Genomic DNA, 230,686 nt, shown 5'->3' with positions numbered 1-230,686 from the left:
GATCGATACGTGTTCACCATGCTGAGTCTGCAGTTCCTGCTGCAGAACAACATCTTGCGGGTGGGTGCGGCCAGCGGAAAGTTCCAGATGGTGTCCGCCGCCGCATTCGAAAAGGTCGGCGGGTTCAACCCGAATCTCGTCGCCTCCGAGGACATGGATCTTTTCCGTCGGCTATCCCGCTTCGGCAGAACGTATTTCGCATGGGATCTGACCGTCTACCACTCCGGCAGGCGTGCCAAAGCGATCGGCTGGCGCAAGCTGCTGTGGCAGTGGTTCAGCAACTCCGTCTCGGTGTTCTTCCTCAACCGATCGGTCAGTCGGGAATGGAAGGCGATCCGCTGATGATCGAACTTGACGGCCTCACCAAGGCTTACGGCGGGGTGTCGGCACTGAACGATGTGAGCTTCACGGTGCCGACCGGTTCAGTACTGGCGCTGCTCGGCCACAACGGCGCGGGCAAAACAACCGCGGTGCAAATCCTTTCGACCCTGATACCACCCACGGGCGGTCGCGCCACGGTCGCCGGCTACGACGTCGTCGAGCAAGCAGGCCAAGTTCGGGACAGCATCGGCGTGACGGGCCAGAGCGCCAGCCTCGACTACGTGATCACCGGGCGACAGAATCTGACCCTGTTCGGCAGGCTGCGTGGCATGCGCCGCAAGGAAGCGCGCCAGCGAGCCGACCAACTGATCGGCGAATTCGAGCTCGACCACGCGGCCGACCGGCCCGTCTCGACGTATTCCGGCGGGATGCGGCGCCGCCTCGACATCGCGGCGGCTCTGGTCGTGACTCCCAAGGTGCTCTTTCTGGACGAACCGACCACCGGGCTGGATCCCCTGAGCCGACGCCAGGTCTGGGAGCGGGTGTCCGCGCTCACCGCCGATGGCGTGACGGTTCTGCTCACTACCCAATACCTCGAAGAGGCTGACGTACTGAGCGATTCGATCGTGATCCTCAATTCTGGACGCGTCATCGCACACGGCACCGCCGACGAACTCAAGAATCAGACCGGCTCCACCTATTGTCAGGTCACCCTGGTACGGCGCGCCGATATCCCACGCGTCGTCGCCGCGCTGGCCGATATCGACGACGTCGACGCCGATGACGAGGGCAACACCGTCTCGGTGCGCGCGCGCGACGGGGTCGGCACGCTCAGCGAAGTCGTGCGCCGCACCGAACAACTGGGCGTCGGTCTCGTCGACATCTCGCTACGCAGGCCAACTCTCGACGAGGTGTTCGTGCATTTGAGCACGACGGGACTGGTCCCATGACCGCGATCACCGCGCTGACGGAGAGGATCGTGCACACCGCCGTCCGCGATTTCGACCTGGCGCTGGGCATCTTGGTCCCGGTCGGCACCCTCTTTGGCCTCAACGGTGCGTTGCGGTACGTCATCGACACCGGCGAGATGAGCTATGCCGAATACCTCGCACCGGCGGTCATCGTGCAGGCAATGCTCCTCGGCGCGGTGACAACCGCCGATCGGGCCGGCCGGGAACAGGCCTCGGGGCTCACCGCCCGACTACGGACACAACCCATTTCGCGGCTCGCCCCGATGATCGCGCGGATGTTGTACTGCCTGCTGCGCGGGATACTCTCGCTGGCGGCGGCACTGGCCACCGGCTACCTTCTGGGTTTCCGATTGAGCGGCGGCGTCATCTACACCGCGGCATTTGTGGCGATCCCGCTGTGCCTGACGCTGGCACTGTCGCTGGGCGCCGATGCCACCGGCACGTCGCTACGCAGGATCGGCGGTAGTCAACTGCTGCTGCTGCCGCAGTTGATTCTGATTCTGGTGTCGACGGGACTGGCTCCCGCCAAGGCGTTTCCGGACTGGGTGCAGCCCTTTGTGCGATACCAGCCGGTCTCCCAGGTGACAGACACCATCCGGGGGCTGGCCGTCGGCCGCATCGCGGGCGGCCACGTCGCGATCACCGCGGCCTGGTGCGTGGGCCTCCTCGTCATCTTCGGGCTGATCGCGATCCGTATGCAGCGGCGGCCGATATGAGCACTGGCACAGTCACACACCGCCGGATCGTGCCAGCTCTGGTCCTCACCGAGCGCATGTTCATGCACTGGCGGTTGCACCCCATGGTGCCGCTGCAGTCGGTGCTGCTCCCCACACTGCTGCTGCTGACCTACTACCTGGTGATCAGCAAGTCGATGCTGGTGGTGACCGGGTCCGACAACCTCGGCACGCTCGTCCCGATGTGCATCGTGGCCGGCGCGATGATGGGGACGCTCAATGCCGGGTTCCACATACCCGCCGAACGCGACAGCGGACTGCTGAGCCGGTTCTGGATGATGCCGGTGCACCGGGGCAGCTTCCTGGTCGGGACCATGCTGGCCGAAGCGGCACAGACGTTGGTCGCCGCCTTTCTCATCCTGCTGGTCGGCTTGGCGCTCGGGTTGCAGTTCGACGGCCCCTGGCCCGCCGTCATTGCGTTCCTGTTGATCCCAGTCTTGGTCACGAGCGTCTTCGCGACCATCGTGATCGCCGTCGCCGTGCGCACCCACAGCGCCCCGCTGCTCACCCTGTTGGGCGGCAGCGCAATCGGTATGGCGTTCTGCACGGGTGGGGTGGCGCCGCTCGAGCACTTTCCCGAGTGGATTCAGCCCATCGCGCGCGCACAACCACTCACCCCCGTCATCGACACCATGCGGGCGCTGGTCGAAGGGGAACCGGCAGGCCGCTCGCTACTGATCGCGCTGGCATGGCTGATCGGGCTGGCTGCGGTTTTCGGACCGTTATCGGTGCGGGGGTATCGCGCGGCAGCGCAATCCGGTGGCGCAGGCTGAGCCAAGACACAACGTGTCGCCTAACCACGATTTCAGCTACGCCGCGACAGCCTGCACCGCTGGCGACGAAACGGCCACCGGGACGACGCTTGGCCAGTCATGCGGCCGCTACCCGGGGTAGCGCCCAGACGTAGCCCACACAGGAAACGACAAGCCCGCAATAATGGCCACAACCAAGCGTCGGACGACCGTTCGGCCCAGGGCGGCGATCCGCCGTGCTTGCGCGCCGTAGCCGGAGGTGCGTACAGGCATGTGACCAAACTGCATGGCCCGGCTCACTTTCGGGGCGCGTACGTGCCCCGCGGCAGGAGGAAACCGACGCGATGAAGTTCGCGATAGCCGTGCATGGCACCCGCGGTGACATCGAACCGTGTACGGCGGTGGCGCTCGAACTGATCCGCCGTGGCCATGATGTGTCGATGGCAGTCCCGCCGAATTTGATCTCCTTCGTCGAGGCGTGCGGCATCGCGCCCGCGAAACCCTACGGTGTGGATTCCCAGCAACAACTCGAAGCGTCGATCTTCCGCAAATCGTGGGGCATCCGGAGCCCACAGCGACAGTGGCGCGAGCTCGAGGACTACTTGAGCCAAGGTTGGGCCGAGATGAGCACTGCCCTGGTCAGATTGGCCCAGGACGCTGATGTGATCGTGGCGGGCACCACGTACCAGGAGGTGGCGGCCAATGTCGCCGAGTACCTCGACACCCCGCTGGCCACCGTCAATTTTTTTCCCTTTCGCCCCAACAGCGTGATGTACCCCCGCATACCCGGTTGGCTGGCACACACAATCTGGCCGATTGCCGAGTCGGTGTACTGGCGACTGATGAAGCGAGCGGAGACCGCCCAGCGGCACGAACTCGGATTACCCCGCACGCGAAAGCGAGCGATCCGCCGCATCGTCGAGCGCACCGCAGTGGAGATCCAGGCCTATGACCCCCTGTTTTTCGCCGGCCTCGCCGATGAGTGGGCTGGACGCCGACCGCTGATCGGTTCGCTCACCTTGCAGCTCGGCACCGACACAGACGCGGCAACTGACTCGTGGATCGACGAAGGGTCACCACCGATCTATTTCGGATTCGGCAGCATGCCGATCGAGTGTCCTTCGGCCGCAGTGGCAATGATCATGAAGGTCTGTGCTGAGCTCGGTGAACGTGCTCTGATCTGCTCCGGCGTATGGGGGGTCCCAGAGTCCTCGTCACCGCGTGTGCGCATCGTACGGAATATCAGTCATGCCAAGGTTTTTCCGAAATGTCGCGCGGTGGTTCACCATGGCGGAGCGGGTACCACGGCGGCGGGCCTGCGGGCCGGGATGCCCACGTTCGTCCTGTGGATCAGCGCCGAACAGCCGCTGTGGGCCAAACAGGTCACGAAACTCGGCGTCGGTACCTCCGAACGTTTTTCGATCGCCACACCCGAGTCCATCCGGTCCGGGCTACAGACCGTGCTGGCGCCGCGCTATCGGCGGCGCGCCGCCGAGGTAGCCGCGGAGATGACCACCCCACAGAGCAGCGTTTCGGCTGCGGCCGACCTCCTTGAGGCCGCGGCTCGCGACGGCCGCCCTGCGGCAAAGCAATCCAAAACGACCCACGCCGACCAGCCCGAAACATCGCCGGCAGTATTCGATCGCGGGGGGTGCGACATTCTCGTCGATCGGCCACATCAACCGAGGGTCCGGTTCAATTCCGTGCACCCGAGCGAACGCCGGATCCCCGTTGCCGAGTGATCGCGATCCGACACGGTTGCTGCCGATCGGGCTGACCCTCGTCGCCGCAGGCACCGTCATGGCCTCCGCGACCGGCCTCTGGCGCCACCGCAACCCTCGTCCCGACCCCCATTCCGCAGCGCTGCCCGGTCTCTCGGCGCAGCCTGTCTCTGTCCCACCTGAGCGGCCGGTCGAATACTGCTCCGTGGCAGCACACTTCGAGTCGACCGCGGGCCTGCACCCAAATCGTGTGGCAGTGCGCACCGCCACCCAGGCGGTCACCTACGGCGACTTGTTCACCGCGGCCTGCGCCGCGCGCGAAGTCGCGTCGGAGCACGGCGAATCACCACGTGTCGCGCTGATTCCGGCCCACCTCAACCCCGCGACGATAGCGACCATCCTGGGCCTCATCGCCGCCCGGACGATCGTGGTGGCACTCGACCCGGAGCTACCCGGCAACCGGGTCGAATCGATCGCGGCTATCCTCAGCGAACACGACTACGTGGTGGCTCGCCTCGGGGCACCCGGGCATACACCGGCCGCGACGACGGCGGGCCACGACACCCTGGGCGACGATGCCGCTATCGATGACGTCACCAGCATCCAATTCACCTCTGGCTCCACCGGAACACCGAAAGCGGTGCTGCACACCAACGGATTGTGGTTGGCCGACGCGCAGCTACTGAATGACCGGTTCGGCCTCGCCGACGGATGCACGGTGGCGCTGTGCATGCCGATCAGCTTTGCCGGCGGAATCAACGTCCTGATCGGGTCATTGCTCGGCGGCGCTGAGATCGTCGCCGTGGATCCGCGCGAGTACTCGGCCCGAGAAGCCTTCGATCGCATCGCGGAGTCCCGGGCTCAGGTGATCACCTGCACGCCGTCGTTCGTGGACGCCCTGCATCGGGCTGCCCGCGGCGCAACCTTGCCCTACATCGAGCGGATCGTCACCACTGGTGAGCCCATGCAGGCCCGCCACGTCAGGCTGGCCCGGGAGTTGGCACCCGCGGCGGTGATCACCAACTGGGTCGGCTCGACCGAGACACTGGCCATCGCCAGTCACGACATCGCGCCCACTGCGCCGCTACCACGCGGTGTGGTACCCGTGGGAATCCCGGCCCCGCACAAGAGGATCGAGATCAACGCTGACGGGATCGTGTCCATCACCTCCCGATATCTGGGCCCCGGGTATCTGGACCCCGCCGCGTCATCGGCCACCTTCTCCGACAACGGGGATGCCACCAGGACGTATGTCGGTGGTGATGTCGGACGCTGGGATGAGCACGGCAACCTGGTGCTGTCCGGCCGCGCGGACAACACCGTGAAGATCCGCGGGTATCTGGTCGAGCCGGCCGAGATCGAAGCGACGCTGTCGGCCTATGGCGATATCCGTGAAGTCGCTGTTGTCGCCGATCGCTCCGGGACACCGACGCTGACCGCCTACGTTGCACCTAGCACCACCGAACGGACGCCGTCAGTAGCCGAGTTGCGCACCCGGCTTCATCGAGATCTGCCGCACTGGATGGTGCCGGCCAACATCGAGATTCTGACCCATCTGCCACGGGGTGACCGCGGCAAGATCGACCGGATGGCGCTGCCGCGGCCGCACCGGGGGCCATTCGAACCGCCCTGCGGTGTCCACGAATCGATGACGGCGGCGCTGTGGGCCGAAGTGCTGTGCGTCGAACGTGTCGGCCGCACGGACAGCTTCTACGCGCTGGGCGGCGACTCGTTGTCAGTGGCGCAGATGCTGGTCGCACTCCGCGAATCCCACGGCATGACATTGAAACCCACGGATCTCGCGAGCGCGCCGACGGTCTCGGCATTCGCCGAACGACTGGCCACCGTCCGGCGCGAGGTGCGCGAACCTGCGGCCGGGCGCCGAATGCAGCCCACCACGACCCCCCTGCGAGCGCTGTCGCCCGACACCTCGGCTGCTCCCCTGTTCTGCTTCACCGGTGCCGGCGCATCCGCGTTGTGCTTTCTTCCGCTGGCCGAGCACATCGGACATCAGACCGCGGTCTACGCGTTCGAGCCGAGCGGACTGTCTGCGCGCGCGCTGCCCGACTGGTCGATACAGCGCTCCGTACAACGGCATTTGACGGACCTGCGCCACATCCAGCCGCACGGGCCCTACACCTTGGTGGGCCATTCGCTCGGGGCACATATCGCCCTCGAGACCGCGCGCGCACTGCAGGCAGCCGGCGAGACCGTCGACATGGTCGTCATGCTGGACCCGTGGCTATCCCCCCGCGTGGCCTGGGACGCCCGCAACGAACTGCCGGGTGCGACGGTCACACTTCAGACCGATAACGCGAACGGATTCGGGACATGGTGGGAGCGCCAGAAGACGGTTCCGCTGGCCGGACTCTTCTCCGCGAACTACGTCCGCAAGACACGGGCCATCGAAGAGGTCGGCATGATGGCCGCCTTCCGGCATCGGCCGGCACCGTGGGACGGGCGGGCACTACTGATCCGCAGCCACCTGAACACCGATGATCCGCGGCTGTGGCAACGAATCCTCAATGGCCCGACCATATCTGAAGTCCTGGACTGCGATCACCACTCAATGGTGCGCGCACCCCATATCGGTGCGGTCGTCGACCTCATCGTCGCGGCCCGCGAGCGCAAAAGCTAGGCAGTCGCGACTTCCGGCGTTTCTCGCGCGCTGGTGGTGTCGTTGCCCAGCCAGCGATACAGCGGAGCGGTGATCGCCGTGGTGGCGATCGCCAGACCGCACAGCATTGCGAACGCGAAGGGACTGATCAACCGTGCCTGGAAACCGACGGATGCGATGGCGATCTCGGTGACGCCACGGCAGTCCAGCAGCACACCCAGTTTGGCCGACTGCCGCCATGGCCATCGGCTGATCGACCCGAATACGAAGCCGGCCCCCAGCTTCGACCCCAACGCCACGAACCACAAGATGCCGACGCACGCCAACCCGCGCCAACTCACCAGATCGTGCAACGCCTGCAACGGGACCGACATCGCGATGCTGACGAAGAAGGCCGGCCACAGCACGTTGACCACCGAATTGAACCCTCGGCCCGAGGAGGCTTCGCCCAGCGCGGCGGGGAAGGAGAACCCCGCGATCACCGCACCGATCGCCGGATGAAAGCCGAGAAGCTGTGTCGCCGTGGCCCCGACGAGCGCAGAGACCGCCATCATGACCGCCAGTGAAGTGCCCTGTTGGAGCGCATCGGTGCGGGATACCACCCGCGGAATGACGAATACGGCGACCACCAGCAGAGCCGCCCCGATCGCCAGCGTCCCGGGTGACAGCGCGCTGGCATGCGAGACAACGACCAAGGAAGTCACCAGGATCCAGGCAAAACCATCGGTGACGACGGAGATGCGCAGCGCCGCTTGCGCGACAGGCAGCAACCCGATTCCCAAGTCCTTGACGATCAATACCAGCACCGGCACCGCCGTGACACCCAGCGCGATACCCACGAAAAGCCAGCCATACGCGTCGTGGTGATCTGCTACACCGAGGCGCGCAGCGAATGGCCACGCCGCCAGTACGGACACACCGATCGGGATGACGACACACGGCGCGACCCGCCATCCGATGGACGTGTCGCCCAGCTTGCCGAAGCGCCGCAGTTCATTACCGGCCGCGAACATCAAGAGAAGCAGGCCAGCGGTTCCCACCGCGTCGAGAAGTTGGCGCGATGTCGTGGGAATGAGCACTCCCCGAATCGATTCGGGGCACGCTGCCAACGTGGTACCCATCGCGGTGCCGACGACGATCGGCCCGAGAACCCTTGGCTGACCGAACCTGCCGAACAGATCTCCCACTATCACCGAGCCGATCACAATCACGGCCAGAACGGTCAGTCCTTGTAGCGCGGCCCCGAGTGGCATCGACTCAACCCAGGGCTCGGCTGGACACCAACACCGGCGCAGGCGACTCCGAGGAACTATAGGTGCCGCCCAGCAGCGGACTGTCCACCCAGTTCAGGGTCGGCGTGCCCATCATGTGTTTCTGGTGCACGAACGACGGTGTCAACTGAAGGAGTGCATGGCGCAACGCCATGTCCCGACGGTTCTCGACGGGCTCGGAATAGAGGTCCGCCAGAGCAGTCCGCCCAAGGTTGTGCGGCCCGACGATCCGGTAGCCGGACTGATTGAAGCTGCCAAACCACAACTGGATGAACAACTTCGGGTTGAACAACATCTTGCGCATCGGAACGAGGCAGCCGATCTCACGCGCCAGCGAGTCCAGATACATCACCTGTGAGGGGATCGACTCGGTCTGTCGCGGGCTCAGTGCTGTCCAGTGCTCTTCCCATTCCTTCTCCCGCGCGATGACGGCATCGAGGTCGGCAGGCAACTGTTGCCTACCGCTGCACACCCGCGCGAAAAAGCGGGCCTGCATTTCCGCGCAGATCGGAATTCCGCCCGAGAACGGCCGGACGAAGCCGATGAAAGCCGCCGTCCCGTTGAACTCGGGATGCAGGAAGTGTTTGTAGAGGTTGCGGACATTGCCGTCTTTGACGTCAAGGTCGCCGATGGCGAAATCGTGTTCGAAACCCGTGCACAGCACGACAGTGTCGAACTCGCCCTTACCCGAGTCCCGGAACGTGACGGTGTTGCCGACCGAGGATTCAATGCCCGCATCGTTCAGGGTGACTCGGCCGGCCGCGATGGAGGGGATGAAGCTGACGTTCTTGCAGAAGATGCGCCGCGGGCTCCAACTGCCCTCCGGGTGGGAACGGCGATTCCACGTCTCGATCAGCTTCCAGTTCTCGGCATTATCCAGCGTCGCCACGTCGAGTCTCGCGGGATCGATGGACTCGCCCATCGGGTTGAGGGCCGACTCGGCACCCGCGTCACGGCGCACGCCGAACATGCCGAGCACCGAGGTGGCGAAGCCATAGACCACCGACATCGCCAGGAACAGCACTTTCGCGAGTGTGCTGCGCCCCCAGAAGGTTTGAAATTCCAGGGGATAGGTGGTGGCACGGCGATACATCTCGTGGTGATGGGCCCGCACGGTGCCATGATCGGTCGTCCGGTTTCGGTCCGACACTCGGGGCAACAAATAGGAGTACGACCGGATGGACAGCGTGCAGGAAGCGGCGACGTCGCCGACCTGGCGAACAATATCGGCTCCCGACTCGGCAAGACCGACGATCAGCACACGCTTGCCGCGGAAACGCTCGTTGTTCCGGTACTCGCAGGAATGCACGATCTCACCGGTGAAGTTCTCGAGCCCTTCGATGCTCCGGTTCGGGGTCTTGAACGGTCCGGAGCACACCGCCACAGCGTCGAATGGTTCCTTGGAATCGATACCGTCACGGCGCACCGACACCACCCAGCGATCCGAAACCCGTTGGATAGTGGTGACTTCGCTGCCGAATCGGATGCGCTCGCCCAGACCGAAGCGATCGGCATACGCGTTGAGGTAGTCGAAGTATTCGCCCCGTGAGTAGAACCTCCGCTCCCCCTGGAACGGATAGTCCGAGTAGGCCATCAGTTTCATCGAGATGGTGAGGTACAGGTCGTCGTAGGCCTTCATCTGGTCGCCATCGCCGTCGTAGCGAAGCCAGATGCCGCCGATATCCGGGTTCTTGTCGAAGCACACAACGTCGTGGCCTTCATCGAGGAGCTGCTTGACAGTCGTGAGTCCACACGGACCCGCTCCGACGACACAGACCTTCATGAAACCTCCGACATTCCTCACCAAGACCAGCGCACCCCGCAGAAATATTAGGGCTGGCTTACTTGAATGTGGGGGCTACCTTTTGGGGCCGAAAGCACTGGCGGGTACGAGCCCCGGCTGGTGTGCAGCCGGGACCCGTACCCGCATCAATGTGTGACGAGCTGGGGATCGCTAGCTGTTGCTCGCGTTTCCGTCGTTACCCTGGTTGCCGGTGCCGCCGCCGCCGGCGCCACCCGCGCCGCCGTTACCGCCGGTGCTGGCCTTGCCCGCACCGCCGGTGGCGTTGCCACCGCTACCACCGTTGCCACCGACACCAGTCTTGGTGCCGCCGTTGCCGTTTCCGACGAAGATGCCGCCGGAACCACCGGTGCCACCGTTGCCGCCCCGGGCGACTCCGCCCGTGGCGCTGCCACCGTTACGGCCCGCGCCGCCGCTGCCGCCGATGGTGCCACCGTTGCCGCCGTTACCGCCACGGCCGCCGATGGTGTTGCCACCCTCGGTCGACGTCGCGCTACCGCCGGTGCCACCGCGGCCACCGAGTCCGGACAAACCACCGCTGCCGCCGGCGCCGCCCGCGCCACCAGTGGCACTGCCGGCTTCTGATGTGGCGCTACCACCCGAGCCGCCGCTGGGGCTCTGCGCCAGGAAGCGTCCGCCGCCGTCGCCGCCGGCGCCGCCGACCGCCTTGCCACTCTGGTAGGCAGTGGCATTGCCGCCCTTACCACCATTGCCGACCAGGTCGGGGATGCCGTTGCCGGACAGCGCTGCGTAGCCGCCGGAGCCGCCCTTACCACCCGTGGCGGTCTGGCTGCTGGTGCCGCCGGTGCCGTCGGCCAGGCCGACCGTCGCCGAACCACCCGCGCCGCCTGCGCCTGGTCCGTAGTCGCTGGGGGCGCCTTCGGTCGGCAATCCCCACAGCGAGGTGCCGCCATTGCCGCCGTTGCCGGCGGTTGCGTTGCCGTTCACCGACGACGCCGCACCACCCGCGCCGCCGTTGCCAGCCTTGCTGGCACCCGCGCCGCCCGCGAGTGCGCTCAGCGCCGCGAGTTGGCCGCCGTTGCCGCCCTTACCGCCGTTGCCGGCCACCGCGTTTGCTCCTGCGCCCGCGGCGCTGGTGTTGACGTCGGAACCGCCGGCGCCACCGTTGCCGCCGTTCCCGGAGAACAGACCCGCGTTGCCGCCGCTGCCACCGTTGGTGGCCGCGGACTTGAGCGTGCCGTCCTGGTTGTACACAGCGTTCAGACCGGCAGCGCCATTTCCGCCGTTGCCGCCGAACCAGCCTGCGTTACCACCGTTACCGCCATTGGCGCCGTTGCCGCCATTGCCGTAGAGCAGGCCGCCGGCGCCGCCGTTGCACGCGGCACCCTCGCAGCCCGCAGCGGCGTCAGCACCGTTGCCGACGAGGAATCCACCGGAGGCTGACGCGGTGGCCGTAGCCGACGCGGCCGCGGTGCTCACGACATCGGTACCCGAGGCGCAGCCGGGCGCGGCGACCCCGCCGATCGTCTCGCAGGAGACGAGCTTGACGCTGGCCTGAGCCGAAACCGCCGTCGGCTCATCGCCGACTAGCGCGGCCGCGGCCGCTGCCAACGCGAAAAGCCCAACCAGAGCCGCCCCTGCGACTCCCGTCGTCGTCACGTGTTTCTTTGTGAAATACGTTGCGGCCATTGGAGTTTTGACCTTCGCGTTCATACAATCCCTTTGCAGTTAACGGCCTAGCCGCGGTGGCTGGCGCTGGTTCTGTGCGTTTCCTGAGAGAAATGCAGCATCATCTTTGGATCCGCTGTCACCCCGGTCAATACCTACGTCTGGCGCTCAGAGCGGATTTCGGCTCGCGTTCCCGGCCGCATCGGCTGCGTCGCTCGCCGTGTCCTCCCACCGAAAACCCTAGGTCACAGGGCGTATCGCGTCGACCGTCGCGGCGCAGCTGGCGTGGGTGGAAACCTCTCCAGAAATCAATGTGGAAAGCACCGGCCAAGTGTTGCTCCAACCAGTTGACGCGCTCGGGCCGAACATATTGCGACATAAAGCATTCCGGCCGACTCAGGCCAGATGCCGGCAGTCGGCGTCCGCGAGGTCAAGGACCTCCCGCGCGCCGCACAGTGCCGCACGGCTGCGATCGAGCGCCGAGGCCTGCCACAGCACCGGCGCCTCCACGCTGACCGGAACATCGCGCGGAAGCGCACGCAGCATCCCAACCAGGTCGATGTTCCCGGCACCAGGGAACAGCCGCGCATTGCGGCCCTGGTACCGCAAGGCCTCGACGGTCGTCGGCCGCTCGGGCACACCGTCACAGATCTGGACGTAACGAAACCAATCGCTGGGCAACGCCGCCAGATCCGCCGGAGTGTTCAGTGCCCGGTCGTAGTGCAGGGCGTCGACCAGTAGCCCGACATTGGGGTGGCCGCAGCGGGCCACGATGGCTGCGCCCTGCTGAAGGTTCGCGACATCCGTCCACGGCATCGGCTCGAGATTGGCTGCCAACGCGTAATCGGCTGCCAGATCGGCAAGTTCGCCCAAATTGTCGGCGAGGCGGGCGTGATCGGGGTCGTTGCCGGTGACGAGGATCTGACTGGCGCCCAAGTAGGCACCGGTCTCGACGAAGGCGGCGAAGTCACGCCGGATCCGGGTTTGAGGTGTCAGGCGTAGGACCTCGATATCGATCAAGGCCAACCCGGTGTCATCGAGCCTGCGGCGGGTCTCGCGAATCAGCGGGGTCATGCCGATCGTGGGGCGCAGCGGCTCGGCGTCGGTGGCACGGATCAGGCGAAGCCCGACCGCATCGAAACCGGCCTGCGCTGCGCACTCGACCATCTCAGCAGGGTCCAGCTCAAGCACCGTGAGCGGCGCCAACGAGATCGGGCGGGTCACACCAGCTATCCGGGCGACGTCACATCCGGGTCTCACCATGATCACTCCTCGTCCCCCACCACCTCCCGTGGTCGCCGGCCGTGCCATTGTCGAACACTTCGGCCGGAAATTGGGGGCCCCCTCTCCGGCGAAGGGCCGGGCCCTGGTATCCCAGGAGCCCGGCCCTTCCAACGTGCGAGTCACTTCGAGCTGAACGAACCCGATGAGCTCGATGCCGTGGCCCGGGCGTTATGCCCGCTGCCGGCCGCCTTCTTCGCACCACCGGCGCTCGGAGCGGTCGAGGTCCTGTCACCGGCGGCGTCGGCCGAACTGGCACTGGTCTTCTTGGCGACCTCACCGTCTTGACACTCACCGCCAAGTCCGTCGCGGGCGCGGCGGTGACGGCCGCGGTGGCGGCAGCCGCCGAGGGTTTCCCCGATCGCGTTGGCAAAGTTCTGAGCGATGATCTGGGGGATCCCAGGCACCGGCACGGTGCCAGCGCGCGCAGTAGTGGTGAGCAGCGTGCCGTAGATCGGTTGCAGCGTGGCCAGCAGGCCGAACAGCAGACATTTCGCTGGACGACGGAGTGACAGGGCTGACGGCGATAGTGCCGGCCGTCACCATCGCCGCACCAGCGATGAACAGTTTGTTGAGAGCTAAGCCAATGCGGCCCGAGCGCGGGACGTCACCCCATTGCCGCAGGCAGCCCGTAAGGGTAGCCTTACCAAATTCCATGACGTACCCTTCCCAGCCATGGACTCTTCGACGATCAGTGGCGAGCTGGCGAGCATCTTCCGTGAAGATCTCCAGATCGACGTGTCTCGGTTCACACCGGATTCCCACCTGATCGATGAGGTCGGACTCGATTCGGTGGCCTTCGCGGTCGGCATGGTCGCCATCGAGGAGAAGCTCGGCGTTGTGCTGTCGGAGGAAGAGTTGCTGGCCTGCAACACCCTCGCTGACCTCGACACAGCGATCCGCAATAAAGCACAGGGATGAACGCACTTGCCTCGGCACTGACGGAGTCGCTGACATGGTCGACCACCGACCTGGTCATCCTCGACCGCGAGACCGATACCTGGCGACCGTACCCATGGCGAGAGGTGCACGCGCGCGCCCAGCAGGCCGCCGCGCTCATTCGTGAAACGGGCTCCCCGGCAATAGGTCTGGTCGGAGAACCGACGATCGAACTGGTCGCCACCCTCTTCGGTGCGTTGATATCCGGTCGAGGCCTGTCCATCCTGCCGACCATGACTCGCGGTGCCGATCCGGCCCAGTGGGCAGCGACCACCCTGGCACGTTTCGGCGGTATCGGCGTCGGCGCGGTATTCAGCCACGGCGCCGAACTGGACCTGCTGCTCGAGGGCAACTCTGTGGTGGCCGTCCACGATCTCGCGAAAATCAACGGCTATCCGGCCGGCATGGTCGAGGTCGCGCACACCAATATCGCCGTCCTGCAGGGGACGGCCGGGTCCACCGGTTATCCGCGCACCGCTGTGCTGTCACCCGATGCGGTACTCAACAACGCCCGCGGCCTGATTCAGCGCCTCGGAGTGAACCCGGCCGACGTGGGCTGCCTGTGGTTGCCGCTCTACCACGACATGGGCTTGGCCTGCCTGGTCAGTTCTGCCATATCCGGCATGTCGCTGTGGCTGGCACCGACTGCGGCGTTCGCTGCCTCGCCGTTCCGGTGGCTGAAGTGGATCTCGAAGAGCCGCGCCACGATCACCGCGGGCCCCAACTTCGCCTACAACTTGCTCGGCAAGTACTCCAGCCGAGTCAGCGATGTCGACCTCAGCAGTGTCCGGGTCGCAATCAACGGTGGCGAGCCGATCGATTGCGACGGCTTCGCGCGATTCGCAACCGCGATGGGGCCGTTCGGATTTCGCGCGTCAGCCGCTGCCCCCGCCTATGGCCTGGCTGAATCGGTCTGCGCGGTCACCATGCCGGCCGCCGGCACCGGTTTGCTGGTCGACGAGGTCGACGGCCCGACGGGCAAGCAGCGCCAAGCACTTCTCGGGCCGCCCATCCAAGGGATCGAGATCCGTACCGTCCCCTTCGACAACGCTCCGCCCGGTGTCGGGCAGATCGAGATCCGCAGTACCTCGCTGATGAGCGGCTACCTCGGAGAGGAGCCGATCGATAGCGAGAACTGGTACCCCACAGGTGATCTCGGCTATCTGACGGAAGATGGACTGGTCGTCTGCGGGCGTGCCAAAGAGGTCATCTGGGTTGCCGGTCGCAATATCTTCCCCAGTGAGGTCGAGCAGGTCGTCGCCCAGATTCCCGGCGTGCGTGAGGGTGCGGTGGTGGCCGTGAGCACCCCACCCGGTTCCCCTCGTCCAGGATTGGTGGTGGCAGCCGAATTCCGCGGTCGCGACGAGGCGGCAGCCCGCACCGCGGTGACCCAGCGGGTGGCCGCGGTGTGCGGAGTCGCCCCCGCCACCGTCATGTTGCTGGCACCCGGGTCACTGCCCAGGACGTCGTCGGGCAAGTTGCGCCGTCTGGCAGTGCAGAGTCAACTGGAATCGGCGGCCGTATGACTGGGTTCACCGAACTACTGGCCGCCACCTTCGACGAGCAGGTCGCACTCTGGACCGCCGAAGCCGAAGCGAGCGAACGATTTCCGCGGCAGCTGATCGAACACCTGGGCAAGTCCGGGGTGTTCCGCCACAAATGGGGTGAGCCCACTCAAACCCAGGCCGATCTCGGCAAGCTCATCGCGCTGGCGTCCGCGCTCGGCGACCAAATGTCGGCGGGTATCGCCGTCGGAGCCAGCCTGCACGACTCGGCAATCGCGATTTTGCGCCGCTTCGCCAGATCCGATTACCTGCGTGACATCTGCGAGCAGGCCATCGACGGCGACGCCGTGTTGTGCATCGGCGCATCGGAGGAATCGGGCGGGTCAGATCTGCAGATCTGTAAAACCACAATTCGCCAGCGCGACGGCGGATTCGACGTACGCGGGACCAAGAAGTTCGTCTCGCTGTCCCCCATCGCCGATCACATCATCGTCGTCGCCCGCAGTGTCGACTACGACGCCGGGAGCCGGCACGGCAATGTCGCGCTGGTAGCGGTACCGACCGCGAACGTCGATGTGCAACCGCCCTATCGCAAACTCAGCGCCGGACCGCTGGACACCGCGGCAGTCCACATCGACACCTGGGTACCCGAAGACGCACTCGTGGCGCGCTCCGGCACCGGCCTGGCCGCCATCAGCTGGGGTCTTGCCCACGAACGTGTCTCCGTGGCCGCGCAGGTCGCGGCGTCATGTGAGCGAGCCATCGGAATCACGTTGGCGCGCATGATGACCCGCAAGCAGTTCGGTCAAACGCTCTTCGAACACCAGGCGCTGCGGTTGCGGATCGCCGACCTCTCCGCGCGCGTGTCACTGCTACGCCACGCCCTCGACGGTTTCGCCGCGGGAGGCCGCCTCGATCTGCGTACCGCCGCGGCGTTCAAAGTCAGCGCCGCGCGACTGGGCGAGGAGGTCGCCGGGGAGTGCCTGCACATCTTCGGCGGCTCGGCATTCCTGGTCGACGAGACACCGCTGGGCCGATGGTGGCGTGACATGAAGCTGGCCCGCGTCGGTGGTGGTACCGACGAAGTGCTGTGGGAGTTGGTCGCCGCCGGGCTCAAACCCGACTTCGACGGCTACGCCAAGTTCGTCGGGCGCTCGAACGAATAGAGCGCCATCCGCCGGTTCGCCATGTCGTGCTCGCCGAGGAACTGGCAGCCGACGAATTCGCACAGCCGCCGAGCGGATGTGTTGCGATGGTCGGGGTCGAACATCACACGGCGACAGCGCGGTTCGATAGCGAACAAACTGGCGACGATACGCGGGAGCAGGCGTGGCGCCAGGCCCCGGTTCACGGCGCTCAGATCAGCGATCGCGGCGTGCAGCCCGAGGTCCCACGGATCGACGCCATAACGGGGAGCGATTGAATCCTTTGCGGCCCGATAGATCTCGAGATACGCACCGTCAACACCGTTGAGGCTGGCGATCAATGGCAGCGAATAGGAGCCGCCGAGTTGGGCCAGAAGATGGTTGCGCCAGCGCTCGACCGGCCAGTCGTATTCCCACGCCTCGGCCAGGTGCGGCCGGTTCATCCACTCGGCGACCACCTCGGCATCCGACTCAGTGGCCGCACGAAGTGAGTACGGCGCGTCGACGACCGGAACCGGGGGCGCCGGCACCGCTGCCACCTCGTCAGACAGGTCGGTCAGCGCACGGGCAAGAACAAGCTCGGTCATCGTTGGGGAGCGTAGCGCAGGGACCCGCGCCAGCGGCAGGTCCGATCCTCGACATCGCGTTCGCAGATGCGGTTGAATGGCCCGGTGGCCAAGATTCGCCGCCTGCGTACGGTAGCGGCCCAGCCGCAGGCAATTTGGGATGTCCTGGCCGACTTCGGCGCCATCAGCGCCTGGGCTGCCGACGTGGACCACTCCTGTCTGTTGAGCCCGCAGGTGCAGGAGATCGGGCTGACGACGACACGGCGCGTTCAGGTCGGTCGAAATGCGCTCGTTGAACGGATCACCGAGTTCGAACCCCCGCACGCGCTGGCCTATGACGTCGAAGGCTTCCCCAGCTGGTTGCGGGTGAATAACCGCTGGACCCTCACACCGTCCGCCGATGCGACCGCGGTCACGCTGGCCAGCACCGTCACGGCCGGCGGGCCGCTGGGCCGAATCGTCGAACTCGTCGTCAGCCGCGTCTCGGCCAAGATGCTCGACGCATTACTGACCGGACTGGCCGACCGAACGGAAGTCCGATATGCCTGAAGTGTCTGATCGCCCCGACATCGTCATCGTGATGACCGACGAGGAGCGGGCCACCGTCCCCTACGAATCCAGCGACGTCCTCGCTTGGCGGCAACGGACCTTGACCGGACGGCGCTGGTTTGATGAGCACGGGGTCAGCTTCGGTCGCCACTACACCGGTTCGTTGGCCTGTGTGCCAAGCCGGCCGACGATCTTCACCGGACAATATCCCGACCTGCACGGTGTCACCCAGACCGACGGCATCGGGAAGTCTTTCGACGATTCCCGGATGCGGTGGCTGCGGGGCGGCGAAGTACCGACCCTGGGCAACTGGTTTCGCGCCGCCGGCTACGACACCCATTACGACGGTAAGTGGCATATTTCGCACGCCGACCTGACTGACCCCGCAACCGGCGGACCGCTCGCGACCAATGACGACGACGGTGTCATCGACCCGGCCGCGGTACGGCGCTATCTGGACGCCGACCCGCTGGCATCGTTCGGCTTCTCCGGCTGGGTCGGGCCCGAACCACACGGAGCAGGTCTGGCCAACAGCGGATTCCGTCGCGACCCCCTGATCGCCGACCGGGTGGTCGGCTGGCTTCAGGACCGCTACGCGCGCAGGCGCGCCGGTGACCCCGCCGCGCTGCGCCCGTTCCTGCTCGTGGCGAGCTTCGTCAATCCGCATGACATCGTGTTGTTTCCGACGTGGGCGGCTCGAAGTCCGCTGGCTCCTTCACCGTTGGACCCCCCGCCGGTACCCGCAGCACCCACCGCGGCCGAAGACCTGCGGACCAAGCCGGCGGCCCAGATCGCGTTCCGGGAGGCCTATTACTCCGGATATGGTCCGGCGTCGGCAGTCCAACAGGTGTACGACCGCGGCGCCCAACGCTATCGAGACCTCTACTACCGGTTACATGCCGAAGTGGACGGGCCGATCGACCGGGTGCGCCGGGCAGTGACCGAAGACGGATCCACCGATGCCGTGCTGGTGCGCACCGCCGACCATGGGGATCTGCTGGGTGCTCACGGCGGGCTGCATCAGAAGTGGTTCAACCTCTACGACGAGGCGACGCGGGTGCCGTTCGTGATCGCCCGGGTCGGCGCCCATGCCTGCGCGCCGCGCACGGTCAGCGCACCGACCTCGCACGTCGATCTGGTGCCGACGTTGCTCGCCGCCGCCGGTGTCGACGTAACAGCCGTTGCCGCAACGCTTTCCGAATCGTTCTCCGAGGTGCATGCCTTGCCTGGACGCAACCTCATGCCCATCGTCGACGGGGCGCCCGACGACGATGACCGCGCGGTGTACATCATGACCCGCGACAACATGCTCGAAGGCGATACCGGAGCCTCCGGGTTGGCTCGTCGACTCAAACGGACCGTAAACCCACCTGCGCTGTTGCGCATCCGGATTCCGGCCCATACCGCGGCCAACTTCGAAGGGCTTGTCACCCGGCTGGACGGCCGGCTATGGAAGCTGGTCCGCACCTTCGACGACCCGGGCACCTGGACCGAACCCGGCGTGCGGCAGCTGGCGGCCAACGGCTTGGGCGGGCAGACCTACCGGACCAGCCCGCTCGACGATCAGTGGGAGCTCTACGACCTGACCGGCGATCCGATCGAAGCGGTCAACCGGTGGACCGACCCGCAGCTGCATGACCTCAGGGCGCAGTTGCGGACCCAGCTCAAGCAGGTCCGCGCCGACGCGGTTCCCGAGCGCAACAACCCGTGGCCGTACGCCTCACGGCGGCCGCCGACAGCGCGGCGCCGGTTGTGGCCTTAGGCCGCAATCAATTTCAGCGGGAGCTGGTCGTGGCGGCAGATGATGTTGTTCATCGCCCATCCGGGCGGCCCAAGCTGGTCAATACGAGAAACGCGTACCACCAGCGCGCACAGGAACGCTGTGGTCTCATCAGTGACTTCATCGCGGGCCTGGTGGTGACCAGTGACGTGCGGCGGGCCACCCACCCGAAATACCTGCACGACGGTGACGTGATCGAGGCCTCGGTGCGCACCGACGATGGCACCATCGCTCTCGGCACCCAGCGTATGCCGGTTACCTACGGCTGAAATATCATGTTCGACATCGGCAATGCCCACACAGCCCGCGGCCACCCTGCTCGCCCAATACGGCGTGCCCAGTCTGGTGCTCGACCGCTATGCCGACACCTTCATGCAGATCGGTGACGTGCGCTACCGCTTGGAGTTCCGGCTGCGGCCAGGCGAGAGTGCCGACGATTTCCACACGTTGACTGCACCGAGCCCGCTGCGCGAGCCCTGGATAACCACCACAAGCATCGACGAACTTCATCTGATTCCCCGCGCACCTGACCCCGCCGTTCGTGGGCCAGGGTATGGGGCGTTGATGGTCGGACGGATCATGACTGCTGGCGGTGGACTCGGCAACATGTTGCGCCGCAACATCATTCCGCAGTTGCACCGGTTGCCCGGCCTGAGGGACCGCGTGATAGATTCGCGGACCCCACCGCTGCATCGCTCCGGCCTGGTCCACCGGGGGCGGCTGCGCGGCCGGCTCGGCGGCACGATGTGCCCTAACATAGCTGCGCCAGGCGGCACGCGTATGGACGACATCGTGGGCACTGGTTTTGTGATCGTGACGGCACAGGTGCCAAGTGCCGCGGATGGGTGGCTCGCCGAACGATACGGCGCGGCAGTTCATGTGACGTCGGCCGACAGCGACCTCGCAGATTGGTCGCGCGCCGGCCGAGACATCGGAGAGCTCGTGCGCCTACTCGGGCGCTGTCTGGTGGCTGTCGACGAAAACCAGGGTTCCAGCGTCCAATAGGACCGCCCAGCGCGGCGCCGCATCGGAGATGTGCACGTCCCCGACATCGACGGCGTGGCCCGCTAAGTCGCCGAAATCCTCGACAATCAAACCGCGTACCTCGTCGTCGGTGTCGAAGTAGACACGGACGCGTTGATCGACGGCGACCGCATCGCCGTCAGCACGCTTACCCGCTGACTTCTTGACCACCCGAATATCCTCCCCGGCAAGTACAGTTGCGCCAGTGCAGCACGTTCATGCTCGATTTGGGCCGGAATTCCGTGGGATTGGCGGTGCGATCGACCACAGGACCTCGCTTTCGTCATGCCCCGGGTTGTCCCAGGAATGTGCCGCCTTGGCCGAGAAGGTGTAGCAGTCGCCGGTTTTGAGCACCGATTCCTGACCGTCAACCGTGAGGCGCAGGCACCCGCGGAGGACGAAAACGACGACGGTTTCCGACTCCAATGTGTACGCCCCACCGCTTCCGCCACCGGGGCGCACCACCGATCGCATCACCTGGAGGTTGCGCTCGGTTTCCGGGGTCAGGAGGTACTCGCGGATTCCGCTGCCGCCCATCTCCACTGGCGCGCCACCGCCGTCGCGCACGACCGCCGAATCCGGATAGTCGAACAGCGAACCCACTGAGACACTGAGGATTTCGCACACTTTGAGAAGGTTGGGTACCGAGATCGTGGTCTGGCCGCGTTCGACAAGGCTCAGGAATCCCTTGGTCAGACCGGCTCGGTCGGCGACCGCTTCCAGGGTCAGCTCACGCTCTTTACGGATCGCGCGCAGCTTTGGGCCCAGCCGGTTCATCCAACCGTCCACACCGGCCAGAACACCGGTGGGGGCGTCCTGTGACATGAGGACACCTCGCCTTCGCCAGTGGATCCGCCGCCGGCCCTTGCGCCGCCAAAGTTTAGCGGGATATAACTTTCAATAGTTTTACACCACTAAACCCTCAGGACGGAACATGAGTCTGTACGCAGTGGTCGACCCCAAATCCGGTGACGTTGTGCGCGAGTACCCCACAGCCACCGACGAGCAGATCCAGCAGGCGCTGGCCGCGGCTGCCAAGACCTACCGAGAATGGTCGAAAACGTCAACGCTGACCGACCGGGTGGCCCTGATCCGCAAGGTGGCCGCGCTGCACACCGAGCGCCGCGAGAAGCTCGCCGAGATCATCAACCGCGAGATGGGCAAGCCGCTCGATCAGGCCCTCGGTGAAGTGGACTTCAGCGCCGCGATCTACGAGTACTACGCCGACAACGCCGTGACGTTCCTTGCCGACGAACCGATCGAACTGATCGACGCGGACGGCAGCGCGGTGATCAGGCGCGGCCCGGTAGGTGTGCTGCTAGGCATCATGCCCTGGAATTACCCCTACTATCAGGTCGCCCGGTTCGCTGGACCGAACCTGACGCTGGGCAACACGATCGTGCTCAAGCACGCGCCGCAATGCCCGGAGTCCGCCGAGGCCATCCAGCAGATCTTCGATGACGCCGGTTACCCCGCCGGCGCCTACGTCAACGTCTATGCCACCAACGAGCAGATCGCCGACGCCATCGCCGACCCGCGCGTGCAGGGTGTCTCGCTGACCGGCTCCGAGCGCGCCGGCGCCGCAGTGGCGGAGATCGCCGGCCGCAATCTGAAGAAGGCCGTGCTGGAGCTCGGTGGTTCCGATCCGTTCATCGTGCTGTCCAGCGACGACCTGGACGCGACCGTCGAGGCAGCGATCGCCGGCCGCTTCGAGAACACCGGGCAGGCCTGCAACGCCGCCAAGCGCTTCATCGTCGCGGCCGACATCTACGACGAGTTCCTCGACAAGTTCACCAGGAAGGTGCTGGAAGCCGCCGACGGCCTGCCCCCGCTGTCATCGCTGGGTGCGGCCAAGCGGCTCGCCGAGCAGGTCGATCGCGCGGTGGCCGATGGTGCCAAGCTGGTCTCGCAGGGCGAGCGTCGAGGAGCCTTCTTCCCGCCGGGTGTACTGACCGGGGTCTCGCCCGACTCGGCGTCCTACCGCGAAGAGTTCTTCGGCCCGGTCGCCACTGTGTACAAGGTGAGCTCCGAGGACGAGGCGGTCGAACTGGCCAACGACACTCCGTTTGGGCTCGGCTCGTATGTGTTCACCACGGATGAAGAACAGGCCAAGCGGGTAGCCGACAAGATCGATGCCGGAATGGTGTTCGTGAACGTGGTCGGCGCCGAAGGTGTCGAGCTGCCGTTCGGCGGAGTGAAGCGCTCCGGATTCGGCCGCGAACTCGGCCGGTTCGGCATCGACGAGTTCGTCAACAAGAAACTGATCCGGATCGGATAGCCCCATGAGCACCACCACTGCGCCGGCCAAGAAGGATCTCTATGGGCCGCTGGAGCTGTTTTCGACCGATCGTCTGCTTGACGCCGACGAGCGGGATATCGCGGCAACCGTGCGCAAGTTCGTCGATACCCGGCTCCGCCCGAATGTCGGGGACTGGTTCGAATCTGCCACGCTGCCCAAGGAACTCGGTAAAGAGTTCGGTGCGCTGGGCTTGCTGGGTATGCACCTGCAGGGGTACGGGTGCGCGGGCACCAACGCGGTCAGTTACGGGCTGGCCTGTATGGAACTCGAGGCCGGTGACAGCGGTTTCCGCAGCTTCGTGTCGGTGCAGGGCTCGCTGTCGATGTTCTCCATCTACCGCTACGGCTCCGAGGAGCAGAAGAACGAGTGGCTGCCCCGGCTGGCCACCGGCGACGCGATCGGGTGCTTCGGGCTGACCGAGCCCGACTTCGGCTCGAATCCGGCCGGGATGCGAACCCGGGCCCGGCGCGACGGTAGTGACTGGGTCCTCGATGGCGCCAAGATGTGGATCACCAACGGCAACCTCGCCGATGTGGCCACGGTGTGGGCCAGAACCGGGGACGGCGACGGCGACATCAGCGGCTTCCTGGTCCCCACCGACACCCCGGGATTCACCGCCAACGTCATCCACAAGAAGCTGTCGCTACGGGCCTCGGTCACCTCCGAGCTGGTGCTCGACAACGTCCGGCTGCCCGCCTCGGCACAGCTACCGCACGCCACCAGCCTCGGCGCACCGCTGTCCTGCCTCAACGAGGCGCGCTTCGGCATCGTGTTCGGCGCACTGGGCGCCGCCCGCGACAGCCTGGAGACCGCGATCGCCTACACCAGGGAACGCGAGGTCTTCGACCGGCCACTGTCGAGTTTCCAGCTGACCCAGGAAAAGCTGGCCAATATGACCCTGGAGCTGGGCAAGGGCATGCTGCTGGCCGTGCACCTCGGCCGGATGAAGGACGCCGAAGGCACCCGCCCCGAGCAGATCAGCCTGGGCAAGCTCAACAACGTCCGCGAGGCGCTGGCCATCGCCCGCGAGTGCCGAACCCTGTTGGGCGGCAGCGGGATCACCCTGGAATACTCGCCGCTGCGGCACGCCAACAATCTCGAATCGGTGCTCACCTACGAAGGCACCTCCGAAATGCACCTACTCTCAATCGGGCGCGCCCTGACCGGACAGGCAGCGTTCCGCTGAGATGACCAGCCCGAACGAACTCCGGCACTTGATCGCCGGACAGTGGCTCGTCGGCGCCGGCGACATGGTGACCAGCGTCAACCCCGCGCGGCCCCATGTGGTGGTCGCCGAGGGACACAGCGCGACGGTTGCCGATGTCTGCCACGCGGTCGCCGCGGCGGGCGAGGCGTCGGCGAGCTGGGCCCGAAAACCGATACATCAGCGCGGTGCGGTGCTGCTGGCGGCCGCCGACGTGGTCGAGCGCAACGCAACGTCCTGGGGTTTGGAACTGGCGACTGAGGAGGGCAAGACCACAGCCGAAGGCATCGGCGAGGTTCAGCGGGCCGCCCAGATCCTGCGCTACTACGGCAACGAGGGCGACCGGCAGGCCGGGGAGATCTTCGCCTCCCCCCGCGCCGGTGAACAAATCCTGGTGACCCGCAAGCCGATAGGTGTGGTCGCCGTCATCACCCCGTTCAACTTCCCGATCGCCATCCCAGCGTGGAAGATCGCGCCCGCACTCGTCTACGGCAACACCGTGGTGTGGAAACCGGCCACCACCGTTCCCCTGCTGGCGATGCGGCTCGCCGAAGCGCTGACCGAGGCCGGCCTGCCCCCGGGAGTGCTCAACCTGGTGATCGGCGACTCGCCGATCGGTGCGGCACTGGCCGACCACCCCGACATCGCCGCGATCAGCTTCACCGGCTCCACCACGGTCGGCCGGGGAATCGCCGCCGCAGCCACAGCCCGCGGGGTGCCGGTCCAAGCCGAGATGGGCGGCAAGAACGCCGCCATCGTCCTCGATGACGCAGACATCGACCTAGCGCTGGACCAGGTGATACTGGGAGCGTTCCGGTCGGCAGGCCAAAAATGCACGGCCACATCACGGTTGATCCTCACGGAGCGAATCGCCGACCGATTCCTGACCGAACTCGTGACCAGAGTCAAGGCGCTGACTGTCGGCGACCCCACAGAGGACGCAACGCAGCTGGGTCCGGTCATCACCGGCGCTGCACAACGCAACATTTACCGCGGTCTCGGCACCGCAATGAACCACGGCGTCGAGGTGCTGACCGGCGGCCAGCCCTACTTCAAAGGCTTACTAGCCCAGGGATTCTTCGTCGCTCCCACGATCATGGAATTGACCGGCCCTGCCGACATCTGGTCCGAGGAGCTATTCGGCCCCGTGCTCGCCGTCAAACGCGCGACCGACGCCGACCAGGCATTCACACTGGCCAACGACAGCGAATTCGGCTTGTCCGCTGCGGTGTTCACCCAGGACCTGACCCACACACTCGCCGCCATCGAGCACATCGACGTCGGTGTGCTGCACATAAACTCCGAATCAGCCGGTGCCGACCCGCACGTACCGTTCGGCGGTGCGAAAAAAAGCGGACTGGGCCCCAAAGAACAAGGCGGCGCGGCCCGCGAGTTCTTCACCCACACCACCACGGTGTACCTACGCGGCGGGCAGGCCTGATCGCGCCCTCCCGCCGTTACGCGTGAGCCACTTCGTCCCGTTGCCGGCGGCCCGCGCTTGCTGTCGCTTCACCTTTTCGGCGTCGATGCGAGCCTGTTAGTCCCGCTTGGCCTTCTTCACAGCATCGATCCGCTGGGCGGCGACCTCGTCGGCACGTTCCTTGGCCGTGTCGGCGCGTTCACGAGCTGGCTGCGCGGCGTTACGTGTGCGCGCTTCGGCGTTGCGGCGTGCCTCTTCGACCGCCTTGTCCTTGGCGGTCTGAGCGTTCTTGCTGGCACGAATCGCCTCGTTGCGGCGGGTGGTGAATTCTCTACTGGCGCTGCGCGCCTCCGCCTCCGCCTCGGCGTCGAGCCGGCCGGCCTCGCGTAGCACGTCACTACGTTCTGCCAAGGCCGCGCCACGCTGTGCGAGCCCGGGATCACCCAGAGCCCGGCCGACCGTGACGTCAAGAGCGCCCAGTGAGCGTTCATAGAGCAGTCGGGCAGGCGACTCGCTGGAGAGCCGTGCGACCACATGGTCCTCGACGATCTGGAGGGGAATACGGGCCGCACGGTAGTGCAAGCGCAAGATGGCGAGCGGCATGGCGATGATATTCATGGGCTGGGCTCCTAGAGTCCGATAGTCGTTGACACTCAGGGGAGGTCAGCGTTGTTGGTCAGGTCATCGGCCTCGCGCCGGAGACGAGCCGCTTCCGCCTTCGCATCGGCGCTGGCGACCGCGCGTTCGGCAGCCCGCTCGGCCCGGGCGGACTCGGTGACCGCCTGTTGGTGCGCGGCTTTCTCGGCAGCGCGCTTTTGGGCTGTCGCCTCGCCGACGATGAGCTGCTCGGTCGATGCGGCCGCGGTATTCACCTCGGTGCGGGCGCCGAAGGCCTCCTTGACCGTGCCTTTGATCCCGCCGGCCAGGCCAGCCCGGGCCTGCTCGGCACTGTTGTTGTCCATCGCGTCCTCTCATGGGGTGCTTACGCACGTGTTCCACCAGAGGGATGGCTGAAACCCTTCGTGCCTCGGCTACGGCTCGACGGTGACCTTGATCGCCTCACCGCTCTTGACGATGCTGAACGCATCCAGCACGTTGTCGAGCGATATGTGGACAGGTGATCGGGTCTTTGACCGGAACCTGCCCGGTGGAGATGCATTCCAGCGCCCGCTTGTTGTGCTCAGGCGCTGAGCCGTTGACGCCGTGAATGTGCAACTGCCGGTAGTGCACGGCGTTCGAATCGCAGGTGATCGTCGGGTTGGTCTTGGGCAGGCCGCCGAAGAACGATGAACGCCCCGCGATATGACGAGATCGTGGAACTGCTGGGCCAGGTCAATGCCGCCCCGAGCCCCGTGGCCGCCCAGGTGCCCGCCGACGAGACCACGGCGTCCGACATACTGGCCGTCGAGTCGATCGTGCTCGCGGGTACGGCTACCACCCGGGATGGTGCGATCAGCGAGGTGGGCCGGCTGCTCGTTGCCTGCGGTGTCCACGGTCACGTATTTCCCCAGGGGTTGCCGTCACGTAATTCCCCAGGTTCAGGTGCTGCTGCGGTGAGCGTAGCGAACCGCTAAGTGGGTGTCAGGTGGTCTTGGTGCCGGGTCGTTTCCGGGGTCGGTAGGACGGGCCGTCCATGAGGACTTGGTGGCTGGTGTTGATGAGTCGGTCGAGCAGCGATTCGGCCACGACCGGGTTCGGAAACAGCGGGTACCAGTCCTTCGGGGCCCGGTTGCTGGTCAGGATCAGGGGCTTGGCGGCGATGGCGCGGTCGGAGACAAGGTCGTAGAGGTCGTCGCTTTGGGTGGGGGTGTGCTCACGCATCGCGAAGTCATCGACGATCAGGACCAGGGGGCGGGTGTATTCGCGCATGCGTTGTCCGATGGTGCGGTCGGCGTGGCCGCCGGCGAGGTCGGCGAGCATGCGGGAGCATTGACGAAGCGGATGTCGCCGCCGCGGAGTGCGACTTGATGCCCGAGTGCCTGTGCCACATGGGTTTTCCCGACTCCGACGGGTCCGTAGAGAATCACTGATTCACCGGCCTCGAGCCAGCGCAACGCGGCCAGGTCGCGCAGCATCGCAGCGGGCAGTTTCGGGCTGACGGTGAAGTCGAAGTCCTCGAAGGTGTTGGGCTGTTCGAAGCGGGCGCGGCGGACCCGTCGGGCCAGGGCGGCGGTCTCCCGGCGGGCGATTTCGTCTTCGCAGAGTACTTGGAGGAATTCCAGGTGTCCGAGTTTCCCGTCGCGGGTTTGAGCCAGGCGGGCATCGAGGGTGTCGAGCATGCCGGTCAGTTTGAGGGTCTTCAGTGCGGCCCGCAGGCTGGGATCGTGAATGGTCATGACTATGTCCTTGGAGTTGAAGTGGTTGCAGTGGAGGTGTTTTCGTGCGCTCAGGCAGTGAGGTCGGTGTCGAACGCGTCAGGTCCTCGCAGCATCGCCGGTGGTGGCGGGACGACGGCGGGCGAGGCATGGTCTGCTTCGGTGCGGCGACCAGGATGCCTTTGACGGTGCGATAGCCGGGGTCCCCGACCTGCAGTGCTCGAGTGCAGGCCGCGTCCAGTCGGCGATCGCCGTACTTCTCGCGCAGGCGGATGATCCCCTGGATGGCGCGGAGCCGGTGGATGGCGTTGACCGTGGACAATTCGGCGACGACCGCGACGGCGCCGGGCCCGATCTGCTCGGCCTGGGTGCGGCACCACGTCACGGTGCGCAGGGTGTGGGCGATCTTGTGGGGCGGGTAGTGCTCGACATTGGTCGAGCGGCCCGCCAGATGCAGCACGTGAGTCGCGACCACGGTCCCGCTGTGGAAGATCTGCACGACGTCACCGGCGGTGCGGGCGGTGACCTGCTGGCCGATCAGCCGCCACGGCACCGAGTACAGCGCCTTGCCGGACTTGACGTGGCAATCCGCGGCGACCCGCCCGATCGAGTAGATAACCGACTCAAACACTCTGGGCGGCAACGCCATCAGCGCATCGCGTTCGATCGCTGCGAACACCGACGCCGGGGTCTGCCCATCCAGACCGCGGTGCTTGTGGACCCCGTATACCTGCGTGGACCACCTGATCGCCTCGGCCTGCATCTGGGCCAGCGAGGTGAACTCGCGGCGGCGAAGAACGAGTCCCGAATGTAGGGCATCGGCCGCTCGATGCGAGGTTTGTCCTTCGGCTTGCGGGCTCGCGCCGGATCGATCAGGGTGCCGTAGTGCGCGGCGAGCTCGCCGTAGGCCGGATTGATCAGCGGATCGTAGAGGTCGGGTCGCTCGACTCCGGTCTTGAGGTTGTCGCACACCAGCCGCGCCGGCACGCCGCCGAAGAACTCGAACGCCGCGACATGCGAGGCATTCCAGGATGTTTGATCCATCCGCAACACCGGTTGGACGAACAACGCCCGTGAACACGACAGGATCATCGCGAATACCCACACCGCGACGCGGCGCCCCGATTGCGGGTCCCACCACATCCCGAGCTTGCCGTAGTCGATCTGCGCTTCACTGCCGGGTTCGACCGCACCGCGGGGTACCGTGACTTTGCCTTCGAGTCGCTCCTCGGCGAAAGCGGTTGCCACGTAACGACGTACCGTCGATTCGGACACATCCACATGATGGTCGTCGCGGAGGCGCTGCGCGATGGTCGCCACTGTCACCGGAACCTTCAGCTGCTCGGCGATCCACTGGTGATGCACGGCGATCTGGGGCCATGTCAGTGCCCGCGCCACCGGATCGATGAGCTCGGGAAACCAACGCCCGATGCGTGCCCGCCATAGCTGCTCGTCAAACTCCTCCGGGCACGGTGCCAGACCCTCGGCCAGCGCCGGGGCCAGATACTTGCGGATGGTCTTGCGGTCGATGCCCAGCGCCTCATTGATCTGCACCTGGGATCGGCCGGCATTCCAGTGCCGGAACATCTCCACGAAATCAGTCACGTCCCACGATCTCCTCGCCACTCAAGGCCCCTTCCAGGACCCCTGGCGGGGCACCTGAACGGAGCGAACCTGAACAGCGCCCCAACCCCCACCGGACACGCCCCACGGGGTGGGGAATTACGTGACCGAGGGTGAGGAATTACGTGACGGACAACCCCTCAGACCTGGGGAATTACGTGACCGCTGACACCTGCGGCGCCGTCGGACAGTCCTACGTTCACGCAATGCACGAGCGGGAAGCCTCGGTGTCTACGTACATGGGCAACGGCCTGGCGATCCCGCACGGCACCAACGAGGCCAAGGATTCCATCCGGCGCACCGGAATCTCGTTCGTGCGCTATGCCGAACCGATCGATCGGTGCTCGGCGGCACCGGCGGCTGAGGATCCGCACGTGGATTCGGACACCCGTCAAGGCCGCATCGTCGAGTTCGCCCGTACCAGGGGGCTGGTCGAGGTAGCCGCGCTGGCCGAGGAGCTCGATGTCGCGGCTGAGACGATCCGCCGGGACCTGACGGTTCTCGCCGGTCGCCGAATGCACAAACGCGTCCATGGTGGTGCCGTCCCGGGCAGCACTCCCCTGGACACCGCGGCGATCCGGGCACACGCGGGGGGGAAAGCTGGCGCACTACAAGATTCCGCGTTACGCGCACATTGTTGACGACTTCCCGATGACCGCCACCGGCAAGGTGCGCAAGGTCGAGATACGCGCCGAGATGGTCCGGCTGCTCGACTCGCCGCTTTAGTGCACGCCTTCCATCAGCCGGCTGACGCGGGGTGCGAATACCCACACGACTATGCCGACGACGATGGCGACGGCACCGAGGATGCCGAAGTAGGCGAACTCGCGGTCCGGTCCGTAGTACCCGGACAGCACGCCCGACATCGCCGTGCCCAAGCCCACTGAGAAGAAGTACAGAGCCATCATCTGTGCCCGAAATGCGTTGGGCGCCAGCTGTGTGGTGACCGACAGTCCGATCGGCGACAGCATCAGTTCGGAGATCGCGAAGACGCCCATGATCAGAAAGATGAACAGGGCGGGCACGCTGCGTCCCGTCGTCTCGGCCATCGGCAGGAACAGCAGGAACGCCGCGCCCATCCCGATGACGCCGTAGGCGAATTTGCGCGGGGTGGTGGGCGCTCGCCGGCCCAGTTTGGTCCACATCGCGGCAAACACCGGTGACAGCAGGATGATCCAGACCGGCTCGATGGAGCCGATCCAATTCGACGGTGCCCGCCAGCCGAAGATCGACCAGTTGATTCGCTCATCGGAGTAGACCGCCAGCACGGTGAAGATCTGCTGAAACAGCGACCAGAACACGGCATTGGCGATGAACAGCGGGATGAACGCGCGCACCCGGGTCCGTTCCAGCGGCTCGACACTGGGGCTGCGTAACATCACCGCGAAGTAGCCGACCGACGCGACGACGAGGATGCCGGTGGTCACCTGCGAAAGATTGGCCAACGTGATCAAACCGCAGGCAAAGGCCAGCACGGCGGCGACAAACACCACCACCGCAATACCGGCGCTGCGCCAGAACTCTTTGTGCGACAACGGATGCGCAACCGTACGCCCATGACCGCCGAGGTTGCGCCGGAACACGACGTACTGGGTCAGGCCCAGCGCCATCCCGATCGCCGCGGCGCCGAACCCATAGTGGAAACCCACTTTGGTCTGCAACAGGCCGGTGATCAACGGGCCAACAAACGACCCGAGGTTGATACCGAGATAGAACAGGGTGAACCCGCCGTCACGCCGCGGGTCGCCGTCGTCGTAGAGCGTGCCCAGCAGCGAGGACGCATTGGCTTTCAGCGCACCCGATCCCAGCGCGATGAGCACCAGACCGATCCCGACACCGGACAGTCCGGGCAGCACCGCCAGGGCGATGTGGCCGCACATGACCACCACCCCGCCGTACAAGACAGTCCGCTCCATGCCCAGGGCCCGGTCGGCTACCCACCCCCCGAGGACCGTGGACAGGTAGACCAGGCCGCCGTATGCGCCGACGATCCCCGTCGCGGTGGCCTTGGGCAGCGCCAGAGCACCTTCGGTCAGCGAGTAGTACAGGTAGTACCCGAGGATGGTGAGCATCCCGTAATAGGAGAACCGCTCCCACAGCTCAACACCAAAGAGGTTGGCCAGACCGACCGGATGCCCGAAGAAGGTCTTGTGCGCGGACATGTTCGCGGTTGCAGCGGCATCGGACATGGATGTCACGATGCCACATCGTTACCCGCTGTTCAGCGGTTCAACACCGGCCGAACCCAATTCCCGGGTCGCTGCCGCTCCTGCCCGCCGAACGGTTAGACCCACTGATCCCAGGGCACGCTCCAGTCCCCGTTCTGCCACAGCTGCAGCGGCTTACCCCCCGTGTTGCGCACCTCGACAACGTCGCCCGGCACCGAGAAGTTGTAGAACCAGGTGGCGTTGTCGCGGTTGAGGTTCAGGCAACCATGGCTGGTGTCGGTATTGCCCTGCGCCCACACCGTCGCGTCCAACTCGTGCAGGTAGACGCCATCGGTGCTGATGCGCACCGCGTAGTTGATCGACTCCTTGTAGCCGAGATGGGAGTTGATCGGCAGGCCGTAGGTCGAGGAGTCCATGATCACCGGATTGCTCTTGTCCAGAACGGTGTACACACCTGGCTGGGTCCAGAAGCTCAGGGTTGTGTTGCCGACCTTCTCGGTGCCGCCGCGGCCCATCGATGTGGGCATGGTGCGCACCAGTTTTCCGCCGTCGAACACCGTCACCTGCTTGGTGGCGTCGTCGGCGATGGATACGTGCGAGGCCCCGATGGTAAACGTCAAGGGTGGGCCTGGCCCCGGGGTCACAGTGACAACGGTGCCCGGTGCGTAGTACTGCGGCGGACGCCAGTGCGCGGTGCGGTTGTCGACCCAGTGCCAGGCGCCCTCCACGGGCGGCGAGGTATCGACCTGCAGGGCCTGATTGGCCAGACCTTTGTCGTCCACCGGACCGTCGAAATGGGCGACGATGACCGTGCCGATGCCGTACGGCGCACCATCGTGCAGCGGGGCGCCGGAGGTAGTCGTGAACCGAACGTTGGGCAGAACCTCGTCAGCATGCGCGGCGGCCGGCACCGGAGCCTGCAGCGCGATCAGCGCAACCACCATCGACAACAGAATCCATGCCCAGCGACTGACAACGCGCATTCACCACTCCACGATCGATTGACCAATCGTTCGATCGTAGATGGCGAACCTGCCCTACCCCGGCGTTGCGGATGTCGGCGTCGTGGTGATCTGCGGCGTCGCAACCGATGCCGACACCGGTGACAGTCCCCGGGTAGGACAGCACGGTGCCGTATCCAGCGCCCACGATTGCCGCGCCCAACGTCAGGCGGGAATTCGAGCGTGCGGTCATCTTTCACATCCCCAGTCGGATTGAATTCATCTCGCACCGGGATAACCGAATCGAACAATCAAAAACGTAGCCGCGTTATCGACGCTGCCGCAATACTTCTGCGGCCGATCGAACGGTGGCGGTGAGGGTGGCCATGAGCGAGCTGTCGAGCTTCCAGCACTGCCAGAACAGGGGAACGTCCAGGTGCACGTCGCTGACCTGGACGAAAGAGCCGTCGGACAGAGCCGGCGCGGCCAGCTGTTCGGGATACATCCCCCAGCCCAATCCCGCTCGCACCGCGGCACCGAAGCCCTCCGCCGTCGGCACGTAATGAACAGGCCGGTCGATCGATCGACGAAATACGTTGCGCACCAGCATGTCCTGAAGGGCATCGGCGCGATTCCACGCCAGTGACGGGGCCTGCGCTACCGCATCAGCGGTGAAACCGTTGGGTAGATGGCGTTTCACATAGCCGCTGCTGGCCACCGGCAGATACCGCATCACTCCCAGCGGATGCACCCGACAGCCCGGCACCGGCGTGCGCTCGGTAGTGACCGCGCCCATCACCACGCCCTCACGCAACAGCTGAGCAGAGTGGTCCTGATCCTCGATACGGATGTCGAACACCACATCGGGCAACTCCAAGAACACTCCGACAAACCACGCGCCCATCGAATCCGCGTTGACCGCCAGTGCAATCCGCGGTCTCGGCGCCGAATCACCACCGGCCATCTCGGCGATGGCCTCCGCCTCCAGCATTGCGGTTTGAGCAGCCAGCCGAAGCAGCGGCTTCCCGGCTGCGGTTGGCAGGCAAGGCTTTCCGCGAACCAGCAGCACCTGGCCCACGTGCTTCTCCAGAGCCTTGACACGTTGGCTCACCGCCGACGCCGTGACATGCAATCGGTCGGCGGCGGCCTCGAAGCTGCCGAGCTCGACTATCGCGGCGAACGCCGCGAGCTGGCCCGCGTCCAGGCGGGCCTCACCGGAGCCGCTCAGCAGCAGGGGTCCGGCGCCGCTACGAGCATTCTCATGGTCCGCAGTTCCCCTCTTCCGACTGACTCAACGGCATTATTGCCGTTGGAGTCCCTTGCCGCGGGTAATCGACCGAGCGTGGCGCTACGTCAGCGAGTATCGGATCGGCAGGTGTTTGATGCCGCCGACGAAAGTGGTGGCCGACAACTCTGGCTCGCCGGCGAGCTCAATGGAGTTGATGCGGGGAATGAGTTCGGAGAAGAAGCTGTGCATTTCCATTCGGGCCAATGCTGCGCCCAGGCAGAAGTGCACGCCGTAGCCGAAGGATAGGTGCTTGTTGGGGTCGCGGCCGACGTCGAAGCGCATCGGGTCGGAGAAGACTTCTTCGTCGCGATTGGCCGAGACATAGGACAGCAGAACCGACTCACCCTTGGCGATCGGGACGCCGCGGACTTCGGTGTCGGCGTGGGCGGTGCGCATGAACTCCTTGACCGGTGTCGTGCAGCGGATCATCTCTTCGACCGCCGTGCCCATCAAACCGGGGTCATTCTTCAGCCGCTGTAGTTCACCGGGGTGACGCACCAATTCGAGCAGACCGCCCGCGATTCCGGCGCTCGTGGTGTCGTGGCCGGCGCTGGCGACGATCACGTAGTAGGACGCGGTGTCCATATCGGACAGCGGCTGGCCGTCGATGGTGGCGTTGGCGATCGCCGACGTCAGGTCCTCGGTCGGGCGCTCGCGGCGCGAGGCCGTCAATGCGGAGAAGTAGGCGAAGAAATCCAACAGCACCGCGATCATCGCATCGCTGGATTCGCCGCGCTGCAGCTCGGTGTCGTCGCCACCGAACAGTTCCTGGGTGAGCTTGAGCATGCGGGGGAAGTCGGACTCAGGCAGACCCAGCAGGGACAGGATCACATACAGCGGATAGTTGACCGCGATCTCTTGGGAAAAGTCCAGTTCGGGCCCGCGTTGTACCATCTGGTCGACGTACACCTTGGCGAGCTCGTCACACCGAGACTTTAAGGCGCGCATGGCTTTCGGACGAAACCAATCCGCTCCGATCTTACGCATGTCGCGGTGGTGCGGATCGTCCATGTGGATCAGCGTGCTCAAGCCGATCCCGGCTTCCCGATCCGCACGCAACTTCTCGTCGAGATCGGCCACCACGAGTATCGGCCTTGGATCGTTGGTGAACAGATCATTCTGCCGTTCGATGTCCATGACATCGGCGTGCCTGGTGATCGCCCAGAACGGCCGATAACCCTCGACGTCGACCCAGGACACCGGGGCGTGCGCGCGCAAATGGGCGAGCGCCGTATGCAACTGCGCTTCATCGGCATACGACTGCGGGGCGGCCAGAACGCGTCCCGCGTCATCCATGATCCGTGCGGTCATCGGTCACTCCTCGAGATCTGGAACGAGTTCGTTCTAGATTATGGTGTACATCACACATGGGTCAAGATGTCGTCATGACTGTCCAGGGACGCACCTACGGCGGGCTGAGCTCTCAACAACGCTCCCAAGAGCGTCGCGGACGCCTGCTCGACGCCGCGCGCGAACTGATCGCCGAGTTCGGTGTGGCACCACTCACCGTCGATCTGGTGTGCCAGCGGGCGAAGCTGAGCAAGCGGTACTTCTACATCGAGTTCGCCACCAAGGACGATCTGCTCGACGCCTGCGCCGACGAGCTGTACTCCCGCCTCAAGGAGGCGATGGAAGCGGTGCTGTCGACGGCGCCCCTGCCGCAGCGGGCCCATGGCGTGCTGCGGACGGTGGTCCGCACGCTGGTCGCCAGTGCGGCCGACGCGCGCCTTTACATGGAGTCGCCCGGGTTCCCGCGGCTGCGCCAGGTCCAACAACGCGAAATCAGTGAGTTCACCGAGCGCATCGCCGCCGAAGCAATGCCGTTCGACGGGCGACCGAAGCCGGCGGTGGACCGCCTGCTCGCGACCAGAGCAATGGTCACCGCAGCCACCGAGCTCATCAGCGCATGGCTGCACGGTGATATCGAGACCGACGAACAGACCCTCGTCGCCACCCTCACCGCCATCACACTCGGCGCGGCCGGTGCGGTCTGATGAGCTTCTCGCCCGCGTCCGTCGTCGAGACGCTCCCGTTGAGTCCGCGGCTGCGCCGGATAAGCCTGCACATCGATGACCCCGAGACACTGGCCATCCCGGCGGGCGACGACTGCGCCGTCGGCGTCTTTTTCGACCCCACAACACCCGATGCGGGCCGCACCTACTCCGTGCGCCGTCACACCGGTGACCGGATCGATCTCGACATCGTGCTGCACACCGGCGGCCGGGGCAGCGCCTGGGCGCAGACCGCGACCGCCGGGGATCGAGTCGGGCTCGACCACGCTCGGGCCTGGTACCGGCGGCCGTCCGGGATCACACGGCAGCTGCTCGTCACCGATCTCGCCGGACTGCCGGCCACCGCCCGCATCGTCGAGGAAACACCACCAGCCGTCGCGACCACCGTCATCATCGAGGCTGCCGACCACCACGACCTGGACTACCTCCCCGCTGGTCCCGGCGTCACCGTCGTCCCCAGCCTCGGCACCGGCAACGGGGCCACGCCGAGCCGGCTCCCAGACCTCCTTCGAGAGGCCGACCTGCCAGAACCCGGGTATTGCTGGTTCGCCGGTGAAGCCGCCGCATCGCGTGCGGTCCGCAAATACGTGCGCGGCCGGGGCTGGACCATCGACCAGTACGACATCAACGGATACTGGCGATTCGACTCCACGGCGTGGGACACCAGATTCGCGGTCGTCGGCGACGAGGCCGTCGCCGTCTACCAGCGGGCGATCGCCGCGGGCAAGGGCGAGAAGGTGGCGCTCGAGGAGTTCGACGACGCCCTGGAACAGGTCGGGTTGTAGCGCACTGTTGTTGGTGAAAGTTTCGGGTTGTTGGTGAAAGTTTCGGCGTTTTTTAAACGACTTCGCCCTGTTCCCGAATGATCACGTCCGATTCTTTGGGCCTGCCCCCGCGACCGACGGCGCCAGCTTCATCTGGGTCGCCGCGCTGAGCCGCGAACGGGTGGGCGTCTACGACGGGCAATTCAGGCACCGCCACGTGTCCTTCGACCGCGCGCTGCACACCACCGGTGACCCCGACGGATACGCCGTGGTCATTGAGCTCAGCTGCCACCTCGTCGCGACTGTTTTGTGATCTTTATCACGTACATTCCAAATAATGAGCCATATCACATCCGGGGGTGTTCGATGAGCGGCATGGAACCTTCGAGAAGGGCCCTCCCGTCCAGTGCGATCAATCCGCACCGCGGCGTCATGGGTCTCCTCATGATCGTCGTCTTCATCGCTGGCATCGCCGGTGTTGTGGTGGCGCTCTCAATGGGTCACGCCGCGGCCGTGCTGAGCATCGTGCTCATCGCGTTCGGGCTGATCGCCGCCGCCGCCATCTGCTGACGCCGGCCACGTACGTCCAGTACCGGCATTAGTGTCGCTTAACTGGATGAAGATTCTTTAGCTGTACTGCTCAGTCGCTGGTGCCTACCGTCATCCCCATGACCTCGCCCCTGCTCGTCGGATTTCTGGCGTCCTTCGCCCTGATTGCTGCGATCGGGGCGCAGAACGCGTTCGTGCTGCGCCAGGGCATCCGACGCGAGCACGTTCTCGTCGTGGTCAGCGTGTGCGCGGTCTCCGACCTGTTGCTGATCACCGCCGGCATCGCCGGAATCGGAGCGGTCATCACCGCCCACCCCCAGATGGTCACCGTCGCCAAGATCGGCGGCGCAGGATTTCTGTTCATCTACGGGGCGCTGGCGGCCCGCCGGGCCATGAAACCGTCGACCCTGGCACCGGCTCAGAACGGCTCGGCCCGCCTGATATCGGTTGTGCTGACCTGCCTGACGATGACGTTTCTCAACCCCCACGTCTACCTAGACACCGTTGTGTTGCTCGGCACTCTGGCCAACCAGCACGCCGACAGCCGATGGTTGTTCGGCATCGGCGCGGTGACCGCGAGCGTGGTCTGGTTCTTCAGCCTTGGGTTCGGCGCGCGCTGCCTTTCCGGCCTGTTCGCCGCCCCGATGACATGGCGGATCCTCGACGGGCTGATTGCGGTCACCATGATCGGGCTCGGCATCTCACTGGTGGTGAGCTAATCTCGCGCCGTGAGGGCGCAGTGGACGAGGCGTGGATTCCTGGGGGCGGCCGGTGCGGCGGGGGCGCTACTCGCCGCGGCCTGCGCATCGGACGGATCCAACGATGATGCCAATCCCAAGACGGTGACCATCAAGCACCTGTTCGGCGAAACCACCGTCCCGGCACCGCCTAAGCGCGTCGTCAGCGCCGGGTTCACCGAGCAGGACGATCTCCTCTCGGTCGGCGTCGTGCCCATCGCCGTGACCAACTGGTTCGGTGACCAACCGTTCGGGGTGTGGCCGTGGGCGCTGCCCAAACTCGGATCCGCACAACCCGTTGTGCTCAACCTGGACAACGGTATTCACGTGGATCAGATCTCGACGCTCAAGCCCGATCTCATCGTCGCCGTCAACGCCGGCCTGGACGCCGACACCTACAAGAAGCTGACGGCGATCGCGCCGACGATCGCTCAGTCCGGCGACGCCTTCTTCGAGCCGTGGAAGGACCAGGCCACCGCGGTGGGAACCGCTGTGTTCCAAGGCGAGCAGATGAAACAGCTGATCGCAGGCATCGACGGCAAGTTCGCCGACATCGCGAAGAACAACACCGCGTTCAAGGACAAGAAGGCGCTGCTGGTGGGCGGCAGTTTCTTCGGGGGCACCCTGACCGCGACGCTGCCCGGCTGGCGCACCGATTTCTTGACCGCCATGGGCTTTCAGGTTCCTGACAGCATCACGGCATTCGCCGCCGACGCCCAGCAGGCCGCGATTCCCCGCGACAAACTCGCCGAGGCGCTCGATTCCGCCGACGTGCTGATCTGGTCCACCGAGAGCGACGCCGATCAGGCCGCGCTGCTGGCCGATCCGGCGGTGGCAGCACTGACGGCCACCAAAACCAACCGAAACGTTTTCACCGGCAAGGATCTCGCCGGGGCGATCGCGTTCGCGTCGCCGCTGTCCTACCCGGTGGTGGCCGATCAACTGCCACCGCTGCTCTCGCGCGCGCTGAGCTGACCGGCCGTGCTTGGATAGCACGTGTGACAAGCAGCCCTGACACCGCGCGCGCAGACGCACCGACACCTGGATTCGCACAAGTCGGCTCGCTCTACTATCCGGGTCTCGTAGCCGTATTCACCGCTCTGGTGATCATCTCGAACGTCACCGCCACCAAGGGCGTCGCGTTCGGACCCATCATCGGAAACTGGTCGATCATCACCGACGGCGGTTTCATCGTCTTCCCGCTCACCTATGTGATCGGTGATGTGCTCTCCGAGGTGTACGGGTTCAAGGCCGCGCGGCGGGCGATCATCCTCGGCTTCGCGATGAACATTCTGGCGGCACTCGCCTTCTGGGTGACGATCTACCTTCCCGCGGCCGACTTCTACCCCAACCAAGAACATTTCGAGAACATCGTCCACGCCTACACCCAGCTGATCGTGGCCGGTCTTGCCGGCTTCATCGTCGGGCAGACCATCAACGCCTGGACCGTCGTCAAGATCAAGGCGCGCACCAAGGAGAAGCACCTGTGGGCCCGGCTGGTCGGCTCGACCTTCGCCGGCCAACTCGGTGACACACTGGTGTTCTGCAGCATCGCCGCCGGGGCGATCGGGATCACCACCTTCGGTGACTTTGTCACCTACACGGCGCTGGGATGGGTCTACAAGACCGCCGTCGAAATCACTCTGCTGCCCATCACCTATCGGGTGATCGCACACATCAAACGCCGCGAGCCGACGTACACCGCGTTGGTCTGACGCTCTCGTCGGTGAATCTGATGGCGCCCAACACAATCCGTGACTGCGGTGACCAGGCGCTGCTCCTCGAATGCGAATCGACCGCGCAGGTGCTCGCGCTTGCCGCGGCCCTACGGCAGGCAAAGCTTCCCGGGGTGCTCGACATCGTGCCTGCCGCTCGCACGGTCCTGATCGGACTCTCCGATCCGCACCACCAGGGCCCCACCCGCCAGCGACTGAAACGCCTGCGCGTGGACGCCGCCGCAAGCGCGGATCACCGGGAGATCGCCGCCGACGTGGTGATCGAGGTGGTCTATGACGGCGCTGATCTCGCCGACGTCGCCACGCACACCGGCATGACGGTCGCCGCGGTGATCGAGGCCCACACCGCCAGGGCGTGGCAGGTCGGATTCGGTGGATTCGCCCCGGGTTTCGCCTACTTGGTCGGTGGCGATCCCCGGCTGGCAGTGCCCCGGCGCAGCGATCCGCGGACCGCCGTCCCAGCCGGATCAGTCGGGCTGGCCGGCGAATTCAGTGGTGTCTACCCGCGCCAGTCTCCCGGTGGTTGGCAGCTGATCGGGCACACCGATGCGGTGCTGTGGGATATCGGCCGGCCGAAGCCCGCACTGCTCGAGCCCGGTATGTGGGTGCAGTTCCGGGCGATCGGCGGCAGGCCGCAATGATCGCGCTGGAAGTGATGCGGACCGGGCCGTTGGCTCTGCTCGAAGATCTCGGCCGACCGGGCCTGGCGCACGTGGGCGTGACACGGTCCGGGGCAGCCGACCGCCGATCTCACCGGTTGGCCAACCGCCTGGTGGCCAATCCCGACGACCGCGCCACCGTCGAGATCACCCTGGGAGGGTTCGCCGCGCGGGTGCAGGGCGGCGATGTGGACATCGCGGTGACGGGGGCTGACACTGATCCCGCCGTCAGCGGAATTCCCTTCGGCACGAACAGCATTCACCGCGTCCGTACCGGCGACGTGATATCGCTCGGCGCACCGCACGCTGGCCTGCGCAGCTATCTCGCGGTACGCGGGGGCATCGCCGTGGACCCCGTCCTGGGTTCGCGGAGCTACGACATGCTGTCGGCGATCGGCCCCCGCCCACTGCGTGCCGGTGACGTGTTGCCGATAGGCGCGCACACCGGTGACTATCCCGAGCTCGACCAGGCCCCGGTGGCCGCGATCACCAATGACCTGCTCGAGCTGCGCGTGGTGCCAGGACCCCGCGACGACTGGTTCACCGACCCCGACGCTCTGGTCCACACCGCTTGGGTGTCCACCGACCGCACCGATCGGGTCGGCATGCGGCTTGCCGGGCGGCCACTTGCCTACCGCTGGCCCAACCGGCAGTTGCCCAGCGAGGGCGCCACCCGCGGCGCGATCCAAGTGCCGCCCAACGGCCAGCCGGTCATTCTGGGCCCCGACCACCCGGTCACCGGTGGCTATCCCGTCATCGGTGTCGTCACCGATGCCGACAACGACAAGGTCGCGCAGATCCGACCGGGACAGACCATCCGGCTGCACTGGACCAGGCCTCGTATCGCAGCGGGGAAACCCGCGGGCTGGTAGAGCTGAGGGTGTGCGCGCGCAGCTCCACACCGCCCGGCTGGTTCACACCAGCGACCTGGATGCCGAAACCCGTCAGAACGCCGGGCAGATGGTCACCGCGGCCTTCGCCGCGGGGACGGAATTCACCGACTCCGACTGGGAACATGCCCTGGGCGGGATGCACGCCGTCATCGTCCATCGCGGCGAGCTGGTCGCGCACGCCGCCGTCGTCCAACGGCGATTGCTCTATAACGGCTCGGCCCTACGCTGCGGCTATGTCGAGGCGGTCGCGGTGCACCAAGACTGGCGCGGACAGGGCTTGGCGCACGCGGTGATGGACGCGATCGAGCAGGTGATCCGCGGGGCTTACCAGATCGGAGCACTGAGCTCGAGCGCCATGGGCGAGAAGATCTACCGCCCGCGCGGCTGGCTGCAGTGGCAGGGGCCGACGTCGGTGCTGGCCCCCGGCGGCCCGACCCGCACGCACGAGGACGACGGCTCGATTTTCGTCTTCCCGATCGACGTCGACATCGACACCAATGGCGAGCTGACCTGCGACTGGCGCGACGGAGATGTCTGGTAGCCGTCGACCGTCTGCGTCGTCAATAGATAGCTGACGGAATATAACGGCCCTCCGTCGTTGTTGGGGCTGGGCCTCGCCGATCTCGACAACCCCTGCGGGGACTACCTGCACCGCAACAAGTCTCGGTCATTCTGGGCTCCGTTTTCCGCTCTACCAACAACCTGGGAAGTCGCTGTGGATGGAATAGGAGTGGGCTCTGATTGCTGCTACATAGCCCACGTGATATAGATACCGAGTGGCAAATCAGCTGACCGATCACGACGTCAGCGAGTGCGTCGGAGATGCCTTCGACCAGGCAATGGACCTGACGATCCGGTTCCTCAGCGACCGCGCCGACTTGAGTGCGTCCGCAGCGTTCACAATGAACCGGGTGTGCCGGGAAGGACCGGTTCGGCTGACCACCCTGGCCGCCAAAGAAGGCGTCAGCCAGCCGTCGATGACCCAGTTGGTCCAGCGCCTTGAGCGCGCGGGCCTGGTGACCCGGCTCGCCGACCCCGACGACGGCCGAGCCTGTCTGGTCGCCATCACCGCGCGGGGACAGGCATTGCTCGACGAGCGCAAGCGGATGCGCCGGGAACGACTGGCGGCGTTGATCACAACACTGACCGACGAAGAGCAGGCGGCATTGTGGCTCTCGGCGCGCGTCGCGTTCCCACTGATCTGCCGGCTCGCTGCCAATGCTGACTGCGCCACGGAGACCGCCGCACCGCGGTCGGTCCTCTGACGGAAGGTGTTCGGGTGAAAGCTATTCCGGTGGGCAGGATGCTGAAACGCATCTGGATTCCGTTGGTCCTGATCGTCGTGCTGGCGGTCTCCGGCCTCGTTGTGTCGCGCCTGCACAAGATGTTCGCGTCACAGGACCTGAACGCCGGCGCCGGTGCCGGCATCGAGATCGTCCAGTTCAATCCCAAGGTCATGGTCTACGACGTCTACGGCGCACCGGGAACCACCGCCCAGATCAGCTACTTCGACCCCGAAGCCAAGGTGCACACGGTCAACGTGCCACTGCCCTGGACGATCACCTTGTCGACAACATTGCCTGCCGTCAGCGCCAGCCTCATGGCGCGCACGGACGGCGATGAGATTGGATGCCGCGTCACCGTGAACGGAACCGTCCGCGAGGAGCAATCGGCCAATGGCGTCAACGCCCAGACCTACTGCCTGGTGAAGTCCGCATGACCCCTACCGTCACCGCACCCGAATCCGCCAGCAGGCCAAAGCGGCCCGCCGTGCCTCACCTGATCCGGATCCTTGCCTGGCCGATCGTACTGTTCTGGATCGGGATCGCGGTTCTGGTGAACGTTGTCGCGCCTCAGCTCGAGGTCGTCGGCGAGTTGCACTCGGCGCCGATGGCGCCCGAGGACGCGCCGTCGATGAAGGCAATGAAGTTGATGGGCGCGAACTTCAAGGAGTTCAACTCCAACAGCACGATTATGGTCGTGGTGGAGGGCCAGAAGCCGCTAGGCCCGGAGGCCCACCAGTACTACGACGAGATCATTCGCAAGCTCGAGCAGGACCCCGAGCACATCCAGCACATCCAGGACTTCTGGGGTGACACGCTGACCGCCGCGGGCGCCCAAAGCGCCGATGGCAAAGCGTCTTACGTGATGCTGAACCTGGCCGGCGAACAGGGCCAGACCCTGGCCAACGAAGGTGTGGATGCCGTTCGCAAGGTCATCAAGGACACCCCGGCCCCGCCCGGTGTACAAGCGTACGTCGCCGGCCCCGCCGCCCTCACCGACGACCTGCACGTGATCGGAAATGCCAGCCTCGCGATGATCACGTTGATCACCCTCGCGGCAATCGCAGGCATGCTGCTGGTGGTCTACCGATCGATCCGCACCACGCTGATCCAGTTGTTTCTGACGTTCCTGGGGCTGCTGACCGCGCGTGGTGTGGTGTCAATCCTGGCCGTGCACGGCGCTTTTGGGCTCACCACGTTCGCCGGCAACATCCTGACGATGCTGGCGATCGCCGCCGCCACGGACTACGGCATCTTCATCTTCGGCAGGTATCGCGAAGACCGCGGTATGGGGCTGGACCGAGACGAGTCGTACTATGCAACCTTCAAGTCAGTCGCGCCTGTGATCGTGGGCTCCGGGCTGACGATCGCGGGCGCCACCTACTGCCTCAGCTTCGCGCGTCTGCCCTACTTCACCACCATGGGTGCGCCCGTCGCGATCGGCATGCTGGTGATCGTGGCCATCGCGGTCACGCTCGGCCCGGCCGTGCTCTACCTGGGCAGCCGGGTGGGACTGTACGAGTCCAAGCGGCCTCCGCAGAGCAGGTTCTGGCGGCGGGTCGGCACGGCCGTCGTGCGCTGGCCCGCACCGATTTTCGTGGCTAGCCTATTTGTGGTGCTGATCGGGCTGGTCGCCATCCCGGGATACAAGCCGGCCTACAACGACCGGTACTACCTGCCCAAGGACGCCCCGGTGAACCAGGGCTTCGCCGCCGCCGACCGGCACTTCACCCAGGCCCGGATGAACCCGGACATCCTGATGGTGGAAGCCGACCACGACATGCGCAATCCTGCGGACATGCTGGTGCTGAACAAGATTGCCAGCAATGTCATGCACACCGAGGGTATTGCGATGGTGCAGAGCATCACCCGGCCACTGGGTATTCCGATCCAGCACAGCTCGATTCCGTTCCAGACGAGCGTCGCGGGCCAGACCAGCAACATGAACTTGCCGTTCCAGCGGGATCAGCTGGACAACCAGCTCAAAACGGTTGACTCGATGAATGTTTCGATCGACATCCTGGAGAAGCAGTACCAACTGTCTCTCAAGCAGACTCAGCTCACCCAGGATTCGGCGGCCCGCTCAGAAGACCTGCTCGAGACCACCAAGGCGTTGCGCGACAACATCGCGAACTTCGACGATCAGTTCCGCCCGATGCGCAATTACTTCTACTGGGAGCCACACTGCTTCGATATCCCATTGTGCGCCGCGGCGCGGTCGCTGTTCGACTCCCTCGACGGGATCGACGAGGTCACCGACAAAACCGCAGGGGTGCAGGGCAATACCGATCAGCTGGCGGCACTCGCGCCCCAGCTGACCGCCCTGCTGCCCCAGACGATCGCGTCGATGAAGGTCAGCAGGGACCTGGCGCTGGCGTCGTACAACTCGCAGAAGGCACTGCTGGACCAGATGCAGGCGACCAACGACACCGCACTGGCGATGGGGGAAAGCTTCGACCAGGCCAAGAACGACGATCTGTTCTTCCTGCCACCGGAAGCCTTCCAGAACCCCGACTTCGAGCGTGGCCTGAAGATGTTCATGTCGCCGGACGGCAAGTCCACTCGGATGTTCATCACCCACGAGGGTGACCCGGCGACCGTCGACGGTATCGCCCGCGTCGACAACGAACGCAAGGCCGCCCAGGAAGCGCTGAAGATGTCCTCGCTATCGAACGCCAAGATTCATCTCGGTGGCGTCGCGGCGACCTACAAGGACATGTCCGACGGCGCGCGCTACGACCTGTTGATCGCCGTGGTGTCGTCGCTGACGCTGATCTTCACGATCATGCTCATCCTGACCCGAAGTGCGGTCGCGTCGTTGGTGATCGTCGGTACCGCGGCCAGCTCGATCGCCGCGTCCTTCGGCATCTCGGTACTGCTATGGCAGGACCTGTTCGGCATTCAGGTGCAGTGGCTGGTCATGCTGATGTCGGTCATCATCCTGTTGGCGGTCGGCTCGGACTACAACCTGCTGCTGGTCTCCCGGTTCAAGGACGAGATCCACGCCGGATTGAAGACCGGCATCATCCGCTCCATGGCCGGCACCGGTGGTGTGGTGACCTCGGCGGGTCTGGTGTTCGCCGCCACGATGGCGGGCATGATGATCAGCAAGCTGGTCGTGCTGGCGCAGATGGGTTCGACGATCGCCATCGGCCTACTGATCGACACCTTTATCGTCCGGTCACTGCTGATGCCGTCGATCGCGACCATGCTGGGCCGGTGGTTCTGGTGGCCTCAGGTGGTCCATCCGCGAGGCGACAACCACTTCCGCAAGCCCACGCCGCCCAAGCCAGCCAAGGAGGACGAGGACACCGCTGCGCTACCCGCGCAGGCCTAGCGTCGCCGTGCTTGGCGTCTCATCCCGCGCCGAGCGTGCGGTATGTCGTCGATTTTTCGCGAATCCTCGACGAGAACCCGCACGTTCGGCGTTCACTCCACCCGTAGGCCTACAGGCTCGCGGGCTGCCAGAACGGCCCGAAACTGATCCGCGCCACGCCGAGCGGGCCGAAGGATGCCGGACCGTCGGACTCCGGTATCGCGATCGCATTGATCGGCAGTGGGAGCTCAGAGGCCAAGCGCCGCCTCGTGTCTGGTTCATGCCGGCCCACCGGGGACAGCGCACGTCGGTGCCGGCCGCAGCGGCCTCGGACAGCCGCGCGATCGCCCGGTCTACCAGTTCGGCGTGCTGGCGGATGACCGCAGCCGCTTGCCTTCGCCGTGCACGGTGTCACTCAATGTTCAGGCCCACGGCCCCGGCACCATCCCAGACGGTGGGGAGCACCACCGGGTTTCCCGGCTCTCGCGACACCATTCCCGACGTGACCTGTCTCACGTCGCGTTCTCAATGTGGCTAGCATCGGTTGTCGTAATGTGATCCATGACACCTTCAGCCCAGGGAGGTCCCGTTGTCCACCACTACAGAATTGGCCGAACTCCACCATTTGATCGGCGGCTTGCGGCGTTGTGTGACCTCGTTGAAGTCGCGATACGGGGACACCCCGGCAATGCGCCGAATTGTCAACGACGCCGAGCGCATCCTCAATGACGTGGAACTTCTCGATATCGACGCGAATGAGCTTGCCCTAACCCAGCAAACAGTGGTGATCGCCGGAGAGAAGATCGGGATTCCGGATACGCCCTACGACAGCACGTTCTGGCAGGACGTCGATGACGAAGGAGTTGGCGGCCACAACCGCCGCTGACCCTGATTTAGCGGGGTGCCGTGATCTAGGTACCCTCCGATGAGTTAACGCGAAGGGGATCACAGTAGATGAGCGCACCTGCGGGTAACCGTCCTGCGACCGGCGTCTTCTCGCCCGGCCGTGCCCACATTCCGCAACGGACTCTGCGGACGGACAACTGGCTGAAATCGCCCATCCTCACGGATCTGGGTTTTGCCGCCTTCGTCATCTACGCAACGGTGCGCGCGTTCCAGCGGGACTACTTTTTCGTCCCGCAGTACCACTACTTGACGCCGTTCTACTCCCCGTGCCTGAGCAAGGCTTGCGGTGAAGCAAGCGATTTCTGGCCACAGATCCTACCGGCGACCGGGCCGCTGTCGCTGCTGCCGTACGCCTTCCTGTCACTGCCGTTCCTGCTGCTGTTCCGGCTGACCTGCTACTACTACCGCGGTGCCTACTACCGCTCGGTGTGGCAGTCCCCGACCGCCTGTGCGGTTGCCGAGCCGCACGCGAAATACACTGGCGAGACGCGTTTTCCGCTGATCATCCAGAACACCCACCGGTACTTCTTCTACATCGCCGCCATCATCTCGCTGATCAACACCTACGACGCGATCGTCGCCTTTCACTCCGAGACCGGCCCCGGTGGCTTCGGCTTCGGGCTGGGCAACATCATTCTGGTCGGCAACGTGGTGATGTTGTGGGTCTACACGATCTCCTGCCACTCCTGCCGCCACGTCACCGGCGGCCGGCTCAAGCACTTCTCGAAGCACCCGGTGCGGTACTGGATTTGGACCCAGGTCAGCAAGCTGAACACTCGGCACAAGCTGTACGCCTGGATCACGCTCGGCACCCTGATGCTGACCGATTTCTACGTCATGCTGGTGGCCAGTGGCACCATCTCCGACCTGAGATTCGTTGGCTGACGCTGAGATCCAGTGACTGATCAGACTTTTCCAACCCAGAGTTTTAGCGAGGTCAAATGACGGTTGAGGTCGAGCGGCATTCCTACGACGTGGTCGTGATCGGTGCCGGCGGCGCGGGCCTACGAGCGGTGATCGAAGCCCGGGAACGGGGTTTGAAGGTCGCCGTGGTGACGAAGTCACTGTTCGGTAAGGCCCACACCGTCATGGCCGAAGGTGGTTGCGCCGCCGCCATGCGCAACGTCAACACCAAGGACAGCTGGCAGGTGCACTTCGGTGACACCATGCGTGGCGGCAAGTTCCTGAACAACTGGCGGATGGCCGAGCTGCACGCACAGGAAGCCCCCGACCGGGTGTGGGAGCTGGAGACCTACGGCGCGCTGTTCGACCGCACCAAAGACGGCAAGATCAGCCAGCGCAATTTCGGCGGGCACACCTACCCGCGGCTCGCGCACGTCGGTGACCGCACCGGCCTGGAGATCATCCGCACACTGCAGCAAAAGATCGTCTCGCTGCAGCAGGATGACAAGAAGGAACTCGGCGACTACGAGGCCCGCATCAAGGTCTTCCACGAATGTGCGATCACCGATCTGATCAAGGATGGGGACGCGATCGCGGGTGCCTTCGGCTACTGGCGCGAGACGGGCAAGTTCATCCTGTTCGAGACGCCGGCCGTGGTGTTGGCCACCGGCGGTATCGGCAAGTCGTTCAAGGTGTCGTCGAACTCCTGGGAGTACACCGGCGACGGGCATGCGCTGGCACTGCGCGCAGGTTCCGGCCTGATCAATATGGAGTTCATCCAGTTCCACCCGACCGGCATGGTCTGGCCGCTGTCGGTGAAGGGCATTCTGGTCACCGAGGGTGTCCGCGGTGACGGCGGGGTGCTCAAGAATTCCGATGGCAAGCGCTTCATGTTCGACTACATCCCCGACGTGTTCAAGGGGCAGTACGCCGAAACCGAAGAAGAAGCCGATCAGTGGCTCAAGGACAACGACTCCGCACGCCGCACCCCTGACCTGCTTCCCCGCGACGAGGTGGCCCGCGCCATCAACGACGAAGTCAAGGCCGGCCGCGGCACCCCGCACGGCGGCGTCTACCTTGACATCGCCTCGCGGATGCCGGCCGAGGAGATCAAGCGCCGCCTGCCGTCGATGTATCACCAGTTCATCGAGCTGGCCGAGGTCGACATCACCAAGGACATGATGGAAGTCGGTCCGACCTGCCACTACGTGATGGGCGGCATCGAGGTCGATCCCGACACCGGTGCCGGCTCGACTCCCGGGCTGTTCGCCGCGGGTGAGTGTTCGGGCGGTATGCACGGCTCCAACCGCCTCGGCGGCAACTCGCTCTCGGACCTGCTGGTGTTCGGCCGGCGCGCCGGGCTCGGTGCGGCCGACTATGTGCGGGCCCTGTCCGCACGCCCCGCGGTGACGGACGCGGCGATCGACGCGGCGGCCACGCTGGCGCTGGCGCCGTTCGAGCCGAAGGCTAATGCCGAGAACCCGTACACCCTGCACGCCGAGCTGCAGCAATCGATGAACGACCTGGCGGGCATCATCCGCAAGGAGGGCGAGCTCGAAGAGGTACTGGGCAAGATCGACGAGCTCAAGGCGCGCTATGCCAACGTCGTCGTTGAGGGCGGACGGCTCTTCAACCCCGGCTGGCACCTGGCGATCGACATGCGCAACATGCTGCTGGTCAGCGAGTGCGTGGCCAAGGCCGCGCTGCAGCGCACCGAAAGCCGCGGCGGACATACCCGCGACGACTATCCCAAGATGGACGCCCACTGGCGCAACAAGCTGCTGGTCTGCCGGGTAGCACCTGGCGATGCCGACGCTGTCGTGCCCGACGTCACGGTGACGCCTGAGCAGCAGCCGGTGATGCGGCCCGATCTGCTGGCCACGTTCGAGCTGTCCGAGCTCGAGAAGTACTACACCGAAGATCAACTGGCCGAGCACCCTGAGCGGAAGGGCTGAAAATGGCTGCTTATGACGCGAAACTGCGGGTTTGGCGCGGCGATGAAACCGGCGGCGACCTACAGGACTACACCGTCGAGGTCAACGACGGCGAGGTGGTGCTCGATATCGTCCACCGGCTGCAAGCCACCCAAGCCGGTGACCTCGCGGTGCGGTGGAACTGCAAGGCAGGCAAATGCGGTTCGTGTTCGGCCGAGATCAACGGGCGGCCACGGCTGATGTGTATGACCCGGATGTCGACGTTCGGCGAGGACGAGGTCGTGACGATCACGCCGCTGCGGACCTTCCCCGTGATGCGCGATCTGGTCACCGACGTCTCCTTCAATTACGAGAAGGCGCGGGAGATCCCGTCGTTCACTCCCCCGAAGCATCTGCAACCCGGCGAGTACCGCATGCAGCAGGAGGATGTGAACCGCAGCCAGGAATTCCGCAAGTGCATCGAATGCTTCCTGTGCCAGAACGTGTGCCACGTCAACCGTGACCACGAAGAGAACAAGAAGTCTTTCGCCGGCCCGCGGTATCTGATGCGCCAAGCCGAGCTGTCGATGCACCCGCTGGACACCCTGGACCGTCGCACTATGGCCCAGGAAGAAAACGGTCTGGGCTTCTGCAACATCACCAAGTGCTGCACCGAGGTGTGCCCCGAGCACATCAAGATCACCGATAACGCGCTGATCCCGATGAAGGAGCGCGTCGCCGACGCCAAGTACGACCCGATCGTGTGGCTCGGCAATAAATTGTTCCGGCGCGATAAGTAGTCAAAAGCCTCGGCGAGCGGGCCGCGAGATTTCCCCAGGGATTTCTCGCGGCCTGTTCCTCTTGGTGCCCGGCTGGGTAGCCTCGCACCATGGATAGTGTCCATAGCCTCAACGACATTCGCACAGCAATCCGCGAGCTGTCCGCCCGCGCCGCACTGGCTCTCAAAGAGGGTCGGCCCCACGACGCGGCCGAGATTGAGCAGCGCATCGCCGGTTATCGCCAAGAACTCGGCGAAAAGCCCTGACCCAGGCTGCGGGACGGGCTGGGTTATGCGCCCAGTCTGCGGAAAGTGCTGCGGTGGAACACAATCGGCGGAACATCATGCACGGTGATCTCCTTGACCCGGAGAACCACGATGGTGTGGTCACCGGCGACCACCGACTGCTCGATCGTGCTCTGCAACCACACACTGGTGCCGTGCACGAACACCGCACCGCTCTCGTGGGAGTGGGTCTCCAGCCCGGCGAAGCGATCACCGGTCTTGGCCGCCAGGGTTCGCGCCGCGACGTCATGGGACTCACCCAGGAGGCTGATGCCCAGCGACGGCAGGTCCTTCAGCTTTGGCCAGGTCTCCGAATTGTTCTGCACACAGAACGAGACCAGCGGCGGATCCAGCGACACCGGCACGAAGGTGCTGGCGGCCAGGCCGACCCGAATACCCTCGACCTCAGCGGCGATCGCGATGACACCAGACGGGAAATGACCGAACGCCTCACGCAGGGAGGCGGGGCTCAGCTCTGTGCTGCTCATAACACCTCCATTTTCACATGCGGCGGTGCGCCGCGGCCACAGCAGGGTCCGGCCTGATCCACATAACCGTTGAGTAGCCTAAGGCCGTGTCAAACGTTTCAGTCCTGTCCGTGCTGCGCGAACGCGCTGGTCTAACGCCAGACGACGTCGCCTTCACGTTCACTGATTACGACCGGGACTGGAACGGTGTCGCCGAGAGCCTTACCTGGTCACAGGTCTATCGCCGCACACTCAACGTCGCGCACGAGGTCGGCCAGCATGGCGCACCCGGCGACCGGGCGCTGATCATCGCCCCCCAGGGCCTGGCCTATATCGTCGCCTTCCTGGGCGCCATGCAGGCCGGGTTCATCGCCGTCCCGCTGTCGGTTCCGGTACCCGGTTCCCACGACGAGCGGGTAAGCGCGGTGGTGACCGATACCTCGCCCTCAGTGGTGCTGACCACTTCCGAGGTCTTCGAAGTCGCCGCACAATACGTGGACGACGGCGCCGCCGTGATCGCCACGATCGCGGTGGACACGCTCGATCTCGACGCCGCCAAAGCCGTCGACCCCGAGGTGCCCGACGGTCCGGATATCGCCTATCTGCAGTACACGTCGGGCTCGACGCGGCTGCCGGCAGGCGTGATGATCTCGCACCGCAATATGTGTGCCAATTTCGAGCAGTTGATGGCCGATTACTTGCCGCACTATGGCGGCGAGTTCCCACCGGGCCTCAGTCTGGTCTCGTGGCTGCCGTTCTACCACGACATGGGACTGATGCTCGGGATCGGTGCACCGATCCTCAGCGGGCACCCAGCGGATCTGATGAGCCCCATCGCGTTCCTGTCCCGGCCGGCGCGGTGGCTACAGGCGATGGCTCGCCAGCCGAAGGCGTGGTCGGGCGCACCGAACTTCGCGTTCGATCTCACGGCGCGGCGCACCGGCGACGACGAACTGGACGGCCTCGATCTCAGCGGTGTCATCGGCATCATCAACGGTGCCGAACGCATCCACCCCGAGACCGTGGTCCGATTCAACGAACGCCTCGCGCCGATTGGTCTTCGTCCCGAGGTGATGGCGCCGTCCTACGGGCTGGCCGAAGCGACGGTATACGTCGCCAGCAGCACCGCCAATGAGGTGCCCAACGTCGTCGACTTCGATGCCGTCGAACTGTCACAAGGGATCGCGGTGCGTAAAACCGGCGGGGCGCCATTGCTGCGCTATCAGTTGCCGGTCTCGCCGCTGGTGCGGATCGTCGACGCGGACACCTGCGAGCTGTGCCCCGATGGCACCGTCGGCGAGATCTGGACGCACGGTGAGAACGTCTCTGCGGGCTACTGGCGCAAACCGGAACAGACCGGATCCGCCTTCGGCGCTACCCTGATCAACCCGTCGAACGACGACCCGGAGAGCGGCTGGTTACGGACCGGAGATCGGGGGTTCGTCTCGCAGGGCGAGCTGTTCATCGTGGGACGCATCAAGGACATGCTGATTGTGCGCGGCCGCAACCACTACTCCGAGGACATCGAGTCCACGGTGCAGAAGATCACCAAGGGTCGGGTGGCAGCCATCGCGGTGTCCGACGAGCAAAGCGAGACGCTGGTGACCGTCCTGGAACTCAAGAAGCGGGACGATTCCACCGAGTACACAGGTGTGAAAAACGATGTGATCGCGGCGATTTCGCGTGCTCACGGCTTGCAGGTCGCCGATATCGTGCTGGTGGAACCGGGGGCGATCCCGACCACCACGAGCGGCAAGATCCGCCGGGCAGCGTGCGTCGAGCAGTACCGCCAAGGACAGTTCGTGCGCCTGGATGCGTAGCTGATCAGCCGATGTGGTTCACCCTATTGGTGATGGCTGCCGCAGTCAGTCTCGAGCCGTTTCGCATCGGGATGTCGGTGCTGATGCTGAATCGTCCCCGCCCCCACCTGCAGCTGGCCGCCTTTCTGTGCGGTGGTTTCGTGATGGGCCTGACGGTGGGCACCGTGGTGTTGTTCGCACTCGAGTCCCGGATCCCGGCCTCGGCCCATTTCACTGTGCCCAGAGTGCAGGTTGTCATCGGCACGCTGGCGCTGGTGACCGCGGCGATCTTGGCGGTCACCAAGGGACGCGACCGTACCCCGCCGGCGTGGCTGAGTCGTCTGCTCGACGGCCAATCGCTGTGGGTGGCCGGCGTCGCCGGCCTGGGTATCGCGCTGCCCTCGATCGACTACCTTGCCGCACTGGCCATCATCGCTGCTGGTGCGGTAGCTCCAGCAGTCCGGTTCGGCGCGTTGGTGACGTTCAATGTCGTGGCGTTCGCACTGGTGGAGATTCCGCTGCTGGCCTATCTTGTTGCGCCGCAACGTACCCGCGCGGCGATGACAGCACTGAACGGCTGGGTTCGTGCCCGGCGCCGCCGCGAAGTCGCCGTGTTGTTGGCCGTCGTTGGTGTCATGCTGCTCGCGGCAGGCCTACTCGGCGTGTAGGAACTCAGTGCGTGCTGGGGCCGTGATCCAGCACGTACTGGAGGCCGGCCATCAACTGCGAGACCGGGTCCGTGCCACCACCGAACGCGGCCTGAGTGGCGGGTGCGGTAACGGCGGCCGGGTCATAGCCGCGCACGGGATCGACCGCGATCGGCGCGGTCAGCGGATCGTCGTTGCGCGAATAGCCAGCATCCACTGAGGGTTTCAGCACCGCATCCAATTTGTTGAGAGTGTCTTCGTCCACGCCAAGATATTTGAACGGCAACACCAGCGGCAGATGCTGTTCGGGAATCAGGTACGTCGTGGTCTTGGCACCCCTGGAGTTCACGGTCGTCGCGATGTTCTGCGGCGGAACCATACTCGGGTTGGTGAATGCGACAGCGGTGTGACCGGTCGCGAGCCCCACGACCGCATTGGCCACCGAAATCCAGTTGTCCTGCCGGTCCGGCCAGTCGGCGATGCTGTCATACGCCGAGACGAAGCGGTAGGAGTCGTACTGACTGTCCACCTGAGGCGGGATCCGGTAGTCGAGGGCCGGCACGACACTGCCGACGGGAAAGTTCTGAGTCAGAAAGCCTTCGCCGAAGGCATGGGGTGCAACCGGATCACCGTAGGTGGCGAACGACAACTGATCTGGGGGCGGCGCGTTCGGATCGGTGGCCAACCGGTTCTGCACGGCGTTGAGCACCATCGCACCCTCGGACAACCCGATCGCGGTTCCGGGCCCGCCGTCCTGGATCGCCCTAAGGACGTTGCCTTCACCGACGTCCACCGACTCGCCGATACTCGGGCCGTCGATACCCAGGCCCGGGAAGTTGTCGTCCAGCTTGCCGATGCCAGGGAACAGGCGCTGCAACGTGTGGCCCTGGACCTGGCCGGCGGGGTAATCGACGATCTGCCGGTTGAGGCCGGGGAACCACTCCGCACCGGTGCGGCGGATGTACTCGTCATAGGGGATGCCGAGGACGTGGGCGCCGCCCAGGGCATATCCGCGGCCAGGCGTGCCGATCGGGGGGCCGTCGTTGTTCGGCTGGCTCGGTGGTGGCTGATCGGCGGCCGCGATTCCGCCGGTGGCGCACAGGGTCAACAGCGTGGTCGCCGTGGCGAGTAACTTCTTCATGCCTTACTCCCCTGCGACTTCAATCGTGACGGCCACCAGTTCGCCTTTCCGACCAGAGTAGCCACAGCGGGCACCGTGACCGTCCGCACCAGGAATGTGTCCAGCAGGATCCCGACGCCGATGACGAACCCGCCCTGCACAACGGTACCGATGCTGGAGAACAGCAGGCCCCACATCGAGGCCGCGAAGATCAGACCTGCCGCGGTGATCACGCCGCCGGTCGACGACAACGTCCGGATGACGCCGTAGCGCGTGCCGCTGAAGGATTCGTCCCGCAATCGGGATGCGAACAGCAGGTTGTAGTCGGCTCCGACGGCGACAAGCACGACGAAGGCCAGCGGCGGGACCGTCCAGTGCAGCTGCTGGTGGAGCAGACACTGGAAGACCAGCACCCCGACACCCAGCGCGGCGAAGTACGAAAGCACCACGGAGCCAACCAGATACAGCGGTGCGATCACCGCCCGCAGCAGCAGCATCAACGTCAAGAGCACCACGATCATCGTGACCGCGATGATGAATCGGATGTCCTTCTGGTAGTAATCCCGCGTGTCACGCAACGCGGCGGGATAACCGCCCATCGAGATCGTGGCGTCCGACAGGCTGGTGTTCGGCTGTGCGCTGCGCGCCGCATCGCTGATCGCGTTGACCTGATCCATCGCGTCGGCGCTGAACGGATCGAGTTTAGTGAGCACCAGATACCGCACCGAATGCCCGTCGGGCGAGATGAACATCTTGGCGGCCATCTTGAAATCGGGCAGGTCGAGGACTTCGGGTGGAATGTTGAATCCGGCCATCGCCGGGCTGGCGGCGTTCTGCTTCATCGACAGCAGGAACGCGGCGGCCTGATCGAGTCCGGTTCGCATCAGCTTGATCTGGTCGACGACCTGATCCACCCCGCCGGCCACTTCGCGGCTCCCGCTGGCGGCGCGATCGGCGCCCTGGCGAAGTTTCGTGGTGCCGGCCTGGGCGCCGCCCGGCGAGTCCAGCCCCATGGTGTGCATGACCTTCTGCAATTTGCCGAACGCATCGCCGAGCTGGCGCAGCGTCGCATCGAGGGACTGGCGGTCCTGCATCGACTGCAATTGCGCTGCCAGAGAGTTGATCTCGTCGAGCGTGCCGTTATTGCGCGCGTCGACCAGCGCCTGGAAGTGGCCCCGAGTTTCGGCACAGGACGGATCGAGGTCACAAACCGCGTTACCGTGCAACGCCACCAAAACCGGGCCCACCCAACCGAACAGGTCCTTGGCCGCCTGGACATTGATGCCCATCGAATTACCCAGCCGGTTGACCGCGTTGACGAGCTTGGCAGCGACTTCGACATTCTTGACGAGTGTGTCGCCGCTGTATTGACCCCTGAGCGCTGCGAACGCGTCCACCACGCTCTGCAGGCTGGTGGCGATCCCGTTCACCTGAACGCGCACGTCGCCGAGGTTGGTGGCGAGGGTATTGGCCCCGCCAGCAAGGCGATTGAGGTCGTTCATGTTCGCACCGATCATCGCCGAGCCGGTGCCCAGCCGATCACCGACCAGGCCCGCCTGGTAGGTGGCCCGGAACTCCTGCGGCACGTCACCCATCGGCCGGGTGATGCCGCTGACCAACTTGATGTTCGGCACCTGAGCGATGCGCTCGGCCATCTGCTCCAGATCCGCGAGGGCCTGTGGGTTGCGCAGATCACGGGGCGAGCGGACCACAACGTAAGAGGGAATGGACTGGTTGAGGTCGAAATGGCGTTCCAGGGCGGTGTAGCCGACCGAACTCGGGTCCCCGGGGGCCACCGCCTTGCGATCGTCATAGTTGTATTTCGCCAACCCCACACTGCTGGCCAGCAGGATCAGGATCAGCACGCTGGCGACCAGGTGTACCCTCGGCCGGCGCACGATGCGGATACCCGACCGCCGCCACCACCGCGCGGTGAGCTCACGCCGCGGCGTGATCCACCCGCGCGGCCCGGCGACGGCGATGATGGCCGGCAGCAGGGTGAGGGCGGCGAGGTAGGCCACCCCGACACCGATCGCCGAGGACACACCGACGGTGGAGAACACCCCCATCTTGGCGAAGCTGACGCCCAGGAACGTGATACCGATGGTGGCAGCGGATGCACTGATCACCTTGCCCACCGAGCCGAGTGCGTGCCGCACAGCATCGTCAGAGCTTTCCCCGAGCCGCACGAAGTCGTGATAGCGGCTGATCAAAAAGACCGCGTAATCCGTTCCGGCGCCGGCAATCATCGCGCTCAGCAGAATGATCGCCTGGTTCGATACCCCCAACCCGGTCAGGTTGGACAGCCCGGCGACCGCGGATTGCGCGATCACCAGCGATGCCCCGATCCCGATCAACGGCAGCAGCATGGTGATCGGGTTGCGGTACACGATCAGCAGAACGGTTAGCACCAGAACCGCGATCGCGATTTCGATTGGCAGCCGGTCATTTTGACCGGCGACGGTGAGATCGGCGACGGTGGCAGCCGGGCCCGTCAGGTGAACTTCCAGCGGGCTCCCGGCGGTGTTCTGTTTGACGATATTGGCCACCCGGTTGTAGGCGGCATAGGACTCCGGGGTGCCGAGCGCACCCACCAGCCCCACCGGGACAACCCACGACTTGTTGTCCTTGCTCGTCAAAAACGAACGCAGCGCGGGTGTTTCGACGAAGTCCTGCAACATCACGACGTCGTGCTGGTCTTCGCGCAGCGCCGTAACCAGCTTGCGGTAGGTCGCCTCGTGCGTGGGATTCAGGCCGCGCTCATCGGTCAGAACCACCAGCAGTAGGTCGTCGCCGCCGGGTTCTTTAAACGCTTCGGTCATCTGCCGGGCCGCCACGCTGGACGGGGCATCGCCCGGCAGCATGGCCAATGGGTGTTTCTGAGCCATGTCGTTGAGACTCGGGAACGTCAAAGGCAGCGCCGCCGCCAACACAAGCCACAGCCCGATCACCGCCCACGGCCAGCGCACTACACAGTCTGCTAGTCGTCGCACGTCGTCCTCATCCGGCTGCCCTCACCTGTGTCTCGTGAGGTCTCGCTACTCGCAAGTCGTCACCAATGTCCGCCGTCGGCGACCCGCCCGCACACCGATTTCATCGCTGCTATGTACCGACCGACCGACTTCTGGGCGATCGGGTTGTCCGGGAACATCACCGACATCGCGGTACCGGCCTCGTACCGGAATATATAGATCGTCAGCTGATAGGAGAACCGGCCGTCGGAGTAGATGCCGATATTGTTCGAGTAGCCCATGTCAGCGGCGGCGAGCACAGCGTTGAGCGGCGCGGCGCCGCCGTGCAGAAAGTTCGAGACCGGGAAGTTCGGCGACGGCTTGTCCAACCACGGCGCCAACTCCAGCACCCGGTAATACGGAACCCTGGCCAGCCTCACGCCGGTGTCGAACGACGTCTGCGCCGCCCAGGCGGCTTCACCGAATGACGTCGCGGCGATCGGGACGGTGATCGGGACCAGACCGGTGAACCACCCCTGGGTGGTGAAGTTGTCGGTGGTCCTGCGGGTATCTCTCGGCGTGAGTCCGTAATATGTTGCCGCACCCGTGAATTCGTGATCCGTCATTGCCGTGCAGGCGAACAGGCCACCAACGAAGCGGACTCCGGCCGCCGTGCAGGCGGCTTCGAATCGCGCAGTCTGTGCGGCGTCCATGATCATATCGCCGACCATGTCGGCGACCGTCGGCTCCCGCGGGTTGCCCAGCGGCAGCGGGAACTCCGGCAGCGTCCCATTGTTGTTCTCGGCAAACTCAATCCAGGCCCGAACCTCCGGCGAATCGACGGTCAGATCCGCGCTCGCGTGGTGCTCCTGGCGACAAAAGTCGTCGAAGCTGCCGGCCTCCGGCAAGGGCATCGGCTGACCGGTCAGCGTCAACGACGTGTACATGCCGTGCGCTTCCAGCATGGTGATTCCGATCAACGCCGCGTCTCCGTGGACGTGGTCGATACTGGCATAGAAATCGAAGTGATCCGCGCTCTGGACAACCCCGAAGGAAAAGCAACCCCATTCCAGTGGAGTCGGAATATCGACGATATGTTTGCGCGCGTCTTCGGCGGCCATCTCGCCGAATTCAACAGGCTCAAATTCAATATCCACGGCATCGGCGATCGTGCGCCGGACAATATCGCCGGAACCGGAGTATTCAAACCAACTCCGATATGTGTCATGGCGGCGCAAATACGCGTTCAGGGCTTGAGTCATGGCGGAAATATCGCATTGACCTGGCACTTCGCAGGTAGCGATGATTTGGCGTGAATAGTCGAGCCCGGCGGCGTCCTGCTCGTAGACGCCGCGAATATGCTGACCCTGCATATAGCTGACAGGCACCGAACTGACCGGGGCTTGCCGAGCCTTTTCCATGGCGGCACTTGTCGGCCGCCACGACGTCACCACACCGGGTCTCGGCGACCAATCATCGATTGTGCCGATCGAAATCTTCCCGATTTGCAATATTTCCCTCCCAGGTCGCCGCGGCTACGGCCTCAGGACCGGCAACGTTAGTGGCCAGACCAACATAGCGCCTGCGGCTGAGACGGTCGCCTAACGACCCGATGGGCCAGCTCAGAGGCGGTGCCGGGGGCCGATCCACGGCCCTGCGCGGCTAGCGATGGAGCCGCTGTGACCGGCGCCCGAAAGCGCGTCGGTCAGCAACGCACATGCAATACTTGCCGACGGGAGATGTGCCGGCCGTCGCTGTCGGGAGATGACCGGGCCGTGGCCGTTCGGAAGCAATCCTGGGCCTGACGTGGTCTCCCAGAGTGGATCGAGCCAGATTGGTATCGACCAGATCGACGTCATACCGGCCCGACGCGGAGAGCACAACCTGATGGCATTAACCGAACATCCGACGCAGCAGCCACCCCGCTTCGCGATCGTCGGGTACGCGGCCCGCTTCCCCGGAGCCGCGGACGCAGAACAGTACTGGGACCTTCTGCAGGGCGGCCGGGATGCGGTCACCGAGGTGCCTCGAGACCGATGGGACGTCGAGGAATTCTTCGATCCGGACCCAGACGCTCCCGGCAAGATCGTCACCCGGCGCGCCGGGTTCGTCGACGACGTCTGCGGCTTCGACGCACCGTTCTTCGGAGTATCGGCCCGCGAAGCCAACGTGATGGATCCACAGCATCGACTGCTGCTGGAGACCGCGTGGCGCGCTGTCGAACATAGCGGTACCGCGCCAACGACTTTGGCGAACACCCGCACCGGCGTTTTCATCGGTTTGGCCACCCATGACTTCCTGGGGATGGCATCAGACGCCCTGACCTACCCCGAGATCGAGGCCTATCTGGCGATCGGCACATCCAGCGCGGCGGCAGCCGGCCGGATCAGCTATCGGCTGGGACTACACGGCCCCGCGGTCACCGTCGACACCGCGTGCAGCTCGTCGCTGGTGGCGATCCACCAGGCCTGCCAAGCGCTGCGGCTGGGCGAATGCGACCTCGCGCTGGCCGGCGGGGTGAACGTCATTCTCAGCCCAGCCACCATGATCACCTTCTCGCACTCCCGGATGCTGGCGGCTGACGGCCGCTGCAAGACGTTCGACGCGGCAGCCGACGGCTACGTGCGCGGTGAGGGCTGCGGCGTGATCGCCATCAAGCGGCTCGAAGACGCGATCCGCGACGGTGACCACATCCGGGCCGTGATCCGCGGTAGCGCGGTCAATCAGGACGGCGCATCGGGAGGTCTCACCGTGCCGAACGGGGTCGCCCAACAGCGGGTGATCGGTGCGGCGCTGGCATCGGCGGGGCTGGCCCCCAGCGATATCGGCTACCTGGAAGCGCACGGCACCGGCACCTCGCTGGGCGATCCCATCGAGGTCCAGGCCGCAGCTGCCACCCTGGGCAAAGGCCGCGACGCAGACCAGCCGCTGCTGATCGGTTCGGCGAAGACGAACATCGGCCACCTGGAAGCCGCCGCGGGCGTCGCCGGTGTCCTCAAGGTGGTCTTGTCCCTGGAGCATCAGGAGCTGCCCAAGCACCTGAACTTCCGCAATCCGTCACCGCACATTCCCTGGGATCGGATCCCCGTGCGCGTCGTCGAGGAGTCGGTGGCCTGGGAACGCTCCGAGAAGCCCCGTATCGCGGGCATCAGCTCGTTCGGTTTCTCCGGCACCAACGCACACGTCATCCTCGAAGAGGCACCACTGGCAACACCGGCTACCCCCGCGCCCGCGGCCGATGACCGCCGGTTCATGGTCCTTCCGCTGTCCGCTCGCACCCCGGCCGCCCTGGTCCAGAACGCCGAGCACTACCGCAGCTGGCTGAGCGAACATCCGGAAGCCACCTTGGCCGACGTGTGCCTGACGGCCGGCGCCGGCCGCGCGCACTTCGAGCACCGGGCCGCCCTGGTGGTCAATTCCCTCGAGTCCGCCCGTGAATTGCTTGGGGCCCTGGCTGACGACCTCCCGGCGCCTGGGCTGGTGCGCGGCGACAGCGTGGACACGCCGAAGACGGCGTGGCTGTTCCCCGGACAGGGCAGCCAGTACGCCGGTATGACCCAAGAGCTCTTCGAAACTGAACCGGTGTTCGCCGAGACGATGACCCGGTGCGCCGAGGCCGTGGCCGATGTGCTCGATAAACCGTTGCTGGACATCATCTTTGATCTTGACGGCACCGAGGAGCTGAAGCAGACGCGGCATGCCCAGCCCGCGCTGTTCGCGGTGGAGATGAGCCTGGCCCGGCTGTGGCAGGCGCGTGGCTTCGAACCCGATGTGGTGCTCGGACACAGCGTCGGCCAATATTCGGCGGCTTGTGTCGCAGGCGTATTCAGCCTCGAAGACGGCGCGCGATTGCTCGCCGAGCGGGGGCGGCTCTTCGGAGATTTGCCCGCAGGCGGGCGGATGGCGGCAATCTTCGCCGACCCGGACCGCGTCGAACGCCTCACCGACGAATACCCCCGTCTGTCGGTGGCCGCCTACAACGGTGCCAACACCGTGCTGTCCGGACCCGCCGCCGACCTGGAGCAGGCGGTTGCCACGCTGTCCGATGACGGGGCCCGCTGCGACTGGCTCGACACCAGCCACGCGTTCCACTCGTCACTGCTGGATCCGGCTCTCGACGCTTTCGAGTCTTATGCGAACGAGTTCACATTCGGTTCACCGCAGCGGATTCTGATCTGCAACCGGACGGGCGCCACGCTGGGGCGCAACGCCACCCTGGACGGCACCTACTGGCGCCGCCACGCGCGTCAGCCGGTCCAATTCGCGAAAAGTGTTGCGACACTTGCTGAACTTGGCTGCACACTGCTGCTCGAGGTAGGCCCGCAGCCGGTGCTCACCGCCGCGGCCCTGCGCGCCTGGCCGGACCCGGCGACCGCACCCAAGGCTGTCCCGTCGCTGCGTCGCAATGGTGCCGACCACCGCCAGGTCACCGAGGCCCTGGCGGGAGCCTACGTAGCCGGACATCTGCCCGACTTCGGTGCGCTGATAGCCGAGCCCGCGCACAAAGTCGATCTGCCGACCTATCCCTTCCAGCATCGCCAGTACTGGTTCACCGCCAAACAAAACCAGACGGCCGCCGCTGACACGGCGCGCACCGAAGCGGTCCAACTGCTCGAGGACGGCCGCATCGAGGAACTCGCTGCCCTGCTCGATGCGGCAGGCACCAGTCTGACAACCGCCGATGTGCTCAACAAGCTTGCGGCCCAACATAACCGGCAGCGAAGCGCACAATCGATCGCTGACATCCGCTATGAGATCCGCTGGGAGCGGTCCACGAACTCCTCCCCCGCCGAGATCGGCGAGGGAGCCGCGTGGCTGCTCATCGGCGATGACGCCGCCTCGATGCAGCCTGTGATCGATGCGCTGACCTCCAATGGCCACCGGCACCGCATCCTCGGACTGCCGGTGTCCGACGCCGACGAGGAACGCCTGGTCGATGAATTACGCACTGCGGTACACGACGAGCCGGGACTGCGGATCCTGCATATCGCCGCGCTGGAGTCCGACGGCGCGACGTCGATGCGCTCGCTGCTACGCATGCAACACCGTGTCCTGGGTGGCACCCAGCGACTGTTCCGCGCCGCGGCCGCTGCTGAACTACGCACCCCGATCTGGGTGACAACCCATGGTGCGCAACATGTTACCGGCGATGACACGGTTGCACCCGAGCAGAGCAGCCTGTGGGGATTCTGCCGCGCCGCCGCGCTGGAGTATCCGCAGGTGTGGGGCGGCCTCATCGACCTGTCCAGCCGTAGCGCTGACGAGTGGTCACGGTTGATCAAGCAGGTCGTCACGGCCTCATCTGGCGAAGACCAGATCGCCCTTCGCGGCGACACCGTGCACGTTCCCCGGCTGATCCGTCGCACCGGCCAGCCGAACTCGACACCGCTGGAACTGCGTTCCGACGCAACATATCTGGTGACCGGCGGCCTGGGAGCGCTCGGCCTGGAGATCGCCGGGTACCTGGCCGCGCACGGCGCCCGCCAGCTGGTGCTCACCAGTCGGCGCGCACCGGGCGAGGCCGCGCAACGTCGCATCGAGATTCTCCGCGAGCAGCACGGCTGCACCGTCCGGGTGATCGCCGCCGACGTCGCCGATCCGCACGATGTCGCACGCCTGCTCGCCACGGTGCAGGCCGAACTTCCCCGGCTGGCCGGTATCGTACACGCCGCCGGCGAGAACGACACCACCCCGCTGAGCTCTCTCGAAAGCACCGACATTGATCGGGTGTTCTCTGGGAAGGTCTGGGGCGCTTGGAATCTGAGCGAGGCAAGCGCAGACCTACAGCTGGATTTCTTATTGTCCACCTCATCGATCTCCTCGGTGTGGGGCAGCTACGGCCAGAGCGCCTACAGCGCGGCGAACGCCTTCCTCGACGGATTGACCTGGCACCTGCGCGAGCGGGGCATTCCCGGTATCAGCGTCAACTTCGGCCCGTGGTCGGCGGGCATGGCCGACCAGGACGCCCGGACCCAGCTGGACCGGCGCGGCATCCGCACCCTGTCGCCGTCGGACGCACTGGCCGGGATGGCCGAGGTCATGGCTTCCGCCGGTTCGCAGGGACCCTCACAGGCCGTGGTCGCACGGATCGACTGGGCCCGGTTCTTGCCGATCTACCTGCAGGCCGGCCGGCGTGCCCTACTGGCCGAGGTGGGCCGTGAGGTGCCCGAATCGGTGGCCGCGACAGCGCCGGCATCCGGGACAACCCGGCTTGTCGAACAGCTCACCGCGGCACCGGTGCAGCAGCGCAAGAAACTCGTCCTGGACTACTTGCGCAACACCGTCGCGGAAGTGACCCGCACCGACGCGTCGGAGATCCGCGAAGAAGCCGGGTTCTTCGACCTTGGCATGGATTCGCTGATGGCCGTGGAACTGCGCCGCCGCCTGGAGCAGGCGGTCGGTAAAGAACTGCCGGTCACCCTGGCGATGGACTTCCCGCGGCTGACCGATGTGGCCGACCACCTGTTGTCCGATGTGCTCAACCTCAACGAACGGGCCGGCAGTCAGCTTGCGGCCCAGCCGACCTCGCTGGCAACCTCGGCGACCGATGAGCCGATCGCCATCATCGCGGTGGCGTGCCGGTTCCCCGGCTCACCCGATGTCGACGCCTATTGGGATGTGCTGTCCGGCGGGGTGGATGCGATCAGTGAGATCCCCGAGGACCGCTTCGACGTCGACGAGTTCTACGACCCCGATCAGCAGATGCCGGGCAAGATCTACACCCGCAGCGGCGGATACCTGGACAGCGTCGATGGGTTCGACCCGGAGTTCTTCGGCATATCGCCGCGCGAGGCCGTCTGGATTGATCCGCAGCAGCGCCTGATGCTCGAAATCGCCTGGGAGGGTTTGGAACGCGCCGGATACGCGCCGTCTGCCCTGCGCGGCAGCCGAACCGGCGTGTTCGTCGGCGTCGGCGCGAACGAATATTCGCATCTGCTCTCCGGCGAATCGGTCGAGAACCTCGAAGCGCATTTCATCACCGGCAACGCGCTCAACGCCATTGCCGGCCGAGTGGCCTTCACTCTCGGCCTGGAAGGCCCCGCGATGGCGGTGGACACCGCCTGCAGCTCGTCGCTGGTAGCGGTCCATCAAGCCTCCCAGGCTCTGCACTCGGGTGATTGCGACATGGCCCTGGCCGGTGGTGTCAACGTCCTGCTCAGCCCGGCGTCCATCGTCGCCGCATCCCGCGCGCGGATGCTGGCCCCCGACGGTCGATGCAAGACCTTCGACGCGGCCGCCGACGGCTACGCGCGCGGTGAGGGTTGCGGCATCCTGGTACTCAAGCGGCTCTGCGACGCGCAACGCGACGGTGACCGGGTCTGCGCGGTCATCCGCAGCAGCGCGGTCAACCAGGATGGCGCTTCCAGCGGTTTGACGGTGCCCAATGGTGTTGCGCAACAGCGGCTTATCACCGCGGCGCTGACTCGTGCCGGCCTCACTGGCGCGGACGTCGACTATCTCGAAGCGCATGGCACCGGTACTCCACTGGGTGATCCGATCGAGGTGCAGGCGGCCGCGGCGGTCTACGGCGCAGGCCGCGACCCGAACCGGCCGCTGCTGATGGGAACGGCCAAGACCAACATCGGGCACCTCGAGTCCGCCGCTGGCGTAGCGGGGCTGGTCAAGGTCGTGTTGTCGTTGCAGCACGAACTGCTCCCGCAGAACCTGCACTTCCAGAACCCGTCACCGCACATACCATGGGACTCGCTGCCGGTGCGGGTGGTGGACACGGCGACGCCGTGGCACACCGACGGCCGGCCGCGACGCGCAGGCGTCAGCTCGTTCGGCTTCACCGGAACCAACGCACACGTGCTGATCGAAGAGGCGCCGCAACCGCTGGGAACCGACGCCGACGAAATAGCCGACGAATCCGGCGATACCGCAACCACAGTCGAGACCGTCCGCGAACCGTTGAGCCTGTTGCCGCTATCGGCACGCTCCGCGCAAGGCCTGGTCGCGCTGGCGCAGCGCTACTCCACCTGGCTGGACGCCCATCCGGACGCTCCGCTGGCCGATGTGTGTTTCACCGCAGGAGCCGGACGGTCCCACTTCGAGCACCGGGCCGCGGTGGTCGCGACGTCCAGCCACGAAGCCAAGCTGCTACTGGACGATCTGGTGGCGAACCGGCTGCGCCCGGGCGTGCTACGAGGCGAATGCACCGACCCGCCGACAACGGCCTGGTTCTTCCCCGGACAGGGCAGCCAGTATCCGGGTATGGCGCGCGAATTGTTCGACACTGAACCGGTATTCGACGACACGATGCGTCGTTGCGCGCAAGCAGTTGACCCGATGCTGCCCCGGCCGCTGCTGGAGGTCTTGTTCTCCAGCGACCGCGAGGCCGTTGAAACGCTGCGACACACCTCGTTTGCCCAGCCGGCGATCTTCGCCGTCGAGATGGGGCTGGCCCGACTCTGGCAGTCCTGGGGGATCGAGCCGGACGTGGTGCTGGGGCACAGCGTGGGCCAGTACGCCGCTGCATGCGTGGCCGGCGTGTTCAGCCTGGAGGACGGTGCCACGTTGATCGCCGAACGCGGTCGGCTCTTCGGCAGCCTTCCCGCCGGTGGCCGGATGGTGGCGGTATTCGCCGATCCGGAATACGTGGAACGGGCGGCGACGGCCTTCCCGCGAGTTTCGGTCGGCGCCTATAACGGCCGCAACACGGTGCTGTCAGGCCCGGGTGAGGATCTGGAACAGATCGTCGCCACCTGCAGCGAGGATGGCACCCGCTGCACCTGGTTGGAGACCAGCCACGCCTTCCATTCGGAGTTGCTGGATCCGGTCCTGGACGAATTCGAGTCGTTCGCAAAGCAATTCGATTACGCCGTGCCCTCACGGCCCCTGGTCTGCAACCGGACCGGCGCCATGCTCACCAGCGAGACGCCGATCGACGCACAGTATTGGCGCCGGCATTCTCGCCAGCCCGTCCAGTTCACCGAAAGTGTGCGCACGGTTGCCGCGCTGGGATGCTCGGTAGTGATGGAGATCGGTCCCCAGCCGATCCTGACCGCGGCTGCCTTGCAGATCTGGCCGGAGTCGTCGGCCACCCCGCGCGCGATCGTGTCACTGCGCAAGGGTTCCAACGCTCAGCGTCAGATCACCGAAGCCCTTGCCGCGACGTACATCTGTGGGCACCGGCCGGACTTCGCCGCGAAACACCACACCCCGGGCCAGCGGCTTGAGCTGCCCACCTACCCGTTCCAGCGCCGTCGGTACTGGCCCAAGACCTCGGGGATCCGGGCCGACGGTACGGCCGCGTCGGGCATCCTGGGCAGCGCCAAGGATCTCGCATCCGGGGACACCGTCTACACCACCGTGCTATCGGTCAAGACGCAGCCGTGGCTGGCCCACCACGTCATCTACGGCACGGTGGTGGTACCCGGCGCGACCTATGCGGCGATGGCACTGGCCTCGGCCGGCGCACCGGCGCGGGTGAAGGAAGTCTTCTTCTACGAGCCGATCATCTTGCCGGAGAAGGCATCCCGCGAGGTTCAGCTCACCTTGCATCCGATCGATGACGGCTGGAAATTCCAGGTGCACAGCCGGCCCTACGGTGTCCGCGATGCCGAGTGGTCGCTGAACTCCGACGGAACCCTGCTGTCTGGCACCGATCCCGAAGCGGGATCGCCGCAGAACACGCAGTCGCCGGACGAGGCGACCGAGCAGATGAACCGCACCCGCCCTCAGGAACTGTTCGACATCTTCCACGATATGGAATTGGCCTGGGGCCCAATCTGGTCCACCTCGCTGAAATCGTTGTGGGTTGGCGAGGGTGAGGCGATCGGTGATATCTCCGTCGGCGAGGAACTCGGAGAACACCTGGGCAGCGAGCCGATCCACCCGGTGTTGCTCGACTTGTGCACCGGCGTGGCGTTCCCGGCCTTCCCGGCGACACTCGCCGCCGAACAGGGATTGACCGATCTGTTCCTGCCGCTGCGGTATGGGCAGGTCCACGTGCAGGACAAGATGCCGCGGCGGTTCTACTGCCGGGCCCGTTGGCATACCAACGCGCTCAACAACGAAACCCAAGTCTTCGACCTCGATTTCGTGGACCGCGACGGGCGTGTGCTGGGCGGGATCAGCGAGTTCACCGTCAAGCGCGCCCCGCGGGAGGCGCTGCTGCGCGGCCTGGGCGGTGACTCGACCCGGTTGCTGTACACCCTGGGCTGGCAAGAGATCGCGGCCCCCGTGGCCGAAGACGCCGACAACAGCACGGCCAAGGGCACCTGGCTGATCGCCGGTTTCGACACGCTGGCCACCGAGCTACCCGGCGCTGTCACGGTCGACGATGTGCACGACCCACAGTCCTGGCAGCGGGTGTTCGCCGAGGCTGCCGAGCGCGCCGCGCCGGTTACCGGAATCGTTTGGCGCAGTTCCGGACAGGCAGCAACTGATGGCTCCACAGACGAGCTCGCCGTCCGGTTGGAGGCCGAGATCGCGACCCTGCTCGGCGCCGCGCAGACCGGGGTGACCGAGGGCCTGCGCGACGGATTGTGGATCGTCACCGAGCGTGCCGTCGCCACCGAGCCCGGTGAGCCGGTGGACCCGGTGCAGGCCGCGCTGTGGGGATTCGGCCGCACCCTGATCGCCGAACAGCCGACACTGCGGGTCCGGTTGGTCGACGGGGACGCCACCGATGAGTCACTGAGCTGGCTGGCCGGTGCACTCGGCACAGCCGTCGTCGAGCCCGAAATGGCAGTGCGCCAAGGACGTTTCCTGGTGTCGCGGCTGCTGCACTGGGCCCGTAACGGCCAGTTGCCGATGCCGCGAAGCGACGACTACGCCCTGGCGCCCACCGAGCGCGGTGCGATCGACAACCTGCGTCTCACCGAGGCAGAGGTGGAACCGCCGAAGGCTAACGAGGTACAGGTCCGGATCGAGGCCGCCGGCCTCAACTTCCGTGACGTGCTCAACGTGCTCGGCCTCTACCCGGGCGATCCGGGCCCGATCGGTGGCGACCTGTGCGGTGTCGTGACCGAATTGGGCTCCGAGGTCACCGGCTTCGAGGTCGGTCAGCGGGTGTTCGGCTCCATGCAGGGGGCGTTCGCCAGCCGGCTGAATGTTCCCGCGCCGCTGCTCGCGACGGTGCCGGACGGAATCAGCGCAGTCGACGCGGCGACCATTCCCGCTGCGGCACTGACGGTCCGGCTCGCGTTCGACTGGGCCGAGCTCAAGCCCGGCGACAAGGTGCTCATCCACGCCGCCAGCGGTGGGGTGGGGTTGGCTGCGGTGCAGATGGCTCGGGCGCACGGTGCGACCGTGTTCGCCACCGCCAGCAAGTACAAGCGCCAAACTCTGCGTCAGATGGGGGTGGAGTACGTCTACGACTCGCGGTCAACGGATTTCGCAGATCAGATCCTTGCGGATACCGGCGGCAAGGGTGTTGACGTGGTACTCAACTCCCTAACCAACGAGGGCTTCGTCGAGGCCACCGTGCGAGCCACCGCCACGGGCGGCCGGTTCGCCGAGATCGCCAAGCGCGATATCTGGACGACTGAGCAGATGGCTGCGCTTCGTCCCGATATCGCCTACGAGATCGTCGCGCTGGACGTGACGATGATGACCGATCCCGACCACATCCAGAGGCTGATGGTCGAGGTGTCCGACGGGTTGGCCAAGGGTGAGTGGACGCCGGTGCCTGCCGAGGTCTATCCGCTGACCGAGGCCAGGACCGCCTTCCGCCGCATGCAGCAGGCCCGGCACATCGGCAAGATCGTGGTGCAGATGCCCAAACCGCTGCAGCCGCGCGGCGATCGGAGCTACCTGATCACCGGTGGCCTCGGCGCGCTCGGCCTGCACACGGCGTCGTATCTGGCCCAACTCGGGGCCGGTGACATCGTGCTGACCAGCCGTCGCGCTCCCGATGCCGAGACCCAGCAGGCCATCGACGCCATCACCGAACGGTTCCAACACTGCCGGGTCCACGTCTTCTCCGCCGATATCGGTGAGGAGTCCGACGTCGCCGGACTGTTGGAGAAGATCAGGGCCGAGCTGCCGCCGCTCGCGGGGGTTGCGCACCTGGCCGGCGTGCTCGACGATGCGCTGCTACCGCAGCAAGACCTCGAGCACTTCCGGACTACCCTGGGCCCCAAGGCTTATGGCGCCTACCACCTGCACCGGTTGACCAAAGATGACGAGCTCGAGTTCTTCATCCTCTTCTCGTCGGCGTCGGCGGTGCTCGGATCGCCCTCGCAAGCGAACTACGCCACTGCCAATGCGCTGCTGGACGGGCTCGTCGCGCAGCGCCGGTCGCACAGTTTGCCGGCCACCGCCGTCAACTTCGGCCCGTGGGGCGAGGGCGGTATGGCCAGCTCGCAAGCCGCGCTGGCCAATCTCAGCGCACAGGGCATGATGCCCCTACAGCCGTCGGCGGCCTTGTCCGCACTCGGTGAGGCGATCCGGCACGGCGCGGCGCAGACCACCGTCCTCAAGGCCAACTGGCAGCGGACCGCCAAGATGCTGGGTGGTATCCGCCCGCCGCTTCTCGATCAGGTGTTGCCACGCGGCGATGGAGCTGTCACCGGGGACAGCGAGTTGCTCCGGCAGCTGCAAGAAACGCCGGTGGCGCAGCGGGCCGCGTTCATCACCGAGTTCCTGCAGCGCGAGGTCCAGGGTTTCCTCCGGCTCGCACAACCGCCTGCCGCGGGCAGCCGGTTCCTGGACCTCGGCACAGACTCTCTGATGGCGGTCGAACTGCGTAACCGCTTGTTCGGCCAGTTCGGCGGCAAGTTCGATATCAGCCCGACCGCGGTGTTCGACTACCCGACTCTGGGTGAACTCGCCGAGCATCTGGTCTCGCAGCTTCCGGATTCCGACGCACCGTCGGGTGAGCCGGACTCTGCGGCGGCTGGAGAACCCGAAGTCGCTGTGCCGGCCGCGGCTGATTCCAACGTCGAAAGTTGACCCGAAAGGTCGTTGTTTCGGTAGCGGTGTGACCAAGGTCGCACCGCTACCGGCGTTTCTGGTGACACCACTCCACATCGCTGCGCGGACGCTCGCACCCCATTGAGCTGCAGATACGCGCGGCTTGCTGATCCCAGCAAGCCGCCGACCCAACCAGTGGGTTGATTAGCTGATGGAACTTGCTCACAGAGGCTTGCGTTCCGGTTACCGGCCGGTATAGTTTCGGGTTACTGGTGGGTAACTTAGACCCGAGTCCCCAACCACAAAGCCCACGTTCAGATGACTTTTCTCGCTGAGGAGTAACCGTCATGAGCCACTACAAGTCCAACGTTCGCGATCAGGTATTCAACCTGTTCGAGGTTCTCGGTTTCGAGAAGGCCCTCGGCACGGGTGATTACAGCGATCTCGACGCTGACACTGTGCAGGAAATGCTCGGTGAGATGGCCCGGCTGGCTGAAGGCCCGCTGGCCGCCTCGTTCGTCGACGGCGACCGCAACCCGCCGGTCTTCGATCCCGAGACGCACACCGTGACGTTGCCGGCCGAGTTCAAGAAGTCGGTCAAGGCGTTCATCGACGGCGGCTGGGACAAGGTCGGCCTCGACGAGCAACTCGGCGGTATGCCGATGCCCAAGACTCTGGTGTGGGCGCTGCACGAGCATGTGCTCGGTGCCAACCCGGCGGTCTGGATGTACGCCGGCGGTGCCGGTTTCGCCCAGATCGTCCACAACCTCGGCACCGAGGAGCAGAAGCAGTGGGCCATCCAGGCTGCCGAGCGCGGCTGGGGTTCGACCATGGTCCTGACCGAGCCCGATGCCGGCTCTGACGTCGGCGCCGGCCGCACCAAGGCCGTCAAGCAGGACGACGGCTCCTGGCACATCGACGGCGTGAAGCGGTTCATCACCTCCGCCGACTCCGACGACATGTTCGAGAACATCTTGCACCTGGTGCTGGCCCGCCCCGAGGGTGCCGGACCGGGCACCAAGGGTCTGTCGCTGTTCATCGTGCCCAAGTTCCTCTTCGACGCCGAGACCGGCGCACCCGGTGAGCGCAACGGCGTGTTCGTCACCAACGTCGAGCACAAGATGGGCCTGAAAGTTTCGGCCACCTGTGAGCTGACCTTCGGCCAGCACGGCACCCCGGCCAAGGGCTGGCTCGTCGGCGAGGTCCACGAGGGCATCGCGCAGATGTTCGACGTGATCGAGCAGGCCCGAATGATGGTGGGCACCAAGGCTATTGCCACGCTGTCGACCGGCTACCTCAACGCTCTGGAGTACGCCAAGGAGCGCGTGCAGGGTGCCGACCTGACCCAGATGACCGACAAGACCGCGCCGCGCGTGACGATCACCCATCACCCGGACGTGCGTCGCAGCCTGATGACCCAGAAAGCCTACGCCGAGGGTCTGCGGGCGTTGTACCTCTACACCTCCACTTACCAGGACGCCGCGGTGGCCAAGGCTGTGCAGGGGGTCGAGCCCGACCTCGCGGTCAAGGTCAACGATCTGCTGCTGCCGATCGTCAAGGGTGTCGGCTCCGAGCAGGCCTACGCCAAGCTCACCGAGAGCCTGCAGACCTTCGGCGGCTCCGGCTTCCTGCAGGACTACCCGGTCGAGCAGTACATCCGCGACGCGAAGATCGACTCGCTCTACGAGGGCACCACCGCCATCCAGGCGCAAGACTTCTTCTTCCGGAAGATCGTGCGCGACAAGGGCGTTGCGCTGGCCCACGTGGCAGGCCAGATCAACGAGCTCATCGCGAACGAGTCGGGCAACGGCCGGCTCAAGACCGAGCGTGAGCTGCTCGCCAAGGCCCTCGAGGATGTCCAGGCCATGGCCGCGTCGATGACCGGCTACCTGATGTCCGCGCAGGAGGACGCCAGCAGCATCTACAAGGTCGGCCTGGCCTCGGTGCGCTTCCTGATGAGCGTCGGCGACCTGGTGATCGCGTGGCTGTTGCAGCGTCAGGCCGCGGTTGCCATCGCGGCGCTGGACGCGGGCGCCACCGGTGCCGATCGCTCGTTCTACGAGGGCAAGATCGCCGTCGCGTCGTTCTTCGCCAAGAGCTTCCTGCCGCTGCTGACCAGCACGCGGTTGGTCATCGAGACGATCGACAACGACATCATGGAGCTCGACGAGGCTGCCTTCTAACGTTTCGCCCCCGACGAAGTCAGTGGCACGGCTAATGGCAGCGAGCACATTTCGAGGTGTCGGCCGGCGGATCGGGGAACCCGTCGCACTGGTTGAACATTCTGCCCAGCAGATCGGCAGTCGTGCCGAAGGTCCCGATGACAGGTAACGCGAGCATGCCTACGTTGAAAACCCGTGCCCGACCCATCCGGCGATTGCGCATCCCCGACCCCTCTGGGGCAGCACGTTAGCCAGGGATCGGGGCGGTCGGAGCACATCTTGATCACGATCATCTAGCAACCATCGTGCCGCACCTCATCCGGCTGAACGCGGCCGCGCTCCCGTGCTGCGGCCGGCGCAGTCCGGGTAGCGCCACGCCGGGATTTTGGTCACTTTTTGCCCGCGATTGCGCGTCAACCGGCAGATATCGGGACTTTGAGTCCTGGCAGTTAACTAGCTATCCGGTACCTTCTAGGAATGGCAATGCTTGACAGCAACGGGGCGATCCCCGAGCGTGACGAGCAGAACGGCAGAAAGCCGAGTAGCGCGAACCATCTGGCTAATATTGTCGCGACCTTCACAAAGGCGGGCGGTTACTACGCCCGATCCTGGGGCGAATACCTCGACGGCGGCGACCACGAATTGCCCGTCGCCCGCCCCACGCTGTCGCTGGCCACCCACGCCCTGCGCGACGAAATCGTCCTGGTCGGGCTCCGGCTGCGACGCCCACTGAGCGACGCGGCCGTCTACGAAGAGATCAACACCGAGGTCCGCAAGGCCATCGACTTCTACGACGAGCGCGGCTGGCGGGCCCGCCCGGAGGGCTTCTTCGCCGCCCCGCCGGCGCCGACCGACGTCGCCATCCGGTCCTATAACGTCCGTGGCCGCCGCCACGAGCGGCTGTCGTTCACCAGCGGCTACCAGCCCTTCGCCCGGGAACCCGGCCGCGCGCGCTGGCTGAGCTACACCGGCAACCACCGCGAGTACGCGATGATGCTGCGCCACCGCGAACCACGCCCCTGGCTGGTGTGCGTGCACGGAACCGAGATGGGCCGCGCCAACCTCGACCTCACGCTGTTCCGGGCTCGACACCTGCACGAGCAGTTCGGTCTCAACGTGATACTTCCCGTGCTCCCAATGCACGGTCCGCGCGCCAGGGGATTGCCCAAGGGCGCGGTCTTCCCCGGCGAGGACGTCATGGACGACGTGCACGCCACCGCGCAGGCGGTGTGGGATATCCGCCGGGTACTGGCCTGGATTCGTGCCGAACAGCCAGGAGCCCGGATCGGATTGAACAGCATCTCGCTCGGCGGCTATCTCGCGGCGCTGGTCGCCAGTCTCGACGAGGACCTGACGTGCGCGATCCTCGGCGTACCGCCGGCCAACCTGGTCTCGATCCTGGGCCGCCACTCCGGCATGAGCACCGACGATCCCCGCTACCGGACGTTGGAATTGGCCGAGCCGATCGGCGACATGATCTCCCCGCTGTCGCTGCAGCCCAAGGTGGCGCCGGAAGGCCGTTTCATCTACGCCGGCGTCGCCGACCGGATCGTGCATCCGCGCGAACAGGTGCTCGGCTTGTGGGAGCACTGGGGCCGCCCGAACATCGGCTGGTACCGCGGTGGTCACACCGGGTTCTTCCAAGCGCGTCCGGTTCAGCAGTTCGTCGATGCGGCACTGGTGCAGTCCGGCTTGGTGGATTCCGGGGCCCAATAAGTGCGGGGCCCAATGCTTCCGGGGCCCAGCCCAGCGGGTCCATAAAAACCGCCGCTGGAGTCCCCTCGTGTCCAGCGGCGGTCCTTTGTTTACGTCACTACCCTGGTAAACAAAGAGGATGCCCCGAGCTGCCGTCGGGTCGGGGGGTCAGACGGCAGCTCGGAGCTATCCAGTTCATCTGTAGCCCGCGTCGGTTCGTTACAAACCCTGGGAAACAGTTTTTCCGATTTTTTCCCTAAGCCTCGAGGATCGCGGTGACGCCCTGGCCGCCCGCGGCGCAGATCGAGATGAGCCCGCGCACCGGCTGTCCGGTCTCCTTTTTCTTCTCGGCCAACTGCTTGGCGAGCTGGGCCACGATGCGGCCACCGGTAGCGGCGAAGGGGTGACCCGCGGCCAACGAGGAACCGTTGACGTTGAGCTTGGAGCGGTCGATGGACCCCAGCGCGGAGTCGAGCCCTAGCAGCTCCTTGCAGTATTCCTCGGATTCCCATGCCTGCAGATGCGCTAGCACCACCGAGGCGAACGCCTCGTGGATCTCGTAGAAGTCGAAGTCCTGCAGCGCCAGTCCGTTGCGCGCGAGCAGGCGGGGCACGGCGTAGGTCGGCGCCATCAGCAGACCGTCCGGGCCGTTGACGTAATCCACGGCAGCGGTCTCGGAATCGACGAAGTACGCCAGCGGCGTCACTGAGTGAGACATTGCCCACGCCTCGCTCGCCAGCAACGCCACGGACGCGCCGTCGGTCAGCGGAGTCGAGTTACCAGCGGTCATCGTGGCGTCCCCATTGCGCACGCCGAACACCGGCTTGAGTGTGGCCAGTTTTTCGGCGCTGGAATCGGCCCGCAGGTTGTTGTCCCGGTAGACGCCAAGGAACGGCGTGACGAGATCGTCGAAGAACCCGCGGTCGTAGGCGGCGGCCATATTGCGGTGGCTGGCGGCGGCCAGCTCGTCCTGATCGACGCGCTTGATACCCATCTTCTTGGCGGTGATCGCGGCGTGGTCACCCATCGACAGGCCGGTGCGCGGTTCCCCGTTGGTGGGGATCTCGATGCCCAGTGCGGCCGGCAGCTTGCCGACCAGCTTGAGCCGGTCGACGTTCGACTTGGACCGCCGCAGACCGAGCAGGGTGCGGCGCAGATCGTCGCCGAGCCCGATCGGGGCGTCGGAGGTGGTGTCCACCCCGCCTGCGGCGGCGACCTCGTAGCGGCCCGCGGCGATGCCGTCGGCTGCGGCGATCGCTGCCTGCAGACCGGTGCCGCAGGCCTGCTGCAGATCGGTCGCGGGCGTGTAGGGCGAGAGCTGGCTGCCGAGCACACTCTCGCGCATCAGGTTGAAATCGCGACTGTGCTTGAGCACCGCCCCGCCGATCACCGCACCGAGCCGCTCACCGGCCAGGTCGAATCGGTCCACCAGCCCGCCAAGGGCGGCGGTGAACATGTCTTGGTTGGATGCCTCCGCATAGGCGCCGTCCGATCGCGCGAACGGGATGCGGTTGCCGCCGATCACAGCGACCCGGCGACTGTTTCCACTGGTAGAGGCCACGTCAATGTCCGCCTAAAGTTCGGTTTGAGAAGGGGTTTACCCACCCATACTACGCCCGGTCCTTACTCTGGAGTAAGTTCGTTCCCGGTCCCCCATCGCAACTCGAAAGGCACGTTCGTGGCTTCCGACCTGTTTTCTCAGATCGTCAACTCGGCACCAGGCTCATTGCTGGCCAAACAGCTCGGCATTCCGCAGCCGGAGACATTGCGGCGCTACCGGCCCGGCGAACCGCCGCTGGCTGGCTCGCTGCTCATCGGCGGTGACGGCCGTGTCGTCGAACCGCTGCGAGCGGCGCTGACCGAGGACTACGACCTGGTGGCCGACAACCTCGGTGGCCGCTGGGCCGATTCGTTCGGCGGCCTGGTGTTCGACGCCACCAGTATCACCGAACCTGGGCAGCTGCGCGGCCTCTACGAGTTCTTCACCCCTTTGCAGCGCAACCTCGGGCCGTCGGCACGCCTCGTCGTCGTGGGCACCACCCCCGACGAGACCGCCAGCACCGACGAACGCATCGCCCAGCGGGCGCTGGAGGGATTCACCCGATCACTCGGTAAGGAACTGCGCCACGGCGCCACCGTGGCGCTGGTCTATCTGTCGCCGGCGGCCAAGCCCGCTGCGACGGGGCTGGAATCGACACTGCGGTTCATCCTGTCGGGCAAGTCGGCCTACGTCGACGCCCAGGTGTTCTACGTCGGCGCCGCCGACTCCACCCCGCCCGCCGACTGGGACACGCCGCTGGCCGGCAAGGTCGGCATCGTGACGGGCGCGGCCCGCGGTATCGGGGCAACGATCGCCGAGGTGTTCGCCCGCGACGGCGCCAGGGTCGTCGCGATCGATATTGAATCTGCGCATGAAGCCGTGAGCGAGACAGCGGCGAAGGTGGGCGGGACCGCGCTGGCGCTGGACGTCACCGCCGCCGACGCGGTGGACAAGATCACCGAGCATCTGCGCGAGCGCTATGACGGGCACGCCGACATCCTGGTCAACAACGCCGGCATCACCCGGGACAAACTGCTGGCAAATATGGACGACGCCCGCTGGGATTCGGTGGTTGCGGTGAATCTTCTTGCCCCGCAACGCCTTACCGAAGGACTCGTCGCAAACGGCAGCATCGGCGACGGCGGCCGGATCATCGGGCTGTCCTCGATGGCCGGAATCGCCGGCAACCGGGGGCAAACCAACTACGCGACCACGAAAGCCGGAATGATCGGCCTTACACAGGCATTGGCACCCGGGCTGGCAGAAAAGGGCATCACGATCAACGCCGTCGCACCTGGGTTCATCGAGACGGCGATGACGGCGGCGATTCCGCTGGGCACCCGGGAAGTAGGGCGCCGGCTGAACTCCCTGTATCAGGGCGGCAAACCTGTCGACGTCGCCGAGACCATCGCGTACTTTGCCAGCCCCGCCTCGAATGCGGTGACCGGCAACGTGATCCGCGTGTGCGGCCAAGCGATGCTGGGCGCGTGAGGTGGCTTCGGTGACCGAACAACCCAGTGGGATACGTAACCTCCTGCGCGCCGCGGCCGGATCGCTGCCGTTCATTCCGCGCAGCGAAAGCCTGCCCAGCCGCACCCTAACTGTCGACGAACTCGCCGTCGACCCGTCGAACGTGGCTGCCTATTCGGCGGTCACCGGACTGCGTTTCGGTGACACCGTGCCGCTGACTTATCCTTTCGCGCTGACGTTTCCGACGGTGATGGCGCTCATCACCAGTTTCGATTTCCCGTTCGCCGCCATGGGTGCCGTCCACGTCGAGAATCAGATCACCCGACACCGCCCGATCGCGGTGACCGATACCGTCGCCGTGACGGTGCATGCCGAGAACCTGCGTGAGCACCGCAAGGGTCTACTGGTCGACGTCGTGGCCGATGTGAGCGTGGGCAACGACCTGGCGTGGCATCAGGTCACCACGTTCCTGCACCAGCAGCGCACGAGCCTGTCGGGCGAACCGAAGCCCGAGCCTCCTAAACGGCCGAAACTGCCGCCACCCAACGCAATTCTGCGGATCAGTCCAGCCACGATCCGGCGCTACGCGTCGATCGGCGGGGATCACAATCCGATCCACACCAATGTGATCGGCGCCAAGCTGTTTGGCTTCCCCACCGTGATCGCCCACGGAATGTTCAGCGGGGCAGCCGTTTTAGCGAATATCGAAGCCCAACTACCTGATGCAGTGCGGTACTCACTGAAGTTCGGCAAGCCCGTCATCTTGCCGGCCAGCGCCGGGCTCTACGTCGATCGAGTCGCCGACGGCTGGGATGTCGCGCTGCGCAACATCGCCAAGGGTTACCCGCACCTCACCGGCACGATCCGCGGCCTGTAGGCGCCGAGTCTGCGCCCACGGCCTCGAGTCTGCAGACAGATCGTGATGTTGGCCGAAAAGTCGATCTGTGCGCAGACTCGACGTGAAGGCGGCGGGGGATACACCGATTAGGGCGTCGCCGGGGAGGCTTCCTTATCCGCGGGAGCGCCCTTGAGGCCGCGCCAGAACAGGTTGATCAACATGTCGGCGGCCTCGTCGACGTCGGCGTCCCCGGTGCTGACCCGGGTCGCCACCGCTTCGCCTGCACCCACCAGCGCCACGGCCATCATGTGAAAGTCCGCGTCGGGCTCGGGATGCCGGGTGCCGGCCTCCAGTAACCGCGACACCATCTCGATGATCTTTTCGCGGCCCTCTCGCACGGTGTGGGCGAATGCCTGTGAACTGGTGGCCTGGGTATACAACACGATCCACGAGGCGCGGTTGGCGTCGATGTAGCGCAGCACCGACGAGATGACGCTGCCCAACAGCTCGTGCGGGCTCTGCTTGAGGTCGATATCCGCACCGACCGCTTCGGTGAAGCGGCTCAGTTCCCGGCTCAGGCAGGCCCCGAAGAGCTCTTCCTTGGAGCCGTAGTACAGGTAGAGCATCGGCTTGGAGATCTCCGCCGCGGCGGCGATGACGTCCATCGACGTCTCGTGATAGCCGTTGACCGAGAACATCTGGACAGCTGCGTCGAGCATCTGCTGCTCCCGCACGGCACGGGGCAACCGCTTGGTGCCACCTGCCATCTCATCGCCTTTCGATATCCCGCCGATATCCCGCCGAATTCGGATCTTTCAGGCTAACCGCCGCACCGCGGACTCTGCCCTTTCAGACGCGCCATTCGGAGCAGGGAAGTTTCGACCGCGGGAAGTGACAGCTCCCCGGCGTTGACGGCCTTCTCCAGCCGGTCCAGCACCGCGGGCACCTCATCGGTGGTCACCCACAGCGCCACATCGACACCGGCCTGCAAACTGCGCAGCACGGCCTCGGCCACCCCGTATCGGTCGGCGATGGCGGCCATGCTGGACAGGTCGTCGCTGAACACCGGGCCGTCGAAGCCTGGTCCGCCGTAGCCGCCGCTGCGCAGCAGGCCCACCGCGGCAGCGCTGAGGCTGGCCGGTGTGTTGCCGGTCAGCCCCGGCACTTCCAGATGGCCGATCATCACGGCGACCGGCGCTTCCGTCGTCAGAGACTGATACGGGATCAGGTCGCTATTGCGCAGATCCGCCAGCGGCGGGGTGGTCACCGCGCCGGCGGTGTGCGAGTCACCCGACCCGTGGCCGTGGCCCGGGAAGTGCTTGAGCACCGGCAGCAGCCCGGCGTCGCGCAGGCCGCGCGCGTACGCGCCGGCGAACGCCGTCACCACGGCCGGGTCATTGGAGAACGACCGGTCGCCGATCACCGTGTCGTCCGCGGCGTCGGTGACATCGACGACGGGCGCGAAGTCGATGGTGATCCCCAGCCCGCGCATCGTGCGCCCGCGGTCGAGCGCCAATTGATACACCTGCTCAGGCGTCTGGGTCGCGGCCAGCACTCGGGCCGACGGGGCCGTTCCGATGAGCGAGGACAACCGTTCCACCCGGCCACCCTCCTCGTCGACGCTGACGGCCAGCGGCAGCGGCCCGGCGTTGGCGATATCGGGCAGCGAGCCGTCGGTCAGCATCGACCGGTCGGTCCAGCTGCCGATGAAGATGCCACCGACGTGGTAGGTCTCCACCACAGCGCGCGCGTCGGAGCTGCCCTTGACTCCGACCATCAGCACCTGGGCCAACTTGTCGCGGGTCGACAACCCGCTCAGCAGGGCAGGGCCGTCACCACAGGCGGGCGGTGCCGGACTTGCCGGTGCCGGTAGCGGGCCGGCCATCGGGCTGGCTGACGATGACGTACTGACCGGCGACGATGACGCCGCACCCGGCTTGGCGGCGGGGGCTGAGCAGCCGACGGCCAGCAATGGCAGTGCCGACAGGACCGCGATTCCGCGCATCGAAAGCAAGCGGGTAGGCATCCGCACATGCTGTCATGGGCGTCGGCGAGGGCCAACCAAAGTTCGTCGCGTGCTAGGTTGGCCAACGGGCATCCACGCCGCGATGTAGCGGATGTTCACCCTGTGACCCAGCCGCCCAGCACCTGCGAGGAGCACCGATCATGACCCGGTTCGTGGTTCCTGCCGCCGCCAGCATCGTGGTCGGTATGCTGCTCGGGGCTGCCGCGATATTCGGCGTGACGCTGATGATCCAGCAGGACATCAAGCCGCCGTTATCGCCCGGCGATCCCGCGTCCTCGGTGCTGAACCGCGTCGAGTACGGCAACCGCGGCTAGCCTGAGCACGCTCGCCGCCGCCTCCCCCGCGGTCACGGAGGCGCACATCACCACCCCGCCGCTCTCGCGGCGCTGGCTCGGCGGAGCTTTCCTCATCGCGCTGCTGCTGTGCTTCGCGCAGTCGCCGGGGCTGATCTCGCCGGACACCAAACTCGATCTGACCGCCAACCCGCTGCGGTTCCTGGCCCGGGCGGCCAACCTGTGGAACAGCGACCTGCCATTCGGGCAGGCGCAGAACCAGGCCTACGGCTATCTGTTCCCGCACGGCGCCTTCTTCTTACTCGGCCACGCCCTCGGCGTGCCCGGCTGGATAACCCAGCGGCTGTGGTGGGCTCTGCTGCTGACCGCTGGGTTCTGGGGGCTGCTGCGAGTAGCCGAGGCCTTGGGCATCGGGACCACCCCGGCGCGGATCATCGCCGCCGTAGCGTTTGCCCTGTCACCCCGGGCGCTGACGACTCTCGCGTCGATCTCGTCGGAGACCCTGCCGATGATGCTGGCGCCGTGGGTGCTGCTGCCGGTGATCACGGCCTTGCGGGGCGGGGATGGGCGGTCGTTGCGGGTATTGGCCGGGCGGGCCGGTCTCGCGCTGGCGTTGATGGGCGCGGTCAACGCCGTCGCCACGATCACGGGCTGCCTGCCGGCGATCATCTGGTGGCTATGTCATCGACCCAACCGGGTGTGGTGGCGGTTCAGCGCATGGTGGGCATTGGCCTCGACACTCGCGGTCACCTGGTGGGTGGTCGCACTACTGGCGCTCGGCCGGATCAGCCCGCCGTTCTTGGACTTCATCGAGTCCTCCGGCGTCACCACCCAGTGGACATCGCTGACCGAGATGCTGCGCGGCACCGACAGCTGGACGCCGTACGTCGCCCCCAATGCCACTGCGGCCGCCGAGTTGGTGACCCAGCCGGCCATGGTGCTGGCCACCACGTTGGTGGCTGCCGGCGGGCTGGCCGGTTTGGCACTGCGGTCGATGCCGGCACGGGGCCGGCTGATCGTCATGCTGCTGATCGGCGTGGTCCTGTTGGGTGTCGGCTACTCGGGGGGGCTCGGCTCCGCCCTCGCGCATCAGGTTCAAGCCTTCCTCGACTCGGCAGGCGCACCGCTGCGCAACGTGCACAAGCTGGAACCGGTGATCCGAATCCCGCTGGTACTGGGGCTGGCGCACCTGCTCGGTCGTATCCCGTTGCCGGGCAGCGTGCCACGGCCGGTGTGGCTGCGGGCTTTCGCCCACCCCGAGAACGACAAGCGGGTGGCAGTCGGCATCGTCGTTTTGGCGGCACTGATGGTGGCGACGTCGATGGCCTGGACCGGGCGGCTCACCCCGCCCGGCGCGTTCCGCGCGATCCCCGACTACTGGCACCAGGCCGCGGACTGGCTGACCGAGCACAACACCGGCCACCCCACCCCGGGCCGGGTGCTGGTGGCGCCGGGCGCACCGTTCGCCACCCAGGTCTGGGGTAACAGCCACGACGAGCCACTGCAGGTGCTTGGCGAAAGTCCCTGGGGGGTACGCGATTCCATTCCTCTGACCCCGCCGCAAACGATCCGCGCTCTGGACTCGGTGCAGCGGTTGTTCGCCGCGGGCCGGCCGTCGGCCGGACTTGCCGACACGCTGGCCCGCCAGGGCATCTCCTATGTGGTCGTCCGCAACGACCTCGACCCCGACAAGTCGCGATCGGCGCGGCCACTGCTGGTTCACCGGGCCATCGACGGTTCACCGGGTCTGCAGAAGGTGGCGCAGTTCGGTGACCCGGTGGGCCCCGGCACCATCGAGGGTTTCATCAGTGACAGCGGGCTGCGGCCGCGCTACCCCGCCGTCGAGATCTATCACGTTGGGACACAGGGAAATCCGGGTGCACCATACCTGACCGACGCCAATCGGATGGCGCGCGTGGATGGCGGGCCTGAGGTACTGCTGCGCATCGACGAACGGCGCCGCCTGCTCGGCCAGACCCCACTGGGGCCGATGCTGCTGACATCTGACGCCCAGCACGCCGGGCTGGCGGTCCCGCTCGTCACGGTCACCGACACGCCCGTCGACCGGGAGACCGACTACGGCCGCGTCGACGACCACTCGTCGGCGGCCAGGGCCGAGGGCGACCACCGCACGACCTTCAACCGGGTGCCCGACTATCCCGTCCCCGGCGCCAAGCTCGTGCACGGCGCCTGGACCGGGGGGAGACTCTCGGCATCCAGTTCATCCTCGGATGCGACCGCGCTGCCCGACGTCTCCCCATCCAGCGGCCCAGCCGCGGCCATCGACGGCGATTCAGCCACTGCCTGGGTCTCCAACTCTCTACAAGCCGCGGTAGGACAGTGGCTGCAGATCGACTTTGACCATCCCGTCACCAACGCGACACTGACACTCACCCCGAGCGCCACTGCCGTCGGGGCCCAGGTTCGCCGCATCCAGGTGTCGACCCAAAACGGCACCACCACAGTGCGTTTCGATGATCCAGGAAAGCCACTCGCGATCGCCCTGCCGTACGGGGAGTCGCCGTGGGTGCGAATCACCGCGATCGGCACCGACGACGGCTCGTCGGGAGTCCAGTTCGGCATCACCGATCTGTCGGTGACCCAGTACGACGCATCGGGCTTCGCGCATCCCGTCGACCTGCGACACAGCATGGTGGTGCCGGGCCCACCCGACGGATCAGCGGTCGCGGCATGGGATCTGGGCGGCGAGCTACTCGGCCGGCAGGGCTGCGCCGACTCTCCCGACGGTGTGCACTGCGCGGCCTCGATGGCCCAGGCCCCCGAAGAACCGGTCACCCTGAGCCGCACCCTGACGGTGCCCACGCCGATCGAGGTCAGCCCGACGGTGTGGGTGCGGGCCCGCCAAGGCCCGCACCTCGCGGACCTCATCGCCCAGCCGGGCACCACCCGGTCACGCGCCGACTCCGACCTCATCGACGTCGAGGGGTCGGCCTACGCGGCCACCGACGGGGATCCGCGCACAGCGTGGACCGCGCCGCAGAACGTGGTGCAGCACCACACTGCGCCCACGCTCACCGTGACGTTGCCCAAGCCCACCGAGGTCACCGGGCTGACGTTGACCCCCAGTTCCTCGGCGCTGCCCACCCATCCGACGATGGTCACCATCGACCTGGGCGACGGCCCACAGACCCGCCGGCTGCAGGCCGATGGCCCCCAGACGGTGGCCCTGCACCCTCGGGTCACCGATACGGTGCGAATAAGCCTGATGAACTGGAATGACGTAATCGACCGCACCGCATTGGGTTTCGACCAGCTCAAACCGCCTGGCCTGGCTGAGGTGGCAGTTCTCGGGCCGGACGGCAAACCGGTGGCGGCCGCCGATGCCGCCACCAACCGGAACCGCACAGTCGAGATTCCCTGCGGCGACGGGCCCATCATCGCGGTGTCGGGCCGGTTCGTGCAGACGTCGGTGACGACCACGGTTTCGGCGTTACTGGACGGCCAGCCGATCCCGGCCCGCGCATGCGACACCACCCCGATCGCCCTTCCGGCCGGCGAGCAAGAGCTGCTGATCAGTCCCGGGTCGGCATTCGTCGTGGACGGGGCACAGCTCACCGGGCCGCAGGCAGGCCAAATACCCACCGCACCAACAACTCCCGCCGAGGTCACCAGCTGGAGACCGGACCACAGGGAATTCACCGTGACCCGCGCGCCTACCGCGCGGGTGCTGGTCGTCCCCGAGAGCGTCAACCCCGGCTGGGTCGCCCGGCTGCCGGATGGGGTCACCCTGACACCCGTGGTGGTCAACGGGTGGCAACAAGGCTGGGTCGTGCCCGCCGGTGAGCAGGGCCCTGTCGCGGTGAGCTTCCCGTCGAACCGCGGGTACCGGATCGGCCTCTTCGCCGGCCTGTCGTTGCTGCCACTGCTGTTGCTGCTGGCGTTGGTGCCGCCGCGCCGCCGGCAGGCCGGCCGCGACCCGGTTCGGCCGTGGTCGCTGCCCGTGCTGACCGGCGCGGGCGTGCTGGTTGCCGGTGGGCTGATCGCCGGGGTCGGCGGCCTGGTCGTGTTCGGCACCGCCATGGTGCTTGGCTACCTGCTGCGCCACCGGGCCCGGCTGCGCGACCGGGTGACACTGGCGGCCAGCGCCTGCGGGCTGATCGCGGCGGGTGCCCTGCTGTCGCGGTATCCGTGGCGCTCGGTCGACGGCTATATCGGCCACTCCCTCTGGGTGCAACTGCTGGCCCTGATCGCGGTGGGCACCCTGGCCGCCTCGGTCGCGTACAGGCAGGCACCGCAAACTGACAGCGAAACCGCCGAGGACACAAGCATTTCCCGTTAGGGTGCCGGGTATGGCTGCACCTGATCTGACAGCACTGTCACAGGTCGAGACCGGGTGGCCGCGCAGAACGATCTGCAGATCGTGGTGGCCACTGGCATCTACACCCATAACGACGTCCCGATGTACTTCCACTTCAGCGGTCCCGGAACGATGCTGGACGGCCCGGAGATCATGACCGAGCTATTCGTAAGGGAAATCACCGATCTGGGCTACCGGCAGGAGCTGATCGCGGCCGGCTCCTACCTCGGTATGGACCGGTTCGGCCTGGACAGCATGCTCAGCTTCGACGACCGGGTCGACACCGTCGCGCGGATGTGCGAACGCGGCCACGCCGACAAGATGGTCCTCTCGCACGACGCGTCCTGCTACATCGACTGGCTGCCGGAGGACGTGGTGGCGGTGGTACTGCCCAATTGGCACTACCGCCGCATCCACAACGACGTGCTGCCTGCGCTGCGCCGACGCGGTGTCACCGACGACCAGATCACGACCATGCTGGTGGACAATCCCCGCGCCATCTTCTCCAGGCGAGGTGCTTATGAGTGATGCGATCCCCCCGATCGGAACCCGCCTGAGCCAACTCGCCGCCGAGGCGCCCAATCGCCCGGCGGTTAGCGCCGACGGCCGCTCCATCACCCGCGCAGAACTGGATTCGGCATCCAACCGGCTGGCGCGCGCCTATGCCGAACTCGGGGTCAAACAAGGCGATTACGTCACGATCGCGGTGCCGAACTCGATTGAGTGGGTGCTGGCGACGGTGGCGGTGTGGAAACTCGGAGCGATTCCCCAGCCGCTGTCCCCGAGGCTGCCTGACGCCGAATTCGAGGGTCTGCTCGATCTCGTCCCGCGCGCCCTGCTGGTGGGCCGGGCCGATCCGCGGGGTGTGCTGCCATCGGTGGACGCCGATTTCACCGGCAGCCCGGACCTGTCGGATGGCCCACTGCCCGAGGCGGTTTCACCGGTGTGGAAGTCGCTGGCCTCCGGCGGAAGCACGGGCCGACCCAAGCTGATCGAAGCCGGCGGTGACAGCCGGGTACCGGCCGATCTGCTGGCGGCGTCGATGGGCAACGAACCGACCGACACCCAACTGCTGCCGGTGCCCTTGAGCCACAACACCGGCTTCACGTCGGCGGCGCTGGCCCTGTTGACCGGGCAACACCTGGTGTTGATGCGCCGCTTCGACCCGGCGCACTTCCTGCGCCTGGTCAGTGACTATCGGGTGAACTACCTGGCCACCGTCCCCACGATCCTCCAGCGGCTGCTACCGGTCTATCACGCCAACCCCGATGCCTACGACCTGTCATCGTTGCGCAGGCTGTGGCACCTTGCGGCACCGTGCCCGCCGAACATCAAGGAAGCCTGGATCGAGCTTCTGGGCCCGGATGCGGTGTGGGAACTGTACGGCGGCACCGAACTTCAGGCGTTGACGTTCATCAGCGGCTCGGAGTGGCTGACGCACCGCGGCTCGGTCGGTCGAGTGGTGGCCGGCGAGATGAAGGTGCTCGACGACGACGGCAACGAGTGCCCGCCCGGGGTGCTCGGCGAGATCTACCTGCGCCCGGCCGTGGGGTCTGCTCCCACCTACCGCTACATCGGCAGCACCGCCAAGTCCCGCGACGGCTGGGACTCACTGGGCGATCTGGGCTGGTTCGACGACGAGGGGTACCTGTACCTGGCCGACCGGCGCGTCGACATGTTCACCGTCGGCGGGCGCAATGTGTACCCCGCCGAGATCGAGAACGCGCTGGCCGAGCATCCGGCCGTGCTGTCCTGCCTGGTGGTCGGGGTGCCGCATGAGGACCTCGGCCAAGTGCCGTATGCGTTGGTGCACACCGACGGTGCAGGGCTCAGCGCGGACGAGGTGGCGTCCTTCGTGGCGCAGCGGCTATCCGACTACAAGGTGCCGCGCACGGTGGAATTCGTCGACACCCCGCTGCGCGACGATGCCGGCAAGGCCCGGCGGTCCGCGGTGCGCGCTGAGGTCATCGCCCGGTTACAGGCTTAGTGACCGGCAGGGCCGGTCATCAGCGCGCAATAACCGGCTCGGGTGCGTCGCTGACCGAACTATCCAGTGGCGGCACCGGAGTCTTGCTTCGATACTCCCAACGCCGCAACATATTCCGGCACGGCGATTCGATCAGGGCATAGCTGACCGCCGCCATCGCGAAGCCCAGCACCAACGTCAGGACCAGCATCACGATCAGATTTCCGTTGAACATGAACTTGCCGACCATCGGGAAGACCATCACCAACGCGGCCAGATGCCACACGAACAGGCCGTAGGACCAGCGCCCGAGCGTGACCATGAACCGGCTGCCCAGAATCTGGTGCGGGGTGTCGGGACGATCGAGCACCAACGGCGCCAGCAGCGCACCCGCCACGATGGCCCCCATGGCCGTGCGAATGACGAACTGTCCCAGGGTCGCCGGGACAAGATCCTTCGGGCCCGCCAGCGGCGAGGCCGAGATCAGATAGGCCACCAGTGCGATCCCCGTGATGGCCCACCAGTTTCGGGCCAGCTTGTGCATCCAGCCGACCGGGCTCACGGTGAACTCGGCGAGCAGCATCCCCGCGGCGAACCAGGAGGCGTACCCCGGCGGCCAGTTCAGGAAGTTCACGCCCTGCGCGGTGTGGATCGGCAGCAGGCCCCAGGCCAGACTCGCCAGCGCCACCAGGGTGATCACCGGGATCCTGGCCCGCACCGGCAGCCGGCGCGCGAGGAACGCCAGGATCGGCAGTGCGAGGTAGAAGCTCACCTCCACCGACAGGCTCCACATCTGAGTGAGCCCAGCGGTCAGCGTGAGGGGGACGTAGACCTGGGTGAGCGTGAGGTTGGCCCACCACACCGTCCAGCTGGCGTGGTTGGCCTCGGGCAGCAGGGTCAGGATGACGACGACGGCGACCACGTAACCGGGCATGATGCGCACCAGCCGCGAGCGCAGATAGTGGCCGGTGGGCGGGCGCTGGCGCAGCCCGCGCGCGGCGGCCGCGTGACCGCGCCACAGCAGGAATCCCGACAGCGCGAAGAACACCGCCACGGCTAGGTCGAAGCGGTGCAGAAGGCGTCCCAGCACCGCGGTGTTGGTGCCGGTCTGGAAGGCGACGTGGGTGAGCACCACGCCCATGGCCGCGCAGGCGCGCATGCCTTCGACGGCCGGCAGGAAGCTGCGGGTTCCCCCGACCTGCTCCGCCTTCCGTGTCATGGCGCCAGTGTGCCCCTCAGGACCTGCCGGCCGCGAAAGTGGGTACTCGTGGGCTGATCACACCAGTGGCGATGACCTCCTAACGGGCCAGTGCCCTGGGCTCTGCTGTTAGGGTCAGACACGTTCGCTTCGCCGTCGGGTAGTGCAAAACATCATTGTGAGTGAGGGAGGCCACGGCAGCGTGAATCGCGCGGGTATGTTGCGTATCACGGCATACGGCATCATCGGGCTCGGGGCCGCCCTGTTGATTGCCGCGCTGCTGTTGTCGACCTACACCTCCGGCAAGATCAAGAAGATTCCGCTCGATATCGACGAAACTCTGGTCAGCGACGGAACCGGCACCACGCTGGACCCCTCGTCGCTGTTGGGCGAGAAGTTCGTGGTCGACAAGAACGTGCCCCTGGTGTCGCAGCAGCAGATCACCGTCGAGTCGCCGGCCAATGCCGATGTGGTGACGCTGCAGGTCGGCACCAGCGTCCGCCGCAGCGATAAGCAGCAGGACAACGGATTGTTGCTCGCCATGGTCGACACCGTGACGGTCAATCGCAGCACCGCGCTGGCGGTCTCCGATGACACCCACCCGGGCGGGTCGGTGCAGAAGCCACGGACCGTCGAGGACAACAGGCCGCCGACCAATATTGCGCTGCCGCACGAGGGCCTGGCCTACCGATTCCCGTTCGGCACCGAGAAGAAGACGTACCCGTATTTCGATCCGATCGCGCAGAAGCCATTCGACGCTAACTACGACGGTCAAGAGGATGTCAACGGGCTGACCACCTACCGGTTCACCCAGAACGTCGGCTATGACGCCGACGGCAAGCTGGTCGACCCGATCAAGTACGCGTCGCTCTACGACAGGGGTGAGGAAGGCGAGGTGACCGCGCGGGCCGAGCTATGGGGCCTGCCCGGACCGCCGGAAGAACCGATCACGATGACCCGCTTCTACGCCGCACAGCGGACGTTCTGGGTGGACCCGGTCACCGGCGTCATCGTGAAGTCCTCCGAACACGCGAACCACTACTACGCCCGCGACCCGCTGCGCCCGGAGATGGAGCTGGCCGACTATAAGGTCACCTCCAGCGAGCAGACCATCGAATCGCGAGTGGCGTCGGCGCGCGACGAGCGTGACCGGGTTGGGCTGTGGTCACGAGTGCTGCCGATCAGCTTCACCGCGGCCGGCCTGGTGGCACTGGTCGGCGGGGTGCTGCTGGGAACGTTCAGCATCCGCGCCGAGTCCGCACTGATCGAGCCCGGCTTGGACACCGCCGACCACGGATTCTTCGGCAAAGACGAAACCGGGCCGATGCCCGCTGCCGAGGCCGCCACCGAAAAGCTGCCGGCGGCGAGACCGGATCTGGAGCCACCACCGCCACAGCGGTGAGCTCGCCCGTGACCCCGGCACGCCGGTCCCTGGAATGGGTAGTGCCGGCCTATGCCGTTGCGTTGGCGCTGGTGGTCACCGCGCCGCTTCTGGCACCCGGTTATCTGCTGCTGCGCGATGCGGTGTCCACCCCGCGGTCGTACTTTTCCGACACCGCACTCGGTCTGGGCGAATCGGCGCCACGCGCGGTTCCGCAGGATTTCCTGATCGCTCTCGTGTCACCCGTGCTCGATGGCGGGGTGTTGGTCAAAGCGCTGCTGATCGCCGGGCTCGTGCTGGCCGGCTGGGGTGCCGCCCGGCTGGCCGACGTGCTGGTGCCGGATGCCGGGTTACCCGGCCAGTTGGTGGCCACCACGCTCGCCGGGTGGAATCCGTATGTCGCGGAGCGGATGCTGCAGGGGCACTGGAGCCTGCTCGTCGGGTACGGCAGCCTGCCGTGGGTGGCCGCCGCGGTGATCCGACTACGCGGCGAGCGTCCGGAGCCGTCATGGGCAGGCTGGGCGGCAGTGGTGTTCTGGATCGCGCTGGCCGGACTGACACCGACGGGTCTGCTGTTGGCCGCTGTCGTGGCGCTGGTCTGTCTTGCGGTCCCGGGCGACGGGGTGTCGAGGCTGTCGTGTGCGACCGGGGTGCTGATCGCCGCGCTGCTCGCGGCGTCACCCTGGCTGACGGCCTCGGCACTGGGCGACGCGCTGGAGTCGTCACCGTCGTCGGGTGTGGTCGCGTTTGCGGCTCGTGCCGAACCCGGACTCGGCACTCTGGGCAGTCTGGCCGGTCTTGGTGGAATCTGGAATGCCGAGGCCGTCCCGTCCTCTCGCACAACGCTGTTGGCCTTGTTGGCCACCGCGGTGCTGCTGGCCGTGGTCGCCATCGGATTGCCGACGGTCCTGCGCCGTCGTTCCGCGGTGCCGCTGTTGGTGCTGGCCGCGGTGAGCATCCTGCTGCCCGCCGCGGTGGCCACCGGACCGGGGCTGGCCGTTCTGCGTGCCCTGGTCGAGGCCGCGCCGGGTGTGGGTGTACTACGCGACGGGCAGAAGTGGGTGGCGCTGGCCATGCCGGGCTATGCGGTGGCCGGGGCCGCCGCAGTGGTGACATTGCGGCATCGGCTTCGCCCTGCAATCGCTGCGCTGGTGTGTGTGGTCGCGGTGATCGCCGTGTTGCCTGATCTTGCCTTCGGCGTCTGGGGCAAGGTCACCTCGGTGCGTTACCCGCCAGGCTGGGTGGCGGTGGCCGGCATCGTGAACGCCGCCCCGGCGGAGGTGGCGGTGCTGCCCGCCGACAGCATGCGCCAGTTCGCGTGGTCGGGTCCGGCACCGGTGCTGGATCCGTTGCCGCGCTTCGTCCGTGCCGAGGTCTTGGCCACCGGTGATCTGACCATCTCGGGCCAGTCGGTGCCCGGCGAGGGCAGCCACGCGCGCTCCGTGCAGCGGATGCTGCTGGCCGGCGGTCGTCCCGAGGAGCTGGCCGACGCTGGGGTCGGCTGGGTTGTGGTCGAAACCGGCAGCCCGGGAACCCTGGGGGACGTCCAGCGCACACTGCGGGGGCTGCCGGTAGCCTACCGCGATGGAGACCTCACGCTCTATCGGGTCGGCGGCGCGAATTCATCTGCGCCACAAGGAAAGCGGATACTGTCCGGGTCAGCCCACCTGGTGTGGCTGGTCTTGTTGCTCATCGCCGGCACTGCAACTGCGGTGGCCGCGGTGCGCGACCGCAGGCAAGCCCGCTCCGGTTAATCCGCCTTCGGCGCCAACTGCTGGATCTGCGCCAAGATGCGGGAGATGACCTCGTCCTGCTCGGTTAGGTGGTCCTGAATCATCGAGGCCTCCTTGAGCACCGCCTCGGCGTCCTTGTAGGTCTCGTCCGCGCGAGTGTCGGCGGCCTTCGCCTGGATGTTCTGGCCCACGATGATGATCGGCAGCAGGACCAGTTGCAAAAAGCTGCTCGACAACCACACCACGACGAAGTACGTGCCCTGCTTGATCGCGTCGGGCAGAGCGAACAATGCCAGCACGGTGAACAGATAGGCGCACCACATGGTGCCGACGATCAGCGTGATCCACAGACCGAATCTGGCATTGAACCGGACCACCCAGTTGTCATGGTGAAGGCCCCGCAGCTCAGCGGCCGTCACCGGCTTCCGCGTCGCCAACTCGTGGGCACGCGGGTGGCGGACATAGTCGTATATTTTCGGCATTCCCGATCATCACACGATGTCGTCGAGTTCGATCGGCACAGCGGCGCAACGAGTTTCTGCGAACTCGCTGTCAGACCGGGCGCTTCGACACCGCTGGTGGCCGCCACGAGCGAACCGCGCGCGGCGTGCACTCAGCTCTGCAGCGCGACCGATGCCGTGTCGACCGCGGGCTGCACACCGATTCCGCGCCCCTGCACGGTGACCGCCAGACGAGTGCGGTCGCCGCGGAAAAGGTCGCGGGAGAACTCGCACGGCGTGCCGTTCTGGTCATAGGTGATGCGGTTGATCAGCAGGAGGGCGGCTTGTGGCTTGACGCCGAGCAGAGCTGCCTCATCCGGCGTGGCGTTGACGGCCTCGATCCGCTCCTCGGCGCGCGAGGTGACCAATCCGTACTCGGTCTCCAGGATCTGGTAGATCGACCCGCCGAGTTGTTTCTCGAGCAGTCCGGGAAAGGCCTCGGCGGGGAACTCGGCTGTTTCTAGCGAGATCGGTGAACCGTCGGCCAGACGAACCCGCTGGATCTCGATCACGAAATCGTCGGCGGTCAAGTGCAGGGCCTGCTGAGTGGTGCGATCGGGTCCAGTGATCTTCGTCGACAGCACCCGGGTGCCGGCGGCGTAGCCCTGGCTGGCCAAGAACGACGGCACCCCCACCACGTCGGACAGGCTGCGCTGCACCTGCGGGTGGCTGATGAAAATGCCACCCGCCCGGCCGATCACCCGATGCACCAGGCCGGATTCCTCCAGCGCCGCGAGAACCTGCCGCAGGCTGGAGCGGCTGGTCCGGTAACGCTCCGCAAGTTCGCGCTCGCTGCCGAGCTTGCCGCCGGGCTCGCCGGCGTTGATGTCTGCGACGATGTGGCGCCGCAGCTGCTCACTTTGCGTTGGCACCGAACTCCCCCTTGAATTGGACCTACCAATCTAGGTGGGGCATTACAGATCCGCAATCGCCGCCGCGGATTCCGGCAAAACCTGGCCGCCGTCGACCACCAGCGTCTGGCCGGTGATGAATGCCGCCTCGTCGGTGGCGAAGAACAGGGCTGCGTTGCCGATGTCGGCCACCGTGCCGAGCCGGCCCGACGGGATGGCCGCCGCCATCTGGTCGATGTAGTCCTGGCCCATGTCGATCAGGCCCTCGGTGATGATGTTGCCGGGCAGCACCGCGTTCATGGTGATCTTCCTGCGCGCCAATTCCATTGCCGCCGTGCGCAGGAAGCCGAGCTGAGCGGCCTTGCTGGCACCGTAGTGTGACCAGCCGGGGTAGCCGGTGATGGGACCGGTTATGGAGGAGGTGACGATGACCCGGCCGTGCCCGCTGGCGGCCAGTGCCGCGAGCGAGGCCTGAACCATGAACACGGTGCCCTTGAAGTTGACCGACAGTACGTGCTCGATGTCCTCGGGTGTCAGATCCTCCAGACGGCACTGCGGAAAGACACCGGCGTTCGCGCAGACGATATCCACGCCGCCGTGTCGTTCGACGGCGGCGGCGACGACGCGTTGGCAGTCGTGGGGGTTGGCCACATCGGCGGCCAACCCGCTGACTCGGCCCGGGCGGTCGCCCAACTCCGCGACGGTTGCGTCGATGTCGGCCTGGGTCCGTCCGGTGATAAGCACATTGATGCCGGCCGCGGCGAAGACCTCGGCGATGCCGCGGCCCAGACCCTTACTGCCACCGGTGACAATGGCCGACCGGCCCTGAAGTGAGGAGAACATAGCGGTGCCCTTTTCGTGAGGCTCAGACCAGCGCTCGGCCGGCTGAACTGAGGTAGCGCTCGGCCAGGCCGCAACTGCCGGCGGCGTAGGTGATCGCCTTGGTGCGAGATTCCTTGGAGTGACTGTGCGTTCCCATCCAGGCCAGCAGCAGAAGTCGGCGCAGCAGAACGAAGGAGGCGAGCATGTCGACGTCCTCGGCCGCGAGCTGGCGACGGGTGCGGTAGCCGGCCAGCCAGGACTCCTGCCACTCGCCGAGGGCGGGATCATCCTCGATGAAGGAGACGGCGGTGCCGAAATCATAGAAGAACCAGCCGAAACCGCAGTCATCGAAATCGATCACGGTAATGGTCGAGCCGTCGAGGAGAACGTTTGCCAGTCGTAGATCGGCATGGACCAAACCGAATTGGTCTGGGCCCGAGCCATACTCGGTCAGGCGCGCAAGCAGCAACTGCTCAGCGCGGTCCAGCACGTCGCGCTCGGCGACGCCGACGCCTTCGGCATCCTGCCAGCGGCCCCAGCGCGGCCGCGCGCCGAGGCTGTACTCCCAGTCCCAGGAGAACCGGGCGAAGCCGGGCGGGCGCGTCCAGGCGCGCGAATGCTCGTGCAATGCGGCGGTGATCCGGCCGAGGGTGTGGAAGTCGTCGGCGGTGATCGTCGTCTCGTCCGGCTCGACCCCGGCCACCATGTCGAAGTGCACCACGTGGCGCTCGATTCCGTCGACGGTGACAGTGACAACCCGCCGGCCGTCCCGCGCCGGCAGCACGGTCGGCACGGTGACGCCACCGTCCCGGCGAAGCTCCGCGAGCCAGTCGAGTTCGGACTCGATCTCGGCGAGCCGATGGTAGTTCTGCCGGTGCACCCGCAGAATGGATCGGGCGCCAGTGGCGCCGTCCTGCACTGCGTAGGTGGCGTTTTCGGACAGATTCAACAACCGGAGCTCGGAGTCGGGTGCCAGGTCGTATTCGGCGAGTGCTCGTTCCGCGGCCTCCCGGTTGTCGGTGATCACCGAATCGGCTTCACCCATCAGTGCTCGCGTCCTTCGATCCCGGCCAGCACCTCGGTGATGCGGTCCCGGGCGGTGGTCACGTCAGCGAGTGAACCACCGAAGTACAGCCGGCCGGCCGCGCCGATCATCTGGACATCGACCACGGTCAATCCCGGTGCGGCCCGCTCGGCCTCATTGGCGGCCACCGCGGCGAACAGAGCGGGCGTCATCTCGTAGACCAGCAGCGCCTGACCGGGCAGGATCATCGAGGCCTGCCGGTTGCGATTCAGGATGACCGCATGCTGGTCAGTGATGTCGGCGATGATGTCGTGGTACAGCACCCGGGGACGCAATTGGTCGGCCGCCGAATTGCCCGTCCCCTGCAGGATCGCCTCGCCCGCCCGCTGAACCTCCAACAGGTCACTCGAGTGGATCTCGAGCACGCCGAACTGCCGCTCCACGTATAGGATTCCCGGCTGGACACCGGGAACTTCACGCAACGCCAAATCGATCACCCGCTCGATCGCCAGTGCGGGCGACACCTCGACGATGAGTGCGTGCTCACCCTCGTAGGGCGGATAACCCCGGGCGCGGGTCGGTGTCCCCAGATAGGCGGCGAACTGGCGCTGGAGGTCTTCCACCAGCAGATAGACGCGGATGTCGGTGCGCGTCCTGGAGTCGGAGCGCGTATCGGTCGCGGCCATGCGGGTTACTCCCTGTTGGATTCGAGCGGCGGTGCGGGGTGATCTACTGAGCGGACACCGAGAAGTGCGCGCCGAGTTCGCTGTGCGGGCGCGGGATGACGTGCACGCTGACGAGTTCGCCTACCTGGGAGGCGGATTCGGCGCCGGCTTCGGTGGCGGCCTTGACCGCACCGACCTCACCGGTCACGATCACGGCGACAAGTCCGTCGCCGACCTGCTGACGATCGGTGATGGTGACATTCGCCGCCTTCACCATCGCGTCGGCGGCCGCGAGCGCGGCAACGTAGCCTTTGGTCTCGATCATTCCGATGGCGTTGCTGGGCATGATTTTCTCCTCGTTTCTCTGTCGGTTACTGCTGTTGTTCGGTGCTGTCGGCGTCGATGGAGCCGATGATCAGCGCATCGACGGGTGGTGGAGTTCCGGGAAACCAGCTGGCCGCCACCGAACCCTGCGCCACCAGCACACGCTCGCCCAGCCCGCTGCCGAGCACGTCGAACGCGATCAGGTGTGATCCCGATCCGTCCGGCTGTACTTCGAGGAAGGCGCCGGGCGGCAGCCCGTCGATGCGCCGGGTCGCCCAGACGTGACCGGTCACGGTCGCTGCGATCATTTCCGCTCCTTCTCGATGGTGATGCCAAGGACCCGGGCTTTCTCCCGGGCCAGCGGTGTCAGCACCGCCTTGGGGCCCAGAACCAGCACGCCACCCGAGGTCGCCATGTCGGCGACGTGCCGCTCGGTGACGGCACCGCTGTCGATGCGCCGGGCCGCCGCCGGCGCCCCGTGCCCGCCGCCGGCGAGGCGGAAGCTCAGCCGGCCTGCGCGCAGGTCGGCCCGCGCCTTGGGGTTGTCGAACAGCTTCAGCAGGCGGCGGACAAAGGCATCGAGATCCTGGTCGTTCGCGATGCGAATGGTGTCGGTGCGAGCGTTGGCGTCGGCGGCCAGCGGCCCGGTCGGCTGGATGCCGACGGGCACCACCGGACGTGACGGTGGCACGCCGGCAGGCGGCGCAGGGCGTGCCGGCGGTCCGGCGGCGGGGGAAGCCGCCTGCGGGGTCAGGCTGCCCACGACGTCGCGCACCACTTCTGCGACCAGCGCGCGGAGCTGATCGCGGTCGACCGAACCCAGCACCGTCACGTTGCACTCCGGGACAGGGCGTCCTGAGCTGCTTCGGCGCCTTGCCGCACGTCGGCCTCGGTGCCCGACAGGTAGACCCGCCCGGTGGCGCCGATCATCCGGAAGTCGACAACCTTGACGTCAGCGGCCTTCTCGGCCTCGTTGGTGGCGAGAATCGCATACGAGGCGGGTTGCACCTCCAGCACGTACAACGACTCCCCCGGGAGCACCATCGAGCCCAGTTTGTTGCGGTTGATCAAGAACGCATGCTGCCGGTCGATGCTGGAGATGATGCGCGCCGCCAGGATCGTCGGGCGCACCGCGGAGGCTGCATCCTGACCCAGCTCTGCCAGGGCTGCGTCGGCGGCCGCCTTCACCGCCCCGGTTTCGCCGTGGAACTCCAGATAACCGAATTGGCGCTCCACGAACAGGATTCCGGCCGTCACATCGGCGTGCTTGAGCGCCACGTCGGTGACGCCCTCGATGTCGATGCCCGGTGCCACCTCGATGATCTGCGCGGCGACGTCAGCGCGCGGCAGGGCACCTTTGATCCAGCTGCCGAGATACGACATGGTCTGCGGCTGGAGCCGGTCGATGAAGATGAAGGAGCGCAGTTCGGCCACAGGTCACCTCTTGATCAGTTGGGCGAGCTCTTCGACCACCAGCGCACGCAATTCGGCGCGCAGCAGGTCGAGATCGGACTGCGCGGAACGGCCCACTGGCTGGCCGTTACGCGCGGGTTGGGGATGCGGTGCGGCACCGCGATCATTCGAGGCACGCGGATACTCGGGAACCGGGCCTACCGGCGTCCGCCACGGGTTCACCCCGGCGAAGTTCGGCATCGCCACCCCCGCATCACGGTTGTAGGCGATCCTCGCCCAGTTCACCAGGTTCTGCGGCTGCAGGTTCTCCCCGATCGAGCTGCGCCCGACGAACCCGGTGCCGATCGTCATCGACGGGGCGAGATTGGTCTCCAGACCCGAGCTGCCGGTGCTGTTCCCGACGTTCGCCGAGACCCGGAGAACCGGCACCTGCGCGGCGAATTCGGTGATGACGCGTGGATTCTCGCTATGGATCGCCGCCGAGTGCCCGGCGCCGCCGATCCGCACCACACTGCGGGCCGCACGGATGCCGCGGTGGGCGTCGGGCACTGTCGTCATGCCCAGCACCGGTGAGAGCTTTTCGTGCGCGAACATCTCCTCGGCGATGACATGCTCGAATGGCGCTACCAGCACACGGGTCTTGGGGCCCACCCGCAGACCGGCCCGACCGGCGATCCAGGCCGCGTCGCGGCCGACGACGTCGGTGTTCAGGTGCTGATCGGCAAACATGTACTCGCGCAACCGTCGCGCACTGTCGGCATCGAGGATGTGCGCGCCGTTGCGGGTCATCGCCGAGCACAGTGCCGCCGCGATCGACTCCTCGGCGATGAGCACCGATTCGTTGGTGCACAGCACCGAGTTGTCGAATGCCTTGCTGTCGACGATGCGTCTGGCCGCGGCGGCGATATCGGCACTGGCGTCGACGAGAACCGGGACGTTGCCCGGCCCGACGCCGAGGGCCGGATTGCCCGACGAGTACGCGGCGCGAACCACACCGGTGCCGCCGGTGGCCACGATGACGTCGGTGCGCTCGTCAGCCATCAGCGCTTCGACCAGGGGTATCGACGGCTCGTCGATCACCTGGATGATGCCGTCGGGGGCCCCGGCGCTCGCCGCAGCGTCGGCGAGGACGTAGGCGGCGTCGGCCGAGCAGCGCTTGGCGCGCGGATGCGGTGCCACCACAACGGCATTGCGCGTCATCAGCGCCAGGATGACCTTGAAGTAGACGGTCGCCACCGGATTCGTCGTCGGCGTCAGGGCGAGCACCACACCGGCCGGACGCGGAATCTCCACAATCTTGCGGGCGGTGTCAACCCGCGGGGATACGAAATCCTCACCGCGGTAGTAGTCGACGATGCCTCGCGAGCAGGCGCGGTTCTTGAGCAGCTTGTCGGCCACCACCCCCATACCGGTTTCGGCAACAGCCGCCGCGGCGAAGCGCTCCGCTTCGTTGTACCCGGCATCAGCGACCGCGGTGACGATAGCCGACACCGCAGCCTGGTCGAAATCGGCGAACGCGCGGGCGGCCCACTGGGCACGTTCCAGCATATGACCGCCCGAGGCGATGGTCGTCATGATCGTCTCCCTCCCATCGCAGCCGTGCGGGCCCGTCCCACTGCGACGTCGACCCGGTCCAGCACGTCCTCGCATAGGTCACGCCCCAGCAGCAGGCCCGGCTTGAACTGCAGCACACGGGGATCGAGGGTCGAGAAGATCGCCCACACCCCGTTTTCGTACAGTTCGCGCATCACGAACTTGGCTCCCTCGGGGTGGTTGAACTCCAGCCCGATGACCACTCCGTTCTGCCGGATGCCGACGAACCAGTCGGGGTAGTCGCTCTGAATGCGCGCGAGCCCGGCACTGAAAAGGTCGGCGATGTAATGAACCATGGACCGCACTTCGGGGCGGCTGCAGATTTCCAGCGTCTTGATGGCGGCCACACAACCGAGTTCGGCACCGCCGAAGGTCGAGATATGGCCAAAACCATCCTGATTCAGCCACTGTGCCGCTCGGTCACCCAGCATGGCGGCGGTGATCGGGTACATGCCGCCGGACAGGCCCTTGCCGGTGACGATGATGTCGGGTTCGATGCCGTGTTTGGTGATCGCCCACATCTCACCGGTGCGCATGAGGCCGGTCTGCACTTCGTCGGCAATGTAGAGCGCGCCGTACTTCTCGGTCAGGCCTTTGACCGCCTCGAGGTATCCCGTTGGGGGCAGCGGGAATCCGTAGGTGGCCAGGATGGTCTCCATGATGACGGCAGCAACGTCGTCACCGGAAAGCGCTTGTTCCATCGCACCGACGTCGCCGAACGGTACCTGGATGAACTCGTCGGGGCGGTCGGCGAGGAAGAGTTTGGCGAACCGGTCGTCTCCGGTGGCGACCGCCAGCCCGGTATGACCGTGGTAGGCCTTGGCGATCGAGACGATCTTGCGCCGCTGGGTGGCGTGCCGGGCGCTCTTGAGCGCGATATCGATCGCCTCACCGCCACCGGAACCGAACGCGACCTTGGTGATCGAGGCGGGCGCGGACTCCACCAGCTTCTGCGCCAAGGCCGTTCGGGCCACCGACGGGAAGTGGTGGTTACCGACATCGAAATATTGCATACCCTCGGTAAGTGCCTGCACCACTTCAGGATTGCGATGCCCGAGGTTGTAGGTGCCACCGTTGAGGTGCATGTCGATCAGCCGACGCCCAGCCATGTCCCACAGGAAGTAGCCTTCACGGCGATCAATGACCAAGTCGACGCCGGCATCCGTCCAAAACTGAGTCTTGTCCGGATTCCAAAACGTCTTCGCCCGCTCCAACACGTCGGCCTTGGAGTCGAACGCGAATGTTCCGTAGTCGTGCATGCGGCTCCTCACACGCTGTCAACGGATCCGAACCTAAATGGAGTGACCATTTATGTCAATGGTCGAAATCGGGTCTTGCCAAGCCGTATTGGTAGTGCCAATATACGGACGTCCGCCTGTGGCGTGGGCCACATCCGGCGTTCCACGTCTACATCTGGAAAGGTCCAGGAACTCGATGACCGATCAAGCGATAACACCCGAGAAGAGTTCGGGCGACAACGTACAGCTACTCAAACGCAACGCGGTCGGCACCGTGGGTGTGATCTTCATGGCGGTCGCCACGGCCGCGCCGATCACCGCAATGGTCGGCAACGTGCCGATCGCAGTTGGTTTTGGTAATGGTTCACATGCGCCGGCCGGCTACCTAGTCGCCACCGTAGTCCTGGCGTTGTTCGCCGTGGGCTACGCGACCATGGCCAAGCACATCACCACCACTGGCGCCTTCTACGGCTACATCGCTCACGGCCTGGGCAAGATCGTCGGCTTGGCCAGCGGAGCGCTGATCACCATGGCCTACGTGGTGTTCGAGGGATCGCTGATCGGCATCTTCTCGTTCTTCTTCAAGAATCTGCTCGAGTCCCAGTTCCACATGTCGATTCCATGGATCGTTCCCGCACTGGGCATGCTGGCGCTCAACGCGATCCTCACCTACTTCGACGTGAACCTCACCGCCAAGGTGCTCGGCGTGTTCCTGGTGACGGAGATCGTCATGCTGGCACTCGGGGCAGTCGCGGTACTCATCCACGGCGGCGGCCCCCAGGGCTTCGCGGTCTCGGAGACGATCAACCCGGCCGGCGCATTCAGCCCGGCGGCCGGGATCGCCGGCGCCAGCGCCGGACTCGGCTTGTTCTTCGCCTTCTGGTCGTGGGTCGGATTCGAATCCACGGCAATGTATGGAGAGGAGTCCCGCGAGCCCAAGAAGATCATTCCCCGGGCCACCATGTTCAGCGTCATCGGCGTCGGGTTGTTCTACGTCTTCGTCTCCTGGATGGCCATCGCCGGCACCGGACCACAGAAGTCGATCGAACTCGCGCAGGACGCCGACACCGCTTCGGAGATCTTCTTCGGGCCGGTACGCAATTACTACGGCGGCTGGGCCATCACGATGTTCAACGTCCTCCTGGTCACCGGTTCGTTCGCGTGCGGCATGGCGTTCCACAACTGCGCGTCGCGTTATCTCTATGCCCTGGGCCGCGAAGGACTCTCGAAGTACCTGCAGCGGACCATCGGTGCCACGCACCCCACGCACGGCTCGCCCTACGTCGCATCGTTCGTGCAGAGCGGCATCACGCTGGTGATCATCCTGGCGTTCCTCGCCGCCGGGATGGATCCCTACTCGGATATGTACACCCTGCTGGCGATCCTCGGCACAATGGCGATCATGATCGTCCAGTCGCTGTGCGCGTTCTCGGTGGTCAGCTATTTCCACATCCGCAAGAATCACCCGGTCAGCAAGCACTGGTTCCGCACCCTCGTGGCACCCATGCTCGGTGGGATCGGCATGCTCTATGTCGTCTATCTGCTGTGGGAGCACAAAGACGCCGCCGCGGGCACCGCGTCCGGGACGTTGCTGTTCACGCTGACACCGTGGATCGTGGTCGGGCTGTTCGTCTTTGGAGCGGGCGCAGCGCTGTACTTCAAACTGCGCGACCCAAGGCGCTACGAGTTGATCGGCCGTATCGTTTTCGAAGACAACGCGATTCGCGATTAGCGGGTAACGACATTTCGCCCCTGGCTCGAGGACCGAGGAGGACCGACACCGTGGCCCTGCCACAGGATGGCAAATCCGAGCAGCACCACCCGGCGGACCTCGACCAGGGGCGAATGCGCGTCCTGGACGGAAAGCCGGTCAACCTCGACGGCTTCAGCGTGGCCAACCCTGCGCTGGGACTGGCCGCGATGCACAGCCCCTACGATCCCGCGCCATCGCTGGTGGTTCGCGACGGCGTCGTCATCGAACTCGACGGCAAGCCGGCCGCCGAGTTCGACGTCATCGACGAGTTCGTCGCCCGGCACGGCATCGACCTGGTGGCCGCCGCCGAGGCGATGGCCCTCGACGACGCCGTCCTGGCCCGGATGGCGGTCGACATCAACGTGCCCCGATCCGAGGTGGTCCGCCTCATCGGCGGTACCACCCCGGCCAAACTGGCCCGGGTCGTAGCCATGCTGACGCCGGTCGAGATGCAGATGGCGATGGCCAAGATGCGAGCCCGGCGCACCCCGAGCAACCAGGCGCACGTGACCAACCAGCTCGACGACCCGCTGCTGATCGCCGCCGACGCGGCGAGCGCGGTGGCCTACGGCTTCCGTGAAGTCGAGACGACGGTGCCCGTATTGGGCGACGCGCCGTCGAACGCGGTGGCACTGTTGATCGGCAGCCAGGTGGGGGTGCCCGGAGCGCTGGCCCAGTGCTCGATCGAGGAAGCCCTCGAACTCCGGCTGGGTTTGCGCGGCTTAACCAGCTACGCCGAGACGATCTCGATTTACGGCACCGAGCAGGTGTTCGTCGACGGTGACGACACCCCGTTCTCCAAGGCGATCCTCACCTCCGCCTACGCCTCCCGAGGCCTCAAGATGAGGGTCACCAGCGGCGGCGGCGCCGAGGTCCTCATGGGTGCGGCCGAGAAGTGCTCCATCCTGTATCTGGAATCGCGGTGCGTGTCGCTTGCCCGGGCGCTGGGCTCGCAAGGCGTGCAGAACGGCGGAATCGACGGCGTCGGGGTGGTCGCGTCGGTACCGGAAGGTATGAAGGAGCTGCTCGCCGAAAACCTGATGGTGATGCTGCGCGATCTCGAATCATGCGCGGGCAACGACAATCTCATCTCCGAGTCCGACATCCGCCGCAGCGCCCACACCCTGCCGGTCCTGTTGGCCGGGGCGGATTTCGTCTTCTCCGGATTCGGCTCGATTCCCCGCTACGACAACGCATTCGCATTGTCGAACTTCAACTCCGACGACATGGACGACTTCCTGGTGCTGCAGCGGGACTGGGGCGCAGACGGCGGGCTGCGGACCGTGTCGGCCGAGCACCTGGCCCGGGTGCGCCGCCGCGCCGCGACGGCCGTGCAGGCCGTCTACCGCGACCTCGGTCTGGCGGACTACGACGACGCCCGGGTCGACGAAGTGGTGGTGGCCAACGGCTCCCGTGACCTCCCGGCCGGCCACCCCAAGATGGTGGCCGAGGCCGCCGCGGCTATCGAGGCCCGTCAGCTGACGGTCTTCGACGTGGTCGCCGCGCTACACCGCACCGGTTTCGAGGCCGAAGCCGAGGCGATCATGCGGCTGACCGCCGAGCGGCTGCGCGGCGATCAGTTGCAGACCTCGGCCATCTTCGACGAGAACTTTCAGGTGCTCTCGAAGCTCACCGACCCCAACGATTACGCGGGCCCGGGCACCGGGTACGCGCTCTCGGAGGCCCGCCGCGCGGAGATCGACGGGATCAGGCAGGCACGGACGGCAGCGGAGCTGACGGCCGACCAAGACCAGCATCGCGGGCACATCACGCTGACCCCGGTCGAGAACGCGCGGCAGGGCAGCGATCCGCGAGAAGTATGTATCGGCCTGTCCCCGGCGCTGGGCCGCAGTGTCTGGCTCACCCTGTGCGGGCTGACGGTGGGTGAAGTCCTGCGGCAGATCGAGGCCGGGCTGGAAGAGGAGGGCTGCGTGGCGCGGCTGGTCCGGGTCCGCTCGACGATCGATGTCGGCCTGATCGGGTTGACTGCGGCCAAGCTGTCGGGTTCAGGGATTGGAATTGGATTGCAAGGCAAGGGAACTGCCCTGATACACCGTCGCGACCTGGCCCCTCTGGCCAACCTCGAACTATTCAGCGTCGCCCCCCTGCTCGACGCTGACATGTACCGGCAGCTGGGCAAGAACGCCGCGCGCCACGCCAAGGGCATGGCGCCGGTGCCGATCTTCACCGGCGGCACCGACGAGTCGATCTCGGCGCGTTACCACGCCCGCGCAGTGGCGCTGGTCGCGCTCGAACGCGCGGCCTGCGAGCCCGGCGAACCCCCGGTGACGATCGATGCGGCTCGCGCATGACCAAAAATCCCTACACCGTCGAGGCGGCCGTCGACGGCAAGCTGAGTCTGTCCGATCTGCGGATGGACCCCGCAACGCTGGCGCACCAGGCGTCGGTCGCGGCGGCGGGTGGCAACCCGCAGCTGGCCGAGAACTTCTTGCGCGCAGCCGAATTGGCGACGATGACGGACGGCGAGGTGATGGACCTCTACGAAGCGCTGCGCCCGCACCGGTCGACAGCGCAGGAACTCGAGACACTCGGGGCCGCGTTGGAGTCGCGCGGTGCCCGCCGCTGCGCGCAGTTGGTGCGCCACGCGGCGACCGTCTACCAGCGGCGGGGTCTGCTGCGTTGAGTGTGGTGGCCGGTATCGATGTCGGAAATCACACCACCGAGATCGTTGTTGCGCGGGTGGGTCCCGGGCCGCTGACGCAGATCTGCCACGGACAAGCCCCGACCCGTGGGCGCAAGGGGTCCCCGGAATCGCTGGCAGGCGCGGCGGCGCTGCTGCACAAGCTCGAGGTCCAGGCACAGGTCCGGGTCGACGAGATCGTCCTTTCGGCGCTGCGGCCGGTCGACACGGCGACGGCGCCGCTGCCGCCACCGACACCGCCCCATTGCCCGGTGCGAAACCTGCGTCGCCCCAGCGCGAGCACCCCGGCAGGATCGGGATCGGGCGTCGGGGCCCACGTCCCGCTTGCCGACCTCAGCGGCCCGGTGACCGCCGGACGTATCGTCGTTTCGGTCGATTCGACGGTCGACTTCGAGGTGGCCGCCCTGGAGATAACCCAGGCCATCGACCGTGGTTGGCGGGTGGCCGGGGTGATCGCCGAACGCGATGAGGCGGTGCTGATCGCCAACCGGATTCCCGGCGGCGTGCCGGTCGTCGACGAAGTCGACCTTGCCGGCTTGCAGCGCGGCGCGCCGGTGGCGATCGAAGTGGTGGCCGAGGGGCGCTCGTATCGCGCCTTGGCCGACCCGATCGCGCTGTCGGCGGCCCTCGAGATCGGCCACCAGCACATTCACCGGATTGCCGAGTTCACCCGCGAGCTCGCGGACTCCCCGGCGATCGCGGTGACCCTGCGCTCCGACGAGCCTGCGCCACCGGCGGCCGACGACGACTACGCGGAGTGCGGAGTCGACGGTGTCGTGCACCGCTATTCGCCGGCCGAGGCAGAAAGCCTGCTGCGAGTCCGCCCGCCCGGGACGGTAGTCGGCGTGCGACTGGCCGCCCTGCCGTCGGCCGTCCACGGAATCGCCGTCGACGACGCCTATTTCACCAACCTCAAGGCGATCGACGACGGCGCGTGGCTGCGCCGCGGGATCGTCGAAACCGGCGGCACCATCGTCGCGCTGCTGGCCGCCGACGAAGTCGCCGATGCCGCGATCACCCTGCAGCAGATGTGCGGCCGCCCGGCCCGGACCATCGCCTCGGAGCCGCGGGCGGCCGCGCGCGGTGCCCACACCACTCCGCATCTGCCGCCCAGATCGATCGTGTGCGATATCGGCGGCGGCACCATCGACGTGATCGGCCCCGACCGGGAAGTGGTGGCCGCCGGGGCAGGTGAAGCCATCACCACGGCCGTCGCGGCCACCCTCGGTGTCCCCCGCGCATTGGCTGAACAGGTCAAGCGCTCGCCGGCGATCCGGGTCGAAGGGCCACACATCGCCCATGAGGAGGACGGTCGCCGGGTGTTCCTGGACGCACCGGCGCCGCCCGAGGCGATCGGCCGGTTGTGTACTCGCGGAAGCGCCGGGCTGGTCCCGTTCTCCAGCCGGCTGGCCGCCGAGGAGTGGCGCAGCCTTCGGCTGGCGGTCAAGCAGCAGACCGTCGCAGCCAACATCGCCCGCTGCCTGAAAGCTTTCGACACACCCCCGGTTGCTCTGGTGCTGGCCGGCGGCGGCGCCCTCGACGACGAGCTGCTGCGGACGGTGGGCGAATCGCTGCGCACCGTTCCGGTCGCCGTCGGGCGGGCCGATGTCGACGGAGTACACGGGCCGCGCTACGCCGTTGCGTCCGGCCTGGTGCACCTGTATGCCGACACGGTATGAGCCGCGGGCGGCTTAGATCACCCCGCAGACGCGGGTACCGGCGTGCACCGACTCCAACACGTTGCGCATCGCGTCGGCGCTCTGCTGCCAGGAGAAGTCCCGGCTGCGCGCCTTGGCCTTGGCGCCGAGCTCGTCGCGCAGGACATGTTCGGCCAGCAGGTGTTCGAGACGATCGATCAAGTCATCGTGGTCGTCGACCAGCACACCGGTCACGCCGTCGATGACGGAGTCGGTGAGTCCCCCTGACGAGCGGTAGCCGATGGTCGGCACGCCGTGCTGGGCGGCCTCGATGACGGCCAGGCCCCAGCCTTCCTTGCGCGACGGCAGCACGTGCACCCAGGATCGTTGCACGACAGCGTGTTTGGTGCGTTCATCGACGTGACCGTGGAAGGTGACCGCATCGGCGATACCGAGCCGGTGTGCACGCTCCACGAGCCGGTCATGCCACCAGCCGCCGCCGACGACGTCCAGGTGCAGATCGGCGACCCGGGGCCGAAGTGCGGCCACCGCATCAAGTGCGTCCTCAATCTGCTTGTGCGGCACCAGCCTCGACAACACGACGACACGGGGCGTCGCCGACCGTTGGGCGGTGAGAGTGTCGGCAGGCGCCTCGTCGAGGCCGTTGCGCACCACGGCGATCTGCGCCGCGTCGACCCCGAGGTCGGAAAGATCGCGGGCCGAGGGCAGGGAGACGGTGACGTACTGGTTGCGCCGGTGCATGCGCGGCGACAGCCACGATTCGACCAGCCAGCCCAGCCGGCCCACGAAGCGGCCGGCCACCGGCCACTGCTCGCGGTGGCAGTGATGCACCAGGACCGCCACGCGTCGGCCGAACGCGAGCCGGGCCAGAAACGGCACTCCGTTCTGGGTGTCGATGACGACGTCGGGACGCGCCCGCCGCAGCGGGCCGAGCCGCAGGCGGGCGGCGACCATCGCCAGGCCGGCCCAGATGTAGACGCTGTAGGGCCCGCCGCCGCGGCTGATGGTGACGCCGTCGACGACCTCGCGGCGGGGGGCGCCGGCGTACCGGGCGGTGCGCAGGGTGACGTCGATACCGGCCTCGGCCAGCAGCGTGCCGATGCGCTGGACATAGGTTTCGCTGCCGCCACCCTGCGGGTGGCCGGTGTCCCGCCAGCACAACAGCAGGACGGAGCGGACGGGTGTGGACATCATTGCCAGCCTAGACCGCACATTAGGGTGAGCCCGATGGCCGTCACCGACCTGTTCGCCCAGCGCGCGACGCTGGGCCGTTCGGTGCGGCTGCTGGCCGAATTCCGCCACGAGCAGCCCGACCCGGCCCGCTTCTACGGCGCACTGGCCGCCGACACCGCCGGCATGGTCACCGACCTCTGGCAGGCCACCCATGCCGACAACCCTTCCGGGCAGACCCTTGTCGACGTCGGCGGCGGCCCGGGCTACTTCGCCACGGCGTTCACCGATGCGGGCTGGCACTACATCGGTGTCGAACCGGATCCCAGTGAGATGCACGCCGCCGAGCAGACCCGCCGGGCTGGACCCGGCACGTTCGTCCGGGCATCCGGGATGGCTCTGCCGTTCGCCGACGGCAGCGTCGACGTGTGCCTGTCCTCGAACGTCGCCGAGCATGTCCCCCAACCGTGGCAGCTCGGGGCAGAGATGCTGCGCGTGACCCGTCCCGGCGGGCTCGCGATCCTGTCGTACACCGTCTGGCTCGGTCCGTTCGGTGGGCATGAAATGGGCCTGACGCACTACTTGGGCGGTGCCCGCGCGGCCGCCCGCTACACGCGCAAGCACGGCCGGCCGCCGAAGAACAACTACGGGTCGTCGCTTTTCGCCGTCTCCGCGGCCGACGGCCTGAACTGGGCGGCCGGCACAGGAGCGCTGGTGGCGGCATTCCCGCGTTACCACCCACGATGGGCGTGGTGGCTGACGTCGGCACCACGAATACGAGAGTTCTTGGTGAGCAATCTGGTGCTGGTGCTGCGACCACCGATTCCGCAGAAATGAACAGGTTCTAGTTTCTGTCTTGAGTAGGTAGTGTGACGGGCATGACACAGAGCACAGCCTTCAAGACCGAGTGGGACAAGTTGTTCATCGGCGGCAAGTGGGTCGAGCCGTCCACCGCTGAGGTCATCGAAGTGCATTCCCCGGCCACCGGCGAACTGGTGGGCAAGGTACCGCTGGCCGCCAAGGCCGACGTCGACGCCGCCTGCGCCGCCGCCCGTAAGGCCTTCGACGAGGGCCCCTGGCCGCAACTGTCGCCCGCGGAGCGCGGCGAGATCCTGAGCCGGGCCGTCAAGATCCTGGAAGAGCGGGCCGAGGAGTTCAAGTTCCTGTTGGCCGCCGAGACCGGACAGCCTCCGACGATCGTCGACATGATGCAGTACGGCGCGGCGATGTCGTCGTTCCAGTACTTCGCGGGTGCCGCCGACAAGTTCACCTGGCGCGACTTCCGTGACGGGGTCTACGGCACCACCATGGTGCTGCGCGAGCCGATCGGTGTCGTGGCCGCCGTCACGGCGTGGAACGTGCCGTTCTTCCTGGCCGCCAACAAGCTCGGCCCGGCGTTGCTGGCCGGGTGCACGATCGTCGTGAAGCCCGCAGCCGAAACCCCCTTGTCGCTGTTCGCGATGGCCGACGTCTTCGCCGAGGCCGGGCTGCCCGAGGGTGTGCTGTCGGTGGTTCCCGGCGGCCCGGAGACCGGCCGCGCGCTGACCGCCAACCCCGAGATCGACAAGTTCACGTTCACCGGGTCCAGCGCGGTCGGCAAGGAGATCGCCAAGATCGCCGCCGAGAAGCTCAAGCCGTGCACGCTGGAACTCGGCGGCAAGTCTGCGGCCATCATCCTCGAGGATGCCGACCTGGACTCGACGCTGCCGATGCTGGTGTTCTCCGGCCTGATGAACTGTGGTCAGGCCTGCGTCGGGCAGACCCGGATCCTGGCGCCTCGCTCGCGCTACGACGAGGTCGTCGAAAAGCTCTCTGCGGCCGTCGCCGCGATGCCGATCGGACTGCCCGACAATGCGGGCGCCATGATCGGCCCGCTGATCTCGGAGCGCCAGCGTGAGCGCGTCGAGGGCTACATCAAGAAGGGCGTCGAGGAAGGCGCTCGGATCGTCACCGGCGGCAGCCGTCCCGAGGGTCTGGACAACGGCTGGTTCGTGGAGCCGACGGTGTTCGCCGACGTCGACAACTCGATGACCATCGCGCAGGAAGAGATCTTCGGCCCGGTGCTGGCGGTGATTGCCTACGACACCGAAGAGGATGCCGTGCGGATCGCCAACGACTCCGTCTACGGACTGGCCGGGTCGGTGTACACCACCGACAACGACAAGGCCATGAAGATCGCCGCCCAGATCCGCACCGGCACCTATGCGGTCAACATGTACGCCTTCGATCCGGGTGCGCCATTCGGTGGCTATAAGAACTCCGGTATCGGCCGCGAGAACGGGCCCGAGGGTATCGAGCAGTACACCCAGGCCAAGAGCGTGCTGCTGCCGTTCGGGTACACCCCCGAATAACCGAAACGAAAAGGCCCCCGCACGCATGGCGTGTCGGGGGCTTTTTCGATTGGACTAGTAGATCGCGCGGACGATCATCTGGGCCACGGCTGCGGGCTTGTCGACACCGTCGATCTCGATGGTGTGCTGCACGGTCAGGTTGACCGTGCTGTCGTCGACCTTGTCGGCGCTGGCCAGCGCGGAGCGCACCCGCACCCTGCTGTCCACCGGCACGGCGGCCACGAACCGGACCTTGTTGAGCCCGTAGTTGACGGCGAGCTTCGCGTTCTCGAGGCGGAAATTGTCCTTGGACAGCGCCGGAATCAGCGACAGTGTCAGGAAGCCATGCGCAATCGGTGTGCCATAAGGACTTTCAGCCTTGGCCCGTTCGACATCGACGTGGATCCACTGATGGTCGCCGGTCGCATCGGCGAAGTCGTTGATGCGCTTCTGGTCGATCTGCAGCCACTCGCTGACGCCGAGTTCCTGACCGACCGCGGACGCCGCATCGTCGATAGACGTGATCACCTTCATGGGGGCACCTTTCTCACCAGTCGCACCGGCTATCCCGCCATCTTGACCGACACCTAGAACGCCGCTTCGCTCAGGTCCATGATCGCCAAGTCGATCGACTCCGCGATCTTGCGCTCGGCGTCCAGCCGAGGCAGCATGTTCGCGGCGAAGAAGTTGGCCACCGCCACCTTGCCACGGTAAAACCCCTCGTCTCGCGGATCAGGATCGCCGTCGAGCGCCTGTAGCGCAATCTCGGCCTGGCGCAACAGGAACCAGGCGATCAGCACATCACCGACGGCGAGCAGGAACCCGACCGATTCCAGTCCCACCCGATAGAGCTCACGGGCGTTGTCCTGCGCCCCCAGCAGGTAACCGGTCATCGTGGTGACGATCGCGCGCAGATTGTCCAACGCGCCGGCCAGTAACGTGCGACTGGACGCCAGTTCAGGCCGGGGGTCGGGGCAGTCGATGAACTTCTCGATCTGGGCGACGACGTGCGCCAGCGCCCCACCCTGGTCGCGGGCGATCTTGCGGAAGAAGAAGTCCTGGGCCTGGATCGCGGTGGTGCCCTCGTAAAGTGAATCGATCTTCGCGTCGCGGATATACTGCTCGATCGGGTAGTCCTGCAGGAAGCCCGACCCGCCGAACGTCTGCAGCGACTCGGTCAGGCACTGGTAGGCACGCTCGGAGCCGACTCCCTTCACGATCGGCAGCAGCAGGTCGTTGACCCGTTCGGCCATCGACGCGTCGGCCCCTGAAACCGCCTGCGCCACTGCGGGATCCTGATGTGCCGCGGTGAAAAGGTAGAGCGCGCGCAGCCCTTCGGCGTAGGCCTTCTGGGTCATCAGCGCACGCCGCACGTCGGGGTGGTGGATGATCGTCACCCGTGGCGCCGTCTTGTCGGTCATCTGCGTCAGATCGGCACCCTGCACCCGGGTCTTGGCGTACTCGAGTGCGTTGAGGTAACCGGTCGACAGCGTGGCAATTGCCTTGGTGCCCACGAACATCCGCGCATACTCGATGACCTTGAACATCTGCGCGATGCCGTTGTGGACATCACCCACCAGATAACCGATCGCGGGTTTTCCGTGCAACCCCAGGCTGAGCTCGGTGGTCGCCGAGGCCTTCAGTCCCATCTTGTGCTCGAGGTTGGTGACGTAGACGCCGTTGCGGTCGCCCGGCTCACCGGTCTGCGGATCGAGCAGGAACTTCGGGACCAGGAACAGACTCAGGCCCTTCGTACCGGATCCGGCACCCTCGGGCCGGGCCAACACGAGATGCAGGATGTTCTCGAAGTAGTCGCCGGCGTCACCGTTGGTGATGAACCGTTTGACGCCCTCGATGTGCCAGGTGCCGTCGCCGTTGTCCACCGCTTTGGTGCGCCCGGCGCCAACGTCGGAGCCGGCGTCCGGTTCGGTGAGCACCATGGTGGCGCACCAGTTGCGTTCGGCGGCCAGCGGCGCCCATTGCTTCTGCTGCTCGTTGCCGATGTGGAACAAGACATTGGCCATGATCGGGCCGGCCATGTACATGAACACCGCCGGGTTGGCGCCCAGCACCAGCTCGTCGATCGCCCAGGCGACCATCGCCGGGGCCGGGACGCCACCGACCTCCTCGGCGAGCCCGATGCGGAACCACTCCCCCTGCTGCCAGGCCCTCATCGACTTCTGGAACGGCTCGGGAAGCGTCACCACGTGCGTGGCGGGATCGAATGTCGGCGGATGCCGGTCGGTCTCGGCGAACGATTCGGCGACCGGCCCCTCGGCCAGGCGGGCCGCCTCGGCCAGCATCTCGCGCACCGAGTCCCCGTCGAGGTCGGGATAGCCATCGAGAGCCTTCCCCAGATCCAGCAGCTCGAAGAGGTTGAACTCAAGATCGCGAATGTTGTGCTTGTAATGGCTCATCGATTGCGTCCTTCTCAGTCGCCGACTCAGCCGAGCCTAGCCCGAATAGCCCGCCTGATCAGCGGGATCTGCTGACGCCCAGAAATATGACTTAGGTCATATAAATCTATGGTGCGCGAAACTATCCGCAGCTCAACACCGATCTTAACCAGCGGTTAACGCCCCGAGCGGTTTCCATCTTGCACGTCGAGCGTTCCAATCTTATGGTCATAAGCATAGTTATGGAGTTGGTCTACAGACTTGCGCCGCGAGGAGAGAAATCATGTGGCTGATCGAGCTGAACATCGCCGGCCACCGATTCACGGGCCAGGTGCCGGACAAGCGCCGGCAGCTGTTCGGCCGGGGCGCTCGGGCGCTGGCATGGCGGGGTAGCCAGATCCGTCAATCGCCCGCCGGCTGAATGACCCAGACTCCGCCAACCGGTACCGCCCGTAAAGCCCGCGGCTCCACCCGCACCAACATGCTGGTGAGCGCCGCTGAGGTGCTGCGCGAACGCGGGGCGGCCGGAGTGACCATCGACGAGGTGCTCGCCCGCAGCGGCGCGCCGCGCGGCTCGGTCTATCACCACTTCCCCGAGGGCCGCAGCCAGATCCTGCGCGAAGCCCTCGACTACGCCGGCTACGAGATCAGCGCCAGCCTTGAGGAAGCGGCCAAGGAGAGCACCTTCGTACTGCTGCGCCGCTACGTCCAACTCTGGGAAAACGCCCTCCTGACAAGCGATTACACCGCCGGGTGCCCGGTTCTGGCCGCTGCGGTCGGTTCCGGTGAGGACGAACACCAGCTGACCTCGGTCGCGGGCGAGATCTTCAGCCGCTGGCGGGAGGCCACCAAGGAGTGCTACCTGCGCGACGGCTTCGAACCCGCCGAGGCCAGCGCACTGGCGGACACCACCCTGGCCGCAATGGAGGGTGCGGTTGTGCTGTGCCGCTCGGTGCGCAGCCTGCAACCCCTGCATGACGTCACCGCCCAGCTGGAGTTCCTGATCAAGGCAAAGGAATTTGTGACCACGTTCGGTGTGCCGACGCCCAACGCCTGAACTCAGTCTGGTCGGCCCCTCCAACAACCGTTTGCCGATGATGCTGGAATACAGGGCGTGACGTTCATCGACCAACCGGCTGGGCGGCAAGACCCGGAGACGCCGGAAAGTGTGATCACCCGCTTCGGCATCGAGACCCTCGATGAGAACTTCAGCGAGTTCACCGTGGTCGCCTCGATGCCGGCGGGCCACCTGGTCAACCCGTTCACGGGGATGCCGACGGTCGGGCCGCTGGCCATCCTGGTCGACGATGTCGGCGGCCGAGCGAACTTCTACCGCCGTGGGTCGGGGCAGTGGACGGTGTCCAGCGAGCTGACCGTCGAGCTCAGCCCCGATGGGATCGACAGCCTGCAGGCCGCCCCCGCCGAGCCGGTGGTGGCCAGCAGCCGCCCGCTGGGTCCGCACGGTGCGACGCTGTTGGCCATCTGCACTCTCAGCCACCGCGGGAGCACGATCGGGGGCGGCACCGTGCGAACGGTCGCGATCGCCGGCGGTCCTGATGGTCCGATCCAGCGCGGGCCGGATACCTTGGTGCGCACACCGCAGATTACGCTGGCCGATCTGATGTCTGCCCAGCCGCTGGAGCCCGAGGCCGGGACGTACCGGCTGGCCCAGGGCCCGGATTCGATCATCAACAACCTGATCGGCATCGTGCACGGTGGGGTCAGCAGCGCGGGGCTGGAACTCGTGGCCTCTGCCGCCATCAATCACGAGCAGACCGAACCACTGCGCACCGCGTCGATCAGAGTCAACTTCCTGCGCCCGTTCTTGGCCGGTAGCCAATCCCGTTACGAGGGAACGGCGTTGCGAATCGGCAAGAACTCCGCGATCGGCGACGCCCAGGCGGTCGGAGACGACGGCAAGGTGGCGATCCTCGCGCGCATTACGGGATACCGATGAATGCCGACTTCGCGACACTATGCGCGAACGAACCCGAGCTGGCCACCCTGCGCGCCTCACTACGCGCGTTCCTGTTTGCCGATCGTGACGAATTCGGTTGGCAGCCAACCGTCGACGCGTGGTTGTCGAGCTGGGACGAGGGGTTCAGCGCCCGGCTGGGTGACGCCGGATTCCTCGGCATGACCATCCCTGGCGAGTACGGCGGGCAAGGGCGCAGCCATCTGCACCGCTACGTAGTCACCGAGGAGCTGCTGGTCGCGGGCGCGCCGGTGGCCGCGCACTGGATCGCCGACCGTCAAGTCGCCCCCGGGCTGCTGGCCTACGGATCTGAAGAACAACGACAACGGCTACTCCCCAGAATTGCTGCGGGACGGTGCTTCTCGTCGATTGGCATGAGCGAGCCGCAGGCCGGTTCTGACCTCGCCGCGTCTTCCGCCAAGGCCACCAAGACCGCCGGCGGCTGGCTGTTGTCGGGCACCAAGGTGTGGACCAGCGGGGCGCATCTGGCCCATCAGATCGTGGTGCTGGCCCGGACCGGTCCAGTGGACCCGCAGCGACGACATGCCGGGTTCAGCCAATTCATCGTGCCCACCCACTCTCCGGGAACGACTATCAGCCCCATCGTGATGATGTCCGGCGAACATCACTTCAACGAGGTGAGCTTCGACGAGGTCTTCGTCGACGACGCCACTGTGCTGGGGGAGATCGGTGCGGGCTGGCACCAGGTCACCGCTGAGTTGTCGTTCGAACGTAGCGGCCCCGAACGCATCCTGAGCACCGCACCCGTGCTGACCGCGCTGGTGCGGTTACTAGCCGCCCAGGACGATCTCGACGACCACGCCGCCGCGGCCGTCGGCGACCTGTTAGCCAGGGTCATCTCGCTGCGGCAGCTTTCGGTGTCGGTGGCCAGGGCGTTGGCCGCCGGGCAGGCGCCGGTCAATGAGGCGGCATTGGTGAAAGATCTGGGCACCCGCTTCGAGCAGGAATCTGTGGAGCTCGCCGCCGACCTGTTCTCCTACGCCACCCAGGTGCCGGGCCGGGAGCCAGTGGCCGCGCTGCTTGATATCGCGCGGCTGCATTCGCCGCTGTTCACGCTGCGCGGCGGCACCAACGAGGTGTTGCGCGGTGTGGTGGCACGGGGAATGGGGTTGAGGTGACGCGCGCACTCACCGGTGGGGTATTCGGACCCCTAGGCGGCACAGGTGATTTCGCTGATCTGCGACGGCTCGCCGAGGATATCGGCGCACGGTCCTTCCACGAACGAATCGGTCACCGCACTCTGCCCGACGAGTTCGACGCCGCCGCGTGGGCTCATCTTCAGGACGCGGGGCTCACCCGATTGACCAGTGACCCCGAATCCGGCGGCGGACCAAGCGAATTGGCCGCGATCCTGCGGGCACTGGCGCGCCACGCCGTCACGGTGCCACTTGCTGAAACCGATGTGCTCGCGAGCTGGCTGGCCGCCAGGGCCGGTCTGGAGGTGCCGGACACCGGCCCCCTGACGATCGCGATCGGCCCGGGCGGGGCGAGCACCATCGGCGAGGTGCCTTATGCCGCAACCGCTGCCGCGGTCGTGGTCGCCCTGCGCGACGGCGCCGCACTCCAGGTCGCGATCGCCCACCCCACAAGCATCGCCGGCGGACACAACCTGGGCGGTGAACCGCGCGACACCATCGGTCTGCCTCCCACTACATTCGTGACCGTCGACGGCGCGGCCGAGGAGCTGGCGCGACGCGGAGCCTGGGCGCGCTGCGTGCAGGCTCTCGGTGCGCTGGATGCCGCGGTCGAGTTCTCGGTGGCCCACACCAGGGAGCGCGAGCAATTCGGTCGGCCGTTGAGCGCCTTCCAGGCCGTCCAGCACACGCTGGCGTCGATGGCCGGCGAGGTGGAGCGGGCCAGGGCCGCCACCGAGCTGGCCGTCGCCGCCGTCGCCGACCACGGATTCGAAAGCGCCCAAGCCGATTACGCGGTCACGGTGGCCAAGGTGGTCCTGGGCCGCGTCGTGCCGCCGGTCGTCACCGCCGCACATCAACTGCACGGTGCGATCGGGGTGACCATCGAACACCAGCTGTGGCTAGCGACTATGCGGGCTCGCAGCTGGATCGACGAGTTCGGCGACACCGCATCGCATGCCCGCCGGCTGGGGCGACTGGCCCTGGCCTACGATGGCGACCCGTGGGATTTCATCGTCGGTAGCTCCTGACCGACCACGTCCTGCCCGACGGCCTTGAGAATCTCGATCACCTGCGCAACGGCGGGCCTCGATCCGCGGCCCCCAGTTGGTGGTGTCACGATCGTCTCGGTGCACCACGACGACGTCGAAATCGGCGAGCTGCATGGGGGCGTTGATCGCCGGCTGATCGATATCGGCTCACTCTCATCGGAGCCCCCGGTGCGATCCTCGTCCTCGCCGGAACCACTTGGGGCAGGGCGGTCAGCTGCCAGTCCAGTTCGGCGCGCGCTTCTCGGCGAAGGCGATCGCGCCTTCTTGAGCATCCTTCGACGCGAAGACCGGCATCATGATCTTGCCCTGTTCCTTCCACTGCTCCTCGGGGGACCAGGCGCGAGACTCGGTGATGATCCGCTTGGTGGCCGCCACGGCCAGCGGGCCGTTGACGGTGATCCGCTCGGCCAGTTCGATCGCGGCGTCCAGCGCCTTGCCGGGCTCGGCCACCACGTTGACCAGGCCGAGTTCGTGGGCACGGGTCGCAGAGAGGTTCTCACCGGTCAGCGCCAGTTCCATGGCGATCTGGTACGGGATGCGCTGCGGCAGACGCAGCAGCCCACCGCCGCCGGCCACCAGGCCGCGCTTGACCTCGGGGATGCCGAAGGCCGAATCGCTGGCGGCCACGATCAGGTCGGTGGCCAGCGCCAGCTCGGTCCCGCCGGCCAGGGCATAACCCTCGACCGCGGCGATCAGCGGCTTGAGCGGCGGACGCTCGGTGAAGCCGAGGCCGCGCCCCTCGGCCACGACGTTCTCACCGCGGGCGAAGGCCTTCAGGTCCATGCCCGCGCAGAACGAACCGCCGGCTCCGGTGACGATGCCCACCGACAGGCCGGCGTCGCCGTCGAGCTCGTCCATCGCAGCCGCCAGACCGTTGCTGACCGCAGCATTGACGGCGTTTTTGGCCTTCGGCCGGTTGATGGTGATGATCAGAATGCGGCCGCGGCGCTCGGTGAGAACGGCGGGCTCTTCGGTAACGGCGTTTTCACTCACGTTGGGAATGGTAACTATCGACCTGCGACGAGAACCGTCAGCCCGGTACGATCAAAACTAGAACACGTTTCAATTCCGAGGAGGACGGGTGGGATCGACGACGTGACACGCACCGAAACGGCGAAATGGGACCCGGGCCTGGTCGAGAAGACGATGGGCGTGCTGCGCCCATTCCTCAAGCTCTATCACCGCAGCGAGGTCACGGGCCTCGAGTCATTCCCGCCTGGTGGCGCGTTGGTGGTGTCCAACCACTCCGGCGGACTCTTCGCGATGGACGTGCCGGTGTTCGCGCTGGGGTTCTACGAACACTTCGGCTACGACCGGCCGGTCTACACGCTCAGCCATGACCTGGTGGTGACCGGGCCGACCGCCGACTTCTTCATTCGCAACGGCTTCATCCGGGCCAATCACGAGAACGCCGACGAGGCGCTGCGCTCCGGCGGCGTGGTGATCGTCTTCCCCGGCGGCGACTACGACGTCTACCGCCCGACCCTGGCCGAGAACAGGATCGACTTCGACGGCCGCACCGGCTACATCAAGGCCGCGATCAACGCCGGCGTCCCGATCGTGCCGATGGTGTCCATCGGCGGTCAGGAAAGCCAGTTCTTCCTCACCCGCGGCACCGGCCTGGCCAAGGCGCTGCGGTTGGACAAGCTGCTGCGGGCCAAGATCCTGCCGATCTCGTTCGGCTTCCCCTTCGGGCTGAGCGCGGTCGTTCCGGTGAACGTCCCGCTGCCGACCAAGATCGTCACGCAGGTGCTCGAGCCGGTCCACATCACCGAGCAATTCGGTGCAGACCCCGATATCGACGCCGTCGACGCCCACGTCCGTGGCGTCATGCAGGAGGCGCTCGACGAGCTAGCCTCCAAGCGCCGCTTCCCGGTGATCGGCTGATGGATCTGTTGTCGCGGCTGACGTCGGTCGGCGATGCCGTCCGCACGCTCGCCGAGGCCGGCTTCCTGACCCCGATGCGCCCGGACCGGATGGTGCGGATGGTGGCCGCCGCCCGCAACGAGGGGCTGACAATCGCGACGGGGTTCGCGACGGCCGCCGCTCGCCGCCCCGACAGCCCCGGCCTGATCGATGAGCTGGGCACGTTGACCTGGCGCGAGCTCGACGAGCGAGCCCATGCCCTGGCCGCGGCCCTGCAGCAGCTGCCCGATGGCAGGCCCGACGTGGTCGCCATCATGGCCCGCAACCACCGCGGTTTCGTCGAGTCACTGATCGCGGCCACCCGAATCGGTGCCGACGTGCTGCTGCTGAATACGTCGTTCGCCGGACCCGCGCTGGCCGAGGTGGTCAACCGCGAGAAGGCTGACGTGGTCATCTACGACGAGGAGTTCACCGGCTCGGTGGACCGGGCTCTGGCCGACCGGCCGGGGGCCAGCCGCATCCAGGCCTGGACCGACACCGAGACTGACGCCCCCACCGTCGAGAAGCTGATCACGGCGCACCGCGGACAGAAGGCCACGAAGACCGACCGCAAGAGCCGGCTGATCCTGCTGACCTCGGGCACCACCGGAACCCCCAAGGGCGCCAAGCACTCCGGCGGCGGTGCCGGGAATCTCATCGCGATCCTGAGCCGCACACCGTGGCGGCTGGGCGAAACGACGGTGGTCGTCGCACCGATGTTCCACGCCTGGGGCTTCTCGCAGTTGGTGTTCTCCTCGGCAATGGCGTGCACGGTGGTGACCCGCCGCAAGTTCGACCCGAAGGCAACGCTGGCCCTGGTCGACAAGTATCAGGCCACCGGACTGTGCGTGGTGCCGGTGATGTTCGACCGCATCATGGACCTCCCCGACGACGTCCGGAAGCGCTACAGCGGCCGCTCACTGCGGTTCGCGGCGTGCTCGGGGTCGCGGATGCGGGCCGATGTCGTCACCACGTTCATGGACGAGTTCGGCGACGTCATCTACAACAATTACAACGCGACCGAGGCGGGCATGATCGCCACCGCCACCCCGGCCGATCTGCGCGCCGCGCCCGACACCGCGGGCAAGCCCGCGGTCGGCACCGAGATCCGCATCTACGACGACGCGTTCAACACCGTCCCCACCGGTGCGGTCGGGCGCATCTTCGTCAAGAACTCCACCCAGTTCGACGGCTACACATCATCTGGTTCGGAGGGCAGCACCAAGGACTTTCACGACGGCTTCATGTCCTCGGGCGACATCGGCCGCCTCGATGCGGCCGGCCGGCTGTTCGTCGTGGGCCGCGATGACGAGATGATCGTGTCCGGCGGCGAGAACGTCTACCCGATCGAGGTGGAAAAGACGCTCACCGGACATCCGGAGGTCGCCGAGGCGGCGGTGCTCGGCGTCGACGACGAACAGTACGGTCAACGGCTGGTCGCCTTCGTGGTGCTCACCGACGGCTCCAGCGCGGGCGACGACGACCTCAAGTCCCATGTCCGCGAGACGTTGGCCAACTACAAGGTCCCGCGCGAGATCACCATCCTGACCGAGCTTCCGCGCGGCAGCACTGGCAAGATCCTGCGTAATGAACTCATCGCTCGCACGTCTAACGGCTAATCTGCGACGCCCGCGCCCGCTGGTGCGTGCGATCGTCGAATTGACCAATGCCGCCAACGGGTTTCGCCCGCTGGGCCGCAACGGCTACAAAACACTGGCGATATTCTGGTTCGGCTGGCCGACCTCGGAGCTACCGCTGATCTACCTGGCGGGTTCGGTGCTCGACGCCGCGCGCCGCGGCCTGCGGGGCGATTTCCGCGGCCGGCGCGGCATCGTGGCGCTGACGTTGACGGCGCTGTCCTGGCCGATCCTGCTGGCGATCCAGCGCCGGAACGTGACCACCCCCAAGCCGGTGCTCGACGCCGCGCTGGCCGACGGCCTCGGTACGGATTACCTCGATGTCCTGGACACGCTGCCGAGCACACCGTCGTCGACCGGCCGGCCGACGGCCTGGCGCACCACCTGGTCGCGACGGCAGTACGTCGAGAAGACCAACATCGTCAGCTACGGCCCGCACGGCCGGGCCAACCTGGCCGATGTGTGGCGCCGCCGGGACCTGCCGCGCGACGGTAAGGCGCCGGTGCTACTCGAGGTGCCCGGCGGGGCGTGGGCAATCGGCTGGCGCCGCCCGCAGGCCTACCCGCTGATGAGCCATCTCGCCGACCGCGGCTGGATCTGCGTGGCGATGAATTACCGTGTCAGCCCGGCACATACCTGGCCCGACCACATCGTCGACGTCAAACGCGCTCTGGCGTGGGTGAAGGCCAATATCGCCGATTACGGCGGCGACCCGGATTTCGTGGCGATCACCGGCGGCTCGGCCGGTGGCCACTTGGCGGCGCTGGCCGCGCTGACCGCGGGAGATCCCGAATACCAGCCTGGCTTCGCCGAGGCCGACACCTCGGTGGTGGCCGCGGTTCCGGTCTATGGCCGCTATGACTGGTTCACTTCGCAGGGCGAGGGCCGTCGCGAGTTCATCGGCTACCTCGAACGGTTCGTCGTGAAACGGCAGTTCACCAGATTCCGCGAGATCTACACCGCGGCATCGCCGATCTGCCGGCTAGGCGCCGACGCCCCACCGTTGTTCATCCTGCACGGCGAAAACGATTCGCTGATCCCGGTGGGCGAGGCACGCGAATTCGTCGAGCAGATCCGCGCGGTATCGCCATCACCGGTGCTGTACGCCGAACTACCGGGAGCCCAGCATGCGTTCGACATATTCTCCTCACCGCGGGCGTATTACGCGGCCGACGCAGTCGGGCAGTTCCTGTCGTGGGTATACGCCAGCCGGATGAAGAAGGAGCCTCGTGCGTAGACAGCTCGCCCGCGTGCGCGATGTCGGCGTGCGACGGCTGGCAATCACGTTCTGCGTTCTGATCGCCGTGATCTCCGCGAGCGTGGCGGGCTACCTCACCAGCAGGCATAGCACCAATCAGAACAGCTACTTCGGCGACGTCGACGCTGCCGACGCGATCGAAGTCACCGCCTGGATCACGCGCGTCGATGCGACGACACAAGCACTGTCGGTGACCGTCATCAACATCCGTCCGACCGGCTCGCTGGCCAACCCCGACGGTGCCTTCGCCCATGACACCACGGTGACGACCGCCGCCATCGGCACCTGGAAGGCCGATATCAAGGCCAACGATTCCGCGCCGGACATCGAACAGCGAGTCAGCATCGACGGTGCGATCACCGACTACCCGTTCGATCGCTACAGCGGCCGCCTGGAAGTGCACGCCTACAACTCCGACAACGTCGACCTGCCGGTAGTCCTTACGGTGGTGAACACCGACCCGTTCTTCGGGATCGACACCAAAGCCGACGCCTCCAACGGCGGAGCGGCGGTGAGTCTCGGGGTTTATCGCAGCATGCCCACGCTGATCTTCGCGGTGTTCGTCATGGTGCTGATGCTGGGCCTGGCACTGGGCGCGGTGGTCGCGGCCTTTTACGTGCTGCACTGGCGGCGCGGGCTGATCTTCCCGGCCTGCTCGATGATGGCAGCCATCTTGTTCGCGTTGATTCCGCTGCGCAACGCCGTTCCCGGCAACCCACCGATCGGATCGATCATCGACTTCGGGTCGTTCTTCATCGCTGAAGCGGTGATCTCGATCGCGCTGATCTCCAGCATCGTGATGGGCTTCCGGCATCAACGCAGCCTCGAGCGCGCCGAGGAGGCCGCTGCGGAATTGCCGGAACCGGAGCCGATCGGACCGCAAGAAGCACCGGCCCAGCGGCACTAGGCCTGCGGCATGGCGGTCTCCACGACCGCCAGCTCGCCGGAAAACCCTGCGGCCAAACGGATTTCGGAGAAAGCCGCGAGCATCGCATCGGTGACTTCGTGCGGATCGCCGACGGTGGAGCCGTCGGTGATCACCGAGATGTTGAGCTGGTCGACATAGCTCCACACGGTGATGTTCAACCCGCTGCCCGTGGTCAGCGGACCAACGGAGTAGATCTCGGTGACCAGTGCGCCGCCGACCCGGCCGTGTTCGCGCGGGCCGGGCACGTTCGAGATCGGCAGGTTCAGCACCTTGTTCTGGCCGTCCCTGGTGGACAACCACTTGAACAGAGCTTGCGCCGGGGCGGGCGGCAGATACGTCGACCACCGGCTGATCAACTCCGGCCCGACGAGATGGTGGCCTTCCTTGGCCAGCACCGCGGCGTCATGAGTCTGGCGCACCCGCTCCAGCGGATCGGCGACATCCACCGGCACGGCCACCATCATGCCGGTGAAGAAGTTGCCCGACACCCGGTCCGGGTCGAAGTTGAAACTCACCGGCACCGAGGCCAGCAGTGCATGATCGGCCTTGCCGTCGTAGTGCAACAGCAGTGTGCGCAGCGCCCCGGCGGCGGTGGCCAGCACGAGATCGTTGATCGTCACGCCGAGGGCCTTGCTGGTCTCCTTGAACTCAGCCAGCGCCAATGTCGCTGTGGCGAAACGGCGTTCGGCGGTGAGCATGTGGTTCAGGAACGACGGCGGCGGGGTGAACGGCATGGTCAGCTCGGGCGAGAGCTTCCGAGAGCTTTTGCGCACCCGCCGCATTCCGTCGGCGGTGTACTTGATGACCCCGGGCAGCCGGGAGATCTGGCGCAGATGGTCGGCGAACGCCGAGCGCACCAATTCACCGCGCGCGGGCGCGGGGTCGGTCGGGAACTCTTGGTCCGGGTCGGGGCCACCACTGGTCAAATCCATCCCGCGGGCCATCAGGTTGCCGGATGCGACCCCGTCGGCCAGGGCGTGGTGGATCTTGCCCACGACCGCGATGCGGCCGTGGGCGAGCCCCTCGACGAAGTACATCTCCCACAGCGGACGGCTGCGGTCCAGCGGTGTGCTGGCGATCTCGCCGATCGCCTCGTCGAGCTCGCGGCGGCCACCGGGCTCCTTCACCCGCCACGGGCGGATGTGGTACTCGAGATCGACATCGCAGTTCTCCCGCCACATCGGGTGGTGGAACTTGAACGGGATGTCGATCAGTTGGTAGCGGAACGGGCCGAGCTTGCAGAGCCGGCCGCGGATGACCCGGCGGAACTCCTCGACACCGAAGGTCCGGTCGCCGATCCCCTGCAGATCGATGACCGCAATCTTGAGGGTGTGCATGTGCACATTGGGTGCCTCGCTGTACAACAGCACCGCATCCCAGCCGCGAAGTCTTTTCATTGCTGAACCCTCTTCACCCGGTTTGCCCCCAACCCGGGACACTACAACCGGGGAGGGTTCAGATCACCTCTTTGGTGGACATGGCGCCGCGGTCGCGGCGAATCTGGTTGAGGAACAATCCGATTGCGGTGGCGACCGAACCGGTGCGCGCGCCGTCGGTCATGTCGAAACCGTGACCTGCACCGGGCAACTCGAGATAGCTGACCGCCGAGCGGGACACCGAACGCAGCCGTTCGACGAAGGACTGGGCCTGCTCGACGGGGATCACGCTGTCGCCGGAGCCATGCACCACCAGGAACGGCGGCGCCGTGGGATGGATCCGCGCGATCGGCGACGCCTTGCGGAACAGGTCACCGTGGCGGCTCTGCTTCTTGTTGACCACCACGCGCTCCAGGAAGTCGACGAACCGGGTGCGCTCCGGGGTCGAGCGGTCTTCCCAGTCGTAGCGGCCGTAGATGCCCACGACGGCGTCGACAGCGGTGTCCGACCCGGCCGGCAGGTGCGCCTGGAACTCGGGGTCGTCGATGGTCAGGCCGGCCAGCGCGGCGAGGTGACCGCCGGCCGAACACCCGGCGACAGCGACGAAACCGCGGTCGCCGCCGAACCGGTCGACATTGGCGCGAGCCCAGGCGATCGCCGCCTTGACGTCCTGGATGTGCCGCGGCCACCGGTGGTGGGGCGCAACGCGGTAATCGATCGACAGGCACACCCAGCCCTGAGCGGCCAGATGCGACATCAGCGCGTACCCCTGCAGAATCCGGGAGCCGTGCACCCAGGCGCCGCCAGGCAGGAACACCATGACCGGGGCGGGTTCGGCGGGCAGATCGTCGCGGCGCCAGACGTCGAGCAACTGCGACGGGTCATCGCCGTAGCGGACCGACGAACGGTACAGGTGCTTGCGGTGTTCGAAGGCGTTGAGGACCGGAGGCGTTTTTTCGGGCGCCGGCCACTCGATCTGCAGATCCTCGGAGGCGACCACACCGCACAGCCCTGCCTCGGACACCGCTCGCGTGCTTTCCCGCTGCATCCTGCGCACCTCGCCCGCGTCCGGGGCGAACCATGAGCGGGCGGCCGCACCGACGAGCTCGGGCATCTGCCGGGCACCCCAGACGCTCATCGCGGTCATGGCACCCAGCGGCTCGAGATGCTTGCCGACAATCGGCAGTTGAGCGGAGGCGACGCTCATCGCCAGCAGGTAGTCAGCCGGGCCGGCCTGCATCAGCCAGCGTGCTGTCGTCCACGGTCGCACCGTCATTGCGCGAGCGTACCCCGCCTACTGGGTGGTAGACGACAAATTCTTCGGAATGTTCACTGCTTTGCTGGATACACCGGAGATCCACCGTGCGACATCGCATGCCGCCGAAGTGGGTGTTTGCCCACACGCGTCAATAACGCGTGTCAGTGACCAGCGTTACGGGCCAAATCGATAGCGAACTGATTCACAAAATGCCCCGGCCCGGGATCTCCCTGACCGCACGAGCCGTCGGAGTCACCAGGGCGTTTCACCCATAGGAACGCATCGATGTGGCCGTTGCCGGTGTCCCTGGTCGGCTGCACGCCCAGTGCCCGGCCGCTCGGATTGCACCAATACATGTCGCCCGCGGCCGGCCCATTGCCATTGCGCGAGGTGTCGATCACGTAGGGCTTGCCACCCGTCATCCCCGAAACCGCCTCGCCGTAGCCGATTTCCTCATCGGTGGTGAAGAAATTCGCGGTGTTGAGGCTGAAGCCGCGCGCCCGGTCGATGCCGACCTGGTTGAGCCGGTTGGCGATCTCGTCGGCGGGCAGCCAGCGCGAATGCCCGGCGTCGATGTACACCGCGGCGGCCGGGTTGCGGGTCAGGGTGTCCACGCCGTAGCGGATCAGGTCGAAACGCTCCTGGCGCGCGCTACCCGACAGGCAATCAGCCATATCGAGCGCATCGGGCTCCAGGATGACCGTCACCGGACCGCCGCCGATCTGGGCGGCGACGCGGTCGATCCACCCGCGGTAGGCATCACCTGAGCCGAACCCGCCCGCCGCGAAACTTCCGCAGTCGCGGTTCGGCAGCGAGTAAATGGCCAGCATGGGCATGGCGCCGGCGGCCCAGGCACCGTTGAGGTAGGTGCTGACGGCGGCGGCCGGAACCAGGTTGTCGATGAAGTACGCCTGCGGCGTGTTGGCGATGTAGGCCAGCTGCGGATTGTCCGGGTTGGCCTTCGACGCACGCATCGCGGCGGAATTCGGGTCCACGTAGAACGGCTGTTCGCCGATCGGTGCGGCGTCGTCGGCCAGACGTACTTGCCCGACGTGCGCGGGATTGGTGGCCAGGACCAGGCCGGCGACGACCGCAGCCGTCAGGAGGGGTGCGATCCATCGCGCGATCGCGCCGGCAGCTGAGGACATCACCGAAGAAAAACTAGTGCCGCGGGTCAACAAACGCCAACTGTCGGCGACAATGACGGGCACCACACGTTAGCTCAGGCGACCTTGAGGGAGGCCGACATGACCGACCACGCCGATGTCATTTACACCGGTGGCGATATCGTCACGATCGACGAGGCCAACCCGTCGGCGACCGCGCTGGCGATGCGCGCCGGACGTATCACCGCGGTCGGCGACCGCGACGATCTCTTGGCAGCACACCGGGGGCCGGCCACCCGAGTGATCGACCTCGACGGAGCGACGCTGCTGCCGGGTTTCCTCGATCCGCACAGCCACTACATCAACTCGCTGACCGTGGCCAACCAGGTGAACGTCTTCGCGCCACCGGCCGGCCCCGGCGCCGACGTCGACGCAATCGTCAAATCCCTCAGAGCATTTCGGGATACGCATCACATAGCGCCCGGCGAGATGATCGTCGCGTATGGCTACGACGACACCCTGATGCCCGGCGGTCGGACGTTGCACAAGGAGGACCTCGACATCGACTTCCCGACCACTCCCGTTCTGGTCGGACATGTCTCGATGCACGGCGCGGTGCTCAACTCGGCGGCCATGCAGATGTTCGGTATCGACGCCGACACTGTGACCCCGGCCGGCGGCGTGATCGTGCGCAAAGAGGGTTCCACCGAGCCCGACGGGCTGGTGATGGAGACCGCTTTCCTTCCGATCTTCGCCGCCATGCCCAAACCGACCCAGTCGCAGGAGATCGCCTGGAGCAAAGCCGGTCAGATGCTCTATGCCGCAGCAGGTATCACCACTGCGCACGAAGGCGCCACCCACGCGGGCGACGTGGAGTTGATGTACCGGGCGGCTGAAGGCGGAGCCACCCTGATCGACGTGGTGGCCTATCCGTTCATCCTGGAACTCGACGAAGTGTTGCAACGCCATCCGGCCGCGACATTCGGCACTTACCACAACCGGGTCAAGCTCGGTGGAGTCAAGGTCACCCTGGATGGCTCGCCGCAGGGACGCACCGCGTACTTCACCACGCCGTATCTGGTCGATGGGCCCGATGGCCAGCACAACTGGTGCGGTGAACTCGGCTTCTCCCAGGACACCGTCAACGGCTGGTTCAAGCAGGTTTACGATCTTGGCCTACCCCTCGACATCCACGCCAACGGGGACGCGGCCATCGACGTCGCGCTTGCGGCGCACGAATTCGCCGCCGCCGATGACCTCAGCAAGGACCGTCGCACCGTGATGGTGCATTCACAGTTCGTCCGCCGCGACCAATTGCAGCGCTACCTCGAGTACACCATCATCCCGTCGTTCTTCACCCCCCACACGTTTTACTTCGGCGACGCCCACGTGCGGCTGCGGGGAAAGGCCCAAGCAGATTTCCTGTCGCCGATGCGCGCGGCTATTGACCTCGGGTTGCGCCCCACCAACCACACCGACTTCGTCGTCACGCCGTTGGATCAGATGTTTGTGGTGTGGAGCGCGGTGAATCGGATCTCGCGGGGCGGGGAGACCGTCGGCGCCGATCAACGCGTGACACCGCTGGAAGCCTTGAAGGCGATCACCATCAACGCGGCACACCAGTACCGCGAAGCCGATCAGAAGGGCTCACTGGAGGTCGGCAAGCTCGCCGATCTCGTTGTCCTGGATGAAAATCCGCTGAAGGTGGACCCGGCGACCATCAAGGATATCCGGGTGGTCGAAACCATCAAGGAAGGAACCACCGTTTATCGCGCGTAGTCCAGCCCGTCAGGGTGTGAGGATCACCTTGACATGCGCACCCGATCGTGCGGCGACGGCAGCATATCCCTCGGCGGCCTGGTCCAGCGACAGGTTCGTGGTGAAGATATCGTCGACGTTGAGGCGACCGTGCTGTAGCAGCGGGATCAGTTCCGGCCACGTCTGCTGAACCGGCGCGGTGGTCATCCGGAAGGTCAGGCTTTTCAGCAGCCCGGTGAGCGCCGGGAACGGGTACGGGTTGAGATTGTGGACGCCGACCACCGACACGGTGCCACGGGCCCGAACCGTGGCCAGGGCGTCGTCAAGCGTGGTGTCATTGCCGACGGCGTCGATGACGGAGTCGGCCCCGATACCGCCGGTGGCCGCTAGGACCGCCTGCGCCGCGGCCGGTGCGATGGCCGTGGCACCCAGTTTGGTCGCCCGCTCCCGCCGCTGCGCGACCGGGTCGACAGCGAATACCCGTGCCGCACCGAGGAACAACGCGGCGCGCACCGCACACAGACCGACCGCACCCAGCCCGATGACCACCACCGTGCCGCCCAATGGGATATCGGCACGCTGGGCGGCCGACCAGCCGGTGGCCAGGTTGTCAGTGAGCAGCAGTGCCTGCTCGGTGCTGATGTTCTCGGGCATCTTCAGCAGCTGGAAATCTGCGGCCGGCACGGCCATCAGTTCGGCCTGCGCGCCGCCGAGCACCCCCGAACCGAAGACCTGCGCGCCGGAGGCGCACTGGATCGGATCCTTGGTGGCACACCCGGCGCAGGCGCCGCAGCCGGCCACCGAGGACACGATGACGTGGTCGCCGACCTTGACCGAGCGCACCTCGGACCCGACCTCGACGACGTTGCCGACCGCTTCGTGACCCAGCGAGACGGGCTGGAAGAGCGGGTAGTCACCCTCGTAGAAGTGCAGGTCCGAACCGCAGATTGCGGCCGCCGTCACCGCAACGATGGCGCCTGTCGGGCCCGGCAACACCGGGTCGGGCCAGCTGTCGACTCGGACCGATCCCGGCGTGTCAATGAGCACCGCGCGCATGACTTCCTCACTTCCCTTTATTCACAACGAAATTCGACCAGTCCGGGTCGCGCACCGCATTCCAGTACACCGGCAGGCGCCACGGGCTCACGGTGTGAATTTCTCCGTCGGAGTTCTTGAAATAGGAATGCTTGATCGACGGATGCGCCCACACCATCGTGGCGATCTCGGCTTGATGGCGGCGATGCCAGTCCTCGGTGGCATCCGTCGTCGGCTCAATGGCGTTCCAGCCGTTGGTGATCAGCTCGGCTAGGCAGGAGTTGACATACCGCATCTGCAGCTCGGAGTTGAAGATCAGACTGCCACCGTGCGCCAGATGGTTGCCGGGGCCGTAGAGCATGAAGAAATTGGGAAAGCCCGGCACGGTGATACCCAGGTACGCCGACGGCCGCTCCCCCCACGCGGTGCGCAGATCCACCCCCTCGCGGCCGGTGATGTTCAACGGGTACAACACCTCGGTGGCACGAAAACCCGTTGCGTAGACGATGATGTCGACGTCATGGGTCACGCCGTCGGCGGTGACCACGGCATGCGGGGTGATCCGTTCGATCGGAGTGCGCACCAACTCGACGTCGTCACGGCGCAGTGTGGTCAGCCAGGTTCCGTTGTCCTGCAACGTCCTTTTACCGGTCGCGGGATAGTCCGGCAGCACCTTGCTCAGCAGCTCCGGATCGTCCCCGACCTGGGTGGTAATCCAGTCGGTGAACATCAGGCGCCCCAGGGCGTTCATCTCGCTGACCGCGTAGTTCGGGTCGTCGGGGTGGCTATAGGCAGGATCCGAGCGGGCCGCCTCCAGACCCTTGTCCGCTCCCGGCCACATCACCAGGAATCGGTACCAACGGTTGTAGTAGGGGAGGTGATTCATCGCCCAGCGCACGCCGTCGCCCACGCTGTCGTGATACATCGGGTTGGGGAACATCCACTGCGCGGTGCGCTGAAAGACAGTCAGGTGCTCCACCTGGTCGGCGATCGCCGGGGCGATCTGGAAGCCACTGGCGCCCGCGCCGATGAGCGCGACCCGCTTGCCGGTGAGATCGACGGAGTGATCCCAGGCCGCGGAATGAAACGACGGCCCCTCGAACGTGTCGGCGCCGTCGATATCGGGGAATTGTGGCCGGTTCAGCTGGCCCACGGCGGTAATGACAGCCTTGGCCTGAATGCTGGATTCGGTTCCGTCCTCGGCGCGCACGATCACCAGCCACGTGCCGTCGTCGTCGTTCCAGGTCGCCGACACCACCTCGGTCTGCCAGCGGACGTTCTCATCGAGATCGTGTCGGGCCAAGACGGTTTCGAAATACGCCCGCAGTTCGGGCTGTTCGGCGAAATAATGCGACCAGTCGTTGCTGGGCTCGAAGCTGTAGCAATAGAAGTGGTTGGCCACATCGACTCGTGCACCGGGATAGCTGTTCTCCCACCATGTTCCGCCCGGACCAGCGTTCTTCTCGATGATGGTGAACGCGATGTTGGCCTGCTTGAGCCGGATTCCGGCGAGCAGACCCGATTCGCCACAGCCGATCACGACAACCGGGAAGTCGGCGGCGGCCGCGGGGTCGAGCGCGACAGGGCGGCGCGGGTCGACATCCTCGAGGTCCATCTCCTCCAGGACCATCGGCCGGTATTCGTCGTCGACGTGCTCGCAGGCAGCCCAATCCAGCATCTCCCCGATCAACTCGGGACTCAGCGGCACCGGCCCCGGGCAGCCCCGGTCGCGATAGTCGGCGATCACCGGTAATGCCAGCGCGCGGGCCTTGGCCTTGTCCTCCTCGGACATGAAGCCCTGGACCTCGTTGAGGAAGACGCCGGCCTGCTTGAACTCGCGGATGAAGCGCGGATCGCCGGTGATGTGCACCAGGGACAGGAGCAGCGTGGGGATGCTGACTTGTTCCAATGCGGCTGCGATCTCGCCGTCCGAGGACGTGAAGGGTTGCCCCGCATACGGATTGGTCGACATTGACGTGTCCTCTCGCAGATCGACAATTACGCTACGCGCAGTTCCGTAATTGCCGCCACCACGATACTGTCGGGGCCGTCACGGATCAAGGTCCCGTCCTAGCCGTATCGCCGCCATATCGCGCCGTAGCGTCGGTTGCCATACTGGCAGCGTGGCCACCACCGAAATCCATCCCGAACTGCGCAAAGCCGCGCGGTTCATCCCCCGCAAGCTGATCACCCCGCGGACGCTGCCGGTCATCCGCCGGCTGACCGCGTTCCAGCGCGCCCGGACCGACGATGTCGACGTGCTGACGTTGGAGTCGGGTATCGGCATCCGCCTGTACCGGCCGGCCGCAACGTTGACGACGACCCCGGCGCTGCTCTGGATCCATGGCGGCGGCTACGTGATCGGCAGCGCCGCCCAGGACGACCTGCTGTGCCGCAAATTCGTCAAGGAGCTCGGCATCACGGTGGCCGCGGTCGACTACCGGCTGGCACCCGAGCATCCGTACCCGGCGCCACTGGAGGACTGCTACACCGCACTGCAATGGCTGGCCGAGCTGCCCGGCGTCGACGCCGACCGGATCGCGATAGGCGGGGCCAGCGCCGGCGGCGGACTGTGCGCGGCACTGGCACTGCTGGCCCGCGATCGCGACGGGGTGAAGCCCGTCTTTCAGGTGCTGGTATACCCGATGATCGACGACCGCAGCGTCGGCGCTCACCTCTACAACCCGGGCCACCGGCTGTGGGACGCCACCAGTAACAAGTTCGGCTGGACGGCCTATCTGGGCGGTGCCGACCCGCAGGTCGCCGCGCCTGCGCGCCGCACCGACCTGGCCGGCCTGCCGCCGGCGTGGCTCGGCGTCGGAACACTCGACCTGTTCCACGACGAAGACCTCGCCTACGCCGAGCGATTGCGGGCCGCGGGAGTGCCGTGCCAGGTCCACGTGGTGCCCGGCGCGTTCCACGGTTTCGACGGGATCGCGGCCAAGGCCGACATCTCGAACGCCTTCTTCTACAGCCAGTGTGACAGCCTGCGCGCACGTTTCGAGGGCTGAGTTGTCCACGCTGACGACTGAACAGCGGGACCTGGCCGACGCCGTGGCCGACCTGATGGACAAACGGTCACCCGAGGCCGAGGTCCGCCGGTTGATGGCCACCGACACCGGTTATGACCCCGCGGTCTGGTCCGAGCTTGCCGCGATGGGGCTGCTGGGCCTGGCGATACCCGCGACGTTCGGAGGCTCCGGCGCCGGCGCGGTCGAGGTGGGGCTGGTCGCCGAAGCGATGGGCCGGGCGCTGCTGTGCGCGCCGTACCTGTCGACTTTGCTGAGCACTCATCTCGTTCTGGCGCTTGGCGACACCAAGGAGCAGGCCGATTCCTTGCCCCGCATCGCCGCGGGTGAACTTCTCGCGACGGTGGCGTTCGCCGAGTCCGGGTCGGCCCGTGCGCCGCTGACACCGCAGACCGTGGCGCGCCCAGCCGGATTCGAGTGGAGGTTGTGGGGCGAGAAGACCTACGTACTCGATGCGACGATCGCTGGGCGAATCTATGTCCTGGCCGGGGACGCGGTGTTCGCCGTCGAGCCCGATGCCCCTGGTGTGGAGATCAGCGCACTGTCGACGGTCGATGCGACCCGCAAGCTGGGCCGGTTGGTGTTGAGTGACACGCCAGGCCGACTGGTGGGTGCGTTGGACGGCGCAGCCGCCGCGCTCGACCGGGCGCTGGATCTCGCATCGGTGGCGCTGCTGGGCGAGCAGGCGGGCGGTGCGATGCAGGCGACGCGGATGGCCGCCGAGTACGCCAAGACCCGGTTCCAGTTCGGGCGCGCGATCGGGAGTTTCCAGGCGATCAAGCACATGTGCGCCAACATGCTGCTCGACGCCGAGTCGGCGTTGTCCGCGGCTCGCCACGTCGCCGCCGCGTTCGACGCCGATGAACCCGGGCGGCTGGTGGATCTGGCTGCTGCACAGGCATATTGCTCGGAGGCGTTCGTGACGATAGCGGCCGACAGCATCCAGGTTCATGGCGGGATCGGCTTCACCTGGGAGCATCCGGCCCACCTGTACCTGCGGCGGGCCAGGACCGATGCCGAATTGTTCGGCGACCCGGCGTGGCACCGGGAACGCTATATCCGGCTGCGGGAGGCACTGTGAACCACGAAAGCACGACGACCGACGACCAGGTGCGCGACGAGGTCCGCCAGTGGCTGGCGGGCAACTGGGATTCTTCCTTGGACCGCAGGCAGTGGGCACAGTTGGTGTTCGACGCCGGCTGGGCGGTACCCGGCTGGGAGCCGCAATGGTGGGGCCGAGGACTTTCGGATGCCCAATCACGCATTGTGGCAGCTGAATTCGCGGCAGTGGGCGCGCCGGGGACAGGGCATGACCGGGCGAACTTGTTCGCCTGCACACTGCACGATCTGGGGACCGACGAGCAGAAGCACCGGCTGATCCCGCCATCGATCCGCGGTGAGAGCAAGTGGTGCCTACTGTATTCCGAGCCCGGCGCGGGATCAGATCTGGCCGGGTTGCGTACTCGCGCCGAGCGGGACGGCGACGACTGGGTGATCGACGGCCAGAAGGTGTGGACGTCCTTCGCCAAGACAGCCGACTACGGCCTACTGGTGGCCCGCACCGACTGGGATGTGCCCAAGCACAAGGGGATCAGCTTCTTCATGTTCCCGATGCGCCAGCCCGGCGTCGAGGTTCGCCCGATCCACCAGATCACCGGCGAGTCCGAGTTCAACGAGGTGTTCATCTCCGGCGCAAGGGTGCCCGACGCCAACGTGGTCGGCGAACCCGGCGGCGGCTGGTCGGTGCTGCAGGTGGCGTTGTCCTACGAGCGGCGGCTGATGGGCGATCTGGCCCGCACGACGCGTTCGGCCCGCAAACCACAGGCCGATGCCGACAGCCTGATCGAAATGGCCCGCTGCGCAGGACGATTGGGCGATGGGTTCATCCGGCAGGAGATCGCTCGGGTAGAGGCCTACGCGGCCGTGAACCGATGGAACACCCAGCGGGCCAAGGCAACCAGTGATCGTGCGGAGGCTGCAACGTTGTTGGCGCTGGGCAAGATCGCGATGTCACGGATCCTGCACGAGACGGCGAAGGTGCAGACCGAGATCGCCGGCCCGGAGGCGATGTTGAGCGGTCCGGACAATCCGGTCGGTGATGCGGTGACATTCCGGACGCTGAATGCGTACTTCACCTCGATCGGCGGCGGCACCGACCAGATCCAACGCAATATCGTCGGCGAGCGCGTTCTCGGTTTACCGAAAGAGCCGGATCCCTATCGGAATACAGCGTTCAGGGAGCTGCCGACGTCGAGCTGACCGAAGGAGTTGTCCCCAGTCTCGGGTTCATCCCCAGATTGGGCCCTGGTGGGTGCGGTTTTTGTCGGTGGTTCGCACTAGTGTTCGGAGGTATGAGTTCGGTTCTGGCGGCGCTGGATGCGCTCGACGCCGCAGTCGAACTTGTGAGTGCCGCTGACATCGAGGAGTTGGCCGCTCCGGAGCGGTTCGCGGTGTTGGAGTGGGTGGAAACGGCTCAGCGTCGGCTGACGGCGGTCTCTCATGCCGGGGTGGCCGGGTTGGAGCGGTTTGAGGGGTGCCCGCCGGTGGGGATTGCGTTGGCGGATGTGTTGCGGATCAGCCGCAAGGAGGCCAACCGGCGGATCCGCAACGCCGAACAACTCGCGCCGCGGACCACGCTGACCGGAGAACCCCTGCCACCCCAATTGCCAGAAACCTCGACCGCGTGGCACGACGGACTACTTGATGGCGAGCACCTGCGGGTCATTCAGAAGTTCTTCGGCGACCTCCCCGACCACATAGCACCAGTCGAGATCGAGAAGGCCGAGCAGTCCTTAGCCCAGCATGCGGTGAATCTGCGCCCGGATCAGCTGGAGAAACTCGCCCACCGGCTCGCACTGCATCTCAATCCCGATGGCACGTTTTCCGATGAGGACCGCGCCCGCAAACGCGGGTTTGTGTGGTGTGGGGGTCAACAGGTCGACGGGATGAGCGTCGGCCGGTTGATCGCCGACCCCGAACTACGCTCGGAACTCGACGCCTGGTTCGCCAAGTTCGCCGCCCCCGGCGTGGGCAACCCCGCCGACGATAACCCGACCGTCGCACCCTCGGATGAGGTCCAGGAGCGAGACCGGCGCAGCTGTGGGCAGCGTCAGCATGATGCGCTGACAGCATTGGTGCGTGGACAGCTCGGCGATCCGAAGTTCGGCCAGCACAACGGGCTACCCGTCACGGTCATCGCCACCGCCACCGTCCACGACCTGCAGAACAAGGCCGGGCATGCCGTCACCGCCGGAGGCACCTTGCTGCCGATCCCCGATCTGATCCGGATGGCCAGCCACGCCTACCTCTACCTCACGTTGTTCGACGGGGTGAAGGGGCGAGCGTTATGGCTGGGCCGCACCAAACGGAACGCCTGCGCCGATCAGCGAATCATCCTGCACGCCAGGGACCGCGGCTGGCCTGCCCACCCGACAACAACCTCGTCGAAACCGGCAGCTGGAACACCCGCACACTCGCCAACGGCCACACCCAATGGATCCCACCACCCGGACTACCCATGCTCACCGGCGGCGTCAACGACTACCACCACCCCGAACGATTACTACTCGAAGATGACGAAAGGGATTGATCGATCACGTGCGGGTGCCCGGCGATGACGGTGGCGGCCACCAGGTCAGCGTCGAGAGTGTCCAGCACGTCGGCCGGCGGCGCACCCAACACACACAGATCTCCCGGCTGTCCGGGTTCGATGAGCCGCGGCACGTCGGGGCGGTCCGGATGGCCGGCGAACATCGTCAAAGCCGCTGTGGCCGAAACACATTCACCGGCATTCAACACAGCTCCGGTGGCGGCTGTGCGGTAGACCGCGGCGCGCATCGCCGCCCAGGGATCGGCGCCGCCGAACGGTAGGTCCGTCGACAGCGCGACCCGCACACCGGCATCGAGTAGCGAGGCCAGCCGCCACAGCGCGGGCTGGTCGGCGGCCTCCACATCCGCGAGGTACTGCTCACCGCGTTCGGCGACAAAGTTGGGCTGGGTCACCACCAGCACACCGATATCCGCGAGTTCGGCGATGGTGTCGGCAGGCACCACGGCCGCATGCTCGATTCGGTCACCGGGCTGAGTGCCTGCCGCTCGCAGTGCGGCCAGGCTGACGACCAGTTGACTGGCGGTCACACAGTGCAGGGCGACGGCGCCGCTAGTCCTGTGTTGCGCGGCAATCCAACTGGTCAGCTCGTCGAGATCCAGCGAATCATCGTGCAAGATCCGCTTTCCCGGAGCCAGCCAGTGCACCGTCTGGTGTAATCCCCCGTGCCGATGCTCCTCGGTCAGCGTGACGATATCGTCGGTGCCCAAAGCCGGGGTGGCATCGGTGACGCCCGTGACCCCGTAGCCCAGGAGCCGACGGCTGATCTCGGCCAGGTTGGTGTCGCGGCGTGCCACCGCATCCGACCAGCTGTCGTGACTGCGCAACGTACCGTCGGGGTGGTCGGGCAGGCCGACGGCGGCGAGGCCCGCTGAGTTCAGGAACCACAGCACGCCACTGCGGTGCTGAATACGCAGCGGCACAGCTCCATAGAGCTCGTCCAGGACCGACCGGTCGAGCGGACCCGCAGCGGATTCGTGGTAGCCGACCGCGCGGACCCAGCCGTCGATGCCGACGGGCGCCGCGGCCAGCACGCGAGCGAGTGCGGCGCGGTCGTGGACTCGTGCGGGCCCAACCTGGACGGAATCCAGTGCCGCCGCGGCGGCGCGCAGGTGAACGTGATGGTCGTGCAGACCCGCTATCACAGTGCCACCCGCGGCATCGAGGACCGTTTCACCCCGGTGCGGAGTCAGCCCCTCGGTGACCTCCTCGATGCGCACGGTCACTCGGATATCGGCGGCGCGCCCGTCCAGCAGGCGGGCTCGCTGGATCAGCATGTGACTGAGTTTCGTTGACTGACAAGGGCATCGACCGCGACGTTGTCGGCACCGAGTTGCGATGCGCGTGTGACGTGCGGTGGCGGCTGTGGCGGCTGGGCTGATGCTGAGGATTGTGATGACGCGCTGGGCAGCGCCGCGTAGCCCGCCGCCACGGCCGACATCGACACCTCGATGGTCTCCCCCCCACCGCGGAACAAGGAATGCGCCACCACCAGTGCGGATTCCAGCCCCGTGAGCGGATCGGCGATCGCGTCGCCGCAGAACACCGGGCCGCTCGCGCTGGTGTCTACCAGTCCGCCTGCCACGGCGGCGTCATCGCCGAAGGCGGCGCGCTGGGAGTCCGGCCCGTGTCCGCTGACTCGCAACCACACCCTGCCATCCGGGCCCGGCAGGGTCTCCGGGCTCAAGCCCCGCCGGGCCAGTGCGCCAGGCCGGGACCCCTCGATCACTACGTCGGCTGTCGCCAACAACGCTTGCAGGCGTTCGCTGTCACGATCGAAATCTACAGCGTAGGAGAGCTTTCCGTGATTGATCCAGTCGTAAAACACCTGGTCGCCGGTGCGGGTTCCGTCCGGGCGGGCCGGGCTTTCCACCTTGACGACGGTCGCGCCGGCGTCGGCCAGAACCTGCCCGCACAACGGGCCGGCCCACATCGAGGACAAATCGGCCACCAGCAGGCCCGCGGCCGATCGGGGTGCAACCCGGTTTCCGTGCTGAGTCACCCGAGGTGACTCGGCCGTCGCCTCACCGAGTCGCGCGGCAGGCAGACCCAGCAGGCCAGCCCGCTGGACCGCCTCGTCGGCGTCGCGCGGGGCGGCCCATTGCGCGATCGTCGACCAGGGGTCATCCGGCACTGTGTCAGCCTCGACGAGAGCCGGGATGGCGTCGATGTCATCGGGGCGGGAGAGGGTCAGCGCCCACCAGCCGTCACGCGTCGGCATCAGGCGGGTGGCGCCGCCGGCCGAAATCCGGCCGCGCCGGTGCAGTCCGAGCAGCGCGGCCCGGCCCGTCAAGGTGGCGGCGGCGTCGACCCGCACGGCCAGGTATTCGGCCAGTTCAGCGGCTACCGCATAGGCGCGGGCCAGCACGCCGCTGCCCACCCAGTCCGCGCCGCCGCCGTCCACCCCACCATTGTCGCGCGAGACCTGTCGGCCACGGCGCAGCACTAGAAGTGCAGCGCGGTGAACCGCCAGTCCAGCACCTGCCGGTCGCCGCTCTCGTCGGCCGCCGCGTACACCAGCGAGCGCAATGTGAGCACCCCACCGCGGTCGTCGGGCAGCGCATCAGCCGCCTCGACATGCAGCTCGCTGTACAACGTGTCGCCCTCGCGCACGGGTCCGGTGTGATCGCAGGACTGCCAGCCCAACACCGTCGCCACGTTCGGCAGCAGCCGGCTGGCCTGGGCCAACGCCAGCCCGATGGTGTGCCCGCCATACACCAGACGCTGGCCCCCGACCCGCGAATCATGATGGGTGGCAGCAATATTCAGGCTAAGTCGGGCCAGCTCCGGAGCCGAGCTGACGACGTCGCCGGTGCTGCGCAGGACCGAACCGGCCATATCGTCAGAGAAGTGCGGACCGGGAACCCGTTCCCGGAAGGCCACCGCATTCCAGTCGGCGGTCGGGTCCGGGGCGGCAGCCAGATCGGCGCCGATCTGCGACAGATCGTCGGCATGGCCGGTATCGGCGGCGTCCGGACTCAGCGGCAGCATCGCGCAGCGGTAGAAGTCCAGCACCAGCCGGCCCACCTGGTCGATGGTGGTCATCCGCAACGCTGCCAGCCCCGTCGCCGCACGACCGGGCTTGGCGGTGTTCTGGCGCAGCCCGACCACTTCCGTGCGGGTGAACAGGCTGTCGCCCACGACGGGATAGCGGTAGAACGTCAGGCCGCGGTAGAACAGGTTGGCCTTGACTCGCTGGGTCACCAGCGTGCTCTGGCCGATCGCGACATCGCACACCAGCGCCGGGTGCGCCAGCGGGGCATCGCCACCGACGACGGCATGGGTCAGGTGGGCGTCCAGCGACAGTCGCATTCGATCGCCGAGGATCGCCTGGTGGGTGGCTGCCACACCGGATGTCAGTGTCATCGACGGCACCCAGTCGAAAACCTGCCCGACCACCAGATCATCGAAGTAGGGCCCGCCTGCCTCACCCCCACCAATATGGCCGTACAAAGTCACAGTCGCTCATACTGGCGGTTCTTCCGGTTCCGTGTCAATATGGCCGTACATTTCCCGATCTTGGAGCGACACTGGTGAGCACCGCACTCAACGACGAAGAAACGCTGCTGGTGGAGACGGTGCGGGCCTTCGTCGACCGTGACGTCAAACCCTCGGTGCGCGAGGTCGAGCACGCCAACACCTACCCTGAAGCGTGGATCGAGCAGATGAAGCGGATCGGCATCTACGGGTTGGCGATCAGCGAACAGTACGGCGGCTCTCCGGTGTCGATGCCCTGCTACGTCGAGGTCACTCAGGAACTGGCCCGCGGCTGGATGAGCCTGGCCGGTGCGATGGGCGGCCACACCGTGGTGGCCAAGCTGCTCGAGATCTTCGGCACTGACCAACAGAAGCAGACCTACCTGCCGGCGATGGCCACCGGCGATGTGCGCGCGACGATGGCGCTGACCGAACCCGGCGGCGGCTCCGATTTGCAGAACATGACGTGCATCGCCCGCGCCGACGGCGACGAACTGGTGATCACGGGAGCCAAGACGTGGATCTCCAACGCCCGCAGGTCGGGCCTGATCGCACTGTTGTGCAAGACCGATCCGCAGGCAACGCCCCGCCACAGGGGCATCTCGGTGGTGCTCGTCGAGTCGCCTACCGCCGGGCTGACGATCTCGCGAGACCTGCCCAAACTCGGCTACAAGGGGGTGGAGTCCTGCGAGCTGGCCTTCGACGACTGCCGGGTGCCGGCCTCCGCGATCCTGGGTGGTGCGCCCGGGCGCGGTTTCAGCCAGATGATGAAAGGCCTCGAGACGGGCCGCATTCAGGTCGCCTCGCGTGCGCTCGGCGTGGCGACCGCGGCCCTGGAGGACGCGCTGGCCTATGCCCAGGACCGGAAGAGCTTCGGCCGGCCGATCTGGAAGCACCAGGTGATAGGCAACTATCTGGCCGATATGGCCACCAAGCTGACCGCCGCCCGCCAGCTCACCCGCTACGCCGCGCAGCGCCATGACAGCGGGGAGCGTTGCGACATGGAGGCCGGGATGGCGAAACTGTTCGCCTCCGAGGTGGCGATGGAGATCGCGCTGAACGCGGTGCGCATCCACGGCGGCTACGGCTACTCCACCGAATACGACGTCGAACGCTACTTCCGGGACGCGCCGCTGATGATCGTCGGTGAGGGCACCAATGAGATCCAGCGCAATGTGATCGCCGGTCAGCTCGTCGCGCGCGGAGGAATCTAGCCGGCCATGAAACCCGGGCCCGCGTATCAGGTTCTGCGGCAACGGCTTCGCGACGAGATCGCGGCCGGGGCCTACCCTGATGGCGTGCGGTTGCCGACCGAGTCCGAGCTGGTCGCCGAGCACAAGCTGTCCCGGCAGACGGTCCGCCGCGCGTTCCAGGATCTGGTGGCCGAAGGTGTGGTGTACCGGGTGCCCGGCCGCGGCACGTACGCGAATCGGGGATATCGTCCGGCGGGCAGGAGCGCAGCGACCCGCGGATATTTACGGCAGCTCGGTTCGATCGAGGACCTGATGAGCCTGTCCGAGGACACCAGCATGGAAGTACTACAGGGCCTTTCGCGACGGGTCGACGTGACAGCGGCCGGCCGGCTGCGCCTGGAGCGCGACGTGGTGTACACCGTGGTGTTCCGGCGGTTGCACGACGGCGTTCCGTTCGTGGTGACCACCGTGCACCTGCCCGAGGTCATCGCGCGGCTGGTGTTCGACTCGCCGGAGCTGGCCGGCGGCGCGGTCGGCACCAACACCGTGATCGGTGTCCTCGAACCGCACCTGGATCAGCCGATTGCCGAAGCGGCCCAGTCGATCACCGTCGCCCCCGCCGACGAGCTGGCGGCCGGCGCACTGGGCTGCCAGCTCGGACATCCCCTGTTGCGGGTGGACCGGCTGTACTCCGATACCACCGGCACCCCGGTCGAGCTGTCGGTCAGCCACTTCCTGCCCGAGCAGTACACCTACCGCGTCACGCTGCGCCGCTCGAGCTGACCTCGTCCACCAGACCCCAGGCCAACGCGGTGGCCGCGTCAATCATCTGCCCCGATAGCACCAAATAGGCTGTGCGCCAACGGCCGATACGCCGGGGGATGCTCAGGGTGCCGCCTGCTCCCGGAATCAGGCCCAGTGTCAGTTCGGGCAACCCGAGCACCGCGTCGCTGTGGCAGCTGACCCAGCCGCAGAACGCCGCCATCTCCAGCCCACTACCCAGCACGCGGCCGTGAACCTCGGCCCGGCACTGCCGGCCCAACCGGCGGGTCAAGTCATCGAGCGCGAGCGCGGGGCTGTGCCGGGTTCGGGCCAGGTGCGCGGAAGCGGGGTCGGCGAACGTACCGAACTCGCCGAGATCCCCACCGCTGCAAAAGGATGGGCCGTTGCCACCCAGCACCACCTCGGTGACGCTGTCATCAAGTAGCGCAACTGTCAGCGCCTCCAGCAACAGCGCCCGTGCGTCGGTGCTGAACGCGTTGTGCCGCGTCGGCCGATTGAACCGGATCCGCAGCGTTCCACCGTCCCGCTCGGTCACCACCGGGTCAGGGATGTCGGGTGACGCGGCCGGTCCGCGCTCGGCCAGCCAGCGGGCGAACTCCGGGCCGGCCTGCAGCGTCGAATACGCCAGCGATTCGATGACAATCCCCGGCAGAGCCGGACCGATCACGTCCACCGACCGAAGCACGTCATCGCAGATCGCGCTGGCATGCGGCCAGCGTGCGCAGCGCTCACTCAGGTCGGCCAGCGTGTCGCTGATCGAGTCCACCGCGACGAACCGGCGGTCTTCGTGCTCATCCGTAGTGAGCGCGAATGTCGCAGTATCCAGCCAGAATTCACCGTCAGGTGTGGACGATTCCCCCACCGCCACGACGACGCCCAGCGAATCGGTTACCCCGATCGGAGGTGGGTCGGACAGGTCGACGAGGTGCATTTAGCCGGTCGGCGCGGGCGAGTACTTGACGATCAGTTCCTGCTTGTACAGCTTGCCGGTGTCGGTGCGCGGCAGCTCGGACTCGAACGAGATCGATCGCGGACACTTGTAGTGCGAGAGCCGATCACGCAACCACACCAGTAGTTCGGCGGCGAATTCCTCCGTCGCATCGGAGGCGTCGACCAGCTGCACCACACCCTTGACGCTTTGGCCCATCTCGTGGTCCGGCACGCCGAACACTGCGGCATCCATCACCTTCGGGTGCGTGACGAGCATGTTCTCGGCTTCCTGCGGGTAGATGTTCACCCCGCCCGAGATGATCATGTGGTGCCGGCGGTCGGTGAGGTAGAGGTAGCCCTCCTCGTCCAGATAACCGATGTCGCCGACCGTCTTCCAGCCGTGGCTGTCGCGCGATTTGGCGGTCTTCTCGGCGTCATTGAGGTATTCGAAGTCCATGCCTCCCTCGAAGTAGATCTCCCCCGCCTGACCGGGCGGCATCTCGTTGCCGTCCTCGTCGAGGATGTGCAGGGCGCCCATCATCGGCTTGCCGACCGAGCCCGGGTGGGTGAGCCAGTCCTCGGCGAAGATCAACGTCGACCCGATCGCCTCCGACGAGGCGTAGTACTCGTCGACGATCGGACCCCACCAATCGATCATCTGCTTCTTGATCTCGACGGGGCAGGGCGCGGCCGCGTGCATGACCCGCCGCAGACTCGAGATGTCATACGAATTGCGAACATCCTCAGGCAGTTTCAGCATCCGGGTGAACATCACCGGGACGAACTGGCCGTGGGTGACCTTGTGCCGCGCAATCGCGTCCAGGCAGCCCCGCGCGTCGAACTTCTCTAGCACCACGGTGGTGATGCCCGCCGCGAGCGTCTGCATCGACCACACCGACGGGGCGGTGTGATACAGCGGGGCGGGGCTGATGTACACCGCATCGGGGGTCATCCAGAATCCGATGAGTGCGGCCATCATGCCGGGCACCTCGGTGGGCGGCAGGTGCGGAAGCTCGCGCTTGATTCCCTTGGGCTGCCCCGTGGTTCCCGACGAATACTGCAGCAGGTCGCCCTCGATCTCGTCGTCGATCGGCGTAACTGGCTGGTCCGCAACGCATTCCGGGTATCTGCGCCAGCCGTCGAGTTCCCCGTCGGTGATGATCAGCAGCGGAGGCATCGTCGGCAACTCCGCGGCGAGTCCGGCGAGGGTGTCCTTCAGCCCCGCCGAGCCGACGACGGCCTTGGCCGCACTGTTGTCGATGATGTAGGCGGCTTCGGCTGCCGTCAGGTGCGTATTGATCGGCACGTAATAGAGCCCGGAACGCCGCGCCGCCCACAACACGGTGTGGAAGTGCGTGTTGTTCTCGATGAGGATCGCGACGGAGTCCCCCTCGCGCAACCCGGCCTGCCGGAACAGGTGGGCCAGCTGGTTGGCCCGGGCTTCCATCTCGCCGAACGTGACGGTTTTTCCGGACGGATACAGGATGACGGCCGGCTTGTCGGGAGTGCCCTGCGCATGCTCGCGGATCTGCATGGGGAGCACTGTACGACAGGGCCAGTTGACGGGTGTCAACTGGCCCTGTCTACGTACTGAAGCGGTTAGGAACTCTCGGCAAGGCGCTGCTTGAGCGCCTCGAACTCGTCCTTCACACCGGTCGGCAACTTCTCGCCGACGAACTCGAACCACTCCTCGATCAAGGGCAGTTCGTCGCGCCATTCCTGGATGTTGACCGCGAGCGCCTCGTTGACGTCATCAGCGTCGGCGTCCAGGCCGTCGAGATCCAGGTCAGCCGCGCCCGGCACGATGCCGATCGGCGTCGTGGCTCCGTTGGCCCTACCCTCGACCCGCTCGATGATCCACTTCATCACGCGGCTGTTCTCGCCGAAGCCCGGCCACAGGAAGCGGCCGTCGTCGCCGCGGCGGAACCAGTTGACGAAGAAGATCTTCGGCAGCTTCGACTCATCGGCGTTCTTGCCGAGGTTGATCCAGTGCCCCATGTAGTCACCGACGTTGTAGCCGATGAACGGGATCATGGCCATCGGGTCGCGGCGGACGGTGCCGACCTTTCCCTCGGCCGCGGCGGTCTGCTCGGACCCCAGGGTGGCCCCGATGAACACGCCGTGCTGCCAGTCGCGGGCCTGCGTCACCAGCGGCACCGTCGTCTTGCGGCGTCCGCCGAACAGGATGGCCGAGATCGGCACGCCCTGGGGGTCATCCCATTCCGGGGCCAGCGTCGGGCACTGCGACATCGGGGTGCAGTAGCGCGAGTTCGGGTGCGCCGCCTTCTCGGGCGAACCCGGTTCCCAGTCGTTGCCCTTCCAGTCAATGAGGTGCTGCGGGTCGCCCTCGAGGCCCTCCCACCAGACCCCGCCATCGTCGGTCAGCGCGACATTGGTGAAGACGGTGTTGCCCGCGGCGACGGTCTTCATCGCGTTGGGATTGGAACTCCAGTTGGTTCCCGGTGCCACACCGAAGAAACCGAACTCAGGGTTGGTGGCATACAGCCGGCCGTCCTTGCCGAAGCGCATCCACGCGATGTCGTCGCCGACGGTCTCGGCGCGCCAGCCGGGGATGGTCGGCTGCAGCATGGCGAGGTTCGTCTTACCGCAGGCCGAGGGAAACGCGGCGGCCACGAAATACGCCTTGTTCTCCGGCGAGATCAGCTTGAGGATCAGCATGTGCTCGGCCAGCCAGCCCTCGTCATGCGCCATCGCCGAAGCGATACGCAGCGAGTAGCACTTCTTGCCCAGCAGAGCGTTGCCGCCATAGCCCGAGCCGAAGCTCCAAATCTCGCGGGTCTCGGGGAAGTGGGTGATGTACTTCGTGTCGTTGCACGGCCACGGGACGTCTTCCTGGCCCGGCTCCAAGGGCGCACCGATCGAGTGCAGCGCCTTGACGAAGAAACCGTCCTCGCCGATCTTGTCCAGCGCGGCCTTGCCCATGCGGGTCATCGTCCGCATCGAGACGACAACGTATTCGGAGTCGGTGATCTCGACGCCGAGCTTCGGATCGTCGGCACCCAACGGGCCCATGCAGAACGGCACCACGTACATCGTGCGGCCGCGCATGCTGCCGCGGTACAGCTCGGTCATGAGGCCGCGCATCTCGGCGGGGTCCATCCAGTTGTTCGTGGGGCCGGCGTCGATAGCCCGCTCCGAGCAGATGTAGGTCCGGGACTCCACCCGCGCGACGTCCGAGGGTGCCGAACGCGCCAGATACGAACTGGGCTCTTCGGAGTCGCTCAGCTTGGTGAAGGTGCCCGCGGCCACCAGCTGGTCGCACAGTCGCTGGTACTCCTCATCGGAGCCATCGGCGAAGACGACGCGGTCAGGCTGCGTCAATTCGGCGACCTCGTGGACCCAAGCGAGGAGGCCGTGATGCTGTGTCGGTGGCGTATCCAAACCTGGGATGGTCGCTGAAGTCATCGCTCAATCTCCTGCTCACTTATTCTGGCCAGGACACAGGCCGGATTCCGCACCGGAGCACGGTCCTCCCTGAAAAGTAGGTTAACGCGGGTGAGATACCCGCCGTTAATCAGGATTATGTCCGATCACTCACAGGAACGATTCAGAAGGCCACAATCGGGGGTTTTCCCCGATCGAATTCGTCCCGGACAGCGGCCACAGCGCGCTCACGCGCGGCGGCAGCGCGGGCCAGCCGCACCGTCTGCGCCCGAATGCCGGCGTCGATTCGCGCCACCGTCTCCTCCATATCGACGCCGTCGACGGCGTCGCGTTCTGCGGCCGCCCGGCCCCATGACGCCTCCGCGGCCAGCACCCGGGTGGCCACCCACTCCTCGACCGCGATACGCAGTCCGCCAGTGACCTCGACGACCCAGCGGTCCAGCACGGCGCGCTCGTGCAGCAGGCCGCGGATGCCGACCACCCACAGGGCCGCGGCCAGCCCCACGGCGGCACCACCGAGGGCCCCGCCGACCGCCCAGCGGGGAGCCAGATCAGCGAACAGCCGGCTCAGCGTCAGCGCGACACCGAGCCCGAAGCCCGCTCCCAGCAGCATCATCAACCGGGTCTCCGCGCTGCGTGAGCGCAGCGGCGCGGCACCCACCTGCACCACGGGGCCCGAATCGAGTGCGGGCTCGACCGCGAGACCGAGCTGCTGGCCGACCTCGGCCAGGTGTCGTGCGGTCTCCTGCTGCAAGCCACCGCTCACCTCGACGGCCCGGCGGTGAACCTCCTGGGTGAAATCGCCGAATTCCCGTCGGGTCATCGTCGCCACAGAGTGCTGTAGCTCGGCCCGCACCGACGCACAGCGAGCGCGCGCGAGGTAGGACAGCTGGACCCGGGCCTGCTGAACCTGGCTGCGCATCGCGATGTTCCGCTCGGACTTATCCAGCCGGAACCGGCGCAGCAGCGCGGCACGCTGATCGCGCAGCGCGGCCACACCCGCGACCCCATCGGCGTCATCGGCAGCCATCAATCGGTTTTCCCACGCCCGCAACCGATTTCGACGGCCCAGCGTGTCATCGGCGAGCATGGCGCTCAGCGACGTGACGAGGTCGTCGATGACGGGCGCACCCAGATCCGGTGCGGCCGCGGCGCCCACCCAGACCACCTGGCCGTAACGGGCCGCCCGCGAAGCGAGCAGCGCCCGGTCGGCGTCGAGCACCTCCCGCCAGGTGCGGTGCACGTCGATCTTGGTCACCACCCCCAGCACCGCGTCCGTGTCGGCGGACACCACATCCACGAGGGCGCAGTCCGACTCGGTCAGCGGTGCGGTGGCCGAGGCCACGAACACCACGGCGGTGGGCGCCTCACCCGCGGCGAGTTCACCGACCTCGAGGACGGTGAACTCGGGAAGACGATGACGAAGGGCGGCAACCACACCGGTGGCCCCGGCCAGCCACGGACCGGCTACCAGCACGACCTCGCGGCGGGTGATCGACGGCGGCTCCAAGCCCGCCTCGATCCGCGCGAGCACGCTGTCGATCGTCACGGCAGCCGCTCCGCGACCCCGCCCGCCCGCTCCCACAACCGCAGCGAGCCGCGGGCGATATCGGCTCCGCAGCTGCGATGCAGCCGGGACACCGGCCCGCGGGAGTACCGCTGCCAGGTGATCGCGCGTTGCAGGTGGGCGGAGGCGGTAATGCCGTCGTCCACCGTCATCCCGGCGGCGCGCACCACCGCGATGGCCGCGGCCATTCTGGCCGCGACCTGCTCGTCAGAGGCGCCGTCGGCGAGCCGTCGGTAGCGCGCCGGGGCGGCCGCCACGCCGATACCTGCGAGCAGCCCGTCTACCGCGCTGGCCCGGCGCAGCGCGACCATCAGCCCGGCCCGGTCGGCACCGCCTCGCAGCGCCAGCACGCCGTGGGCGATGCCGAACAGGTCCAGCCGAGTCAGCAGCCGTTGCCGCACGGCGCGGGGCAGCCGGTGATCAGTGGCGGCGAACCGATCGGTGGAGCCCAGATCGGCCGGGTCGGTGGTCAGCACCCGAAGCGCATCGAGCAGCTCCTCGTCGACCACGGTGTCGTCGACCGCGGCGAGCGCGGCCAGCCCGGCCAGCGGGTAGACCGCAACCCCGGTGAGATCGCGCAGCTGGCGGCAGCGCGCGGTGGCAGCAGCTACCGGCCCCTCGCCGCCGAATCCGGCCAGGTCCGCCTTGTTGAACACGGCGACGACCGGCCGCGACGATTCGGCCAGCACGCGCCGGTCCTCGGGTTTCAGCGCCTCGGCGAACACGTGGATATCAACGTCGACCGCCTCCGACGCGCGCGCAATCACCACACCCGCCCCATGCAACACTCGGGTCACTGTGCGCCGGCCGCACCCACCGCGACCAGCTACTTTGACCCGCACAGGCAGCCCCACCACACTGCACATGCTGGCATCGGCGAGCCTGTAGCGGTAGCCACTACCAGGAGTAGGCAACTGTTGGGTATCAATCTGCACCACGGTGCGGGTACCCAGGAGTTCATGAGCGACCATGGACGGATGCATGCGCAGCGCGACAGTGGCTCAGCCACGCCCGATGCCGTGGCCGCGCACCCGTATCCGCGGATCACCAGCTTCCGGTCACGCCGCTCGGCGCTGACCGAGGCACAGCAGGAGGTGTGGGACCGGCTATGGCCGGAGCTGGGAACCCAGGCGCGCTACGAAGGCAAACCCGTCGCACACCTGGACACGACGGCCTGGTTCGGCCGGCAGGCACCCGTCGTGTTGGAGATCGGCTGCGGCACCGGCACCTCAACCCTCGGGATGGCCCTGACCGAGCCCGCTATCGACGTGGTCGCCGTCGAGGTCTACCGGCGCGGACTGGCACAGCTGCTCGCCGCCGTCGACCGCGAGGCCCTGACCAATATCCGGCTGATCCGCGGCGATGCCGTCGACGTGCTCGAGCACATGTTCGCCACCGGCGAGCTGACCGGCACGCGGGTGTTCTTCCCGGACCCGTGGCCCAAATCACGCCACCACAAGCGTCGGCTGCTGCAGCCAAACACCATCGCCCTCATCGCCGACCGGTTGCGCCCGGGCGGGGTGCTGCATGCCGCCACCGACCATGCGGGTTACGCCGAGCAGATCGCCGAGGCCGGCGACGCCGAACCGCTGCTGGTGCGCGTGCAGCCCGCTGACGAGCTACCGATATCGGTGCAGCGCCCGACGACCAAATACGAGACGAAGGCCCGGCACGCCGGTAGCGCGGTGACCGAGCTTCTCTGGATGAGACGACGATGAGTGTGATGGAAGACGCCGCCGCATCCCCGGCGCTGCCCGACGGCGAAGAACTCGTGGTGGCCCCAACGGTTCAGCGGGTACTCCTCGTCTGGGACGCACCCAATCTGGACATGGGACTGGGTTCCATCCTGGGCGGCCGGCCCACGGCCGCTCACCGGCCGCGGTTCGACGCGCTGGGACGCTGGCTCTTGACCCGCACCGCCGATCTGTCGGCCGGCCACCCGGATATCTCGGTGGAACCGGAGGCGACCGTGTTCACCAACATCGCGCCCGGCAGCGCTGACGTCGTCCGCCCGTGGGTGGAGGCCCTGCGCAACGTCGGCTTCGCGGTCTTCGCCAAACCGAAGGTGGACGAGGACAGCGACGTCGACAGCGACATGCTGGCCCATCTCGAACAGCGCCGGACCGAAGGTCTGGCCGCTGTGCTCGTCGCGTCGGCCGACGGGCAGGCGTTCCGCGCACCGCTGGAGGACATCGCCCGGTCCGGCACCCCCGCCTACGTGCTTGGATTTCGCGAACATGCAAGCTGGGCGTTAGCGTCGGATACCTTGGAGTTCGTCGACCTCGAGGACATTCCTGGTGTTTTCCGCGAGCCGCTGCCGCGAATCGGCCTAGATTCGCTCCCAGAGCAAGGGGCGTGGCTGCAACCGTTCCGGCCGCTGTCGTCGCTATTGACATCGCGCGTGTAGAGAAGCCCAATGCGCAGGACGCCGCAGATTTAGTGAGGAGATTACGTGTTCGCCTGGTGGGGTAGAACTGTGTATCGACATCGATACATCGTGATCGCGGTCATGGTCGCGCTGTGCCTCGGTGGTGCCGTATACGGGGCCTCCCTGGGCAAGCATGTGACCCAGAGCGGTTTTTACGATAACAGCAGCGAGTCGGTGCGGGCCTCGACCCTCGCCGACCAGGTATACGGCCGCGACCGCACCAGTCACGTGGTCGCCATCCTGACGCCGCCGGGAAACGAGAAGGTGACTGATAAGAGCTGGCAGAAGACAGTCACCGATGAGCTCGACCAGGTGGTCAAGGACCATCCCGATCAGATCGTGGGCTGGGTCGGCTGGCTGAAAGCCCCCGACACCACCGACCCGACCGTCAATCAGATGAAGACGGCCGATCTACGTCAAACCTTCGTCAGCATCCCCCTCAAGGGAGACGACGACGACACCATCCTGAAGAACTATCAGATCATCGAGCCGGCTCTCAAGCAGGTCAACGGCGGCGCTATTCAACTCGCCGGCCTCAATCCGCTGGCCAGCGAGCTCACCGGGACTATCGGCACCGACCAGCAACGCGCCGAGCTCGCGATTGTCCCGCTGGTGGCCGTGGTCCTGTTCTTCGTCTTCGGCGGCGCCGTCGCGGCCGCGTTGCCCGCCATCATCGGTGGCCTCACCATCGGCGGGGCGCTCGGTATCCTCCGGCTGACCGCCGAGTTCGGACCGGTGCACTTCTTCGCCCAACCCGTCGTGACGATGATGGGCTTCGGCATCGCCATCGACTACGGATTATTCGTGGTCAGCAGGTTCCGAGAGGAACTTGCCGAAGGCTACGACGTCGAAGCTGCCGTACGGCGGTCGGTGATGACGTCGGGCCGCACCGTTGCATTCTCCGCGGTCATCATCGTGGCGTCCTCGCTACCGCTTCTGCTGATCCCGCTGGGCTTCCTCCGGTCGATCACCTACGCGATCATCGCTTCGGTGCTGCTGGCGGCGTTCCTGTCGATCACGGTGCTGCCCGCGACCCTGGCAATACTGGGCGCCAACGTCGACGCCCTGGGCGTGCGGACTCTGCTGCGAGTCCCGTTCTTGGCCAACTGGTCGTTCTCGCGCAAGATCATCGACTGGTTCATCGAAAAAACCCAGAAGACCAAGACCCGCGAGGAGGTCGAGAAGGGTTTCTGGGGCCGCTTGGTCAATGTGGTGATGAAGCGACCCATCGCTTTTGCCGCTCCCATCGTGATCGTCATGACGTTGCTCATCATCCCGATGGGGCAGCTCGCGTTGGGCGGGCTCAGCGAGAAGTATCTGCCGCCGGACAACCCGGTGCGCAGCGCACAGGAGCAGTTCGACAAGGAGTTCTCCAGTTTCCGGACCGAACCGCTGACCCTGGTCATCAAAACCGACAACGGCTCGCCGGTCACCGACCAGCAACTCGACTCTCTTCGCGCCGAAGCACAGACGGTGTCCGGCTTCGCCGGCAGCGACGACCCGTCGAAGATGTGGGAGGAACGCTCGGCCCAGGACAGCGGATCGAAGGATCCGTCCGTACGGGTGCTTCAGAACGGCCTGATAGACAGCAGTACCGCACCCCAGAAGATCCAGCAGTTGCGCGCGCTGACCCCACCGAGGGGTACTACGGTCCTGGTCGGCGGTACCCAGGCCCTGGCACAGGACAGCATTTTGACGCTGTTCGACAAGCTGCCGCTGATGGTGCTGATCCTGGTGCTCACCACCACCCTCTTGATGTTCCTGGCGTTCGGCTCCGTGGTGCTTCCCATCAAGGCCGCATTGATGAGCGCATTGACGCTGGGCTCCACGATGGGCATTCTGACCTGGATGTTCGTCGAGGGCGGACACGGTTCAGGGCTATTGAATTACACGCCACAGCCCTTGTTCGCCCCGATGATCGGTCTGATCATCGCGGTGATCTGGGGTCTGTCCACCGACTACGAGGTGTTCCTGGTCTCCCGGATGGTGGAGGCCCGTGAGCGCGGCCTGTCCACCGCGGAGGCCATCCGGATCGGCACGGCCACCACCGGCCGACTCATCACCGGGGCCGCGCTAGTACTCGCCGTGGTGGTTGCCGCGTTCGCGTTCTCCGACCTGGTGGTGATGAAGTATCTGGCCTTCGGTCTGCTGATCGCTCTGCTGCTGGACGCCACCGTCATCCGCATGTTCCTGGTCCCGGCCATCATGAAGCTGCTGGGCGACGACTGTTGGTGGGCACCGCGCTGGATGAAGCGCGTGCAGGTGCGGATCGGCCTCGGTGAGACCCACCTGACCGACGAGCGCAAACGCCCGATCGTGCGCGATCCGGCCGATTCGCTCGTCGGCGCCGGCGCACCCGTCTCGGCGGCACGCCGACCCGCGCACGACCCAACACATCCCGTCGAGGGCCGGGCGATGCCGCGGGTGGTCGGTCGCGCCGAGTACCGCAATCCGCCGGCGCAGGACCCGCCGTCGGAGGCTGGTACCGCACGGATTCCCGAGCCGACGACCGAGGCCGTCCCCGCCCCGTCCGGCGAGGCCGAGCGCAACGGCCCAAGCTTGACCGACGCGCCGACGACGCGGTTTTCGGTGGCCAAGAACGCCGTCAAGAACGCGGTCAACACCGCGACATCGGCGGCCCGGTCCACCCGTCCGCCTGCCCCGCCGGCGCCGGACCGGGAGATCGAATCCTGGCTGGGCGAGCTGCGTGGCAAACCAGGTACGCCCGGTACGCAGCCGACTCCCCCGGCGTCGTCGTCCGAACCCACCCAGACGATCACCGGCCCGACGGACGCCACCACGGCCATCCCGGCCCAGGAACCGAAGAGCCATGACGTCTCGCCCGCGATCAGCGCCGAGGAGACCCGCGCCATCCCGGTCAGCCGCCCCGAGCAGGGGGACTGCGAAGTGGCCACCGAAAAGCTGAACTCACGCGGCAAGGTAGAGGACAAAGAACCCGACGAACAGCGACGCCGCGGCACCGGCGGCGGGCTCAGCGCGGCAGATCTGCTGCGCCGCGAGGGCCGTCTGTAATCCAGTCAGGTCAGAGAGCGAAGGTTCGGCCCGAATTTCGCTCTCAGGCCTGGATCAACGCCTCGGCTCGTCGGTGCGTTTCGGTGACACCAGGTCCGGTTCGGCGCCGATGACGACGCCGTCCTGCGCCTCGATTTCGGCGGCCTCTCCGGCAGGATCGTCGGCCACCAGAACCCGGATGGCGCTGTTGAGGAAGGCCAGCAACGGCACCGCCAACAGGGCGCCCACAATGCCGGCCAGCACGCCGCCGCCGGCGATCGCCAGCACGATCGCCAGCGGATGGATCGACACCGCGCGGCCCATCACCAGCGGTTGCAGGATGTGGGCCTCCAGCTGCTGAACGGCGATGATCAGCCCGAGCGTGATCAGGGCGTAGACGAGGCCCTTGGCCAACAGCGCCACCACCACGGCGAGGAATCCGGTGATCACCGCACCCACCAGCGGGATGAAGGCACCGAGGAAGACCAGCGACGCCAGCGGCAGCGCCAGCGGGATGCCCATGATCGCCAGGCCGGTGCCGATCCCGACCGCGTCTACCAGCGCCACCAGGAAGGTGGCCCGCACGTAGCCGATCAGCGATCCGAACCCGGCGCGCCCGGCGTCACGCACCCGTTCCCGGGTCGACGAGGGAACGAGCTTGGTGACGAACGCGTAGATGTTGCGGCCGCCGTGCAACAAGAAGATCAGCGTGAAGAACACCAGCAGGGCGCCGGTGATGATCTCGGTGAGCGTGGCTGCCGTCGACAGTGCTCCGGTGGTCAGTTTCTCCTGGTTGTCGCGCAGTGCCGTGATCGCGGTGTTGCCGGCGTTGTCGATCTGTTCGCGACTCAGGTGCGCAGGCCCCTCGATCAGCCAGCGCCGTAGCGTGTCGATACTGTGCGTGACTTGTTCGACCAGCCCGGGCAGGCCCGAAACGAATTGGCTGACAACGAAAGTCATGATCCCGCCGAATAGCGCGATGCCGGCCAGGATGACCAACGCCACCGCGCCACCACGCGGGGCCCCGCGACGGTCAAGCCAGTCGACCGCGGGCAATAGCAGCGCCGCCAGCATGGTCGCCAGTGCCACCGGAACGACGATGACCTCAAGTCGCTGCACGATCACCAACAGCGCGACAATCGCCGTCCCGATCACCAGCAGACGCCAGGACCACGCGGCGGCTTTACGGACCAGGGGATCAACTGATTCGTCGTCCGAAGCTCGGGTCGCCGGCATGCGGCCAAGCCTAACCGCCACCGGCGTACATCTCGTGCCGAACGGTGGCGATACGACCCCGCACCGTTACCCTGAACTGCGTGTCCTACGACGCGTCGGTCCACGCCGCCCGCGAGGAACACGACCCCCCGACACGCGGGAAGTACTGGTGGGTCCGTTGGGCGGTGCTGGGCGTCGCCTTGATCGTGCTGGCCGTCGAGGCCAGCCTGGTGGGGGATCAGCTGGCCAAAGCCTGGAAGAGCCTGATCACCGCGAACGCGTGGTGGGTGCTGGCCGCGATCGCCGCGGCCATACTGTCGATGCACAGCTTCGCCCAGATCCAGCGCACGCTGCTGCGTTCGGCCGGGGTCATCGTCCACCAGTGGCGCTCCGAAGCCGCGTTCTACGCCGGTAATGCGCTCAGCACCACCATGCCCGGCGGTCCGGTGCTCTCGGCCACTTTCGTCTACCGGCAGCAGCGTCTCTGGGGCGCCTCCCCGGTGGTCGCGTCCTGGCAGCTGGTGATGTCGGGGGCGCTGCAGGTGGTCGGCCTGGCCCTGCTCGGCCTCGGTGGCGCATTCCTGTTGGGCGCCAAGAACAATCCGTTCTCGCTGCTGTTCACCCTGGGCGGGTTTATCGCGCTGCTGCTGCTCGCTCAGGCGGTGGCCACCCGCCCCGAGCTCATCGACGGTATCGGCGTCAGGGTGCTGGGCTGGGTCAACTCCGTGCGCGGCAAGCCCGCCAACACCGGCCTGCACAAGTGGCGGGAAACGTTGGCCCAACTCGAATCGGTCAGCCTGAGCCGCCGGACCCTCGGGATGGCGTTCAGCTGGTCGTTCTTCAACTGGATCGCCGATGTCGCATGCCTGGCCTTTGCCGCCTACGCCGCCGGCGGCAACCCCTCGCTGGCCGGCCTGACCGTCGCCTATGCGGCCGCCCGCGCGGTCGGGTCGATCCCGCTGATGCCCGGTGGGCTGCTGGTGGTGGAGGCCGTGCTGGTTCCCGGTCTGGTGTCCAGCGGGATGGCGCTGCCGGCCGCCATCTCGGCAATGCTGATCTACCGACTGGCGAGCTGGATCTTCATCTCGTCCATCGGCTGGGTGGTGTTCTTCTTCATGTTCCGCACCGAGGGCGCGCTCGACCCCGACGCCGTCGCCGACGAGATAGCCGCGGCCCAAGCCGGTGACGGCGACGCGTCCGAAGATCCGGCCGAGACCGCATTGCAGGGTCCGGTGCCGCCGCCCAGCTCCGGCCCGGAGGACGACGTCCGGCACTGAGCGACCTGTGCTTGGATCCCACCATGGCAGTTCGTACCGACACCCGGCCGGCCGTTGTGGCGCTCGCCGGCGACATCGTCTGCGTCCTGGTGTTCTGTGCGCTCGGTCGCCGCAGCCACGCCGAGGGGCTGACACTCACCGGAATCGCCGCAACCGCATGGCCGTTCCTGTCCGGCACCGCGCTCGGCTGGGTGATCTCGCGCGGCTGGCGTGCCCCGACCGCCGTTGTCCCCACCGGTGTCACGGTGTGGCTGGCAACCGTTGTCGTCGGAATGTTGTTGCGCAAAGCCAGTTCTCAGGGAGTCGCGACCAGCTTCATCATCGTCGCATCGGTGGTGACCGCGGTACTGCTACTGGGTTGGCGAGGGGTTGCCGCGCTGGTAGGCAAGCGCGGCGGTTAGGCCTGCCCGGTCGGCAGGACCGGTTCGGGGTAGGTCGACACCGTCAGGACCGCGCGCAACCCACCGAGCGGACCGTCGGAGAGCTGGATGTCGCCACCGTGCAGCACCGCCTGCTGCGCCACCAGTGCCAGCCCCAGACCCGATCCGCCCACCATCGCGGTACTGCCACGGGCGAAGCGCCCCAACACTTTTTGATGCTCCTCGACGGGCAAGCCCCGGCCGTTGTCGTCGACGGTGATCGCCAGCAGCCACTCGTAGCGACGCGCGCGCAGCACGATGCGGGTGGCCTCACCGTGGGTGATCGCGTTGCGCACCAGGTTGTCCACCGCCAGCCGCAGACCGGCCGGCCAGCCCCATACCGTGCCTGCCTCGTCGGCTTCCACGATGATCTCGACCGCACCCGAGCGGACGTTCTCCCGTGCCACCCGGTCGAGCATCTCGGCGACGTCGATCGACTCACGATCCTCGGCGCGGGCCAGCTGTCCGGAGGCCAGCTGGCCGAGCGCGGTGATGATCGCCTCGACCCGGCGTTGTGCCCGCGACAGGTCGCCGACGACTTCTTCGCGCTCTTCCGGTGGCAGGTCGTGGATGCGCAGGGTGTCCAGATCGGCCCGCATCGCGGTCAGTGGGGTGCGCAGTTCGTGGGCGGCGTTGGCCGCGAAATCCTGGGCGGCCTGAAGCGAATTCGTGGTCGCCACTTGGGCTTCGGCCAGCCTGTGCAGCATCGCCGCCATCGCATCAGACAGGTCCTCGGCTTCGGCGGCGCCGCGCACCGGCTCCAACTGGTCACTGCCCTTGCCCAGGCGCCTGGTCTGTTCGGTGAGCCGCAACAGCGGGCGGATCGCCGGGCCGGCCAGTATCCAGCCGAGGGCGGCCGCGATCAGCACGGCAAGGCACACGATGAAGACGTACAGCGGAATCCGGGCGCGGCTCAACAGAATGCTGTCGGCGCGGATCCCGATCGAGACCAGGACGCCGCCGGACTGTTCGACAGTCACCGTCCGCACCCGGTAGTCGACACTGTTGACGGTGACGGTCGCGGTTCCCGGCGGCAGTGGCGGCAGCTGGAAGCCACGCTGGAAGACGACCTGACCGGTGGACCGCGATCGTCCGGTGGTCAGCACCCGGCTGGGGTCACGAAGCTGCTCGGGAAACATGCTGGCGTTGACGATCGAGTCCAGCCGCCGGTCTAATTGCGCATTGTCGTTGTTGGCCAGAACGATTGACGTCAGCGCCGCCAGCAGGGCAACGACAAGCGCGGCGGCCACGGCCGCGGCGAGCGCAACCCGGACGCGCAGGGAAAGGCTACGGCCCGGCAATGTCGCAGGCTGGGTCACGGCTCCGACCGGAGCACGTACCCGATTCCGCGCACGGTGTGGATCACCCGCGGCACCCCTTCGCGTTCCAGCTTGCGGCGAAGGTAACTGATGAACACGTCGGCGACGTTGGTGTCGACCTCGAAGTCGTAGCCCCACACCAGTTCCAGGAGCCGCTGCCGGGACAGCACCACACCGGAGTTCTCGGCCAGCACCGCCAGCAGGTCGAACTCACGCTTGGTCAGCTCCACCCGGTCACCGTTGACGAACACCAACCGCCGCGCGGTATCGATGGTGAGCGGTCCGATGGTGACGGCGTCGGAGCCTTCGTGGGAGCTGGCTGCCCGCCGCAAGAGCGCATGCAGCCGCGCCACCAACTCCCCCAGGTCGAAGGGCTTGGTCAGATAATCGTCGGCACCGGCCTCGAGACCGGCGATCCGGTCGTTGACCGTATCGCGCGCCGAAAGCACGCAGATCGGAATGTCATTGCCCAGAGCCCGCAGAGCGGTCACCACCGCCACACCGTCGAGCTCGGGCATCTGAACGTCGAGCACCAGCGCGTCGTGCTTCTCACTCGCCAAGAGCCGCAAGGCTTCCTTGCCGTTCGCCGCGACCCGGACGTCGAACCCCGAATGCCGCAGACCGCGTGCGACCGAAGTCCGGACATCCGGGTCGTCGTCGACCATCAGGACGGTGCGACCGGCGCCTTCCTGCGCGGGCTGCTGTCCTACCCGCACAGCGAACTAGGAGACAGGAACGTCGGGGCTATTGCCGCAGCGGTTCTTGAGATCGACCAGGGGCTGGCGAATACCCTGCAGGTCGGCCTTCACCGAGGGGTTGTAGTCCAGGTACTGCTTCACCTCGGACCGGATGGTGTCGCGCGGCGCACCCTCCAGACCGGTGAAGAACGCGTTGACGTCCGGGTGGGTGAACAGGTACGCCGACGTGGCGGCGGACACACCCGCGGAGACACCGGCAAGGTCGGCTGCGGTGCAGTTCGGCGGCGGGTCGGCCAGCGCGGACGGGGCGCCAACCAGGATCGCGCCGGCGACAGCGCCCGTCCCGATCACTCCGGCGACCGCGCGACGGGCCACACGGGCATTAACCAACATGCTCGGACTCCTTAGCGTTAGGGAGAGGTCATGCCAGTAACAGCTACTGACATACGAAAGCTAAGCAGACTTGCTGCAGACTTTCGCGCCTTGAGCCTAACCAATCGTGAGAATGTTCCCATGCGGCTGGTCAGCGCCCCTTCTGCCCGGGCCTGGGAGGCGCGTCGTTCAGCGCGTGCCGATCGTGGACTGGGGGACGCAGACATCGAGACTCCTCGGGATCGCTGCCACTGCAGCGTCGGTAACGAGCACCCCATCAGCAGGTCTCGATCCAGCTAAGACCGCCGCTCACGACAGGTCACCCCGCAGCTATCTGAGGTACGCTCGCAGCCACGCAATCCGGGGAGAATGCGGGGAGATAAACATCCAGCAGTTCATGATGCGCCTCAGCAGCAACCTGCGCAGATTCCGCTGGCTGGTGTTCTCGTGCTGGTTGCTGGCCCTCGTTCCGGCCGTCTATCTGGCCCTCACCGAGTCCAATAACCTGACCGGTGGCGGCTTCGACGTCGCCGGCTCCCAGTCACTGCACGTGCAGTACCAACTGGAGGACCACTTCCCCGGGCAGGGCGCCTCCCCGCTCGCCCTCGTCGCAGCTCCGCGCGCCGACGCCAGCTACGACGATATGAATGCCGCCGTCGCGCAATTGGAGCAGGTGGCAAAGCAGACCCCGAGCGTTATCGTCGTCCCCAACCCCGCCCAGCCCGCGCCCGCTCCGGACAAGCCGTACGTGGTGTCCCTGCGGCTGGACTTCCACAACACCGGTGCCGTCGACGTCGCGCGCCAGTTGCGCCAGAAGATCGGCGTCACCGGCGATCAGCCCGGGCAGATCCGCGACGGTCGGGTGAAGCTGTACGTCATCGGCCAGGGCGCACTGGGGGCCGCCGCCCAGACCAGCACCAAGCATGACATCGCCGAGGCTGAGCGCTGGAACCTTCCGATCGTCCTGATTGTTCTGCTCGCGGTGTTCGGCTCTCTGGCCGCCGCCGCGGTCCCGCTGGCGCTGGCGTTATGCACGGTCGTGGTGACGATGGGCGTGGTCTATCTGTTGTCCACCGTCACCCAGATGTCGGTGTTCGTGACGTCGACGGTGTCGATGTTCGGGATCGCGCTGGCCGTGGACTATTCGCTGTTCATCCTGATGCGTTTCCGAGAAGAGCTGCGCGCCGGGCGCGATCCGCAACAGGCGGCCGACGCGGCGATGGCGACCTCGGGCCTGGCGGTGCTGCTGTCGGGCCTGACCGTGATCGCGTCGCTGACCGGCATCTACCTGATCAACACCCCCGTGCTGCGGTCGATGGCGACGGGCGCGATCCTCGCGGTGGCCATCGCGGTGCTGACGTCGACCACACTGACACCCGCTGTGCTGGCCACCTTCGGGCGGTCGGTGGCCAAACGGTCATCGCTGTTGCAATGGTCCCGGCGCGCGGAGGCGACGCAATCGCGGTTCTGGACCCGCTGGGTCAGCGAGGTCATGCGCCGACCGTGGCTGTCGGCGATGGCCGCGACGCTGGTCTTGTTGCTGATGGCCGCACCGGCGTTCGCCATGGTGCTGGGCAACAGCATGCAACGCCAGTTCACGTCCTCCCACGAAATCCGCGGCGGGGTGGCGGCGGCCGCCGAGGCACTCGGCCCCGGCGCACTGGGCCCGGTGCGGGTGCTCGTCACCTTCCCGCAGGGTGGCGCGTCCGACGCCAAGAACGCCCCCGCGCTCGAAGCGATCAGCACCGAGATGGCGAAGGCGCCCGACGTCGTCTCGGTCTCCCAACCGGCCTTCGCCGATAACAACGGCAGCGCACTGCTGTCGGCGGTGCTGTCGGTGGACCCCGAGGACATCGGCGCGCGCAACGCCATCGACTGGATGCGCGCCCATCTGAGTGCGCTGCCCGCCGCGGCGGGCACGCGAGTCGATGTCGGTGGCCCCACCGCGTTGATCAAGGACTTCGACGATCGGGTGTCGCAGACCCAGCCGCTGGTGTTCGTGTTCGTCTCGCTGATCGCGTTCGTGATGCTGCTGATCTCGGTGCGATCGGTGTTCCTGGCGTTCAAGGGTGTGTTGATGACGGTGCTGTCCGTCGCCGCCGCCTACGGCAGCTTGGTGATGGTGTTCCAGTGGGGCTGGCTGGAAGGCCTGGGCTTCGAGAAGATCACCTCGATCGACAGCACGATCCCGCCGCTGGTGCTGGCGATGACATTCGGCTTGTCGATGGACTACGAGATCTTCCTGCTGACCCGGATGAGGGAACGCTACCTGCAGGGCGGCGACACCCGAGACGCCGTGGCCTACGGGGTGTCGACCAGTGCCCGCACGATCACCAGCGCGGCGCTGATCATGATCGCGGTGTTCACCGGGTTCGCATTCGCGGGTATGCCGCTGGTCGCTGAGCTGGGCGTGGCATGTGCGGTGGCGATCGCCGTGGACGCCACCATCGTTCGACTGGTGCTGGTGCCCGCGCTGATGGCGATGTTCGACCAGTGGAACTGGTGGCTGCCGTCGTGGCTGGCCCGCATCCTGCCGTCGGTGGACTTCGAGAAACCGCTGCCCAAGGTTGATCTCGGCGATCTCGTCGTGATCCCGGACGACATCTCCGCGCTGGCGCCGCCGAGCGCGGATCTGAAGATGGTGGTCAAGGGCGCGGCCCGGCTGAAGAACCTGGCACCGGACGCGGTCAGCGTGGCCGACCCGCTGGCGTTCAGCGGGTGCGACGAGCTAGCCGGTCGAGTCAAAGGCAGCGATGACGCCCGGGCGCAACCGATGCGGGTCGGCGCGGGCAGCACCGCGACGGTCAAATTCATCAGGGGCTACCGCAGCGCCCGGCTGTCAACACCGCGGCCGGTGCACCCGGTGACGATGTGGCGTGGCCGCCTCGCGATCGCACTGGACGCCCTGGAGACCGGCGCCGATACCGCGGACGGCGGTGTCGAGCGGCTGAGCCCCGTCGAGACCACCAACGTCCAGTTGCCCACCGGCGACCGGTTGCAGATCCCGACGTGCGCCGAGACGCTGCGCATGCAGGCCTACCTGATCATGTGCCGTAACACCCGGTCGGACTTCGCCGAGTTCGCCGACCTTGTCGGCGTGATGGATACCGAGGCCGCTGCGGTGGTACTCGGCAGCATGGACCGGTATTACTGTTCTGGACAATCTAAGCGACAATGGGTGACAACCCAGTTGGTGCGTCAGCTCGCCGATCCCAAGCCGTCCACAGTGGTCAACGATGACCGATGGGCGGGATCGGAAGGTGCGGGTGAATGGGAACGGATCAGGCAGCGTTGCCTTGCGGTGGCGGTGGCGATCCTGGAGGAGGCGAGGTGACGGTGGCAGCGGATCGCGAGGCCATACCCGCACCGGCCGCCCAGCCCTTCGCCGACGGCCGCCCGGTCGAGTTCTGGCCGACGGCGTTGATCCGGGACGCGCTGGAGTCCGGCGATATCACCGTCTGGCAGCGCATCGTCGTCGCCATCAAACGCGATCCCTTCGGTCGTACCGCCCGGCAGGTCGAGGAAGTGCTGGAACACTCGCAGCCCTACGGAATCTCCAAAGCGCTTTCCGAGGTGTTGATCCGGGCCCGCAGCCATCTGGAAGCCAACGAGCGCGCCGAGGCTGCCCGCCACGTGCGGCTGCTGCTCGACCGCTCCGGTCTGGCCGTGCAGGAATTCGCCTCCCGCATTGGGGTGGCCCACGCGGATCTGAGCACCTACCTCGACGGGACGATCAGCCCGCCGGCGTCGCTGATGATCCGGATGCGCAGGCTCTCCGACCGGTTCGCCAAGATGCGCGCCCAGCGTGCATCCGGTGACCGATAGCGCCCATAGCGGTGTCCTTCGCGATGGGCCAGGATTCGGCGCGTCGTGATGGATCGGTCTCTGACAGTCGACCACGCCCGGCTCATCGGGCGTTGATTGGCCTGATGTCGAGGACGACCCACCGATCGTCCTGTTTGGCCAGCCCGACCCGCAATGCCAGCACCGCGCTGCTCGGCTGCTGGCCGGGCTGGTTCTGGGTTCCCCGCATCACCACCGCGACGCTGGCCGCCTCGGGGCCTAACGCCTCCAGGCCAGCGGAGATCGTCTGAGCCGTGGCGGAGATGTTCTTCTTGGCCAAATCTGAAGCGGCTTTTCCGAATTGACCTTTGAACGCGTCAGCGCGCTCGGGCACCATGAACGACGCGGCCGTGTCGATCGATGAGGTCGGGTTGGCCGGGGTGAAGGTCGCGGTGGCCTCCGAGACCGCGGTGGCGATGCGCACCACCTCGGCGGAGTCGCGGGTGAAGGCCTCGTCCGGCAGCGTCCACCGGGTGTAGCCGACCACGATCGCGGCCACCACCGCCACGGTGGCCAGCGCGACGATCGCCAGCCGCAGGCCGGGGCCTTCGTCATCGGTGCCGACGGTCACCGAATCACGGCGGTACAGAACGAAATTGACGATGATGCCCTGCACGATCAGCAGGCACAGCATCGAACACACCGACACCCACCACAGCGGCCAGCCGAGCACCACACCGATGGCCAGCAGCGCCGCGATGGCGGCAATCGGGGCGGCGACGTCGAAGCCCAGTACCCGGGCCAGGTTCCTCATCGCAGCGACTCGAGCCGCGAGACCATCAGCTTGCCGTCCACATCGGAGATCCCGAGGCGCAGGTTCCATCGCACGGTGGCCGGCTTATCGCCGGAGTTCTCGCTGACCGAGGTCGCGACGACCAGCACGGTGTCGGTGCGCTGGGCCAATTCCGGCGGCAAGGTGGCCGGCGACGGCGGGCGCTGGCCCGCCTGGACGTCGAGATCGTGATGCACCAATTCGAAGGACACCGAGTCGATCTGTCCGGTGGTGCGGGCTTTCAGGGTCCGGACCACCTGGCGGTAGGGCGTGATCGCGGCCTCGAAGTCGGAGTTCAGCTGCCCGACAGTGCCGTCGTGCAGCTTCTGCAGGCTGGCGTCGACGTTGTCGACGTTCATGTTGATCAGCACTCCGGTCCAGTCCGCGGCCGCGGCCATCACCCGGGTCTGATAGGCGCGTTCGTCGGCGGCATGACGGTGGCCCGACCAGATCAGCGTGCCGAGCACGATCGCCGCGACCATCACCAGGCCGAGCACGGCCGAGGCGACACCGTAGCCGGAGAACACCCGGCCGGGCGCCTCGTCCTGGTCGTCGTCGGCCTCGGGCATGAAGGGGAGGCTACCGGGCGGTCCTGGGGCCAGACGCCGCGGTCTAACCTCTGGTAAGGATGGTTGGGTGACGGTAGAAGCACTGCGCTCGGGTATCGACCTGTCCCACGTCGAGGCCAAGGTTCGCCCGCAAGACGACCTGTTCGGCCACGTCAACGGACGCTGGCTGACCGAATACGCGATCCCGGGCGACCGGGCCACCGACGGCGCGTTCCGCACACTGTACGACCGGGCCGAGGAGCAGGTCAGGGAGCTGATCACCGCAGCGTCGGGTGAGCCCGGGACTGATGCCCAGCGCATCGGCGACCTATACGCCAGCTTCCTGGACTCCGAGGCCGTCGAGCGCCGCGGTGTTCAGCCGTTGCTCGACGAGCTGGCCTTGATCGACAGCGCCGCCGATCCGGCCGCGCTGGCGGCGGTGATCGGTGCGCTGCAGCGCACCGGTGTTGGCGGTGGTGTGGGGCTGTATGTCGACACTGATTCGAAGAACTCGTCGCGCTACCTCCTGCACGCCAGCCAGTCGGGGCTGGGCCTGCCCGACGAGTCGTACTACCGCGACGAGCAGCATGCCGCGATCCTGGCCGCCTACCCGGCACATATCGCCGCGATGTTCGCCCTCGTGCTGGGCGGGCGCGCCGACGACCACGCCGAGCGTGCCGCACGAATCGTGGCACTGGAGACCAAACTGGCTGCCGCGCACTGGGATGTCGTCAAGCGTCGCGACGCCGACCTGACCTACAACCTGCGCGCGTTCACCGATCTTCTCACCGAGGCGCCCGGTTTCGACTGGGTCGGGTGGATCACGGCGCAGGGCACCACCCCCGATGTCGTCGCCGAACTGGTTGTCCGCCAGCCTGATTACCTGACGGCCTTCGCCGAACTGTGGTCGAACCGCGACTTCGCGGACTGGCAGGACTGGGCACGGTGGCGGCTGATCAACGCGCGCGCCGCCTACCTGACCGATGCGGTGGTCGAGGCGAATTTCGACTTCTACGGCCGCACCCTGTCGGGCACCGAGCAGATCCGCGACCGCTGGAAGCGCGCGGTGTCGCTCGTGGAAAGCCTGATGGGCGACGCGGTCGGGCGGCTGTACGTCGAGTTGCATTTCCCGCCGGATGCCAAGGCCCGCATGGATGTTCTCGTCGACAACCTTCGCGAGGCCTACCGGGTCAGCATCAGCGATCTGGAGTGGATGACGCCGGCCACCCGCCAGCGCGCACTGGCCAAGCTGGACAAGTTCACCGCCAAGATCGGCTATCCGGCCACGTGGCGCGACTACTCCACCTTGGTGATCGACCGCAATGATCTGTACGGCAACATCATTCGCGGTGCCGAAGTGGCCCATGACCGGGAGCTGGCCAAGCTGGGCGGCCCGGTCGACCGCGACGAGTGGTTCATGACACCGCAGACGGTCAACGCCTATTACAACCCGGGCATGAACGAGATCGTCTTCCCGGCCGCAATCCTGCAGCCGCCGTTCTTCGACGCCGAGGCCGACGACGCGGCGAACTACGGCGGGATCGGCGCGGTGATCGGTCACGAGATCGGTCACGGATTCGACGATCAGGGTGCCAAATACGACGGTGACGGCAATCTCGTCGACTGGTGGACCGATGAGGACCGCGCCGAGTTCGGCGTGCGTACCAAGGCGCTCATCGAGCAGTACCAGACGTACGTGCCGCGCGGACTCGAGCCGTCCCACCACGTCAACGGGGCATTCACCGTCGGTGAGAACATCGGCGACCTGGGCGGGCTGTCCATCGCGTTGCTCGCCTACGAGTTGTCACTGAAGGGCCAAGAAGCCCCGGTGATCGACGGGCTGACCGGCCAGCAACGGGTGTTCTTCGGCTGGGCCCAGGTGTGGCGCACGAAATCCCGCGAGGCTGAGGCTATTCGGCGGCTGGCCACCGATCCGCATTCGCCTCCGGAGTTCCGCTGCAACGGTGTGATCCGCAATATGGACGCGTTCTACCACGCGTTCGAGGTCAGCACCGACGACGAGCTGTACCTCGACCCCGACCGTCGCGTCCGGATCTGGAGCTGACCCGCGGACGCCTGGGACGCCATCGGGGCGCGGCGCAACGCCGGCGGCCACACGTCCGCACCATCCACGGCGGTGATCGGCGATATCGGAATGGCCGCCGCGGTGGGTGTTAAGCGGGCGAATCCGGCGCGCCAGGCGTCTTGATCTGAGCGGCCAGCCACGGCAGCGCGTCGGATAGCGCGCGCTCGGCGAACTGCCAGGTGTGGAAGCTGATGATGCGGTGCACCGAGCATGAAATGCCCACGGTCTGCGCCGTCGCGCAGAGATCGTCGGCCGCACCGGCCTCATCGGAATCCTTGAACTCGTCATGCCCGCCGAACCCTGACGGCGCATCCGACTGCGGCCGTTTCCCGCCGCCGTTGCCGTACGGCGATATGGCGTTGGTGGGTGTGACGGTGTCCTCGAACCAGCCGGCGACGCCCTGATACGGCCCGTGTGTGAGCATCACCGTGCGTGGGTCGAACTGGTCCCAGGCCGCGGCGTTGCCGCCGTAGAGCCGGTCGATCGTCTGCTCCTTGGTTCCGGCCGTCGGCCCGTGGTCACCGGCGATATCGAGAAACGTGCTGAACAGATCCGGGTGCATCACGACCAGGTCTATCGCGCAGGTGCCGCCCATCGACCAGCCGACCACCGCCCAGTTGGCGGCCAGCTCGGATGCACCGTACTTGTCGACCACGTAGGGCCGGACGTCCTTGGTGAGGTGGTCGGCGGAGTCGCCGCGCGGACCGTTGACGCATTCGGTGTCGTTGTTGAAACTGCCACCGGAGTCTACGAAGACGAAGATCGGCGCCTGGCCGCCGTGGCTCTGCGCGTAGCCGTCGATGATCGGCATCGCGTTACCGCTGCGCATCCAGTCCGCGGGCGTGTTGAATTCGCCGGCGACCATCATGACAACGGGCAGCCGCGGCGGGGTGGGTCCGGCGAACCAGGCCGGCGGCAGATAGACGTATTCACTGCGGTGGTTGAATCCACTTGCGTCACTGGGGATATCGACTTCCACGAGCTTTCCGTTGGTCTGCACGGTGTTCCGCAGCCCGGGCAGCTCGTCGGCGTCGATCTGGTTCGGCAGTGGACCGGCCGTGATCGCGCCCCAGGCGGCCTGCAGGCTCGGGTAGTAGCCGACCCACTTATTCAGTGCGAGAAGCGCGGTCACCAGAGTCAACGGAATCGCCAACACAGCGACACCTCGCCGCCACCAAGAATTCCCGCGCCAGCCCAGTATCGCGATCGCGACGCCGGTGCCGAAAACCCCGGTCCAGACCCACAGATAGAACGGTGCCGGGTCCGACGCCAGGCCTTCGGAGGTGACGTAGGTGCGCGCCGCCAGGGCGCCGAGAACGCCGATCACGACACAGACCGGTAGCCACACCATCCACCAGCGCCGGGTCCGGCGCCATCCGATCGCGACGATCAGCGTGATGACCGCGACGATCTCGATGGTCAGCGGCAGCCAGCCGCCGAGCAGCGAGATTCCGTGCGCGTATTGGTGGAGGTTGGGAGCGGGCAGCTGGGGTAGGGGTGTCGGTTCGGCCGGCGGCGGAGCCGGCGACGGAGATGGCGGCACATATCCCATTGTGGGGGCCGTTGCTGTGCTTAACCTTTGAGCCGCAACCCGCTAGATCCGGCTAGGCGAGCTGCCACTGCCAGTCATCGGCACCGTCGGGGTTGTTGTACGTCCCCACCGAGTTCTTGACGACAATCGGGTCACCACTGCCGAAGTTGTCGTAGAACCACTTGGCGTTGTCCGGCGACAGGTTGATGCAGCCGTGGCTGACGTTGCGCTTGCCCTGATCGGCCACCGACCACGGCGCGCTGTGCACGAAGGCACCGCTGTTGTCGATGCGTACCGCCCATTGGACCTTGAGCTTGTAGCCCTCCGGCGAGGTGTTCGGGACGCCATAGGTGGCCGAGTCCATGATGATGTCCGGGAACTTCTCGAGGACGTAGTAGGTGCCGTTCTTGGTCTCGTGCTTGCCGTCCGGCTTGCCCATCGAGACCGGCATGGTCTTCACCACCGCGCCGTTTTTGGTGACGGTCATCTGGTGGGTCTTGTCGTCGACGGTGGCCACCAGGGTGTCGCCGACGCGGAAGCTGGACTTGGTGCCGCTGGCGTCGATGTTGACGACGGTGCCGGTGGGCCAGAAGGCGTAGGGCCGCCAGCGCACCTGGGTGTCGGTGGTCCAATAGAACGCACCGGGAACAGGCGGAACCGACGAGATGTGGATCGCCGACTCGGCCATCGGCCGGTTGGCGATCGGGCGGGCGAAGTTGATGATGATCGGCTTGGCCACTCCGACCATCGCCCCGTTGACAGGGTTGAACGTCGGCGGGGCGAACACCGGCGCACCGGTGTAGGGCGTCGGGTTCTGGCCCTTGACCGGGCCGGCGGCCGCGGCGGCGGCCTGTTGAGCGGCCAGCGGATCAGCCGGCGGCGGTGCCGGCGGATCGGCGGGCGGCGGCGCAAATGGGTCCGGCGGTGGTGGCACCTGGACCGGCGGCACGTCCGCGATGCCGGGATCGGCGGGCGCTTGGTCTGGATCGGCCAGCGCTGATCCGCTGCCGAGACTGATTCCGGCGGCCACTCCGAGCACGCATAACGTGGCGGCGATCGCCCCCCTCACCCGCAGCTTCGTCACCAAAACTCCCTCGATTTCTCCTGCGACCCAGTGTGGCACAGCACCCTGGGACCGCTCCCGGACCTGATTCGCCAGCGAACCTGACCTCGGGCATTGGCAACGCCCTGAACTGTGCAGATAGTCGCGGCGGGGGTGACAAGCGTTACTTTTCGCTGGTAGCCGGGTGCATCGCGAACAGCCCCCGGGTGAGCAATACGCACACCAGTGCGCCGAGCATCAACGCCGCCGATGCGGTGAGCATGGCCGCGACCCCGGCGTGCTCATAGACGACGCCGCCGGTCAGTGATCCGGCCATGATGCCGACCTGGAACATCGCCACATACAGCCCCGACGCACCGTCGGGATCGTCCGGCGAGTGTCGCATTGCCGCGGCCTGCAGCATCGGTGGCATGGCGATCGCTGTCGCGCCCCACAACACGATCGCCGCCACTGCGACCAGCGACGCGGCGAGGACATGCGGCCAGTCCGCGAAGCCCAGGGTGGCCAGCACCGCGAACGCCAGCGCTGAGCCCGCCAGACAGCCCGCGACCGCGGCCTTGGGCCGCCGATCCCCCGGCCGGGCGAACAACGCCATACCGGTCAGCCCGGCCACCCCGTAGGCCGCGAGCAGCCACGCCTGTTGCGCGCCGCGCACCCCGACCACATCGCGGAGGATCACCACGATGAAGGTGTAGGAGATGAAATGCGCGGTGACACCCACCAGGGTCAGCGCGCACAGCGTCAGCAACGCCCGGTTGCGATAGTGGCCGCCGCGGCGCGGCCGGCCACCGGCAACCACACCGGTCATCGCCATCGCCGGCAGCGCGAACCGCGCGGCCAGCAGCACCGCTACCGAGGCGACAGTGATGGCCCCGACCGCAAGCCGCCAGCCCCACATCTCGCTCATGGCCGCGGTCACTGGACTGCCCACCACCAGGGCCAGCCCGGTGCCGACGTAGATGGCCATGGTGGCGCGGCCCGCATGGCTGGGTGGCACCAGGCGCGCGCCGATCGGGGCGATCACCGACCACATCAGCCCGTGGGTGACCGCGCACAGCACCCGGCCGACGGCCAGGACCTCGAAGGTCGGCGCCAGCGCTGAGATCAGTTGCGATACCGATAGGCACGCCAGCGTCCAGAGCAGAGTGCGCCGCCGCGGCCAGGTCGCCGTCCAGCGCACCAGCGGCATTGTCGCCACCGCCGCGACCAAGGCGTAGCTGGCCAGCAGGGCGCCGACCATGGCCTCGCTGACCTGCAGGTCGCGCGCGATCGCCGACAGTGCACCGACCGGCATGATCTCGGCGGTGACATAGATGAACGCCGCGGCGGCGAGCACCGCCAGCGCCAGCGCGACCCTCGGTGTCCACGGGCCGGCGCGCGGCGCTGTGGTCACGCGTTCACGGTATCGGCTGGCTAGGCCAAACCGGCGGACATTTCTACGTCAGGACCGAACCAGCCGGGCGATCGCGGCCGAGGCTTCGGCCAGCTTCTTGTCGGCTTCCTCACCGCCCTCGGCGACCGCGTGACTGACGCAATGGCCGAGATGTTCTTCGAGCAGTCCGAGCGCCACCGACTGCAGCGCACTGTTGACGGCGCTGATCTGGGTGAGCACGTCGATGCAGTACTTGTCCTCGTCGATCATCTTGGAGATACCGCGGACCTGTCCCTCGATCCGGCGCAGCCGCTTGGTGTAGTCGTCCTTGCGGGCCGAATAGCCATGCGCACCCGTCATTTACCCTCCCAGCATCTGTTTCATCTGGTTGATCTCAGCTTGCTGGGCGGTGACCATGTTCTTCGCCATCGCGATCATGTCGGGGCTCTGCCCCTTTGCGAGCTCGGTGTTGGCCATCTCGATGGCGCCCTGGTGATGGCCGATCATCGCCTGCAGCCACAGTGTGTCGAACTCGGGGCCGTTGAGCGAGGCGAGTCGAGTCATCGTCGCGTCATCGACCATGCCCTGCATCGCCATGCCGCCGTGGTCCCCCATCGCGTTGGGGTCGACATCCCACTGCAGCAGCATCGCCTTCATGGCCTGGATCTCCGGCTGCTGCTCGGCGGAGATGGTCGAGGCCAGCGTGAGCAGTGCCTGGTTGGTGGTGTGCTGCGCCGCGAGTGCCGCCAGCTCAACGGCCTGCTGATGGTGCGGGATCATCATCTGCGCGAACATCACATCGTCCGAGTTGTGCGCGGCCACCGTGGAGCTGGCGCTGGTGGAGGTGTCGTGCGCGCGCTCGCTGTGGTCGCGGGGCGTGGTACACGAGGACGCGACGACGGCGGTGGCCAGAGCTGCGGTGGCCGCTACGATGCGGCCGCTGGTGGACATCATGGCCCCACCGTACCGGAATACCCCTCGGGGGTATGAAAAAGATTTGGTCACCTTCCCCGACCACTGCATACTTGTCCAGTGACTCAAACGCCCGATCTCAAGCCCCGCAGTCGTGACGTCACCGACGGTCTGGAGAAGGCTGCCGCCCGCGGCATGCTCCGCGCGGTAGGTATGGGTGACGACGACTGGGTCAAGCCGCAGATCGGCGTCGGCTCGTCGTGGAACGAGATCACCCCGTGCAACATGTCGCTGCAGCGGCTCGCGCAGGCGGTCAAAAGCGGTGTGCACGAGGCCGGGGGTTACCCGCTCGAATTCGGCACGATATCGGTCTCCGACGGTATCTCGATGGGCCATGAAGGCATGCACTTCTCGCTGGTGTCGCGCGAGGTGATCGCCGATAGCGTAGAAACCGTCATGCAGGCCGAGCGTCTGGACGGTTCGGTGCTGCTGGCTGGCTGCGACAAGTCGATCCCGGGCATGCTCATGGCTGCCGCGCGCCTGAATCTCGCGAGCGTCTTTCTCTACAACGGCTCGATCATGCCGGGCGTTGCGAAGCTGACCGACGGCACCGAGAAGGAAGTCACGATCATCGACGCCTTCGAGGCCGTCGGCGCGTGCGCGCGCGGGCTGATGTCGCGTGCGGACGTCGACATCATCGAGCGCGCGATCTGTCCGGGCGAGGGTGCGTGCGGCGGTATGTACACCGCCAACACGATGGCCTCGGCGGCCGAGGCGCTGGGCATGTCGTTGCCGGGCAGCGCCTCGCCGGTGGCCATCGACCACCGCCGCGACGAGTACGCGCGTCGTTGCGGTGAGGCCGTCGTCGGGATGCTGCGCCGGGGCATCACCACCAGCGACATCCTCACCAAGGAAGCCTTCGAGAACGCGATCGCGGTCGTGATGGCGTTCGGCGGATCCACCAACGCGGTGCTGCATCTGCTGGCCATCGCATCGGAAGCCAACGTCGAGCTGTCGCTGGCGGACTTCACCCGCATCGGCGAGAAGGTGCCGCACCTGGCTGACGTCAAGCCGTTCGGTCGCCACGTGATGAAGCACGTCGACGAGATCGGCGGGGTACCCGTCGTGATGAAGGCGCTGCTGGATGCCGGTCTGCTGCACGGTGATTGCCTCACCGTGACGGGCCAGACGATGGCCGAGAACCTAGCCCACATCGAGCCGCCGGATCCCGACGGGAAGGTGTTGCGCGCGATGAACAATCCGATCCACCCGACCGGTGGCATCACGATCCTGCACGGCTCGTTGGCGCCGGAGGGTGCGGTAGTCAAGTCGGCAGGTTTCGACTCCGACGTGTTCGAAGGCACCGCAAGGGTTTTCGAGGGCGAGCGGGCAGCACTCGACGCTCTCGAGGACGGGACGATCACGCACGGCGACGTCGTCGTCATCCGCTATGAGGGACCCAAGGGCGGTCCCGGGATGCGCGAGATGCTGGCGATCACCGGTGCGATCAAGGGCGCCGGGCTGGGCAAGGACGTTCTACTGATGACCGACGGCCGGTTCTCTGGGGGGACTACAGGGTTGTGCGTCGGGCACATCGCCCCCGAGGCCGTCGACGCCGGGCCCATCGCGTTTGTGCGCGACGGTGACCGGATCCGCCTCGACGTCGGCAAGGGCACGCTCGATCTGCTGATTGACGACGCCGAATTCGAGTCCCGCAAGCCGGGTTTCAACCCGCCCGCACCCAAATACACCACCGGTGTGCTGGCCAAGTACCGAAAGCTGGTCGGCTCGGCCGCGCACGGGGCCGTCTGCGGCTAGTCCGCTGCCCTGGTGGCGGATCGCTTGGACACGCCGACGCCGCCGTTATGGGTGGATCCGGTGCGCGCCGACGGGCCAGCTGAGCGTGAGCCCGTCTGACCGGTTGCCGCGGCCGACTTCGCACCGCCGGCCGAGGATCTGGTGGTCGACGTGATGCCGGTCGACGGGGTGCTGACCGTTTCGGCGTCGGGAGTCGATGCGGCGGGAGTCGATGCGGCGGGAGTCGATATCGAAACGCCGGAAGTGGCTGTCCGCGTGCTCGTGCTACCGGATGGCGCCGACGGGTAGGTGATCTTCAGATGGTCGCTATCCACCGTGAGCACCGGCGCCGTTTTCCCGAACCGGAGCAGCGGGAACGAATCCTGGAATCCGACGATCAGTGCCCGAACGACATCGCCCGGCACCCGCGCCCACTCCGCCGGGGTCAGCGTCGCCTGCGACAGGAAGGTGACGGAGTCGCCGGATTGGTCGAATGTCCGGTTGTAGGTGCCCCCGTCGGTCGGGGTCTTGACATCGGTGTAGCCGGTGTTGACCAGAATCGTCAGCGCCGGCTGCAACGCGTCGGCGAGCGGGGTCCCCAGGTTCAGTGGATGACCGAGCGCGTTTGAGACGGCGTTGATCAGGCGCACCGGCAGACGAAGGGGCTCCAGCAGCGGCAGATCGTTGGGCGCCAAGGTGCTGTAGGTGGTACTCGTTGAACCCAGCGTCGCCAGCAGGCCGAGGGCAGTCGAGACGTCGCTCAGCGACGCACCCCCGAGATTCACACCGCCGAGCAAGTTGGTCGGCAAGACAGTGGCCAGCAGGGTGTTGGCGAGCGAGAACGGGTTCAGGGTCGCCGGCAAGTCGGACAACGCGTTGTACTCCAGCCCGACATTCACCACCGCGGAGTTCAGAGTGACGATGCCGCCGCTGCCCCGGGTGGCCGGCGTTGAACTCGAGGCGCTTGTGCCGACCGGATTAACGAGGTTGATGCCGAACAGGTTCGCAATCGGGGCGAAGCGCGTGTAGAGCCCACCATTGGGCGTCAGTGGGCTGTTCAGCAGGAGAAGCGCCAGGTTCGTCACGTTCTCGCCCGGCCTGCAGAAGGTGCCCTGGGACGAGCACTGCGCCCCGGTCAGAGTGTTGATCAACCCTGGACCCACGAGCGGGGTGTATCCCGGCAACGTATTACCGCCAGCGCTCGACAGCAACGCTTGATAGGCGTCGTTCGTGTCCAAGGTGGCAAACCCCGAACCCGCGAGAAGCGCCGACCCCAAGATCCCGCCGGGCTGGCGTCTGAAACTGTTGGTCAGGATGTTCCATCCGCCGAACGGGAAGGCATTGATCTGATCAGCCAGGTTCACCGGATTGGAGTCGGTGTAGGCGAAGTCGATCGTGAGGGTGTCGATCAACGGCGGTGCCACATTGGAAAAATCCACCGAGTTCACCCCAGCGGCCTGCAAGAGCCGGAACACCGGTCCAGTGGTCACGCCGTTGAGGGTGACATCTGCTGCTCTGGCTGAGGGCAACAGGGCCGGCGCGGTCATTCCGAGCGTCATCGCAGTCGCGATCGCGGCCGCCGCACCGAACAGCCCGGCTTTCCTGGTGGCGCTCGAGATCCGTGCGCCTTTCCGGGCGATTCGTGTCTCTGCCATTGCCGCTCCCCCTACATCGGATTTCTCAGCCTGCGCTCAGGAATTTAGCCCAAAACAGCCTCGGAGTCAGCTTCCTTTCGCAATGCTGGACGAAACCGGGGACTACGGACCTTCGAACCGCGCGTAAAGCGCCGGCAAGAAGCTCGCCGGGTGGTTCGTCTCCCGTGCGCAGGGTTCTAGCAGGTCGCGCACCTCCGGCAGCTGACGCGTGGGCACGCGGATGCCACAGCGTGTCGCGGGTGGATTCACCTGCCATGCCAGCCGAACCGCCAGTCCCACATCGCCGGCGTGACACCGGGCATGCCGGTGCGGATCGCGACGCGGAATCCGCCGCCCCGAAGGGTACCGTATCCTTTCTCGGTCTGCAGGTATCCCTCATCGAGAATGCCTGCCGCAGAATCGAATCCGAACATCGCCTGATCGTCGTGCGGGATCTCTGGTCCAACTGGCCAAATCTGACCATCCGGTTGGTTGGGCTTGCCAGCGGGTCTGCCCGCGGAGCACAGTGGCTTGCATGACCCGCACCGCTTTGCGTATCTGCCCGTTGTGCGAGGCCACCTGCGGGATGGTCCTCACCATTGATGACAACGATCGGGTCAGTGCCGCCCGGGGCGATCGTGACGATGTCTTCAGCCACGGCTTCATCTGCCCGAAGGGCGCCAGCTTCGGCGAATTGGACAACGATCCCGACCGGTTACAGAACCCACTGGTGCGCCGCGACGGTGAGCTGGTCGAGACCACGTGGGCGCAGGCCTTCGCCGCGGCCACCGAGGGACTGCAGCGCGTCATCGCCGGCACCGGCGGCGCGTCGGTGGCGGTCTATCTGGGCAACCCCAACGCGCACACCATCGCCGGCTCGCTCTACGGCCCCGTCGTGATCAAATCACTGGGTACCAAGCAGGTGTACTCGGCGAGCACGCTCGATCAGATGCCTAAGCACGTCGCGTGCGGCTACCTCTATGGCAACCCGGTGGCGTTCACCGTGCCCGACCTCGACCGCACCGACTACCTCGTGATCCTCGGCGCAAACCCGTTGGTGTCGAACGGTTCTCTGGCAACAGCGGCCGACTTCCCCGGCAAAATCAAGGCGTTGCGGCGGCGCGGCGGCACGCTCGTGGTGATCGATCCCAGCCGCACCCGCACCGCCGAACTGGCCGATCGCCACCTCGCGGTACGCCCCGGCTCCGATGCCGCACTGCTGTTCGCGATCGTGCACGTCCTGTTCGACGAAGATCTCGTGGAGCTGGGCCGGCTCGCCGAGCATGTGACGGGCCTGGAACGGGTTCGGGCCGCGGCAGCCGATTTCCCGCCGGCTGCCGTCGCCGACCACTGTGGGGTGGACGCAGATGAAATCCGCACTCTCGCACGTGAAATCGCCGCGGCGCCAAGTGCGGCGGTCTACGGCCGCATCGGCACCTCGACCGTCGAGTTCGGCACTCTGACCAGCTGGCTGGTCGACGTGGTGAACATCCTGACCGGCAATCTGGACCGGCCCGGTGGGGTGATGTTCGCCAGCTCACCGATTGCGGGCGCCCCGCGGCCCGCTCGCCCCGGCCGCGGTTTCAAGACCGGCCGCTGGCACAGCCGGGTCTCCGGCCACCGCGAGGTGTTGTCCGAGATGCCCGCGGTCGCCCTGGCCGAGGAGATCGAGACTCCCGGCGAGGGGCAGATCCGCGCGATGATCACCATCGCGGGTAACCCGGTGTTGTCCGCGCCGGCTGGCGCCCGCCTGGCCGACGCCCTGGCCGGCGTCGAGTTCATGGTGTCGGTTGATCCCTACCGCAACGAGACGACCCGGCACGCCGACGTCATCCTGCCACCGCCGCCACCTTCTCGCGCAGCACATTTCGACCTCGCCCTGTCCGGTGCGATGGTGCGCAACAACGCCCGGTTCTCCCCGCCGGTACTGCCGCTGGCGGCCGGTCGGCCCGACGAGTGCGAGATCCTGGCCCGGCTGGCGCTGATCGTGTTGGGCTTGGGGCCCGACGCCGACTCGAACCTCGTCGATGACCAGGTGATCGGATCCACACTGGGCAAGGAAGTCGCCGACGAGTACTCCCCGGTCGCCGGCCGGTCGGTCGAGGAGTTGACGGCGATGCTGCCCGACGGCCGTGGTTACGAACGGCGCCTGGACATGATGCTGCGGCTGGGCCCGTTTGGTGACGGGTTCGGCACCAAGCCCGACGGCCTGACCCTGCAGCGACTCAAGGATGCTCCGCACGGAGTGGACCTGGGCCCACTGGTCCCCCGTATTCCTGAGGTGCTCCGAACACCCTCGGGGACAGTGGAATTGGATCCAGAACCGATCCTGGCCGATATCCCCCGGTTGCTCGCAGCGTTGACGTCCGAGCCGGGATTTCTGCTGATCGGCCGGCGTCATTTGCGGTCGAACAACAGCTGGATGCACAACCTGCCCGCATTGTCCGGCGGCTCCAATCGCTGCACACTGCAGATCCATCCCGATGACGCCGCGCGACTGGGCCTGGACGAGCTGGCTGTGGTGACCGGGCCTGGCGGGAAACTCGAAGTGCCCGTGGAGATCACCGACGCGATCCGGCCGGGCGTGGTGTCGCTGCCGCACGGTTGGGGGCACACCGAGCCGGGCACCCGGATGCGGGTGGCGGCACGGAACCCCGGCGTCAACGTCAACAGTCTCAACGATGGCACGCTCCTGGATCCGTTGTCGGGCACCGCCGTGCTCAATGCGCTACCGGTCGAGGTGGCCCGGGCCGGCTAGTAGAGCCGTGCGCCGTTTACAGCAACGACGCGCGGAACCCACCGTCCAGGATCAGGCTGCTGCCGTTACACCAGGATGACTGCTCACTTGCGAAGAACACCGCTGCCGCGGCGACCTCTTCGGTCCGGCCGTACCGGGTTTGTTTGGCTGCAATGAGGTCGTCGAAACCACCGTCGGACAATCCCAAAGCTGCCTCGAAATCGTGCTGGTGTGACGTCACCAGTTCGGTGTCGATGAATCCGGGAAGCAGGGCGTTGGCCCGAATGTTGTGGAATCTGAGCTCTGCGGAGAGGGTTTCGGTCAGATTCCGCACTGCCGCCTTGGCCGCGGCATAGCTACCGATCAACGCGGAACCCGTGGTCGAGGAAATCGAGGAGATCGCGCCACTGCCGATAGCTTGTCTGCGCCAACGGAACCGTGGTCGCGATCCCGGCATTGGGCACGACGATGTCGATGCCGCCGAAACTCTCGACAGTAGTCGCCACCATGTTCTTGACCTGGTGCTCGTCGCGGACATCGGCCACCACAGCGATCGAATTCGGTATCTCAGCAGATAGGGCGTCGGCCCTGCCGGGGTCGATATCCGAGACCAACACGCGGGCGCCTTCGGCAGCGTAAGCCCGTGCGATCGCCGCTCCTATTCCGGCGCCGGCTCCGGTGACGACCGCCACTTTGTCGGCAAGCAGACCCGCCATGTGAACTCCCTTGTACTGATCGAGGTGGTGGTGGGCGGCACAGGGCTCACATGAGTAGGTTCGCCCGCACTTCGTGCTTGAGCACCTTGCCGATCCGCGACCTGGGTAGATTCGCGGTGATCTGAATTTCCTTGGGCGCCTTGACACTGCCAATCCGCTGTTTAACGAAGGCGATCAGCTCGTCTGGTCCCAGGTCCCATCCCGCACGCAACTCGATCACGGCCGTCACACGTTCGCCCCATTTGGGATCCGGCAAGCCGACAACCGCGGCCTCCCCCACAGCCGGGTGAGCGAGCAGGGCCTGCTCCACTTCGGCAGAGTAGACGTTAAATCCGCCGGTGATGATCATGTCTTTGGCGCGGTCTACGACGTACAGGTAATTGTCCGCATCGAGGTAGCCGATGTCCCCGGTGTGATGCCATCCGAACGTACTCACCTCGGCGGTCGCCTCGGGATTGAGGTGGTAGCCGTCCATGACCAAGGGACCGCGTACGACGATCTCACCGCGTTGGCCGGTCGGTAGCAACGTTCCCTCGTCGCTCATAATCGCGACGGTCGTCAACGGTGTCGGCCGGCCGGCAGACGAAAGACGCTCGGTGGCAACAGAACCGTCTGATCGGAAGTGATCGGCGACCCCTAGTGTGGTGATCATGTTCGGAGCCTCGGTTTGCCCGAACAGTTGCCCCATGATCGGGCCGATGCGCTTCAGAGCCTCCTGCAACCGAGTCGGCGACATCGGCGCAGCACCATACCACAAGCAACGCAGCGAGGACAGATCCGTACCGTCGAGGTCTGGATGGTCCAACAATCCGTAAATGACGGTGGGCGGCAGGAAGGCATGGGTGATCCGGTGACGTTCGATGAGCGCGAGGAACTCCCCGATGTCCGGGGAGGGCATGATCACGACTTCGCCGCCAAGAGTCAGGATCGGAAAGCTCAAGACTCCCGCGGAATGCGTCAGCGGCGCAAGAGCCAGATAACGCGGCCGATCTCCGAATGGGTAGCTCATCAGCGCCAGCGCGGTCGAGGTCACGATGTTGGTCTCGGTGAGCCGCACGCCTTTCGGTTTGCCGGTGGTCCCACCAGTTCCGGCCAGGATGCAAAGCCCGTCGGAGGGGCGTCGATTCTCTTCTGGTAGAACGGGATTCTCGGCAAGCCAGTCATCAAGGGTTGCCACCTCAGGCACGTCGCCATCGATACAGACCAACCACTCCAGGGCGGGCAGTTGGTGGCGTATCCGGTCGACGAGGTCGGCGAACTTCTTCTGGAAGAACAGCAGTCGGCAACCGAACAACGCGAATAGTTCGCGGTTTTCGTCGGCAGCATTACGAGGGTTTACCGGGCACCACACCGCGCCGGCACGTGAGATTCCGAATACGCATGTCAGTGCCAGCGGGTCGTTGGCAGACAGCACCGCCACCGAGTCGCCTGGTTGAATTCCACTATGCTGCAGCGCCCCTGCGATGAGGACGGTCTTGTCGTAGACCTCACCGTAGGTCTGGGTGACACCAGACATCGTCAGACACGGTGCGTCGCGACCCAGGGAGGTTCCTTTGTCCAGGTAGTCGACCAGGCGCATGACGTCGCTCACCTATTGACCGTGACGATCGGGTCGAGCACCAGGCCGAAAGCCCGCAGTGTGCCCAGCAGTTCCCGATAACCAAACGCCTGGCAGCTCGATGCGAAACCCACCGCGCGGGGAGGGGCGCTGAGCAGGTGCGCTGCCGCGTGCGCGTTGAGCAGGGCGCTCTGTTTGTAGTTGCAGTTACCGTGAATGAGGCAGTGGGCGCGCCCGAGCGGCCCGGAGGCGTAGGCCGAGTCCAGTGAGGTGTCCTCCCAGGCAAAAAGAGGAAACCGCCGATCTACGGCCATGCTCTACCACTCCTGGATCGTCGGGTCAGGTGTGCCGCAACGGTAGGAGTCGTGCGCTGCCGCGCACATGGCTTCCGCCCACAGAGATGAGACGAGCGTTTGTTCCTCGCCCACAAAGGGTCCCGGTGCCGCCAGCATGTTCGACCTTTGTTTCGGATCAACAACACGTTGATTCAGTTTCGTGATCTGGCGACTGTGTGAGCCCGCTCACCCCTCCCTAGCTTGGGTGAGCCAAATTGCCGACCTCCAGTCAGGGACACCGAATGCGATCAGAAGTGCCGCCCGTTATCGCCACCTTCGATGGTTCGTCGGGTGCCGGCACCCCGTTTCACCGCCGCCACCGACGGCGTCGGGCCGGCGTCGCGCGGCTGGCCCTTGCGACCGCCGCAGCGCTCACCGCGACGCTGGTCGCACCGGTGTGGTCGGTACCGCATGCCCGTGCCGACGATCGAATGTATGAAGCGTTCTACACACCACCCGAACCACTGCCGGCCGGCGCTCCCGGTGACCTGATCCGCACCGAGCCCTCACGGCTCGCCCTGGAGCCATCCGGCCAACTGGGTTCCTACGTCGGCACGGGGACCCGAATTATGTACCGCAGCAGCGATGCTCAGGGCAACCCCGTCGCCGTAACGGGCACCTATATCGAACCAGACGTGCCCTGGCCCGGAAATGGTCCGCGCCCGTTGCTCGCCTACGCCACCGGCCCCTACGGAGTCGGAGAGCAATGCGCTCCGTCGCGCCTGTTCAACCAAGGCATCCACTTCTCACAAGGCTTCGACCTGATGTTCAACATGGAAGAGGGCTTCATCGCGACGCTGCTGGCCAGGGGCTTCGCGATCGTCGTCACCGATGGGGTCGGTATGGGTGTGCACGGCCCCCAGTCACCCCAGTGGCTCAATCGGGTGGCCAGCGGCACTGCGCTGCTCGACGCAGCACGAGCCGCACAGCGGTTGCCCGATACATCACTGAAACCCGATGGCCCGGTGGCTTTTTGGGGCTACGCATCCGGAGGCCAGGCGTCGCTGTCCGCGGCCGAACAGGCAGCGACCTACGCTCCCGAACTGCGCGTCGTCGGTACCTTCGCCGACGCGCCGGTGACCGATGTTGCCGAGGCGATCCCGGGGATCGACGGCAACTTCTTCGCAGTTCTTGCGGGTTATCTGTTACGGGGCATCATTGCCGCCTATCCGCAGACCGAACAGGCGGTACGCGATACCCTCACGCCCCGAGGTCTGCAAATGCTCGATTGGTCGGGGCGCACCTGCCTGCTCCAAGGCGGCGTCGACTACGCCTTCCGCCACCTACAGTTCTGGTTCAACACCGACTTGACCGCCTTGGTCAGCAATGACCCGTTCAAGAGCCTGCTCGCAGCTCAGAGAGTCGGAAACCTCACCCCGACGGGACCGGTGTACATCACTCATAACCGGTGGGACCCGCTGGTGCCCTACCAACCGGCACGACAAACCGCGCTCGACTGGTGTGCCAGGGGGGCAGATGTGCAATTGTGGACCAACGAACAACCGCCACTGCTCAACAAGCTCGACATCAACAACCTGCTTCCGCTCTATGTGGACGGCGAACGCAGCATCCAGTGGTTGGCGGATCGATTCAATGGGGTGCCCACGACACCCAACTGCGGCCAACTCTGAGTGCCATGACAATCACTTTCCAGGAATCGGTACGCAAAGTTGGCTCGGAAGCGTACGGAAAAACCTATGGTCATGCTGTGACGACGGCGGACTTCAGTGATACGGCTGAGGTCGACCGTCACGTCGCATCAATCGCGGCCAGACTCAATGAAGCTCTGGCTTCGGTGACCTCCCTTGTCCGTGATGAGATCGCTGACAAGGTCGCCGAGTTGCGTGGTGATGCAGCCAGCGCCGAACTACTGAGCGCCAGTGTCGAGAGCAATGTGGACACGATTCTTCACGCCCTGCAGCACAGAATCGCTGTCGACCGAATCACAGCTCCCGCCGCTGCCGTGGAATATGCGCGCAGATTGGCTCAACACCGGGTTCCGGTCAACGCTCTCGTTCGGGGCTATCGGCTGGGACAGCGCCGGCTGACAGAGCTCATCTTCGTCGAACTCGAGTCACTCAACATCGACCCCCTGGCGCGCGTCGCCACGATCCAGAAGATCACCCGAGTCACGTTCGAATACATCGACTCGGTTACCCAGCAGGTGGTTGCCGTCTACGAGGACGAACGGGAACGGTGGGTCGAAAACCAACACAGTATCCGCACGCTCAAAGTCCGCGAGCTTCTTGCCGAGGACACCGTTGTCGATGCGGAGGCAACATCGGTCGACATCCGGTATCCGCTGCGCTGGCACCACGTCGCTCTGATCGTCGGATACCCCGAGACCGACGACCACCCCGATCAGCTCTCCCGCCTGCATCGGTTCGTTCGGGACCTCGGCGCCAGGATCGAAGTGGGCGGGAATCCGCTGTTCGCACCTGTCGACGCGGCTACCGCATGGGTGTGGTTGCCGTACCGGTCCTTACCCACCGCGCCAGTGGAGCGAATCCGCGCTGCGCTCAACGGCTTCGACGATCCGCCGCACATGTCCCTGGGATCGGCCGGCTCGGGCATCGAGGGCTTCCGGCGCTCACACAGACGGGCATGGCTGACCTGGGAGTTGGGTCGTGCCCACGCGTCGAGGACACCGATAACGATGGCGGTCGACGACCCAGGAGTCGCGATCGCTGCGCTGCTGGCCGCCAACGGCGCCATGTTGCGCGACTGGGTCGGTGAGGTGCTCGGCCCCTTGGCAGCCAACACCGACAACGATGCCCGACTGCGCGACACCCTGCGCGTATTTCTTTGCGCAGGGAGTTACAAGCTCGCAGCCGAAGAACTCAACATGCATTTCAACTCGGTCAAGTATCGCGTTGATCGGGCTCTCCACCGCCGCGGCAAACCCATTCGGAACGACCGACTCGATGTCGAAGTCGCCTTGTTGGTATGCCGCTGGTACGGGCCGGCCGTGCTGCTCGCGGACTGACCGGCAACTGCGCCCCAACGGATCACTTGTGCGCCATCGACAAATGGCTCAGGCAGATTCGTCTCCCTAACACCGTGTGCTCCAGATCACTTGTCCCTAAGTTAGCGACATATCGCGATATCGCGTACCCCGCCTCACCTCTCAACAGCACGAAAAGGAACTCCGATATGGGTTTCATCAAACCCGACCTCCCCAGCGTCGATCCGACGACATTTCTGCAACAGCCACTCATGGAGCGCGTCCGCATCCTCGGTGCTGACTGGGCCGAGAACGGCTTTGGCTCACCGAAGATGGTGCACTGCATCTATTTACTCAAGGTGTTCGGGTTGTATGCGATCGGCGGGATCACCATCGCCACTCTGACGTCGGGATTGCCGGCGTTCTGGCACGTCGCACAGTGGTGGAACCAGCCTATCGTCTACCAGAAGGCGATCCTGTGGACGGTACTGGTCGAGGTTATCGGCATCGGTGGATCGTGGGGGCCGTTGGCGGGCAAGGTGAAACCGATGACCGGAGGCATCTGGTTCTGGGCTCGGATGGGGACCATTCGGCTCCGGCCGTGGACGTGGGTTCCGCTGACCTCGGGTAGTCGCCGCACCGCGGTGGATGTCCTGTTGTACCTGGCGCTGCTGGCAAGCATCGTCGTGGCGTTGGTTATGCCTGGCGCGCAGAGCGATTCACTGTCGGCGGCCGTGCCCGGGAATGCAACCGGAGTGGTTGCCCCGGCGTTGCTCGCTGCTCCGATCGTCCTGCTGATCATCATTGGCTTGCGCGACAAGATCGTCTTTCTCGGCGCGCGCGGCGAGCAGTACCTTCCTGCGCTGACCTTCTTCGCCGTTCTTCCCTTCGTCGACATGATCATCGCGTGCAAAATACTGATCGTGGTCGTGTGGGTCGGCGCAGGCTTCTCCAAGTTCGGTAAGCACTTCTCCAACGTGATACCGCCGATGATCAGCAACAGCCCTGCGGTGCCGTTTACGTGGATTAAACGCTTGCACTATCGCGACTTCCCGCACGATATGAAGCCGTCACGCGTCGCGACCGTCATGGCACATGTTGGTGGGACGTTCGTCGAGATAGCCGCACCGCTGGTGCTGTTGCTGTCCACCACACAATGGTTGACGGTCGCCGCGGTCGCTCTGATGGTTTGCTTCCACTTGTTCATCGTGTCCACGTTCCCCCTCGCGGTTCCGTTGGAGTGGAACATCTTGTTCTGTTACGCAACGGTTTTCCTTTTCCTGGGATTTCCGGCATGGCACGGTTACGCACCCTGGAACATGTCACCACCCTGGCTCGCTCTGGTAATACTCGCCGCACTTCTGTTCTTCCCAGTACTCGGGAACATTCGGCCCGACAAGATTTCGTTCCTGCCCTCAATGCGGCAGTACGCGGGCAACTGGGCGTCGGCGCTGTGGACCTTTACCCCCGGTGCCGAAGAGAAGCTCAACCGCGTGACCCGGTCGGCGACGAACCAGATAGACCAGTTCGAAGGCGCCGGATACGAGATTCCCTGGAACGAAATCGTGCTCCAGAAGACCATCGCGTGGCGCAGTCTGCACAGTCAGGGTCGTGGACTGTTCTCGGTCCTGCTGCGCAATCTGCCCGACATCGAGAGCCGCACCGTGCGCGAAGCCGAGTTCTTGTGCAACTCGATCATCGGATTCAACTTCGGCGAGGGCCACTTCCACAACGAAGACATGATCGCGGCCGTCCAAGACGAAGCCCAGTTCCTGCCTGGCGAGTGCGTCATCGCGTGGGTCGAGTCGGAGGCCTTCGGCAGCGGCGTGCAGCACTACAAACTCATCGACGCGGCACTGGGTGTCATCGAGCGCGGCACCTGGAGGGTCGCCGATGCGGTCGAGGCACAACCATGGCTGCCCGATGGGCCGATTGCCACCCATGTCGACTGGGTGCGGCCTGGACGAGGGCATGGCGCTCGGACGTGACCTCCGCAACCGTCGTCGGCGCTGGGCCAAACGGCCTGGCTGCCGCTATCACACTGGCGGCCAACGGCGTTGAAGTGACCGTACTGGAAGCTAACGACACAATCGGTGGTGGAGCACGAAGTAGCGAGGGCTTGGTACCCGGCCTCTTGCACGACCACTGCTCGGCGATCCATCCCATGGCGGTCGGCTCGGCCTTCCTCCGCGCACTGGACCTCGACAGATACGGGCTGCGGTGGATGCTTCCCGAGATTGACTGCGTGCATCCCCTCGATGACGGGACCGCGGGGGTGCTGTATCGCTCGATCGAGCTGACGGCTGCCGGTCTAGGTCCCGATGCGCCGAGATGGCGGAGCCTTTTCGAAGGGCCGGCGCGCAACTTCGATGCGTTGGCCCGAGACATCATGCGTCCGCTGTTGCACCTACCTCGGCATCCAATCACTCTGACTCGCTTCGGGATCCCGACCCTACTGCCGGCATCGGCGACTGCGCGGATCTTCAACTCCGCGCAAGCCCGAGCTCTCTTCGGCGGCGTGGCCGCCCATGCCTTTCGGCCGCTGCACTATCCGCTGACGTCGGCAATCGGACTAGGCATCATCACGGCGGGCCACCGTCACGGCTGGGCGGTCGCGCAGGGAGGCTCTCAGCAGATCTCAAATGCGCTGGCACACAAACTCTCTGATCTAGGCGGGGTGATCGAAACGGGCACTCGCATCGGTTCGGTGACCCAGCTCCCACCCGCCGACATCACTGTGTTCGACCTGGCTCCCTCGACTGTGGCAGACATCATGGGCGACAGGCTGCCTGGGCGGATCAGCCGCGCATTCCGGCAGTTCCGCCGGGGGCCAGGTGCCTTCAAGATCGACTTCGCAATCGAGGGCGGCGTGCCGTGGACGAATCCGCTTGCCCACCTGGCTGGCACGGTGCATCTGGCGGGAACCTATGCCGAATTGGCCGCCACTGAACGAGAAGTGCACGCCGGCCGCATGCCAGATCGCCCGTTCGTATTGGTCGGTCAGCAGTACCTGGCCGACCCGCCACGCTCCGTGGGCTCTATCCATCCAGTGTGGTCATACGCACACGTTCCGCACGGCTTCGCCGGCGACGCGACAAAGGCGATCATCGGCCAGATCGAGCGCTTCGCCCCCGGCTTCCGCGACCGAATAATCGCCAAACGCTCCCACACCACTAACGAAATCTTCTCGGAGAACGCCAATTTTGTGGGCGGCGACATCATGACGGGTGCGAAGGATGTTCGACAACTTGTGTTCGGTCCTAGGACCACACTGTCACCGTATCGACTCGGCGTCCGTGGAATGTATCTCTGCTCGGCAGCCACCCCGCCCGGCCCTGGTGCGCACGGCATGTGCGGTGTCAATGCGGCGACTGTGGCCCTACAGGACTTGGGCATCAAGACCACTGCCATATAACAACTTCGCCCATGAACACCAATCCGGAAAGGTCTTCCAATGTCGGGCCTCACCGGTAAGCGAGTCTTCGTCCCCGGTTCCGCCAACGGCATCGGCAAGGCGATTGCCACCCTCTTCATCGATCGCGGCGCACGGGTCGTCGTCAGCGATCTCGACCGACTTCGACACCATCTTTGCCGTGAACGTCCGCGGGCCGTTCGTGACAATGAAAGCCGCCGTAGAGCATCTTGTGCCGTCCAGGGGCAACATTGTGAACATCGCGTCGATTGCCGGTATCGGCGGTAGCCCGCTACTTGGCTCGTACTGCGCGACCAAGGCCGCATTGATTCAGCTCACACGGGTCGCAGCCGTCGAGCTTCGGTCAGTGGGGGTGCGGGTGAATGCGGTGTGCCCAGGTTTCGTCGACACGGCGATGGTCGACCGACTCCGCCCTGATTTCGAGGAAGCGACCCAAATACCGTTCGCAGACCTCGTCGCGATGAAGCAGGGGCGTCTGGGAACCCCAGAGGATATCGCCGAGGTCACCGCCTTCCTTGCGTCAGACAAGGCCGGCTGGATCACGGGCAGCCATTATGTGCTGGACGGAGGTCTGACCGCATCGCTGGTGTGATCCGAAATGCGCTACCGGTCGAGGTCGCCCGGGCCGGCTAGTACATCGACCGCCGGATGTTCTCCTCGCTGTAGCGCTCCTCGAGCTGGGCATCGGTCCAGTCCGTCCGCAGTGCCTTGGCCATCTTCGCCACGCTGGGCAGCGCGTCCGGATTCCAGGTCTCGGGCTTCCAGGTATCGGACCGCAGGAATGCCTTGGAGCAGTGGAAGAACACTTCCTCGATGTCGACCTCCATCACCAACAGTGGGCGCTTGCCCTGCACGATCATGGTGTCGAAGTAGTCGGCGTCGGCCAGGATTCGGGCCCGTCCATTGATCCGGAGAGTGTCCCCGCGACCGGGGATGACAAACAGGGTTCCGACCTGTGGGCGTTGCACTACGTTGAGATAGCCGTCGACACGCTTATTGCCAGTCCGATCCGGGATGGCGATGGTCTGCTCGTCGATCACATGCACGAATCCTGGCGGGTCACCCTTCGGGGAAACATCCACGCGGCCATGCTGATCCGTTGTCGCGACAAACGCCAACGGGGAGTGTGCCAACCAGTCGCACTGGACCGGCGAGAGCCGGTCCTTGACCTTGTTCGCGACATAGGGATCGGGTTCGCCCACGATCTCCCGAAGCGCGGCAACGGTCTTCACTTCACGGCGCATAGCTGGAGTCTCCTCGCCCGTCACGCGATCTTCAAGCGAGTTACTTCACGCCTTCTTTGGCGTAGACCACGCGCAACACGTGGCCGACCTCGGGGCCCATCACCACGGTGGCGAGCTCGCAGAAAGTCGCGATGAAGTCCGGGCCGTGCGCGGGCCCCTGCGGGCTCAGATGATGGGCGATCTCGTGCAGCACGACCAGCTCCCGCATCGCCCAGTCCGCGGAGTCACGGTCCGGTACCGCGATGATGCCCGTGCCACCGGAGCTTTCGTAGTGCGCGGCACTGGCAGCGCGCCGCGTCCGCACGGTCAGCGGCCCTGCCTGCGGCCAGCGGGCGCTCACCGCGGGTAGCGCGAGGACATCGCCGACATAGCGCCGCACTGACGGCATCGACGCGAATCGCGCCTCAGGCGGCAGGGTGAGCTGCGCCCCGAAGAAGTCGATGGTGCGTGAACTGTGTTGGGCGGCGCGATCGAAAAGGGTTCGGACGAACTCCTCGGCCCCGTAGACGCGGGAGCGTTGGCTGTCGCGCGCCGTCACTTGCGCAGCCGGGTCCGCGCCCCGGGCAGTTCAGGACTGGAACCCAGCCGGGCCTGCCGGCCGGCCCGGTCACCGGCACGCCGGGCCGCCGACGAATATCCCGCCGACGCCCGGCTAGCCTGCCAGGTGCCGCGCGCTCGGGAGTTCTGCCGGTAATGGTCACGCAGCTCGAGTTCCTTGTTGCGCAAGGCCAATGCCGTTCCCGGCGCGGTCTTGCGGTCCCGGGTGGCTTCCTTCGTGGCCTCTTCGCGCGCCTCGGAGAGGCGCTGGGCGACGCGCGCACCGAAGGCCAACTGGAAGTTGAGCCGCGCGGTGATGGTCGGCGTCGGCTTGTGGGCACCGGTAGCCAGGTAGGCGTCACACGAGCGCACCATCTGCACGACCAGACTGGCGTAGAGGGCATGGCTGGCGTCGATGTCCTCGGCGAAACCGTAGGCGTACACATACGTCGAATTCGAGGCGACATCGCACTTCACGTCGTTGGCCGCGGCGATGCCCGCGAACAGCTGCACGTAGGTACGCAGGCCCCGGGAGCCCGGCTCACCGATGGTGATGGTCCGCTGGGTCGGTGCCTGTGCGGCGGTGCGGGTGGCGGAGTGGGCGCGCGCGACCGCCAGGTCGATCGATGTCGCGGTGGCCAGCCGCTGGGCGGCGGCCATGAACGCCTCGGCCTCGTGGACGTTGTCGGTGCCTTCGGCCTGGCGCAGGAGTGCCGCGATGCGCGCCAGCATCTTGTCGTCCGTCACGATTGGCAACCTAGCGGAGCGTGCTGACATCGGCGTGCCATGAGCTCGTTACTGACCGACGAACCCATCCAGCGCCACCGTGAGCTGCGGCGAGAGCGGGCCCGGCTTGGCGTAATTGCCGACGTTGTCGGTCGGGTCGTCGCGCAACACGTGGTTGACACCCTTGAGCGCGACCACCGACAACGAGGTGTGCGCCAGGGCATCGGTGAACGGTTTGATATCCGCACAATTGGCCTGGCCATCGGTATCCGAGCACGTCACCAATACCGGTGTGCCGGCAGGGATGCGGGCGGCCAGGTTCAGCGGGTCGATCGCGTCGGCTTCGACGACGGCCTTGACGTTGCCGGGGAACAGGATCGCGCTGAGGCTCTCGGGCAGCTTGGCGGGCACGGTGCCCTTGGTGCGGGCCTCGGTGACGGCGGCATTCCACGCGGCTATCACCTGGTCGGCCTGCGCCTGGGTTTTCTGCCCGCCCTTCACGGCGGCGGCCATATCGGCTTTGACCCGATTGGTGATCAGGTCGAGGTAGCGGCCGGCCAGCGGTTGCAGCAGACCCAGCGAGTGGATCTTGGGCGCGCCGGCCGAGGTGTCGTCGGCCAGTGTCATCGCGTGGACGGTGCCCTCGCCGAGCGTGTACACCGAGAGGTGGTCTTTATCGGTGGCCGCCTGCCCGGCCAGGAACCGCACCGCGGATTTCGCGCCCGTGGTGTAGACGGCGCTGCCGACATCGGCCGGGTGGTCGGCGTAGGGGCCCAGGCCGGTCTTTCCGGTGCCGACCTTGTCGTAACGCAGCGAGGCCACGCCGTGGTTAGACAGGTATTCGGCGAGCTGACGCATATTGCCGATCGGCCCGGCGACGTTGTTGTCGCCGTTGCGATCGGTGCGCCCGCTTTCGGAGATCAGCAGCGCCGCCGGCCCCTTCTGATCACCGTGCTGGTGGCGGTAGGTGCCGTGGATGGTCAGCCCGTCGGCGACGAACGTCACCTCGTCCTCGACCCAGGCGTTATGCGATCCGCTGGTCGTTGCGTTGTTCGACGAGCAACCGGCTACCAGCATCAGCGCCATCGCCGCCAGGACGATACGACGGCGCACGCTCACAGCCTGGCCTCGATCCAGGCGGTGACATCATCGAGCACCCGATCGCGCTCGGGCTCGTTGAACACCTCGTGATAGAGCCCGGGATACACCTTGAGGCGCACGTCGGCCGAGCCGACACAGTCCACGAGCAGTTCGCTGCCGCTGGCCGGTACCAGCGCATCCTCGGCACCATGTACCACCAGCAACGGCGCGGTCAGCTGGCGCGCCTTCTGCGGCATCGTCTCGCCAACCGTCACCAACGCCTTCGCGATACCGGCCGGGATCTTGCCGTGATGCACCAGCGGGTCGGCGTTGTAGGCGGCCACCACTTCGGGGTCGCGGGAGATCGCGTTCGAATCGAGCTCTTCGACGGGCAGGTCCGGCAGCAGCGAGCCCACCGCCTTCCCGAGCAGCAGCTTGGCTTGCGACACCCCGCTCTGGGCCGCGACCGCGGGACCGGACAGCACCATCAGGTCGATGTCGCCCGGGTGGTCGACGCCCCAGGCGAACACGATGCCGCCACCCATGCTGTGGCCGAGCACGATTCGCTTCAGGCCGGGGTGTTCTGCGGTAGCGATTGCGGCGAGCGTGTCGAAATCGCCGGTGTACTCGTTGATCGACCGGACCCGTACGCGCTTACCGCCGGAGCGGCCGTGACCGCGGTGGTCGAGGGCGTAGGTGACGAGGCCGGCTTGGCCGAAGCGCTCGGCAACATGGTCGTAGCGGCGGGCATGCTCACCGAGGCCGTGGGACAGCACGGCGACGCCGCGCGGTTGCGTGTCCGGTGTCCACACGTCGTAGACGATGCGGACGCCGCCGACTCCGTCGAACGTACGCTCGGTGCGCGTTGTGACCATCAACGCAGCCTAACGGTCACTAAGGCCACGCAGGTTGTACACCCAGCCGCGCCCCCAGGCCGAAGCCAACGTGCGCGGCTACTTCACCGCCAACCCCGGTGAGTGCTACGACCTGCGCGGAATCCTCGCACCGATCGCTGACACCCAGCAGTCGTGCAATGTCTCGGTGTTGCCGCCGAACCTGCAGACGGCCTACGACGCCTTCATGGCGGGTTGATCCCACACCACACGTCGATCCACCGCCGCAGCCCTGCTGTGGCGGCGGACTGGGTCAGTCGCCCAGCCGCTCCAGCGCCGCCACGATCACCTCGTCGAACCCCCGCAGTTGCGCCGGCGTCATCTCGTCGAACAGCACCGATCGGACCAGCGCGACGTGATCGGGGGCTGCAGAGGCCAGCGCCTCCCGTCCAGCGACAGTGATCTCGACGGTGGCACCGCGCCGGTCCTCGGTGCTGTCGCGCCGCTCGAGCAGATCGCGATCCCGCATCCGGCGCAGCTGGTGCGAGACCCGGCTCTGTTCCCAGCCCAGCGCCGCGGCTAATCCCAGCACTCGCACCGGCCCCCGCTCGGATAGTGCGACCAGGACCTCGTAGTCGGCCAGGGAGAGCCCACACCGAGCCTGGAGCTGGCGGTTCATCGCGACCTGAAGCCGAGTGCCCAATTCCAGGTAGTTGCGCCAGATCAGCTGTTGGTCCTCGGTCAACCAGCGCAGGGCCACGCGATCACCTTAGCGGAATACATGACGTGTCATCTAGGTTGTGGCTAGGCAACCGGCCATTTAGGCTGGCATCGACCCAAGAGGTGATTGACATGGCAGCAACAGTCGACATCAGACGTGCCGCCGACCGCGCCGCGACGAAGATCGATTGGCTGGACTCCAAGCACTCGTTCTCGTTCGGGCACAACTACGACCCGGCCAACACTCACCACGGCCTGCTGTTGGTGAACAACGACGATATTGTCAAGCCGGGCAGTGGATTTGACACTCACCCGCACCGCGATATGGAGATCATCACGTGGGTGCTGCAGGGCTCGCTAGTGCACCAGGACTCCACCGGTCACTCCGGGGTGATCTATCCCGGCCTGGCTCAACGAATGTCGGCGGGCCGGGGCATCTTGCATTCGGAGAAGAATGACTCCTGGACGCTGACTGGTGACGAAACACATAACGAGCCAGTTCATTTCGTTCAGATGTGGGTGGTACCCGACGAGTCGGGGCTCGATCCGGGCTATCAACAACTGGAAATCGACGACGAGCTGCTGCGCGGCGGGCTGGTGACGATCGCCTCCGGCATGCCAGAGCACAGGGAGCAGGCGGCCATCGCGATCCGCAACCGATACGCGGCGCTACACGGTGCGCGCCTACAACCCGGTGACACCGTCGAGCTGCCCGAAGCCCCGTATCTACACCTGTTCGTGCCGCGCGGCGAGGTGAGGTTGGAGGGTGCCGGCGCGCTACACGAGGGTGACGCGGTGCGCTTCAGCGCGGCTGGCGGTCAGCGGGTCACCGCTACTGAACCCGCGGAGATCCTCGTCTGGGAGATGCACGCCGGGCTGGCGGGCTGATCACAAACCCGCCGTTGGAGTTGGCATATCCAAGCGGCAAACCGACGTTGCTGGTCGTGACGATGCTGGAGCAAAACTGTCGCAGGACTGTCACCAAAGTTGACTGTGCGGTTGCTGAGAATAGGGGGTACGTGCCGTCGAGGGCTCGTCGTCATGAAAGGGCAGCTGTGCCAACCGTCGTCGTGAAGCTACGCCGCCTGATCGCGGGCAGCATGGCCGTGGCCGGCTGCCTGACGCTCGCCGCGACCCTCGGCGCACCCATCGCAGCGGCCGACGGCCGCGAGCAACTGGCCCAGGCCATCGCTACGACGCGCGGCAGCTACCTGGTCTACAACTTCGGAAGTGGTTATCCCGCACCAATGCTCAACGCGGGCGGCACCTGGTACGAGCTCACCAACGGCGGTCACCTGATGACGATCAAGGCCGCCTCCAAACGCCTGACGCCCCGGCTGCTGGTCGACACCCACAGCGGCTACCAGGCCCGCTGCGAACAGACCCCTGGCACCCGCACCCGCGAGGGACTGGTGCAGGCCTCCGAGACCTACTCGCCGCTGCAGGCCTGGCAGGCGCTCGGGCAGCCGACCATTGTGATCAACGCCAACTTCTTCGATGTCCGGGGGCAGCAAGCAGGTTCGTGGAAGTCGACCGGATGCAGCTCTCCGTTGGGTGCCTACGTCGACAACACCCAAGGCCAGGGCCGAGCCAACGCCGCAGTGACGGGGACGGTCGCCTACGCCGGCAAGCAGGCGCTGTCTGGCGGTGATGAGGTGTGGACCGCACTGACGACGATGATCATCCCCGTCGCGGGTGCACCGTTCCTGGTTACGCCCACGTCACCTAACGACTATGACGCCGCCACCCCGGTGATCCAGGGGCTGCTGGACAAGGGCGCCCGGTTCGCAGCGGTCAGTGGCCTCGGGCTGCTGGCACCGGGCGACACCGGCCAGTTGAATGACCCCGGCCCCAGCGCCGCGCGCACCGCGCTGGCCTACGCCAGGGACAAGGATGAGATGTACATCTTCCAGGGCGGCAGTTACACGCCGGATCAGATCCAGGATCTCTTCCGCGGGCTGGGCAGCGACACCGCGATTCTGCTCGACGGTGGTGGATCGTCGGCCATCGTGTTGCGCCGCGACACCGGCGGCATGTGGGCCGGCGCGGGTGTGCCGAAGGGTTCGTGCGACACCATGGCGGTGCTGTGCGATTCCCGTGAGCGCGCGCTGCCCGCGTGGCTCGCGTTTAACTGACGATTTCAGGGCTGGCCGAACACCCGGCGCAGTAGCGGATCGCGCGCGGGAGGGGAGCTTGGTCATCACGGTCATCTGCACCGCGGTGGCCACGCTGACCGCAATGTTCCAGGAGGCGAACTCGTGCCCGAGCGCCAAGTATCGCCGATGGGCGCCTCAGAGCTTGGGGGTGAGGTCCAACGATGTCACCGTGGTCATCTTGGTGACCAGCCAGTGCGCACCGTCCCGGGTCAGCTGCACGCGGTAGGAGAGGTACTTCGTCGAGGGAATGTCCTTACTCAGCGGGCTCTTCGAGGTGGTGTTGGTGTAGACGATCGCGGTGGCGTCCTTACCGTTCAGCGATTCGACTGCGGCGCCGACCACCTCGGTGCTGTTGGTCACCTTGGCCTGTTTGTTGGTCGGCACGATGGCGTCGACGTACTTGCGGTACTCGTCCTGGAAGTCGCCGGACAGATACCTCGCCGACCGGTCCGGCAGCTTGTCCATATCGTCGGGGGTGTAGGTCCACAGCGTGGTGATCGCCTCGGCCGCGGTGCGGGCGATAGTGAGCTTGGTGTCGACGGCCGCCCGGTCCATCAGATACGGCTGCACAGTCGCGCTGGCGAAACCGCCCGCGGCCACGAACAGGATCGCGGACACGCCAGCCGCCACCGTTGTCTTGTTGAGGCGCAACCGCTTTCGCGCCGGCGGTGCCGCGTCGGCTAGATCACCTGCAGTAGGTTGCTGATCTTCCACGGCCCTCCTGCACCTCCTTCTTGGGTCGCGGTGACCATCCAGCGACTCCCGCTTTCGATGGTCTTGCCGTCGGGCATCTTGGTCTTGGTCGTGGCGACCACCGCCACGTCCGCACTGCCGTCGCGGTTCCAGCGCTCGATACCCAACGCCTGCACGGTGCCCGCCGTCGGCTCGGCCCGAGCCACCTGGATGACGACCTCGTTCATCTTGTCCTGATAGAGCTTGGCGAATTGCCCGGTGCCCTGCGACAGCACCTTATCGGCATAGTCATTGGCGTGGAACGGGTCGATCGACGTGTACTGGGTGACGAAGCCGCGCACGAAGCTCAGCACCGCCACCTCTCGAATCGCGTCCTGCCGCTGGGTTTCTCGTTTCACCAGTAGCAGCGTGCTGACAGTGAGCGCGGCGATGATCGCCACCGCCGCCAGCGTGGCCACCAAAGGCAAGACCCACCGGCGCGGTTGCCGGTCAGGCAGCCGGAACAGCTCCACGCTGTCGGCCTCGACCTTGCGACGCGGGCTCACTTCGGCTCTCCCGCCGGGTTCGGCTTCGCCAGCACCGACAAGTTTGACACCTGCCACTGACCGCTCGCGGACCGCTCCAAGCTCACCTGCACGGTGGCCGTGATCAGCCGCTGCTTGGGCGGCTCACCGCGCTGGCCCTGCATGAGCAGCAGCATCTCCGCGCGATCGCGGGTGTTGGTTAGTACGGCACTGTTGGTGACCCAATAGTCGTTGTCGACCGGTCCGGCTTTGCGCACCGAATCCTGCTGTGCCACAAGCTGTTGCCGATAGCTATCGGTGACCAGGCCCCGGGCCCGCTCGAAATCCGCATCGATCGTGGCGACGTTGTAGCTCAGCATCTGTTGAACGATCCTGGGGCCTTCGACCGCAAGATGCTCTCGGGTCTGTTCGACGGTGAGTGCGGGCCGATACACCGAGAGGTAACCGAGCGCGGTGGCCGTGCCAGCGAGCACCGCGAGAGCCACCAGCACCGCACCTGCCTGCCGCCGCCGATCGGGCGGCTCACCCTCTTCGCGGTGCACCTCGGTGCGGGTGATCAGGTCGGCGAAGGTCCGGTTGCGTGAGTCCCACAACGGCCACAGCCAGCCGACGAACAACGCGGCGGTATCGAGTAGATGTGCCAGATCGCGAATAAGCAGGCGCCACGGATCAATTGGCGCTTTATCGCGTCGGACGACGGCGATACCGACCAGTGACCGGCCCAGCGTCCACCCGGTGAGCGATGGGAGCAATAGCCGGTTCAGTGCCAGGGCCAGGAATACCGCCGCGGCTATGGCGATCGCCGTCCACTGCAGCCAGCCGCGGCCCGATATCGAAGCCGACTGCGCGACCAGCAGACAGGTGATCACCACACCAGCGGGGAAGAACACGTCGACCGCATAGGCGCCGGCGCGCGCCGGCCAGCTCGCCAGCGTGAGGAAGGCCGCCCGGTCGGTGACCTCAGTGGCGTCCGCCTCGACGTCGACGGCGTCCGCTTCGGGGACCGTCACCGTCACTTACTCACCTGGTCGAGTTTGGCGATCTTGTACGTGCCTCCCTCGGGGGCCATCCGGACCCGCAGACGGTAGCCCTGCTCCTGGTCCTGAGCCTGGGAGTTGGACACCTTCACTCGCACGGCCACCAGCACGTCCAGGGAGCCGTCATCGTTGTGCCGTTCCACGGCCGCCCGCATATTGGAGACCTGGACCTGAACCTTGGCGGCCTGATAGGCGTCCACCAGCAGGCCGCTGTAGAGGGTGGCCTGGGCGCCGAAGTCACCGGTCGCGCATTCGATGATCTTCTGCTGACTGGCCGCCATCGCCGCAGCGTCGGGTGCCTGAGTGGCGGTGACGCAGTCCTTGGCAGCCGCCAGCGCGACCGTCTCGGCTTTGGCCGCCGCAACGCTCTTCTGGTGTGCACGCAGCGCGAAGAATCCGCCGGTGGCGATCAGCAGGCTGGCGATCACCAGCGCGCAGCAGACAGCCGCTACCCGGCGACCAGTGAGCCGCGACCCGCGCGGCCGTTCACCGTTGGCTGCTTCGTTCTTGTCGCCCGGGTCCAGATTCACCGACTCCTGCGCCGCACTGGGTTCGGCGTCATCAGTGGCGGGGGTGGGGGTCAGCCGGCCGGAGCCAGCATCTCCTTCCATCCGTTATCTCCTGTATTGCTCGAGTTGCTGACGCTGTATTTCACACCGTCAGGGCCAACCAGCTCCCCGCTCTGCGGGCTGTAGACGGCCGTATTACCTGGTGGCGCACTACCGGCGGCCGGAGTGTACGTGCAGGGGTTCGGTTGCTGACCGTTGCACTGCACGGTGCCGGTCCCGGACGGACTGGGTCCGTCGCTGATCGGCGGGGTGGGACCCGGCAGCAGATCTGCCGGCAACGGGTTCATCCCGTTGTTAATCGACGGTGCCGGTATCACGGTACCGGGGTTCACTGGCTGGTCACATCGAGCGCCCGGCGCCGGGCAGTTGAGCACCTGGTTGGGATCGCCGATCCACGGATTGTTGCCCAGCGGCGTGTACGGCTCGTTGCTGCGGCACTCCATCGGCGTCGCTGCCCGCTTACCCGGCACATCGGCGCACGGGAAGTTACGAGCGCCACGAACGACGTTGGCGGGGGTGTCCTTGGGGATCTTGCAGTACAGCCCGCTCTCCACCGGCTTGGGGCTGGTATCGGCCGGCGCCCTCCATTGGCTGGCCGGCAGGAAGCCGGTCAGGCACGGCGGCGGCTGGTTGATGGTCAACCCGAAGTCCAGCGCCGCCTTACCCGGGTATATCGACGACACGGACTGGGCCACCGACGCGCCCTGTGGCAACAGCACCAGCGACTGCTCGACGCCCTTGTTGTAGCGCTTGAGCATGTCCAGCACGATCTCGAGATTGGCCAGCGTCTGCGGCAATGCCTCGCGCACATCGCTGAAGACGGCATTGACGGCGTCGGCGGTCGGCGCGGCCTGACGCAGTCCATCGCGCAGCGCCTGATCCTGCGCGGCGGTCTGCGAGGCGATCGTGTTCAAGTTCGCCGACCACTGCTGGATCGCGCTCGACGAGTCGATCTGGCTGTCGATGACGGCCGGCGAATTCTGGATGATGTCATTGACGTCCTGGATATTCGTCTTGAAATCGGTCACCAGAGCCTGCGTGCCGTCGACCAGCCGTTGCAGTGACGGGCCCAAACCGCCTACCGCTCGGGCGGTTTCGTTCAGCAGCACCGGAATCTTGTCGGCAGGCAGGGCGGCGAGGCCCTTGTTGGCCGCATCCAGGGCAGGGCCGATCTCCTCCGGCACCGTCGACTTCGTGATCGTCTGGCCGGACGCGAAGTACTGACCGGGATTGCCGTCGGACACCAGGTCGAGGTACTGCTCACCGACCGCGGACACGGAGTGCACATTGGCGGAGGAATCCAGCGGGATCTTGTACTTGTCGCTGATGCTCATGGTCGCCCGGACACCGGTCTCGGTCGGTTCCACCTCGGTGACCTTGCCGATCGTGATGCCCCGGTAGGTGACATTGGCCGTCGCATACAGGCCACCCGAGGACGGCAGGTCCGCTTTCAGCTCGTACTGCCCGATACCGGCGAGCGTGGGCAGGCGCAGGAAGTACCACCCCAGCACCAGCAGGGCGATCACGGTCAGCACGCCGAACACGACCAGCTGCCTCTTGATGAATGTCGTCAACATCTATCCGTCACCCCCTACTCGCCGCGCTCGACAAACGGTCCGCCACCGTCGGTCATGTTCGGGTGGGGCGTGAACCGGACGTCCGGAATCATCGTCTGCGGATCACGGCCCCATGCCTGCTCGAGGGCGCGCAGCATTCCCGAGACTCCGGTTCCGGTGAGGAACGCGTTATCGATCGAGCTCAGCGTCAGGTCGAAGGTGGCTGAGGTGTTGATGTAGTCGCCACGAATGACCTTCGGGATGTTGTCGATCGGGTACGGCGCCGTGATGACAAGCTTCAGCGAGTCGATCAGATACGGTGCGGCCCGACCGAGCTGCTTGAGCGGGCGCTGCAACAGCGCCAGGTTGGTGTCGAAATCAGCACGCGACTGCGACAACGTCTGATCGGTGATCGCGCTGAACCGGCCGAGTGCCTCGACCGCACCGGTGAACCGGTCCCTGGCATCCGCGAAATACTTGATCAGCGGCGGGAATTCGGTCAGCACGCGGTCCAGAGTCGCGTTACGCGCAGCCACGATAGACACCAGTTCGTTGGTCTTGTCGATCGCCCGGGTCAGGTCGTCACGCTGCTGGTTGAGTTGATCGGTAAACGTGTTCAGCTTTCCCAGGAAGTCGCGGATTTGCCCGGCGTTGCCGTCGAGAATGTTGGAGACCTCGGTCTGGATGATCTCCAGGTTCGGGATGCCGCCGCCGCGCAGCACGGTGGCGATACTCGCCAAGGTGCGTTCAGTCGTCGGGAACGACTGGGAGTTCTTCAGCGGGATCGTCGCGCCGTTGCGCAACGGCTCGGACGACGGATTCGGCGGCGGATTGAGCTCGACGTGCTGGGTTCCCAGGAGGCTGGTCTGTCCGATCCGCGCAATGGCGTTGGCGGGCAGCTTGATTCCGGGTTCCAGATCGAGCGTGAGGGTCGGGATCCAGTTCTTGAGCTCGATGGCACGCACCGAGCCCACGAACACGTCAGCAACCCGAACCCGACTGTTGACATTGAGCGCCAACGTGTCCGGCATCTGGACGTAGATCGTCATCTTGTCCCTGCCGCTACCAGGACCGCCCGGCATCGGCACGTTCGCGATACCGCGCCAGCCGCAGGACGTCAGCACCAGCGCCGTCATCAGCAGGACGAACCCACGCCAGCCGTATCGGCGGGTGGTGGTCACGATGGCACTCACTGACCGCCTCCCGCTTCAGCCGGCAATGCCGGACCGGCGGGCGCCGGAGCACCACCGTTGATCTGCTGCGAGACCGGCAACGGTCCGGGGATCACGTTCGGCCCAGGCGGTGGCGGCGGGATCGCACCCGGGTACCACGGCGGCGGCAACGGGTTGTTCTGGTCATAGGAGTTCGACGGTGCGCCACCGCGCGGGCCACCCGGCGGATAGTCGACCGGGTCCGGTCCGCCCATCAACGCGGCGAGCGAATCCGGGGTGAGCATGTTGGCGGTGAACGCCTGCACGTCCACACCCTGCATGCCCGGTGCCACGATCCAGCCCTGCTCGTGATTGCCGTGCGAGAACAACGTGTCCCGCGACCAGATACCGGGCACCGTCGTGTCCTTGTAGCCCGGGGGTGGCTGCAGCCGCGGCTCGGAGTAGGCGATGTACTTCGGCAGCGTCTCAGCCGTCGAGAACTGGTTGACGCCGAACGGCGGGAAGTTGAACTTGATCGCGTCCATGATCGGCGCGAGGTACTCCGCGCACATCTCCGCCGAGTCCTGGTAGCCCAACCGGCTGCCGGACTGGATCGCGCTACAGATGAACTGCAGCGGGTTGGCGAAGCTGGCGATCGTCGGAATCGCCACCAGCGCACCGTGTGTCGGGTGATAGATGTTCTGCAGGTTGGCGGCCAGGTTGGGGTAGACGTGCAACACCGTCTCCAGGCCGTCGCGCGATTCCGGCTGCAAGACCTGGGTGGTGACGTCGGACAGGTTGTTGATGTCCTTGCTCAGCACCGAACCGTTGTCGTTGACGAACTTGCGCGCCGTGGTCAACAGCGTGTCAATGTCCTTGACCGCCTTGGCCACTTCCTGATCGGAGTTGGAGAACGAGTTGGTGAAGGTGGCGAGGTTGTTGTTCAGCGACACCAGCTGCTGATCGCTCTTGTGCAAGGCGTTGACGAACAGGGCCAGGCTCTTGAGCACGCCGAAGAAGTCGCCGCGGCCTTCGTTCAGCGCGGTCACCGCATTGGATAGCGCCTTGAAGGTGGTGTTGATCTGTTCGCCCTTGCCCTCGAGTCCGTTGGCGAACGACTCCAGGACGTCACCGAACGGGCCCTTGGGCTGATCGGGCGTCGGGCCGAGTTTGGTGACGATATCGGAGATCTGGTTGCGCAGGTCATCCCATTCCACCGGCACCTGGGTGCGATCGATCGGGATGACGGCGTTGTTCTCCATCACCGGACCGCCGCTGTAGGGCGGTGCGAGCTGGATCACCCGGGAGGCGACCAGGCTGGGGTTGAGGATCGTGGCGGTGGCATTCGCCGGAACCTTGTACCGGTTCTGATAATTGAAGGTGACCTTCATTTTGTCGCCGGCCGGCTCGATGCTCTCGATCTTGCCGACCTGCACGCCCATGATTTGGACCCGGTCACCGGGATACAGCGCCAGCGCTTCGGGGAAATACGCCACCACGGTGTTGGTGGTCAGCTTCTTGTACAGGTAGTAACCGCCGAATGCGGCGAACACCGCGACGATCACCACGAGGGTGCCGATGATGACGGACGCCCGAGACATCTTGGGCAGGCCCAGGTTACGGACACTGAAGACTGTCGACATCGCTTACGCTCCCCCTCCCTGATCGACGGGTGCCAGGTTACCGACCGGCGGGACCTGCGGGCCCGGTCCCGGCGGCGGGATCGGTCCGATGAGCGCGTTCGGCGGTGGGGCGTAGCCGGGGATATCGGTGGCCGGTCCCGGCGTGGGTGCGACCGGGACGGTACGGGCTCCCGGCGGACCGGGTGCCAGCGGCGGCGCAGGCACACCTTGCACATTCGGTGAAAGCTCGCCGGGGAAGGCCGCACTCGGGACACCCGGGCCGCCGACGGCGGCGGGGTTGTACGCCGAAATCGGCACGTCCGGCGGCGGGTAGCCACCCGGCGCTGGGCCGAACGGACCGTCGGTCAGCGTGGCACACGGCAACGGGTTACCCGGCGTCGGAATACCGTCCGCGGCTGGGGTGTACGAGCATGGCGAGCCCGGGCCCACTGCGGGTCCCGGATGGTCCGGTGTGCCCTCAAGCGGGAGCGGGGCCGGCGGCGGGGCGCCGTTCGGCTGGCGCTGCCCGTTGGGATCGGGGAACTTGAACGCCGGCAGACCCGCGCTGCGCCAGAACTGTTCGGGGTCGATACCGCGCTTCTTGAATGCGGCGTCCACCCACGGCTGCAGGATCTGGTAAGGCACCAGGTTGACCACCAGCACCTTGAAGTACGGGCCCGAGCCGATGGCCTCGGCCAGTGCGCCCATGAATTTCGAGGCGGTGATCAGCACATCGGACAGGTCCGTCTTGTGCTTCACCAGCACATCGCTGATCGTCTTCAGCTGCTCCAGAACATGATTCAGGTTCGGATTGTCGTTGATGAATCCGGTGAACTGCTCGGAGAGCGCGGAAACGTTGGCCAGCAGATAGTCGATCTCGGAACGACGCTCGTTGACGGCGGCCAGCAGCGTTTGGGCGTTGACGGCAAGCCGATTGATCTGCTCACTGCGGTTGCCCAGCACGGCAGCGACTTGGTTCGCATTGGCCAGCAGTTGCTTGAACTGCTCGTCACGCTTACCGATGGTGTCGGAGAACCGGGCCACCCCGTCCAGTGCCGCACTCAGGTGCGGATAGGTCTGATCAATGGTCTCCGACAACACGTTCAGCGACTGCTTGACGCTGTCGATGTCCCAGCCCGCCGCGGCCTTCGTCACGTCGAAGACGGCGTCGTAGATCTGGTAGGGCGTGGTGGTCTGGCCCACCGGCAGGACCGATCTCGCCTGGAGCAGCTTGCTGCCCCGCGGCTCGATTTCGAGCACCCGCTTGCCCAAGATCGTCTCGGTGCGGATGGACACCCGGCTCTCGGTGCCAATCTGCCTGGGGCCCAAGTTAAATCCGATCAAGACGTGATCGCCGTCGATCTTCAGCGACTTCACTTCGCCGACATCCATGCCGGCGATGCGCACTTTGTCGCCGGCATTCAGGCCCGCGCTGTCGGTGAACTGGCCGTAGTACGTCGGCTGGGCGAACAGCTGCGGGATACCCGAAAAGCTCTGCCCCACAGTGACGACCAGCACGATGATGACGATGCCGGCCAGGCCGTTCTTGATCCGGTTAGGCGTCTCTAGCGTCCTCATTGCGGCGTGCACCTACCCGTGGGCTGCTGAGTGATCTTCACGGTGCGGACCGGGCCACCGGGCTGCAGGCCGTTGAGCTTCAGGTTGATGTCGCAGAGGTAGAAGTTGAAGAAGTCGCCGTAGATACCACCGGCGCGACCGATCATCTTCACGGCCACCGGCATCTTGGTCAGCAGATCGTCGAGGCGGTCCTGACCGTCGGCCAGCGGCAGCTGGATGGTTTCGACCTTGGCCAGTGTGTCCTTGAGCTGCGGGCGGTTATCGGCCAGCAGATCGCTCAAAGTGCCCGCGGCACTGCTGATACTGGCAGCGGCAGAGGCCAGCGGGTCGGCGCGATTCTTCAACCCGGTGATGAGAATCTCGAAGTTGTTGACCGTCTGGTCGAAGTCCTTCTCATGCTTGACGGTGGTGTCCAGCACGGTGTTCAGGTTCGTGATCACCTCGCCGATGGCCTGATCCCGGTCGGCCAGCGCGGACGTCAGCTGAGCCGTCTGATCCAGAATGTCGTTGATAGTGCCGCCTTGCCCCTGGAAAACGGTGATGAGCGACGAGGCGATGGTGTTGACCTTCTGCGGGTCCAACGATTTGAACAGCGGCTTGAAGCCACCGATGAGCGCGTCGAGATCCAGCGCGGGCTGAGTGCGCGACATCGGAATGAAGCCGCCTCCAGGCAGAATCCGGTCCGCGCCTTCGCCGGTGCCGCGGTCGAGGTTGACATAGCGGTTGCCGATCAGGTCCTGGTATCGGATCTGAGCCGTCGTCGACTGGTAGAGGGGCAGGGTGCGATCGACGTTGAGCGTGACCTGAACACGATCGCCGTTGCCGACGAGCTTGATGTCGGACACCTTGCCTACCTCGACACCACCAGCACGGACGAACTGGCCATCACGCAAACCACTGGCATTGCTGAATTCGGCGGTATACGCGGTCGTTCGGTCGAATCGGAACTGCCCGAACACGATGATGATGATCGCCGTGAAGAGCAGGAGCACCAGTGAGAATGCCCCGAGTTTGATTGCTGTGCCGGTGATTTTCATGGGTTGATCGTGTTCTCCCCGACTTGGCGTCCCCACACGTATTCGGTGAGGATCGGTTGGCCGAGTTCGAAGTGGTTGTACGGGGCCAGGGATGCACCGTCATCGACCACCAGATGCGGCGCGGGCCAGAAGTTGCGGTCAATCTTCTGCCAGCAGCCGGGAGCACCGCCGGGGCCGCCGCGGCCGTTGACCCTGGGCAGGTTGTCGGGGTAGACGTACGGGTTAGGGGCGCCTACTAGTTCGATCATGGTGTCGAGCGAATACCCGTTGCCGCCAAAGGCATCCAGCGCCGGATGCAACGCCTCCGCCTCGCCCTTGATCTGGCAGTACAGCTGCGGGCTGTAGGTGTCGAGCAGTTTGGCGGTGGGGATCAGGTCGGCTTGGCCGCGCACGAAGTAGGGGCCGCCGCGTTCGAAGATATCGGCGCCGGTGTTGCCGAATCCGGTCGAGGCCAACAGCGCAGCGTCGAGATCCTTCTGCTGCGCATTGAGCGTGCGGGCGGTGGTGACGGCGTGATCGAGGAAGTCCCACAGGTCCGGGCTGGCCTTGGTGTAGACATCGGCCAGTTTGGACAGCTGCTGAATGTTGGTGCGGATCTGGGGCAGCTGCGGGTTGATGTCATCGAGGACGGCATTGCCGTTGACGAGGGACTGCCCGAACTTGGCACCCAGCCCGCCGAGCGCCTCGGCCGCCGCGGACAGCGTCAGGTTCAGCTTGACCGGATCGACCTTCTCCGAGATCGAGGTCAACGTCTCGAACAACGTGTTGAACTCCGTCGTGACGTGCGAAACGTCGATGACGTCCGCACTCGAGATGCGTTGTGTGGTCGGGTCCTTCGGGCTGGTGAAGGACACGTACTTATTGCCGAAGACCGTGCTGGCCTTGATCTGAGCGTCGACATTGGCCGGGATCAGCGCGATGTAGCGCGGGGCGACCTGAAGGGTGAGTTCGGCGACCGACTTGCCGCCGCGATCCACCGCGGCCACCTTGCTGACGCGACCGATCTCGACCCCGTTGTAGGTGACCTTCGAGCCCGGGTCCATGACCAGGCCGGCGCGATCGGAAACCATGGTGAGCGTTGTCTTCGGCGTGAGGTCACCGCGGAACTGCAGGTACACCAACGTCACCAACACGATGGCGAGTACGAGGAAGATCACGCCCGCCAACTTCAGTGGCGGGCGCCGGGAAGCGTTCAACGGCTGGGGCATGCGGCTACACCGTGAGGTTGAAGTTAGGGTCGGTGCCGTACAGCGCCAACGAGGCCAACAGAACAACGGTCGCGACGGCGACCAGCGAAGCACGCATGGAGATCCCGACCGCCTCGCCCACGCCGACCGGACCGCCGCTGGCGTTGTAGCCGAAGTAGCAGTGGTTGATCATCACGAACATGGCGATGATGATGGCGACGACGAAGGACCAGAACACGTCGTCGGGCCGCAGGAACGTGCGGAAGTAGTGGTCGTAGGTGCCCGTCGACTGGCCGTACAGCACGGTCGTGGTGAGCTGAGCGGCCAGGAATGACAGCAACAGCGCCATCGCGTACAGCGGAATGATCACGACCATGCCGGCCAGGATGCGGGTCGACACCAGGTAGCTGATGGACTTGATGCCCATCACCTCAAGCGCGTCGATCTCCTCACTGATCCGCATGGCGCCCAGTTCGGCGGTTGCTCCCGCGCCCACGGTCGCGGCAAGGGCATGTCCGGAGACCAGGGGTGCGACGACGCGGACGTTCACCAGGGCCGCAACGAATCCGGTGAAGGCCTCGACGCCGATATTGCCCAGCGAGGCGTAACCCTGGATCGCGATCAGCGAACCACCCGACAAGGTCACGAAGCCGACGATGGCGATGGTGCCACCGATAACGGCCATCGCCCCGGTGCCCATGCCGATCTCGGCGATCAACCGCAGCAACGCACGGCGGTAGTAGCGCAGGGCATGCGGGATCTGGCCGACGGCAGTGACGGTGAACCACGCCACGTCACCGACCCGGTCGATGAAGCGGCCCGGCGAGGCCGCCCACTTGCTCGCCCTCGAATACGCCCGCGGGTAGCGGCTGCGCAGGACTGTCGCGGTACTCATAATCAGTGCCCCGTTCCGAACCGGACGCCGATGGTCGTCAGAACGACGTTTACGGCGAACAATGCGACCACGGAAAGGACGAGCGTTTCGTTCACTGCGGTGCCGAGGCCCTTGGAACCGCCCGACACCGTCAGACCGCGGTAGCACCCGACCAGACCGGCGATCAGCCCGAAGGTGAGCGCCTTGACGATCGAGATGATGACCTCGGGCAGGCCGGTGATCAGCGTCAAGGTGGAGACGTAGGCGCCGGCGGAGATGTTCTGCATGTATACGCCGAAGATGAAGCCACCGACGAGGCCGACGGCGATGACGGCGCCGTTGAGCAGCACGGCCACGAACGTCGAGGCGACCACCCGGGGCAGGACTAGGCGGTGGATGGGATCGATGCCGAGGACCTCGAGGGCGTCGATCTCTTCGCGAATCGTGCGCGCGCCGAGGTCGGCACAGATGGCCGTCGACCCAGCGCCTGCGACCACCAGCACGGTCACGATCGGACCGAGCTGAGTCACTGCGGCCAGCGCCGCGCCGGCACCGGATACGTCAGCCGCGCCGAACTCAACCAGCAGGATATTGATGGTGAAGATGATCAGGATTGTGTTGGGGACCGCGACCGCAATGGTCGGCAGGAACGTCACCCGAAACTGAAACCAGCCTTGGAGGATGAACTCTCGCCACTCGAACGGCCACTTCGTCGTGGCCTTCGCGGTGAGCACGCACATGCGGAAGAAGCCGCCGATGGCGGTGAGCGCCGGACGCGTTTTGTCCTGGAGGTAGCCGCCAACACCGGCGGTCGTTGCCGTCACAGGGACACCCAGATGACGGAACCACGTCGGTCGTGGCGCAACGGCAGTCCGTCGTGCACGTACCCTCCTTGCCCCGACCCGCAGTGAGTGAGTGTCGTCTCCCTACCAACGAGTAGTAAGGAGGACCACAGGAATGTACCCGATCGCCGAGGGCGTGTGCACCGCATTTGCACTATTGACCCTCCCTCGTCATCGAGCGCAATTTGTCGTGCGCGTAAGTAGTTGGTTCGCTAGTCGGGATCGGCTGCATCCGAAGCATTTTCGTCGGCATGATCCGTTTCGGCACTGGCGCTGAAGCGAATCCGCAGTTCGGTCTTCAACACTTTGCCAGCGGGGTTGCGGGGTAAGGCATCGACGATTTCGAGACCCTTGGGATGCTTGTAACGGGCCAGTCGCTCGGTGAGGAATTCGTCGAGTTCGGCCAGCCGGAGTTCGCTGCTGGAGATAGCGGCCACGGCTACCGGAACCTCGCCCCACTTAGGGTGTGCGCGTCCGATAACCGCCACCTCGACGATGGCGGGATGGGCGGCCAGCACGTTCTCCACCTCGGCGCAGTAAATGTTCTCACCGCCGGAGATGATCATGTCCTTCTTCCGGTCGACCACCCAGACATAGCCGTCGGAGTCCATCTTGACCAGATCGCCTGAGTGGAACCAACCACCGGCGAACGCATCGGCGGTTGCCTCCGGGTTGTTCCAATAGCCGGCCATGAGAGTCGGTGCGCGGTAGACGATTTCGCCGACCTCACCGACCGGGACGTCGTTCATGTTCTCGTCGACAACGCGGGCGGCGACGGTCGGAATGACCTTGCCGACCGATCCGCGTTTCCGGATCGCGTCATCACCGAGCAGCATGCAGGTCACCGGCGACATCTCGGTCTGACCGAACGCGGCCAGGATCTTGCTCTCGGGGAAGGTCTCCGAGATCTCGCGCAGCAGGGTGTCCGACGCCGGGGCGGCGCCCCAGGACAGCGATCTCAGCCGGATGTCGCGCGGCTTGGCCTGCTGCGCGGCGCAGACTGCCTGCCACTGCGCCGGAACCAGGAAGATGCCGGTGACCCGTTCGGCTTCCAGAACGTCGAGCAGTTGGCCGGGGTCGAATCCGCCGAGCGGGTGGATAACGGTCGGGACGCCCAGGATGAGACCACCGAGGGTGTTGCCGATACCGGCGATGTGGAACAGCGGGACCCCGATGAATCCGACGTCGTTATTGATGTCGGGGCTGGTGGTGTACATCCCGGTCATCGCCTGGCCCGCCAGGTTCGTGTGGGTCAGCACCGCGCCCTTGGGCCGTCCGGTGGTGCCCGAGGTGTACATGATCAGGGCCGGGTTGTCGCCCGGGATGTCCACGGGTTCGTGCTCATCGCCGTCTTCGACGATGAGGTCTTCGTAGCCCAGCACGCCCTCCTCGCTGGCGCCGCCGGCGACGATCACATCGCTCAGCGCGGGCGCGAGGTCGCGGACGGCCTTGGCGACGTCAGCGAGCACGGTTTCGGTCACCACCACCGCGGCCTCGCAGTCCTGCACCAGGAACGCGAGCTCCGGTGGGGTCAGCCGGAAGTTGACCGGGACCGCGATCGCACCGAGCTGGTTAGCGGCCAGCGTGGCCTCGATGAACTCGGGGCGGTTGAGCATCAGGATCATCACCCGGTCGCCGAACCGCACGCCGCGACGGCTCAAGGCGTTCGCGAGTGCGGTGACCCGGCGGTCGAACTCGGCCCAGGTGGTGGTGTGGCCCAGATACCGCAGCGCGGTCGCGTCCGGTTGCATCAGTGCGTGGCGCGCCAGCTGGTTCGTCCAATTCTGGCGGCGTGCGCGATACGGCTGGTCAGTGGTCACGGTCAGCTGCCTGGTCACAAGCCCTCTTTTGGTGGTCCGTCTGGCGTGAAGGTTGCGTGAAGCCGATACTGGACAACACCGGAATCGTTATATTTGATCAAATCCGGTGTTGCTTGGGTCACATTATTGCGTTGCTGCTCACCACACAAGTCCTCGGAGGTCACGTGAACGCACCGGCTTCCGCACGGCGTGACAACCGTCGGGGACGCCGTCGCTCACAACTGTCGGACGAGGTCGCCGCGCACCTGCGGGAAGCAATCATGACCGGCACGCTGCGGCCCGGGACGTTCATCCGGCTCGACGAGACGGCCGCCCGGCTCGGCGTCAGCATCACCCCGGTACGGGAAGCGCTGCTGACCCTGCGGGGCGAAGGCATGGTGGCCCTGGAGCCGCGGCGCGGCTACGTGGTGCAGCCGCTGAGCCGCCAGGACGTCGCCGACATTTACTGGCTGCAGGCCACCATCGCCAAGGAGTTGGTGACCAGTGCGGCCCAGCGCCTGACCGACGAACAGATCGACGAGCTCGACGAGGCCAACGAGAGGCTGGCCGCGTCGGTGATCGACGGTGATCCCGCGACCGTCGGCGCCGCCGAATTCGCCTTCCACCGGTTGCTCAACCGGGGGGCCGGCCGGATGAAGCTGGCCTGGTTCCTACTGCACGCGGCACGCTACATGCCGCCACAGATCTACCTCACCGACGCGTCGTGGGGCGAGTCCGCGGTCGAGACTCACCGCCAGCTGATCGCCGCGCTGCGCCGCCGCGACGTCAACACGCTCGTCGCACTGTCCGGCGCTGAGTTCAGCGACGGTGTGGACCGGCTGCTGGAGCAGCTGGAACGCAATGGGATGTGGCGCCGCTAGATTCCCGACAGCTGCTCGGCGCGCGTCTTGAGATTAGTGGCCAGATGCTCGAGCACATCGTTGATCAGTTTCTTGACCATCATGTCCGGCACCGGCAGGGACACCTCGACCTCGAGGTCCACCGTCAGCAGGCTCGAGGGCCCCATCGCGACCACTGAGAACAGCTGATCCTGTTTGGTGAACACCTCGCCCTGCTGCAGCACCGTCTGGATCTGGCCTTCGCCGGGGTAATAGACAGCCTGGATGAACGTGCCCGACTGGCCCTGGATCTCCATGTCGAGGCGCAGCTGGCTGGGCCGGCCGTCGTCATAGCGGGCCAGCACGTAGACGGCCTTGGCCTCGTCGTTCCATTCCGGATACTTCTCGAAGTCGGCGACGATGCGCAGGATCGAATCGGCATCGGCGTTGACCTCAACGGTCTTACTGACGAGCGGCATCCGGCGAGTCTATTTCAGGGCGCCGCGTCGGCTTTCGTGACGCTGGCCCCGGGGCCCAGCGGGGACTCCACCCTCAGCTTCTCCTCGCGGATCAGGCCCCGCAACAACGCGGTGCTGAACTCGGCGGCAATCTCCTTGGCGGTGCGCCGGCCGTCGGGACGCAGCCAGCGGTAGGCGCCCAGCGTCATCCCGATGTAACCCAGCGCCACCACGTGGGTGTCGCAGTCGAAGAACTCTCCGCTGGCGATACCCCGGCCGATCAGGCCGTGCACGTGCTCGTAGACCTGGGTTTCCTTTTCCCGGACCTCGACGACCTGCTCCGCGGTGAACCACTCGGTAATGTAGGGCGCCTCCTGGAAATACACCGCCGCACCCTCGGGGTTATCGGCGATATTCGTCAGCAGCTTCACGGTGTACTGGTAGAGCGCCTCGCGCGCGGTCCAGGACGGATCGTCGTGAACGGCCTCGAGGGTGTTGTCGGCGGCGCGGCGGTAGATGTCGAACAGGATCAGCGACTTGCTGGCGTAGTAGTGGTAGACCGTGGCCTTGTTCAGGCCGACGATATCGGCGACGTCATCCATCCTGGTGCCGTGGTAGCCGCGCGCGGCGAAGAGCTTGGTGGCGACCGCCAGCAGCTCTTCGCGCCGGGACATCCCGTTCTCGGATGCCATGATGACCTCGCTTGTTCTCTTGCGGGCTCGCTCGCGTCCGACCAAGCCGGCGCGCTGCCTATCAACTAGTTGGATAGTTTAATGACCGGTGTCGCGCGAGCGACCCGCGGACTAGACTCGGCGAAAGTTGCGGTGGCTCTGGGAGGTGTGGCGGATGGATCCGAATCCGGATTACGACGCGAGCGATGAGGTCGAGTACTTCTTCAGCTGGCTCCCATGGGCGCTGCGTGGGGTCTACCCACCATCCGCTTACCCGCCGGTCTAAATCGGCCTGACACAACCTTTGCCGGCCGGCCTGCGGGCGATGCTCGCCCGCGACCCCGGCGAGCCGCACCGCGCGGCAAGCTCACTCAAGCGGCGCGCGGCGCTGGAGACCGTTCGGCTCAGAGCGCCGGCGTCCATCCGGGACGGACTGCGGATTGGTCAGTCACGCTCGGTGGGAAGCTCGCCGTCGGGTACCGTCACGACGGCGGTGGTGCCCCCGCCAGGAGTGTCCGACAAGTCGACTGAACCGCCCATGGCCTCGACGCCGACCAGCAACGACGACAGCCCGATATGCCCCTGGGCCACTTTGTCATTCAGTACTCCCGGGTCGAAGCCGACACCGTTGTCCACCACCCTCAGCACCAGCGAGCCGGGCGCCGAATCGAGCTCGACACGCAGCCGAGTTGCACGAGAGTGTTTGTGCGCGTTGGCAAGTAGCTCGCGTGCGGCCCGGTAGAGCAGGGCTTGCGACGGCGGTTTACCAACCTCCTCGACCTCGCAGTCGATGGGGACGCCCCAGCGCCGCTCGTACTGGCCGACCACCTCGCGCAGCGCCGCGCCCAGGCCCACCTGGGCCAGCACCTGCGGATGGAGCGTGGAGACCGCGCTGCGAAGCTGGTTGATGGCATCATGCAACGCCGCGTCGACCCGCTCGAAACCCTCCTCGGACGGCGATTCGTGCAGATCCTCCAGATCCAGCCGGGCGGCCAGCAGGTTCTGCAACGGCCCGTCGTGCAGTTGTTCGGACAGCTGCCGGTTATTGCGTTCGTCGGCCAGCATCGACTCCGAGACCAGCCGGCGCCGCACCTCGAGCAGCGAACGCACCCGGGCCCGGCGCCGCGCCAGCACCAGGCACAGCGCGGTGGTGGCCAGGGCCAGCCACGCCAGGCAGCCGACCTGGACGTAGACGATATTGGGCATGCCCATCGTGTCGTCACGCTTGGAATAGACGATCCACGCCCCCAGGTATCCGATGGTGGTGCTGGCACCGATCAGGGCGGTGATCTCGGGTCGGTCCAGGAACGACACCGTGATAGGGATCAGGAAGAAGATCGGCAACAGCCAGCTCGTCGCGCCCCCGGAGGCGACGCACATCGCCAGCACCGCCACCACGTCGATAGCCGTTGAGGCCCAGCCGAACCACCACTGCAGCGGGCTGCGCAGCACCACAGCCAGCCAGATCGCGGCGGTGGCGGTGTAGACGATCAGCACCGTCCAATAGACCATCGGCAGCCAGTGGTCGACGCCTTCGATCCACACCAGCAACGCGATCAAGACGATCAGTGGTAGCCGCAGGACGGCCGCGACCCGTACCGGCTCGGTGCCGAGGTGATCGGCCGCGCGGGCCAGCGGGGCCGGGAGGTTACTCAAGCAGGCCCCGCCGCATAGCCTCGGCCACCGCGGCGGCCCGATCACCCACCCCGAGCTTCTCGTAGAGCCGCTGCACGTGGGTCTTGACGGTCGACGGCGCCAGGAACAACGCCTCGGCGATCGCCGGGATGCTGCGTCCCCCGGCGATCATGTTGAGCACCTCGCGCTCCCGCGTGCTCAGCGACGGCCCGGCAGGCTCGGCTCGGCGCCGGATCTCGACGGCCAGCCCCGACGCCAGCCGGGGCGCGAGAATGTCGCGGCCCTTGGCGCAATCCAGGACCGCGTTGACGATCTCTGATCGGGTGGAGTCTTTGGGCAGATAGCCCGCGGCCCCTTGCTGGAGCGCGTGATAGACGATTGCGGCGTCGTCGTGAGCCGACACCAACAGCACCCGGGTCGGCAGTTCGTCGCGCTTGACCGCGGCGGCCACTTCGGCGCCGTCCATTCCGGGCATCCGGTAGTCGAGAAGCGCGACGTCGGGGCTGTGCTCCTTGATCGCGGCCAGTGCCGACGTACCGTCCTCGGCTTCGGCGACGACCGCTATCTCGCCGCTGCCGCTCAGCGCCCGAACCAGACCGTCGCGGAACAGCGGGTGGTCATCGCCGACGACGACGCGCACTTTTCCGGTCATACCAGCAGCTTTCCATATCGTGTCCACCGATCGGGGGACAAAGACTTCATCCCTACTCACGTCTCATCAGCGGACAGACATGGCATCCCATGCGGGCAATAGTCATTGCATGGCCGAAAGTCACCGGCCCCAGAGCAAGGAGACAGACATGGACCGCACATTCACTCGCCGCTTGACCACCGCTCTGGCGGGACCCACCCTCGCGGTGGGCGTGCTGGCCGGCACTCTGGTCGTCGCCACCCCCGCGGCGGCCGACACCATGGGCCTGAGCATGGCGGCACCGGATGCCCCCGCATCCGCCGAGCGGATTTCGATCGCCCTCTAGATCTGAGGATTGCGGCCCGCAACCCACCAAACCGTCGCCCGCTCTCGCGGGAGTTCGGAGGTCTATTGATCGATAACCTCTCTCCACATGCCTGCGAGGCCCTCCCTATGGTCATACGGGAGGGCCTCGTCGTGGAGTTAACGGGTGTCATATCGTGGCGGCATGGACTTCGCCATGACTGCCAAGGGTGCTGATTACCACAAACGCCTCACCGAGTTCATGGTCGAGCACGTCTTCCCTGCCGAGAAGTCGTACGACGAGCACCGGGCCGCCGCCGGACCGAACGACTTCACCGTCCCGCCGGTGGTCGAAGAGCTGAAGAAGCTGGCCCGCGGCCAGGGGCTGTGGAACCTGTTCCTGCCGTCGGAGTCGGGGCTGACCAATCTCGAGTACGCGTCGCTGGCCGAGCTGACGGGGTGGAGCACCGAGATCGCGCCTGAAGCCATCAACTGCGCGGCACCAGACACCGGCAACATGGAGACCCTGCACCTGTTCGCCACTGAGGAGCAGCGCAAGCAGTGGCTCGAGCCGCTGCTCGCCGGCGAAATCCGCAGCGCCTTCTCGATGACCGAGCCCGCGGTGGCCTCCAGCGACGCGCGTAACATCCAGACCGCGATCGTGCGCGATGGCGACGACTACATCATCAATGGTCACAAGTGGTGGACCTCGGGCGCCAACGATCCGCGCTGCAAGATCCTGATTGTCATGGGCCGCACCAATCCCGGCGCCGCGTCCCATCAGCAGCAGTCGATGATCCTGGTGCCCACCGACACTCCCGGGGTCAACATCAAGCGCTCCACATCGGTGTTCGGCTGGCAGGACCAGCACGGCCACGCCGAGATCATCTACGACAACGTCCGGGTGCCCGCGTCGAACCTGCTGGCCGAGGAGGGCATGGGCTTCGCCATCGCCCAGGCCCGCCTGGGGCCGGGCCGGATCCATCACTGTATGCGCGCGATCGGCGTGGCCGAGCGGGCGCTGGCACTGATGGTCGACCGCGTGCAGACCAGGATCGCATTTGGTAAGCCACTGGCCGAGCAGGGCATGGTGCAAAACGCAATCGCCCTGTCCCGCAACGAGATCGATCAAGCGCGGTTGTTGTGCGAGAAGGCTGCGTGGACCATCGATCAGTTAGGCAACAAGGAAGCCCGCGACCTGGTTGCACAGATCAAAACCGTTGCCCCGCAAATGTCCTGCAATGTGATCGACCGCGCCATCCAGGTGCACGGTGCCGCCGGCGTCAGCGACGACACCGTGCTGGCGCGCATGTATGGCTGGCAACGCGCGATGCGTATCTTCGACGGACCCGACGAGGTCCACATTCGTGCCACTGCCCGCGCCGAACTCGGCCGCGACAAAAGCGCATTCGCGGCGGCGGTGACCGGAGCGTGAATCACACCCAGCTTTCGGGCGCTTGGAACTTTCGCGATATCGCCGCCACAGCCGGGCTGCGGCCCGGCCGGTTCTTCCGGTCCAGTGAGCTCAGCCGGCTCGACGACGACGGTCGCGAAGTCTTCGTCGGACTCGGGATAACCGATGTCGCCGACCTGCGTTCGCCGCAGGAAGTGGAACGTCGCGGTGCAGGTGCCGTCCCGGACGGCGTTGCGATCCATCTGCTGCCGTTCCCGGATCTGTCGAACACCACTGCCGAGGCGCCGCACGAGACCAGCTGGCAGAAGATGATGTCCGACCCGGTTCCCGACGAAGACGTCGAAGCCTCGGCGGTGCGGTTCATGACCGAGGAGTATCAGAAGTTCCCGACCCTCGGTGGTGCACAACGCGCTGTGCGTCAAGTGTTTTCACTGCTGGGCGCGGGTCGCCCGGTGATCGCGCACTGCTTCGCGGGCAAGGATCGCACCGGGTTCACGGTAGGCGTGGTGCTGGAGGCGATCGGAGTGTCACGCGACGCCATCCTGACCGACTTTCTGCGCAGCAACGACGCTGTCGACTCGCTGCGGGAGCGCATCATGGAATCGGTGGTCGAGCGTGCCGGTGAGACACCGGAGATCCTCACCTTCGCCCAGGCCCGTCTGACCAACGGCGTGCTGGGTGTTCGCGAGTCGTATCTGGCGACGGCCCGGCGCACGATCGACGAGAACTACGGCGATCTGAAGGGCTTCTTGCGGGCCTGCGAGGTGACCGACGAGGACATCGCGCGGACTCGCACCGAGCTACGGGGTTAGCGCCACACCGGCCACCCACGCCGCGGTGGAGCGTCGCTGATCGCGGCGTGCGGTCAATTCGCGGGAAGGTGGCGTCTGGCCTCGCGCAGTCCGGACTCGGGATCTCAGGCCACCGCCAACCGCGCTCGGGTGGGGAACGCAGGTGGATGCTGGCATTCCATACACTTGCATCTTCCACCCGGCCTCGGCAGGACCAACCAGATCGGATCGCATCGATGCTCATCGGGATTCCACGCGAGTCTCTCCCGGGGGAGACTCGTGTCGCCGCCACACCACAGACCGTCGGGCAGCTCATCAAACTCGGCTATGACGTGCTCGTCGAATCCGGCGCTGGAGTTGCGGCGAGCTTCTCCGATGAGGCATTCGTCGAGGCCGGTGCCGGTATCGGGTCGACGACCGAGACGCTGGCCGCCGACATCGTCCTCAAGGTCAACGCGCCGACCAGCAGCGAAATCGCAGCACTGCGCGACGGCGCGACACTGATCAGCCTGATCTCCCCCGCGCTGAAACCCGAACTCGTCGAGGAGCTGTCCACCCGGCCGATCACGGTGCTGGCGATGGACGCCGTGCCACGGATCTCGCGGGCCCAGTCCCTGGACGTGCTGTCCTCAATGGCCAATATCGCCGGCTACCGCGCAGTCATCGAGGCCGCGCACGCGTTCGGGCGCTTCTTCACCGGACAGGTCACCGCCGCGGGCAAGGTTCCTCCGGCCAAGGTGTTGGTGGTCGGCGCCGGCGTGGCGGGTCTGGCAGCAATCGGCGCCGCCGGCAGCCTCGGCGCCATCGTGCGTGCGACCGACCCACGCCCCGAGGTAGCCGATCAGGTCAAATCCCTTGGTGGTGAGTATCTTTCGATCGAGTCGCCGGAAGCCGAGGTATCGGCCACCGGGTACGCCAAAGAGATGGGTGACGATTACAAGGCCCGCGAGGCGCAGCTATACGCCGAGCAGTCCGAGGATGTCGACATCATCGTCACGACGGCACTGATTCCCGGCCGTCCCGCACCGCGCATCATCACCGCCGACATGGTCGCTTCGATGAAATCGGGCAGCGTCATCGTCGATATGGCCGCAGCCAACGGCGGCAACGTCGAGGGCACCGTCAAAGACCAGGCGGTCTTGACCGACAACGGCGTCACCATCATCGGCTACACCGACCTGGCCGGCCGGCTGCCCACCCAAGCCTCGCAGCTCTACGGCACCAACCTGGTCAACCTGCTCACACTGCTCACACCAGCCAAAGACGGTGTGCTGACGTTGGATTTCGACGATGTGGTGCAACGGTCGGTGACCGTCGTGCGCGACGGCGAGACGACGTGGCCGCCTCCACCGGTACAGGTCTCGGCGGCACCTGCGGCCTCGGCGGCCGCCGCGCCCGCGGTGCAGCACGTCAAAGAACCGATGACGATGGGCCGCCGGCTCGGCATCACGTTCGGTGCTGCCGCGGTGCTGTTCCTGCTCATCGCGTTGTCCCCGGCAGCGCTGCAGGTGCACCTGACGGTGTTCGCGCTCGCAATCGTCATCGGTTACTACGTGATCGGCCATGTGCACCACGCCCTGCACACGCCGCTGATGTCGGTGACCAACGCGATCTCCGGCATCATCGTCGTCGGCGCGCTGCTGCAGATCGGTCACGGTGACGTCATCGTCACGGCATTGGCCGCTGTCGCCATCCTGCTTGCCAGTATCAACATCTTCGGTGGCTTCGCGGTGACGCGTCGCATGCTCGCGATGTTCTCGAGGAGCTAACAACAATGTTCACACTGGAGACAGCCGCAACCGCGGCCTACGTCATCGCTGCCCTACTATTCATTCTCGCCCTGGCGGGATTGTCGAAGCACGAAACATCCAGAGCCGGAAACACATTCGGTATCGCCGGCATGGCCGTAGCCTTGGTCGCCACCATCGCGCTGGCGCTGGCCCGCCAGATCGAACCGCTGGGGCTGGGCCTGCTCGTCGGCGCTATGGCCATCGGCGCCGCCATTGGATTGTGGCGTGCCCGGGTGGTCGAAATGACCGGTATGCCGGAGCTGATCGCACTGCTGCACAGTTTCGTCGGCCTGGCCGCGGTCCTGGTCGGCTGGAACGGCTACCTGCATGTCGAACACCACCTCGCGGGCAGTGAAGCCGCACTGCTCGATAGCCAGGGCATGCTCGGTATCCACTCTGCCGAGGTGTTCATCGGCGTATTCATCGGCGCCGTCACCTTCACCGGATCGATCGTCGCCAACCTGAAACTGTCGGCGCGTATCACATCCTCCCCACTGATGTTGCCCGGCAAGAACTTTCTCAATGTCGGCACCCTGGTGTTGTTCATTGCGCTCACCGTCTGGTTCGTCATCGAACCCCAGCTGTGGCTGCTCATCGCCGTCACGGTGTTGGCGCTGCTGCTGGGCTGGCACCTGGTCGCCTCGATCGGCGGTGGCGACATGCCCGTCGTGGTGTCGATGCTCAACAGCTATTCCGGTTGGGCTGCAGCAGCTTCGGGCTTCCTGCTGTCCAACGATCTGTTGATCGTCACCGGCGCCCTGGTCGGATCTTCCGGCGCCTACCTCTCCTACATCATGTGCAAAGCCATGAACCGCTCGTTCATCTCGGTCATCGCTGGAGGCTTCGGCATAGAAAGCTCAGCAGCAGGGTCCGATGTGGATTACGGCGAACACCGCGAGATCACCGCGGAGGGAGCCGCCGAACTCTTGTCGTCGGCCAGTTCGGTGGTGATCACCCCCGGCTACGGGATGGCGGTGGCCCAGGCCCAGTACGGCGTTGCCGAACTGACCCGCAAACTGCGCGAGCGTGGTGTCACTGTCCGATTCGGTATCCACCCCGTAGCAGGCCGTCTGCCCGGACATATGAACGTGCTGCTGGCAGAGGCCAAGGTGCCTTACGACATCGTGCTCGAAATGGACGAGGTCAACGACGATTTCGAGAGCACCTCGGTGGTTTTGGTGATCGGTGCCAACGACACGGTGAACCCGGCGGCTTCGGAAGATCCGAACAGCCCGATCGCTGGCATGCCGGTGCTGACGGTCTGGAATGCCGAGCACGTCATCGTGTTCAAACGGTCCATGGCCTCCGGTTACGCCGGCGTGCAGAATCCGCTGTTCTTCCGCGAGAACACCCAGATGCTGTTCGGGGATGCGCGCGACAGGGTCGACGACATCAACGCCGCGCTATAAGACCGTGCGGTGAACCGCCGCGGCGGGGCTGCGCGCGGCGCCCCCGCTGGCTGATCAGCCGAGCTTGAAGGTGGCGTGCTCGGCCGCAGACAGGTCATCGATCTGCGACCACTGCGACGCGATGTCGTCGACCGTAGGCACGTTCTCGAAGGTGACACCCTCGTTCTGGAACAGCGCGGCGCGCTGCACCTTGCCGCCACCGACGATGAAGATCGAGGCCGAATCGGGCACCTCTTCGGTGCACAAGTAGCCGACCACCGGCGCGACGTACTCCGGGGTGAGCTTCGCGAGCACCTCCTTGGGCAGGATGTCCTCGGTCATACGGGTGGCCGCGATCGGTGCGACGGCGTTGGCCTTGATGTTGTACTTGGCGCCTTCCTGGGCCAGCGAGTTGATCAGGCCGACCAGACCGAGCTTGGCGGCGCTGTAGTTGGCCTGCCCGAAGTTGCCGAACAAGCCGCTGGTGGAGGTGGCGACAACAATGCGGCCGTAGCTCTGCTCGCGGAAGTGCGGCCAGGCGGCGCGGATGACGTTATAGCCGCCGTAGAGGTGGACCTTGAGCACGGAATCCCAGTTCTCGAACGGCATCTTGTGGAAGGTGCCATCACGGAGGATGCCCGCGTTGCTGACAATGCCGTCGATCTTGCCGAACTCGTCGAGCGCGGTCTTGATGATGTTCTCGGCACCCTCGGGCTCGGCAACCGAGTCGTAGTTGGCGACGGCGCGGCCGCCGGCGTCCTTGATCTCCTGGACCACCTGGTCGGCCATGTTGTGACCGGCGCCGGTGCCGTCGCGCGCGCCACCGAGGTCGTTGACCACGACACTGGCGCCTTCGCGGGCCAGGGTAAGGGCGTATTCACGGCCCAGACCACCGCCGGCACCGGTGACGACGACGACTCGATCAACAACTCCGGGCATGAGCAACCTTTCTCCGACTGACGGAACGTAACTCTCTGTATACGTGGGCCGCCGGGGCTGCAGGCACCCGGGTTGGGTTCACGCCTTCTGCGCGACGACGAAGGTCGAGAACGCGTCCGGATCCTCGGCCATCGGCACTTCGACCCAGCGGTCCAGCCGGCGCATCGCGTCGGCAGAGCGCTCACCGGACGCGAGCCACCCGTGCGCGTTGAGCCACTCGGTCACGTCGGCCCGATCGGGGTCGTTGTACATCAAGTTCTGCATGTCGATGGTGCGCTCGATGCCGAGATCGTTGGCGAACTTCTCGAACCGTTCCCGCGCCTGTGCTCGACGTTCCTCGGAGTGGTGTCCCATGGTTTCGGCCGAGACCCGGCTGCCTGGCGCGCTCAGCTCGGTGACCAGTTCGAACAACCGGTCCTGAGCGTCGGCGGGGAGGTACATCAGTAGTCCCTCGGCCAGCCAAGCGGTGGGCTGCGACGGGTCGAAGCCCTGCCGTTTGAGTGCGGCCGGCCAGTCCTGACGCAGGTCCACGGGAACCTCGTGGCGCTCGGCAATCGGCTGCACATCGTGTTCGGCCAGCTTCTTGGCCTTGTAGTCGAGGACCAGGGGCTGGTCGATCTCATACACCCGGGTGCCGGCCGGCCAGTCCAGCCGGTAGGCGCGCGAGTCCAGGCCCGAGGCCAGGATCACGATCTGGCGGATGCCGGCGGCCGCGGCTTCAGCGAAGAAGGCATCGAAGAAGTGCGTCCGAACCGCCTGGTAGTTGAGCATGTGGGTGAGCATGGCGACGGCTTCGGGATCGACATCGGACAACCGGTCGGCCAGCGCCGCATCCAGGAAGTGCTCCCACATCCCGGTCCCGGCGCCGTCCACCAGAATCCGGGCATAGGGATCACGGATCAGTGGATCGGGCTTGTCGGTCTCGCTGGCACGGGCGGCAGCCACCAATACGGCGGTCGAGCCGACGCTGGTCGCGATGTCCCAGGTGTCGTCATTCGTGCGCTGAGTACTCATGGCAGCGGTATCCCCAATTCGGCGTCGCTTTAACGGCTCGACATTGGTCCGCGGGGCCAAAGGCAGCGCATCAACCCAAGTCAGCCAGGGTTATGGATCGATGCTACCGGAGAAACTTAGCCAGACTATGCGACCTGTGGCGCATGTCACCGCATCACTAACCGGTGTGCCAGGCATTGCCGTTGAGCAGCTCCAGAAACTGATCGGTGATCGCGACCAGCCGCTTGTCGTCGCCGACGAAGCCTGCGTAGAAGCCCAGGCCCCACATCACGGCGATGATCATCTCGGCAGCCGACTCGATATCGATATCGGAGCGCACCTCGCCCGTCTCGATGGCATCGCGGATGGCAGCCTTGATGTATCCGCGGGTGAACTCCTGCGAATCGTGGTTGGACTCGGCCAACTCCGGATGTCGCTCGGCTTCGAGTACGGCCGTCACCATGAACGCAGCAACTGAGCGATCCTGACCCTCGGCCTGCACCACCGCGCCGATGAAGGCGCGGATCCGTCCAGCCAGCGTCCGCTCACGCTGCGACTGCTGGACAGCGGCCTCGATGACCCAGGCGTTGGTCTGATCGACCACCTCTTGGTACAGCAGCCGTTTGCTGGCGAAGTAGTGATTGATGGCGGGTCTAGTCAGGTCGGCACGGATGGCGATTGCCTGGAAGGTGGCAGCGTCATAACCCGATTCGCTGAACACCTCACGGGCGGCGCGCATGATGCGCTCACGCGTTTCCGCGGCCTTAGCTGCTGGGGGGCGACCAGGGCCCCGACTCGCTGTATGCGGCACCGTCAAATTGTGACACAACTACGGCAGAAAAACTTTGCCGGTCAACAACATTTGCTCGTTCCTGATAAATTAGAATTCCACTCATATTCAACTCTACCTGCGGAAACCGTTGTCGCGACGGCGTTCCGGCTCGCGATCCGGGCGCAACCTGTGGTTTTCGTCCCGCACACCGGACTGTCACCACGAGGTAAGTGTTGTGGAAATACGAATCACGCCTGAGGATTTGCCAGTAGCGCATTCGCGCGCGCAGGTACCCCCGTCAAAAAGGTTCGGGGTGCGGGATGCGCGTTTGCTAGAGGCGTTTTGGGGCTCTACATCACCCGACGCATGAGCCTGATCGCACGATCAGTGTAGGGCGGATACATGAGTTTCACATCCAATGTGGTCGTTTTAGCCAACACGGCGCGTCGGTGGCTGAGCGCTTCGAAGCCCCACTTGCCGTGATACGCACCCATGCCGCTGGCCCCAACACCGCCGAAGGGAAGTTGCGGGACAAGGCAGTGCACCGCGACGTGGTTGACCACTGCGCCGCCGGACGGCATCCGGTCGACGAGGTCCCGGGCCACCCGCTGCGAGGCGGTGAAGACATACAGCGCCAGCGGCTTGGGCCGGGCGTTGACGAACGCGACGGCGGCGTCTGGCGAATCCACCGTGATGATCGGCAGGATCGGGCCGAAGATCTCGTCGGACATCACCGGGTCATCGCCGGCCGGGTTGACGATCACCGTCGGCTCGATCCGCAGCACCGCGCGATCCGAGCCGCCACCGGTGACCACAGTGCCGCTGGTCGCGCTGATGAGTGACACCAGGCGATCGAATTGCCGCTCGTTGACGATCCGCAGTGACGGATCCTTCTCTTCGGCGCGGAACGCGGCGATCGTCGCCACGATCTTGTCGGTCAGCTCGGCGGCGATCGTACGGTCGGCCAGCACATAGTCCGGCGCGATGCAGGTCTGACCCGAGTTCAGCATCTTGATCCAGGCGATCCGGCGGGCCGCCACATCCAGGTCGGCGTCGGCGAGCACCACCACCGGGCTCTTACCGCCGAGTTCCAGCGTCACTGGGGTCAACGTCGGCGCGGCGGCAGCCATGATCTTGCGACCGATCTCGGTACCGCCGGTGAACAGCGCGTGGTCGAACCCCTGCGCCATCAGGTCCTGAGTCACCGCGGTGCCGCCCTCGACCACCCGGATGACCTCAGAATCCAGATACTCCGGAACCAGCCGTGCGATCAGCGCCGAGGTGGCCGGCGCCAGCTCCGACGGCTTGATCACCACACCGTTTCCGGCCGCGATTGCGGCCACCACCGGCACCATGCACAGTTAGAAGGGGTAATTCCACGGCCCGATCACCAGAATCACGCCCAGCGGGTCGAACTGCACCCACGCTTTTCCGGGCAGTTGTGCCAGCGGCAGGCCGTACCGCTGCGGCTTCACCCATTTCTTCAGGTGTTTCCGGGCGAAGGCGGCTTCGGCCTCCGTCGACCCGATATCGCCGAGCCATGCCTCGAAGGACGTCCGACCCAGATCCTTGGCCAGCGCCTCGGCGATCTCGGGCTCGCGCTCCTCGCACATCCGCTCCACGGCACGCAGCTGCTCGGAACGCCAGGTCAGGGAGCGGGTGCGGCCGCTGTTGAACGCCTGGCGCACATCGGCCAGCACCCCGGCTGCACCACCATCGGTGGCCTGGTCATTGGTGATCTGAACGGTCATGCCCACTCCTCGAATCGATCCCGTGTGTCCAGCTTGCCCCATCGCCTGCGGTCGCCGCACAGGCCGCAGCGGCCGATCCTGGGAAAGTTGGTCACGATCGAGCACGTCACGACCGGCTGGCCGGGGGCGCGCACTATCGTCATGTGTCATGGCCACCGTTGCCAGCCGAGAGGCGTACTTCGAGACCGGCCTCGACGTGCTCGCAGATGTGGGGTACGGCGGACTCAAACTTGCCGAAGTGTGTAACCGGCTCGGCGTGACGACCGGGTCGTTCTATCACTATTTCTCCAGTTGGCCGACCTACACCCGAGAGCTGGTGTCGTACTGGGTCCAGGACCGGACGATCCGGCTGATCGGCGCGATCCGCGAAGTGACCGACCCACGCCGCCGCATCGAGGCGATCATCCAGGTCGGGCTTTCCCTGCCGCACGGGGCTGAGGCTGCCATCCGGTCCTGGAGCTCGGTCGACCCCCATGTGCTGGCCGTGCAGTCCGAGGTGGACCGGCAGCGCCACAAGATCCTCTACGACTCGGCGATCGAAATCGTCGACGACACCCGCCAGGCCGAGGTTTACGCCTCCTGGGCGGTCTATGTCTTCATCGGCTACGAGCAAGCCACCCTGCCGCGCGAACCGGGGACGTTCGGCTGGATCGCTCGCTACATGCTTGACGCGCTGGACGCGGGCAGTTTCGCCAGCGTGCCCCGGTGAGCCCCGCTGCCCTATGGCGGCGGGCGGTGGAGCGGGTCCGGACACGTGACCCCGAGAACGACGGCGCGCGACGCGCCCTGCGAGCGGCGATCGTCGTGCCGATCGCGGCAGCGGTCAGCTTCGCCCTCGGGGGCGGGTCACAAACACCGATGTTCACGATCTTCGGGTCGATCGCGCTGCTGATCGTCGTGGACTTCCCCGGCAACGTGAATGCCAGGGCGCTGGCCTACGGCGGACTCGGTTTCAACGGCGCGGTGCTGATCAGCCTGGGCACCCTGGCCGCACCGATCCCCTGGCTGGCGGTCACGCTGATGTTCGTCATCGGGGTTGTGGTCGTGTTTTCCGGCGTGCTCAGCGAGATCGTCGCCGCCGGGCAGCGGGCGACCTTGCTGACCTTCGTACTTCCGGTGTGCACGCCGGTGGGCCCGCTCGGGGAGCGGCTGTTCGGTTGGCTGATCGCCCTGGTGATCTGCGTGCCGGCCGCGCTGTTCCTGTTCCCCCCACGCCACCACGGCGAACTGCGCCAGCACGCCGCAGCGGTCTGTGCGGTCTTGGCCGACCGGATCGAGGGCACCGCATCGGCCGACGATGTCAACACCGCGATGGATGCCTTGCGTTCCAACTTTCTCGGCGTCGCGTACCGCCCGGTGGCGCTGACTGCGGGCAGCCGCGCGTTGGTCCGCGTAGTCGACGACCTGCAATGGCTCTGCGATCGTGTCACCGGCGACACCGGTGAGCTGCTCGGCCCGATGCGCGCACCGGCCGTTCAGGTGCTGCGGGATTGCACCGGAGTTCTGCGAATCACCCAGGGGGGTGCCCGGGATGCCGAACGCGCACAGCTGGCGAAGGCGCTGGCTGATTCGCGAACCATCGCGATCGGCAGCTACCGCCAGGACATCGTCGACATCCTCGCCATGTCCGATGACGACGACGCCGTCGCGCTGGGCCGCACCCTGCTCACCCGGCGCACCATCGGCGCCGCAGTCGGGGTCACCGGCCGCCTGATCACGAGCGCCGCGGCGGCCGATGCACGTCCGGTGTGGGCACGGGTGCTCGGGCAGCGACTTCCGGAGACCGGGATCGCCGAGCGGGTGTACTCCGAGACCGAAGCGGTCACCACGCTCACCAGCGGACATCTGGCGACCCGCTCAGTGACGGCCCGCAATAGCCTGCGGACCGCGCTGGGGCTGGCACTGGCCGTGCTCATCACCTTCGTTTTCCCAGTGCAGCACGGGTTCTGGGTGGTCATGGGCGCGCTATCGGTGTTGCGCAGCAGCGCGCTAACCACCGGCACCACCGTCGTGCGGGCCGTGACCGGCACGGTGATCGGTTTCGCGATCGGTGCGGTCATCATCGAACTGCTTGGCACCGACCCGATCGTGATGTGGATGCTGTTGCCGCTGGTCGCATTCGGTTCGGCCTATGTGCCCGAGATCGGTTCCTTCACCGCCGGCCAGGCGGCGTTCACGATGATGGTGCTGATCGTGTTCAACCTGATCGTTCCGAGCGGTTGGGCCGTCGGCCTGATCCGGATCGAGGATGTTGTCGTGGGCGCGTCGGTGGGTGTCGTGGTCTCGCTGCTGCTCTGGCCACGCGGTGCCAAAACCGCTGTGCAGCAAGCGATCGATACGGCCCGGGAGGTGGGTTCCCGCTACCTTCGGGTCGCGATTCTGCGCGTTACCCGCGGCGCTTTCGAAGATGCCGAGAACCGGGTGAACGCGCTGAGTCACGACGCGTTGACGGCATCACGCACCCTGGATGACGCTGTGCGTCAATATCTTTCGGAAAACGGTGGCCCGACGGACTCCCGGGCGCCAGTGGTGCGCGCAGCCAGCCGCGCGGTCCGGCTACGCGCCGCCGCCGATCTGATCGCCGATATCGTGCCGCCGCCGTTGGGGGTCTACCCGCGGGCGCGGGCCGTACTCGAGGAACACGCGACCGCACTCTGCGCCCGGTTCGACAGCTCCATCGGCGGAACAGGACTGGCCGTCCCCATCAGTGATGATCTGGTGCCCGCGCTGCGAGCAGAGGCCGGCGACAACGAGCTGGCGGTGTCGGCGGCACTGCCGTTGGTAACCGCGGCGGCCAACCTCGGCGAGTTGGAGCTCACCTACCCGCCGGACCGGCCGGCGTTGAAGTCGTCGAGCGCCTGGATCACCTCGGACTTGGAGTTCATCACCGGACCGCAGTCCGATTGATTCCGTCAGTCCAGGACTGCGAGTGCGGCCGCTCGGGCCTCGGCTGCGCTCGCGGTGGTCAACACCGCTTCGGCGGCGGCGCGGCATTGCGCCTGGGTGACCGAGGCGAGTTTGGCGCCGACGCCCGTCACGGCGGCCGCCGCCGCGGACAGCGAGGTGACGCCGAGCCCGACCAGTACGCAGGCCAGCAGCGGGTCGGCGGCGGCCTCGCCACAGACTCCGACCGGCTTGCCCCGATTGGCGCCGGCGCGTGCGGTCTGCGCGACGAGCGCCAGCACGCCGGGCTGCCAGGGATCGGTGAGGGTAGCCAGTTCCGCGGACATCCGGTCGGCCGCCATCGTGTATTGGGCCAGGTCGTTGGTGCCGATCGAGAGGAACTCCACGTGGGCCAGGATGTGATCGGCCAGCAACGCGGCGGCAGGAACCTCGATCATCACGCCGGGCACTAGGCCCCGCTCACGAGCCCGGTCGGCGAACCGTTTGGCCTCATCGGGAGTGGCGATCATCGGCGCCATCACCCACGGCGCGCTGCCGGTCCGCTCGGCCGCGAGCGCGATTGCGTCGAGCTGACGCTCGAGCACCTCGGGGTGAAGAGCCTCGATGCGGATCCCGCGCACACCGAGTGCGGGGTTGGCCTCGTCGGGATGCCCGACGAACTTCAACGGCTTGTCGGATCCGGCGTCCAGCGTGCGGATGACGACCTTGCAACCGGCGAACGCGTCGAGCACCTCGCCGTAGATCGAGGCCTGCTCCTCGACCGTGGGCTCGGTGTCGCGGTTGAGAAAGCACAGTTCGGTGCGGAACAGCCCGATACCTTCAGCCGGGGTTTCCCGCGCCGACCGGGCGGCCGAGCCGTCCTGGACATTGGCCAGGATCGACACCGGGTGGCCGTCGGCGGTGGCCCCGGGGCCGGTCCAGCCGGCCATCGCCGCGGCGGCGGCCGCGGCGGCGTCGACAGCCGCGGCGGCCTCGGCCGGGTCGGGCGAGACGCTGAGGGTGCCGCGGGTTCCGTCGATCAAAACTTCGGTGCCGACCGGGATCTCGTCGAGACCATGGACCGCGACGACGCACGGGATGCCCAGCTGGCGGGCGATGATCGCGGTGTGGCTGGTCGGGCCACCGAGCGTGGTGGCCAAGCCGACGACGAGGGTGGGGTCCAGCCCGGCGGTGTCAGCGGGTGCGAGATCCTCGGCGCACAGGATGGCGGGCTGGTCCGGCACCGGCACCCCGGGCTCGGCGAGGCCGCTGAGTTCGGCGACGACTCGGTCCCGGATGTCGCGCAGATCGGTGACGCGCTCGGCCATCAGCCCGCCCATCTTGGCGAACAGGTCAACGAACTGGTCCACCGCAGCAGCGGTCGCACGGACTGCCGGGAAGCCTTCCTTGATGCGTTTTTCCGCCGCGCCCAGCCAGGCACGGTCCTGCGCGAGCATCGCGGTGGCGGCCAACACCTCCGAGGCGGCGCCAGTCGCACTAGCGGCGCGTTCCCGCAGCCGCCCGGCGACCGTGGCCGCCGCCGCGGTGAATCTGGCCACCTCGTGATCGCGCTTGTCTTCGGCGAGCTCACCCCCGGGATCGAGATCGTCGATGGCAGGGAGCCGGCCGGGGCGGACCACCGGTGCGTAGCGGACGCCGGGGACGACAGGTACGCCGGCGAGGATCTGTCCGGCACCGAGTGAGGTAGGTGTGGATGAGGCGGGCATGTGAACTAGGTTACAACGATTCGTTGACAAGTCAACACGAACAGGGGTAAAACAACACATACCAACATTGCATTCGGTGTCATACCCACATAAACGGAGAATTGTGTACCCGGAAGAACGTCAGCAGGCGATCGCCGCTCGAGTGCTGTCCCAGGGGCGGGCCTCGGTGGCGGAACTGGCCCTGGCTTATGACGTCACCACCGAGACCGTCCGCCGCGACCTGGCAGTGCTTGACCGGGCCAGGCTGGTGCGCCGGGTGCACGGCGGCGCGGTCCCGGTGCGCGCACTGCATGTGGTCGAGCCCGGCGTCGACGAGCGGGAGACCACCCGCGCCGACCACAAGGGAGCCATCGCCCGCGCCGCCGTTGAATTCCTCCCGCTCTCCGGTGCCACGGTGCTGTTCGACGCCGGCACCACCACCGCGCGCGTCGCGGCCATGCTGCCCGCCGACCGCGAGCTGGTGGCAGTCACCAACTCGGTGCCGATCGCCGCCCGATTGGCTGCCATGCCGACCATCAATCTGCAGCTGCTCGGCGGCCGGGTGCGCGGGCTGACCCAGGCCGCCGTCGGCGAGTCGGTCTTAGTTGCACTCGACACGATGCGAGTCGACATCGCCTTCATCGGCACCAATGGCATCACCCTACGCCACGGGCTCTCGACCCCCGATGGCGACGAAGCCGCCGTCAAGCGCACAATGGTCCGCTGCGCCAACTACGTTGTGGTACTGGCCGACTCGTCGAAGATCGGCCGCGAGGAGTTCGTCAGCTTCGCCCCGATCGGCAGTGTCGACGCCCTGATCACCGACCGCGAGATCAACCCGGCTGACCGCGCCGAGTTGACCGCTCAGGGTATCGAAGTCGTTGTGGCAGAGTGGGAATCATGATTGTCACTGTTACGCCCAACCCGAGTATCGATCGGACAGTGACGCTGCCCGGCCAGCTGATACGCGGTGCGGTGCACCGGGTGCGGTCAGTGACGACCGAACCGGGCGGTAAGGGTGTCAATGTCGCACGTGCACTGACGCTGGCCGGCTTGGACACTGTGGCTGTGCTGCCGGCCGCTGGGCACGACCCGATCGTGGCGGCGCTGGCGTCCTGCGGTGTGCCGTTCTATCTGGTACCCATCGACGGCGCGGTGCGTACGAACCTCGCGATCACCGAATCCGACGGCACCACAACGAAGATCAATGAGCCTGGCGCGGCGCTTGATGCGACTGCGCTGACCGCGTTCGCCCACGCGATCCTCGATCGTGCGGCAGGGGCGAGCTGGGTGGTGCTCTCGGGTTCTCTGCCGCCCGGAGTTCCGGACGGCTGGTACGCCGATGTGGTGGCCCAATTGCAGTCCTATGACTGCAAAGTCGCAGTCGACACTTCCGACGCCCCGCTGGCGGCGCTGGCCGCCGGTTTCGCCACCGCCGCACCAGATCTGATCAAGCCGAATTCCGAGGAGCTCGCCAGCCTGGCCGGGGTAGCTGCGCAGACACTGGAAGATGCCCTGGCCCAGGGTAATCCCGATCCCGTCGTCGCCGCCGCCCGCCAGCTCCTCGACCGCGGAGCCTCGACCGTGCTGGCCACCCTCGGCGCGGCCGGCGCGCTACTGGTCAACGGCACCGGCAGCTGGCTGGCCACTCCACCTCCGATCAAGCCCAGGAGCACCGTCGGCGCCGGCGACTCCTCCCTCGCGGGCTACATTCGCGCCGATGTCGGTGGCGCGCAGGCGCCTCAACGGCTGCAGATGGCTGTCGCTTACGGCAGTGCTGCTGCGGCACTTCCCGGTTCGGCGCTCCCGTCGCCGGCCGAGATCGACCTCGACGATGTCGCAGTCACCCCGATATCGCCCTGCACTGACGATTCCCACACCCACCCAGCTCTGCCCGCCCGAGACTGAAAAGGCACGTTCCATGACGAACTCCACCACCGCCATCATCAGCACCGACCTGGTGCTGCTCGACGTCGACGCCGGGTCGGACAAGGAGTCAGTGATCAGCCGGCTCGCCACCCGACTCGCCGACAGCGGACGGGTCAGCGACGGCGACGCGCTTCTCGCGGCGGCCATGGCCCGCGAAGCACAGTCGGCCACCGGGCTTCCCGGCGGTATCGCGATTCCACACTGCCGCTCGGCGGCGGTCACCAGCCCGTCGATCGGATTCGCCCGGCTGGCACCGAAGGTCGACTTCGGCGCGCCCGACGGTCCGGCGGACCTGGTGTTCCTGATCGCCGCGCCGGACGGCGCCGGCGCCCAGCATATGAAGCTGCTGTCCAGCCTCGCGCGCGCCTTGGTACGGCCCGACTTCGTGCAGTCGCTACGGGATGCCGCCTCCGCCAAGGACGTGGTGGGTCTGGTCAACGGCGTGGTCAACCCGAATGGCGCAACGCCAGACTCCGCTGCCCCCGCCATCACCAAACCCATAGCGGCACAGGCTAAGTCAATCGTGGCGATCACGGCGTGCCCGACCGGCATCGCGCACACCTATATGGCCGCCGACGCACTGAAGCTGGCCGCCGAGCGGGCCGGGGTGAACCTCACGGTGGAGACCCAGGGTTCCTCGGGCAGCACACCGGTGAGTGTGGCGACGATCAGCGGCGCGGACGCCGTCATCTTCGCCACCGATGTCGGGGTCAAGGACCGTCAGCGGTTCGCGGGCAAGCCAGTGATCGCCTCCGGCGTCAAACGGGCCATCAACGAGCCAGACACTATGATCGCCGAAGCCGTTGCGGCATCGGATAACCCGAAGGCCCCACGGGTGGAGGGCACTGCGGCTGCGGCCGACGCCGGCGCGCCCGCGGGCGGGGTCGGCTGGGGCACCCGGATCCGGCAGATCCTGCTGACCGGTGTCAGCTACATGATTCCGTTCGTGGCGGCCGGCGGCCTGCTGATCGCGCTGGGCTTCCTGTTCGCCGGCTACGACATCGCCAACACCCCGGACGGCGCCACCAAGTCGCTGGGCAATCTGATCGCCACCACCAACTCGCTGACCAACCTGCCCAGCGGTGGCTTCACCCAATACCTCGGCGCGGTGTTGTTCACCCTCGGCGGGCTGGCATTCAGCTTCCTGGTTCCGGCGCTGGCCGGCTATATCTCGTTCGCCATCGCCGACCGGCCGGGTATCGCGCCGGGTTTCACCGCGGGCGCGGTCGCGGTGTACGTCGGCGGCGGGTTCATCGGCGGTATCGTCGGCGGTTTGATCGCCGGGTTCGCGGCGCTGTGGATCAGCAAGGCGAACACCCCGCAGTGGCTGCGCGGCCTGATGCCGGTGGTGATCATCCCGCTGTTCGCCTCGCTGATCGTCGGCCTGCTGATGTTCCTGCTGCTGGGCCGCCCGCTCGCCGCGATCACCTCCGGGCTGACCAACTGGCTCAACGGCCTCACCGGCGCATCGGTGATCCTGCTCGGCGTGATCTTGGGCCTGATGATGTGCTTCGACCTCGGCGGTCCGGTCAACAAGGCGGCCTACGCGTTCGCCACGGCCGGGCTCAATGTCGCCGATCCCGCCTCGCTGCGCATCATGGCCGCGGTGATGGCCGCCGGTATGGTGCCTCCGCTGGCCATGGCGCTGGCCACCACGATCCGGCCCGGGCTGTTCAGCGAGCCGGAACGCGAGAATGGCCGGGCCGCATGGCTGTTGGGGGCCTCGTTCATCTCCGAAGGCGCGATCCCGTTCGCGGCCGCTGACCCGCTGCGGGTGATCCCGTCCATGATGGCCGGCGGTGCGCTCACCGGCGCGTTGATCATGGCCTTCGACGTCACACTCAAGGCGCCGCACGGCGGGATCTTCGTGTTCTTCGCGATCGGCAACCTGGTGTGGTTCCTGGTGGCCCTGGCCGCGGGCGCCGTCGTCAGCGCATTCGCGGTGCTCGGCGCCAAGCAATTCATCCGCAGTTCTTCGGCCACCACCCCCGCGCTTTCCAACGTTTGACCGCAGAAGTTCGAGTAAACATCTCCATGACATCGAATTCGGCGCCAACAGAGGGAGTCTCATGCACACCAAGACCGTCATCGTCGGCTCGGCGATCGGACTACACGCCCGCCCCGCCGCGATCATCGCCGAAGCCGTTGTCAACGCGGGCGTCCCGGTGACGTTATCGGTCGACGGCGGCGAGCCGGTAGACGCTGGTTCGGCTCTGATGATCATGACCCTGGGCGCCGGCAATGGTGCACAGGTCACCGTCGCCTCCGAGGACGAGGCCGCGTGCGCGAGCATCGCCGACCTGGTCCGGCAAGACCTCGACGCCTGAGCTGCCCCGCGCTGCTAGCCTTCGCCTATGGCCCAAGCGCCGACCGGTAGCAGGGCAGGCGGATGGCTGGGCGAATTCCTGCGGCAGTCCCCCTACATTCGTAAGTGGCTGATTCTCGGGGTCGCGATCGGCGTGACCGCCGGGCTGGGTGCCGTGATCTTCTACCTCGCTCTGGACTACACCGGCCAGTTCCTGCTCGGCTACCTCGGTGGCTATCACCCGCCGCAGGCGTACGCCGACGGAGGCGGCACCGGTTCGGCGGGATTGGTCCGCCCATGGGCCATTCCGCTGATCGTGTTCGGCGGTGCGCTGGTCTCGGCCGTTCTGGTGGCCAAACTGGCGCCCGAAGCCGAGGGCCACGGCACTGACAATGCCATCGACGCCGTCCACACCAACCCCCGCTCGATCCGCGTCCGCGCGGTTCTGGTGAAACTGGTGTCCAGCGCACTGACGATCGGTTCCGGCGGCTCCGGCGGTCGCGAGGGGCCCACTGCCCAAATCTCGGCAGGATTCGGGTCCCTGCTGACGCGGGTCTTCGACCTGTCCGACGCCGACGGCCGCGTCGCGGTCTCGCTGGGTATCGGATCAGGCATCGGCGCGATCTTCGGGGCGCCGCTGGGTGGCGCGGTGCTGGCCGCCTCGATCGTCTACCGCGAGGATTTCGACTACAAGGCGCTGATCCCCGGGTTCGTCACCTCCGGGACGGCCTACGCGATCTACGGCTCGATTCTCGGTTTCGAGCCGATGTTCGGATTCGTCGCACACGACTACGTCTTCGATCCCGCGCAGCTTGGCTGGTTCGCGGTGATCGGAATCGCCTCGGCGGCAATGGGATACCTCTATGCACGATTCTTCTACGGCACCGTCGCACTCACCGGCCGGCTGCCCGGCAACAAGATCATCAAGCCCGCGATCGGCGGCTTGCTGGTCGGCCTGCTTGCTCTCGCGATCCCACAAATCCTGTCCAGCGGGTACGGCTGGGTGCAGATTGCGACGACCAAGGAAGGGCTGCTGTCGATTCCGCTGTGGATCGTGCTGGTACTCCCGATCGCCAAAATCGTTGCGACATCGCTGTCCATCGGCAGTGGCGGCTCCGGAGGCATTTTCGGGCCCGGCATCGTCATCGGCGCCTTCGTCGGCGCGGCGCTGTGGCGGCTGGCCGATCTGGCCGGTTTGCCCGCAGTGCCCGCGGGCCCAGCGGTTTTCGTGATCGCCGGCATGATGGCGTGCTTCGGCAGCGCCGCTCATGCGCCGCTGGCCGTCATGCTCATGGTCGCCGAGATGACCGGATCGTTCTCGGTGGTCCCGGGCGCTATGGTCGCCGTCGGCATCGCATACCTGATCATCGTCGGCACGCCGGTCTCGATTTATCAGGCCCAGCGGCTCAATCGTGAGACCGCGGCCGCCGAACGAGTCGCCAACCCGGCTCCGGAAATCATCGCCACCGCCGAGGATGACGCCCCGGACAGGTAGCGGCCCCTGGTCACTGTCTCAACACGATTCAGCAAAGCCTCGTGCGCCCGCACATTTCTCGTGCTCTTCGCGTCCGACAAGCCGGCAACAAGGCGTTTACAACGTGCTGATCTGCTGGACCGGGAGTCGGGCTCCACGGCGCGGTTCGTAGGCTAGGCCGCTGGCCTCAAGCATCCGGACGACGCGATAGCGGTGCGGGCGCATCGGCTCGAGCAACTCCACCATCCCCGCGTCGTCGACCGGTCGGCCGATCAATGTCCAACCGATCATCTTCGCGATGTGATAGTCGCCGATCGAGAGTGCGTCGGCGTCA

Annotated in this window: 185 protein-coding genes and 16 pseudogenes (2 of these 201 running past the window's edge); 103 read left to right on the top strand and 98 right to left on the bottom strand. The window is 66.2% G+C overall.

What is annotated here, in order from left to right; translation table 11 throughout:
- The 6 genes from G6N13_RS09635 to G6N13_RS09610 form a co-directional block, all read left to right on the top strand.
- Positions 1 to 342, top strand: the end of a protein-coding gene (locus G6N13_RS09635) for a glycosyltransferase (protein ID WP_163696546.1). Its footprint begins 390 nt before the window's first position; only the last 342 of its 732 coding nucleotides appear in the window; its start codon lies beyond the left edge, outside the window; the stop codon is at positions 340 to 342.
- On the top strand, positions 342 to 1,271 hold the full coding sequence (locus G6N13_RS09630) for an efflux ABC transporter ATPase subunit, DrrA-related (protein WP_163696544.1): 930 nt from the start codon (positions 342 to 344) through the stop codon (positions 1,269 to 1,271). The genes G6N13_RS09635 and G6N13_RS09630 overlap by 1 nt, the downstream gene beginning before the upstream one ends.
- The gene (locus G6N13_RS09625) at positions 1,268 to 2,008 is read left to right on the top strand and encodes an ABC transporter permease (RefSeq protein WP_163696541.1); all 741 of its coding nucleotides are present in this window, start codon (positions 1,268 to 1,270) and stop codon (positions 2,006 to 2,008) included. The genes G6N13_RS09630 and G6N13_RS09625 overlap by 4 nt, the downstream gene beginning before the upstream one ends.
- A 29-nt stretch (positions 2,009 to 2,037) precedes the next feature.
- A complete protein-coding gene (locus G6N13_RS09620) occupies positions 2,038 to 2,799 on the top strand; it encodes an ABC transporter permease (RefSeq protein WP_235677983.1) in 762 nt (253 codons plus the stop codon).
- Positions 2,800 to 3,122: 323 nt separating this feature from the next.
- Positions 3,123 to 4,520 (top strand): glycosyltransferase, encoded by a 1,398-nt coding sequence (locus G6N13_RS09615; protein WP_163696537.1) that lies wholly within the window; start codon positions 3,123 to 3,125, stop codon positions 4,518 to 4,520.
- A 184-nt stretch (positions 4,521 to 4,704) separates the two neighbouring features.
- Entirely contained in the window at positions 4,705 to 7,137 is a 2,433-nt protein-coding gene (locus G6N13_RS09610) for an alpha/beta hydrolase (protein ID WP_163696534.1), read from the top strand.
- Here the strand turns inward: G6N13_RS09610 and G6N13_RS09605 are convergent.
- The 5 genes from G6N13_RS09605 to G6N13_RS09585 form a co-directional block, all read right to left on the bottom strand.
- A complete protein-coding gene (locus tag G6N13_RS09605) occupies positions 7,134 to 8,369 on the bottom strand; it encodes a cation:proton antiporter (RefSeq protein WP_163696532.1) in 1,236 nt (411 codons plus the stop codon). The genes G6N13_RS09610 and G6N13_RS09605 overlap by 4 nt on opposite strands.
- 4 nt (positions 8,370 to 8,373) lie before the next feature.
- Complete coding sequence (locus tag G6N13_RS09600) at positions 8,374 to 10,170, bottom strand: flavin-containing monooxygenase (protein WP_163696529.1); 1,797 nt, start codon at positions 10,168 to 10,170, stop codon at positions 8,374 to 8,376.
- Positions 10,171 to 10,341: 171 nt separating this feature from the next.
- On the bottom strand, positions 10,342 to 11,808 hold the full coding sequence (locus G6N13_RS25660; protein ID WP_163696527.1) for a hypothetical protein: 1,467 nt from the start codon (positions 11,806 to 11,808) through the stop codon (positions 10,342 to 10,344).
- Between the two features lie 405 nt (positions 11,809 to 12,213).
- A complete protein-coding gene (locus tag G6N13_RS09590; RefSeq protein WP_163696525.1) occupies positions 12,214 to 13,080 on the bottom strand; it encodes a sugar phosphate isomerase/epimerase family protein in 867 nt (288 codons plus the stop codon).
- A 140-nt stretch (positions 13,081 to 13,220) separates the two neighbouring features.
- Positions 13,221 to 13,511 (bottom strand): hypothetical protein, encoded by a 291-nt coding sequence (locus G6N13_RS09585; RefSeq protein ID WP_163696523.1) that lies wholly within the window; start codon positions 13,509 to 13,511, stop codon positions 13,221 to 13,223.
- Between the two features lie 262 nt (positions 13,512 to 13,773).
- On the opposite strand from G6N13_RS09585, the gene G6N13_RS09580 reads away from it, so the two are divergent.
- The 3 genes from G6N13_RS09580 to G6N13_RS09570 are packed head-to-tail and all read left to right on the top strand — an operon-like array spanning position 13,774 to position 16,708.
- On the top strand, positions 13,774 to 14,019 hold the full coding sequence (locus G6N13_RS09580; RefSeq protein WP_163696521.1) for an acyl carrier protein: 246 nt from the start codon (positions 13,774 to 13,776) through the stop codon (positions 14,017 to 14,019).
- Complete coding sequence (mbtM, locus tag G6N13_RS09575; protein ID WP_163696519.1) at positions 14,016 to 15,563, top strand: long-chain-fatty acid--ACP ligase MbtM; 1,548 nt, start codon at positions 14,016 to 14,018, stop codon at positions 15,561 to 15,563. Before G6N13_RS09580 ends, mbtM begins: the two co-directional genes overlap by 4 nt.
- The gene (locus tag G6N13_RS09570) at positions 15,560 to 16,708 is read left to right on the top strand and encodes an acyl-CoA dehydrogenase family protein (RefSeq protein ID WP_163696517.1); all 1,149 of its coding nucleotides are present in this window, start codon (positions 15,560 to 15,562) and stop codon (positions 16,706 to 16,708) included. The genes mbtM and G6N13_RS09570 overlap by 4 nt, the downstream gene beginning before the upstream one ends.
- On the opposite strand, the gene G6N13_RS09565 is transcribed toward G6N13_RS09570, so the two are convergent.
- On the bottom strand, positions 16,675 to 17,274 hold the full coding sequence (locus G6N13_RS09565; RefSeq protein ID WP_163696515.1) for a GNAT family N-acetyltransferase: 600 nt from the start codon (positions 17,272 to 17,274) through the stop codon (positions 16,675 to 16,677). The genes G6N13_RS09570 and G6N13_RS09565 overlap by 34 nt on opposite strands.
- Before the next feature lie 66 nt (positions 17,275 to 17,340).
- On the opposite strand from G6N13_RS09565, the gene G6N13_RS09560 reads away from it, so the two are divergent.
- From G6N13_RS09560 to G6N13_RS09545, 4 genes and pseudogenes are all read left to right on the top strand, one after another.
- Positions 17,341 to 17,802 carry an SRPBCC family protein gene (locus tag G6N13_RS09560; RefSeq protein ID WP_179965110.1) on the top strand — a complete coding sequence of 154 codons (462 nt, stop codon included), beginning with the start codon at positions 17,341 to 17,343 and terminating at the stop codon, positions 17,800 to 17,802.
- Between the two features lies 1 nt (position 17,803).
- Positions 17,804 to 19,564 carry a sulfatase-like hydrolase/transferase gene (locus tag G6N13_RS09555; protein WP_179965145.1) on the top strand — a complete coding sequence of 587 codons (1,761 nt, stop codon included), beginning with the start codon at positions 17,804 to 17,806 and terminating at the stop codon, positions 19,562 to 19,564.
- A 182-nt stretch (positions 19,565 to 19,746) separates the two neighbouring features.
- Positions 19,747 to 19,851 (top strand): annotated as a pseudogene (locus G6N13_RS09550) (fumarylacetoacetate hydrolase family protein); the annotation flags it as partial.
- A 22-nt stretch (positions 19,852 to 19,873) separates the two neighbouring features.
- Positions 19,874 to 20,587, top strand: a complete 714-nt coding sequence (locus G6N13_RS09545) for a hypothetical protein (protein ID WP_163696511.1) — start codon at positions 19,874 to 19,876, stop codon at positions 20,585 to 20,587.
- Here G6N13_RS09545 and G6N13_RS09540 read toward each other — a convergent pair.
- Both G6N13_RS09540 and G6N13_RS09535 read right to left on the bottom strand, forming a co-directional pair.
- Positions 20,531 to 20,776, bottom strand: a complete 246-nt coding sequence (locus G6N13_RS09540) for a hypothetical protein (RefSeq protein ID WP_163696509.1) — start codon at positions 20,774 to 20,776, stop codon at positions 20,531 to 20,533. The two genes, G6N13_RS09545 and G6N13_RS09540, sit on opposite strands and share 57 nt — an antisense overlap.
- A gap of 45 nt (positions 20,777 to 20,821) precedes the next feature.
- Positions 20,822 to 21,430 (bottom strand): helix-turn-helix domain-containing protein, encoded by a 609-nt coding sequence (locus G6N13_RS09535; protein WP_163696508.1) that lies wholly within the window; start codon positions 21,428 to 21,430, stop codon positions 20,822 to 20,824.
- Between the two features lie 109 nt (positions 21,431 to 21,539).
- Here G6N13_RS09535 and G6N13_RS09530 point away from each other — a divergent pair, with 109 nt between their 5' ends.
- The 3 genes from G6N13_RS09530 to G6N13_RS09520 are packed head-to-tail and all read left to right on the top strand — an operon-like array spanning position 21,540 to position 25,549.
- The gene (locus tag G6N13_RS09530) at positions 21,540 to 22,883 is read left to right on the top strand and encodes an NAD-dependent succinate-semialdehyde dehydrogenase (protein WP_163696506.1); all 1,344 of its coding nucleotides are present in this window, start codon (positions 21,540 to 21,542) and stop codon (positions 22,881 to 22,883) included.
- Between the two features lie 4 nt (positions 22,884 to 22,887).
- Positions 22,888 to 24,090 carry an acyl-CoA dehydrogenase family protein gene (locus tag G6N13_RS09525; RefSeq protein ID WP_163696504.1) on the top strand — a complete coding sequence of 401 codons (1,203 nt, stop codon included), beginning with the start codon at positions 22,888 to 22,890 and terminating at the stop codon, positions 24,088 to 24,090.
- Position 24,091: 1 nt separating this feature from the next.
- Entirely contained in the window at positions 24,092 to 25,549 is a 1,458-nt protein-coding gene (locus tag G6N13_RS09520; protein WP_163696502.1) for an aldehyde dehydrogenase family protein, read from the top strand.
- Between the two features lie 96 nt (positions 25,550 to 25,645).
- Here the strand turns inward: G6N13_RS09520 and G6N13_RS09515 are convergent, their stop codons facing one another.
- From G6N13_RS09515 to G6N13_RS26145, 3 genes and pseudogenes are all read right to left on the bottom strand, one after another.
- Positions 25,646 to 26,146 carry an IF2 family translation initiation factor gene (locus G6N13_RS09515; RefSeq protein WP_163696500.1) on the bottom strand — a complete coding sequence of 167 codons (501 nt, stop codon included), beginning with the start codon at positions 26,144 to 26,146 and terminating at the stop codon, positions 25,646 to 25,648.
- Positions 26,147 to 26,181: 35 nt separating this feature from the next.
- Positions 26,182 to 26,490 carry a hypothetical protein gene (locus tag G6N13_RS09510; RefSeq protein WP_163696498.1) on the bottom strand — a complete coding sequence of 103 codons (309 nt, stop codon included), beginning with the start codon at positions 26,488 to 26,490 and terminating at the stop codon, positions 26,182 to 26,184.
- 69 nt (positions 26,491 to 26,559) lie between these two features.
- Positions 26,560 to 26,824, bottom strand: a pseudogene (locus G6N13_RS26145) (alcohol dehydrogenase); the annotation flags it as partial.
- Here G6N13_RS26145 and G6N13_RS24310 point away from each other — a divergent pair.
- The gene (locus tag G6N13_RS24310; protein ID WP_163694281.1) at positions 26,815 to 27,102 is read left to right on the top strand and encodes a hypothetical protein; all 288 of its coding nucleotides are present in this window, start codon (positions 26,815 to 26,817) and stop codon (positions 27,100 to 27,102) included. The pseudogene G6N13_RS26145 and the gene G6N13_RS24310 sit on opposite strands and share 10 nt — an antisense overlap.
- Before the next feature lie 7 nt (positions 27,103 to 27,109).
- On the opposite strand, the pseudogene istB reads toward G6N13_RS24310, so the two are convergent.
- Both istB and istA read right to left on the bottom strand, forming a co-directional pair.
- Positions 27,110 to 27,864, bottom strand: a pseudogene (gene istB, locus G6N13_RS09495) (IS21-like element helper ATPase IstB).
- Positions 27,865 to 27,914: 50 nt separating this feature from the next.
- Positions 27,915 to 29,448 (bottom strand): annotated as a pseudogene (gene istA, locus G6N13_RS09490) (IS21 family transposase).
- A 194-nt stretch (positions 29,449 to 29,642) separates the two neighbouring features.
- On the opposite strand from istA, the pseudogene G6N13_RS09485 reads away from it, so the two are divergent.
- Both G6N13_RS09485 and G6N13_RS09480 read left to right on the top strand, forming a co-directional pair.
- Positions 29,643 to 29,804: pseudogene (locus tag G6N13_RS09485) on the top strand (PTS sugar transporter subunit IIA); the annotation flags it as partial.
- Between the two features lie 36 nt (positions 29,805 to 29,840).
- Positions 29,841 to 30,050 (top strand): annotated as a pseudogene (locus G6N13_RS09480) (DeoR family transcriptional regulator); the annotation flags it as partial.
- A 138-nt stretch (positions 30,051 to 30,188) separates the two neighbouring features.
- On the opposite strand, the gene G6N13_RS09475 reads toward G6N13_RS09480, so the two are convergent.
- From G6N13_RS09475 to G6N13_RS09460, 4 genes and pseudogenes are all read right to left on the bottom strand, one after another.
- Complete coding sequence (locus tag G6N13_RS09475) at positions 30,189 to 31,655, bottom strand: peptide MFS transporter (RefSeq protein ID WP_163701936.1); 1,467 nt, start codon at positions 31,653 to 31,655, stop codon at positions 30,189 to 30,191.
- A 95-nt stretch (positions 31,656 to 31,750) separates the two neighbouring features.
- Positions 31,751 to 32,500 (bottom strand): annotated as a pseudogene (locus G6N13_RS09470) (L,D-transpeptidase); the annotation flags it as partial.
- Between the two features lie 403 nt (positions 32,501 to 32,903).
- Positions 32,904 to 33,803, bottom strand: a complete 900-nt coding sequence (locus G6N13_RS09465; RefSeq protein ID WP_163701931.1) for a LysR family transcriptional regulator ArgP — start codon at positions 33,801 to 33,803, stop codon at positions 32,904 to 32,906.
- A 120-nt stretch (positions 33,804 to 33,923) separates the two neighbouring features.
- Positions 33,924 to 35,174 (bottom strand): cytochrome P450, encoded by a 1,251-nt coding sequence (locus G6N13_RS09460; RefSeq protein WP_163696496.1) that lies wholly within the window; start codon positions 35,172 to 35,174, stop codon positions 33,924 to 33,926.
- A 74-nt stretch (positions 35,175 to 35,248) separates the two neighbouring features.
- Here G6N13_RS09460 and G6N13_RS09455 point away from each other — a divergent pair, with 74 nt between their 5' ends.
- The 12 genes from G6N13_RS09455 (at position 35,249) to G6N13_RS09400 (ending at position 45,833) form a co-directional block, all read left to right on the top strand.
- Positions 35,249 to 35,857: a TetR/AcrR family transcriptional regulator gene (locus G6N13_RS09455; RefSeq protein WP_163696494.1), complete on the top strand. Its 609-nt coding sequence runs from the start codon at positions 35,249 to 35,251 to the stop codon at positions 35,855 to 35,857.
- The gene (locus tag G6N13_RS09450; protein WP_163696491.1) at positions 35,857 to 36,660 is read left to right on the top strand and encodes a siderophore-interacting protein; all 804 of its coding nucleotides are present in this window, start codon (positions 35,857 to 35,859) and stop codon (positions 36,658 to 36,660) included. The genes G6N13_RS09455 and G6N13_RS09450 overlap by 1 nt, the downstream gene beginning before the upstream one ends.
- Positions 36,661 to 37,005: 345 nt before the next feature.
- Positions 37,006 to 37,209 carry a hypothetical protein gene (locus G6N13_RS09445; RefSeq protein WP_220096774.1) on the top strand — a complete coding sequence of 68 codons (204 nt, stop codon included), beginning with the start codon at positions 37,006 to 37,008 and terminating at the stop codon, positions 37,207 to 37,209.
- Between the two features lie 98 nt (positions 37,210 to 37,307).
- The gene (locus G6N13_RS09440) at positions 37,308 to 37,907 is read left to right on the top strand and encodes a LysE/ArgO family amino acid transporter (protein WP_163696487.1); all 600 of its coding nucleotides are present in this window, start codon (positions 37,308 to 37,310) and stop codon (positions 37,905 to 37,907) included.
- Between the two features lie 9 nt (positions 37,908 to 37,916).
- Entirely contained in the window at positions 37,917 to 38,900 is a 984-nt protein-coding gene (locus G6N13_RS09435) for an ABC transporter substrate-binding protein (RefSeq protein WP_163696485.1), read from the top strand.
- 23 nt (positions 38,901 to 38,923) lie between these two features.
- Positions 38,924 to 39,640 carry a queuosine precursor transporter gene (locus G6N13_RS09430; protein ID WP_163696484.1) on the top strand — a complete coding sequence of 239 codons (717 nt, stop codon included), beginning with the start codon at positions 38,924 to 38,926 and terminating at the stop codon, positions 39,638 to 39,640.
- Positions 39,538 to 40,302: a 5-oxoprolinase subunit B family protein gene (locus G6N13_RS09425; protein ID WP_407663886.1), complete on the top strand. Its 765-nt coding sequence runs from the start codon at positions 39,538 to 39,540 to the stop codon at positions 40,300 to 40,302. The genes G6N13_RS09430 and G6N13_RS09425 overlap by 103 nt, the downstream gene beginning before the upstream one ends.
- A complete protein-coding gene (locus G6N13_RS09420; protein ID WP_163696480.1) occupies positions 40,299 to 41,192 on the top strand; it encodes a 5-oxoprolinase/urea amidolyase family protein in 894 nt (297 codons plus the stop codon). The genes G6N13_RS09425 and G6N13_RS09420 overlap by 4 nt, the downstream gene beginning before the upstream one ends.
- Before the next feature lie 10 nt (positions 41,193 to 41,202).
- The gene (locus tag G6N13_RS09415; RefSeq protein ID WP_163696478.1) at positions 41,203 to 41,754 is read left to right on the top strand and encodes a GNAT family N-acetyltransferase; all 552 of its coding nucleotides are present in this window, start codon (positions 41,203 to 41,205) and stop codon (positions 41,752 to 41,754) included.
- 235 nt (positions 41,755 to 41,989) lie between these two features.
- The gene (locus G6N13_RS09410; protein WP_235677982.1) at positions 41,990 to 42,478 is read left to right on the top strand and encodes a MarR family winged helix-turn-helix transcriptional regulator; all 489 of its coding nucleotides are present in this window, start codon (positions 41,990 to 41,992) and stop codon (positions 42,476 to 42,478) included.
- A 38-nt stretch (positions 42,479 to 42,516) separates the two neighbouring features.
- The gene (locus tag G6N13_RS09405; RefSeq protein WP_163701926.1) at positions 42,517 to 42,933 is read left to right on the top strand and encodes an MmpS family transport accessory protein; all 417 of its coding nucleotides are present in this window, start codon (positions 42,517 to 42,519) and stop codon (positions 42,931 to 42,933) included.
- Complete coding sequence (locus G6N13_RS09400) at positions 42,930 to 45,833, top strand: MMPL/RND family transporter (RefSeq protein ID WP_163696476.1); 2,904 nt, start codon at positions 42,930 to 42,932, stop codon at positions 45,831 to 45,833. The genes G6N13_RS09405 and G6N13_RS09400 overlap by 4 nt, the downstream gene beginning before the upstream one ends.
- A 109-nt stretch (positions 45,834 to 45,942) precedes the next feature.
- Here G6N13_RS09400 and G6N13_RS09395 read toward each other — a convergent pair.
- A pseudogene (locus G6N13_RS09395) lies at positions 45,943 to 46,253 on the bottom strand (isocitrate lyase/phosphoenolpyruvate mutase family protein); the annotation flags it as partial.
- Between the two features lie 148 nt (positions 46,254 to 46,401).
- Here G6N13_RS09395 and G6N13_RS09390 point away from each other — a divergent pair.
- From G6N13_RS09390 to G6N13_RS24100, 5 genes are all read left to right on the top strand, one after another.
- Positions 46,402 to 46,698 carry an Rv0250c family protein gene (locus G6N13_RS09390; protein ID WP_163696474.1) on the top strand — a complete coding sequence of 99 codons (297 nt, stop codon included), beginning with the start codon at positions 46,402 to 46,404 and terminating at the stop codon, positions 46,696 to 46,698.
- Between the two features lie 68 nt (positions 46,699 to 46,766).
- The gene (locus tag G6N13_RS09385; protein WP_163696472.1) at positions 46,767 to 47,603 is read left to right on the top strand and encodes a succinate dehydrogenase subunit SdhC; all 837 of its coding nucleotides are present in this window, start codon (positions 46,767 to 46,769) and stop codon (positions 47,601 to 47,603) included.
- Positions 47,604 to 47,659: 56 nt separating this feature from the next.
- Complete coding sequence (locus G6N13_RS09380; protein WP_163696470.1) at positions 47,660 to 49,576, top strand: fumarate reductase/succinate dehydrogenase flavoprotein subunit; 1,917 nt, start codon at positions 47,660 to 47,662, stop codon at positions 49,574 to 49,576.
- 2 nt (positions 49,577 to 49,578) lie between these two features.
- The gene (locus G6N13_RS09375) at positions 49,579 to 50,334 is read left to right on the top strand and encodes a succinate dehydrogenase/fumarate reductase iron-sulfur subunit (RefSeq protein ID WP_163696469.1); all 756 of its coding nucleotides are present in this window, start codon (positions 49,579 to 49,581) and stop codon (positions 50,332 to 50,334) included.
- Positions 50,335 to 50,423: 89 nt separating this feature from the next.
- Entirely contained in the window at positions 50,424 to 50,579 is a 156-nt protein-coding gene (locus tag G6N13_RS24100; protein WP_170310444.1) for a hypothetical protein, read from the top strand.
- A gap of 23 nt (positions 50,580 to 50,602) precedes the next feature.
- Here the strand turns inward: G6N13_RS24100 and G6N13_RS09370 are convergent, their stop codons facing one another.
- The gene (locus G6N13_RS09370) at positions 50,603 to 51,085 is read right to left on the bottom strand and encodes a flavin reductase family protein (RefSeq protein WP_163696467.1); all 483 of its coding nucleotides are present in this window, start codon (positions 51,083 to 51,085) and stop codon (positions 50,603 to 50,605) included.
- 86 nt (positions 51,086 to 51,171) lie between these two features.
- Between G6N13_RS09370 and G6N13_RS09365 the strand changes: the two genes are divergently transcribed.
- Complete coding sequence (locus G6N13_RS09365; RefSeq protein ID WP_163696465.1) at positions 51,172 to 52,884, top strand: AMP-binding protein; 1,713 nt, start codon at positions 51,172 to 51,174, stop codon at positions 52,882 to 52,884.
- Positions 52,885 to 52,895: 11 nt separating this feature from the next.
- Entirely contained in the window at positions 52,896 to 53,531 is a 636-nt protein-coding gene (locus G6N13_RS09360; protein ID WP_163696463.1) for a GAP family protein, read from the top strand.
- Positions 53,532 to 53,535: 4 nt separating this feature from the next.
- Here G6N13_RS09360 and pe read toward each other — a convergent pair whose 3' ends face one another.
- From pe to G6N13_RS09345, 3 genes are read right to left on the bottom strand one after another with little or no spacing between them, the layout of a single operon-like run.
- Positions 53,536 to 54,651 carry an acyltransferase PE gene (gene pe / locus G6N13_RS09355; RefSeq protein WP_163696461.1) on the bottom strand — a complete coding sequence of 372 codons (1,116 nt, stop codon included), beginning with the start codon at positions 54,649 to 54,651 and terminating at the stop codon, positions 53,536 to 53,538.
- Positions 54,648 to 57,623: an MMPL/RND family transporter gene (locus G6N13_RS09350; RefSeq protein ID WP_163696459.1), complete on the bottom strand. Its 2,976-nt coding sequence runs from the start codon at positions 57,621 to 57,623 to the stop codon at positions 54,648 to 54,650. The genes pe and G6N13_RS09350 overlap by 4 nt, the downstream gene beginning before the upstream one ends.
- A 59-nt stretch (positions 57,624 to 57,682) precedes the next feature.
- Positions 57,683 to 59,092 carry a condensation domain-containing protein gene (locus G6N13_RS09345; RefSeq protein WP_322789314.1) on the bottom strand — a complete coding sequence of 470 codons (1,410 nt, stop codon included), beginning with the start codon at positions 59,090 to 59,092 and terminating at the stop codon, positions 57,683 to 57,685.
- A gap of 376 nt (positions 59,093 to 59,468) precedes the next feature.
- On the opposite strand from G6N13_RS09345, the gene G6N13_RS09340 reads away from it, so the two are divergent.
- The 3 genes from G6N13_RS09340 (at position 59,469) to G6N13_RS09330 (ending at position 74,320) form a co-directional block, all read left to right on the top strand.
- On the top strand, positions 59,469 to 70,481 hold the full coding sequence (locus tag G6N13_RS09340; protein WP_163696456.1) for a type I polyketide synthase: 11,013 nt from the start codon (positions 59,469 to 59,471) through the stop codon (positions 70,479 to 70,481).
- Positions 70,482 to 70,789: 308 nt separating this feature from the next.
- Entirely contained in the window at positions 70,790 to 72,625 is a 1,836-nt protein-coding gene (locus tag G6N13_RS09335) for an acyl-CoA dehydrogenase (RefSeq protein WP_163696454.1), read from the top strand.
- A 456-nt stretch (positions 72,626 to 73,081) separates the two neighbouring features.
- Positions 73,082 to 74,320, top strand: a complete 1,239-nt coding sequence (locus tag G6N13_RS09330) for an alpha/beta hydrolase family protein (protein WP_407663885.1) — start codon at positions 73,082 to 73,084, stop codon at positions 74,318 to 74,320.
- Between the two features lie 235 nt (positions 74,321 to 74,555).
- On the opposite strand, the gene G6N13_RS09325 is transcribed toward G6N13_RS09330, so the two are convergent.
- The gene (locus G6N13_RS09325; RefSeq protein WP_163696452.1) at positions 74,556 to 75,860 is read right to left on the bottom strand and encodes an acetyl-CoA C-acetyltransferase; all 1,305 of its coding nucleotides are present in this window, start codon (positions 75,858 to 75,860) and stop codon (positions 74,556 to 74,558) included.
- A gap of 117 nt (positions 75,861 to 75,977) precedes the next feature.
- Here G6N13_RS09325 and G6N13_RS09320 point away from each other — a divergent pair, with 117 nt between their 5' ends.
- Entirely contained in the window at positions 75,978 to 77,330 is a 1,353-nt protein-coding gene (locus G6N13_RS09320; RefSeq protein WP_163696451.1) for a 3-oxoacyl-ACP reductase, read from the top strand.
- A gap of 10 nt (positions 77,331 to 77,340) precedes the next feature.
- Entirely contained in the window at positions 77,341 to 78,186 is an 846-nt protein-coding gene (locus G6N13_RS09315; protein ID WP_163696449.1) for a MaoC/PaaZ C-terminal domain-containing protein, read from the top strand.
- Between the two features lie 107 nt (positions 78,187 to 78,293).
- Here G6N13_RS09315 and G6N13_RS09310 read toward each other — a convergent pair whose 3' ends face one another.
- Positions 78,294 to 78,914, bottom strand: coding sequence for a TetR/AcrR family transcriptional regulator (locus tag G6N13_RS09310; RefSeq protein ID WP_163696447.1), 621 nt, complete (start codon positions 78,912 to 78,914; stop codon positions 78,294 to 78,296).
- A 53-nt stretch (positions 78,915 to 78,967) separates the two neighbouring features.
- Positions 78,968 to 80,173, bottom strand: coding sequence for a glycoside hydrolase family 3 N-terminal domain-containing protein (locus G6N13_RS09305; RefSeq protein ID WP_163696445.1), 1,206 nt, complete (start codon positions 80,171 to 80,173; stop codon positions 78,968 to 78,970).
- 140 nt (positions 80,174 to 80,313) lie between these two features.
- Between G6N13_RS09305 and G6N13_RS09300 the strand changes: the two genes are divergently transcribed.
- The 4 genes and pseudogenes from G6N13_RS09300 to G6N13_RS09285 all read left to right on the top strand — a co-directional run bounded on the left by G6N13_RS09300 (position 80,314) and on the right by G6N13_RS09285 (position 86,771).
- Complete coding sequence (locus tag G6N13_RS09300; RefSeq protein ID WP_163696443.1) at positions 80,314 to 80,487, top strand: DUF2613 domain-containing protein; 174 nt, start codon at positions 80,314 to 80,316, stop codon at positions 80,485 to 80,487.
- 46 nt (positions 80,488 to 80,533) lie between these two features.
- A complete protein-coding gene (locus G6N13_RS09295) occupies positions 80,534 to 84,766 on the top strand; it encodes an alpha-(1->3)-arabinofuranosyltransferase (RefSeq protein WP_163701920.1) in 4,233 nt (1,410 codons plus the stop codon).
- 51 nt (positions 84,767 to 84,817) lie between these two features.
- Positions 84,818 to 85,312 (top strand): annotated as a pseudogene (locus G6N13_RS09290) (phosphotriesterase family protein); the annotation flags it as partial.
- Positions 85,305 to 86,771, top strand: a complete 1,467-nt coding sequence (locus G6N13_RS09285) for an AMP-binding protein (protein WP_163696439.1) — start codon at positions 85,305 to 85,307, stop codon at positions 86,769 to 86,771. The pseudogene G6N13_RS09290 and the gene G6N13_RS09285, both read left to right, overlap by 8 nt.
- A gap of 19 nt (positions 86,772 to 86,790) precedes the next feature.
- Here the strand turns inward: G6N13_RS09285 and G6N13_RS09280 are convergent, their stop codons facing one another.
- A complete protein-coding gene (locus tag G6N13_RS09280; RefSeq protein WP_163696438.1) occupies positions 86,791 to 87,969 on the bottom strand; it encodes an acyltransferase family protein in 1,179 nt (392 codons plus the stop codon).
- Between the two features lie 181 nt (positions 87,970 to 88,150).
- On the opposite strand from G6N13_RS09280, the gene G6N13_RS09275 reads away from it, so the two are divergent.
- Together G6N13_RS09275 and G6N13_RS09270 are read left to right on the top strand one after the other, a co-directional pair.
- Positions 88,151 to 89,350: a cell envelope lipid trafficking protein PgfA gene (locus G6N13_RS09275; protein ID WP_163696436.1), complete on the top strand. Its 1,200-nt coding sequence runs from the start codon at positions 88,151 to 88,153 to the stop codon at positions 89,348 to 89,350.
- Between the two features lie 29 nt (positions 89,351 to 89,379).
- The gene (locus G6N13_RS09270) at positions 89,380 to 91,083 is read left to right on the top strand and encodes an MmpA family trehalose lipid delivery protein (protein WP_235678057.1); all 1,704 of its coding nucleotides are present in this window, start codon (positions 89,380 to 89,382) and stop codon (positions 91,081 to 91,083) included.
- On the opposite strand, the gene G6N13_RS09265 is transcribed toward G6N13_RS09270, so the two are convergent.
- The 11 genes from G6N13_RS09265 to G6N13_RS09215 form a co-directional block, all read right to left on the bottom strand.
- A complete protein-coding gene (locus tag G6N13_RS09265) occupies positions 91,080 to 91,544 on the bottom strand; it encodes a DUF1003 domain-containing protein (protein WP_163696434.1) in 465 nt (154 codons plus the stop codon). The genes G6N13_RS09270 and G6N13_RS09265 overlap by 4 nt on opposite strands.
- A 131-nt stretch (positions 91,545 to 91,675) precedes the next feature.
- The gene (locus tag G6N13_RS09260; RefSeq protein WP_163696432.1) at positions 91,676 to 92,434 is read right to left on the bottom strand and encodes a GntR family transcriptional regulator; all 759 of its coding nucleotides are present in this window, start codon (positions 92,432 to 92,434) and stop codon (positions 91,676 to 91,678) included.
- 42 nt (positions 92,435 to 92,476) lie between these two features.
- Positions 92,477 to 93,256 (bottom strand): 3-oxoacyl-ACP reductase FabG, encoded by a 780-nt coding sequence (gene fabG / locus G6N13_RS09255; protein ID WP_163696430.1) that lies wholly within the window; start codon positions 93,254 to 93,256, stop codon positions 92,477 to 92,479.
- Positions 93,257 to 93,278: 22 nt separating this feature from the next.
- On the bottom strand, positions 93,279 to 94,280 hold the full coding sequence (locus G6N13_RS09250; protein ID WP_163696429.1) for a phosphotransferase enzyme family protein: 1,002 nt from the start codon (positions 94,278 to 94,280) through the stop codon (positions 93,279 to 93,281).
- Entirely contained in the window at positions 94,280 to 94,945 is a 666-nt protein-coding gene (locus G6N13_RS09245) for a microcompartment protein (RefSeq protein WP_094477560.1), read from the bottom strand. The genes G6N13_RS09250 and G6N13_RS09245 overlap by 1 nt, the downstream gene beginning before the upstream one ends.
- 43 nt (positions 94,946 to 94,988) lie before the next feature.
- On the bottom strand, positions 94,989 to 95,270 hold the full coding sequence (locus tag G6N13_RS09240; RefSeq protein WP_094477558.1) for a BMC domain-containing protein: 282 nt from the start codon (positions 95,268 to 95,270) through the stop codon (positions 94,989 to 94,991).
- A gap of 25 nt (positions 95,271 to 95,295) precedes the next feature.
- Positions 95,296 to 95,556 carry a EutN/CcmL family microcompartment protein gene (locus G6N13_RS09235; protein ID WP_163696427.1) on the bottom strand — a complete coding sequence of 87 codons (261 nt, stop codon included), beginning with the start codon at positions 95,554 to 95,556 and terminating at the stop codon, positions 95,296 to 95,298.
- Positions 95,553 to 96,071 carry a hypothetical protein gene (locus tag G6N13_RS09230; RefSeq protein WP_163701915.1) on the bottom strand — a complete coding sequence of 173 codons (519 nt, stop codon included), beginning with the start codon at positions 96,069 to 96,071 and terminating at the stop codon, positions 95,553 to 95,555. Before G6N13_RS09230 ends, G6N13_RS09235 begins: the two co-directional genes overlap by 4 nt.
- Positions 96,072 to 96,076: 5 nt before the next feature.
- Positions 96,077 to 96,682, bottom strand: a complete 606-nt coding sequence (locus G6N13_RS09225) for a BMC domain-containing protein (RefSeq protein ID WP_163696425.1) — start codon at positions 96,680 to 96,682, stop codon at positions 96,077 to 96,079.
- Positions 96,683 to 96,685: 3 nt separating this feature from the next.
- Entirely contained in the window at positions 96,686 to 98,236 is a 1,551-nt protein-coding gene (locus G6N13_RS09220) for an aldehyde dehydrogenase family protein (RefSeq protein ID WP_163696423.1), read from the bottom strand.
- Positions 98,233 to 99,513, bottom strand: a complete 1,281-nt coding sequence (locus tag G6N13_RS09215) for a class-III pyridoxal-phosphate-dependent aminotransferase (RefSeq protein WP_163696420.1) — start codon at positions 99,511 to 99,513, stop codon at positions 98,233 to 98,235. The genes G6N13_RS09220 and G6N13_RS09215 overlap by 4 nt, the downstream gene beginning before the upstream one ends.
- A 175-nt stretch (positions 99,514 to 99,688) precedes the next feature.
- Between G6N13_RS09215 and G6N13_RS09210 the strand changes: the two genes are divergently transcribed.
- The 4 genes from G6N13_RS09210 to G6N13_RS09195 all read left to right on the top strand — a co-directional run bounded on the left by G6N13_RS09210 (position 99,689) and on the right by G6N13_RS09195 (position 105,586).
- Positions 99,689 to 101,224 carry an APC family permease gene (locus G6N13_RS09210; protein WP_163696418.1) on the top strand — a complete coding sequence of 512 codons (1,536 nt, stop codon included), beginning with the start codon at positions 99,689 to 99,691 and terminating at the stop codon, positions 101,222 to 101,224.
- Between the two features lie 113 nt (positions 101,225 to 101,337).
- Positions 101,338 to 103,557 (top strand): propanediol/glycerol family dehydratase large subunit, encoded by a 2,220-nt coding sequence (locus G6N13_RS09205; RefSeq protein WP_163701911.1) that lies wholly within the window; start codon positions 101,338 to 101,340, stop codon positions 103,555 to 103,557.
- Positions 103,554 to 103,889, top strand: coding sequence for a diol dehydratase small subunit (locus G6N13_RS09200; protein WP_163696416.1), 336 nt, complete (start codon positions 103,554 to 103,556; stop codon positions 103,887 to 103,889). The genes G6N13_RS09205 and G6N13_RS09200 overlap by 4 nt, the downstream gene beginning before the upstream one ends.
- Before the next feature lie 2 nt (positions 103,890 to 103,891).
- Positions 103,892 to 105,586, top strand: coding sequence for a diol dehydratase reactivase ATPase-like domain-containing protein (locus tag G6N13_RS09195; protein WP_163701913.1), 1,695 nt, complete (start codon positions 103,892 to 103,894; stop codon positions 105,584 to 105,586).
- A gap of 12 nt (positions 105,587 to 105,598) precedes the next feature.
- Here the strand turns inward: G6N13_RS09195 and G6N13_RS09190 are convergent, their stop codons facing one another.
- Positions 105,599 to 106,759 carry a glycosyltransferase family 4 protein gene (locus tag G6N13_RS09190; RefSeq protein WP_163696414.1) on the bottom strand — a complete coding sequence of 387 codons (1,161 nt, stop codon included), beginning with the start codon at positions 106,757 to 106,759 and terminating at the stop codon, positions 105,599 to 105,601.
- A gap of 33 nt (positions 106,760 to 106,792) precedes the next feature.
- On the opposite strand from G6N13_RS09190, the gene G6N13_RS09185 reads away from it, so the two are divergent.
- Both G6N13_RS09185 and G6N13_RS09180 read left to right on the top strand, forming a co-directional pair.
- Entirely contained in the window at positions 106,793 to 107,572 is a 780-nt protein-coding gene (locus G6N13_RS09185) for a class I SAM-dependent methyltransferase (RefSeq protein WP_163696412.1), read from the top strand.
- A 41-nt stretch (positions 107,573 to 107,613) separates the two neighbouring features.
- The gene (locus tag G6N13_RS09180; RefSeq protein WP_163696410.1) at positions 107,614 to 109,086 is read left to right on the top strand and encodes an aldehyde dehydrogenase; all 1,473 of its coding nucleotides are present in this window, start codon (positions 107,614 to 107,616) and stop codon (positions 109,084 to 109,086) included.
- A 54-nt stretch (positions 109,087 to 109,140) separates the two neighbouring features.
- Here the strand turns inward: G6N13_RS09180 and G6N13_RS09175 are convergent, their stop codons facing one another.
- Complete coding sequence (locus tag G6N13_RS09175; protein WP_163696407.1) at positions 109,141 to 109,599, bottom strand: MaoC family dehydratase; 459 nt, start codon at positions 109,597 to 109,599, stop codon at positions 109,141 to 109,143.
- 53 nt (positions 109,600 to 109,652) lie between these two features.
- Positions 109,653 to 111,482 carry an acyl-CoA dehydrogenase gene (locus G6N13_RS09170; protein ID WP_163696405.1) on the bottom strand — a complete coding sequence of 610 codons (1,830 nt, stop codon included), beginning with the start codon at positions 111,480 to 111,482 and terminating at the stop codon, positions 109,653 to 109,655.
- Between the two features lie 262 nt (positions 111,483 to 111,744).
- Here G6N13_RS09170 and G6N13_RS24095 point away from each other — a divergent pair, with 262 nt between their 5' ends.
- From G6N13_RS24095 to G6N13_RS09150, 5 genes are read left to right on the top strand one after another with little or no spacing between them, the layout of a single operon-like run.
- Positions 111,745 to 111,882 carry a hypothetical protein gene (locus G6N13_RS24095; protein ID WP_170310443.1) on the top strand — a complete coding sequence of 46 codons (138 nt, stop codon included), beginning with the start codon at positions 111,745 to 111,747 and terminating at the stop codon, positions 111,880 to 111,882.
- Positions 111,883 to 112,518: a TetR/AcrR family transcriptional regulator gene (locus G6N13_RS09165; protein WP_163696403.1), complete on the top strand. Its 636-nt coding sequence runs from the start codon at positions 111,883 to 111,885 to the stop codon at positions 112,516 to 112,518.
- Positions 112,519 to 112,575: 57 nt separating this feature from the next.
- Positions 112,576 to 113,418: a PaaI family thioesterase gene (locus tag G6N13_RS09160; protein ID WP_163696401.1), complete on the top strand. Its 843-nt coding sequence runs from the start codon at positions 112,576 to 112,578 to the stop codon at positions 113,416 to 113,418.
- Positions 113,415 to 114,575 carry an acyl-CoA dehydrogenase family protein gene (locus tag G6N13_RS09155; RefSeq protein ID WP_163696399.1) on the top strand — a complete coding sequence of 387 codons (1,161 nt, stop codon included), beginning with the start codon at positions 113,415 to 113,417 and terminating at the stop codon, positions 114,573 to 114,575. Before G6N13_RS09160 ends, G6N13_RS09155 begins: the two co-directional genes overlap by 4 nt.
- The gene (locus G6N13_RS09150) at positions 114,572 to 115,621 is read left to right on the top strand and encodes an acyl-CoA dehydrogenase family protein (protein WP_163696397.1); all 1,050 of its coding nucleotides are present in this window, start codon (positions 114,572 to 114,574) and stop codon (positions 115,619 to 115,621) included. The genes G6N13_RS09155 and G6N13_RS09150 overlap by 4 nt, the downstream gene beginning before the upstream one ends.
- Positions 115,622 to 115,852: 231 nt before the next feature.
- Here the strand turns inward: G6N13_RS09150 and G6N13_RS09145 are convergent, their stop codons facing one another.
- The gene (locus G6N13_RS09145) at positions 115,853 to 116,635 is read right to left on the bottom strand and encodes a crotonase/enoyl-CoA hydratase family protein (protein ID WP_163696395.1); all 783 of its coding nucleotides are present in this window, start codon (positions 116,633 to 116,635) and stop codon (positions 115,853 to 115,855) included.
- A gap of 153 nt (positions 116,636 to 116,788) precedes the next feature.
- Here G6N13_RS09145 and G6N13_RS09140 point away from each other — a divergent pair, with 153 nt between their 5' ends.
- From G6N13_RS09140 to G6N13_RS09125, 4 genes are read left to right on the top strand one after another with little or no spacing between them, the layout of a single operon-like run.
- Positions 116,789 to 117,529: a lysophospholipid acyltransferase family protein gene (locus G6N13_RS09140; RefSeq protein WP_235678056.1), complete on the top strand. Its 741-nt coding sequence runs from the start codon at positions 116,789 to 116,791 to the stop codon at positions 117,527 to 117,529.
- The gene (gene fadD12 / locus G6N13_RS09135) at positions 117,529 to 119,166 is read left to right on the top strand and encodes an acyl-CoA ligase FadD12 (RefSeq protein ID WP_163696391.1); all 1,638 of its coding nucleotides are present in this window, start codon (positions 117,529 to 117,531) and stop codon (positions 119,164 to 119,166) included. Before G6N13_RS09140 ends, fadD12 begins: the two co-directional genes overlap by 1 nt.
- Positions 119,135 to 120,421 carry an alpha/beta hydrolase gene (locus tag G6N13_RS09130; RefSeq protein WP_163696389.1) on the top strand — a complete coding sequence of 429 codons (1,287 nt, stop codon included), beginning with the start codon at positions 119,135 to 119,137 and terminating at the stop codon, positions 120,419 to 120,421. The genes fadD12 and G6N13_RS09130 overlap by 32 nt, the downstream gene beginning before the upstream one ends.
- A complete protein-coding gene (locus tag G6N13_RS09125; RefSeq protein WP_235677981.1) occupies positions 120,414 to 121,349 on the top strand; it encodes a DUF4436 family protein in 936 nt (311 codons plus the stop codon). Before G6N13_RS09130 ends, G6N13_RS09125 begins: the two co-directional genes overlap by 8 nt.
- On the opposite strand, the gene G6N13_RS09120 is transcribed toward G6N13_RS09125, so the two are convergent.
- The 3 genes from G6N13_RS09120 to G6N13_RS09110 all read right to left on the bottom strand — a co-directional run bounded on the left by G6N13_RS09120 (position 121,346) and on the right by G6N13_RS09110 (position 125,152).
- Positions 121,346 to 122,767, bottom strand: coding sequence for a WS/DGAT/MGAT family O-acyltransferase (locus G6N13_RS09120; RefSeq protein WP_163696387.1), 1,422 nt, complete (start codon positions 122,765 to 122,767; stop codon positions 121,346 to 121,348). The two genes, G6N13_RS09125 and G6N13_RS09120, sit on opposite strands and share 4 nt — an antisense overlap.
- A gap of 58 nt (positions 122,768 to 122,825) precedes the next feature.
- Positions 122,826 to 124,022 (bottom strand): alpha/beta hydrolase, encoded by a 1,197-nt coding sequence (locus tag G6N13_RS09115; RefSeq protein WP_163696385.1) that lies wholly within the window; start codon positions 124,020 to 124,022, stop codon positions 122,826 to 122,828.
- Positions 124,023 to 124,165: 143 nt separating this feature from the next.
- Positions 124,166 to 125,152 (bottom strand): glycoside hydrolase family 6 protein, encoded by a 987-nt coding sequence (locus tag G6N13_RS09110; RefSeq protein ID WP_163701907.1) that lies wholly within the window; start codon positions 125,150 to 125,152, stop codon positions 124,166 to 124,168.
- A 99-nt stretch (positions 125,153 to 125,251) separates the two neighbouring features.
- Here G6N13_RS09110 and G6N13_RS09105 point away from each other — a divergent pair, with 99 nt between their 5' ends.
- Positions 125,252 to 126,889 (top strand): amidohydrolase, encoded by a 1,638-nt coding sequence (locus tag G6N13_RS09105; protein WP_163696383.1) that lies wholly within the window; start codon positions 125,252 to 125,254, stop codon positions 126,887 to 126,889.
- Positions 126,890 to 126,898: 9 nt separating this feature from the next.
- On the opposite strand, the gene G6N13_RS09100 is transcribed toward G6N13_RS09105, so the two are convergent.
- Together G6N13_RS09100 and G6N13_RS09095 are read right to left on the bottom strand one after the other, a co-directional pair.
- The gene (locus G6N13_RS09100; protein WP_163696381.1) at positions 126,899 to 127,924 is read right to left on the bottom strand and encodes an alcohol dehydrogenase catalytic domain-containing protein; all 1,026 of its coding nucleotides are present in this window, start codon (positions 127,922 to 127,924) and stop codon (positions 126,899 to 126,901) included.
- Positions 127,925 to 127,931: 7 nt separating this feature from the next.
- On the bottom strand, positions 127,932 to 129,875 hold the full coding sequence (locus G6N13_RS09095) for a flavin-containing monooxygenase (protein ID WP_163696379.1): 1,944 nt from the start codon (positions 129,873 to 129,875) through the stop codon (positions 127,932 to 127,934).
- A 151-nt stretch (positions 129,876 to 130,026) separates the two neighbouring features.
- On the opposite strand from G6N13_RS09095, the gene G6N13_RS09090 reads away from it, so the two are divergent.
- The 4 genes and pseudogenes from G6N13_RS09090 to G6N13_RS09075 all read left to right on the top strand — a co-directional run bounded on the left by G6N13_RS09090 (position 130,027) and on the right by G6N13_RS09075 (position 134,521).
- Complete coding sequence (locus tag G6N13_RS09090) at positions 130,027 to 130,914, top strand: alpha/beta hydrolase (RefSeq protein ID WP_163696377.1); 888 nt, start codon at positions 130,027 to 130,029, stop codon at positions 130,912 to 130,914.
- A gap of 1 nt (position 130,915) precedes the next feature.
- Complete coding sequence (locus G6N13_RS09085; RefSeq protein WP_163696375.1) at positions 130,916 to 132,013, top strand: acyl-CoA dehydrogenase family protein; 1,098 nt, start codon at positions 130,916 to 130,918, stop codon at positions 132,011 to 132,013.
- On the top strand, positions 132,010 to 133,191 hold the full coding sequence (locus tag G6N13_RS09080; RefSeq protein ID WP_163696372.1) for an acyl-CoA dehydrogenase family protein: 1,182 nt from the start codon (positions 132,010 to 132,012) through the stop codon (positions 133,189 to 133,191). Before G6N13_RS09085 ends, G6N13_RS09080 begins: the two co-directional genes overlap by 4 nt.
- A 92-nt stretch (positions 133,192 to 133,283) precedes the next feature.
- Positions 133,284 to 134,521: pseudogene (locus G6N13_RS09075) on the top strand (13E12 repeat family protein).
- Here G6N13_RS09075 and G6N13_RS09070 read toward each other — a convergent pair.
- From G6N13_RS09070 to G6N13_RS09060, 3 genes are read right to left on the bottom strand one after another with little or no spacing between them, the layout of a single operon-like run.
- Complete coding sequence (locus G6N13_RS09070) at positions 134,473 to 135,816, bottom strand: amidohydrolase family protein (protein WP_163696370.1); 1,344 nt, start codon at positions 135,814 to 135,816, stop codon at positions 134,473 to 134,475. The pseudogene G6N13_RS09075 and the gene G6N13_RS09070 sit on opposite strands and share 49 nt — an antisense overlap.
- Positions 135,810 to 136,943 carry a CoA transferase gene (locus G6N13_RS09065; protein WP_235677980.1) on the bottom strand — a complete coding sequence of 378 codons (1,134 nt, stop codon included), beginning with the start codon at positions 136,941 to 136,943 and terminating at the stop codon, positions 135,810 to 135,812. Before G6N13_RS09065 ends, G6N13_RS09070 begins: the two co-directional genes overlap by 7 nt.
- Positions 136,944 to 136,984: 41 nt before the next feature.
- Complete coding sequence (locus G6N13_RS09060) at positions 136,985 to 137,998, bottom strand: MaoC family dehydratase (protein ID WP_163696366.1); 1,014 nt, start codon at positions 137,996 to 137,998, stop codon at positions 136,985 to 136,987.
- Between the two features lie 74 nt (positions 137,999 to 138,072).
- Here G6N13_RS09060 and G6N13_RS09055 point away from each other — a divergent pair, with 74 nt between their 5' ends.
- Entirely contained in the window at positions 138,073 to 139,230 is a 1,158-nt protein-coding gene (locus G6N13_RS09055; protein ID WP_163696364.1) for an acyl-CoA dehydrogenase family protein, read from the top strand.
- A 6-nt stretch (positions 139,231 to 139,236) separates the two neighbouring features.
- Positions 139,237 to 139,992 (top strand): GntR family transcriptional regulator, encoded by a 756-nt coding sequence (locus G6N13_RS09050; protein WP_163696362.1) that lies wholly within the window; start codon positions 139,237 to 139,239, stop codon positions 139,990 to 139,992.
- Here the strand turns inward: G6N13_RS09050 and G6N13_RS09045 are convergent.
- The 5 genes from G6N13_RS09045 to G6N13_RS09025 form a co-directional block, all read right to left on the bottom strand.
- On the bottom strand, positions 139,970 to 140,923 hold the full coding sequence (locus G6N13_RS09045; protein ID WP_163696361.1) for an enoyl-CoA hydratase/isomerase family protein: 954 nt from the start codon (positions 140,921 to 140,923) through the stop codon (positions 139,970 to 139,972). The genes G6N13_RS09050 and G6N13_RS09045 overlap by 23 nt on opposite strands.
- Positions 140,924 to 142,456 (bottom strand): fatty-acid--CoA ligase FadD4, encoded by a 1,533-nt coding sequence (fadD4, locus tag G6N13_RS09040; RefSeq protein WP_163696359.1) that lies wholly within the window; start codon positions 142,454 to 142,456, stop codon positions 140,924 to 140,926.
- A gap of 65 nt (positions 142,457 to 142,521) precedes the next feature.
- The gene (locus G6N13_RS09035) at positions 142,522 to 144,348 is read right to left on the bottom strand and encodes a phosphoenolpyruvate carboxykinase (GTP) (protein ID WP_163696357.1); all 1,827 of its coding nucleotides are present in this window, start codon (positions 144,346 to 144,348) and stop codon (positions 142,522 to 142,524) included.
- Positions 144,349 to 144,490: 142 nt separating this feature from the next.
- Entirely contained in the window at positions 144,491 to 145,876 is a 1,386-nt protein-coding gene (locus G6N13_RS09030) for a hypothetical protein (protein ID WP_235677979.1), read from the bottom strand.
- A complete protein-coding gene (locus G6N13_RS09025; RefSeq protein WP_235677978.1) occupies positions 145,873 to 146,682 on the bottom strand; it encodes a hypothetical protein in 810 nt (269 codons plus the stop codon). Before G6N13_RS09025 ends, G6N13_RS09030 begins: the two co-directional genes overlap by 4 nt.
- 171 nt (positions 146,683 to 146,853) lie before the next feature.
- Here G6N13_RS09025 and trmB point away from each other — a divergent pair, with 171 nt between their 5' ends.
- The 3 genes from trmB to G6N13_RS09010 are packed head-to-tail and all read left to right on the top strand — an operon-like array spanning position 146,854 to position 151,355.
- A complete protein-coding gene (gene trmB, locus G6N13_RS09020; protein WP_163696352.1) occupies positions 146,854 to 147,612 on the top strand; it encodes a tRNA (guanosine(46)-N7)-methyltransferase TrmB in 759 nt (252 codons plus the stop codon).
- On the top strand, positions 147,609 to 148,301 hold the full coding sequence (locus G6N13_RS09015) for an NYN domain-containing protein (protein WP_163696350.1): 693 nt from the start codon (positions 147,609 to 147,611) through the stop codon (positions 148,299 to 148,301). Before trmB ends, G6N13_RS09015 begins: the two co-directional genes overlap by 4 nt.
- Positions 148,302 to 148,346: 45 nt before the next feature.
- Positions 148,347 to 151,355, top strand: a complete 3,009-nt coding sequence (locus G6N13_RS09010; RefSeq protein WP_163696348.1) for a trehalose monomycolate exporter MmpL3 — start codon at positions 148,347 to 148,349, stop codon at positions 151,353 to 151,355.
- Between the two features lie 54 nt (positions 151,356 to 151,409).
- On the opposite strand, the gene G6N13_RS09005 is transcribed toward G6N13_RS09010, so the two are convergent.
- Positions 151,410 to 152,570 (bottom strand): AI-2E family transporter, encoded by a 1,161-nt coding sequence (locus G6N13_RS09005; protein WP_163696346.1) that lies wholly within the window; start codon positions 152,568 to 152,570, stop codon positions 151,410 to 151,412.
- A gap of 80 nt (positions 152,571 to 152,650) precedes the next feature.
- On the opposite strand from G6N13_RS09005, the gene G6N13_RS09000 reads away from it, so the two are divergent.
- Both G6N13_RS09000 and G6N13_RS08995 read left to right on the top strand, forming a co-directional pair.
- Positions 152,651 to 153,826, top strand: a complete 1,176-nt coding sequence (locus G6N13_RS09000; protein WP_163696344.1) for a lysylphosphatidylglycerol synthase transmembrane domain-containing protein — start codon at positions 152,651 to 152,653, stop codon at positions 153,824 to 153,826.
- Between the two features lie 23 nt (positions 153,827 to 153,849).
- Complete coding sequence (locus G6N13_RS08995; protein ID WP_163696342.1) at positions 153,850 to 154,227, top strand: DUF3054 domain-containing protein; 378 nt, start codon at positions 153,850 to 153,852, stop codon at positions 154,225 to 154,227.
- Here G6N13_RS08995 and G6N13_RS08990 read toward each other — a convergent pair.
- The 3 genes from G6N13_RS08990 to G6N13_RS08980 are packed head-to-tail and all read right to left on the bottom strand — an operon-like array spanning position 154,224 to position 156,655.
- Positions 154,224 to 155,564 carry a sensor histidine kinase gene (locus G6N13_RS08990; protein ID WP_235677977.1) on the bottom strand — a complete coding sequence of 447 codons (1,341 nt, stop codon included), beginning with the start codon at positions 155,562 to 155,564 and terminating at the stop codon, positions 154,224 to 154,226. The two genes, G6N13_RS08995 and G6N13_RS08990, sit on opposite strands and share 4 nt — an antisense overlap.
- A complete protein-coding gene (locus tag G6N13_RS08985; protein WP_170310484.1) occupies positions 155,561 to 156,229 on the bottom strand; it encodes a response regulator transcription factor in 669 nt (222 codons plus the stop codon). Before G6N13_RS08985 ends, G6N13_RS08990 begins: the two co-directional genes overlap by 4 nt.
- A 57-nt stretch (positions 156,230 to 156,286) precedes the next feature.
- On the bottom strand, positions 156,287 to 156,655 hold the full coding sequence (locus tag G6N13_RS08980; RefSeq protein WP_163696338.1) for a heme-binding protein: 369 nt from the start codon (positions 156,653 to 156,655) through the stop codon (positions 156,287 to 156,289).
- Between the two features lie 376 nt (positions 156,656 to 157,031).
- Between G6N13_RS08980 and G6N13_RS08975 the strand changes: the two genes are divergently transcribed.
- Both G6N13_RS08975 and G6N13_RS08970 read left to right on the top strand, forming a co-directional pair.
- The gene (locus tag G6N13_RS08975) at positions 157,032 to 159,968 is read left to right on the top strand and encodes an MMPL family transporter (RefSeq protein WP_163696336.1); all 2,937 of its coding nucleotides are present in this window, start codon (positions 157,032 to 157,034) and stop codon (positions 159,966 to 159,968) included.
- Positions 159,965 to 160,459 (top strand): XRE family transcriptional regulator, encoded by a 495-nt coding sequence (locus G6N13_RS08970; protein WP_163696334.1) that lies wholly within the window; start codon positions 159,965 to 159,967, stop codon positions 160,457 to 160,459. Before G6N13_RS08975 ends, G6N13_RS08970 begins: the two co-directional genes overlap by 4 nt.
- 82 nt (positions 160,460 to 160,541) lie before the next feature.
- On the opposite strand, the gene G6N13_RS08965 is transcribed toward G6N13_RS08970, so the two are convergent.
- Both G6N13_RS08965 and G6N13_RS08960 read right to left on the bottom strand, forming a co-directional pair.
- On the bottom strand, positions 160,542 to 161,231 hold the full coding sequence (locus G6N13_RS08965; RefSeq protein ID WP_163696332.1) for a hypothetical protein: 690 nt from the start codon (positions 161,229 to 161,231) through the stop codon (positions 160,542 to 160,544).
- A complete protein-coding gene (locus tag G6N13_RS08960; protein WP_407663917.1) occupies positions 161,228 to 161,851 on the bottom strand; it encodes a hypothetical protein in 624 nt (207 codons plus the stop codon). The genes G6N13_RS08965 and G6N13_RS08960 overlap by 4 nt, the downstream gene beginning before the upstream one ends.
- 34 nt (positions 161,852 to 161,885) lie before the next feature.
- On the opposite strand from G6N13_RS08960, the gene G6N13_RS08955 reads away from it, so the two are divergent.
- The gene (locus tag G6N13_RS08955; RefSeq protein ID WP_163696327.1) at positions 161,886 to 163,862 is read left to right on the top strand and encodes a M13 family metallopeptidase; all 1,977 of its coding nucleotides are present in this window, start codon (positions 161,886 to 161,888) and stop codon (positions 163,860 to 163,862) included.
- Positions 163,863 to 163,971: 109 nt separating this feature from the next.
- Here the strand turns inward: G6N13_RS08955 and G6N13_RS08950 are convergent, their stop codons facing one another.
- The 5 genes from G6N13_RS08950 to G6N13_RS08930 form a co-directional block, all read right to left on the bottom strand.
- Positions 163,972 to 165,426: an alpha/beta hydrolase gene (locus tag G6N13_RS08950; RefSeq protein WP_179965109.1), complete on the bottom strand. Its 1,455-nt coding sequence runs from the start codon at positions 165,424 to 165,426 to the stop codon at positions 163,972 to 163,974.
- A gap of 61 nt (positions 165,427 to 165,487) precedes the next feature.
- Positions 165,488 to 166,489, bottom strand: a complete 1,002-nt coding sequence (locus G6N13_RS08945) for a L,D-transpeptidase (RefSeq protein WP_163701898.1) — start codon at positions 166,487 to 166,489, stop codon at positions 165,488 to 165,490.
- A gap of 151 nt (positions 166,490 to 166,640) precedes the next feature.
- Positions 166,641 to 167,870 carry an MFS transporter gene (locus G6N13_RS08940; RefSeq protein ID WP_163696324.1) on the bottom strand — a complete coding sequence of 410 codons (1,230 nt, stop codon included), beginning with the start codon at positions 167,868 to 167,870 and terminating at the stop codon, positions 166,641 to 166,643.
- 48 nt (positions 167,871 to 167,918) lie between these two features.
- Positions 167,919 to 168,209, bottom strand: coding sequence for a copper-sensing transcriptional repressor RicR (gene ricR, locus G6N13_RS08935; protein ID WP_163696322.1), 291 nt, complete (start codon positions 168,207 to 168,209; stop codon positions 167,919 to 167,921).
- Entirely contained in the window at positions 168,210 to 168,803 is a 594-nt protein-coding gene (locus tag G6N13_RS08930; protein ID WP_163696321.1) for a DUF305 domain-containing protein, read from the bottom strand.
- 78 nt (positions 168,804 to 168,881) lie between these two features.
- On the opposite strand from G6N13_RS08930, the gene ilvD reads away from it, so the two are divergent.
- A complete protein-coding gene (gene ilvD, locus G6N13_RS08925) occupies positions 168,882 to 170,579 on the top strand; it encodes a dihydroxy-acid dehydratase (protein ID WP_163696318.1) in 1,698 nt (565 codons plus the stop codon).
- Here the strand turns inward: ilvD and G6N13_RS08920 are convergent.
- Both G6N13_RS08920 and G6N13_RS24990 read right to left on the bottom strand, forming a co-directional pair.
- Positions 170,576 to 172,213 carry a PE-PPE domain-containing protein gene (locus G6N13_RS08920; RefSeq protein ID WP_163696316.1) on the bottom strand — a complete coding sequence of 546 codons (1,638 nt, stop codon included), beginning with the start codon at positions 172,211 to 172,213 and terminating at the stop codon, positions 170,576 to 170,578. The genes ilvD and G6N13_RS08920 overlap by 4 nt on opposite strands.
- A gap of 245 nt (positions 172,214 to 172,458) precedes the next feature.
- Positions 172,459 to 172,626, bottom strand: a complete 168-nt coding sequence (locus G6N13_RS24990; RefSeq protein WP_407663884.1) for a DAPG hydrolase family protein — start codon at positions 172,624 to 172,626, stop codon at positions 172,459 to 172,461.
- Between the two features lie 101 nt (positions 172,627 to 172,727).
- Here G6N13_RS24990 and G6N13_RS08910 point away from each other — a divergent pair, with 101 nt between their 5' ends.
- On the top strand, positions 172,728 to 174,950 hold the full coding sequence (locus G6N13_RS08910) for a molybdopterin oxidoreductase family protein (RefSeq protein ID WP_163696314.1): 2,223 nt from the start codon (positions 172,728 to 172,730) through the stop codon (positions 174,948 to 174,950).
- A 16-nt stretch (positions 174,951 to 174,966) separates the two neighbouring features.
- Here the strand turns inward: G6N13_RS08910 and G6N13_RS08905 are convergent.
- The 3 genes and pseudogenes from G6N13_RS08905 to G6N13_RS08895 all read right to left on the bottom strand — a co-directional run.
- Positions 174,967 to 175,645, bottom strand: a pseudogene (locus G6N13_RS08905) (SDR family oxidoreductase).
- Between the two features lie 46 nt (positions 175,646 to 175,691).
- On the bottom strand, positions 175,692 to 177,224 hold the full coding sequence (locus G6N13_RS08900; RefSeq protein WP_163701896.1) for an acyl-CoA synthetase: 1,533 nt from the start codon (positions 177,222 to 177,224) through the stop codon (positions 175,692 to 175,694).
- A gap of 8 nt (positions 177,225 to 177,232) precedes the next feature.
- Positions 177,233 to 177,478: pseudogene (locus tag G6N13_RS08895) on the bottom strand (DUF5938 domain-containing protein); the annotation flags it as partial.
- 302 nt (positions 177,479 to 177,780) lie between these two features.
- Between G6N13_RS08895 and G6N13_RS08890 the strand changes: the two are divergent.
- From G6N13_RS08890 to G6N13_RS08870, 5 genes and pseudogenes are all read left to right on the top strand, one after another.
- Positions 177,781 to 179,169 carry a lipase family protein gene (locus G6N13_RS08890; RefSeq protein WP_163696312.1) on the top strand — a complete coding sequence of 463 codons (1,389 nt, stop codon included), beginning with the start codon at positions 177,781 to 177,783 and terminating at the stop codon, positions 179,167 to 179,169.
- 164 nt (positions 179,170 to 179,333) lie between these two features.
- Entirely contained in the window at positions 179,334 to 180,524 is a 1,191-nt protein-coding gene (locus G6N13_RS08885; protein WP_235677975.1) for a PucR family transcriptional regulator, read from the top strand.
- Between the two features lie 167 nt (positions 180,525 to 180,691).
- On the top strand, positions 180,692 to 182,470 hold the full coding sequence (locus G6N13_RS08880; protein ID WP_163696307.1) for a DUF3556 domain-containing protein: 1,779 nt from the start codon (positions 180,692 to 180,694) through the stop codon (positions 182,468 to 182,470).
- The gene (locus G6N13_RS08875) at positions 182,467 to 183,897 is read left to right on the top strand and encodes a phytoene desaturase family protein (protein WP_163696306.1); all 1,431 of its coding nucleotides are present in this window, start codon (positions 182,467 to 182,469) and stop codon (positions 183,895 to 183,897) included. The genes G6N13_RS08880 and G6N13_RS08875 overlap by 4 nt, the downstream gene beginning before the upstream one ends.
- Before the next feature lie 39 nt (positions 183,898 to 183,936).
- A pseudogene (locus G6N13_RS08870) lies at positions 183,937 to 184,507 on the top strand (SDR family NAD(P)-dependent oxidoreductase).
- Positions 184,508 to 184,544: 37 nt separating this feature from the next.
- On the opposite strand, the gene G6N13_RS08865 reads toward G6N13_RS08870, so the two are convergent.
- From G6N13_RS08865 to G6N13_RS08845, 5 genes are read right to left on the bottom strand one after another with little or no spacing between them, the layout of a single operon-like run.
- Positions 184,545 to 185,159 carry a pyridoxamine 5'-phosphate oxidase family protein gene (locus tag G6N13_RS08865; protein WP_163696304.1) on the bottom strand — a complete coding sequence of 205 codons (615 nt, stop codon included), beginning with the start codon at positions 185,157 to 185,159 and terminating at the stop codon, positions 184,545 to 184,547.
- A 40-nt stretch (positions 185,160 to 185,199) separates the two neighbouring features.
- Positions 185,200 to 185,697 carry a TIGR04338 family metallohydrolase gene (locus G6N13_RS08860; protein WP_163696302.1) on the bottom strand — a complete coding sequence of 166 codons (498 nt, stop codon included), beginning with the start codon at positions 185,695 to 185,697 and terminating at the stop codon, positions 185,200 to 185,202.
- Complete coding sequence (locus G6N13_RS08855) at positions 185,694 to 186,443, bottom strand: DUF2786 domain-containing protein (RefSeq protein WP_163696300.1); 750 nt, start codon at positions 186,441 to 186,443, stop codon at positions 185,694 to 185,696. Before G6N13_RS08855 ends, G6N13_RS08860 begins: the two co-directional genes overlap by 4 nt.
- A 48-nt stretch (positions 186,444 to 186,491) precedes the next feature.
- On the bottom strand, positions 186,492 to 187,508 hold the full coding sequence (locus G6N13_RS08850; protein WP_163701894.1) for an alpha/beta hydrolase: 1,017 nt from the start codon (positions 187,506 to 187,508) through the stop codon (positions 186,492 to 186,494).
- Positions 187,509 to 187,537: 29 nt separating this feature from the next.
- Positions 187,538 to 188,377, bottom strand: a complete 840-nt coding sequence (locus tag G6N13_RS08845; protein ID WP_163696297.1) for an alpha/beta hydrolase — start codon at positions 188,375 to 188,377, stop codon at positions 187,538 to 187,540.
- 40 nt (positions 188,378 to 188,417) lie between these two features.
- Between G6N13_RS08845 and G6N13_RS08840 the strand changes: the two are divergent.
- Positions 188,418 to 188,594, top strand: a pseudogene (locus G6N13_RS08840) (hemophore-related protein); the annotation flags it as partial.
- 54 nt (positions 188,595 to 188,648) lie between these two features.
- Here the strand turns inward: G6N13_RS08840 and G6N13_RS08835 are convergent.
- Positions 188,649 to 189,089, bottom strand: a complete 441-nt coding sequence (locus G6N13_RS08835; RefSeq protein WP_407663916.1) for a MarR family winged helix-turn-helix transcriptional regulator — start codon at positions 189,087 to 189,089, stop codon at positions 188,649 to 188,651.
- Positions 189,090 to 189,187: 98 nt separating this feature from the next.
- On the opposite strand from G6N13_RS08835, the gene G6N13_RS08830 reads away from it, so the two are divergent.
- Both G6N13_RS08830 and G6N13_RS08825 read left to right on the top strand, forming a co-directional pair.
- Positions 189,188 to 189,943, top strand: coding sequence for a pirin family protein (locus G6N13_RS08830; RefSeq protein ID WP_163696293.1), 756 nt, complete (start codon positions 189,188 to 189,190; stop codon positions 189,941 to 189,943).
- Between the two features lie 167 nt (positions 189,944 to 190,110).
- Positions 190,111 to 191,190, top strand: coding sequence for a phosphodiester glycosidase family protein (locus tag G6N13_RS08825; RefSeq protein WP_163696291.1), 1,080 nt, complete (start codon positions 190,111 to 190,113; stop codon positions 191,188 to 191,190).
- A gap of 156 nt (positions 191,191 to 191,346) precedes the next feature.
- Here G6N13_RS08825 and G6N13_RS08820 read toward each other — a convergent pair whose 3' ends face one another.
- The 12 genes from G6N13_RS08820 to fadD5 all read right to left on the bottom strand — a co-directional run bounded on the left by G6N13_RS08820 (position 191,347) and on the right by fadD5 (position 205,719).
- Complete coding sequence (locus G6N13_RS08820; RefSeq protein WP_407663915.1) at positions 191,347 to 192,057, bottom strand: Mce protein; 711 nt, start codon at positions 192,055 to 192,057, stop codon at positions 191,347 to 191,349.
- A 388-nt stretch (positions 192,058 to 192,445) separates the two neighbouring features.
- Positions 192,446 to 193,444, bottom strand: coding sequence for an RDD family protein (locus G6N13_RS08810; RefSeq protein ID WP_163696287.1), 999 nt, complete (start codon positions 193,442 to 193,444; stop codon positions 192,446 to 192,448).
- Positions 193,441 to 194,076 (bottom strand): Rv1363c family protein, encoded by a 636-nt coding sequence (locus tag G6N13_RS08805; protein ID WP_163696285.1) that lies wholly within the window; start codon positions 194,074 to 194,076, stop codon positions 193,441 to 193,443. Before G6N13_RS08805 ends, G6N13_RS08810 begins: the two co-directional genes overlap by 4 nt.
- Positions 194,046 to 195,611 carry an MCE family protein gene (locus G6N13_RS08800; protein WP_163696283.1) on the bottom strand — a complete coding sequence of 522 codons (1,566 nt, stop codon included), beginning with the start codon at positions 195,609 to 195,611 and terminating at the stop codon, positions 194,046 to 194,048. Before G6N13_RS08800 ends, G6N13_RS08805 begins: the two co-directional genes overlap by 31 nt.
- Positions 195,612 to 195,625: 14 nt before the next feature.
- The gene (locus tag G6N13_RS08795; protein WP_163701893.1) at positions 195,626 to 196,726 is read right to left on the bottom strand and encodes a virulence factor Mce family protein; all 1,101 of its coding nucleotides are present in this window, start codon (positions 196,724 to 196,726) and stop codon (positions 195,626 to 195,628) included.
- Positions 196,727 to 196,779: 53 nt separating this feature from the next.
- A complete protein-coding gene (locus tag G6N13_RS08790; protein ID WP_163696280.1) occupies positions 196,780 to 198,384 on the bottom strand; it encodes a virulence factor Mce family protein in 1,605 nt (534 codons plus the stop codon).
- Between the two features lie 3 nt (positions 198,385 to 198,387).
- Positions 198,388 to 199,941, bottom strand: a complete 1,554-nt coding sequence (locus G6N13_RS08785) for an MCE family protein (protein ID WP_163696279.1) — start codon at positions 199,939 to 199,941, stop codon at positions 198,388 to 198,390.
- Positions 199,938 to 200,978 carry an MCE family protein gene (locus tag G6N13_RS08780; protein ID WP_163696276.1) on the bottom strand — a complete coding sequence of 347 codons (1,041 nt, stop codon included), beginning with the start codon at positions 200,976 to 200,978 and terminating at the stop codon, positions 199,938 to 199,940. The genes G6N13_RS08785 and G6N13_RS08780 overlap by 4 nt, the downstream gene beginning before the upstream one ends.
- Positions 200,975 to 202,186 carry an MCE family protein gene (locus G6N13_RS08775; RefSeq protein WP_163696275.1) on the bottom strand — a complete coding sequence of 404 codons (1,212 nt, stop codon included), beginning with the start codon at positions 202,184 to 202,186 and terminating at the stop codon, positions 200,975 to 200,977. Before G6N13_RS08775 ends, G6N13_RS08780 begins: the two co-directional genes overlap by 4 nt.
- Positions 202,187 to 202,190: 4 nt before the next feature.
- On the bottom strand, positions 202,191 to 203,060 hold the full coding sequence (locus G6N13_RS08770) for an MlaE family ABC transporter permease (protein WP_163696273.1): 870 nt from the start codon (positions 203,058 to 203,060) through the stop codon (positions 202,191 to 202,193).
- A 2-nt stretch (positions 203,061 to 203,062) separates the two neighbouring features.
- On the bottom strand, positions 203,063 to 203,863 hold the full coding sequence (locus G6N13_RS08765; protein ID WP_163696271.1) for an MlaE family ABC transporter permease: 801 nt from the start codon (positions 203,861 to 203,863) through the stop codon (positions 203,063 to 203,065).
- Between the two features lie 230 nt (positions 203,864 to 204,093).
- A complete protein-coding gene (gene fadD5 / locus G6N13_RS08760) occupies positions 204,094 to 205,719 on the bottom strand; it encodes a fatty-acid--CoA ligase FadD5 (RefSeq protein WP_163696269.1) in 1,626 nt (541 codons plus the stop codon).
- A gap of 146 nt (positions 205,720 to 205,865) precedes the next feature.
- Between fadD5 and G6N13_RS08755 the strand changes: the two genes are divergently transcribed.
- Positions 205,866 to 206,561 carry a GntR family transcriptional regulator gene (locus G6N13_RS08755; protein WP_163696267.1) on the top strand — a complete coding sequence of 232 codons (696 nt, stop codon included), beginning with the start codon at positions 205,866 to 205,868 and terminating at the stop codon, positions 206,559 to 206,561.
- On the opposite strand, the gene G6N13_RS08750 is transcribed toward G6N13_RS08755, so the two are convergent.
- Both G6N13_RS08750 and G6N13_RS08745 read right to left on the bottom strand, forming a co-directional pair.
- The gene (locus tag G6N13_RS08750; RefSeq protein ID WP_163696265.1) at positions 206,558 to 206,998 is read right to left on the bottom strand and encodes an SRPBCC family protein; all 441 of its coding nucleotides are present in this window, start codon (positions 206,996 to 206,998) and stop codon (positions 206,558 to 206,560) included. The two genes, G6N13_RS08755 and G6N13_RS08750, sit on opposite strands and share 4 nt — an antisense overlap.
- Before the next feature lie 14 nt (positions 206,999 to 207,012).
- On the bottom strand, positions 207,013 to 207,669 hold the full coding sequence (locus G6N13_RS08745; protein WP_163696263.1) for a TetR/AcrR family transcriptional regulator: 657 nt from the start codon (positions 207,667 to 207,669) through the stop codon (positions 207,013 to 207,015).
- 154 nt (positions 207,670 to 207,823) lie between these two features.
- Here G6N13_RS08745 and G6N13_RS25870 point away from each other — a divergent pair.
- Positions 207,824 to 207,934 (top strand): annotated as a pseudogene (locus G6N13_RS25870) (CAP domain-containing protein); the annotation flags it as partial.
- Positions 207,935 to 208,092: 158 nt separating this feature from the next.
- Here G6N13_RS25870 and G6N13_RS08740 read toward each other — a convergent pair.
- Both G6N13_RS08740 and G6N13_RS08735 read right to left on the bottom strand, forming a co-directional pair.
- On the bottom strand, positions 208,093 to 209,304 hold the full coding sequence (locus tag G6N13_RS08740; RefSeq protein WP_163696261.1) for a sensor histidine kinase: 1,212 nt from the start codon (positions 209,302 to 209,304) through the stop codon (positions 208,093 to 208,095).
- Positions 209,297 to 209,935, bottom strand: coding sequence for a response regulator (locus G6N13_RS08735; RefSeq protein ID WP_163696260.1), 639 nt, complete (start codon positions 209,933 to 209,935; stop codon positions 209,297 to 209,299). The genes G6N13_RS08740 and G6N13_RS08735 overlap by 8 nt, the downstream gene beginning before the upstream one ends.
- Positions 209,936 to 210,083: 148 nt before the next feature.
- On the opposite strand from G6N13_RS08735, the gene G6N13_RS08730 reads away from it, so the two are divergent.
- From G6N13_RS08730 to pntB, 5 genes are all read left to right on the top strand, one after another.
- The gene (locus G6N13_RS08730; protein ID WP_163696258.1) at positions 210,084 to 210,260 is read left to right on the top strand and encodes a hypothetical protein; all 177 of its coding nucleotides are present in this window, start codon (positions 210,084 to 210,086) and stop codon (positions 210,258 to 210,260) included.
- A 162-nt stretch (positions 210,261 to 210,422) separates the two neighbouring features.
- Positions 210,423 to 211,652, top strand: coding sequence for an acyl-CoA dehydrogenase family protein (locus G6N13_RS08725; protein WP_163696256.1), 1,230 nt, complete (start codon positions 210,423 to 210,425; stop codon positions 211,650 to 211,652).
- Entirely contained in the window at positions 211,649 to 212,443 is a 795-nt protein-coding gene (locus G6N13_RS08720; protein WP_163696255.1) for a tyrosine-protein phosphatase, read from the top strand. Before G6N13_RS08725 ends, G6N13_RS08720 begins: the two co-directional genes overlap by 4 nt.
- Before the next feature lie 215 nt (positions 212,444 to 212,658).
- Positions 212,659 to 214,191: a Re/Si-specific NAD(P)(+) transhydrogenase subunit alpha gene (locus tag G6N13_RS08715; protein ID WP_163696252.1), complete on the top strand. Its 1,533-nt coding sequence runs from the start codon at positions 212,659 to 212,661 to the stop codon at positions 214,189 to 214,191.
- Positions 214,192 to 214,196: 5 nt separating this feature from the next.
- On the top strand, positions 214,197 to 215,621 hold the full coding sequence (gene pntB, locus G6N13_RS08710; RefSeq protein WP_163696250.1) for a Re/Si-specific NAD(P)(+) transhydrogenase subunit beta: 1,425 nt from the start codon (positions 214,197 to 214,199) through the stop codon (positions 215,619 to 215,621).
- A gap of 54 nt (positions 215,622 to 215,675) precedes the next feature.
- Here pntB and G6N13_RS08705 read toward each other — a convergent pair whose 3' ends face one another.
- The 4 genes and pseudogenes from G6N13_RS08705 to G6N13_RS08690 all read right to left on the bottom strand — a co-directional run bounded on the left by G6N13_RS08705 (position 215,676) and on the right by G6N13_RS08690 (position 220,055).
- The gene (locus G6N13_RS08705) at positions 215,676 to 216,539 is read right to left on the bottom strand and encodes an SDR family oxidoreductase (RefSeq protein WP_163696248.1); all 864 of its coding nucleotides are present in this window, start codon (positions 216,537 to 216,539) and stop codon (positions 215,676 to 215,678) included.
- A gap of 78 nt (positions 216,540 to 216,617) precedes the next feature.
- Positions 216,618 to 217,553, bottom strand: a complete 936-nt coding sequence (locus tag G6N13_RS08700; RefSeq protein WP_163696246.1) for a class I SAM-dependent methyltransferase — start codon at positions 217,551 to 217,553, stop codon at positions 216,618 to 216,620.
- Positions 217,554 to 217,710: 157 nt separating this feature from the next.
- On the bottom strand, positions 217,711 to 218,343 hold the full coding sequence (locus G6N13_RS08695; RefSeq protein ID WP_163696244.1) for a TetR/AcrR family transcriptional regulator: 633 nt from the start codon (positions 218,341 to 218,343) through the stop codon (positions 217,711 to 217,713).
- A 311-nt stretch (positions 218,344 to 218,654) separates the two neighbouring features.
- Positions 218,655 to 220,055 (bottom strand): annotated as a pseudogene (locus tag G6N13_RS08690) (aldehyde dehydrogenase family protein).
- 148 nt (positions 220,056 to 220,203) lie between these two features.
- On the opposite strand from G6N13_RS08690, the gene G6N13_RS08685 reads away from it, so the two are divergent.
- Together G6N13_RS08685 and G6N13_RS08680 are read left to right on the top strand one after the other, a co-directional pair.
- Positions 220,204 to 220,764: a TetR/AcrR family transcriptional regulator gene (locus G6N13_RS08685; protein ID WP_163696242.1), complete on the top strand. Its 561-nt coding sequence runs from the start codon at positions 220,204 to 220,206 to the stop codon at positions 220,762 to 220,764.
- A complete protein-coding gene (locus G6N13_RS08680) occupies positions 220,761 to 222,962 on the top strand; it encodes an FUSC family protein (RefSeq protein WP_163696240.1) in 2,202 nt (733 codons plus the stop codon). Before G6N13_RS08685 ends, G6N13_RS08680 begins: the two co-directional genes overlap by 4 nt.
- A gap of 5 nt (positions 222,963 to 222,967) precedes the next feature.
- Here G6N13_RS08680 and ptsP read toward each other — a convergent pair whose 3' ends face one another.
- Positions 222,968 to 224,665: a phosphoenolpyruvate--protein phosphotransferase gene (gene ptsP / locus G6N13_RS08675; RefSeq protein WP_235677974.1), complete on the bottom strand. Its 1,698-nt coding sequence runs from the start codon at positions 224,663 to 224,665 to the stop codon at positions 222,968 to 222,970.
- Between the two features lie 103 nt (positions 224,666 to 224,768).
- On the opposite strand from ptsP, the gene G6N13_RS08670 reads away from it, so the two are divergent.
- From G6N13_RS08670 to G6N13_RS08650, 5 genes are all read left to right on the top strand, one after another.
- Positions 224,769 to 225,548 (top strand): DeoR/GlpR family DNA-binding transcription regulator, encoded by a 780-nt coding sequence (locus tag G6N13_RS08670; protein WP_163696237.1) that lies wholly within the window; start codon positions 224,769 to 224,771, stop codon positions 225,546 to 225,548.
- Positions 225,545 to 226,552: a 1-phosphofructokinase gene (gene pfkB / locus G6N13_RS08665; RefSeq protein WP_163696234.1), complete on the top strand. Its 1,008-nt coding sequence runs from the start codon at positions 225,545 to 225,547 to the stop codon at positions 226,550 to 226,552. The genes G6N13_RS08670 and pfkB overlap by 4 nt, the downstream gene beginning before the upstream one ends.
- Positions 226,553 to 226,565: 13 nt before the next feature.
- Positions 226,566 to 228,581, top strand: a complete 2,016-nt coding sequence (locus G6N13_RS08660) for a PTS fructose transporter subunit IIABC (protein WP_163696232.1) — start codon at positions 226,566 to 226,568, stop codon at positions 228,579 to 228,581.
- Between the two features lie 61 nt (positions 228,582 to 228,642).
- On the top strand, positions 228,643 to 228,900 hold the full coding sequence (locus G6N13_RS08655) for an HPr family phosphocarrier protein (protein ID WP_163696230.1): 258 nt from the start codon (positions 228,643 to 228,645) through the stop codon (positions 228,898 to 228,900).
- A gap of 27 nt (positions 228,901 to 228,927) precedes the next feature.
- Positions 228,928 to 230,373, top strand: a complete 1,446-nt coding sequence (locus G6N13_RS08650; protein ID WP_163696228.1) for a chloride channel protein — start codon at positions 228,928 to 228,930, stop codon at positions 230,371 to 230,373.
- A 96-nt stretch (positions 230,374 to 230,469) separates the two neighbouring features.
- Here the strand turns inward: G6N13_RS08650 and G6N13_RS08645 are convergent, their stop codons facing one another.
- Positions 230,470 to 230,686: the final stretch of a DNA-3-methyladenine glycosylase family protein gene (locus tag G6N13_RS08645; protein ID WP_163696226.1), read on the bottom strand. 698 nt of this gene lie beyond the right edge of the window; the window shows 217 of its 915 coding nt (coding positions 699-915); its start codon lies off the right edge, out of view; its stop codon occupies positions 230,470 to 230,472.

Origin of the sequence: Mycolicibacterium sarraceniae (assembly GCF_010731875.1) — a bacterium.
Classification (GTDB): domain Bacteria; phylum Actinomycetota; class Actinomycetes; order Mycobacteriales; family Mycobacteriaceae; genus Mycobacterium; species Mycobacterium sarraceniae.
This window is presented reverse-complemented; position numbering and strand designations above follow the sequence as displayed.

Bases quoted from the DNA above. Each gene is read 5' to 3' on its own strand.
- G6N13_RS09630 (WP_163696544.1), top strand. From the start codon at position 342: ATGATCGAACTTGACGGCCTCACCAAGGCTTACGGCGGGGTGTCGGCA.
- G6N13_RS09625 (WP_163696541.1), top strand. From the start codon at position 1,268: ATGACCGCGATCACCGCGCTGACGGAGAGGATCGTGCACACCGCCGTC.
- G6N13_RS09615 (WP_163696537.1), top strand. From the start codon at position 3,123: ATGAAGTTCGCGATAGCCGTGCATGGCACCCGCGGTGACATCGAACCG.
- G6N13_RS09605 (WP_163696532.1), bottom strand. From the start codon at position 8,369: ATGCCACTCGGGGCCGCGCTACAAGGACTGACCGTTCTGGCCGTGATT.
- G6N13_RS09600 (WP_163696529.1), bottom strand. From the start codon at position 10,170: ATGAAGGTCTGTGTCGTCGGAGCGGGTCCGTGTGGACTCACGACTGTC.
- G6N13_RS09590 (WP_163696525.1), bottom strand. From the start codon at position 13,080: ATGGTGAGACCCGGATGTGACGTCGCCCGGATAGCTGGTGTGACCCGC.
- G6N13_RS09580 (WP_163696521.1), top strand. From the start codon at position 13,774: ATGGACTCTTCGACGATCAGTGGCGAGCTGGCGAGCATCTTCCGTGAA.
- mbtM (WP_163696519.1), top strand. From the start codon at position 14,016: ATGAACGCACTTGCCTCGGCACTGACGGAGTCGCTGACATGGTCGACC.
- G6N13_RS09570 (WP_163696517.1), top strand. From the start codon at position 15,560: ATGACTGGGTTCACCGAACTACTGGCCGCCACCTTCGACGAGCAGGTC.
- G6N13_RS09565 (WP_163696515.1), bottom strand. From the start codon at position 17,274: ATGACCGAGCTTGTTCTTGCCCGTGCGCTGACCGACCTGTCTGACGAG.
- G6N13_RS09560 (WP_179965110.1), top strand. From the start codon at position 17,341: ATGCGGTTGAATGGCCCGGTGGCCAAGATTCGCCGCCTGCGTACGGTA.
- G6N13_RS09545 (WP_163696511.1), top strand. From the start codon at position 19,874: ATGCCCACACAGCCCGCGGCCACCCTGCTCGCCCAATACGGCGTGCCC.
- G6N13_RS09535 (WP_163696508.1), bottom strand. From the start codon at position 21,430: ATGTCACAGGACGCCCCCACCGGTGTTCTGGCCGGTGTGGACGGTTGG.
- G6N13_RS09530 (WP_163696506.1), top strand. From the start codon at position 21,540: ATGAGTCTGTACGCAGTGGTCGACCCCAAATCCGGTGACGTTGTGCGC.
- G6N13_RS09525 (WP_163696504.1), top strand. From the start codon at position 22,888: ATGAGCACCACCACTGCGCCGGCCAAGAAGGATCTCTATGGGCCGCTG.
- G6N13_RS09520 (WP_163696502.1), top strand. From the start codon at position 24,092: ATGACCAGCCCGAACGAACTCCGGCACTTGATCGCCGGACAGTGGCTC.
- G6N13_RS09515 (WP_163696500.1), bottom strand. From the start codon at position 26,146: ATGAATATCATCGCCATGCCGCTCGCCATCTTGCGCTTGCACTACCGT.
- G6N13_RS09510 (WP_163696498.1), bottom strand. From the start codon at position 26,490: ATGGACAACAACAGTGCCGAGCAGGCCCGGGCTGGCCTGGCCGGCGGG.
- G6N13_RS24310 (WP_163694281.1), top strand. From the start codon at position 26,815: ATGAACGCCCCGCGATATGACGAGATCGTGGAACTGCTGGGCCAGGTC.
- G6N13_RS09475 (WP_163701936.1), bottom strand. From the start codon at position 31,655: ATGTCCGATGCCGCTGCAACCGCGAACATGTCCGCGCACAAGACCTTC.
- G6N13_RS09460 (WP_163696496.1), bottom strand. From the start codon at position 35,174: ATGACCGCACGGATCATGGATGACGCGGGACGCGTTCTGGCCGCCCCG.
- G6N13_RS09455 (WP_163696494.1), top strand. From the start codon at position 35,249: ATGACTGTCCAGGGACGCACCTACGGCGGGCTGAGCTCTCAACAACGC.
- G6N13_RS09450 (WP_163696491.1), top strand. From the start codon at position 35,857: ATGAGCTTCTCGCCCGCGTCCGTCGTCGAGACGCTCCCGTTGAGTCCG.
- G6N13_RS09445 (WP_220096774.1), top strand. From the start codon at position 37,006: ATGAGCGGCATGGAACCTTCGAGAAGGGCCCTCCCGTCCAGTGCGATC.
- G6N13_RS09440 (WP_163696487.1), top strand. From the start codon at position 37,308: ATGACCTCGCCCCTGCTCGTCGGATTTCTGGCGTCCTTCGCCCTGATT.
- G6N13_RS09425 (WP_407663886.1), top strand. From the start codon at position 39,538: ATGGGTCTACAAGACCGCCGTCGAAATCACTCTGCTGCCCATCACCTA.
- G6N13_RS09420 (WP_163696480.1), top strand. From the start codon at position 40,299: ATGATCGCGCTGGAAGTGATGCGGACCGGGCCGTTGGCTCTGCTCGAA.
- G6N13_RS09405 (WP_163701926.1), top strand. From the start codon at position 42,517: ATGCTGAAACGCATCTGGATTCCGTTGGTCCTGATCGTCGTGCTGGCG.
- G6N13_RS09400 (WP_163696476.1), top strand. From the start codon at position 42,930: ATGACCCCTACCGTCACCGCACCCGAATCCGCCAGCAGGCCAAAGCGG.
- G6N13_RS09385 (WP_163696472.1), top strand. From the start codon at position 46,767: ATGAGCGCACCTGCGGGTAACCGTCCTGCGACCGGCGTCTTCTCGCCC.
- G6N13_RS09380 (WP_163696470.1), top strand. From the start codon at position 47,660: ATGACGGTTGAGGTCGAGCGGCATTCCTACGACGTGGTCGTGATCGGT.
- G6N13_RS09375 (WP_163696469.1), top strand. From the start codon at position 49,579: ATGGCTGCTTATGACGCGAAACTGCGGGTTTGGCGCGGCGATGAAACC.
- G6N13_RS24100 (WP_170310444.1), top strand. From the start codon at position 50,424: ATGGATAGTGTCCATAGCCTCAACGACATTCGCACAGCAATCCGCGAG.
- G6N13_RS09370 (WP_163696467.1), bottom strand. From the start codon at position 51,085: ATGAGCAGCACAGAGCTGAGCCCCGCCTCCCTGCGTGAGGCGTTCGGT.
- G6N13_RS09360 (WP_163696463.1), top strand. From the start codon at position 52,896: ATGTGGTTCACCCTATTGGTGATGGCTGCCGCAGTCAGTCTCGAGCCG.
- pe (WP_163696461.1), bottom strand. From the start codon at position 54,651: ATGAAGAAGTTACTCGCCACGGCGACCACGCTGTTGACCCTGTGCGCC.
- G6N13_RS09340 (WP_163696456.1), top strand. From the start codon at position 59,469: ATGGCATTAACCGAACATCCGACGCAGCAGCCACCCCGCTTCGCGATC.
- G6N13_RS09335 (WP_163696454.1), top strand. From the start codon at position 70,790: ATGAGCCACTACAAGTCCAACGTTCGCGATCAGGTATTCAACCTGTTC.
- G6N13_RS09330 (WP_407663885.1), top strand. From the start codon at position 73,082: ATGGCAATGCTTGACAGCAACGGGGCGATCCCCGAGCGTGACGAGCAG.
- G6N13_RS09310 (WP_163696447.1), bottom strand. From the start codon at position 78,914: ATGGCAGGTGGCACCAAGCGGTTGCCCCGTGCCGTGCGGGAGCAGCAG.
- G6N13_RS09305 (WP_163696445.1), bottom strand. From the start codon at position 80,173: ATGCCTACCCGCTTGCTTTCGATGCGCGGAATCGCGGTCCTGTCGGCA.
- G6N13_RS09300 (WP_163696443.1), top strand. From the start codon at position 80,314: ATGACCCGGTTCGTGGTTCCTGCCGCCGCCAGCATCGTGGTCGGTATG.
- G6N13_RS09285 (WP_163696439.1), top strand. From the start codon at position 85,305: ATGAGTGATGCGATCCCCCCGATCGGAACCCGCCTGAGCCAACTCGCC.
- G6N13_RS09280 (WP_163696438.1), bottom strand. From the start codon at position 87,969: ATGACACGGAAGGCGGAGCAGGTCGGGGGAACCCGCAGCTTCCTGCCG.
- G6N13_RS09265 (WP_163696434.1), bottom strand. From the start codon at position 91,544: ATGCCGAAAATATACGACTATGTCCGCCACCCGCGTGCCCACGAGTTG.
- fabG (WP_163696430.1), bottom strand. From the start codon at position 93,256: ATGTTCTCCTCACTTCAGGGCCGGTCGGCCATTGTCACCGGTGGCAGT.
- G6N13_RS09250 (WP_163696429.1), bottom strand. From the start codon at position 94,280: ATGGGTGAAGCCGATTCGGTGATCACCGACAACCGGGAGGCCGCGGAA.
- G6N13_RS09245 (WP_094477560.1), bottom strand. From the start codon at position 94,945: ATGGCCGCGACCGATACGCGCTCCGACTCCAGGACGCGCACCGACATC.
- G6N13_RS09240 (WP_094477558.1), bottom strand. From the start codon at position 95,270: ATGCCCAGCAACGCCATCGGAATGATCGAGACCAAAGGCTACGTTGCC.
- G6N13_RS09235 (WP_163696427.1), bottom strand. From the start codon at position 95,556: ATGATCGCAGCGACCGTGACCGGTCACGTCTGGGCGACCCGGCGCATC.
- G6N13_RS09220 (WP_163696423.1), bottom strand. From the start codon at position 98,236: ATGACGACCATCGCCTCGGGCGGTCATATGCTGGAACGTGCCCAGTGG.
- G6N13_RS09215 (WP_163696420.1), bottom strand. From the start codon at position 99,513: ATGCACGACTACGGAACATTCGCGTTCGACTCCAAGGCCGACGTGTTG.
- G6N13_RS09210 (WP_163696418.1), top strand. From the start codon at position 99,689: ATGACCGATCAAGCGATAACACCCGAGAAGAGTTCGGGCGACAACGTA.
- G6N13_RS09205 (WP_163701911.1), top strand. From the start codon at position 101,338: ATGCGCGTCCTGGACGGAAAGCCGGTCAACCTCGACGGCTTCAGCGTG.
- G6N13_RS09200 (WP_163696416.1), top strand. From the start codon at position 103,554: ATGACCAAAAATCCCTACACCGTCGAGGCGGCCGTCGACGGCAAGCTG.
- G6N13_RS09190 (WP_163696414.1), bottom strand. From the start codon at position 106,759: ATGATGTCCACACCCGTCCGCTCCGTCCTGCTGTTGTGCTGGCGGGAC.
- G6N13_RS09185 (WP_163696412.1), top strand. From the start codon at position 106,793: ATGGCCGTCACCGACCTGTTCGCCCAGCGCGCGACGCTGGGCCGTTCG.
- G6N13_RS09180 (WP_163696410.1), top strand. From the start codon at position 107,614: ATGACACAGAGCACAGCCTTCAAGACCGAGTGGGACAAGTTGTTCATC.
- G6N13_RS09175 (WP_163696407.1), bottom strand. From the start codon at position 109,599: ATGAAGGTGATCACGTCTATCGACGATGCGGCGTCCGCGGTCGGTCAG.
- G6N13_RS09170 (WP_163696405.1), bottom strand. From the start codon at position 111,482: ATGAGCCATTACAAGCACAACATTCGCGATCTTGAGTTCAACCTCTTC.
- G6N13_RS24095 (WP_170310443.1), top strand. From the start codon at position 111,745: ATGTGGCTGATCGAGCTGAACATCGCCGGCCACCGATTCACGGGCCAG.
- G6N13_RS09165 (WP_163696403.1), top strand. From the start codon at position 111,883: ATGACCCAGACTCCGCCAACCGGTACCGCCCGTAAAGCCCGCGGCTCC.
- G6N13_RS09155 (WP_163696399.1), top strand. From the start codon at position 113,415: ATGAATGCCGACTTCGCGACACTATGCGCGAACGAACCCGAGCTGGCC.
- G6N13_RS09140 (WP_235678056.1), top strand. From the start codon at position 116,789: ATGGGCGTGCTGCGCCCATTCCTCAAGCTCTATCACCGCAGCGAGGTC.
- fadD12 (WP_163696391.1), top strand. From the start codon at position 117,529: ATGGATCTGTTGTCGCGGCTGACGTCGGTCGGCGATGCCGTCCGCACG.
- G6N13_RS09130 (WP_163696389.1), top strand. From the start codon at position 119,135: ATGAACTCATCGCTCGCACGTCTAACGGCTAATCTGCGACGCCCGCGC.
- G6N13_RS09120 (WP_163696387.1), bottom strand. From the start codon at position 122,767: ATGAAAAGACTTCGCGGCTGGGATGCGGTGCTGTTGTACAGCGAGGCA.
- G6N13_RS09115 (WP_163696385.1), bottom strand. From the start codon at position 124,022: ATGACGGTGCGACCGTGGACGACAGCACGCTGGCTGATGCAGGCCGGC.
- G6N13_RS09110 (WP_163701907.1), bottom strand. From the start codon at position 125,152: ATGTCCTCAGCTGCCGGCGCGATCGCGCGATGGATCGCACCCCTCCTG.
- G6N13_RS09105 (WP_163696383.1), top strand. From the start codon at position 125,252: ATGACCGACCACGCCGATGTCATTTACACCGGTGGCGATATCGTCACG.
- G6N13_RS09100 (WP_163696381.1), bottom strand. From the start codon at position 127,924: ATGCGCGCGGTGCTCATTGACACGCCGGGATCGGTCCGAGTCGACAGC.
- G6N13_RS09095 (WP_163696379.1), bottom strand. From the start codon at position 129,875: ATGTCGACCAATCCGTATGCGGGGCAACCCTTCACGTCCTCGGACGGC.
- G6N13_RS09070 (WP_163696370.1), bottom strand. From the start codon at position 135,816: ATGCTGATCCAGCGAGCCCGCCTGCTGGACGGGCGCGCCGCCGATATC.
- G6N13_RS09050 (WP_163696362.1), top strand. From the start codon at position 139,237: ATGAAACCCGGGCCCGCGTATCAGGTTCTGCGGCAACGGCTTCGCGAC.
- G6N13_RS09045 (WP_163696361.1), bottom strand. From the start codon at position 140,923: ATGCACCTCGTCGACCTGTCCGACCCACCTCCGATCGGGGTAACCGAT.
- fadD4 (WP_163696359.1), bottom strand. From the start codon at position 142,456: ATGCAGATCCGCGAGCATGCGCAGGGCACTCCCGACAAGCCGGCCGTC.
- G6N13_RS09035 (WP_163696357.1), bottom strand. From the start codon at position 144,348: ATGACTTCAGCGACCATCCCAGGTTTGGATACGCCACCGACACAGCAT.
- trmB (WP_163696352.1), top strand. From the start codon at position 146,854: ATGAGCGACCATGGACGGATGCATGCGCAGCGCGACAGTGGCTCAGCC.
- G6N13_RS09015 (WP_163696350.1), top strand. From the start codon at position 147,609: ATGAGTGTGATGGAAGACGCCGCCGCATCCCCGGCGCTGCCCGACGGC.
- G6N13_RS09005 (WP_163696346.1), bottom strand. From the start codon at position 152,570: ATGCCGGCGACCCGAGCTTCGGACGACGAATCAGTTGATCCCCTGGTC.
- G6N13_RS08995 (WP_163696342.1), top strand. From the start codon at position 153,850: ATGGCAGTTCGTACCGACACCCGGCCGGCCGTTGTGGCGCTCGCCGGC.
- G6N13_RS08985 (WP_170310484.1), bottom strand. From the start codon at position 156,229: ATGGTCGACGACGACCCGGATGTCCGGACTTCGGTCGCACGCGGTCTG.
- G6N13_RS08980 (WP_163696338.1), bottom strand. From the start codon at position 156,655: ATGTTGGTTAATGCCCGTGTGGCCCGTCGCGCGGTCGCCGGAGTGATC.
- G6N13_RS08975 (WP_163696336.1), top strand. From the start codon at position 157,032: ATGATGCGCCTCAGCAGCAACCTGCGCAGATTCCGCTGGCTGGTGTTC.
- G6N13_RS08965 (WP_163696332.1), bottom strand. From the start codon at position 161,231: ATGAGGAACCTGGCCCGGGTACTGGGCTTCGACGTCGCCGCCCCGATT.
- ricR (WP_163696322.1), bottom strand. From the start codon at position 168,209: ATGACGGGTGCGCATGGCTATTCGGCCCGCAAGGACGACTACACCAAG.
- G6N13_RS08930 (WP_163696321.1), bottom strand. From the start codon at position 168,803: ATGATGTCCACCAGCGGCCGCATCGTAGCGGCCACCGCAGCTCTGGCC.
- G6N13_RS08920 (WP_163696316.1), bottom strand. From the start codon at position 172,213: ATGGCAGAGACACGAATCGCCCGGAAAGGCGCACGGATCTCGAGCGCC.
- G6N13_RS24990 (WP_407663884.1), bottom strand. From the start codon at position 172,626: ATGTTCGGATTCGATTCTGCGGCAGGCATTCTCGATGAGGGATACCTG.
- G6N13_RS08910 (WP_163696314.1), top strand. From the start codon at position 172,728: ATGACCCGCACCGCTTTGCGTATCTGCCCGTTGTGCGAGGCCACCTGC.
- G6N13_RS08900 (WP_163701896.1), bottom strand. From the start codon at position 177,224: ATGCGCCTGGTCGACTACCTGGACAAAGGAACCTCCCTGGGTCGCGAC.
- G6N13_RS08890 (WP_163696312.1), top strand. From the start codon at position 177,781: ATGCGATCAGAAGTGCCGCCCGTTATCGCCACCTTCGATGGTTCGTCG.
- G6N13_RS08880 (WP_163696307.1), top strand. From the start codon at position 180,692: ATGGGTTTCATCAAACCCGACCTCCCCAGCGTCGATCCGACGACATTT.
- G6N13_RS08865 (WP_163696304.1), bottom strand. From the start codon at position 185,159: ATGCGCCGTGAAGTGAAGACCGTTGCCGCGCTTCGGGAGATCGTGGGC.
- G6N13_RS08850 (WP_163701894.1), bottom strand. From the start codon at position 187,508: ATGGCGCTGATGCTGGTAGCCGGTTGCTCGTCGAACAACGCAACGACC.
- G6N13_RS08845 (WP_163696297.1), bottom strand. From the start codon at position 188,377: ATGGTCACAACGCGCACCGAGCGTACGTTCGACGGAGTCGGCGGCGTC.
- G6N13_RS08830 (WP_163696293.1), top strand. From the start codon at position 189,188: ATGGCAGCAACAGTCGACATCAGACGTGCCGCCGACCGCGCCGCGACG.
- G6N13_RS08805 (WP_163696285.1), bottom strand. From the start codon at position 194,076: ATGGAAGGAGATGCTGGCTCCGGCCGGCTGACCCCCACCCCCGCCACT.
- G6N13_RS08800 (WP_163696283.1), bottom strand. From the start codon at position 195,611: ATGTTGACGACATTCATCAAGAGGCAGCTGGTCGTGTTCGGCGTGCTG.
- G6N13_RS08795 (WP_163701893.1), bottom strand. From the start codon at position 196,726: ATGACGGCGCTGGTGCTGACGTCCTGCGGCTGGCGCGGTATCGCGAAC.
- G6N13_RS08790 (WP_163696280.1), bottom strand. From the start codon at position 198,384: ATGTCGACAGTCTTCAGTGTCCGTAACCTGGGCCTGCCCAAGATGTCT.
- G6N13_RS08785 (WP_163696279.1), bottom strand. From the start codon at position 199,941: ATGAGGACGCTAGAGACGCCTAACCGGATCAAGAACGGCCTGGCCGGC.
- G6N13_RS08780 (WP_163696276.1), bottom strand. From the start codon at position 200,978: ATGAAAATCACCGGCACAGCAATCAAACTCGGGGCATTCTCACTGGTG.
- G6N13_RS08775 (WP_163696275.1), bottom strand. From the start codon at position 202,186: ATGCCCCAGCCGTTGAACGCTTCCCGGCGCCCGCCACTGAAGTTGGCG.
- G6N13_RS08770 (WP_163696273.1), bottom strand. From the start codon at position 203,060: ATGAGTACCGCGACAGTCCTGCGCAGCCGCTACCCGCGGGCGTATTCG.
- G6N13_RS08750 (WP_163696265.1), bottom strand. From the start codon at position 206,998: ATGCCGCTCGTCAGTAAGACCGTTGAGGTCAACGCCGATGCCGATTCG.
- G6N13_RS08745 (WP_163696263.1), bottom strand. From the start codon at position 207,669: ATGGCATCCGAGAACGGGATGTCCCGGCGCGAAGAGCTGCTGGCGGTC.
- G6N13_RS08735 (WP_163696260.1), bottom strand. From the start codon at position 209,935: ATGACCGGAAAAGTGCGCGTCGTCGTCGGCGATGACCACCCGCTGTTC.
- G6N13_RS08730 (WP_163696258.1), top strand. From the start codon at position 210,084: ATGGACCGCACATTCACTCGCCGCTTGACCACCGCTCTGGCGGGACCC.
- G6N13_RS08725 (WP_163696256.1), top strand. From the start codon at position 210,423: ATGGACTTCGCCATGACTGCCAAGGGTGCTGATTACCACAAACGCCTC.
- G6N13_RS08715 (WP_163696252.1), top strand. From the start codon at position 212,659: ATGCTCATCGGGATTCCACGCGAGTCTCTCCCGGGGGAGACTCGTGTC.
- pntB (WP_163696250.1), top strand. From the start codon at position 214,197: ATGTTCACACTGGAGACAGCCGCAACCGCGGCCTACGTCATCGCTGCC.
- G6N13_RS08705 (WP_163696248.1), bottom strand. From the start codon at position 216,539: ATGCCCGGAGTTGTTGATCGAGTCGTCGTCGTCACCGGTGCCGGCGGT.
- G6N13_RS08700 (WP_163696246.1), bottom strand. From the start codon at position 217,553: ATGAGTACTCAGCGCACGAATGACGACACCTGGGACATCGCGACCAGC.
- G6N13_RS08685 (WP_163696242.1), top strand. From the start codon at position 220,204: ATGGCCACCGTTGCCAGCCGAGAGGCGTACTTCGAGACCGGCCTCGAC.
- ptsP (WP_235677974.1), bottom strand. From the start codon at position 224,665: ATGCCCGCCTCATCCACACCTACCTCACTCGGTGCCGGACAGATCCTC.
- pfkB (WP_163696234.1), top strand. From the start codon at position 225,545: ATGATTGTCACTGTTACGCCCAACCCGAGTATCGATCGGACAGTGACG.
- G6N13_RS08660 (WP_163696232.1), top strand. From the start codon at position 226,566: ATGACGAACTCCACCACCGCCATCATCAGCACCGACCTGGTGCTGCTC.
- G6N13_RS08655 (WP_163696230.1), top strand. From the start codon at position 228,643: ATGCACACCAAGACCGTCATCGTCGGCTCGGCGATCGGACTACACGCC.
- G6N13_RS08650 (WP_163696228.1), top strand. From the start codon at position 228,928: ATGGCCCAAGCGCCGACCGGTAGCAGGGCAGGCGGATGGCTGGGCGAA.